Below are 230686 nucleotides of genomic sequence, written 5' to 3' on the forward strand. Positions count from 1 at the left end.
GCTAATAGACCGCCGCGCCTAGCGCGACGGCGCCGCGGAGCGGATACGGACCGACGCCGCCAAAGTGCCGGTCCCAAGGCCGTGGTACCACCGCTGCGCGAGCGAGCGGCGGCTTGACGTTCGGGTGGCCGTGAAACCGCCGCAGCCAGGCATAGGCGAGGCGCCGCGGCAGCGCGATCCGCGCCGCCAGATAATCGGGGAACCTTGTGTGATAGGCGGTGGTGAACTGCCATCCCGCCCGCCGCGCCAGCCGCGCCGCGGCAATGCCGAGCGGCCCTTCGGTCGCGATATGCAACGCATCCGGCGCGAACTCCGCGACCAGGGCGGCAAGCCGCCTGCGCGGGCACAAAGCCAGGCGGATTTCCGGGTAGCTCGGGCAGGGCAGGGTGCGGAACCGATCCGGCCCGATCACCATCACTGTCTGGCCCAGCGCCTCCAGCTGTTCCGCCAGCATCGACAGGGTGCGGACCACGCCGTTGACCTGCTTGTGCCAGGCATCGGTGACGATGAGGATGCGTGTGGGGTCAGGCAGGTGCCGCATCCAATGCGTCCCGCTCCGCCCCGGCCTTGCGCGGCGCCAGGAACGACAGCCGGTTGCGCGCCGCCCAGTCGATCAGTTCGAGCCGCCCGTCCCAATGCTCGACCAGGGCGGTGCAGCTCTCCACCCAGTCGCCATCGTTGACGTACAGAACCTCCCCGACCATGCGCATCTCGGCATGATGGATGTGGCCGCACACCACCCCGTCGAACCCGCGCTGGGCGGCATCGGCGGCGAGCGCGGTCTCGAAACGGTCGATCGCCTTCACCGCTTCCTTGACCCGCCGCTTGAGATAGGCGGAAAGCGACCAGTAAGGGTAGCCGAACCGCGCGCGGGCGATGTTGAAATACCGGTTGAGCACCAGCGCCGCCGTGTAGGCCCAGTCGCCGAGCAAGGCCAGAATCTTCGCGTAGCGCACCACGGAGTCGAACTGATCGCCGTGGATCACCAGAAGCCGCTTGCCGGCGGCGGTGACGTGCTCGGCTTCGGCGGCGAAGCGGATGCCCGCCATCTCCAGCCCGAGCGGCAGATAGCGCCGCACGATTTCATCATGGTTGCCCGGCACGTAAGTGATCGCCGCGCCGTTGCGGGCGTGGCGCAGGATCAAGGCAAGCACCTCGTCGTGGTGCCGGTCCCAGTACCAACCGCGCCGGAGCCGCCAGCCATCGATGATGTCGCCCACCAGAAAGATGTGCTCGGCCGCGTTCCGGCGCAGGAAATCCGCGAGAAAATCGGCACGGCAGCCGCGCGTGCCGAGATGGGTGTCGGAGATGAACACGCTGCGATAGCGCGTTATGGCGGCCGGAGCTGTCATGACGCGTCCGATACGCGATCGTTTCGTGCCGCGCCTAATGAAACTCTGATGACAGGATCTGGCGTTTTACAAATTCATGACGCTCGCCGTGCGGTCCACTCGTCCCGCGTGATCGCCCAGGTTTCCGAGGCGAGACGGCCGGAGACGTAATCCCTCTCGCCCGCCCAGATCACCCGCATCCCCTGTGCGACGGAAATCCGCCGCGATGCCGCGTTCACCACCGCCTTGGAGACCCGCAATTCCGGTTGATCGAGCACACGGAAATAGAAATCGGTCGCCGCGTCGGCCGTCTCGCGCGCGAAGCCTCGCCGTTGATGCGGGTGTGCAATCCAGAATCCGCGATTTTCGCCATCCGCCGTGATATGAAGGGTGACCACTCCGATTTGTATCTCCGGCGCATCGCAGGGCCTGAGCGACCAGGAATGCGCTTCGCCCCGCGCGATCTGCGGCAGCAGAACATCGCGATAGAACGTCAAAGCTCCATCCGCCGGGTACGGCCAGGGAACGCGCGCGTTCATGAACCGCACGATCTCCCAATACGGAAACTCCGCCTGCACGAACTCAACATCGTCCAGACTCGCCGGCACCAGTGAAAGCCGCGTGGTGGTCAGGATGGGCGTGGTCACTTGGCTCCTACCTGCCTCAGCCAGTCCTGAAGATTGTAGTAGTTGGTGACCCGCGCGATCCGCCCGTCGTTTATGTCGAAGAACGCGCCGGCCGGCAGAACGTAGCGCTGGCCGCGCGCCTCGGGCAGGCCGGGATCGGTTTTCAGATATTCGCCATGCACCACGAACTCAGCGGCGGCGCGCGTGCCGTCCGCGCCCGGCATCACCACGATATCGGTCAGCCGCTCGCGATAGGAGATGTTCATGTGATCGAGGAAGGCGGCGAATTTGTCGCGCCCGGTCTCCCGCGCGCCCTGGTTGATGTCGTGGATCACGTCATCGGTCAGCAGGTCGAGCATCGCCCGCGGCTGCCCCGCATTGAACGCGGCGTAATAGGATTCGATCAGGTTTTTGGCGTTGGTCGGCATCGTTTTCCCCGTAGGCTCATAAGCCCTCACAGTTCCGCGATTCGCCGCGCGATTCAAGAGTGCCGCGAAAAATCGCGCGGCACTTCCAACGGCCTTGCCCGGAATGCCTTGCTGTGCCTACCCTATAGGTCAATGGAGGAGCGAAACCATGAACCAGTCCGAAAACCGCCAGTTCCGCCTCGCCCGCCGCCCGGCGGGCATGGTCAAGCGCGAGGATTTCGAGTTCCGCACCGATAGGCCGCGTCCGCCGGAATCCGGCGAAATCATGGTCGGGGTCGAATATCTCTCGCTCGACCCGGCGATGCGTGGCTGGATGAACGAGGGCAAATCCTACATCCCGCCGGTCAGGCTCGGTGAGGTGATGCGCGCCCTTGGTCTCGGCACCGTCATCGAGAGTAAGGCTCCGGGCTTCGCGCCGGGCGATACGGTAAGCGGCCAGCTCGGTGTCCAGAGCGTCGCGACCGTTGCCGCGAAGGACTGCTTCAAGGTCGATCCCAGCCTCGCGCCCAAGCCGCTGTTCCTCTCCGCCCTCGGCATGACCGGCATGACCGCCTATTTCGGTCTGCTCGCCGTCGGCGAGCCGAAACCCGGCGAAACCGTGGTGGTCTCGGGCGCTGCCGGCGCGGTCGGCGCGCTGGTCGGCCAGATCGCCAGGATCAAGGGTTGCCGGGCGGTCGGCATCGCCGGCGGGGCGGCAAAATGCCGCTATCTGGTGGACGAACTCGGCTTCGACACCGCGATCGACTACAAATCCGAGGCCGTGCCGGCCAAGCTGCGCGAGCATTGCCCCAAGGGCATCGACGTGTATTTCGACAATGTCGGCGGCCAGATCCTCGACGACTGCCTGGCTCAGATCAATCTGCGCGCCCGCGTGGTGATTTGCGGCGCGATCTCGCAATACAACAACACGACGCCGGTCAAAGGTCCCGCCAACTACCTCTCGCTCCTGGTCAACCGCGCGCGGATGCAGGGCATGATCGTTTTCGACTATGCCGATCGCTACGCCGAGGCCGCCCGCGACATCGCCGGCTGGATGCGGGAGGGAAAGCTCAGGAGCCGGGAAGACATCGCCGATGGGATCGAGACGTTCCCCGAAACCCTGCTCAAGCTGTTCACCGGCGAGAATTTCGGTAAGCTGATCTTGAAAGTCTGACAGCAGACCGGCGGTGGGCGCGCCATTGCGCCGCCGCCACCGGTATGTCACCATGATTAAACTATAATGAACACGCAGCCATGATCGTGCTGCCGGGGAGCCAACGCCTTGAAAGGGGAGTGCGTCGATCCGCGCATGAATGACCGTTCCGAATTTGCCCGATGAGCAATTACGTTCTTGAAGCGCAAGGCCTGTCCAAGGGATTTCGCGGCTTCATGGCCGTCCAGGGCGTCGATCTGAATGTCGAAAACGGCAGCATCCATGCCCTGATCGGCCCGAACGGCGCTGGCAAGACCACCTGCTTCAACCTGCTGACCAAATTCCTCCAGCCGAGCGCCGGCCGTATCGCATTCGAAGGCCAGGATATCACGCAATTGTCACCCGCCGGTGTCGCACGGCGCGGCATGGTGCGCAGCTTCCAGATTTCGGCGGTATTCGGCCACATGACGGCGCTGGAGAATGTCCGCATCGCGCTCGCGCGGGCGCGTGGCGGCAATTTCGATTTCTGGCGCGGCGAGCGCGTGCTGATTCGCTTCAACGATCGCGCACTGGCACTCCTGGACGATGTCGGTCTGTCGGACAGTGCGGGTGTGCCGGCCGTAGCTTTGTCCTATGGCCGCAAACGCGCGCTTGAAATTGCCACCACGCTCGCACTGGAACCGCGCCTGATGCTGCTCGACGAACCCACCGCCGGCATGACCGAAGCTGATGTCGGGCGCATCGTCGCGCTGATCCGCAAGATCCGCGCCGGGCGCACCATCCTGATGGTGGAGCATAATTTGTCGGTCGTTTCCGGCCTGTCGGACCGGATCACCGTGCTCGCACGCGGCCGCGTGCTCGCCGAGGGCGATTATGCCAGCGTGTCCGCCAACGAAGCCGTCGTCACCGCCTATCTCGGCACGGACCATCAGGATGTCTGATGCGTCGATGCTGAATGTCCGGGGCCTCAACGCCTGGTATGACGAAAGCCACGTGCTGCACGGCATGGATTTCGAGGTGCGCGAGGGCGAATGCGTCACCTTGCTCGGCCGCAACGGCGCCGGCAAATCGACCACGCTGAAAGCGATCATGGGGCTGGTGCCGAAACGCGCCGGCAGCGTGATGTTTCGCGGCAGGGAACTGATCGCGGCCCGGCCCGATGTCGCGGGGCGCGCGGGCATCGGGTTCTGCCCGGAAGATCGTGGTATTTTCGCCGGGCTTTCGGTCGAGGAAAACCTGATGCTGCCCCCGGTGGTGGCACCCGGCGGGATGAGTGTCGCCGACATCCACACGTTGTTTCCCAATCTCGCGGAACGGGCAAAGAGTGCGGGGACCAAACTCTCGGGCGGCGAACAGCAGATGCTGGCGATCGCACGAATCCTGCGCACCGGCGCCAAACTTTTGCTCCTTGATGAACCCACCGAGGGGCTCGCCCCGGTGATCGTTCAGCAGATCGGCCGGATGATCGGCGAGATCAAACGTCGCGGCTTCACCGTGCTTCTGGTCGAGCAGAATTTCCACTTCGCATCCCGTATGGCCGACCGGCATTATCTGGTCGAACACGGCCAGGTGGTGGACATGATTCCGAATCACGAACTGCCCACCCGTGCCGACTCCTTGCACCGTCGGCTCGGCATATGATGACCAGAACCGGAGGACAGACCATGAAACTGACAAGACGAACCCTGCTCGGCACTGCCGCCACGGGTGCCGCCGCCGCTTCCTTTCCGCTCACCCGTGCCCGCGCCGCCGGAAAATCGCTGAAAATCGCGGTGATCAGCGATTTCTCCGGCCCGTATCGCGACGATGGCGGCCCCACCTCGGTCGCCTGCGTCAAACAGGCGGTCGCCGATTTCGGCGCCAAGCAGAAAGGCTACGACGTCACCGTTCTGAAGGGCGATCATCAGAACAAGCCGGATGTCGGCGTCGGGCTGGCCCGCCAGTTCTACGATCAGGGCGTCGATCTGGTGATCGACGTGCCGAACACCGCCGTCGCCCTCGCGATCCAGGGTGTCGCGCACGATAAGAACCGCGCCTTCATCGATTCGGGAGCCGCCGGATCTTCGCTGACCGGAAAATTCTGCAATGCGCAGTCGATCCACTGGACCTACGATACCTACATGCTCGCCCAGTCGACCGGCGGTGCGATGGTGAAAGCCGGTGGCAAGACCTGGTTCTTCATCACCGCCAATTACGCCTTCGGCCATTTGCTGCACGATCAGACCGCAGCGGTAGTCAAGCAGCATGGCGGCAAGGTGCTCGGCAACGTCAATTACCCATTCCCGCAGACCACCGATTTCTCGTCTTTCCTGATCCAGGCGCAATCGTCCGGCGCCCAGGTGCTCGGCCTCGCCAATGCCGGCGCGGATACGGTGAACTCTGTCAAACAGGCGCATCAGTTCGGCCTGAACAAGAAAATGAAAATCGCCGGCCTGCTCGTCTTCCTGAACGACGTTCACGGCATGGGGCTGGAGATCGCGCAGGATCTGATCCTGACCGAGAGTTTCTACTGGAACCTGAACGACCGCACCCGCGCCTTCACCAAGCGCGTGCTGCCGCGCACGCCGAACAACTACCCCTCGATGGGTCAGGCCGGCTGCTATTCGGGCACGCTGCACTTCCTGAAGACCGTGCATGAAATGAACAACATGAAAGCGGCCGCGAACGGCGCGGAACTGGTCGCCGCGATGAAGAAGATGCCGACCGACGACGATGCGTTCGGCAAGGCCTATATCCGCGCGGACGGCCGCTTCATGTGCGATGCGTTCCTGTTCCGGGTGAAAAAGCCGGGCGAGAGCAAGATCCCCTGGGATTATTACACCCTGCTCGAAACCACGCCGGCCGCCAAGGCGTTCATGCCGATGGCGATCGAAGGCTGCCCGCTGGTCAAGGCGTAAGGCTTCGCCCGCCATGATGATGATCTTTGGCAAGCCGGCGCCATTGCTGTTCGGGCAATTGCTGCTCGGCATCATCAACGGCTCGTTCTACGCGATGCTGTCGCTTGGGCTGGCGATCATTTTCGGCCTGCTGCGGGTGATCAACTTCGCCCATGGCGCGCTGTTCATGGTGGGCGCCTTCGTCACCTGGGGTTTGCTGCACTATCTCGGCATCGACTACTGGGTGGCGCTGTTCGCGGCGCCACTCATCGTCGGTGCCTTCGGCCTTCTGCTCGAACGCGGGTTGATCCGGTTCACCTACAAGCTCGATATTCTCTACGGACTTCTGCTCACCTTCGGTCTGGCCCTGGTGCTCGAAGGATTGTTCACCAACGGGTTCGGCAGTTCAGGGGTCAGCTATAACGGGCCGGACATTCTCTCGGGCACGCTTGATCTCGGCTTCATGTTCCTGCCGGTCTATCGCGGTTTCGTCATCGTCGCGGCGGCGCTGGTCTGTTTCGCCGTCTGGTTCACCATCGAGCGAACCCGGCTCGGCGCGCTGCTGCGCGCGGCGACGGAAAACCCGTCTCTGGTGCAGGCTTTCGGCGTCAATGTGCCGCGTCTGGTCGCGCTCACTTTCGCGGGTGGCGTGGCGCTCGCCGGTTTCGCCGGCGTGCTGGCCGCACCACTCTACTCGGTCAATCCCAACATGGGCAGCGATCTGATTAACACGGTGTTTGCCGTGGTCGTGATCGGCGGGATGGGCTCGATCGGCGGTGCCATCCTCACCGGCTTCGGCCTCGGTGTCATTCAAGGATTTACCGAGGTTTTCTATCCGCCGGCATCCTCCGTCGTAGTGTTCGCGGTGATGGCGATCGTGCTGCTGGCCCGGCCGGCCGGCCTGTTCGGAAAGGCGGCGTGATGCTGGGCTTCACCCGCGCGCAATCGGCCGGATTCGTGCTGATGGTCGCGATTCTGCTCGCTGCACCCTTCGTCGCCTATCCGATCTTCCTGATGCAGGTGATGTGCTACGCGCTGTTCGCGATGGGTGCCAATCTGCTGATGGGCTATATCGGCCTGCTGTCGCTCGGGCAGGCGGCGTTTTTCGGCATGGGCGGCTATGTCGGCGGCTACGCGGTGCAGAGCCTGCATCTCACCCCCGAACTCGGCGTCGTTCTCGGCGGGCTCACCGGGGCGGCCATCGGCGTCGTGTTCGGCTGGCTCGCGATCCGCCGGCAGACCATTTATTTCGCGATGATCACGCTGGCGCTGGCGCAATTCGTCAATTTCTTCGCCGTGCAGGATACGGGCTTCACCGGCGGCGAGAACGGCATGCAGAACATCCCGCGCGGCAAGCTTTTCGGCATGGTCGCCCTGGGGCCGGACTTGCATCTCTATGCGTTCACGCTGGTGATTTTCCTGGCCGGCTTCCTGTTCGCGCACCGGGTCATCCATTCGCCGTTCGGCCAGGTGGTCAAGGCGATCCGCGAGAACGAGAGCCGGGCGATTTCGCTCGGCTACAAGGTCGATCAGTATAAATGGATCATTTTCATCATCGCCGCCTTCCTGGCCGGCATCGCCGGCGCGTTGAACGCCCTGGTCACCAAGATCGTGACCTTGACCGATGTCGGCAACGTGACCTCGGCGATCGTGGTGCTGATGGTTCTGGTGGGCGGCATCGGCACGGTGTTCGGGCCGCTGATCGGCGCGGCGATCGTCATCGCCATGCAATACTACCTCGCGAGTTTCAGCGATTGGGTTACGGTGATCCAAGGCGTGATCTTCATCGCCTGCGTCCTGCTGTTCCGCCGTGGCGTCGTGGGCGAATTCGCGGCCAAGCTCAAACTCTCGCTATGAACGCCCCATGGCATTGACCGGCCAGCTCCAGGAGTTCGACGCCACGGCGCTCGCCGCACTGGTCGCGAAAGGTGATGTCTCCGCTGGAGAACTTCTCGAAGCCGCATTGGCGCGCATCGACGCCGCCGAACCGCGGCTGAACGCCGTCGCGGTCGATATGCGGGATAAAGCGCACAAGCAGGCCGCGGGCAAGCTCACCGGACCGTTCGCCGGCGTGCCGTTCCTGCTCAAGGATATTCTGCAGGATTATGCGGGCTCGCGCATGACCCTGGGCGCCGTCGCGCTCAGGGACAATATCGCCACGCGCAACGCGGCCTATGTCGATCGCTGTCTCGCCGCCGGCCTCGTCATCATCGGTTCGACCGCGACACCCGAGCTCGGCCTGAAGGCGACGACCGAAACGATCCTGCATGGCGCGACCCGCAATCCATGGGGCTTGGATCGCACGCCCGGCGGCTCGTCCGGCGGCTCGGCGGCGGCGGTCGCGGCGCGCATTCTGCCGATGGCCGGCGCCTCCGATGGCGGCGGTTCGATCCGCATTCCCGCCGCCTATTGCGGGTTGTTCGGTCTGAAACCGTCGCGCGGCCGGATCTCGGAAGGTCCGGCGAACGGCGAGGGGTGGGAAGGTGCGGTGTGCAGCCATGTGCTCACCCGCAGCGTTCGCGATTCGGCGGCGATGCTCGATGTGCTCGCCGGCCCCGAACCGGGCGATCCGTTCGTGATCCCGCCGCCCGCGCGTCCGTATGCGCAGGAAGTCGGCGCCGATCCCGGCCGGCTGCGCATCGGGTTTTCGACCCGTTCGCCGATCGGCGGCGCGGTCGCGCCGGAGATGACCGACGCCGTCGCCAAAGCCGCGACGCTTCTCGAATCCCTTGGCCACCATGTCGAGGAAGCCGAACCGGACATCGATGGCGGGTTGCTGTCGCGCTGCTATATGGGGCTCTATTTCGGCCATGTCGCCGCGCTGGTCGATGACATCAAGCGCCGGAAGAAAATCCCTGAATCGTCCTTCCACCCCGACACGCGAGCCCTGGCGCTGCTCGGCCGGGCGATGTCGGCGGGGGCCTATGTCGAACTGCAAAGCCATTGGAACGGCTTCGCCCGCGCGCTCGGCGCGTTTCACGCCAGCTACGATCTGTTCCTCACTCCGGTGACGGCGATGGGGCCCGCAAGAATCGGCGAGCTGGAAACGCCGGAACTGCTGCAGACGTTGTCGAAACTCACCACCGCCCTGCATGCCGGCAAGCTGCTCCTGAAATCCGGCATCGTCGATCAGCTCGCCTACAAGAACCTGGAACGCACGCCGTTCACCCAACTCGCCAACCTCACCTTCGTCCCGGCAATGTCGGTGCCGCTGCACTGGGGCGAGGATGGAATGCCGGTCGGCGTTCAGTTCACCGCACGGTTCGGCGAGGAGCACACGCTGCTGCGCCTCGCCGCCCAGCTTGAGCAAGTATCGCCCTGGGCGAACCGGAAGCCGAATTTGAAATAATCGTGATATCGCAACGGACTTGCGGTATCCGGCAATCCTGGCCGGCGCCTTGAACACAGTGCCGGTGCGGCCCACATCCCGGTCAAGCACGCTCCGGGACGAGCGCCCCGTCCGGCTTGACCATGAGGGGGCGATGGTTCAATCGTCCCGAAATCCGTTGCGATACGAAAACCTGCCGTCCGAGGTTGCGTGAGGATGATGCCGCATGGATGACAAATTCGTCACGACACTCGCTACAGGCGTCGATGCCGGCCTGTCGGACGAATTGAATGCCTCGCGGCCGCGCGCGGCTCCGTCGTCGATTTATCATCTGCATCCGGGTCTCGCCGGTGGGACGGCCGCATGGAGCGATTGCGCAAATCATGCGGCGGCGCTCGGCTTCGAGGCGATCCTGCTCGCACCGCCCTTCGCGTCCGGGATGTCCGATCGCCCCTTTCACGCGCGCGATTTTGACGTTCTGCATCATGATAGCGGCGGGTCCAGTGCCGATCCGGCACTTGCGGGTTTCGCCGCATTGCTCCGCACGCTCGATATGGCGCTTCTGCTCGATATCGCGATCGACAAGATCGACCGCGATGCAGTCCTCGTGGCCGAACACCCCGACTGGTTCGTCGCGTCTGATGACGGGCTGGATTTCCGGTTCATTTCCGAGGCCGATACGCCGGTCGATTGGTGGGATGCGCGCATCGCCGCATGGCAGAAGCTGGGCATCGCGGGATTCCGGTGCGAGGCGGCACATCGGGTTCCGGCATCTGTCTGGAAACGGCTGATCGGCGCGGCAAAAACCCGCGACGCCGCCACCATTTTCATCGCAACGACATTCGGCGCAACCGCGCGGGCGATTCGCAAACTCTCTGGCTGTGGCTTCGATTTTGCCGCATCATCCGCGTGCTGGTGGGATTTTCGCGCCGGCTGGCTCGCCGATGATGTCGATCGGATCGGCAACGTCGGCAAGATAATCGCTTTCGCGGCACCGCCTTTCGAGCATTCCGGCGAATTTCCGGTGCCAACCGAAACCGCGGCGCGGCGCGCGCTCGAACTTGCAAGCTTTCTCGGCGATTCCTGGATCATGCCGATGAATTTCGCATCCGGCATGGCCATGCCCGCATCGCGTCTGACGGCGGCGATCACCACGATCAATGCGCGCCGCCGGCATTATCGCGGGCTGTTCGAGCATCCAGCCCGGATCGTCTCGCCGCCCTCATCCGACGTCGTTGTCCTCGCACGTGGAACCGCCCATAGCACTTCTAACATTTTTCTCCTCAACGCGTCGCTGGAGCAACAGGTCGCGATCCCGTTTCGCCAGCTTCGGATTTGGCTCGGCGAAGCGATCGGCGCATTCGAATCCGTCGGCGATATGTGCGGGCGACCGAACCAAAATGACACATCCATCACGCTTGCCGCCGGTGGGGCATCGATGCTTCGTGCCAATCATTCCGCGCCGATCGTCATCCCGCCACGCTCTCGCCCGACGGCGGAAAACGCGGTAGCCGCCCCGCGAATCGCGATCGAAGCCGTCACACCAGCAGTCGAAAATGGCCGCTTCGCGACGAAGCGTCTGGTCGGCGATCACGTCACGGTCGAGGCCGATTTGATCTGCGACGGTCACGGCGTGCTCGCGGCCGACCTACTCTGGCGCGGCGTCGACGAAGCGGAATGGTGGCGTACTCCGATGACCCTGCTGAGCAACGATCGCTGGTTCGCCGGCTTTCAGCTCGAACGCCTCGGGCGATATCTGTTCACGATCGAAGTCTGGGTCGATCGCTTTGGCGGCTTCGTCGAGGAAATCACCAAAAAACACGCGGCGTCCGTTCCGATCGATCTTGAACTGACCGAAGGAATCGGTTTCGTCGAATCGACGGCGCATCGCGCGTCAGCCAGATATGCCGATGATTTTGCCAGGCTTCTCACTAATTTTCGTGACGATAACCCGGCTCGTCGCCGCCAGTTGCTGACCGATCCAGCAACGATCGCGCTGATGCGCGAATGCGAGGAACGGTGCTTCCTGAGCCGACTGGCAACACCGTTCCAAATCGATGCCGAGCGGAAGGCAGCGGGTTTTGCAAGTTGGTATGAAATTTTCCCGCGCAGCCAGAGCGGCGATCCATCCCGCCACGGCACGTTCGATGATGTCATCGCGCAATTGCCGCGCATCCGCGCCATGGGTTTCGACGTGCTGTATTTTCCGCCGATTCACCCGATCGGCCGCAAGAACCGCAAGGGCCGCAACAACGCACTGACCGCAACCCCGGCCGATCCCGGCAGCCCCTATGCCATCGGCGCCGAGGAGGGCGGTTACGACGCGATCCATCCCGAACTTGGCACATTCGATGATTTTCAAAAACTCTTGGCGGCGGCGGCGGAACATGGCCTTGAAATCGCGCTCGATTTCGCGATCCAGTGCGCACCGGACCACCCCTGGCTGCGCGAACATCCCGAATGGTTTGACTGGCGGCCCGATGGCTCGATCAAATATGCGGAAAATCCGCCGAAAAAATACGAAGACATCGTCAATGTCGATTTCTACACCGAAGGCGCGATGCCGTCGCTATGGGTCGCGCTGCGCGATGTGGTCGTTTTTTGGGTCGATCAGGGCATCCGCATCTTTCGGGTTGATAACCCGCATACCAAGCCGTTGCCGTTCTGGGAGTGGCTGATCGGCGACATTCGCGCCCATCACCCGGACGTGATTTTCCTCGCGGAAGCATTCACAAGGCCAAAATTGATGTACCGATTGGCGAAACTCGGTTTTTCGCAATCCTATACCTACTTTACCTGGCGCAATACCGCACAGGAGTTGAAGGCGTATCTGATCGAGCTGACCGAAACGGCGCCACACGGTTTCTTTCGTCCGCATTTCTTCGTCAACACGCCGGACATCAATCCGGTGTTTCTGCAAACATCCGGCCGCCCCGGCTTTCTGATCCGCGCAGCCCTGGCTGCCACACTTTCGGGCCTGTGGGGCGTCTATAACGGGTTCGAGCTGTGCGAATCGCAAGCCCTGCCCGGCCGCGAGGAATATCTCAATTCGGAAAAATATCAGATCCGGGCATGGGATCACGACAGGGAGGGCAATATCATCGAAGAAATCACGGCACTCAACCGCATCCGCCGCCACAATCCGGCCTTGCACAGCCATCTCGGTCTCACCTTCCTGCCGGCCTCCAACGATCAGGTGCTTTATTTCGAAAAATCGAATGTGGATCGTTCCAATGTCATTCTTGTCGCGATCGGGTTCGATCCGTTCAACCGTCAGGATGCGACGATCGAACTTCCGCTTTGGCGATTCGGACTCCAGGATGACGCTTTTTTGCAGGCCGAGGATCTGGTGCGCGGCGTGTCGTTCGCCTGGCAAGGCAAGCACCAGATGGTCAGCCTCGATCCGCGGGAAATTCCCTATTGCATCTGGCGGGTATGCCCATGAAACGCCCGATGAAATCGGCTGCGAGTCCCCCGAATGACGATCCGCTGTGGTATAAGGACGCGGTGATCTACCAAGTTCATGTCAAGTCTTTTTTCGACAAGAACAATGACGGTGTGGGCGATTTTATCGGACTTATGGAGAAATTGGACTACATCGCGGAGCTTGGAGTCACGGCGATCTGGCTTCTGCCATTCTACCCATCGCCCAGGCGGGACGACGGCTACGACATCAGCTCCTACCGCGCAGTCCACGAAGAATATGGCACGCTCGCCGATCTACGTCGTCTTATCGACGCGGCGCATCAGCGCGGCATTCGCGTGATTACCGAACTGGTCATCAACCACACTTCGGACCAGCACCCGTGGTTTCAGCGTGCCCGCGCGGCAAAACCGGGCTCGGCCGCACGCAATTACTATGTCTGGTCCGACAACGACCAGAAATACGATGGCACGCGCATCATTTTCATCGACACCGAGAAATCGAATTGGACATGGGATGCGGTGGCCGGCGCCTACTACTGGCATCGTTTCTACAGCCATCAACCCGATCTCAATTTCGACAATCCGCGGGTTCTCCATGATGTCCTGGCGATCATGCGGTTCTGGCTCGACCTTGGCGTCGACGGCTTACGGCTCGACGCCGTGCCCTATCTCGTCGAACGGGAAGGCACGAATAACGAAAACCTTCCCGAGACCCATGCGATCCTCAAGCAAATCCGCGAAGCAATGGATCGGCACTCGCCGGGGCGGATGCTGCTTGCCGAAGCGAATCAATGGCCGGAAGACGCCCAGCAATATTTCGGCAATGGCGATGAATGCCATATGGCGTTTCACTTTCCGCTGATGCCGCGCATGTATATGGCGATCGCCCAGGAAGATCGTTTCCCGATTTCCGACATCATGCGCCAGACGCCGGCAATCCCGGAATCCTGTCAATGGGCGGTGTTTTTGCGCAATCACGATGAACTTACGCTTGAAATGGTCACCGATTCCGAGCGCGACTATCTCTGGGAAACCTATGCCGGAGACCGGCGCGCGAGGCTCAATCTCGGAATTCGCCGCCGGCTTGCGCCCTTGCTCGAACACGATCGGCGGCGCATCGAACTGATGAACGGCTTGTTGCTCTCGATGCCCGGAACCCCGGTAATCTACTATGGCGATGAAATCGGCATGGGCGATAACATCCATCTTGGCGATCGTGATGGCGTGCGCACCCCGATGCAATGGTCGCCCGACCGCAATGGCGGATTCTCTCGCGTGAATCCGGCGCAACTTGTCCTGCCGCCGATCATGGACCCGATCTATGGTTATCAGTCGGTCAATGTCGAGGCGCAGGCTGCCGACTCGCATTCGCTGCTGAACTGGATGCGGCGGATGCTGGCCATGCGCAGCCGCCATCGCGCCTTCGGCCGCGGCACGCTTCGGTTTCTCTATCCCGGCAATCGCAAAATCCTTGCCTATATCCGCGAGTTCGCCGAGTCCGACGATGAAGACGAGGTTATTCTCTGCGTCTACAATCTCTCGCGCACCGCGCAGGCGGTCGAGCTCGATCTCAGCGCCCTGGCGGGGCGCGCTCCGGTCGATCTCCTCGGCGGATCGCCATTTCCGCCGGTGGGCGAACTGCCATACATGCTTACTTTGCCGCCTTATGCCTTCTACTGGTTCAGCCTTGCCAGCGAAGGCACGATGCCGAGTTGGCGTATCCAGCCGTCAGAATCATTGCCCGAATTCGCCACACTCGTGATGCGCAACGGCTTGTCGGATGTGCTAAATACCGAAGCGCGTCGCGTGCTGGAAACCGAGAGTCTGCCGAATTACCTGGCGCGGCGCCGCTGGTTTGCGGGAAAAGATCGCCAGATCAAGGCGGCAACGCTGGGGCGTGCGGATATCGTCGGCAGCGAAGAGACCGGCCTTCTCCTTGCGGAAGTGAATGTCGAAGCAGGGGAAACACAAGAAACATATCAGGTGCCGCTTTCCGTTAACTGGGATGACGAGACGACAAATCCCTTGGTGCAGCAACTGGCGCTGGCACGAATCCGGCGGCATCGCCGGGTCGGTTACCTCACCGATGCTTTTGCGCTGGATACGCTGCCACACAACATCATTGCCAACCTTCGCGACAGCACGCGCATCGAGCTCAAAGACGGCGAAATCCGGTTTTTGCCGACAACTCAAATCGACGATCTTCCACTGACCGATGATGCGGAAATCCGGCGCTTCTCGGCCGAACAATCGAACAGCTCGATGATCGTTGGCGATGCCGCGATCATCAAGGTTCTGCGCCGAATCGAGAGCGGCCTTCACCCCGAAACCGAAATGAGCCGCTTTTTGACCGAGGCCGGATACGCCAACACACCTGCATTGCTTGGCGAAGTCATCCGCTCGAATGCCGACGGACAGAACAATACGTTGATCGTCGTGCAGCGCTTCGTTCGCAATCAAGGCGATGCCTGGCAATGGACTTTGGATTCGCTGGGCCGTGCGGTCGATACCGCAATCCACGCGAAGCTCGACGAAGCAGGGGAGGCGGACGCACTCGCGAGCTATCTGCCTTTCGCTGCGACAATGGGTCGACGTTTGGCTGAAATGCACGCAATTCTTGCAACACCAACCGAATCGCCCGACTTTAATCCACTAAATGCCACAGAAGGCGACGCCAAAGAATGGGTAAATACCGCGCACAATCAACTCGGAGCTGCCTTTGCTGCTCTGGCGCGCGCGCGCGATCATGTCGAGGACGCGGTTGCAGAGGAAATCGATGCACTGATCGCCGCGCGAGGCATGCTTGAAGCAGCTTTACCTGGATTGGGCGAGGCCGGGATTGGAACCCTGAAAACGCGCATTCATGGGGATTTTCACCTTGGTCAGATCCTTGCGGCTCAGGGCGATGCCTATCTCATCGACTTCGAGGGCGAACCGGCGAAACCGCTTGCGCTGCGCCGGGCCAAGGCATCTCCGTTGCGTGACGTTGCGGGATTGTTGCGCTCGTTCGATTACGCCGCAGCTTCGGTTGAGCGCGCGACCTTTGCTTCGACTGATCGTGTTCGGGAGCGCCGACAGTCAATCCTGACCCGCTTTGTCGTCGCGTCAAGCGCAAGCTTCACCGACGCCTATCGGAGCGTGGCTGCCGAAGCGGTTCATCCATGGGTTGCCGAGGGCACGTGGGATCGGTTGCTATCGTTGTTTCTGATCGAAAAAGCCGCATACGAAATCTGCTACGAAACAGCAAATCGCCCCTCGTGGCTTGATATTCCCCTTGGCGGACTGATCCATCTCTGCGCCACGATTGCCGAAGGAGAGTTCGATGCCGGCATTTGACAGCGCCGCGCTGGATGCGCTTGCCGCCGGTCGGTATGGCGATCCTTTTGCAATCCTTGGCCCGCACGAAGCTAGTGGTCACGTCGTAGTGCGGACAATCCAGCCGGGAGCACGCGGCGTCGATCTGCTCACATCCTCCGGCGAAAAGCCAATTACAATGCGGTGTATTCATGAAGCAGGAATTTTCGAAGGCGAACTAACACGGAATGATACCTATCGCCTGCGGGTCGATTGGGGCGGTTCGGTGCAGATTTTCGATGATTCCTATCGATTTCCGCCTTTGCTCGGCGATCTCGATCTGCATCTGCTGGGCGAGGGGCGGCAGTTGAAACTCGCCGATTGTCTTGGCGCGGTCTTCATGCGGATTGATGGCGTCGCTGGCGTGCGCTTCGCGATCTGGGCACCGAATGCGTGTCGTGTTTCGGTGATCGGCGACTTCAACGCCTGGGACGGCCGGCGCCACTCGATGCGGTTGCGCCACGGCGCTGGCGTCTGGGAGCTGTTCATTCCAGGCTTGGCAATCGGCAGTCTATACAAATTCGAGATCCTGACACGCGATGGTGCGATCCTGCTGAAAGCCGACCCGATCGCACGGCAATTTGAAGGGCCGCCTGCCACAGCCGCCATCGTCGGCGATAACGCGCCATTTTCCTGGACCGACGACTTGTGGATGCAGCGGCGCAATGCCCATTCCGACGCACCGTTGTCGATCTACGAAGTTCATGTGGCATCCTGGCGTCGCCATGACGATGGGCGCCCGTTCCTCTGGCGCGAACTTGCCGACACGCTGATCCCCTACGTTACCGATCTTGGTTTCACCCATATCGAATTTATGCCGATAATGGCACACCCTTTCGGCGGTTCCTGGGGTTATCAACCCTTGTCACAATTCGCCCCAATGCCGATTCTCGGCACGCCTGACGAATTCGCTTTTTTCGTCGATCGTTGCCACGTGGCTGGGCTTGGCGTCATTCTCGATTGGGTTCCCGCGCATTTCCCGACCGACGCCTATGGTTTGATTCGATTCGACGGCACGGCCCTCTACGAACATGAAGACCCACGCGAGGGATTTCATCAGGACTGGAATACGTTGATCTATAATTTTGGCCGCAACGAAGTCCGCAACTTCCTGATCGCGAGCGCTCTGTTTTGGCTCGATCGCTATCACGTTGACGGCATCAGGGTCGATGCCGTCGCGTCGATGCTTTATCGCGACTATTCGCGCGCCGAAGGGCAATGGATTCCAAACCGTTTCGGCGGCCGGGAAAATCTCGAAGCGATCGACTTTCTTCTCGAATTATCAGACGCGATCACCGAATACGCGCCAGGATCAATGCTGATCGCCGAGGAATCGACAGCGTGGCCCGGCGTCAGCGCTCCGGTAGACAAAGGCGGCCTCGGCTTCACCCATAAATGGAACATGGGATGGATGCACGATACCCTGCGATATATCGCGCAGGACCCGATCAACCGCCGCTATCATCACGACGACATGACTTTCGGACTGATCTATGCGTTTTCAGAACGGTTTATTTTACCGATCTCGCATGACGAAGTCGTCTACGGAAAATCGTCGTTGCTCGGAAAAATGCCCGGCGACAACTGGCAGCGCTTCGCCAATCTACGCGCCTATCTCTCTTTCATGTGGACCCAGCCGGGCAAGAAACTTCTATTCATGGGTCAGGAGTTCGGCCAAGCCAACGAATGGAATCATGACCTCCAGCTTGCCTGGCCAGAGGCTGAGGCACCGCATCATGGGGGGGTGCGCCATCTCGTTCGCGATTTGAACCGCGTCTATTGTGCGGAACCTGCATTGTCCTGCACCGATTTCGACCCATCGGGGTTTCGCTGGCTTATCGGCGACGATCGCAACCAAAGCGTATTCGCATGGCTGCGCCAAACTGGCAATTCGGAAGAGACGATCCTGGTCGTTGCCAATTTCACACCCGTCCCGCGCCACGCCTATCGTGTTGGCGTGCCGTCTCCGGGTCATTGGGTGGAGGTGCTGAACAGCGATGCCGCGACTTACGGCGGCTCCGATCTCGGCAATCTTGGCGGGGCCAACGCAGAAACCGTTGCAAGCCACGGCATGGCGGCCTCGCTTTCTCTGACATTACCACCGCTCGGCGTGCTTATTCTGCGCAAGGATCGCTGATGGCAATCATGCCCCCAAGACTCCTGCCCGGTCAACCCGATCCTCTGGGAGCGACATGGGATGGACTGGGAATCAATTTTGCCGTGTTCTCGGCCAATGCGGATCGTATCGAATTGTGCATTTTCGATCGCGGCGGCCGGCGTGAAATCGCCCGATACGATCTGCCGGATTGCACCGACGAGGTGTTTCACGGCTATCTGCCCGATGCTCTGCCGGGGCTGATCTACGGCTACCGCGCTCATGGGCCGTATCAACCGGAACGAGGACACCGTTTCAATCCCAACAAGTTGCTGCTGGACCCTTATGCTAGGGCATTATTCGGACAGCTTCATTGGTCGGATACTCTGTTCGGCTACAGGGTGGGGGCCGCTCGCGTCGATCTTTCTTTCGACCGGCGCGATAGCGCGCTCGCCATGCCGAAATCGATCGTCGTCGGTGACTCGGCGGCTTGGGGCGATCATCGCCGTCCCAATCGCGGCTGGAGTGAGACCGTTATCTACGAAGCGCATCTTCGCGGTTTCACCAAGCTGAACGAAGACATTCCAGAGCGACGTCGCGGCACTTTCGCAGCATTGCAGGAACCGCGTGTGATCGATCATTTGCGCGCACTGGGAATCACCGCAATCGAATTTCTGCCAATCCAAGCCTATCTGCAAGACCGCTTCCTGATCGAACGGAAACTGTGCAACTACTGGGGTTATTCCACTCTTGGGTTTTTTGCGCCGGAACCCACCTATCTGGCCGATGCAGAACAAGGCGGCAATGAGGTTCGTGCCGCAGTGCGCCGACTGCACGAAGCCGGCATCGAGATTATTCTCGACGTGGTTTACAACCACACCTGCGAGGGCAACGAAATGGGACCGACGCTGTCCTGGCGCGGTCTTGACAATGCCAGCTACTATCGCCTGTTTCCCGGCCACGAGCGACATTTCATCAACGACACGGGTTGCGGTAACACGCTTAACATCACCCACCCGCGCGTCTTGCAAATGGTGATGGATAGTTTGCGGTACTGGGCAACAGCCTACCAAGTCGACGGATTCCGCTTCGACCTCGGCACGATTCTAGGGCGAGAAACAGGCGGCTTCGATCCAGGCGCAGGGTTTTTCGACGCAATCCGACAGGACCCATTGCTCTCGCGTCTCAAGCTGATTTCCGAACCGTGGGATATCGGACCGGGTGGCTATCAACTCGGCAATCATCCGCCCGGATTCGCTGAATGGAACGGTGAGTTTCGTGATGGTGTGCGCCGCTTCTGGCGTGGCGATGCTGGCCAGCGCCCCGAAATCGCACGCCGCCTGATGGGTTCACCCGAGCTTTTCGATCGCCGCCGCCGCAAGCCATTCGCTTCGATCAACTTCCTCACCGCACATGATGGTTTCACCCTGCATGATCTGGTTAGCTATGCGGAAACGCATAATTTCGAAAATGGCGAAAACAACCAGGACGGCCATAGCGACAATATCTCCGCCAATTGGGGCATCGAAGGAGAAACTGACAATCCCGAGATCAATGCGATCCGCGACCGGTTCAAGCGCGCGCTTCTAGCAACCCTGTTTGTCTCCTACGGCACCCCGATGCTGCTTGGCGGCGATGAAATGAACCGCACCCAACGCGGCAATAATAATGCATATTGTCAAAATAACGGTATCTCCTGGTTTGACTGGTCGGTGCTGAAGGATGGCAGCGCCGTGGAACTGGCTCGCCTCGTCGGCACGCTTACGGCACTGCGGCAACGTTATCCAAGCCTGCGCAGCGCGGTGTTCCGTCATGGTCTGGAGACGATCACCCCCGGAATCATGGATACCGCCTGGTTCGATGAACAGGCAAATGAACTTACCAGTGAAACATGGACCGATCCTGCGGCGCGCCTGCTCGCATTACGCCGTGCAACGAAGGAATCTGAGTGCCCCGATGTTACGCTTCTGTTATTGAACGCATCCGAAGAGGATCGCAACTTTATTTTGCCGGAACCTGTCCTGAACTGGACGTTGGAAGCCGATACGGCAAATCCAAAGATCGAACGAAGCCGTTTCGGCAGTAACGAGATTATGGTCGTCTCGCGTTCCATGGTCGTACTCGGTGCGATAATCGAAGAGAACACATAATTATGCCTACGGCACAGCACGCCAGAAAACAAGGCGCTTGGATGCTCGACGATCGCACGGCACGCTTCGTTCTTTGGGCACCGGCGCGCGATGCAATAGCTCTCGAAATCGACGAACAACCGCCGATCGCGATGAACCGCGATGAAAAAGGCTACTTCACTGCCGTTGCGTTTTGTACTCCCGGTACACGCTATCGCTTTCGCGTGCAGCCTGATCTTGTGGTCGCCGATCCGGCCTCGCGGTTGCAGGATGGCGACGTTCACGACGCGAGCATTCTCGTCGGTCCCGATACCTACCCATGGCAATGCGAAACCTGGCGCGGACGGCCATGGCACGAGACGGTCATATACGAAATTCATCCCGGTATTTGCGGCGGCTTTGTTGGAATCGAGGCGAGTTTACCGGATCTTGCAAAACTTGGGGTTACCGCGATCGAATTGATGCCGATCGCGGATTTTCCCGGTGTACGAAATTGGGGCTACGATGGCGTTTTGCCTTACGCGCCCGATACGGCTTACGGCGCTCCGAATGCGCTGAAGCACATGATCGACACGGCCCATAGTCACGGCACCATGGTTTTTCTCGACGTAGTATATAATCATTTTGGTCCAGATAGTAATTATTTTCATAGTTTCGCGCCACAATTTTTTCGGGACGATATCAAAACTCCATGGGGTGGTGCCATCGATTTTCGTCGTGAGCCGGTGCGCCGCTATTTCATCGACAACGCTCTTTACTGGCTGAACGAGTTTCGGTTCGATGGCCTTCGATTCGATGCCGTTCATGCCATCGGGGATTCCGAATTTCTTCATGTTATGGTGCGCGAGATCCGTGCCAATACCGCGTCGGACAGACATATCCATCTTGTGCTGGAAAACGACGACAACGATGCAACCTTGCTGCCCGCCACACCCGCTTCACCGCTTTACGATGCGCAATGGGCCGACGACACGCATCATTGCCTACACGTTCTTCTGACTGGCGAACAAAGTGGCTATTATGAAGACTATCGCAATCCGGCACGGCAACTCGCCCGTTGCCTTGGCGAAGGTTTTGCCTATCAGGGCGAGTCATCGTCACATCGTGACGGTACGGTGCGCGGTGCGCCGAGCGCTCATCTGCCGCCCAGCGCCTTCGTTGCTTTTTTGCAGAATCACGATCAGATCGGCAACCGGGCTTTCGGCGAGCGCCTGACGATGCTGGCCGATCATGGTGCCCTGCGTGCCGCGATTTTGCTTTTGCTTTTGTCGCCACAGATTCCTCTGATTTTCATGGGAGAGGAGTATGGCGAAACACGCCCCTTTCTCTATTTCACCGATCATCGCGACCCCGAACTTGCCAAAGCCGTTCGTCAAGGCCGCCGTCGTGAATTTGCCAGGTTCAAGGAATTCGCGTCGGAAGAGGCTCAACTCAGGATTCCCGATCCGAACGACAAAACGACATTCGAAGTGTCGATTTTGCAGGCTGCCAACGCTGAAGATTCTGCTGCGGTCGAGTGGTTTGCCTTCTATCGCCATCTGCTTCGCCTTCGCCATCAGGCGATTGTACCTGGCATTCCCGGTGCACGCTCCATTGGAGCGGAAGCGCTTGAAACCAGTGGTGTCCGCGCTGCATGGCGTTTTGGCAATGGCGCAATCCTGACCATCGCCGGCAATTTCGGAATCGGCGTACTTATGTGCGAGGCCGGGGCAGGGGCGGTTTTCGCCGCAACGCCGCCAGATGTCGGCACCGACAACGTTTTGCCACCTCGCGCGGCAATCGCCTGGCTGCAACCCGCATGAGCGATACGGCGCTTTTCGAACTTGCCGACCGAGTTGGATTTTCATGCGTGTGGCACGATGTCTTTGGCACTGAGCATCACGCTACTCCCGATACGCTGCGCGTACTGCTCGCCGCCCTTGGCTTCGACGCCGACTCGGAATCAACCTGTCATGACGGCATCACGCAACTCGAGGTCGAGGCACAAACCACGCCTGCTTTTATCACTGCTCAGTCAAACGCCGATATAACGCTCACTGGCGTGCCGGCTCCTATCCGTATCGATTATGATGACGGCTCGATGTCCGCTGGCTTCGCCGAGGATGCTGGATATGGCCGGATCCGCATCGCCGGCATCGCCCGCCCTGGTTATCACCGGCTGTACGTCAACGACCGTATTGTCGAACTGGCAATCGCTCCCGCACGGGCGTTCACCATTGCCAATGCTCTCCAAAAGCGGGATCGCTCGGGAAAAGCTTGGGGGCTTGCCGTTCAAGTCTATGGGCTTCGGCGCGACAATGACGGCGGCATCGGCGATTTCGCGGCTCTTGCCGATTTCGCACGTGCCGCCGGGCATCATGGCGCCGATGCGGTTGCAATCAGCCCGGTCCATGCCCTCTATGCCAGTGATCCCGGCCATTACAGCCCCTATAGTCCGTCAAGCCGCATCGCGCTCAATCCGGTCTATGCGCCAGTGAATTACCCGATCGAATTGCCGACACCTGGCGATCTGATCGACTGGCGTACGGCTACCCCAGCCCGTTATCGCGCACTGCGCGAGGCTTTTGCACGGGACCATGATGATCCGATATTCCAGGCGTTCCAGAACGCAGCGCCCGAGGTTATTCGCCGCCACGCATTGTTCGAGGTGATGTCGGCGCATCAACTGAAAACCGGCGCAGAGCGGGATTGGCGTCATTGGCCCGAAGCCCTGCGGTTTCCATCGAATGCCGAAGTGGTGCGGTTCGCCGATCAGAACCAAGATGAAATTGCTTTTCACCTCTATGCACAATGGCGTGCGTTATCCGGGCTGCGCAACGCCCAGGCGGCAGCGATTGAGTCCGGCATGGCGATCGGATTGATCGCCGATCTTGCGGTGGGAGTCGATCCCGCCGGCAGCGATGCCTGGAGCCGCCCCAATGAGGTGCTGCGTGGTGTTTCGGTCGGTGCGCCGCCCGACGAGTTTAATCGGCGCGGGCAGAACTGGGGGCTCACCAGCTTTTCGCCGCGTGGACTGCGCCGGAGCGGCTTTTCGGCTTTGCGCGATATGTTGGGCGCTGCACTCGAGCCCACCGGAGGGGTACGCATCGATCACGCCATGGGTCTTGCCCGGCTCTGGCTCATTCCTGACGGTGCCGATGCGAACGAAGGTTGTTACCTACGCTTTCCGTACGATGACATGCGGCGCCTTGCCATGCTGGAATCGGCACGTCATCAAGGCATCATCCTTGCGGAGGATCTTGGCACCGTTCCGGGTGGCTTTCGAGAATCTCTTGCACATAACGGTATTTCCGGGATGAGCGTTCTCTGGTTCGAGCGGAACGGCGATCGCTTCACCTCCCCTGCGCATTGGCGTCGAGAAACCGTGGCGATGACGACGACGCACGACCTTCCGACCGCTGCCGGCTGGTGGCGCGGCACCGACATCGCCTGGCGCAACCGTCTCGGCCTTGCCGGTGAGGATTCGGAAAAGCGGGCGCATGACCGGAAATGCTTATGGTCCGCCTGCAAGGACGCCGGTGTGGCAAGCGGCGATATGCCCGCTTTGGAGGATGGCGATGCCATTGCCGATACCGTCATTGCTCATGTTGCGATGGCGCAATCGGATCTTGTCATTCTACCCCTTGAGGACGCATTGGCGCTCGACCAGCAGCCGAACATTCCTGGAACAATTGACGAACACCCAAACTGGCGCCGCCGCTTGTCAAGCGATTCCGTAACATCGTTAGACGAACCGCGAGTTGCGGCGCGTCTTGCGATGCTCGATCGTGCGCGGAAGAAACCATTATGAATACAACGCCCCGCGCGACGGCTCGCCTGCAATTCCATCTTGATTTTACCTTCGACGATGGCGTTGCCACGGTCCCTTATCTGGCCGCGCTGGGCATCAGCCATCTCTATGCGTCGCCGATTCTGAAAGCGCGTTCAGGTTCCGCCCATGGCTACGACATCGTCGATCACGCCACGATCAACTCGGAACTGGGCGGTGAATCCGGATTCCTCCGCCTCACCGAAGCGTTGAACGCGCATCGCATGGGCCTCGTTCTCGACATCGTTCCCAATCATATGGGCGTAGGCGGCACCGACAATCGCTGGTGGATGGACGTGCTGGAATGGGGCCGCGCCAGCCCCTACGCAGATGCGTTCGACATCGATTGGACGCCCCCCGATCCTGCGCTGCATGACAAGGTCATGGCACCGTTTCTGGGCGAATCCTACGGCGCTGCCCTGCAATCCGGCAATCTGCATCTTGCCTGTAATACGGTGAGTGGCAGGCTTTCAGTGGTCTATCACGAGCACGAATTTCCGCTGTCGCCTTTGGGTGCCGCCACGGTTCTGCAGGCCGCGCCGAAACGCTTTGCCGATGCCATCGCCCATTTCACCGCCGCCGCCGATCTCGCGGATCGGCCCGAAATCGCTCGCCCACTCGCCGAAACGGCACGTCGCCGGCTTGTCGCGGCACTCGCCACGCCACATGGCGCGGCGGGTCTTGCCATTGCCATGGCGCGCTACGATGCGACATCCGAAACCGGCCGAGCACGCCTCCATACGTTGCTGGAAACGCAAAATTATCGTCTGACCTTCTGGCGTGCCGCCGCCGACGAAATCAACTGGCGCCGTTTTTTCGACATCAACACGCTCGCGGGCATTCGCGTCGAAATTCCCTGGGTGTTCGATGAATCCCACCGGTTGATCCTCGATCTTTACGCGCGCGGCCTGATCGACGGCGTGCGTATCGACCATGTCGATGGCCTCGCCGATCCGCGCGCCTATTGTCGTAAATTACGCCGCGCCCTCACGGCTGCCGGTCGTAATCGTTCCAAGGGTGCGGCACAGGATCCACCTTACATCATCGTCGAAAAAATCCTCGCACCGCATGAACGGCTGCGCGCCGATTGGCAAACCGACGGCACCACCGGTTATGATTTCATGAACGAGGTCGCCGCTATCCTGCATGATCCCGAAGGTGCCGAGCCGCTTGCCGCTCTCTGGGCGCGGTTCTCGGGCCGCAGCCCGAATTTCGAGGACGAGGAACACGAGGCGCGACGTCAGGTTCTGCGCGATAATCTGACCAGCGAATGGAATGGCACGGCTGCCTTGCTACATCGTCTCGCCGCCGCCGATCTTGCAACCCGTGATATCACGCTCACCGCTTTGCGCCGTGCGCTTGCCGAGTTGCTGGTTAATTTCCCGGTCTATCGCATCTATGCTGGTGCCGCCGGCAGCGCCGCCACCGACGAACAGGCGATGAACTGGGCGCTTGCGCGCGCGCTGCGCGGTTTTCGCGTTGCCGATCGCAACCTGCTTCATCAAATTCGCCATTGGCTGGCCGACCGTCCACTCGCGCGCGAACCCATCGCCCGGCGCGCGCTGCATCGCCGCGTCATGGTCCGCTTTCAGCAACTCTCCGCTCCCGTCGCGGCAAAATCCGTCGAGGATACCGCGTTCTATCGCTACGGACGTTTGCTTTCCCGCAACGAGGTCGGCAGTACGCCCGCACAGTTTTCACTGACTCCGGCAGCGTTCCACGCCGCCCAGGCGCAGCGCCGCGCGAACCTGCCGCGCGCCATGCTCGCCACAGCAACCCATGACCACAAGCGCGGGGAGGACACGCGTGCGCGCCTCGCCGTCCTCTCCGAAATTCCGGCGGAATGGGAGGCGGCGTTAGCGCGTTGGACGCGACTCAACACGTCGTTCGTCCGCGAGCTCGATTCGGGCCGTGCGCCCTCCGAGGCCGACGAACTGATGCTCTATCAAACGCTCGTCGCCGCTTGGCCGATCGGATCAGCGCTGGATCATGCCGGCGATTTCGTGGAACGCGTCTGGGGCTGGTGGGAAAAATCCATCCGCGAGGCCAAGCTCCGCTCCGAATGGGCAGCACCCGACGAAACCTACGAAGCCGCCTGCCGCCAGTTTCTCGACGGCGTGTTCGATGCCGCGCGGGCCACCGCCGTGCTTGGCGAAATCGCCGACTGCGCCCGCCGTATCGGCCCCGCCGGTGCGATCAACGGCCTCGCCCAGACGGTGCTGAAATACACCTCCCCCGGTATCCCCGATCTCTACCAGGGCGCCGAATTCTGGGATCAAAGCCTGGTCGATCCCGACAACCGCCGCCAAGTCGATTTTTCCCGCCGCGCCGAAACTCTCGCGGCGCAATCCCAACCCACCGATCTGCTCGCCTCCTGGCATGACGGGCGGATCAAACAGGCGATCATCGCGCGCCTGCTCGCACGCCGCGCCGCTCATCCCGCCCTGTTCGAGTCAGGCGATTACATGCCGCTCGACATCGAAGGCGAACACGCCGTCCACGCCCTCGCGTTCCAGCGCAGCCACGGCTCGCAGCGCCTGATCGTCGCGGTCACCCGCCTCGCCATACCGCTCCTTGGCACCGCCGAAACGCCTCTCGTGCCCGCCGCATCCTGGCAGGATACGCGCATGAGGCTGGGCGGTGATGATACAGCCCCGTGGCGCGACGTGCTCGCCGATCGCCAGATCGCTCCCACGGGCGATGGGTTCAAGCTTAAAACCCTGTTCGCCGCTCTGCCGGTTGCGGTGCTGGCAGGCTGAGCGCGAATCCTGCTAAACTAAAAAAATGCCGCACGCCGATTTCGTCCATCTCCGCGTCCACTCCGCCTATTCCTTGTCCGAGGGCGCGATCAAGCCCGACAAAATCGCCGCCCTGGCACAGGATCAGGCGATGCCTGCCGTCGCGATCGCCGATACCTCCAACCTGTTCGGCGCCATCGAATTCTCCCAGGCCTGCATCGCGCGCGGCGTGCAGCCGATCATCGGCTGCCAGTTGTTCCTCGCGCGCGCGGATCAGCTGCGCCTGCCGCCGGATCCCCTGGTCCTGCTCGCCAAGGATGCCGAAGGATTCGATAATCTCTCGAAACTGTCCTCGGCGGGCTTTCTCGACATCGAACCGGGAAGCCGCCCGCAAATCACCCTCGATACGCTCCGCGCCCACCATGACGGGCTTCTGCTCCTCACTGGCGGCCGATTCGGTCCGCTCGGCCGGATGCTTGGTGAAGGCCAGCGGTCCGAAGCCGAATCCCTGCTCGCGTCTCTCGCCGAATCCTTCGGAGACCGGATCGCCGTCGAACTCGAACGCCACGGCCTGCCCGCCGAACGAGCGATCGAACCGGGCCTGATCGCCCTGGCCGACGCGGCGAACATCCCACTCGTCGCCACCAACGAATGCTTTTTCGCCAAGCCGGAAATGCACGAAGCGCACGACGCGCTGCTCTGCATCGCTGAAGGACGCCTGCTCTCCGAAGCCGAACGCCGCCGCGTCACCCAGGAACACTGGTTCAAGCCGGCGAAAGCCATGCGCGCATTGTTCGCCGATTTGCCGGAGGCGTGCGACAACACGCTGGAAATCGCCCGCCGCTGCGCCATCGCCGCTCCCACGCGCAAGCCGCTGCTGCCGATCTGCCCGAAAGTGCGCGACGGCGCGACCGAGGCGGAAACCCTCCGGGCGATGGCGCGCGAGGGGCTCGCGCTCCGCCTCGCCGCGATCACCGCCGATGAACCGACCGGCAGGCTCTATCGCGAACGTCTGGAATTCGAACTCGACGTTATCGAACAGATGGGCTTCCCCGGCTATTTCATGATCGTGGCCGATTTCATCCAATGGGCGAAATCGCAGGGAATTCCCGTTGGCCCCGGCCGCGGCTCGGGTGCCGGCTCGCTCGCCGCCTACGCGCTCTCGATCACCGATATCGACCCGATTCCGTTCAATCTGCTGTTCGAGCGCTTCCTCAACCCCGAACGCGTCTCGATGCCCGATTTCGACATCGATTTCTGCCAGGAACGCCGCGACGAAGTGATCGACTACGTCAAGCGCGAATACGGCACCGATCGCGTTGCCCAGATCATCACCTTCGGCAAGCTCCAGGCCCGCGCCGCGGTGCGCGACGTCGGCCGCGTGCTCGGCATGCCCTATGGCCAGGTCAACAAGGTCGCCGAAATCACCCCTAACAATCCGGCCAAGCCGATTCCGCTCGCCGAAGCGATCGAGTCCGAACCGCGCCTGCGCGAGCTGCGCGATTCCGATGAATCGGTGCGCCGGCTGCTCGAAATCGCGGTCCAGGTCGAGGGCCTCTATCGCCACGCCAGCACCCATGCGGCGGGCGTGGTGATCGGCGACCGCCCGCTCGCCGATCTGGTGCCGCTCTATCGCGACCCGCGCTCCGACATGCTGATCACCCAGTATTCGATGAAGCATGTCGAAAGCGCCGGCCTGGTCAAATTCGATTTCCTCGGCCTGACCACCCTGACGATTCTCGATCGTGCGGTAAAATTCCTGCACGGTCTCGGCATCGAACTCGATCTCGCGCGCATTCCGCTCGACGATGCGAAAACCTATGAGATGCTCTCCAAGGGCGATTGCGGCGGCGTGTTCACCTTCGAAACCCAGGGCTTCCGCGACGTGTTGCGCCAGATGCGCCCCGATCGTTTCGAGGACCTCGTGGCCGCCCAGGCGCTCAACCGGCCCGGCCCGATGGCCAATATCCCCGCCTATTGCGCGCGCAAGCATGGCGAGGCCTGGGACTCGCCGGACCCCGCGATCGACGACATCCTGACGGAAACCTACGGCATTCTGGTCTATCAGGAACAGGTCATGCAGATCGCCCAGCGCATGGCGGGCTACAGCCTCGGCGGCGCCGATCTGCTGCGCCGCGCGATGGGCAAGAAAATTCGCTCGGAGATGGACGCACAGCGCAAAATCTTCGTCGACGGCGCGCAGGCCAAGGGGTTTTCCGAGGCGAAGGCGGTCGAAGTGTTCGACTTGATGGCGAAATTCGCCGATTACGGCTTCAACAAATCCCACGCCGCCGCCTACGCCCTGGTCTCCTACCAGACCGCCTGGTTGCGCGCCAACCACCCCGCCGTGTTCATCGCTGCCTGCATGAGCCTGTCGCACGCCAACCACGAAAAGCTCGCCTCGCTCAAGCAGGACGCCGTGCGCCTCGGCATCCCGGTTCTGCCGCCCGACATCAACGCCTCGTCGGCGGATTTCACCGTGGAACGCACGCCGGACGGCACGCTCGCGATCCGCTACGCCCTCGCCGCGATCAAGCGGGTGGGCGAGGGGGCGATGCGCGATGTCGTCGCCGCTCGCGGCAGCACCAAATTCACCGATCTCGCCGATTTCGCAACGCGGGTCGATCCGAAATCCCTCAACCGCGCCCAGATCGAGCAGCTCGCCAAGGCCGGCGCGTTCGACACGCTCGATGGCAACCGCGCGCGCGTCATGGCGGGTGCCGAAACCCTGATCCGCCGCGCCCAGAGCGAGGCGGAGGGCCGCACGTCCGGCCAGATCAACCTGTTCGGCGATGCCGGCTCACCCGAGTCCCTGCATTTGCCCGAAACGCCGGACTGGCCGCAATTCGATCGCCTCGCCTTCGAGGCCGAGGCCATCGGCTATCACCTCACCGCCCACCCGCTCGATGCCTATGCCGGGGTGCTGAAACGCCTCGGCGTCATTCCGTCGAACCAGATCGAACAGCGCGGCCGTGCTGGAATCGGCCGTGCCAAGCTCGCCGGTGCCGTGGTCGGGCGCAAAGAGCGCACCACCCGCACCGGCAGCCGCATGGCCTGGGTGCAGCTTTCCGATCAGGCAGGTGGTTTTGAGGTCACGCTGTTCTCCGAAATCCTCGCCCGCGCGCGCGATCTTCTCGCCGAGGGCACCATGCTGCTCGTCACCGCCGAACTCCGCATGGACGGCGAAAGCCTGCGCATCACCGCACTCGATGCCGAACCGCTCGACCGTGCCGCGGCCAATGCCGGCTCCGGCCTGCGCATCGTGGTCGAGCGCGCCGAAGCCCTGCCGTCGCTCCGCGCCCTGCTCGACCGCGAAGGCCGCGGCAAGGGCCGCATCCTGCTCGCCCCGCGCCTCGGCACCGGCGCGAAACTCGACATCGCCTTGCCCGGCGGCTTCAACGTTTCGCCGCGCCTCGCCCAGGCGATGAAAATGATCCAGGGCGTCGCCGAGGTCGCCGAACTGTAAATCAGTCGCGGCACGCCGTGCGATCCTGCTGAACCGGCGGGCAGGGCACCGAACCGTAAGAGCAGAACACGCAGCAATCGCCGGGCTTTGGCCGAAGCAGCGCGCGGCATCCGCTGCAGTCGTAGAAATACTGGCACGCGTCGCTCGGCATGGTTTCACGCTTCGCCGTGCCGCAATGCGGGCAGGTGATGACGCTGGCGCTCACGATCGCGTTCATCTGAACCGATACCCGAGATAGAGCAGCCCGAATCCCAGAACGAATCCGACGATCATCAGCCAGCGCACCTGCGGCCGGGCGCACCACGTGCCGCGTTCACAAGCTCTGGGGCGTTGTTGCCACGCGAACAGCACGGCACCCGCGCCGAGACACACTGAGGCGACCAGCAGCAGAATCAACCGATTCGGTGCGGCGAGCAAAGCAATTCCGGTCAGCCAAGCCGAACCCAGTCCCGCTGTCGCCAGCAAAAAAGGTAGACCGCAACACGATGCGGCACCAAAAGCGGCAATTATTCCGCCGACGGTAAGGACCGCGCTACCAGTTCCCGCGACGTCGGTCGTCCGGCTTGATAATTTCGTCCCGCTCATCAGGGCTCCTTTTCCAAAACCGTTGCGGAGCATACGGTCCGTAGCAACTCCAGACTCAAGGGGCGTTACGATCACGGAGACGGCATCATGGTTCGATACGACAAGGGCGATGTCACGATCAGCGAAGCGGCCAGGCGCACCGCCTGCCCGATCGAGACCATTCGCTACTACGAGCGTATTGGCTTGGTGGCGCCTCCGCCTCGGAACGGTAAATATCGTGCTTATCGGCCGGAGGATCTCGCTCGTCTCGGCTTCATCCGCCGTGCCCGCGAGCTTGGCTTCGGTCTCGACGCCATTCGCGCGCTGTTGCGCCTTGCCGCCAGTGGTTCGGAAACCTGCGCCAACATGCAGATGATCGCCGAAATTCGCCTCGCCGACATTCGCGCCCGCATCGCCGATCTTGCGGCAATGGAACATGTGCTCGCCGAGACGATCACGCGTTGCGAGTTCGGAAACGATGCAGCCTGTCCGTTGATCGAGGTGCTTTCGCAACGAGTCCCGCTCATCTACTCGCCCGAAAGCTCGCGCCGGCGCTGATCCAGCTCCTCGCTGTAGCGGCGCAGCGCGTATTGCTCGGTCAGCACGCCGAGAACATGACGCGTCTCGGGTCCGTCCAGCACCGCAAGCACGTCGCATTCCGCCCGCTCGAAGGCGCGGATCGCCTCCTTCACCGTCGCCTGCGGCAGCAGAAAATCATTCTGATGTCGCACCAAATCATGGATCGTGTGCGGGTCTTCCTCGCCCGGCGCATGCGCCTCGGAGGGGTAGGCGAGGCCGACATACCGCTCCTCGGCATCGACCGCGACGACATATTGCGTCCGCCCGAGCGGATATTCGGTCTTGAACGTCGCGATCTCGGTATCGTCGCGCACGCTGTACTGGGGCCGCCGCATCATCCGCCCGACCGTCAGATTATGGATCCAGCCGATATCCACCGCACTGCGAATGCTCTCGCCGCGCAAATGAAAGCGCCAGGTGGTGAAGGAATAGCCGAAGACGCGCCGCACCGTCAGCGACGCCGCGATCGCGGCGGCCAGCACCGCGACGGTGATGCTGAAATTATTGGTGCTTTCGAGGGCTAGGAAGGTCATGGTCATTGGCCCGCCGACGATCGCGACCGCGAGCGCCGCCATCCCCACCACCGCGTAGAAGCCGATCGGCACGCCATGCGCGAAGGGCAGCATGATCGCGAGATCGCCATAGGCCCGGCCGAGCAGCGAACCCATGAACAATGCCGCGAAAAACAACCCGCCGCGAAACCCCGACCCGATCGAGAACGCCGACGCGGTCGATTTCATCAGCAGAAGCGCCATCGCGAGCAGGAACGGATAGACCACCGCAAGCTGGGTGTGCAGCGATGAATTGCCCGATGCCATCACCTTCGGCGTGATGCTGCCGAGCAGCCCGACCACCACCCCGCCCAGGATCGGCCGCAGCCAGATCGGCACGCCGGTGCGCCGGAACCCTGCCTCGATCGTGGTCACCCCGCGCATGATCGCGATGCCGGTGAACCCCGCCGTCACCCCCAGCAGAATCGCGAGCGGATAGGCATAGCCCGGAACCACATTGGGCAGCACGACATCGAGCGGCTTGACCCCGCCATGCAGCAGCTTCTCGGCAACCAGCGTGCCGGTAAGCGTCGAGACGATGATCAGCGGCAGGCTGGTCATCGAATAGGTGCCGATCACCAGCTCGATGCCATAGAACGCGCCGCACAGCGGGGCGTTGAACGCGGCGCCGATCGCCGCCCCCGCGCCGCACCCAACCAGAATCCGCAAATCGTTGCGCCGCAGCCGAAACTGCCGCCCCACCCAGCTCGCCAGCCCGCCGCCGAACTGGGCATAGCCGGCCTCCATTCCCACCGAGCCGCCGACTCCGTTCGACATCACCGTCTGCGCCGCGACGATCACCGAATCGCGCAGCGACAATTTCCCGCCATACAGCGCGTTCGCCTCGACCGGATCGACGAAATTGCCCGGCCGGTATTTCGCCAGCAGCCAGGAAACCGAGCCCAGCACCGCCCCGCCCAGAATCGGCACGAAAATCGCGCGGATCGGCTCGATATGCTCCTGCTGCGACAGGCCCTCGCCCAGATGCGCGAGGTCGAAAAACCAGAAATGGAAATGATGGCTGAAGAAATCCATCAGGAAAACGGCAATGCCGGCCAGCACCCCCACCAGGATCGCCAGCGCCGCCAGCCACAGCTCGTCGGTGCGCACCAGGGCGCGCAGATGCATCGGCGCATCGATCGTCACCGCGCTCAGCCGGCGGCGCAATGCTTGGATGAAGGCTGGCGAGGAATCGCGGCGAACGGTGGAACTGGCCATAACGCGTCCCGGACTCGGGGAAATCGATATTCAAGAGGGACGGACCGCCCGCCCGGCGGTCAGATGCCGTCTATCTGTGTCAGCATCATGGCCGTATCACTGTTGCCGCACGAAAAATCCCCGGTCAATCGCCGAACTCAACATACTGTGCGATTGAATCGATCACTGTGGCAGATCGGGGACACACCATTGTCTCACCCGGTCAGCAACTCGATCAGGAACGGCCCCTTGTGCTCCACGCTCGACGCCAGCAACTCGTTCAGCCGCGCCATGTTCGGCGCCTGCGCCGCCGCGACCCCCATGCCCTCGGCGAGTTTCACGAAATTGAGGTCCGGGTTGCCCAGATCCAGCATCCCCAGCGCGGTCGGCCCCGGATTGGCGCCCACCCCGGCGAATTCATGGAGCAGGATCGCGTATTTCCGGTTGGCGAGCAGAATGACGGTGATGTCCAGGTTCTGCCGCGCCGCCGTCCATAGCGCCGCGATACTGTACATCGCCGAGCCGTCGGCCTGGATCGCGACCACCCGCCGCCCCGGCGCCGATACCGCGGCGCCCACCGCGGTCGGCAGCCCGCCGCCGATCGCCCCGCCCGGCACCTGCAGCCACAGATGCGGCGCCGCGCCATGGGTGAAGCGCGAGAAGCCGCGTCCGAACGAAATCCCCTCGTCGATCACGATGGCCTGATCGGGCAGAAGTGCCGCGATCGTCGTCGCGACCGTCTCCGGCTCGATCGCGCCCGTCGAAGGCGCGGGGCGCGGCGTGGCCGGAATCTCCGGCTCCGCGCCTTCGATCGCCTGAGCCAGCGCCGTCAGCGCCGCGCTGCCGTCCTGGTCGATCGCTGCGAGCGTATGCAGCGTGCAATCCTCCGGCCACAGCCGCCCCGGTTTGCCCGGATAGGCGAAAAATCCCACCGGCGGCTTCGCCTCGACCAGAATCAAATGCTTGATCCCCGAAAGCGTATGGATCGCCGCATCGATGAAATACGGAATCCGCTCGATCGGCGGACGGCCCTGGCCGCGCTCCATCCTTGCGTTGAACATCTCGGACAGCAGCTTGCAGCCGGTCGCGGCGGCAATCGCCGTCGCCTGCCGCAGCGTTGCGTCGCGCAGCGTCCGCCCGCCGAGCAGCAGCATCGCCGGCTCGCCCGAGCGCAGCACCTCCACCGCCGAGGCGATCGCCTCATCGTCCGGCATCGCCCGTGCCGGGACCTCGCACGTCTCGCCGGCCACGCCGCCTTCGGTCCAGGCGGTGTCGGCGGGAAGGATCAGCGTGGCGATCGTCCCGCTCCGCGCCGCGGCGATCGCCTCGGCGGCATCCCTGCCCACCGTCGCGGCGCTCTTGGCGGTGCGTACGAAGCCCGAGACCGGCCGCGCCCATCCCTCGGTGTCGGCGGTCAGCGGCGCATCGAGCGGCCGGTGATAGGTCGCCTGATCACCGACGATGTTCAAAATCCCCGAGCGCGCCCGCCGCGCATTGTGCAGATTGGCGAGCCCGTTCGCGAGCCCCGGCCCGCAATGAAACAGGGTCGCCGCCGGCCGCCCGGTCACCCGCCAATATCCGTCCGCCGCGCCCGATGCCACGGTCTCGTCCAGGCACAGCACGCAATTGATCCCCGGAATCCGGTCGAGCGCGGCGACGAAATGCATCTCGCTGGTGCCCGGATTGGCGAACACCGTGTCGATGCCGCACGCGATCAGCGTATGGACCAGACTCTCCGCACCGTTCATGATTTTGTTCCCCTCCGCGCCCTGAACCATGTCACCAACCCTGCCCGGTCTCGCCCAAAGCGGCAAGGGTGGACGATTGGCGATCACGGCCCCGCGCGACACCGCCACTCCCTGAAGCGAAGCACCGTGATGATACCAACGACCCGAATAATGGGCCGGCCTGTTTATCCTCATGCCGCCGGCATGAGTAGTTTCCGAGTCTATCGCTCCCGGCCGCCAAAGACTATGTTCCGAGTCAGAACCAACTAGATCTGAATCTTGATTGACCGGGGTCCGTCAAACGATGCCGTACCCGGCAATTCGCGCTCGATTGACGACACTGGTGGTAAAATAACATTTGCCGCGGCGGAGCCGATGCTTTTCGTTATTCCACAATTCTCAGGAGTTTTCGATCATGAAAAAATGTCTTTTCGCGAGTGCCGCTGCATTGATGTTGATGACCGGTGCTGCATTGGCACAAACCACCTCATCCCAGACGACGACGAGTTCCACCTCCGTAACGCCGCCTGTCGTTGCGCCGGCACCAGTCATTCCGCCGCCGAACGGTACGCTGAGCACGACGGAAAGCCAGCGAACGACCGACGCCTATGGCAATCAGGTTGATTCGAACAAGACGACCTATGGCAACGCAAACGGCGCCGCGAGCGATAGCACGACCACGACGACAATCCAGCCGCAGGTGTCGGCTACAACGACGACAAAAACGTCGACGACGAAATCGTCCTATTGAATCAGGAGAGTAACATGAAACGTAACCCATCGCGTCATCGGATTTTGCTAATCGCAACCATGATCGGCTTCACCGCCGTTCTGACCGGATGTGTCATCACCCCGGACCATGCCGCGAGAACGACGGAAACCACCACATCGTCTCAACAACCCGCGCTCATGCCGATGCCTATGCCGGGCACCGTCACGACGCAAACCACCCATACGCAAACCGTTCCGTAACCAGCGGCGCGTTTTGTTAGAAATTCAACCGCCTGACGCGGCTTTTCGCGGTTCAGGCGGTGATGCACGGAATATCCACGATTTTTCCGGAAAAACCTCTGCGCCACGGGCCATCACGGCGGCAACGGTAGGCAATGGGCACCAAACCGGGACATTGACCACGACGATCCCGTGAAGCCGACCCCCACGCTGACTCCGGCCGAATAACCTTGGCCGTCATTGCGACCGCGAGCGCAGCGAAGCGGGAAGCAATCCATCGCCCCGACCAGTTCCACGACCTTGCCGAATCATGCCCAAAAGGCTTTGCTAGGCCATGGTCGAATTCGCGAATGGTTTCATCTCCAAACATTTCCTCCGTTCCGTCTGGGCGCGTGATTACGAGGCATTCAAAGGATCGCCCGAGGAGCAGGCGCTTACCCAACGGCTCAAACGCTGGGCCGCCCTGTTTGATCCCGATTCGGAAGTTCGTTATCATCAAACCCGGCACCATTCGAACTTCTGAATCGAAAAAACACTGGCAAACATATGATTCTCGTGTGGTTTTTGGTTCTGAAGTTCCTGAAAGCGGCCGCCGCATATGCGTAGGAACTTCGGAACCACCACACTGGGCGGGCTCTTTTGTGCGCGGAACCCCCCTCAACATTTCGACCACGATCGCAGCATCCGCCCCGCCACTGCGCATAATCTCCCGGCGTTCAACCGCCGAAGGAGGCCGCGCCCATGATCACCTGTTTCATCCGCTACGAGATTGTTTCATCCGCTACGAGATCGACCCGTTCAAGACCGATGCGTTCGAGCGTTACGCCCGCGTTTGGAACGAGGCGATACCCCGCGCCGGCGCCAACCTGATCGGCTATTTCGCTCCGCATGAAGGGTCGAGCACGATCGCCTATGGCATCTACGACATCGAAAACCTCGCCGCCTACGAGCACTATCGCGCCCGTCTCGCGTCCGATCCCGCCGGGCGCGCGAATTTCGACTTTTCCCGGACCGAGCGTTTCATCCGCCGCGAAGACCGCATCTTTCTCCGCCGCGTCTGATCCGTCCCGATAATAATCCAATTCGTCCAATTTTCGCGAAAATAGGTCCGGGTTGGTGCCTTTGTTTCACGTGAAACAAACGACAGTTATTCTGACTTAATGTTATTTTTTAAAACGTCGCTCCATCATGTCGCGCAGCACGACGGCGTTGTTGTGCTCCGTATCATGCGCCGCGAACAGCAGTGTCACCGCCCCCGCGCGGCACAATTCCACGAGCCGCTCCAGCGGCTCCGGGTTTTTCGCCAGCTCCTGCCGATAGGTTTTGGCAAACCAGTCCCACCGCGCCGGATTATGGCCGAATTCCCGGCGCAATTCGTCGCTCGGCGCGATTTCCTTGAGCCAGAGATCGATTCTCGCACCCGCCTTGGCAAGCCCGCGCGGCCAGAGCCGGTCGACCAGAACCCGCATCCCATCCGCATCCTCCGGCGGATCATAGGCGCGGCGGAGCAGAATCCTGGCCATGGCACGATTCCTTATTGGTGGCGTTGCGTCCTTTCCTCACCACATGGCGCGCCGGTCACGCCGGAGCAAGGCAGACCGCTTCGATCCGGTAGCCATCGGGGTCGATCGCGAATGCCGCATAATAGGCGGCATCATAGTCCGGGCGCAGGCCTGGCTTGCCGTTGTCGCGCCCGCCGGCGCTCATGGCGGCGGCGTGAAATCCATCCACGCTCGCTCGCGTCGGCGCCTGAAAACAGAAATGCAAACCAGAGTCCAGGTCCGCCGGAACCGGCCGCAGCGCACGGTTGACCCAGAACACTGGCTCCCCTGTTCCATAGCCGAGTGAATCCGCCCCCGCGCTGAGGCAGGAATAGCCCAGGGGGTACAAGGCCGCGTCGTAGAATCGCCGTGCCGCGGCAATGTCGCGAACGCCGATGGAAACATGATCGAGCATCGTGTTCTCCTGTTGATTGACGTCAGGTTAGTCGGCGAGCGGCGAACTCGGATTGCAACCGCCACGTCGCTTCTCTGTCGGTCGAGCACTCGCCGAACCAGCGGAACGAGGTGGGCGCGATATCGGTGAACCGCCATCGCGTCGCGACGCCCTGGTCGGTTTTGCCGAGCTGGATGATGTCCGGCCCCTGAGCGCGGCCGATCTGGCGCGTGTAATACTGCCGGAGCGGATCGCTCCAGATGATATGCCAGGCATCGATGCCGGGATCGTAGATGCGCAAGGTGGTACCGTGGAAAACACCGGGAAGACTCCAGATATCCTGAATGGCGCGGCCTTCGAGTGCCCAGCCGAAGCGGATTTCGCCGCGTCCGGCATGGGTCCGGCCGTCCTCAGCATGGACGACGGCGTCCATCTCCCAGGCGCCGATGAGCCAGCCGTAAAGCCCCATTTTATCGGCGCGGTCGGAGGCCGGTCCATCCGAGAAGAGCAATTCGGCGAGCGAGGCAGCGGATCGGTTCATGGCGTGCCCGTGTGGTTTCGTGTGGTCTGTATCTAGGCGGGGCGGCCTCGACGGCGCTTGGGAAAAATTGCTATTTTGCCGACATGACGACGACATCGCACCTGCTGGCCTCGGGCTGCGGCTGGACGGTGCATGATGTCGTCTGCACGTCCGGCCCCGGCACCAGGCGGTTCGAAGAGCAGCATCATTCGATCAGCATCGCCGCCGTGACGCGCGGGAGTTTCCAATATCGCACGCGCCAGGGCGGGGCGACGCTGACGCCGGGCGCGGTGCTGCTCGGCAATCGCGGCGCGTGTTACGAGTGCGGCCACGATCACGGCGTCGGCGATCATTGCCTCGCGTTCCATTTTTTCCCTGACTATTTCGAGGAAATTCTTGCCTCGGTGCCGGGCGTCCGCCAACTCGCCTTCGCGGTTCCCCGCCTGCCGCCCTCCACATCATTGATCCCGCTCATCGCCGCGGCGGAGGCGGCGCGGGGTGACGGCATGGAACTGGAAGAAATCGCCTTGCGCCTCGCGGGCGCGGCGGCGGCGCTGCTCGCGCCGGCCGCGAGGCGTGCTGCCACACCGAGCCGGCGCGACGAACAGCGGGTCGGCGAAGCGCTCCGGCGCATCGAAGCCGGGATCGACCAGCCGATCGCGCTCGCCGATCTCGCGCGGGATGCGGCGATGAGCCCGTATCATTTCCTGCGGGTGTTTCGCGCCGTGGCCGGCATCACGCCGCACCAGTTCGTTCTCGCGGAGCGGCTTCGCCGCGCGGCGATCAGGCTCCGCCAGACGCGCGATCCGGTTTCCGCCATCGCCTACGACGCCGGATTCAACGATCTCTCGACGTTCAATCGCCGGTTTCGCGGCATCATGGGAGCGAGCCCGACGGCGTATCGCCGTGCGCAGCGTTTATCCCCTCTATCCACCTAATCCACAGGGCGATGCGCCTGTCGCCGACTCGCGCGAAGAGCTAGAAGGGCGCGATGAACGTCATCGAGTCGCCTTTGCTCGGCCTGTCCCAGCGCCTGCCGCCCGCCAATCTCGAAGCCGAGCAGGCGCTGCTCGGCGCATTGCTCGCCAATAACAAAGCCTATGAGCGGGTTTCCGAATTTCTCGCGCCGGAACATTTCGCCGATGCGGTGCATGGTCGCATTTTCGAGGCGATCGCCCGGCGGATCGAGGCCGGCCAGCTCGCCGATCCGGTTACGCTGCGCGTCAGCTTCGAGCATTCCGGCCTGCTCGACGATGTCGGCGGCCCAGCCTATCTCGCCCAGCTCCTCACCGCCATGGTCGGCGTCATCAATGCCGGGGATTACGGCCGCACCATCTACGACGCCTGGATCAGGCGCCAGTTGATCGATCTCGGCGAGGTCACGGTGAACCGCGCCTTCGGTGCCGAGCCCGAACTCGACGGCCCGTCGCAGATCGAGGCGGCGGAACAGGCGCTGTTCGACCTCGCGACCAAGGGCGGCGCCGAAGGCACCGCGATGAGCTTCGAAACCGCGCTGGCGATGGCGATCGATACCGCCGCCAAGGCCTTCGAGCGCGACGGCCGCGTCTCGGGCCTGACCACCGGCCTGACCGATCTCGACGGCAAGACCGGCGGGCTGCACCCGTCCGACCTGCTGATCCTCGCCGGCCGTCCCGGCATGGGCAAAACCGCGCTGGCGACCAAAATCGCCTTCGGCGCGGCGCAGGCGCTGCTGGCCGAGGCGCGGGCGGAAAATCCCAATGCCGAGGCGAAGCAATCGGTCGCCATTTTCTCGCTGGAAATGAGCGCCGAACAGCTCGCCACCCGCTTGCTGGCCGAGGAGGCAAGGGTGTCCTCGGATCGGATTCGACGCGGCGAGATCGGCCAGAAGGATTTCGACAATTTCGTCGCCGTCTCCCGCCGGATCGCCAGACTGCCGCTGGTGATCGACGATACCCCGGCGATCACGCTGTCCGCGCTGCGCACCCGCTGCCGGCGACTCAAGCGCACCAAGGGACTTGCGTTGGTGGTGGTGGATTATCTGCAACTGATGCGCCCGGCGGCGGGCACCAGGCCGGAGAATCGCGTTCTCGAAATCAGTCAGATCACCCAGGGGCTGAAGGCGATCGCCAAGGAACTCGCGGTGCCGGTGATCGCCTTGTCGCAGCTCTCCCGCGCGGTGGAATCGCGGGAGGACAAGCGGCCCCAGCTTTCGGATTTGCGCGAATCCGGCACCATCGAGCAGGATGCCGACGCGGTGATGTTCGTCTATCGTGACGAATACTACCTCCAGGCCAGGATGCCCAAGCAGATGGGCTTCGAGAGCGAGGACAAATTCCAGGCAGCGCTCGACAAATGGCAGCAGGACATGGAATCGGTGCACAACAAGGCGGAACTCATCCTCGCCAAGCAGCGCCACGGCCCCACCGGCAAGATCGACCTGTTTTTCGAGGCGGAATTCACTCGATTCGCCGATCTCGACACCCAACATGAGTAACATCGGGTGCAACGGAGAGGGGCGGAGTCGATGGTGACGATCGGAGGCAATGCCTGCGCGGGATTTTCCGAGGCCGACCAGGCGCTGATCGATCAGGCGGCGTCGCGCTTCGTCGCTTCGCGCGGCTTGTTCACCCGAGCGCTGAGCCGGGTCGGCCGCACCGCCGGCAGCGCGGTGGAACGCGCGGTGCTGTTCCTGGCGCCGAACGCGCGCGCGATCATCGAGGAATACGCGTCCGAAGCGCTCTGGTCGCTGCTGAGCGCGTCGCGGATCGGCCTTGCCGGGCGGAATGCCAGACCGGCGCGGGAGCAGATCTATCGCGGCGCGGTCGCGGCGAGCGGCGCGGTTTCCGGCCTTGCGGGCGGGGTGGTGTCGCTGGCCGATATTCCGTTCAGCATGGCGATGATGTTCCGCGCGATCGCCGAAATCGCGCGCAGCCATGGCGAGGATCTCGACGATTTCGCGACCCGCCGCGCCTGCCTGGAGGTGTTCGGCTTCGGCACGATCCGCAACGAAGATGAGGATATCGAGGCGAGCTACTGGGCGGTGCGTGGCGCGCTGACCCATGCGCCGGTTTCGATTTTTCTCCGCACCGTGGCGTCGCGATTCTCTCTCGTGGTGTCCGACCAGGTGCTCGCCTCGATGGTTCCCGTGGTCGGCGCGCTGGCCGGGGCAGGGGTGAATTATTTGTTCATGGGGCATTTCCAGTCGATGGCGCAGGTCCATTTCACGCTGCGCGCCTTGGAGCGCCGCTATGGCGACGCCGATGCGGTGCGCGCCTGCTTCGACCGCCATGTCGAGCATTATCGCCAGCGCAAGCAATTGTTCCGCCGCGCCGCATGAATCGTCCGACATTGACCATCGACGCCGAAGCGGTCGCGGCGAACTGGCGCGATCTTGCCGCGCGCCATGCAAGCTCTGGTGGCGGGGCAACGGCGGCGGCGGTGAAGGCGGATGCCTACGGGCTCGGCGCCGCGCTGATTGCCCCGGCCCTCGCCGCGGCCGGGTGCCGGCATTTCTTCGTGGCTTGTCTCGAAGAGGCGCTGGCGCTCCGCACCGCGCTCCCGGATCGCCGGATCGCGGTGATCAACGGCTGTCCGTCCGGGACCGAGCGGGAACTCATCGCCAACGATCTTCGCCCGGTGCTGAACTCGCTGGAGGATTGCGCACGCTGGCGGAACGCCGCGCGGGAAGCGGGCCGCGCGTTGCCTGCCCTTTTACATGTCGATACCGGCATGGCCCGGCTTGGCCTCGATGCGGCCGAATTCGCCCGGTTGCGCGAAACGCCCGATCTGCTCGACGGGATCGCGCTCGATTACGTGATGAGCCATCTCGTCGCCTCGGAGACGACGGACGCCCCGGAAAACGCGCATCAGGCACAGCGCTTCGCCGCAATCCGTGCGGCGTTCCCCGGTGTGACGACAAGCCTCGCCAATTCCTCCGGCATCTTCCTTGGCCCGGATTTTGCCTCCGATCTCGCGCGGCCAGGTTTCGCACTCTATGGCGGGAATCCGACGCCGGAGCAGAAAAATCCAATGCGGCCTGTGGTCACGCTCGCCGCACCAATCCTGCAAATCCGCGCGATCGAGGCGGGGGAGAGCGTCGGCTACAACGCGATCTGGCGTGCCGAGCGGCAATCGCTTATCGCGACGATCGGGGTGGGCTATGCCGACGGGATGCCGCGGTCCCTCGCCAATAGAATGACCGCGCGCTTCAAGGGGCGGGACGTGAGGCTGGTGGGCCGGGTTTCGATGGATCTGATGACGTTCGACGTTACCGATCACCCGGACATCGCGCCGGGTTCGATGCTGGAACTGATTGGGCCCGGCCATGATATCGACGATGTTGGACGCGAGGCCGGCACCAACGGCTACGAGATCCTGACCGGCCTGGGCCGGCGCTATCGGCGTGTCGCAAAATCGGTATAACAACCCCCATGAACCTCGTGCTCGATCCGGTGGCCGCGCTCGGCCGCCTCGTCCTCGGCCTGGTCTCCCTGCTCGGCGAATTGGCGATTTTCACCATCGCCGCCGTGTCCGGCCTGTTCCGCCCGCCGTACTATCTGCGCAATTTCGGCCGCGCGCTGATGGAGATCGGCTATTTCAGCCTGCCTGTGGTGGCGCTGACCGCGATTTTCACCGGCATGGTGCTGGCGCTGCAAAGCTATGTCGGGTTTTCGCGCTTCGATTCGCAGAGCGTGATCGCGAGCGTGGTGGTGCTGTCGCTGACCCGCGAACTGGGGCCGGTGCTCGCCGGGCTGATGGTCGCCGGCCGCGCCGGATCGGCGATGGCCGCCGAACTCGGCACCATGCGGGTGACCGACCAGATCGACGCGCTGTCCACCCTGGCGACCGACCCGATGCGCTATCTGGTCACGCCGCGCCTGCTGGCCGGGCTGATCGCCCTGCCGCTTCTGGTGGTGGTGGCCGATATATTGGGGGTGGCGGGCGGGTTTCTGGTCTCCACGATCCGGCTCGGCTTCAATGCTCCGGCCTATCTGCAGAGCACCATGACCTATCTGCACGCGAGCGACGTGATTTCCGGACTGGTCAAGGCGGCGGTGTTCGGCTTCGTGATCGCGCTGATGGGCTGCTTTCACGGCTATCGCTCGCGCGGCGGCGCGCAGGGCGTTGGCGGGGCGACCACGGCGGCGGTGGTTTCCGCCTCGATCCTGATACTCGCACTCGATTACGTGCTGACCCAGGCGTTCTTCGCGCCATGAGCACCCTTCAGGCGATGACGCCGAAGCTGCGCATTCGCGGCCTGCGCAAGGCATTCGGCGCCAAGCAGGTGCTGGACGGCGTCGATCTCGACGTGATGCCGGGAACCGGCATGGTGGTGATCGGCGGGTCGGGCACCGGCAAATCGGTGCTGCTCAAATGCATTCTCGGCCTGATCTGGCCCGATTCGGGCGAGATTCTGATCGATGGCGAGGACGTGCTGACCGCGAAACCGGCCCGCGCGCGGGAGCTGCGCGACCAGATCGGCATGCTGTTTCAGAACGGCGCCTTGTTCGACAGCCAGGCGGTGTGGGAGAACGTGGCGTTCGGACTGCTGGCGCGCGGCCTGGTGACCCGCGCCGAAGCGCGGGACGTGGCGGCGAAAGTACTGTCGCAGGTGGGACTGGACGCCGGTGTGGGCGAATTGCCGCCCGCCGAGCTTTCCGGCGGAATGCAGAAGCGGGTCGGGCTTGCCCGCGCGATCGCGGCGGAGCCGTCGATCATGTTTTTCGACGAGCCGACCACCGGACTCGACCCGATCATGGGCGCGGTGATCGACGGGCTGATCGTCGATTGCGTCAAACGGCTCGGCAGCACCTCGATCGCGATCACCCACGACATGACGAGCGCCCAGCGGATCGGCGACCGGATCGCGATGCTGCATGAAGGGCGGATCGTCTGGGAAGGCGAGGCGGAGTCGGTGATGCGGAGTGGGAATCCGCTGGTGGATCAGTTCACCCATGGACGGCGCGACGGCCCGATTCGGATGGCGCTGCGGAAATAGGCATCGCGGCTTGACCGGCACAGTCGGACGGATAGCTTCGCTGGGCTCGCTATGACATTACTTCAAAATACTGAACATAAAAAAACCCGGACTTTCGTCCGGGTTTCAGTCTGGCTTCCGTTATCGATTTACCGATCAGGTAATCACTTTGCCGCCCACGGAGCCGGCGATGCTCGCGGCGCTGACGCCGAGCAGCGTGATATGCGTGCCGTCGGAGAGGGTGACCAGGGCGCCGGTTTGGCCCTGGAAGGTGGTGCTGTTGATCGCGGTGATATTGCTACCGTTCATCGCGAACAGAGTGGATTTGGTGGTGCCGAAATTGGAAATGACATCGTTGCCGCCGACCCCGGTTGCCTGACCGAAGAAATAGATGTTGGTCGCGCCGGAGACGGTGGAGCCGGTCATCTGCGCGGTGCCGGTGCCGCCGAAGAAATACTGGGTGCCGGAGCCGCTGCTCGAAATCACGTCCGAGCCGTTACCGGCGTCGAACAGGTTGGTTCCGGTCACCGAACTGGCGAGCAGGGTTTCGTTGCCCGAGCCGGCGAAGAGGTAGTTGGTGGCCGACGTGGTGGCACCGCCGCCGCCGGCCTCCAGCGTATCGCCATTGCCGGCACCGACCAGGGTAGCGCTGCCGCTGCCACCGACCAGTAAGTTATCACCCGACGAGCCGCCGCCGAAGATGCCGCCGGCATTGCCGCCGAACACCGTCGCGCTGCCGGCGCCGGCAAGGACGGTCGCGGCCGCGCTGCTGGCATTGATGAAGTCGAGCTTGCCGGCATAGCCGGCGGGGGTGCCTGCGAAGACCGAGGCATTGCCGCTCGCGATGACGGTGTTGCTGCCGGCGAAGGTTCTGACCGTATCGGCGCCACCGGTTACCGCGGCAAGATTGTCGCCCCGCAGGTTGAGAGTGTCGTTGCCACCGGCGGCGATGACGGTGTTGCTGGTGCGCCCGGTGGTCAGATCGACGTTGCTGCTGGCGCCCAGAAGATACTGGGTGCTGGTGCTGCTGCCGTTGACCGTGACGGTTCCCGGAGCCTGGACGACGACCGAACTATAGATGCTGGCCACATCGACCACGCCGGCGGCGCCGGTGACGGAGCCGGAGGTGACCGCGCCGGTGCTGTCGGTATTGGTGAGTTCGAGGATGTTGCTGGTGCCAGCGATCGTCGAATTGAACAGCGCGCCGGTGATGAGATTGTTGTTGGTCAACCCCTCGGTGCCGCCCTCGACCGCGGTGCTGAGCCCGGTCAGCAGGGTCTGCAATGCGGTCGTGGTTGCACTGGAAACGCCCGAAAGGGGCACACTCACAAGGCCGGTCAGCTTACCGCCGCTGACGCCGCCAATAACCGTTACGGAACTGCTCATCCGGAAGCCTCCAAAAAACTTAATTTATGGTTTCCAGATAACCGACCCCGTTGTGCAAAGCAAGAAAAACTTGGGCTGGTTTGGTTAATTTTTTTTGCCCACGACCTAACGAACGACATAAAAAGGCAACAATTCCCTTGATTTCAACTCGAACTCGAAATACGCCCCGTTGCCCAAAAAATAGGCAACGGGGCAAGCCGCTCGGCTTGCCGACATTATTGTACACTAATGTTAGTACCAAGTGTCTAACATATCTTGGAGTCGCCAGCGATCGTGGGCAGACCGAAATTGTCTCACTAACTTATCTGTAGTATTATTTTTCCGACATGTTTGCCGCTTTCCATCAAATGATGTGCGTTTGCGACATCAACCCATGGTAGCGCGGCATGGATGACCGGGCGTACCCGACGTTGCGCGAACCAGGGCCATACAATTTTACGCAGCGATGCGGCGATCGCGCCTTTTTCCGCAGTGGTGCGCGGCCGCATGGTCGAGCCGGTGACGGTGAGACGCTTGAGCATGATCGGCAGGAGGTCGAGTTCGCTCACCTTGCTGCCCTCCATGAAGGCGATCTCGACCAGGCGGCCGCCGTGCCGGAGCGCGCGCAGATTTTTCTGGGTGTAGGGCGCGCCCACCATGTCCAGCACCACGTCGACGCCGTCGCCGCCGGTCATCGACTTGATTTCGGCGAGGAAATCGCTCGCGCGGTAGTCGATCGCGCCGGCCGCGCCAAGTTCGAGGCAGGCGGCGCATTTTTCCGCCGATCCCGCGGTGACGAAAATCTTCGCGCCGAACGCGGTGCCGAGCTGGATCGCGGTGACGCCGATTCCCGAGGTGCCGCCATGGACCAGGACCGATTCGCCGGGCGCGAGCCGCCCGAGATCGAACAGATTGGCCCAGACGGTGAAGCAGGTTTCCGGCAGGGATGCCGCCTCGATGGCGGTGTAGCCCTCCGGCCAGGGCAGGCATTGCGCCGCCGGCACCGCGACATATTCGGCATAGGCGCCGCCGTTGCAGAGCGCGGTCACCCGGTCGCCGACGCGCCATTCGGTCACCGACGCGCCGCAAGCGGCGATTGCGCCGGCGGCTTCGAGGCCGAGGATCGGGCTGGCGCCCGGCGGCGGCGGGTAGAGTCCCTTGCGCTGCTGGATATCCGGCCGGTTCACCCCGGCGGCTTCGACCCGGATCAGCACCTCGTCGGGCTTCGGCGCCGGGGTCGGGCCGGTGACGATGCGCATCTGCTCCGGCCCTCCCGGCGAATCGAGGACGACATGGCGCATTTCGGTGGGGAGGGTCATGGCCGGGCTCCTGATCTGTGCTAATTCGCGGTTAACATCATAGTCAGGATGATCGATCAACCTCGTGTGGTGGTTCTGAAGTTCCTAAAAGCGGCCGCCGCATATGCGTAGGAACTTCAGAACCAAAAACCACACGAAAATCATATGTTTGCCAGTGTCCTTTCGATTCGGAAGTTCGTATGGTGCCGGGTTTGATGATAACGAACTTCCGAATCGGGACACTCGTGACCGCTGATCTTACCCGCCGCACGCTGGTCGGCGCCGGCCTCGCCGGTCTCGCCTTGTCGAAAGCCTCGATTCCGCGGGCGATGGCGGCCAGTGCCACGACCCAGGCCGAGCCGGCGGCGTCCATCGTTCTCGGCGCCTTGTTTCCTTTTTCGGGCGCGCAGGCATTGGCGGGGGACGAGGCGTGGCGCGGCGTTGCGCTCGCGGTTCGCGCGGCGCGCGGCGCCGGGATGGCGCCGGTCCGGCTGATCCGCGCCGATGCCGCCGACCCGGCGCGCGCGGTCGATATTTTTGCGAAAAGCGGGGCGAAATCCGGGCCGGTGACGGCGATTCTCGGCACCGCGTCCTCCACGGCCTCGTTCGCCGCCACGGCGGCGGCGGAACTCGCCAAGATCCCCTATGCCGAACTCGACGCGCCGGCGGATGCGATCACCGCGCGCGGCTTCAAGATGCTGATCCGCACCGGCCTGACCACCGCCGATCTCGCCGCGTCCGCCAGTGCCGCGATCGCCGGGGTGATCGCACCCGGCTGGCACAGAGCGGCCGATACGCTGCGCATCGGCTTGCTGTTCGATGTCGGCGCCGCCGACGGCTCCTTCGCCGCCGCGATGATCGCCGCGTGCAAGGCGGCGAAACTGCCGATCCTGCTGACCATGGGCTATGCCACCGACGCGATGGACCTCGCCGCCGAGGTGGATCGGATGAAGCGCGCGCGCATCGACCTGCTGGTCCATGCCGGAAGGCCGGCACATGTATTGCTGCTTTACGAGGCGATGGACGTCGCGTCCTGGCGGCCGCGCATGATCATCGGCGCCGGAAGCGGCTATGGGCTGTCGGAAACCGGGTTCGCGCTGGGGCCGGCGATCGGGAACACGATGGCGGTCGGCTGTCCGCTCTACGCTTCGGGCGGGGCTTCCGCCGCGATCGCGGCGGCGTATCGGCGGCGCTACGCAACACAGCCGCGCGGTGCGGCGAGCCTGACCGCCTATGTCGGCGCGGCGCTGGTGCTGCAGGCGCTGCGCGGCGGCAAAACCCTGCCGGGGGCGCTGGCCGCGATCGACGCGCCGCGCGGGACGCTGGCCAATGGCTGGGGTGCGGCGTTCGATGCCTCGGGCCAGAACCGCCGCAGCTTCGCGACCTTGCAGCAATGGCGCGGCGGCGTGCTGGTGACGATCGATCCGGCGGTCAAGGGTGCGGCGAAGCCGGTCCTGGAACTTTGATAAGCCCTCATACCATGTCTCGCTGATCGCGACCCATGGTATTCGCTCTTTATGTTCGCGCGCGCGGCCCGCCAACCCGCGCGCATACCAAATCTCATGAGTCGAGATTCATGAGATTTGGTATCAGACGCCGGGCGGAGTTGCGCAAGATTCCGGCGATCCGCAGGATCGCTGGAAGCGCAACGGAGGGGGCGCTTCCACGCCATCGCGCCGCAAAGGCGCGTCCCGCGTCAGGGGCTTCCGCAGCTAAAGCTGCGCGTCCGCGTTGCGGCGGAGTGGCCAAAGGTTCCGGCAATCCGAAGGATTGCTGGAATGGCCATGGAGGCCGGCAGCGAAACGAGCTGACGCTACGTTTCGCTGTAATTATTTTCCATTCGATGACGGCGACGTGCTGGTCGGCGGCAGTGCGGCGAAATAGGCGGCGACCGCCTTGATCTGCTTCGGGCTGAGATTGACGGCGACATCACGCATCAGGTGCAGATTGGTCTCGTTGCGCGAGCCCTTTTGCCATGCGGTGAGCTGGTTCGCGAGATACTGTTCCGGCTGGCCGGCGAGGCGCGGAAATTCCGGCGGACGGCCCAATCCGCCGGCGCCGTGGCAGGAATCGCAGGCGGGGATCGCGCGGGGCGTGCCGGCGCCCGCACCCTTTGTCGCCAGGGTCGCGCCCAGATCGCCCTTGGGGGCGGCCGGCAGCGTGGCGGGAGCGACGACCGGCAATTGGCTGAAATAGGCGGCGACCGCTTTGCGGCTCGCGTCGTTCAGCCCGCCCGCGAAGCTTTTCATCATGTGGTTCTGGCGGCTGCCGTGCTTGAACGCATAGAGCTGCTGTTCCAGGTATCCGGCCGGCTGGCCGGCCAGGGCGGGAAACCCGGCGGCCGGATTGCCCATGCCGTTCGCCTGGTGGCAGCCGGCGCATTGCGCGACCTGCGGCGGCGGATTTGTGCTTGCCGCCTGGGCAGCGGCCAGCCCCGCCGCCATGATCGCGCCGCCGATGATCCATGTTTTCAAATCGCCCATCCGAGCCATCCCCATCTCACCATTGCCGATCATCCGTCACTACACGGTCGGGCCGTTCCGATCCATCCAGCACGGTGCCGGCGCGGGCGGTATCGGCGGTGCGACGCTGCGGGTGACGGCGAATGCCGAGCAGGCCGGGCCGGCGATGTGCCCGGCGATCGTGCTGCCGTCCCGCCCGACCATGCCGGACAGCGCCACCCGGACATAGAAAGGCGGGCGGGCGAGCCAGCGCGCGGGGTTCAGGGTGATGCGCCGCGTCGCGGCGTCGTATCGGCCGCGCATCATGAAGCAGCCTTGCGGCACGTGCGGGTTGGCGGCGAGGGCGTGGAAATAGAAGATCGCGCTGATCCGGCTCGGGCCTTGCGCGGTGATTTGCAGGGCGAGCGCGGTTTCGCCCTGGGCGCAATCGTAGCTTCCCTGCCAGAGCCCGACCGGCGGGGACGCCGCGGCGGCGCTGCCGGCCAGTGCCGCTGCGAGGGTGAGTTCGGCGAGAATGCGCATGATCCGGTTCCTTTCAGGCGAGCGGCAGCCCGACGTAATTCTCCGCCAGCGCGGTCTTGCCGGCGACGGAGCTGGCATAATAATCGAGTTCGGCGTGCTGCATGCGCCGGTCGAAGGCGGTGTGGCCGTCGAACCGGTGCATCATCGAGGTCATCCACCAGGAAAATCGCTCGATTTTCCAGATCCGCGCGAGGCAGGTTTGGGTATAGCGTTCGAGCGGCGCCGGGTCGGCACGGTTCAGCATGGCCTCGATCGCGCGGGCGAGGATCGCGGCGTCCGCGATCGCCGCGTTCAGCCCTTTGGCGCCGGTGGGCGGCACGATATGCGCGGCGTCGCCGGCGAGGAACAGCCGTCCGTCCTGCATCGGTTCGGCGACGTAGGAGCGCATCGCGGTGACACTTTTCTGGAAGATCTCGCCGGTTTGCAGATGGAATCCGTCATGGGCGAGCCGGAGCGACAGCTCGTCCCAGATGCGGGAATCCGGCCAGGCGGCGATATCCTCGTCCGGCGCGCATTGCAGATAGAGGCGGCTGACGCTGGATGAGCGCATTGAGAGGAGGGAAAACCCGTTCTGGTGGCTGGCGTAGATCAGTTCGTCCTTCGCCGGCGGCGCCTTGGCGAGGATGCCGAGCCAGCCGAACGGGTAGGTGCGGTCGTATTCGCGCAGGCGCTCGGCGGGCAGAGCGGCGCGACCGATGCCGTGAAACCCGTCGCAGGCGGCGACGATGTCGCAGGCGAGGAATTTCGATTGACCTTCATGCATGTAGCGGATGACCGGCTGGCCGGTGTGGATGTCCGCGATGCCGGTCGCCTCGGCCTCGAACAGGATCTCGCCGCCGGATGCGAGGCGCGCCGCGATCAGGTCGCGCACCACCTCGTGCTGGCTGTAGAGCATGACGTGCTTGCCGGTGAGCGCGGCGAAGTCGATCCGGTGCAGCGCGCCGTCGAACAGCAGGTTGGTGCCGTCGTGGCGAAAGCCGATCGCGTCCATGCGGGTGCCGAGGCCGGTTTCGCGCAGCAATTGCGCCACCTCGTATTCCAGGATGCCGGCGCGGATGCGGGTTTCGACATGGTCGCGGGTGTGACGTTCCAGCACGATGCAGTCGATGCCGGCGCGGGCGAGCAGATGCGCGAGCATCAGCCCGGCGGGCCCGGCGCCGATGATGCCGATCCGGGTGCGCCGGGCCGGGCTGGCGGTTCTGGCGGTCATTCCGGTGCCATCATGAGGCTGGCGGACCTAGGTGTCCATCACTTGATGGCGCGGCGGACGATCGAGGGCGTGAGGATTTGCGGCAGGATCACCGGCTTGCCGCGATCCGGCGGGTAGAACACGTAGAGCGGCACGCCGTCCCGCCCATGGGCGGCGAGATAGCGCGTGATCGCGGGAGCGCGCCGGGTCCAGTCGCCGACCATCAGCGTGACGTGGCGGGCGGCGAAATCGCGCTGGATCGCGGCCGGTTCCAGCGCGATACGGTCGTTCACCTGGCAGGTGATACACCAGGCGGCGGTGATGTCGACGAACACGGGCTTGCCGGCAGCGCGGAGTGAAGCGAGCTTGCCGGGCGAATAGGGGATGGAATGTGGCAGGGTCGTCCGCGCCGCCGCATCGGCCGGGACGATGCGCGGCAGGAGGGCGGCTGCCGCGATCACCGAAACCACGGCGAGCCCGCGCGCGAGCAGGAAGCGGAACCGCAGCAGCCAGAGCGCGAAGCCGATCAGCACCGCGCCGGCGGCGACGATCAGCGCGCCGTCCGCCCCGGCCTCGGTGGTCATCACCCAGAGCAGCCAGGAGGCGGTGGCGAACATCGGGAAGGCCATGAACTGGCGGAGCACGATCATCCAGGCGCCTGGGCGGGGCAGGATGCGCGCGAGCGCGGGTGCCAGGGCCAGAGCAAGGAAGGGCAGCGCGATGCCGAGGCCGAGGGCGCCGAAGATGCCCAGGGCGAGGACGATCGGCGCGGCGAGGGCGGCGGCGACCGCACCGCCCATGAACGGCGCGGTGCAGGGGGTCGCGACCAGGACCGCGAGCACGCCGGTGGCGAAGCTGCCGGTGGTGCGGTTCCGCATCGCGATGCCGGGGATTTCGTACAGGCCGGCGAAGTTCAGGCCGATCGCGACGACGATCCAGGCCATCACCGCGATGAAGGCGGGCGACTGGAACTGGAAGCCCCAGCCGAGTGCTGCACCTCCGGCGCGCAGCACGATCAGGACGATGCCGAGGGCGAGCATCGCCGCCACCGAGCCCGCCGTGTAGCCCAGCGCCTCGCGCCGGGCGGCGCGCTTGTCGTCATGGCCGAATCTCGCGACGGCGAGCGCCTTCATCGCCAGGATCGGAAACACGCAGGGCATCAGGTTGAGAATGAGGCCGCCGAGCAGCGCCGCGCCGATCCAGACGATCCAGGGTGTCGGCATGGTTGAGGGCGCGACGCCCGGTGTCGCGGCGATGGTCAGGGCCTGGACCTGCCCGGTGGGGTCGGTGATTTCCAGGATGCCGGCGAGGACGCGCATCGGTTTCGAGCCGGCCGGTTTCAGGTCGAGCACGAAGCCATTGCGGATGAAATGCAAAGGCTGCGGCGCGGCGTTGACGATCGCGTCCGGGCTGGCGGGGAAGACATGCGCGGTCTTCACGGCGGTTCGGGTCAGGCCGGCGCCGGTAACGGTCAGATCGCCGCCGGGCGCGATGGCCGCCGCGAAGGGCGACGGGCGCGGCATGGCCGCGCGGGCTTTGGCGAACAGGCCGGCCTCGCGCGACGGCCCGGCGCCGCCTTGCAGGCTCAGATTGAACCGGCCCTGTTCGGGCACGCAGATTTTCGGGTTGCAGACCAGCCAGCGCGCTTTCGCCGCGATGGCGGTGGCGCCGGATGGCAGAGTCGCGGTGAACGGGAGAAGCACCGTGCCGGTTTCGACGTAGTCGCCGACGCTGCCGGCGACCAGCCAATGCGGCGGCGGATAGGCGAAGGGGCCGGCTTTGGCGCCCGCCGGGGCGGTGAGTTCAAGGGCGGGGGGTTCGCCGGCATCGCCCGGATCGGACCAGTAGATGTGCCAATCGGGCTTGAGCCGGAACAGCAGGCCGAGGTGGAGTTTTGTGCCGGTTGCCGATTTCGTGGCGGAGATCAGCGAGACGGTGTCGCGCGCGCTGGTCACCCGGTTGCTCTCGGCGGCGCGGGCGAACGCGGGGACAAGCAGCAGGGCGAGAAGCAGCCAGCGCATCATCGGCCGATTATCGCATGTCGGGCCGATCGGTGCTAACCGCCCGGCGATGGATGCGCTGCCGGTCGCCGAAATGTTACCCGCGCTGAACCGGGCGCTCGCGGCAAAGCCGAACGCGGTGCTGATCGCGCCGCCCGGCGCGGGCAAGACGACCCTTGTGCCGCAGGCGCTGCTCGCGGCGGACTGGGTGCGCGGCGGCAGGATCATCATGCTGGAGCCGCGCCGGCTGGCGGCACGGGCGGCGGCGGAGCGGATCGCGAGTTTGATCGGCGAGGCACCGGGCGGACTGATCGGCTACCGAACCAGGCTGGAGCAGGCGGTCGGGCCGCGCACGCGGGTGGAAATCATCACCGAAGGCTTGTTGACGCGGCGGCTGCTGAGCGATCCGGGGCTGGACGGTGTGACCTGCGTGATTTTCGACGAAATCCACGAACGCAGCCTGGAGGCTGACCTCGCGCTCGCCTTGACGCTCGATCTGCAGCGCGGGTTGCGGCCGGAATTGCGGCTGCTCGCGATGTCGGCGACCGCCGATGGCGCGCGGTTGGCGGATTTACTCGATGCCACGGTGATCGAGAGCGCGGGGCGGGCGCATAAGGTGGCGGTGGAGCACGCCGCGCGGGATATCGCCGATCCGCGCGACCTGCCGGAGGCGCTGGCGCGGGCGGTGCGGGCGGCTTTGGCGGCGCATCGCGGCGATATCCTGGCGTTTCTGCCCGGTGTCGGGGAAATTCGGCGGGCCGAAGTGGCGCTTGCCGGCGTCGCGGCCGAGGTGGTGGCGCTGTTCGGCGATCTGCCGCCGGCCGAGCAGGCGCGTGTGCTCGCGCCGTCCGCCGCGCGGCGGGTGATCCTGGCGACCAGCATCGCCGAAACCTCGCTTACCGTGCCGGGCGTGCGCGTGGTGGTGGATGGCGGGTTTCGCCGCGCGCCGCAATTCGATGCCGGGTGGGCGCTGACACGGCTGGTCACACGGCGGATCAGCAAGGCGGCGGCAACCCAGCGCGCCGGGCGGGCCGGGCGCGAGGCGCCGGGGGTCGCGATCCGCTTGTGGACCGAGGCGCTGCATCGCGGACTGCCGGAATTCGACCGGCCGGAAATCATCGACGCCGAATTGTCGTCCCTGGTGCTGTCCTGTGCGGCATGGGGCGAGCGGAGCGAGGATTTGCGGTTTGCCGATCCGCCGCCACCGGGCGCTTTGGCGTCGGCGCGAGCGCTGCTGCGAAGCCTGGGCGCGCTCGACGGCGATGGGCGGATGACCGGACGCGGCCGGCGCATGGCGGAACTGGGGACCGCGCCGCGCCTTGCCGCGATGATGCTGGCGGCGGAGGCTGCGCCGGAACAGGCACTTGCCGCCGATCTCGCGGCGCTGCTGGAAGAACGCGACCCGCTGCGCGACGCCGGGACCGCCGAGATTTCGCTGCGGCTGGAGGCGATCGCCGGGCGCAATGGAGGTGATCGCGGCACCATCGCGCGAATCCGGCAGGCGGCGGCGCAATATCGCGCGCGGCTCGGGCTGCGGCGCGATGCGCCAGCCCACGGCGATGCGGCATTGCTGATCGCCGCCGGGTTTCCCGACCGGATCGCGTCGCGGCGCGGCGAGCCGGGCAGTTTTCGCCTTGCCGAGGGTGGCGGAGCGAAGCTCGATCTCGCCGATCCGCTGGCGAAGGCGCCGATGCTGGCGGTGGCGTCGCTCGGGGGGCGCGGCGCGCCGAAAATCGGCCTCGCGGCGGTGCTCGATCCCGAGAGTCTGACCACAAGGCTCGCCGACCGGATCGTGACGACGCGGGATGTGGCGCTGGATGGCGCGTCCGGCACGGTTCTGCTGCGCGAACGGCGACGCTTGGGGTCGCTGGTTCTGGCCGATCGCAGTTTTCCGGCATCGCCCGATGAAATCGCCTCGGCGTTGCGCGACGCGGTGATCGCCAAGCCCGAGCGGCTGGGCTGGAGCGAGCCGGTGCGGCAGTTGCAGGCGCGGGTCGGCTGGATGCGGAGCATCGAGCCGGAAGACTGGCCGGATTTTTCCGATGCGGCGCTTCATGCCACGCTGGATGACTGGTTCGTGCCGTATCTCGCCGGGTTGTCGCGGCTGAAGCAGGCCGAGGCGCTCGACCTCGCGGCGATATTGCGCGATGCGTTGGGACATGAGCGGTCGCGGCGGCTGGACTCCGCTGTCCCGGAGCATATCGCCGCGCCAGGGGGACGTGTCGCGATCGATTACACCGCGCCGGCGCCGGTGGCCTCGGCGCGGGCGCAGGCGTTCTACGGATTGGATGAAACGCCGGGTCTGGCCGGCGGGAAACTGGCGTTGCGGATCGCGCTGCTGTCGCCGGCCGGGCGGCCGATCGCGGTGACCGGCGATCTGGCGGGGTTCTGGCGCGGCGGCTGGGCGGATGCGCGGCGCGACATGCGCGGGCGCTATCCGAAACATGACTGGCCCGAAGAGCCCTGGCGCGCGCCGGCACGGCCGGCACGGCCAAGGCGGTGAGTTAAGCCGTTACTTCGAGGTCGAACCGGCCGGAGTCGAAGCGGGCGGCGGCGGCGCCATGCCGGGGCCGTGCATCGGCTCCATCATCATGTGCCGCATCATCATCCGCCGCATCATCGGACCGTGCGGATGGCGCCAGCCATGCGGCGGATGCGGCGGGGCGATCCGGGTCAGATCCTTGAAGTCGGGGCCGATCTGCCGGACCAGGATCATTTTGCCCAACGCATTCGCGGTGCCGAAGCCGACGGCGGCGATGCTCGTGCCCGGCTTCAGCATGGCCGCGACCGGCGGCTTGGCGAGATCGGGCGGCGGCATGTGCAGCGCGGTGCCGTCATCGAGCAGAACGCCGTTCTTGCGGCCGTCCGGGCCGTAGAGATATTGCGCGATTTTGCCCTGCGCCATCATGCGCCTGACGACACCGAGCTTGCCGTTATCGGTGACGGTGCGGTTGGTCGCGTTATCGGTGATCGAAACTCCCTGCACCACTTTCTCGCCGGCGACTTTCAACCCGTGGATCGTCACCTTGTCGCCCAGCTTCGCCGCATAGGCGATCTGGGTCGAGAGATAGGGTGGGAAGACCGCATCGGTGCCGTCCGACAGGATCACCCCGTCGATCGAACCGCGCGGTGTGATGGTGAAATGCTCGAGCGTGCCGGAATAACTCGGCAGCGCCGAGACTTTGGTACCTGCGGCGTTCACGGCGCCGGCGCCGAGCAAGGTGGCGGCAGTGCAGGCGAGGAGCAGAAATTTCGTCCGTGTCATCATAGTCTCCAATCGGTCAGTCCGGCCCGATGGTATGGCCGGATCGCGCGTGCCAAAGCGTAACCGATTGAAAGGGAGTGTTGTGGCTTCGGGGCGCCGGTGCTGGAAATCCCGTTCCTTTGGCGTTATAGACGCGCAACCAGCCTTTAGAAGGAGCGGATCATGCGTCTCACCGGAATCGCCGCGATCGTCGCTGCCGGCGCAGCGTTCATACCATCTGCCCGGGCGCAGTCTTCCGGCCCGTCCGCCCAGCAGATCATCCAGGCGCTGAAGCCGACGGGCTCGGTCTCGGCGACCACGCGCGGCATCGTGCCGCTGGCGCCGGGCTCAACCCCGCCGGCGCCGGCCACCCAGGCGAAGCCGACCGCGATGCATATGGGCGGCGCCAAGGCCGCTTCGGCCACGCAAGGCGGCATGCCGTCGATCAACCTGAATATCGACTTCGCGCTGGGCTCGGCGCAGCTCACGCCGCGGGCCAGGACCGAACTCGACCGGCTCGGCCGCGCGCTGACCGACCAGTCGCTCGCCGCCTATCACTTCAAGCTGGTCGGTCATACCGACACGACCGGCAGTGCCGCGACCAATCTTGCTCTGTCCAATGCGCGGGCCAAGGCGGTGGCGGATTATCTGCGGACCAAGTTCGACATCGCGCCGGCGCGGCTTGCCGCCTATGGCGTGGGCGAGAAGGATCTGCTGGTGCCGACCGGCCCGAATACGCCGAGTCGCGCCAATCGCCGGGTCCAGGTGATCAACGCCGGCACGTGACGCAACGGCGGCGCCGGAAGCAGCATCGTGGCGCCGCCACCCCATTCTGGCCATCGCGCCTCGGGAAATCTCGATGATACGATCAGGCTCGCGCCGCGGCGGCGGGGGCCTCGCAATATCGTCATTTTATGTGCCGCTGTCGCGATCGTCCTGATCGCCGGATTTGGGCTATGGCTCGGGCTGCGCCCCGCGCCGTTTCCGCTGGCGGGCGAAGCGCGAATTTTCAGCCATGTGACCAGGCGGTTCACCGTGTTCCGCTTCCGCGACGATCCACTGGTTCTGGTGGTGGATTGCCCCGGCCTGCACGCCCAGGGGCTGATGTTCGACCGGCTGGCGGCGCTGATCGAGAAGGCGGCCGCGCCGCGCGACCAGGTGCTCACCACAGCGGAATTCGCGGCAACCCTCGCCGCCGCCCATGCCAGCGTGGGCACTTATTATTACGGCGACGACTATCCCGCCGCCGCGATGCGGCGCTTTTTTCGCCTCGCGCGCGCCGAGGGCGTGGCGTTGAACCCGCAGGAGCGCCGGTTGCAGGCGATTTTGCGCCGCTCCGGATTCCTGAAACCGGGCGCGAATGGCGCGGTGATCTCGATTCCGCAGGCGGGGGCGGGGCATCGGGTCACGCCGCTCGTCCGCGCGGTGATCCTGCGCCATGAACTCTCCCACGGTGCGTATTTCACCCTGCCCCGCTACCGGGCGTTCGTGCATCGCTTCTGGAACGACGTGATGACCGCGAAGGAGCGTGCCGCGTTCCGGGGATTTTTGACCAGGCAGGGCTACGATCCGCGCGAGCGCGAACTGATTATCAACGAGACCCAGGCCTATCTGGTGTTCACCCGCGACCGGGAGTTTTTCCGCCCGAGCGCGGTCGGGCTGCCGCGCGCGACGGTGGATGCGCTGCGGGCGCGCTTCATCGCCGCCATGCCGGATTTCTGGCTCAAGCCGCTGGCGACCGCGCCTTTGCCGTCGGCGCCTACTTCCTGACCGTATCGAGCAGGATGGCGGCGGTCGAGATGTCGGCGCCCTGTGATTTCAGGCCGGACAGGGCGGTCTTGAGTGCGGGCAGGAAGGTCGTGATGTCCGAGGACGGGGATTTCGGCAGGATGTCGATCGGGGCCGAACTGGCGATCGCGAGGATCATGTCCTCGCCATAGGGTGCGCCGACCGCCCATTGCGGGCCGGGCTTCCGGCCGAGTTCCAGGGTTCCGCCGGCCTGATGGAGCGATGCCGGCATCTGCGCGCTGGGATAGAGGCGATAGATCGAGCCGCTGCTGGAGACGTAATCGACCTCGACATAGGCGGGCCAGGACGGCAGGCCGAGTTCGACCACGATATGCTGACCCTTGGCGAGCTTCGTCACGTTGCCGACGAGATGAAGATCGAGGCGCTGGTCCGGGTTCGCGAAGACCGGCGCGAAGGGCCGGATCGCGCCGATCAGGCCGCAATACGGGCCGTCGAAGCCGCGATAGAGGAGTCCGACCTGGATCGGCGGGTGGCTCAGCGCGGCTCGCAGTGCCGGCACGGCGGAGACGCCGACCAGCCCGTGCAGGTCGGCGCGCGTCGCGGTCGTCGTGCCGTGCAGCAGCGTGCAGGGAACCGGGGCGATGGCGGCGGCGATGGATGACCGTATCGCCGCGAGATCGGCTGGCTTGGGTGCCGGGGTGGGCGGTGCGGCAGCAGCTTTTGGCTGCGGCTGCGTGGCCGGTGCGGCTTGCGGCGGCGCGGCTTGCTTCTGGGGTTTGGGTTTGCCGCCAAGCAGCAGAAAACCGCCACCGGCGGCGAGCAGCAGGACGATCGCCGCGGCGGCGGCGATGATCGGCGTTCTGCTCTTCGGCCGTTCCAGCGCGGTAGCCGGCTGTATCGCGGGCGCCGAGGCGGCCGCGGGACGGGGTGCGGGTCGGGCCGTCGGCGCGATCATCGTCGCGTCGCCATCCGCCGGTGCGTCGCTCGTGTGCAGCGCGGCGGCAAAATCGCGCGCGGACGCGAACCGATCCTCCGGGCGCTTGGTCATCGCGCGGCGGACCACCGCATCGAGCGCCGGCGTGACCGAGACCGACAGCGCGGAGGCCGCCGGCGGTTCGGTGTTCAGCACCTTGTGCATGATCCCGGTGACCGAGCCTTCGAACGGTTTTTCCCCGGTCAGCAACTGATAGAGCAGCACGCCGGCGGAATAGATGTCGGTGCGGGCGTCGATGGTCTGGCCCATGAACTGCTCGGGCGACATGTAGGACGGCGTGCCGATCATGGTGCCGGCCTGGGTCAGGCTGCTGCTCTCGATCCGGGCGACGCCGAAATCGGCGAGCTTCACCCGGCCGTCCCTGGTGATCATCACATTGGCCGGCTTGATGTCGCGATGGATCACGCCATGGTCGTGGCTGTAGGCGAGGCCGGCGAGCAGTGCCTCCATCATGCGCAGCGCATCCGCCACGGCGAAGCGCTCGCCCCGGTCGAGCAGGGATTTCAGCGTGTCGCCCTCGACGAATTCCATCACGATATAGGCGAGGGTTTCGGTCTCGCCGTAATCGTAGACGCCGACGATGTTCGGATGGGTCAGCCGCCCGGCGGCCTGGGCCTCGCGCTTGAAGCGCAGCAGATCCTCGGCCGCTTCGGGGTCGTCGGCGCGGTCGAGGCTGACGGTCTTGATGGCGACGCGCCGGGCGATGATCGGATCGAAGCCTTCATAGACGGTGCCCATCGCGCCGCGCCCGATGGCGCGGACGATGTCGTATTTTCCGAGCGTGGTGAAATCGGTCGCGGCCATGTCAGAACGTCCGCTTCGCGGCACCGACAGGGTGGTACGTGGCGACGCTTGCTGCCTGCTCGCCACCGTCGCCGATCACTACGAACGGCGCCCAGTAGAATGGATTGGCGAGCTTGGCCGAGACTCCGCCGGTGCCGGCACCGTCGATCAGGGCGAGCTGGGCGCTGCGCAGACTGGACGCGGCGCCGCCGTCGCTCCCCGAGGCGATATGCTGCAGCGTGGTCGCGACCAGATAGGAGCTGACCTGATCATTCACCGCCCACTGCGTCACCATCAGGCCGCGCGCCCCGGCGAAGAAGAAGGCGCGGGCGAGGCCCGACAGCGCCTCGCCGCCGGCGCGGCCGTTGCTGCCGCCGGTATTGCAGGCCGAGAGGATGACCAGATTGGCGTCGAGATGCAGGTTGGTGATGTCGGACGTGGTCAGCATCGCCCGGTTCGCCGATCTGGCGCCCGGCGGCGGCGAGGTGACGATCGCGGGTTCGCGCGCGCAGGGCAGTTCGGAGGGCAGCAGCGCGTGGGTAGCGAAATGCAGGATGCGGAACTGCTTGAGGTCGGCGCGTTCGATATCCGGCACGGTGAAGGCTGCGCCGAGCAACTGGTCCGAGGCCGGGGCATGAAACACCGCGCGCGCGGCGGCGAGTTCGAGCTTGGCATAAGGCAGCGACGGCAGGCCGGCGAACAACCGGGCGCTGTTCGCGCAGGCCGGGCCGCTGAAACTCGCCGCGGCCTCGGCTTCGGTCACGTGGTCGAAATCGCCGAAGCCGAACCAGGGCTGGCTCGCCTGCGAGGTGCCTTGAATCCGGCGCAGCGAGACGAAATTCGCCGCCGCCGGCACGTAAACCAGGCTCATCCGGCGGATCAGCCAGGGTGTCGCCCTGAGATCGCCCGCCTGGGCCGGGCCGGCCGGCAGCAGCGCGAACGGCAGCGACAGCAGCGGGCCGGAGGGCGCGATCACCATGGCGGTGGTGTGGATCAGCGCGGATTTGAACGGTGCAACGGTCGCCTGATAGATCGCCGCCGCATCCGTCATCGCGAAAGGCGGCAGGCCGGATTGGGTGGGCTTGAGGCTGCGGCGCACCGCCTCGACCAGCCTGGTCATTTTCGCATCGCCGGTGCCGGAGCGCGCCACCATCATTTTGCCGTTCTGCAACAGGAACAGCCAGGCATGGTGCGACGCGAGCATGATGTCGAGAAATGCCTCGTGCGGGTGCAACTGGGCGAGGACACTCCTGGCCGGCACCGATTCCTGCACCAACTGGCCGAAATTCGGCGCCGCGGCTTCCACCGCCTCGTCGGCCTGCGACAGGGTCCGGCTCGCGGCAGCGATCCGCGCGTCGAGTGCTGCGAGCGTCGGTTTCGAATTGCCGTGGCCATGGGCGAGATCGTCGCGCGCGCGATAGAGCCGGGCGAGTTCCACCACCGCGTCCTGATGCGCGCGGATCGCGGCGGCGACGGCTGGGCTTTTCGAATTGGCGGCCAGCCGGGCGGCGGTTTCGGCGATTTCCTGGCTGGTCGTGCTGCCCTGGGCGAGTTCGGCCATGCCGAACATCTCGGCGTAGAGCGCCTGGGCGTCGTTCGGCGTGTGTGTGGCTTGGGTATCGAGCGCTTCGAGGCAGGGGGCGATCAGCCGCGCCGAGGTGCCGAGACGCAGCCGGCGCAGCAGGGACACGCCCTGGCGGCAGGCCTGGATCGACTGCGCGGTTTCGCCGGAACGGGCCAGCACGGCACCTTGGAGCAGCGAGGTATCGGCGACCGGACGCGAGCCCGGCAGCGCCTGCGCGAAATCGCGCGAGGCGGCGGCGAGACGGCTCGCGGCGGCGCCGTTTTGGCCGGTGGCGGTGTCGATCGTCGCGGCGGTGCGGTCGAGCCGCGCCTGGAGGATCGGCGGGGTGATGCCGTTGGCGACGGCGATCATCGAGGAGCGGCGGATCGTCGCGGCGGCTTGCTTCGGGTGGCCCAGGGAAGCCTGCACCACGCCCTGGTAGCGCAGCGTCTCGATCACGCCGAGCAGAGCCTGCTGGCTGACCGGGCTGAGCAGCGTGGTCTGCGCGGTGAGGATCTGGGCGGTACCGCCGCCGGCCGACAGGGCGAAGCCGGTGCTTCTGGTCGCGACCAGGGCGTGCGGCGTGATCAGCGATGCCGGCAGCAACGCCGCGTAGCCGCGTTCGGCACCGGCGAGCAGCGCCTGTGCCTGCCGGTCATGCCCCTGATTCAAGGCATCGAGCCCGCGATAGTGGAGCAGGCGCGGGGTGGCGGTGGCATCGGCCGATTTCGGCGCCAGGGCCTTGGCCTGGGCGAACAGGGTGTCGGCCTGGCGGTAGCGCCCCTCGTCTGAAAGGTTGAGCGCCAGATCCATCATCGGAGCAACCGTGTTCGGATCGGCGGGGCCGAGCGCCTTCTGCTGCAGCGCGAGCGCCGCGCGATAGGCGGTGACCGCTGCCGGGTAGTCCTCGGCCTGGTTGGCGTTGTTGCCGACCCGCATCAGCGCCTCGTATTGGCCGATATCGCCGGAGGTGAAGGCGGAGGCGGCGAGACGGTCGGCGAGCAGCCGGTCCGAAATCGCGACGGAGGCGTTACGCGCGGCTTTCGGGGCGACCACCCGGCTCGCGATGCCGATTGCCCGCTGCATCACCGGAAAGGCCGGTTGCACGCCGTCGGCCAGCCAGGCGCGGCCGCCGATCAGGGCGGCGATGGCGACATGCGGCCAGCCGCCGATCCGCTGGGTGCAGAGCAGGATCTGCGCGGGGTAGCGGCCGAGGATTGTGGCCGGCTTCGGTGCGGCACAGGCGTAGCGCTGTTCGAGACCGGCGCGCCAGGAGCCGGTTTCGGCGAGCTGCGCGAGGCCGGTGGGATCGGTCGCGGATCCGGCGACGACCCGCGCGCTCGGGTGATGCCAGGTTCCGCAATAGACCAGCGCGCCGTGCGCCGTGCGGGTGACGGTGCAGGCTTCGCCGCTGCTGCTGCGGCCGATTGCGTATTGCCGGCCGGTGATGGATGTCGCGGCCGAATTCGTCACATAGGCGGTCGGCGGCGGCTGTGCGCAGCCGGCGAGCACCATGAGCCCGAACATGCAGGCCAGAGTGATGAGGCGGCGCATGGTCAGTAGTCCTTGGCGGCAATGCCCGGTAGCAGGACATTGCGGTCGAGCCGTCGCCGGCGCGTCGGGTTGAGGTCGAAACTCTGGAGCGGGCTGGCCTGCGGCAGGGTCGCGACCGGCAGCACGGTGCAGTTGACCGAGCCGATGATGCAGCTATTGAACCGGTAATTACTCTGCGGGATGGGTACCACGGCTGCGTTATGCGCGGCGGTGGTGCCGGCCAGATTGCCGAGCGTGCCGGTGAAGTTGACCGCTCCCGCGGCACCACCGGAAACCAGCAGGAATTTCAGGTTCAGATGGCCGTTTGCCTTGCCGGCGCCGAGATCGAGGACCATGGTGGTGTTGGGTGCGTTCAGGCTGGCGAATGTCGCGCTGCCATCCGGCTGGAGGATGACGAACACCGTATTGGGCTGCCCGGCCAGGCCCTGGGCCGCGGCGGCCGGGCCGGTATCGATGACGAAGGTGCCGGTCTGAATCAGTTGCTGGGTCGTCCCTTCGGTCACGGCGAGCACGGAATCGATGCCGGACCTTGGCGTCGCCCCGACCTGGGTGCCGGGCGGCGGGGCCGTACCGCCGATGAACAATCCACCGCCCGCCGCACCGTCGAGCAGCATCTGCGCGGTCGCGGTGATCGAGACGGCGCGCGCGGAGACCGGGCCGGCGATGGTCAGAGCGGTGCCATCCTGCAAGGTGAACAGATGGCCGGTATCGGTGAAGCCGCCGAGCGTTCCGATGGCGTTATCGCCGGTCAATGCGATGTCGCCGCCGATCGCGCCCGCGCTTTGCAGCATCAGGGCATCGATCGCTCCGCTCTCGTCGATCGGCCCGGCGCCGCCGAGAGCGAGAGTGCCCGGCGTTGCGATGGTTCCCGGTATGGTCATGCCCGGCGCGGTCAGGGTGATGTCCGGCGCGTTCACCGAACCGGAGACCGTGAGCGGCGTGGCGTCCGCGAGGTCGAAAACGCCGTTGGTGACGATGAAATTGCCGAGTGTGGCGATCCGGTTGGTGCCGGTGAGCGCGACCGCGCCGCCGATGGCCTTCAGGCCGAGCAGGGTTGCGGCGTCGATCCTGCCGGTTTCGGTGATGGCGCCGGTGCTGCCGAGAGCGATGGTTCCGGCGACCGCGATGGTTCCCGGTATCTCGATCTTGGGAGACGTGATCGCGGCATTTTGCGCGGTGAACGGACCGGCGATGGCGAGCGCGGTGGCGTCATCGATGATGGCGTTTTGTGCATCCGAGAAGCTGCCGATTGCGGCGATGTTGTTGGTGCCGGTGAGGGCGACCGCGCCGCCGATGGTGCCGAAGCTGGCCAGCGTGCCGGCGGTGATGGCTCCGGTCTCGGTGATCGCGCCGGTATCGCCGAACGCGATTGTGCCGGGCACGGTGAGGGAACCGGCGATCAGCAGCGGTGTGGCGTCGTTGAAGATGGCGTTGCCGGTTGCGGTGAAATTGCCGAGCGTGGCGATGGCGTTGGCGCCGGTGAGAGACACGGCGGCGGAGGCCGCGCCGATCAGGGTTCCGGCCGAGAGGCCGGCGGTTTCGGAAATTCCCGCCGTGCTTTCGAGATCGAGCGTTTGAGCTGCCGACAGGCTGGCGTCGATGGCGATGCCCGCGCCGTGCAGCACGATGTCCAGGATCGGGAAATCGACCGCGCCGAGCACATCGAGCGAACCGGACAGGCTGTCGCCGATGATCAGGGTGGCTGCCGTGGGTGCGATGGCGGAAAGCAGGGCGGTTGGCAGATCGAATGCGCCGGACGATGAACCGCCGACCGCGATCGCCTTTCCGGCGGTCAACGGTGCCAGGCCGACCGTGCCGTCCGGTGCGATGATCGTGCCGGCGTTCGCAAGTGAAATCGCATCGGCGGTCAGGTCGATCGCGACGCCAGATGCAACCGACAACGTGCCGCCCAAAGTGAGCGGCGCGCTGTCGGCAAGCCGGATGCCGCCGCCTGCGATAAGGCCGGTGACCGTGCCGATCGCGTTCAGGGAATTGGTCAGGCTGGCAGCACCCGAAAAGCTGCCGGAAAGATCGGTCGCGGCGATCGCGCCGGATCCGCCGAACGACGTGCCGCTCAGCGAGAGCGTGACCGCCTGGAGATCGGCGCTGTTGGCGATCCCGCCCAGGGCCACGATGTCGAGCGTGCCGGCAAAGGACGGCAATGATCCTTCGATGGCGATCGGGCCGGCGGTATAGGTGGTGGCGCCGATGATCATCCGGCCCAGGATGAAATCGGTTTCGCCCGACGCCGCGAGGGCCGTGGCGAAGCTGGGTGCGATGGCGAGTTCGCCCGCCGCGCTGCCGCCGAAATCGATCGGGGTGGAGGGGGTGAACGGTGCTAGGGCGATCGTGCCGGAGGGCGCGGTAAAGCTTGCCCCTGAGTCGATCATTCGATCGGCGATCAGGTCGATCGCGCCACCGGTGCCGACGGAAAGCGCCGAGGACAGGGTGAGTGCCTGCGCGTCGATCAAGGCGATCGACGCCGCGCCGAGCGCGCCGGCGACATTGAGGTCGGTGCCGTCCTGAAGGAGCAGATTGCCGGTCGCGGTGAAGGCGCCGAGCGTGCCTATGGCATTGCCGGTGCTGCCGAACAGCGCGTTGCCGGCGATCGTGCCGTCGCTGGTTAAAGTGCCTGCGGAGATCGTGCCGGTTCCGGTTTCGGTGATGCCCGCCGCGCTGCTCAAGGCGAGCAAACCGGCAATCGAAGCCGCGCCGCCGAAATTGAGGCCATCGCCGATCAAGGTTGCCGATGCGGCGCCGAGCGATCCGGTGATGGCGAGCGGCGTTCCCGGATCGTTCAGGGTGAAATTACCGGAGGCATTGAAAGTGCCGAGCGTGGCGATCGCGTTGCCCGCGTCGCCGAGCAGCACATCGCCGCCGGTGATCGTGCCGCTGTCGCTGGTCAGGGTGCCGGCGGCGATCGCGCCGGCGGTCTGGGTGATGCCGCCGGTGCTGGCGAGGGCCAGAATGCCGGCGACCGAGACCGGCGCGCCAAAGACCAGGCCGTCGCCGATCAGGGTTGCCGATGCGGCGCCGAGCGATCCGGCGATGGCGAGCGGCGTGCCGGTATCGTCCAGCGCGATATTCCCGGAGGCGTTGAAGGCGCCGAGCGTGTCGATCGTGTTGGCGGTGCCGTTGAGCAGGGCATCGCCACCGGTGATCGTGCCACCGTCGCTAGTCAGGGTGCCGGCGGTGATCGCGCCGGCACTGGTCTGGGTGATGCCGCCGGTGCTCGCGAGCGCGAGCGTGTTGGCGACCGAGACCGGTGCGGTGAAATTCAGGCCGGCGCCGATCAGGGTTGCCGACGCGGCATCGAGCGATCCGCCGATGGTGAGCAGGGTACCGGAATCGTTCAGGGTGAAATCGCCCGAGGTGTCGAAGGCGCCGAGCGTGTCGATCGTATTCACGTTGCCGAGCAGCGCATCGCCGCCGATCGACCCGCCGTCCGTGGTCAAGGTGGGTGCGACGATGACGCCGCCGGCCGCCTCGCTGACCGTACTACCCGCGAGCAGCGCGAGTTGCGTGCCGGCCTGGATCTGGGCGCCGATCGCGATCGTGCCGGTCGCGTCGATCTCCAGCGAACCGCCGATATTCATCGAGGCGGTGATCGAAATATCGCCGCCGGAATCGAGGGTCACCGCACTGGCATTGCTCATCGCCACGGCGGATTGCACCGATATCAGCCTGGAGGCATCGAGAATGATCGTGCCGGACAGCGCATCGAGGATCGCGGGATCGATATAGGACGTGCCAGTGTTGGTCAGGCCGATCGTGGTGGTGGTGACGCCGCCGCTGACCGACGAGGTGCTGCCCGCCGCGGCGCCGCTATGGCCGGGTTCGACGAACAGGGTTGCCGGATCGAGCAGGATTTCGCCCGAGGCGCCATGCGGCGAAATCACCGTTTCGGTGCCGGAGAGCGAGACGACCCCGTCGCTCGAGGTTTCGATCGTGCCGCCGCGCAGGCCGCCGTCGCCCTTGGCGGACAGGGCGCCGTCCTGTGTCGTCTGATTCGCCGACAGTACGGTGATGCGGCCGCCGGTGCCCGATCGCGTCGCGTCGGCGGCGATCGTCGCACCCTTGGCGATGGTGACGGTGGCCGCTTTCGGGGCGGATGTGTCGGTGGGACCGGCGATGGCGCGCGCGGCATCGGTGCCCAATGCGACTACCCCGCCGCCCGAATCGCCCGAAGCGTCGATCCGCGCGGTGCTCGCGATGCTGACATTGCCGGTGGCGTCGATGCCGATGGTGCCACCCTGGCTGCCGACCTGGGTGCCGCGCGCGAGCAGATTGCCCGCGACCTGGAGATCGCCGCCGATACCCTGGATGGTGATGCCGCCGCTGGACCGGCCCACGCTGTCGGCCTGGACCACGCCGCGCACGTCGAGCAATTGCTGGATCAGCCCGTCGACCGCGCGGGCGGTGAGGGTGACGGTGCCGCCATCGGCGATGATGGTGCCGGTATTAGTCACCAGGGCATCGACCGTGCGGCCGCCGAGATCGATCTTACGCACCGCGCGCGTCACGTCGATCGAGACCAGCCCGTCGCCGGAAATATCGAGGGTGAAGGCCGAGGCGCCGGCCAGGACCACATGGCCGAGCCGCGCGGTGATGACGCCGCGATTGACCACCTGCGGGGCGACGAAGGCGGCGAGCCCGGCCTGTTTCATGGTGATCCGGCCGTCATTGACGATGCGCGCGCCGGGATGGGGCGGGGAGTCGAAATCGAGCTTGCCGGCCATGAAATTCTTGGCCGAAATGCCCGACGTGCTGACCACCAGGCTTTCCGCGTTCACCTGCGAGCCGCGGGTGAACACCACGCCGGACTGGTTCATCAGCACGATCTGGCCGTTGGCGTCGATCCGGCCGGCGATGACCGATGGATCTTCGGAGACCACGCGGTTCAGCGCGATCGCCTGGGCGCTCGGCTGGTTGAAGGTGACGCGGGCGTTCGAGCCGACATTGAAGCTCTGCCAGTCGAGCGCGGCGCGCTGGCTCGACTGGGTGATGGTGGTCGCCCCCGGCGCCTGCGCGATGCTGGCCTGCCCGCCGACCACCTGGCCGCCTTGCGGGGTGGCGTTCGGCGCGGGCATCGGCGGCTGTGCGCGGCCGGAAGGTGCGACGAACAAAGCGGCGGTGAGCGCGGTGGAGGCAAGCAGCAGCCGGCGGCTGCCGGTCGAATGCCGCCGCTCCCGCCGATCCCGTGTCATGTTGCGCCCGTTGTTCATCATTCGTCCATTAATAGCGCGCCAGAACGCCCCAATAAACTGCCGTGCCGGAGAGCGGCGGCACGCCGCTTCCCGTCGGAACCAACTGGGTCACGAAGCGATGCACCGCTTCGATATCGAGTTCGAGCCGGCTGGTCAGGCGGAGCCGCGCACCGCCGCCGAACGAGGCAAGCCGGTGGTCGTTCGGCCGCACATCCGGCGCGAGGTGGCGGTTCTGCCAGGTCTCGCCCCAGTCGTAGAAACTGTAGAACTGGGTGCCAAGATCGAAGCGCCGCCCTAGCAGCGCGAAGGCGATCGGGGTGTTGAGCTGAAGCTCGGCGCTGGCGTAGAGCGCCTTGTCGCCGATCACCTGACCCGAATAATAGCCCTGGGTGATCCGGTTGCCGCCAAGATAGAATTCCTCGGACGAGGGCAGGACATCGGTGGTGAACTGGCCGCCGAACTCGCCCTGCAGGGCGATCGTGGCGCCCTGCCACGGGCTGAACAGGGTCTGGGTGCGCTCGATCGCGGCGTCGAGCTTCCAGAAATCGATCCGTTCGCCGAGTCGTCCGGCATTCACCCGGCCATCCGCCGAGGCGCCCAGGATCGGCAGGCCTTTCGAGACCTCGAGCGAAGCGGTGGTGAGACCGACGCGGTCGCCGCCCAGTGCATCGTCGGTGAAGGCTTCGTTCAGCTCGGCACGCAAAGCGCGGATCGAATCAGTCGTCGTCTCGGTCTCGCCGCCAGAGCCCGATGCGGTCTCGATCAGGTTCTGGATGCCGTCGAAGCTGAGTTTCGCGCTGAGCGACTGGCCGCGCCGGAGCAGCAGCGGATAGCTTGCGTTCACGCCGAACACTTCGAGATAGCCGCGATAGCCGATCTCGCGCAGGATGCCGCCGGGCAGGGGGCGTCCCGCGCCGGCATAGAGGCCGATGCGCAGGCCGCTCGAGCCCACGAAGAAGCTTTCCGAGGCCTGTCCGAAATTATTGGTGCCGCCCGACGTGTGGAACAGCGAAATCTGGGTCTGTTCGCCGAACTTCGTCAGACTGTTGATGTCGAGCACGGCGAGGCCCTCGGCCGGGCCGGTTTCCTTGAAGCCGCGATTATCGGCGGTAATCAGGCCGGAGACCGCCTGATGGCGCACCTCGGCAACCAAAGTGAGCGCGCCGGGGGCCGATGCATTGGGCTGGAGCACCGCGTTGACATCGACGCCGGGGATTTCCTCGGTGAGCAGCAGCCAGTGCTCCAGCGAGGCTTCGCGCACCGGACGCTCATGGGTCAGATGGTCGAGAAAGCGCAGCACCAGCGTGCCGGCCGGGCCGATATCGCGCGAGAGCTTGATCGCCGCGATGTGCCCCTCGGTAACGATGAAGCGCAGATCGCCGGCGGCGTTGATTTCGGCGGAGACGGCGGTGAGCACATAGCCATGGTCGCGATAGAGCGCGACGAGGCGCAGCCGGGCGGCTTCGATGCCGGCGAGCGGCACGGCGGGGCCGACGAGATTGCCGATGGTCGCGTTCAGCGTGACGGCGGGGAAGGCGGTGGCGCCGATCACCGACGTCGAGCGCACCGGAACGCTGGCGTGCGGGACTGTGCCTTCCTTGCCGATCGGGCGGAAATTCGGCAGCGACTGGCCGAGATTCGGTGGTGCTTTTGGCAGAATGTGCGGCAGCGGTGAGGCTTGCGGCACCTGGCGCAGCACGGCGGGCGGTGCGGTCTGGGCGAGGGCAGGGAATGCGGCGCCGATGCCGAACGTGGCCGCGGCGAGTCCACAACCGAGCCAGCTTCGTTCTCGTGGCCTCGTCCGCATTGCAACTCCCGGTTCGGTTCACATCATGATAGCTGAAGATGGCGCAATTATGAAGCGCAGTTAACCGGAATGCAAAGAGTTCAGCGGAAATTCATCGACGGCTGCAATCAGGGGTTGTAAACAATCGAGACGATTTTGGGAGACGGCGTGGTTGAGCGATTTGGTGCTGAAGCGAAAGGCGAATCGCCAACCCTCTCCTGTGCCGCTAGTGGTACGAATCTAACGTTTGGTGCCCACGCCTGACGACTGGTATTATCTCGTCTGGATCCTTGGTCCATCGGAAAGGTTTCGGGTTCTGATTGGCCTGTTTGACGAAGCGGTCATGCCGGCCAAACCACTCGATAACCTTGGGGTGCTTGTGGGTCGCATAGTTGTCGAGCACGACGTGGATCTGCTTATTCGCCGGGACCTGGTTCTCGATGGCGTTGAGGAAGCGGATGAACTCCTGGTGGGTATGGCGCTGCATACACCGACCGATGACGCTGCCTTCGAGCACGTTAAAGGCGGCGAACTGCGGATCGTTGGATAGCTTGAATTGCCGTATCTGATGCGGTCGCAGACCGTGGCTGCGCCAGATACGATGCACCGAACTGACGCTGATTGCACAGACCGCAGCGATGGCGGCCGCCGTCCAATGCGTGGTTTCACCCGGCGGCTCCGTCAATGTCAGCGCCACCACGCGCTCGCTGACCGCGTCACCCAGCGGCGGGATGCGCGACGGGCGGGTCTTATCGACCAGCAGCCCCTCCGTGCCCACTTCCATGAAGCGCTTCTGCCAGCGCCATACGCAGGTCTTGGCCTTGCCCGTGGCGCGCATGATCGCGGCGGTACCCACGCCCTGGGCAGACAGCAGCACGATCTGTGCGCGCCAGACGTGCTTCTGCGGACTGTTCCGATCCCCTATGATCTCGACAAGACGGGCGCGATCGGAAGAACTCAGGCTGAGCGAGATACCGGTGCGCATGCCACAGACTCGCACAATATGAGTTTGGCGGGAATCCCCAACGGACTCTTCCGTCAGGTGTTATCCATTAGCTGGGTCGCATTCTGGTTGCGGCCAAGCCATTGCCCAAACGCCCTCAAGCCCCTACCGGGTCAGCGGTTTGAGGAGCGGGATAATGCGGATTTTGTTTCTGGGCGATGTGATGGGGCGAACCGGGCGTGATTCGGTGGTTGCGGCGTTGCCGAAACTGCGGCGGGAGTTGGCAATCGATGTCGCCGTGGTGAACGGCGAGAACGCCTCGCACGGGTTTGGGCTGGCGCCGGATATGGCGGATGCGATTTTTGCGGCGGGGGCGGATGCGATCACGCTGGGCAATCATTCCTGGGATCGCAAGGAAATTATTCCTTATATCGCGCAGCAAAAGCGGCTGATCCGGCCGGTGAATTTTCCACCGGGGACGCCGGGCGAGGGATCGGTCGATATCACACTTGCCGATGGGCGGCGGGTTCTGATCGTCCAGGCGATGGGGCGGCTGTTCATGGACCCGCTGGATTGCCCGTTCCGGGGCACCGAGGCCGCGCTGGTGCGCACGCGCCTGGGGGTGACGCATCAGGCGATCGTGATCGACTTCCACGGCGAGGCGACCAGCGAGAAAATGGCGTTTGCCAGCGCGTTCGACGGCGCGGCGAGTGCGGTGCTGGGCACCCATACGCATTGCCCGTCGGCCGATCATCAAGTGTTGCCGGGCGGCACGGCATTCATGTCCGATATCGGCATGTGCGGCGATTACGACAGCGTGATCGGCATGGCGAAGGCGCCGGCGATCGCGCGCTTCACCCGCAAGATGCCCGGCGAGCGGCTGCACCCCGCCGAGGGCGAGGCGACGGTCTGCGGAGCGTTCATCGAGACCGATCCGACGGGCCGCGCTCTGCGGATCGAGCCGATTCGCATGGGCGGGCGGTTGTCGCAGGTGATGCCGTCAGTTTGAGGCCCGCTTTGGCAGCATCCGATGCAGAACTTTGTGGCCGCGCCGGTGATGCCGGGCCACCGCGCCGACATGGATCGCGACCAGCGCGATCAGCGCGATCCCGCCCCAGAAATGCAGGAAGGCGAAATCGTGGTGGATCGCCGGGTTTTTGCCGACGAATTGAGGCAATGCGAAGACGCCGAACCAGGTGACCGTGCGCCCCGCGCCCTCCATGAACAGAACGCCGAAAACCGGCATCGCCAGGATCAGCGCGTAGAGGCTCCAATGGCCGAGCGCGGCGAGAATGTGCTCGTGCCGTGGAATGGCGTCGGGCAAGGGCGGCGGCGTGCGGCGCCAGCGGTAGAGCAGGCGCAAAGCCATCAGGGCGAAGATAGTCAGTCCCGCACCGATATGCAGGAAGGCGATGATGAGGCGCGTCGGCTTCGCGACCAGATTGTAGTGAATGACCAGGCCAGCGACGATCAGCCCGATCACCGCGACGGCGATGATCCAATGCAGTATTTGTGCCGCGGGACGGTAGCGCAGCTCGCTAAGGCTGGGTTCCATGATCGGCAATATCCTTCGGTTTTGCGCGGGCGAGATAACAAGAGGATGATGGCGGGTCGATGGCAGTTTTGTTACGATTTTCATCCGTGCCACTGATGACGAATTGGCGAATCGGGATGCTGGCGGGCCACGCGGATTGGAGCGTGGATGCGCGTAAGCGGTGGATGACGCTGGCGCGGCGCCGTGCCGGGCACTGGCATGTCACGGCGCCCGAACCGGTCGGCGAGCCATCCAACCTGATCGAACGGCTTCTTGTTCGGGCAGGGAATGCGCCTGTCGGGTTCGGCGTCGATTTCCCGCTCGGCCTGCCGCGCTTCTATGCCACCCGTGCCGGAATCGGAGATTTTCGCGCCTGGCTGCGAGGACTCGATCCCGCATCCCCGTTCTTCGCACCTTGCGCGAGTTTGGGCGAGGTGGGGCTGGAGCGGCCGTTCTATCCAAAATCGAGCATTGCCGGAGCTGGCCAGATGGCGCTTCTGGCCGAGCGGCTTGGGCTGAGCGGGGCGGATGCGCTGCGGCGCGATGTGGACTGGCCGACGGCGCGCCGGCCTGGCGCAGCCCCCTTGTTCTGGACCATGGGGGCGAATCAATGCGGTAAGGCCGGGCTTGCGGCCTGGCGCGACTGTCTGCTGCCGGCGATGCGGGCTGGGTTGCCGCTCGATCTCTGGCCCTATGCGGGGCGGTTCGTCGATGTGCTGGCAGGCGGACGGATCGTGCTCGCCGAGACCTATCCGGCCGAGGCGATGGTTCAGCTCGGGATTCCGCGCCTTGGCAGCAAGCGGCGGCAGGCCGATCGCGCGGGGCTGGCGCCGGCGATCGGAACAGCCATGGTGCGACTGGGGGCGGTGGCCGATGACGGATTGGCCGCCATGCTGGACAACGGATTCGGCGCGGCGCCGGACGGCGAGGATCGGTTCGACAGCCTCCTCGGCGCATTGAACGTGATCGCGGTGATCGACGGGGCGCCGGATGGGGTGCCGGATGACCCGGTTATTCGCGCCGTTGAGGGATGGGTTCTGGGCCAGGTCGATCCGCCGCGTTTTCCAATCCCAGCATCAGATCGGCCGGCTCCGTTTGGCCCGCCGCCTCGAGTGCGGCGATCACGCCGCGCCGATCCGCTTCCGGCCGGTTCTGGCTGAGCTTTCGCTTGGCGACGATGCGGGTGATCGTGACCACCACGCCGACGATGCCCTTGAGCTGAGACGCGATGTAATCCGGCGGGGCGTCCTCGACATGCCAGGGCCTGGCTTCCGCGGCTTCGTGACGATCGGTCAGGCGCGAGACGATCGCGCGTAAGGGTTCGGCCGCTTCGATGATCTCGACCGTGCCGTAGGCATGTACCGCCTCGTAATTCCAGGTCGGCACCACGCGGCCGGTCTCGCGCTTGGTCGCATACCAGTTGGGCGAGACGTAGAAATCATGCGCCTGGAAAATCGCCATCGCGGCAGCACCCGCACGCAGCGCGTGCCATTGCGGATTGGCGCGGGCGACATGGCCGATCAACCGTCCATGCGGCGCGGGTTCGGCATCGTGGATCAGCGGCAGATGGGTTGCGATCAATCCGGCATCGCCCGCACTGACCAGAATCGGCAGGCGTGCTGAGCGCATGATCGCGACGATCTCGGCTTGATCGTCTTCGCGGAAGGCGGGCGGTGTGTACATAGACCGGATATAGTGCGGTTTCCGATCAGGCGGAACCACAGGCGCGCAAGGTTTCGCGCACCGCGTCCTCCGGGACATCGCGGCTGGTGAAGGCACCGCCGATACCGCGCGCGAGCACGAAGGCGAGCTTGCCGTCGCGCATTTTCTTGTCGCGCTGCATATGGGCGAGCAGCGCCTCGGCGGCCCAGCCGGGGATCGCGTCCGGCAGGCCGATCCGGGCGAGATGGGCGGCGATGCGCGGCGCCAGGGCAGGATCGCAATGGCCGAGCCGCGCCGACAGATCGAAGGCGCAGACGAGGCCGATCGCCACCGCCTCGCCATGGAGCAGAGCGGTGCCGTAGCCGGTTTCGGCCTCGAACGCGTGGGCGAAACTATGGCCGAGATTGAGCAAAGCGCGGCCATCCTGTCTGGCCTCCTCGCGCGGATCGGCGGCGACGATTGCCGCCTTGAACGCGACCGCGCGGGCGATCGCTTCCTCGGCGAGCGAGCGGTCGCCGGCGAGCAGCGCCGCGCCATTGGCCTCGCACCAGTCGTAAAGCGCGGCATCGGCGATCAGTCCGGCCTTGACGATTTCGGCATAACCGGCGGCCGCTTCGCGGCGCGGGAGGGTTGCGAGCGTATCGGTGTCGATGACCACGAGGCGCGGTTGGTGGAACGCGCCGATCAGGTTCTTGCCGTGACTCGAGTTGATTCCAGTCTTGCCGCCGACGCTGGAATCGACTTGGGCGAGCAGTGAGGTGGGGGTTTGCGCGAAAGGCAGGCCGCGCAGCACGGAGGCGGCGGCAAAGCCCGCGAGATCGCCGATCACGCCGCCGCCGAGCGCGATGATCGCGGTCTGCCGCTCGGGTTTCAGCGCGAGAATGTCTTCGACGAGCGATGCAAACCGGCCGAGGCTTTTCGCGCTTTCGCCGGGCGGGATGATGAGCGTGTCATGGGTGAAACCGGCATCGTCGAGCGAGGCGGTGAAGCGGGCGAGATGATGCCGGGCGACGTGCTCATCGGTCACCACGATCGCCCGCTTCTGCGGCAGGGCAGCGGCGAGACGTGCGCCGGCGCCGGACAGAAGGTTGTGCCCGACCACCACGTCGTAGCCGGCACCCGGCAGATCGACCCGGATGGTGCGCGGCGGTGCGTGGTTCTGGATTGCGGCGAGCGCGGCGTCTGTCGTCATGTCGGGCGGGTCCTCGGTGCTGTCGACGATGAGGTCGGCTTCGGCATAGACCGGGCTGCGCAGGGCCGAAAGCCGGGTCAGCACGGTTTCAGGATCGGCTTCGTTGAGCAAGGGCCGGTGGGTTCGTCCGAGAACGCGGTTCAGCAGGATCGGGATAGGGGCGCGCAGCCAGACCGAAAGCGCGCGCGTGCGGATGACGGCGCGGGTTTCGGGGTCCATGAAAGCGCCGCCCCCAGTCGCGAGCACGATAGGGGAGCCCGAGAGCAGCCGGGCGATGACCCGCCGTTCGCCGGCGCGGAAATACGCTTCGCCGTGCTTGGCAAAGATTTCCGTCACCGTCAGGTCCGATGCGGCCTCGATCTCAAGGTCGGAATCGTGGAAGGGCAAGCCGAGTCGGGCGGCGAGACGCTTGCCGATCGCCGATTTTCCGGCACCCATCAGGCCGACCAGGACGATGCTGGTCCTTTCCGAGGCGTCGGTCTGCGATGGGGGTGCGATGTCGATCTTGCCCGGCATGATGGGCGCGACTTACCACACTTGCAGGATGACGATAGATTGGCCTGATGGCGATGGAACGGCATGTCGAGGCTTTTCTGGAATCCATGGTCGCCGAGCGCGGGGCGGCGCGCAATACGATTTTGGCCTATCAAGCCGATCTTGAGGCGTTCGTGGCGTTTTGCGGCGCGCGCGGTAAGCGGCCCGCGCAAGCCGGTGCGGCGCTGGTGACGGATTATCTCGCCGGCCTCGCGGCGGAAGGATTGTCGGCCCGCACCCAGGCCCGGCGGTTATCCGCGCTGCGGCAGTTCTTTCGGTTCCTGCTCCGGGACGGCCAGCGCGACGATGATCCGACTGCGTTGTCGGTATCGCCGAAATTGCCGGAAAACCTGCCGAAATTCCTCGGCGAGTCGGAAGTGGATGCGCTGCTGGCGGCTGCCTCCGACATGCCTGGCGCGAGCGGTTGGTCGGCACGCGCCGGGCTTGAGATTCTCTATGCAACCGGCATGCGGGTTTCCGAACTGCTCGCCTTGCCGGCGGCGTCGCTGTCGGGCGACGCGGTGCTGCTGCTGATCAAGGGCAAGGGGGGACGGGAGCGGATCGTGCCGCTGTCCGAGGCGGCGCGGCAGGCGGCAAGCGCGCTGCGGGCCAGTCATCGGAAAGGCACGCGTTTTCTGTTTCCCGGCCGCAACCGGTCCGCCGCGATGACGCGCCAGGGTTTTGCCTTGCTCCTCAAGCGGGTCGCGCTGCGTGCCGGGATCGATCCCGCGCGGCTGTCGCCCCATGTGCTGCGCCACTCCTTCGCCTCGCATCTGCTGGCGCGCGGAGCGGATCTGCGCAGCTTGCAGATGCTGCTCGGCCATGCGGATATCGCGACCACGCAAATCTATACCCATGTGCTCGCCGAACGGCTGCAAAGGCTTGTGGAAACGCATCATCCGCTCGCGCAAAAGCCCGACAGCCACAGTCCCTGAGATCAACGAGCGATCAGCCGGCGGGCGATCGCTCGAACGCTGTCGGCCGCCGCCGATTGGGGAAATTGCGCAAGCAGCAGCTTTTGCCCGCGAATCGCCTCGTTGACGGACTGGTCCCGTTCGATCGTGCCAAGCAGCGGCGGATCGAGCCGCAGAAATCCGCGCGCCGCCTTGGCGAGCGCCGCATGGGCTCGTTTCGCGGAGGTTTCCGAATTCGTCTGGTTGACGACGATCCGCGCATCCACCGGCAACCCGAAAGCGGTTCTGTCATGTTTGAGCAGTTTCAGAACCGCGTAGGCATCGGTCAGGCTTGCCGGGTCTTCGGTGATGACCAGGATCACGGTGTCGGCCAGGGCGGACAGATGACGCATCGTCCGTTCGACTCCGGTACCGAGATCGAACAGAATCAGGTCGTACTCGCCGGCGGAGTCGATAAGCCGCTCCAGCAGGAGATTGATCGCGTTTGGTGTCGTATCGGCGAAGGCACCGGAGCCGGACTGTCCGGCGATCAAATCGAATCCGCCGGCCTCGATCGGGAAGATGCAGTCTCGTAACGGGATCTCCTGGCGCAACACGGCGCCGAGATCGACACCAGGAAGATGGCCGAGCTGGATATCAGCATTCGCAAGACCGAAATCGGCATCGACCACGAGCACCCGTCGCCGTCGTCCGCTCAGCGCATGGGCAATCGTGAGGCTCAGCCAGGTTTTGCCGACGCCGCCCTTGCCCGAGGCGATGGCGATCAGTCGTGGTCGCTTGAGTGCCGCCGGATGCCCATTTTTCGTCCGGCCGAGGTGGCGCATCGTGATTTGCGGTGTGGATGCAACGATCTCAGGCTGCATGGGATGGGATATCCTTTTGTTGCCGCTCAAGAAGCCGCGCGGCCAGGAAGCATGGTGTCAGGGATTCCAGCCCGTCGGCGACGCGACCGGAGATGCCGGCTTCCAGGAGAGTAAGTGGCGCGGCATCGGCGGCAGCGACCATTCCACCGAGCCGGCGCGACAGATCGAGTTTGCTCGGGATCAGCGCGGTGGCACCGGCGCCGTGAAACCGCTCGGCGATTTCCCCGCTCTCAGCCGGATCGAGGCCGGCCGGCAGAATCAGAACCGCGGAGCCCGAGACGGCATCAGTCATATGGCGCAGTAGGGCCATGTCGTCATCGCAGAATGGGTTCATGCCCGGAAGATCGATCAACACCGGGCGCCGCGAAGGACGCCGAAGCTTTCGGGTCGATGGCTTTCTCGCGACCGTCGCATCGACGAACTCGGCCCGAAGAACCCGGCTCAGTGCGGCAAGCTGGGCGGAGGCGCCGGCACGATTTCGATCGGCATTGACCAAGGTTGGTTTGATGCCGTCGCGGACCAGACGCGTGGCGAGTTTCGCTGTCGTGAGGGTTTTGCCGGCCCCAGGGGGACCTGCGAGCAGGAGCGGGCGATCGAATCCGATAGAGCCGAAACGGAACGACGCAGCCAGTGCCGTGTCAGGGCTTTGATCGGCCCATCTTGCGGCGAGTCGCCGCGGCACCCGGTGAAATGCCAGGGCATTGCGCCAAGCTTCGCCTGTATCCTTTGTTTGCTCGGGATCGATCGCGACGGTGAGTTCGATGATGTCGTCGATTTTGCGGTTGCCGAGAATCAGGGCGTCCGGGCCCATCAGCCGGTGCGCTTCGGCGAGTGCCTGGCGCATCGATGCCGCCCGGATCAGTTTGATCTTCATCTAGATGGCTCCAACGGTTCGGATGCGCGCGCGTGGAAACACTTCGGTCTGAGCGAGCACGGGCATGGATGGCTGCATGCGTTCGATGATTGACCTGATATGTGCCCGCAGCGGCGCACTGGTCAGCAGCACGGGAGATTCGCCGTCCGCGGCAGCGGATTCGAAAACCTGCGTGAGCCGGCGCATGAAATCGGCGAGACGGGACGGCGGCAAAACGAGCTGCCGCGCCTCCGGCGGCCCGGCCAGCGCTTCCTCGAGTTCGGTTTCCCATTCCGGCCCGATGACGACCAGCGGCAGATAGCCGCCTGCCCCGATATGCGCGTCGGTCAGTTGCCGGGCGAGGCGCATGCGCACATGGGCGGCGATGGCCGGGATGGCGCGAATCTGCATGGCGCAGGATTCGTGAATGCCTTCGAGGATGGTCGGCAGATCGCGGATCGACACACGCTCGGTCAGTAAGGATTGCAGCACGCGCTGCACGCCGCCCACGGTGAATTGGGTGGGAATCAGATCGGAGACGAGGCGTTGATGTTCGCGCGGCAGATCGTCGAGCAGTTTCTGCGTTTCCGCGAAGGATAGAAGTTCTGCCATGTTCTCCTTGACGATTTCGGTCAGATGCGTGGTGAGCACGCTTGCCGGATCAACAACGGTGCAGCCTTTCGCGCGTGCGGTTTCACGGTCCGCTGGATCGATCCAGGCCGCGGGCAGGCCGAAAGCCGGTTCGGTAGTGCGTTCGCCCGGCAGATCGGGAAGAGTGCCGGCCGCGGTCATCGCGAGCAGGCGCGTCGCCTGCAACTGACCTGAGCCAGCCTCGATTTCCTTGATCCTGATTGTGTAGCGATCCGCCGCGAGCTGCATATTGTCCTGGATGCGAACCGGCGGCAGAATGAAGCCCATTTCGGCGGCGATCGCTCGGCGCAGCGACTTGATCTGTTCGGTAAGCCGCGGCGTGTCGCCGCCGGCGAGGATCAGCAATCCGTAGCCGAGTTCGAGCCTGATCTGGTCGATTTTCAGAACATCGGTGATCGGCGGTTCGGCCGGCATCGTGAGTTCGGGTTCGATCGCCCGATCGATATGCGGTGGATGGCGCCAGCGGTGCCAGGATGCCCAGCCCGCGAGGATCGAGAGCGTGGCGAAGGGCAGGAACGGCAGGCCGGGGGCGAGAGCCAGGCATAATGCAGCACAAGATGCGATCCCGAGTGGTTTCGCCGAGCGGCCGAGTTGCCCGACCAAGGCGGAGTCCGTGCTGCCTTCGGCGCTTCCCTTAGTGACGACGACGCCGGCGGCAACCGAGACGAGCAGGGACGGAATCTGCGAGACCAGCCCTTCGCCGATCGATAATGTGGTGAAGGCCGCCGCGGCATCGTGGACGCTCATGCCTTTCTGGACGACACCGATGACGAACCCGCCGACGATATTGATCGAGGTGATGATCAGGGCCGCCACGGCATCGCCGCGGACGAATTTCGCCGCACCGTCCATCGCGCCGTAGAACACGCTTTCATGCTCGAGTTCGGCGCGTTTGCGCCGCGCGGTGGCCTCGTCGATGGCGCCGGTGTTCAACTCGGCATCGATCGCCATCTGTTTGCCGGGAATCGCATCGAGGGTGAAGCGCGCGGCGACTTCGGCGATTCGGGTCGAGCCCTTGGTGATGACGATGAAGTTCACCACGAGAAGAATCGCGAAGACGATCAGCCCGATCAGCAGATCGCCGCCCATCAGGAAGCCGCCGAACGCCGCGATGACATGGCCGGCGGCGTCGGTTCCCTCGTTGCCGTGCGACAGGATCTGGCGGGTCGCCGCGACGTCGAGCGACAGCCGGAGCAGGGTCGTCAGCAGCAGGACGCTCGGAAAACTGGTGAAGTCGATCGGCCGGCGGATGAACAGCGACACCATCAGCACGAGAATGCCGATGGTGAAGGACAGCGCCAATCCGGCATCCAGCATGAACGGCGGCAGCGGAACGATGAGCACGGTGATGATGAACACCACCCCGATCGCGAGCCCGATATCGGTTCCGGGCTGGAAATTCTTGAGCCGCCGGCTGATGTCCTGCCACGGGTTCATCGCGTTCACGCCGCCACGCCATTATGCGGCGCCGGGATGATCGCGCCGTGGGCGGCATAATCGCGCAGCTTGTTGCGCAGGGCGCGGATCGAAATGCCGAGGATGGTCGCCGCGTGGGTACGGTTGCCGAGGCAATGGTTGAGGGTCTCGATGATCAGTGCCTGTTCGACGTCCTCGACGCGTCGGCCGACGAGGGACACGATCCCTGATGCGGGGTTGGTTTGAACCGCGTCTTTGGAGAGCGAGGAGTTTGCCGAGCCGGAACCCTGAAATTCGATGTCGGCGATCCCGATGCGGTCATTCCCGGTGAGCAGCACCGCGCGATGCATGGCGTTTTCCAGCTCGCGCACATTGCCGCGCCACGGATGTTCGGCGAGTCGGGCGAGTGCGGCTTCGGTCAGGCGCTTCGGTCCGGCATCGTTGAGTGCGGCGTAATGATCGACGAAGTGCTGGGCGAGGGGAGCGATATCGTCTCTGCGGTGGCGGAGCGGCGGAATATGCAGGGCGACGACGTTGAGGCGGAAGAACAGATCTTCGCGAAACTGCCCGGCATCGATGCTTGCCGCGAGATCGCGATTGGTCGCGGCGAGAATCCGCACGTCCACCGGAACCGGATGATCGCCGCCCAGCCGATCGATCGTGCGTTCCTGGAGCGCGCGCAGGAGTTTGGCCTGAAGTTTGGCATCCATCTCGGCGATTTCGTCGAGCAGAAGCGTGCCGCGATGAGCCGCCTCGAACTTGCCCTGACGCCTTGCGAGAGCACCTGAGAACGCACCCTTTTCGTGGCCGAACAGCTCGGATTCCAGAAGCGTTTCGGGGATTGCCGCGCAGTTCAATGCGACGAAGGGACCGCGCGCGCGCCGTGACCGCGCATGGATGAACCGCGCCAGCACTTCCTTGCCGGTGCCGCTTTCGCCAGTGATCAGCATGGTGGCGTTCGATTGCGCGACCTGCTCGGCTTTCGCGAGCAACACGCGCATCGCGGCATCGCAGGCGACGATTTGCGAAGGCTGCTCCGCCGAGACGGCGGCCAGAATGGCGGCGATCAGCTCGGCGTCCGGCGGGAGAGGCAGATATTCGCGGGCCCCGGCGCGAATTGCCGCGAGCGCGCCTTTTTCGTCATTCTGGGCACCCGCCGCGACCACGGCGATGGTGAATCGCTCGGTGGCGAGTTGAGCCATCAGCGCGGGAATGTCGTGGGCGACATCGCAAATGATCAGGTCGATGACGGCTGCCTGGCGCAGCAAACGCAGTGCCGTTTCGATCGTTTCGGCATGGTCGAGGATCGCGCCGCGCGCCACCGCGATGCGGGCGGCGACGCCGAGTTCCCCCGAGAGCGAACCGATGATGAGGATGCGCATCGCTATGGTCAGCCGTTCCGGTCCGATTTCACGATTTCGGTCATTGTGATGCCGAGCCTGGTATCGTCGATCATCACGACCTCGCCGCGGGCAACCAGCCGGTTGTTGACGAAAACGTCGATCGGGTCGCCGACCTTGCGGTCGAGTTCGACGACGGCGCCGCGTCCGAGCTTCAGCAACTGGCTGACCTGCATGGTGGAACGGCCGAGCACGGCGCTGACCAGAACGGGAATATCATAGACCGCTTCAAGATCGCGCGGCGGTCGCGAGGTTTGCGGCTCGGCATCGGAAGGACGCGCGGCAGGTTGGCTGAACGGCACCGCGGTCAGCCCGGACGGTGCCGCTCCAACCGATACCGTCCCATCTGGCGTCAATGATGTGTCAGATAACAAATTCGTCGTCCTTTCCTGAACCGATTTCGATTTCACCCTGTGCGGCGAGTTCCTTGGCGGTTGCCACAATGGCAAGCTGCGCGGCATCGACATCGCGCAGCCGGACCGGTCCGAGTGCGTCGATATCGTCGCGCAGCATTTTGCCGGCGCGTTCCGAGAGGTTGCAGAGGAACAGGTCACGGATTTTGTCCGAGGCGCCCTTCAGTGCGAGCGGCAGTTTTTCCTTCTCGACCGCGCGCAGCAGGATCTGGACATCCTGTGGCGCGAGGCGGGTGAGATCGTCGAAGGTGAACATCAGCGATTTGATGCGGCTTGCGGCATCCTGATTTCGTGTCTCCAGCCCCGCGATCAGCCGCGCCTCGACGCCACGATCGAAGGCGTTGAAAATCTCGGCCAATTTCTGGTGCGGGTCGCGTTGCGAGCTTGAGGCAAGATTGGCCATGAAGTCGGCTTTGAGGGTCCGCTCGACATCGTCGATCGCTTCGCGTTGGATACCCTCCATCACGAGCATGCGCTCGACGATGTCGAGCGCCAGGGATTCCGGGAAGCGCGCGATCACCCGTGCGGCGTGCTCGGCGCCGACGCGCGACAGGACAAGTGCCGCGGTTTGTGGATGTTCCTGCAGCAGATAGTCGCAAAGGACGGATTCGTTGACTTTGCCGAGCTTGTCCCAGATCGTTTTGCCTGACGGACCATGGAGATCTTCGAGAAGCTGGCTTGCGCGCTCGGCGGGAATGGTTTTGCGGACCAGTCGCTCTGCGGCCTCCGCCGAACCGGCGACCGAGCCGGTCCGGTTGAGGCGGACAGCGAAATCGGCGCAGAGCTGTTCGACGGTCTCGGGGCGCACCGTGCCGAGACTGGCCATAGCGCGTGAAACCTCGCGGATCTCGTCGTCCTTCAGCAAAGCGAGTAGTTTGCCGCCCTGGTCCTCGCCGAGGGCGAGCATCAGGATCGCGGTTCGCACGGCACCGTGCAGGTGATCGATGCTATCGCTCACCGTGCACCTTCATGGCTCAGCCAGCCGCGGATCACGGCAAGAGTTGCCTCGGGATTCCGGTCGACCAGATCGGCGATCGCACGGATCGGGCTATGGTCCGTTTCGGCACCGGGCCCGGCGATGGCGTCACGAGAATCGGCTCCGATCGCACTGGCGCCGGCCTCGCCATCCATGGTCCCGATCATGGTATTGCCCGGTGTGGTGAGGCGGCTGACGATCGGGCGGAAGACGAAAAACAAAGCGGCGAGTCCGACAAGGCCGGTAATCACGATGCGCAGCAGCGGCACCAGCAGCCCGCTGTTCATGAAGCGGCCGATCAACGAGGTTTTGGGCGCGCTTAGGATCGCGTCCGGGTTGACGAAGTGCATCGACTGGATATCCACCACGTCGCCGCGTGTCTTGTCATATCCGATGGCCGTTTCGACAAGTTTTTTGATTCGCGCGATCGCCCTGGCCGAGCGCGGCTGCCAGACCGGTTTGCCGTTTTTGCCGCGCGATTGGGTGCCGTCGAGCAGAACGGCGACACTGATTCGGGTGATCTGCGGCGTCGCGTGGACGATGCGCTTCACCGTCTGGCTGATTTCGTAATTCGTCGTCTGGTTCGAATGCGAGCGGGTTTCGAGCCGCTTCGGGTTCGCCTTGCCGGTGGAGGCGCCGGGCAGGTTGTTGGCGACCGAGACCGTATCGTTGCGGCTGGTCGTGCGCGAGGATTTGGTGCGGCTTTGCCGCTGGCTGCGGACGACTTGGCCGTTCGGATCATAGACGGTCGATGTCTGGGCGGTCCGGTCGAAATCCATCGAGACGGAGGTGACCACGCGCACCTGATTGGGCCCGATGGCGGCGTCGAGCATCGAGCGGACGGCGTCGGACAGATGGTGCTCGGTCGCGCGCTTGATCGCGGCATCCCGCGCATTCAGCATCGCGCTGTCGCCGCGTCCGGCCTGGGCCAGCAATTCGCCGCGATTATCGGCGATCGAGATGTTGCCGGGTTTCAGCTCCGGCACCGCCGAGGCGACGAGGTTGAGGATGGCGTCGACGCTTTCCCGGTCGATCGGCGCCGCGCCGGCGAGCGACAGCATCACGCTCGCGCGTGCCGGCTCGGTGCGCAGGCTGAAATCCTCGCGCCTCGGCAGCACCACCTGCACCCTGGCGGCGCGAATTCCCTGGATCAGCTCGATGGTGCGTTCGAGTTCGCCGTCGATCGCGCGGGTTTCGTCGATCTGATCGAGAAAATCCGATCCGGTCAGCGGATTCTGATGGTCGAAAATGGCGAAACCCTGGGAGGTGCCGGCCGGCAGATCGTGCCGGGCGAGCAGCAGCCTCGCGGCGTCCAGTTCGGGCTGGGCGACCAGGATGCTATGGCCCTGCTCGCCGACCCGATATCGGATATGGGCGGATTTCAGGGTGGCCGCGATGTTCGCCGCGTCCTTGAGTCCGAGGCCGGAATAGAGCGTTGCGTTCGCGCCAGGGCCGCCGCCGAGCATGAGCATGGCCATCAGGCCCAGAACCGCTGCGGCGACAACACCCATCGCGCCCAGCTTGACCGGCCCCAAAGCACGGAGATTTTCGAGCAGCCTGTTCATTTCGAGCGGGAACCGGCTGACGGGGCGGTAAGCGGCATGGGGTCATCCTGCTGTCGCGACGATTTTGTCGCACGGCAAGAATGACCGACACGGGTAAGGATTCGGTTAACGCCCGGCAGAATTTGCCGGGTCGCGACGGTTTTCGAAGAAATCGCGCAGAATCGCGGCGCTTTCGCGCTCATCGACCCCGCCGATTACCTCCGGCCTATGGTGGCAGGTAGCGTGATCGAATACACGCGGTCCATGCTCGACGCCGCCCGATTTCGGATCGTAGGCGCCGAAGACCAGCCGCTTGATACGAAACAGGGCGATGGCGGCGGCGCAGAGCGGGCAGGGCTCCAGCGTGACGGTCAGCGTGCAATCGACAAGATATTTTTCGCCCCGCCGGGCGGCGGCGGCGCGCAGGGCGAGCAGTTCGGCGTGGGCGGTGGCGTCGTGTCGTGCCTCTACCGCATTGCTGGCGGTGGCAAGCACGGCGCCTGCGCCATCGGTCACGACCGCGCCCACCGGTACTTCGCCGCACTCGGCGGCCTTGCGGGCTTCGTTCAGGGCGCGCTGCATCGGCGTCATGCGCCTCTCTTGCCTTGGCGGGGGTTGCAGGTCTAGCTCGCGCCATGAGCAAGCGCCCACTGATCGGCCTGACCCTCGATGCCGAGGAGCCGGGCGGCTATTCCAAATTCCCCTGGTATGCGATCCGCCGCAATTACGCCGACGCCATCGCCGAAGCCGGGGGCGTGCCGGTGGCGCTGCCGCATCGCGCGGAACTGGCGGATGCCTATCTGGAAACGCTCGATGGGCTGGTGGTGACCGGCGGGGCATTCGATGTCGATCCCGCCTTGTACGGCGACGGCACGCGCCATGACACGGTGTCGCTCAAGAAGGGCCGCACCGAGGCGGAAATGGCATTGCTGCGCGGGGCGCTGATGCGCGACATGCCGGTGCTGGGCATTTGTGGTGGCGAGCAATTGCTGGCGGTGGCTCTGGGCGGCTCGCTGATCCAGCATATTCCCGACGCAATGCCGGGCGCCTTGGCGCATGAGCAGCCAAATCCGCGGAATGAGGCGGGGCACGCGGTTTCGATCGTGCCCGGCACAAGTCTTGCCGCAATCGTCGGGCGTGCGACGATGCGAGTGAACTCCTCGCACCACCAGGCGGTGCGCGATACCGGACCGACGCTGATCGTCAACGCTACCGCGCCGGACGGGGTGATCGAGGGGGTCGAATCGCCGTCGCACCGATTCTGCATCGGCGTGCAATGGCATCCCGAATTTCTGATCGATCCCGGCGATGCGCGGTTGTTCGCGGCGTTCGTCGAGGCGGTGCGATGAGCGGGCAGGACGGCGAGCGGATCGCCAAATATCTGGCGCGGGCCGGGATCGCGAGCCGTCGGGATGCCGAGCGGATGATCGGCGAGGGGCGCGTGGTGCTGAACGGCGCAAAAGTCGAGCATCCGGCGACGTTCGTTGTCGCGGGCGATGTCGTGATGGTGGATGGGGCAATGGTGGCCGAGGCCGCACGCACGCGGCTATGGCGTTATCACAAGCCGGATGGGCTGCTGACCACCCATCGCGATCCGCAGGGCCGACCCACCGTGTTCGAGAAACTGCCGCCGGACATGCCGCGGGTGGTCAGCGTGGGCCGGCTCGATTTGAACAGCGAGGGCCTGCTTCTGCTCACCAATGACGGGACGCTGGCTCGGCGGCTCGAATTGCCGACCACCGGCTGGCTGCGCCGCTATCGGGTGCGGGTTTATGGCATGGTCGATTCCGACCGGCTGGTATCGCTGAAGCAGGGCATCACGGTCGATGGCGTGCGCTACGGCCCGATCGCCGCCGAGGTCGATTCTGCGAAGGGGGCTAACGCTTGGTTGTCTGTTAGTATTGCCGAGGGCAAGAACCGGGAAATCAGGAAGGTGATGGCGGCGTTGGGGTTGGAGACGACGCGGCTGATCCGGGTGGCCTACGGCCCGTTCCAGCTCGGCAACCTGCCGCGCGGCGGGGTTGCCGAAATCACCGGCAAGGTGCTGCGCGATCAATTGCCGAAGGATAAATAATGGCCGCGCCCCGCATTATCGCGGGCGTGCTGCGCGGGCGCGTTTTAGCGACGCCGGAAGGGCTTGCGACACGGCCGAGTTCGGCGCGGGTGCGTCAGGCCTTGTTCGATATTCTGGCGCACGCACGCTGGGCCGAGCACGCGATCGTCGGTCGCACGGTGCTCGACGTGTTCGCCGGTTCCGGTGCTCTAGGACTGGAGGCATTGTCGCGCGGCGCGGCGCGGGCGACGTTCATCGAGGCGGATCGCGCGGCGTGCGTGGCGATCCGGCGCAATATCGACGCGTGCCGGGTGGGAGATCAGGCCGATCTGGTTGCGGCCGATGCGCTCGCCCCGCCGCGCGCGGCCATGCCGCACGATCTTGTGCTGCTCGATCCACCTTATGGCGCCGGACTTATTCCGCGCGCGCTCGATGCGTTGGGGAAAGCCGGCTGGATCGCGCCGGATGCGCTGATCGCCGCCGAATTCGGCCGCGCCGATCCGATCCCCAATGACATCGCGATTCTCGCCGAGCGCATCCATGGCCCGGCGCGTCTGGCGATCTGGCGGATGGGTTGAGCTTCTGGTCATTCGGTGCCGGCCGGCGTAGGGTTTCCGCATGGAAATGGAGCATATCGTCGAAGCCGCGCGTGGGATTTTCGGCGACCGGCTGAGCCTCAACGCGTCGATCCGTGAAACCCATGCGCATGGCGAGGCGAATCCGGCCACGCATCTGCCCGATGCCGTGGCGTTTCCCGAATCGACCGAGGAGGTGTCGCGGCTGCTGGCGCTGTGTCACGCCCATCGCATGACGGTGACGCCGTTCGGCGCCGGAACCTCGCTGGAAGGGCATGTCACGCCGGTCGCGGGCGGGATCAGCCTCGATCTCACCCGGATGAACCGCGTTCTAGCGGTGAACGACGCCGATCTCGACGCCAGGGTCGAAGCGGGCGTCACCCGCAAGCAGCTCAATCTTTTTCTCCGCGACCATGGGCTGTTCTTCCCGGTCGATCCTGGGGCGGATTGCACCATCGGCGGCATGTGCGCGACCCGCGCCTCCGGCACCAATGCGGTGCGCTACGGCACGATCCGCGAAAACGTGCTCGGCCTGCGCGCGGTGCTGGCCGACGGCACCATCGTGGATACCGGCGGGCGGGTGCGCAAATCGGCGACCGGCTACGATCTGACCCGCCTGCTGATCGGGTCGGAAGGCACGCTCGGCGTCATCACCGAAATCCAGTTTCGCCTGTACGGCATTCCCGAGGCGATCGGCGCGGCGGTGTGCCGGTTCGCCACCGAGCGCGGCGCGGTCGAAACCGTGATCGAGATCATGCAGGCCGGCATTCCGGTCGCCCGCATCGAATTCGCCGACGCGGCCCAGATGGCGGCCTCGATCGCCTATTCCAAGCTCGACGGCATGGCGGCGCAGCCCACGCTTCTGTTCGAGTTCCATGGCACCGCACAGGGCGTTGCCGAGCAGGCCGCGATGGCCGAAGCGATCGCCGCCGAGCATGGCGGCTCGGGCTTTGCCTTCGCGACCGAAACCGAGGCGCGGACCAAGCTCTGGCAGGCCCGGCACGACGCCTACTGGGCGGCGCGCGCGGCCTATCCGGGGCACGGCGCATTCTCGACGGATACCATCGTGCCGATTTCGCGGCTTGCCGAGGCGATCGAACAGGCCCGTGACTCGGTGGCGCAATCGGGCCTCCATGCCTGCATCGTCGGTCATGTCGGCGACGGCAATTTCCACGTGCTGATCCTGTATCCCGACACGAAGGAGGGTGCCGAGCGTGCCTGGGCGCTGGACCGTGAGATCGTGGCACAGGCGCTCGACCTCGGCGGGGCGGCGAGCGGTGAGCACGGCGTGGGCATCGGCAAGCGCGAATTCCTGCTCCGCGAGCACGGTGCTTCGGCCCTCGAGATGATGCGCGTGATCAAAGCGGCACTCGATCCGCGCGGCATTCTCAATCCGGGGAAATTGTTTCTCGACTGATGGTGTGGCTGCGTTGGCAGCCATCTTGCATTGCAGCATCCTGCAAGACAAGACGGGGCCAGCGCCGCAACGTGGACATCCTGATCGCCGAGACCGATTCAGTGCGTGCCGCGGCGTTGGCCGTAAGGCTCGAACAGATGGGCGTCGGGCGTGTCAGAATAGCACCGCCGGCCTCCACCCTCGCCGACATCGTGAACACGGAACGGCCGGATCTGGTGATCGTGGACATGGCACGGCCGGATCGCGGCAGCCCCGAGCAAGTGCGCAAAGTAACGGCGAGCGGCGTGCCGGTCACGCTGTTCGTCGACGAGGATGATCCCGCCTTCATGGAGGCGGCGATTACCGCCGGCGTTGTGTCGTACCACGTCAACGCGGCGGTGATCGCCGATATCAGGCCGGTTTTGCGCAGCGCCATCGCCCTGTTCCGCTATGCCAGAACGCGCGAGGCACGGCTTGCCGCGGCAGAGGCGGAGTTGGCCGATCGGCGCCGAGTGGACGCGGCAAAGCGGTTGCTGATGCGGCGCGATGGCATGGCCGAACCTGTCGCGCATCGGTTTCTGCAAAGACGCGCCATGGAGCGTCAGATGCGGTTGCCGGAGGTCGCCCGCGCGCTATTGCGCGAGGCGGGAGAGGATTTGGCATGAACGCACAAAAACCCGCATCGGCATTTCTCGCGAAAGACTGCTGGCTCGAACGACCGGATGCGGCAGAGTTGTCAATTTTCCATCAAACGATCTATTTTTAAGCAAAATATGAGTAATTTTTAGGATATTTAAATTAATGTTCGTAGAACAGGCTCGAAAATAAGCTATTTTTTATGTTGGCATTGTTCTTGCTGCACTGCACATGCATATGCAGTGCCCCTATGGTGGCCAAGGGTGGTCGCGATAGGATGGTTGGGCCTCCGGCTCCGTTTTGAAATTGCGTGCCAAGGAAGGCCGCTTCGCGGATCGACATATCCGCAGGAGAGCGACCATGGCTGTGCCCCAGAATAAATCCTTTCTGAAATCGGGGCACTTGCCCACCTTGTTCGCGGCGTTTCTGTATTTCGACATGAGCTTCATGGTCTGGGTGTTGCTCGGACCGCTCGGCGTGCAGATCGGTAAGGCGCTGCATCTCGACCCCGCGCATAAAGGGTTGATGGTAGCGACGCCGGTTCTCGCCGGCGCTTTGCTGCGGATTGTCAATGGTCTGGCGGTGGATCGGTTCGGCGCGAAGCGTACCGGAATCGTCGCCCAGGTTTTGGTGATCGTAGGACTGCTTGCAGCGTGGCACCTCGGCATCCCCGATTTTCGCGCGGTGCAGTTGCTCGGCATCGTGCTCGGTCTTGCAGGCGCGTCCTTCGCGATCGCCTTGCCGCTGGCTTCGCGCTGGTATCCGAAGGAGCATCAGGGCACAGCGCTGGGTATCGCCGGAGCGGGCAATTCCGGCACGGTTCTGGCCGCGTTATTCGCACCTGCTCTTGGGCTCGCCCTCGGCTTTACCAACGTGTTCGGTCTTGCGGCGCTGGTGATGATGCTGGTGCTCGTGGCGTTCATACTGCTCGCCAAGGACAGCCCGAACCATCCGGCGCCGCAGAGCATCGCCGCCTATTTGCGCGTGCTGGCACTCAGGGACACCTGGCTGTTCATGCTGTTCTACAGCGTGACCTTTGGCGGTTTCGTAGGGCTGGCTGCGTCGCTCGCGATTTATTTCCACACCCAGTATGGGTTAGCGCCCGTTGCCGCCGGCTATGCGACGGCCGCCTGTGTGTTTGCGGGCTCAATGTTCCGTCCGGTGGGTGGCTTCATTGCCGATCGATTCGGCGGCATCCGCGCGCTTTCGGTATTCTATCTCGTTGCAGCGTCGGCACTTGCATTGGTGAGCATCGGCCTGCCGACGACGGCACTCACCCTTGGTACCTTCGTCATCGCGATGCTGGCGCTCGGCATGGGCAATGGCGCGGTGTTTCAGCTTGTGCCGATCCGGTTTGGCCGGGAAATCGGCGTGATGACCGGGCTGGTTGGCATGGCGGGCGGTGTTGGCGGGTTCTATCTCGCATCGAGCCTTGGTTATTCGAAACAGTTCACGGGCTCGTATCAGGCTGGTTTCCTGATCTTTGCAGGTCTTGCCCTGGTTGCCTTTGCCGGACTGATCGCGGTCAAACGCCGCTGGCGTGCCGATTTCGCTTCCGGGGATGTCGTCGATGGCGCGCCGGTTCGCATTTGACAAGGAGCGATAATATGGATGGCTTCAAAATGTCGCGTCCGCGCCTTGTCGTGATCGGCAACGGCATGGCGGGAATGCGAACCGTCGAAGAAATTCTTTCGGCCGCACCGGGATATTTCGATATCACGGTGTTCGGTGGCGAGCCGCAGCCGAATTACGACCGGATCATGCTGTCGCCGCTTCTGGCCGGCGACAAGAATTTCACCGACATCGTGCTCAACGATTATGATTGGTATGAAGCGAATAACATTCGGTTGATCGCCGGCGAACATGTCGATTGGATCGACCGCAAGAAGCGCATCGTGCGAGGCGCTCACGGCAACGACGTGCCCTACGACATCGCGCTTCTCGCGACCGGATCGAATCCGTTCGTCTTGCCGATCCAGGGTGCGGAACTCGACGGCGTGCAGACGTTTCGGACTGTCGCGGATGTCGAGGACATGCTCGCGGTGGCCAAGCCAGGCTGCAAGGCCGTGGTGATCGGTGGCGGATTGCTGGGTCTTGAGGCAGCGCACGGGCTTAATCTGCGTGGCGCCGATGTCACCGTAATCCATCTCATGCCGACATTGATGGAACGCCAGCTCGATGCCTCCGCGGCGCATCTATTGGAACGCGCGCTGACCGCGCGGGGTATGACCATTCTGACCGCGACCGAAACCGCCACCTTTGTGGGGGACGAACAAGTGCGGGCAGTGCGGCTGAAGGATGGCACGGAAATCGAGGCGGATCTTGTGGTGATGGCGGTCGGAATTCGTCCTAACGCAGGGTTGGCACGCGCCGTCGGCCTTACGTGTAACCGCGGAGTGATTGTCGATGACTGGATGAGGACCTCCGATCCAGAGATTTTCGCGATCGGCGAATGCGTCGAGCATGACGGCGAGGTGTTCGGGCTGGTCGCGCCGATCTGGGAAATGGCCAAGATTGCCGCGAATGCCATGACGGGTAATCAGGGGCCGGGATTTTGCCCGACCGTGAGCATCGCGCGGCTGAAGGTTTCGGGGATCGATATGGTCTCGGCCGGCGCCTTCATGGGCGATGCGACGACCGACGATATCGTTCTGCGCGATGCGTCGCGTGGCATCTACAAGCGACTGGTGTTGCGGGAAAATCGGATCGTCGGCATCGTGGCGTTTGGCGATGCGCGCGATTCCGGGTGGCACTTTCAGTTGATGAAAGACGAAACGGATATCGAAACGTTTCGGGACAGCGTGATTTTCGGCCCTGCACTGGATGGGGCGGCCGGCCCGGCGGAGGTGGTTCTGGCGCTGCCGGATCATGCCGAGATTTGCGGTTGCAACGGGATCGCAAAAGGCAAGATCGTCTCGGCGATTTCCGAATTCGGCCTCACGACGCTGGAAGCCGTTCGTGCACGTACCAAGGCCTCGTCGTCCTGCGGTTCATGCACGATGCAGGTCGAGGCGCTTCTTAAGGCGACAATCGGCAATGCCTACGCGCCGGTCATGGTAAAATCGATGTGCACGTGCACAGATCTGTCGCATGACGAAGTGCGGCGACGTATCCTGGGGGGTGATCTCAAATCGATTTCGGCCGTGATGCAGGCGCTGGAATGGAAGACACCGGATGGTTGCCATTCCTGTCGGCCGGCACTGAATTTTTACCTGCTCTGCGCATGGCCGGGTGAATATGTCGATGATGCGCAGTCACGCTTCGTCAACGAACGAATGCACGCGAATATCCAGAAAGACGGAACGTTTTCGGTTGTGCCGCGCATGTGGGGCGGAGTGACCAATGCGCGGGAATTGCGCGCGATCGCCGATGTGGTCGAAAAATTCGACATTCCAGAAGTCAAGATAACCGGCGGCCAGCGCATCGACATGCTAGGAGTGAGGCGCGAGGATCTGCCTGCGGTATGGCGCGATCTGAATGCGGCGGGCCTGGTGTCCGGTCATGCTTATGGCAAGGCGCTGCGTACCGTGAAAACCTGCGTGGGGTCGGAATGGTGCCGGTTCGGGACACAGAATTCGACGGCGATGGGAATCGCGCTGGAGAAGATGTCCTGGGGCTCGTGGCATCCGCACAAGGTCAAAATGGCGGTGTCGGGTTGTCCGCGCAATTGCGCGGAATCCTCGATCAAGGATTTCGGCGTGATCGCAACCGAGGCGGGTTGGGATCTGCTGGTCGGCGGCAATGGCGGAATCAAGCTGCGCGGTGCCGAGCTGCTGTGCAAGGTGACGATGGCGGATGAGGTTCTTGAATACTGCGCTGCCTTTCTTCAGGTCTATCGGGAGGAAGCGCTATATTTGGAGCGGACGGCGCATTGGATCGAGCGGGTCGGCATCGATTACGTGAAGTCGCGCATTGTCGAGGATGCCGAAGGACGCGCCGCTCTGGCCGAGCGCTTCCATCATGCCCAGCAATTCGCACAGGTCGATCCATGGGAAGAGCGTTCCGCCGGCCCGACGCCGCCAAGCTATGTCGATGTCGCGGAGCTGGTCTGATGGATGGCATGATGGTCGATCCGGTTTTTGTCGATATCGCGGCGGTGGACGAGATTCCGGCGCGCGGCGCGCGCACGGTGTCAACGGCACATGGGCCGGTCGCGATTTTTCGTACCGGCGATAACGCTATATTCGCATTGCGCGATCGCTGCCCTCATCGCGGCGGACCATTGAGTCAAGGCATCGTGCACGGCCATGGCGTGACATGCCCGCTTCATAACTGGGTGATTTCGCTGGAAACGGGTTCTGCTTCGGACGAGGATGCCCCTTGTGTCGCGCGGTTTCCGCTTCGCATTGAAGCGGGACGGATTCTGCTCGGCATTGCTGGACCGATCGCGGCCTGATGAACACGACCTGCCCGTATTGTGGGGTCGGATGCGGGGTTGTTGCCGGACGGGATGGGATTGTTGGCGATCCCGATCATCCGGCGAATCGTGGCAAGCTGTGCGTAAAGGGCACGACGCTTGGGTTGACCCTGGATGACCGGGACCGGCTGGTCGCTCCGATGATCGGTGGACAACAAGCGAGTTGGCCCGAAGCGTTCGATGTCGTGGCAAAGCGATTTGGCGAGGCGATTGCCGAGCGTGGACCGGATTCGGTTGCGTTCTATGTGTCGGGACAATTCCTGACCGAGGATTATTATATCGCTAACAAGCTGATGAAGGGATTCATCGGCTCCGGCAATATCGATACCAACTCGCGCCTGTGTATGGCTTCGCCGGTGGCGGCTCAGATCAGGGCATTTGGCGAGGATCTGGTGCCGGGCATTTATGAGGATTTCGACGAAGCCGATTTGATTTTGTTTGTTGGATCAAACGCGGCGTGGTGTCATCCTGTGTTGTTCCAGCGCGCGTTGCGGGCGCGTGAATCACGGGGGACACGGATCGTCGCGATCGACCCACGCCGGAGTGCGACGGCCGATCTCGCCGATCTGCACATTCAAATCGCACCTGGTGGCGATCTTGCGTTATTTGCCGCGCTATTTGCCAAATGTGCGGCAAAAGGCGCACTCGACTACGATTTCATTGCCCGGCATACGGCTGGGTTCGACGCCGCCTTGGCAATGGCGCACCAGGCCGATCCTGGTATCGACGCCGAGTTGTTTGACCAATTTGCCGACATGATCGCCGGCACGCCGCGGCTCGTCACGGCGTTTTCCCAAGGTGTCAATCAATCGGTCATCGGAACCGACACCGTAAATGCGATTTTGAACCTGCATCTCGCTACCGGACGGATCGGCAAGCCGGGTGCGGGGCCGTTTTCGCTTACAGGACAGCCGAACGCGATGGGCGGACGCGAAGTGGGCGGTCTCGCGACTCAACTCGCCGCCCATCTTTCCTTCGACGATTCCGCGCATCGGGATATTCTGGCGCGGTTCTGGAATGCGCCGAATCTCGCTCGCAAGCCGGGCCTCAAGGCGATCGATTTGTTCGACGCGGTGCATGACGGACGGATCAAGGCATTGTGGATTGCCGGCACCAATCCGGCCGAATCTTTGCCGCGCAGCGCGCTTGTTCGCGAAGCTCTCGAACGTTGCCCCTTCGTCGTTGTTGCCGATTGCTGGCCGACGGCGACATCGTCGCGTGCCGATGTGGTTCTGCCGGCCGCCGGCTGGTCGGAGAAGGATGGTACTGTCACCAATTCCGAGCGCATGATCTCACGCCAGCGCGCATTCCGTCCAGCACCGGGTGAGGCCAAACCGGATTGGTGGATGTTCAAGGAAGTTGCGTGCCGCATGGGATTTGGCGAAGCTTTCGCATACTCCAGCACGGCGTCGATTTTCCGAGAACATGCCGCTTTGTCAACTTTCGAGAACGATGGTGCGCGAGTGTTCGATCTGGGTCCGCTCGCGGCGATGCCCGATGAGGATTATGACGCGATGCGGCCAATTCAATGGCCCGTCGGCCGGGCGGAGCCGCGTCTGTTCGGCGACGGCAGGTTCCCGACGACCGATGGCAGGGCGCGGTTTGTGGCTGTCTCAGCCGAGCATGGAGCGGTAGATGAGGAGAAAAAATTCACGCTGAATACGGGGCGGTTGCGCGACCAGTGGCACACCATGACGCGCACCGGGCGCGTGCCGGAGCTCATGGCGCATCGCGAGGCGGCGGCCGCGACCATTGCACCGGCCGACGCCGCGCGGTTGGGCATCGCGACCGGCGATCTGGCCGCGATCGGCAACGAACGGGGACAATTGATTCTGCCGGCCATGATCGGAGCGGACCAGGCCTCGGGTTCGATCTTCATGGCAATGCACTGGACCGAGGCGCATGGCAGCGCAAGCACGGTCAATATGCTGGCGGGCGCCGAGCGAGATCCGATTTCCGGTGAACCAGCCTTCAAGCATGGCAAAGTAACGATGAGGCGTATCGTGGCCCAGTGGCATGGCGTGGCGCTTGCGCGCACGGTGCTTTCGGTGCGATCCAAGGTAAACGACCATGCGGTGTGGTCGCGCACGCCGCGCGTGGGAGGACTGGTTCAGTTCGGCTTCACTGGATTCTTGCCTTTGCGCGAGGATACGACTTGCCGGTCCTTGGCCAGTTCTCTTCTGGAACTTCCAGAAACGGTCGAAATGCTCGACTATACGGATGCGCGGCGCGGCGTATTTCGTCTCGCGGTGATGAGGGGCGGGGTCTTGGTATTCGTGCTGCATGTCGCTTCCGATCGAGCGGCGCTACCGTCGGCCGATTCTCTGGAAAAGCTGTTTGCGCGACGATGGGTCGAGCCCGATCCGGCGGTTCTGCTGGCTGGACGCGGAGCGAGCAGCGCCGCGCCGGGAGGCGGGATCGTTTGTGTCTGTCATCAGGTGACCGAACCGATGATACGTGCCGCAATCAAGGTGCGGGGGCTTGCGACGATCGACGCGATCGGTGCGGCGACGAAGGCAGGAACCGGCTGCGGTTCCTGCATTTCCGAACTCAAAGGATTTTTGCACCATGAACCGATTCTCGCAGCAGGTTGACCGCGAGATTCATCCCGTCGTTCTTGCCGGAGCCGGGCCGGGCGATCCTGAATTGCTGACGGTGAAGGCGCTGCGCGCCATCGAGGCCGCCGAGGTGATTTTGCACGATGCGCTGGTCGAGCAGCGGATTCTTGCACTGGCCCCGACCGCTAGGCTGGTGAATGTCGGCAAAAGATGCGGCCATCATGCCATGAAGCAGCACGAAATCAACGCATCGCTGATCGCGGAGGCGATGAACGGCGCGCGGGTATTGCGACTGAAGGGCGGCGATCCGATGATTTTCGGCCGAGCCAGCGAGGAAATCGCGGCGCTGCGTGCGGCGGATATCGAGGTCGTGGTAATTCCCGGCATTACCGCGGCAAGCGCCGCCGCATCATCGATCCAGGCGTCGCTGACATCGCGCGATGTGGCCCGAAGCGTGATATTCATCACCGGCCATGGCAGCGACGGAAGTTTGCCGGAGCAGGATTGGCCGGCTTTGGCGCGGATGCGTTCGAGTTTTGCGTTTTACATGGGGGCCCGGCACGCACGGGCGATTGCGGAACGACTGATCGACGCCGGACTCGACCCGGCGACGCCCGGCGTGATCGTGACCAATATCAGCCGTCCCGACGAACGGTACCGAAACGGGCGGCTGATCGATCTTGCCGATGGGATCGCGGCGGAGGATCTCACATCGCCCGCCTTGATCCTGATCGGTGCGGCATTCGATGCAGCGTTTGCGGTTCAGCCGGCGCGCAGCTTGACCTGCAAGGTGAAGGTGATGGGATGATGCGGCATTTTCGGTGAGAAGGGCGGGAATCGGGTCGCCCGCACCGATGCCAGCGCAGCCTTGTCGATTGGTGGCGCACCGGACGAGCGGATGACCGACACGCCGAGCAGCGCACCGCTGGGGGCGATGTCGATCGCGACGGTCGTTATCCCGCGCAAATGCATCATTTCGACGAGCTGCGGCACACGGAGATCGTTCTGGACCGATTGATGGACTAGGGCTGCGTAGCGCTCGGTCGCGTTTTCCTGCTGTGCCGCCGAGACGACGGGCTGCGGTGGCGGCGGGGGCGGTTGCGGTTTCGGTACCGCGATATGCGGTATCGGTTTCACCGGGTGCGGAATTGGTCGCGGTTTTGGGATTGGCTTAGGCGGCGGCGGGAGCGGCTTCGGCGGTGCGAGCGGCAGGGGTGGCGGCGGTATCGGTTTCGGCGGCTTGGGCAGTGGCTTCGGTTTCGGCGGCGGCGCGATCATTTGGATCTTCATGATGCGCGGTCGGTGATTGGCGACCGGACCGGCTTGATTTGTGAAATGGACAAAACCGATCACGGCGATAATTTCAAGGACCAGCGCCACGCCCAGAGCACGGCCGAACAGGTCGCGCTCCTGCATGATGGGCGAAGCACGGTTTGTTCCGATCACAGCCGACATTATTCAGCCGTCGGCTTGGCGGCGATGCCGATATCGGTGACACCGGCTCTGCGCGCGGCATCCATCACGGTGACGAAATGCTGGAACGCGACATGCTTCGAGGCCGCGATGGTCACCTGGGTCTTTACCGTGTCGCCGTCCGACTGAAACAGGGATGTGAGCTGATCGGGGGTAAACACCTTGTCTTTCACTTTCACGGTGCCGTCCCTCAGGATATTCACCGTGAATTTCGGGTGCTTCAGGCGATGGGTCTGACTCGATGTCGGCAATTGCAGGGAAACACCGGCATCCGGAATCATCTGCAGGGTGACGATGATGAAGAAAACCAGCAGGAATAGCATGACGTCGATCATGGGAATGATCTCGACGCGTGCCTTCTTGACTTCGAAATAGCGGAGTTTCACAGCAAATCCTCTATTCGGCGACGGCTTTGATGCCGGTGCGCGCGCGCATCATCGGCACGATGGGAGCGCCATCGGTGCGGTTGAGCACCATGGTTTTGATGGTGTCGAGCTGATGAAGGATCAACCGCACCTGGTTGGAGAGCATGTTGAAGGCGGCGAGGCCGAGCATCGCGATCAGGATGCCGAAAGCGGTCGCGACGAGAGCGTCCGCGACGCCGCCGGTGACTTCGGCGGACGCATGGCCGGGTCTGGCGAGAACCGAGAAGGCATGGAACATGCCGATGATGGTGCCGAACAGCCCGAGCAAGGGCGCCAAGGTGACGATGGTGTCGAGCACCCAGAGGCGCTGGTCGAGTCGGGGGGCGACCAGCATGATCGCCTCGTCCATCCGGTTGCCCATGGCCTCGGCATCGGCGTCGGCCACGTGATGCAAGGCGGTATCGAGCAGCACGGCCTCGGGTTGCCTGCCGGCGAAATCGCGCATCTGCTCAAGATCGCCCGGCGACAGGCTGCCCATGCCGGCCATACGCCGGACCAGGGCATTGCCGCGCAGAATCGCCCGGCGCAAATACCAGACCCGATCGAGCATGACCGCGGTTGCGAGCAGGAACAGGATCGCGAGGATATAGAGAACGCCGTCGGAATAATTGGCGAGATGGATGATATAGGCGAGAGTCATAATCGCTGTCTCCGGCGGTTACAGGCGCGGCGCAGCCTTAGCCGACGCCGCGCCGCGATAGTGTGAAGGATCGATGACGGTTTGGGTTTGCAACGATATCAGAAATGCATCCCGATACTGCCGTAAATCGTGAACGGCGCGCCGGGATAGGCAAGCAGATAGCCACCATTCGCGGTCCCGAAATAACCGCCGGACGAAATATATTCATACTGATTGTAGCGGTTGTTGGTGACGTTCAAAGCAGTCAACTTGAAATCGACCGATTTCCTGCCGGCATAGGGTAGTGTCAGCGGCATCGCCACCTTGAGCGACAGGTTGAAGGTGCCGTATCCCGGCATGGTCTGGCGACTCGGTGCGCCGGTCATGTTGTTGAACAGGTTTTGAGTGCCGGTGAACTGATACCAGGCGCGCGGCTGAATCAGCGTGCTACCGAACAGATACTCGTAATAGGCGCCGATATTCAGGTTGGTTTGCGGCACATAGGGCACCTTGCGTCCATTGTAGCTGGTGCCGGGCTTGGCGGAGCCGGCGCCGGTCACGTAGTTGGTATAGGTTGCATGCACGATCGAGGCGTTGCCGAAGACATGCAGGGCGTAGATCGGATTGTCGTCGAAGAACAAATTGGCGCCCTGATAGAGCGAGGTGCCGTTGGCGGAAATCGTGTTGCCGTTGGCCAGCGTGAATTTCAGCGCCTGCTTGGCGTAGCGGAGGTGGAAATAGCTCACGCCTGCCAGGAAATGGTGCAGGAATCCGGCGTTATCGATGTGGAATTTCGCGCCAGCCTGGAATTCCTGGCCGAGTTCGAGGTGATACGAGTTCGGATCGATCGACTGGAACAATCCGCCGCCGCCGCCGAGCGCAGGAGTACGCAACGCTTCCTCGTAGCTGCCATAGACCGACATCCAGGGCAGAACCCGCAGATTGACCGAAAGCGACGGCTCGACGCCATTGCGGCTTTCGTGAGCACCGCAACTGGCGCCCTGATCCGTCGTGTTGCCCTTGGTGGATGCGCTGGTGAGCGGGCAATGGGTCGACAGAATGACTCCTGGAGCAAAGCCGAAATCCTGAAGCGAGGAGTTCGAATAGCTGGTCTGGAAGCTGACGAAACGGATGCCGGGAGTAATGTGCAGAGCGCTGATCGGGTGGATATCATCCTGAACGAACAAAGCAAAATCGTCCTGGTTGAAATAGGAAGAACGGATCTTGCCTTTGATGTTCACGATGTGTTTGTTGCCGCCGTCAGCCGGATTGTAGAAATTGTTGCGCGAGTTGTAGGTGTCATGAATATAGTAACCGCCGAAATTCAACGTATTGAATGGAAGTTTCGCGGTTAACCAGACCTTGTCGCCGAATATATTAGTATAAGGGTTGTTGTATTCGTCCTGTTGCGGTCTTGCGTTGTAGAGATCCGTGATTCTCGAATGAACCCGACTGATATTCTCATACCAGGTCAGATTATGCAGGGTGGTCGAGTCATCGAGATGGATATTCTCCTTGCCGTAGACCATCCAGAGTGCATTGGTGTCGAATTTCTCATAGGTATTGAATGGCAGCGCGCTGTAATAGCCCGAGGTCTTCTGACTGTAGAGTGTGGAACCCGCCTGTCCCGGATTGCCGGTGATGGTAACGCCCGCCTGCGGCGTGGTGGGGATCACCGGCACGCGATAGCCCGCGCTGCGCGCGAAATAACCGCCGAACTGGATATTGCCGGCGGAGAAATGCTTGATGGTTTTCAGATAGATCGAGTAATTTTCGGCTGGGCTGCGAAATCCGTCGGCGGCGGTGCGGAAGCTGTCGCCGTCGCCGACGCCACCCGCGATCACGGTGGACCAGCCGTGATAAATGCCGGTTCGCAGATCGAACTCGATGTTCTTCTGGCCGTAGCTGCCATAGGTCAGCGTGATGTCGCCGCCCGGTTTTGTCGTCGGTTGCGCCGGCGTGAACTCTACCCCGCCACCGATATTGTTGTACCAGCGATCGACCGGGTTGCCCGGCCCGTAGGTGACGGTCGTGCTCTGGATCATTCCGGTTTGCGGAATCGTGTTCGATTGCCAAAGATCGGTCGAAGGATCGACGATCGGCACGCCGTCCAGGGTCACGCCAATCGCGCCGTTGCCGGTGAAGCCGCCGTAACCGCCCCAGCCTTGTTGCACGCCGTCAAGCGTGATGGTGTATTTCGATGCACCGCTATTGCCGTAGCCTGAAATATTCACGCCGGGCGAGTAGGAGAGGATTTGCGCGGCACCTGCCACCGGCCCGGCGGCGTCCATGATCGCACGGCCGAGAACCCGCCGGGTCGTGCCGGATTTGAAAATTTTCTTCTGGGGCGGCGCCTTTGTGGTGCCGGGTAGGGCGGCGGCGCCGGAAGCACTCACCTCGCCAGCGTTCACCGCCTGGGCGTGGACGAGAATCGGAGCGAAAGCCGTGCCGGATAGCAGGAACGCCATGAGTGTCTTGCGTGTGGTGTTTGTCTTGATGTTGACGTGTCGGCTGGGGGCCACGACCGCTCTCCTTTGTTGACCAGATCGATGCGCGTAACGGCGCGTAACGGGCGGGCGGGAGAAACCAGATGAACGGATGGCAAGCAATCGTTCAGCACCGGGCAATCGTGAAGTTTCATGGAATCTTCAAGGAAGTTTCTCGAAACTGTCATAGGGTCGATCTTGCCGAATCGGAGCAGCTCAAAACTGCCCTTGAGCAAAGCGTTTCGCGATACGACATGAACCCGGTTCGACTGTCATTCAGCCACGGGGGGGAATTCATGGATTATCGTTTGCTCGGCCGGTCCGGCCTGAAAGTTTCGGCGCTGACGCTCGGCACCATGACGATGGGCGGCAAGGGCGTGTTCGGGATGGTCGGCAATGTCGGGGTCGGCGAGGCGCGCCGGCAGATCGATATGTGTTTCGATGCCGGGGTCAACCTGATCGATACGGCGGATATCTATTCGACGGGCGGCTCCGAGGAAATCGTCGGCGAGGTTTTGGGCGGCAAGCGCAAATCCGACGTACTGATCGCGACCAAGGTGCGGTTTCCGATGGGCGACGGGCCGAACGATGCCGGCCTGTCGCGCCACCACATCGTCGCCGGATGCGAGGCGAGCTTGAAACGCCTGCGCCGGGACGTGATCGACCTGTACCAGGTGCATGAATGGGATGGGTTGACCCCACTGGAAGAGACGATTGAGGCGTTGGACACGCTGATTCGCCACGGCAAGGTGCGTTACGTGGGGTGTTCGAATTATTCCGCCTGGCATGTGATGAAGGCGCTGTGGGTCGCGGATGCGGCGCATCGGCAGCGGTTTGTCAGTCAGCAGATCCATTACACGTTGCAGGCGCGCGAAGCGGAGAACGAATTGATTCCGCTGTCGATCGATCAGGGGCTTGGCGTATTGGTGTGGAGTCCGCTCGCCGGCGGGCTGCTGTCGGGCAAGCATCGGCGCGATCGAAAAGTGCCGGAAGGCTCGCGGCAACTGGCGGGGTGGGATGAACCGCCGATCCATGACGAAGCCAGATTATGGACTATCGTCGATGCGCTGGTGGAGATTGCCGACGCATGCGGTGTCAGCGGCGCGCAGATCGCCTTGGCGTGGCTGCTGGGACGCCCGGCGGTGACGTCGGTGATCATCGGAGCGCGCAACGAAAAACAGCTTGCCGATAATCTGAACGCGGCAAGCCTGGAACTGACAGAGGCGGAACGCGCAAAGCTGAACAAGGTGAGCGCGCCGCCCTTGCAATATCCCTACTGGCACCAATTGCAGACGGCGAAGGACCGGCTCGGGAAGGCCGATCTTTCGCTGCTTGGCCCGCATCTGTAACCCGTGGTGGCGACGCCGTCGGTCGTGACGGATATTCCGGCCCGGCTCGACCGATTGCCTTGGGCGCGGTTTCACTGGCTGGTGGTCACGGCGCTTGGCGTCACCTGGATTCTCGACGGACTCGAAGTCACCATGGTGGGCTCGCTTTCCGGCGCGATCGCGAAGGCGCCGGAGATGCATCTATCCAGTGCCGATGTCGGCGCACTGGGCAGCGCCTATGTGGCGGGCGCGGTGCTCGGGGCGTTGTTTTTCGGCTGGCTGACCGATCGCCTGGGCCGCAAGCGTCTGTTCACCGTCACCTTGCTCGTCTATCTCCTGGCAACGATCGCTTCGGGATTGTCCTGGAATTTTGTGTCGCTTCTGGTGTTCCGGTTCGTCACCGGAACCGGCATCGGCGGCGAGTATTCGGCGATCAATGCGACCATTCAGGAACTGATCCCGGCACGGCGGCGCGGCTTTACCGATCTGGTGATCAACGGCAGCTACTGGATCGGTGCTGCAATTGGTGCGCTTGGCGCGCTGGCGGCGCTCGATCCGCATATCGTCGCAGCCGACCATGGCTGGCGGCTCGCCTTCATCATCGGCGGCGCGATTGCCGGTATCGCGTTGCTGCTGCGCCGGTTCATTCCCGAAAGTCCACGCTGGCTGATGACCCATGGCGACCCGGAAGCGGCGGAGCGGATCATGGCCGAAATCGAGCGGCGCGTAAGCACTGCCCCTCCCGAATCCAGGTTGAAAACAATCCGGCTTCGGACCGATGTAACATCCTGGTTCGGCGTCGGGTTGCACGCCCTGTTCACGCGCTATCGCCAGAGGGCCATGCTCGGCATTTCGCTGATGACCGCGCAGGCATTCTGCTACAATGCGATTTTCTTCACCTATGCGCTGGTGCTGACGAAATTCTATCGCGTGCCGAGCGGCCGCGTCGGGCTGTACATCCTGCCCTTCGCGCTCGGCAATTTCGCGGGGCCGCTTCTGCTGGGCCGATTCTTCGATTCGCTCGGCCGGCGCGCGATGATTGCCGGAACCTATGCGATTTCTGGAATCTTGATGGCTCTGACGGGGTATTTGTTCATGCTCGGTACGCTGGGCGCGTCGGGGCAGACCGCGGCCTGGACGGTGATTTTCTTTTTCGCCTCGGCGGCGGCGAGTTCCGCCTATCTCACGGTTAGCGAAAGTTTCCCACTGGAAATCCGTGCCATCGCGATCGCGATTTTCTATGCGTTCGGTACGGCGCTGGGCGGTATTATCGGCCCGATCCTGTTCGGCGCGCTGATTGGCAGCGGCGCACGAGTCAACGTGTTCTACGGCTATCTGCTCGGCGGTGGGCTGATGGCTGCTGCTGCGTGCATCGAAGCCGTCATCGGCGTCGATGCCGCGCGCGTGCCGCTGGAAGACATTGCGCGCCCGCTATCGGAGATCGGCTGAACCTGCCGCGATCGGGCGCGGCCGCCCTTCGCTGTCGATCGCGACGAAGGTGAACACCGCTTTGGTGACGCGCCGTTCGCTCGCCGAATCCCGCGCCCGCCGCCACGCCTCGACATTGACGCGGATCGAGGTGCGCCCCACCGACACCAGATCGGCATAGACGCTGACTTCATCGCCGATTTTCACCGGGCGGATGAAGCTCATCGCGTCGACCGCGACGGTCGCGATCCGGCCATGGGCGATGCGGCCCGCGAGGTTGCTGCCGCCGAGGTCCATCTGCGCCATCAGCCAGCCGCCGAAAATATCGCCATTGGCATTGGCGTCGGCGGGCATGGCGATGGCGCGGATCATCGGCGTCGCATCGGGCGGGGTTTCCGCCTCGTCGGTCTGCGGCATCAGCCCCTCAAACCGCCTTGGCGGTTTGAGCTGTATCGCCAAGGTTCTTGTCGATCCAGGCTTTCAGGACACTTTTCGGCGCCGCGCCGACATGGGTTGCCGCCGGCTTGCCGTCCTTGAACAGGATCAGGGTCGGGATGCCGCGCACGCCGAACTTGGTCGGCGTCATCGGGTTTTCGTCGATATTCACCTTGGCGATCGAAAGTTTGCCGGCATATTCGCCACCGAGTTCTTCGAGGGCCGGAGCGATGACGCGGCAGGGGCCGCACCATTCGGCCCAGAAATCGACCAGAACGGGCTCCTTCGATTCCAGCACCGAAATCGAGAATTCGGCGTCGGAGACGGGTTTTGATACAGCGCTCATGAGCGGGACTCCTGTAGAATTGTTTCACAGAATGGCGCGTCGCCGCCATGGGATCAAGCCGATGATGGCTGGTGCGGTTGCGGTGCATGGCGGATGAGCAGCGGCTCCGGCACCGGCATGACCGCGCCGGTGGCGGTCCAGATGAGCAGGGTGGAAACGGGTTTGTCGGGATGGATCGCCCGCAGCACCGAGCCATAGGCGGCCAACTGGGCGAGATAGGCCGACGGAATCGCCTCGGGGGCGGTAGGCGGTGCGCGGTCGGTCTTGTAGTCGGCGATCAGGATGCGATCGGGCAGAAGCACGAGCCGGTCGATCAGGCCGCCGATTTCCACGCCGTTCACGATGCCGGCGATCGGCGCCTCGGCGCGCGAATCGGGGCCGAATAGCGATGCCAGTTCTGGATGGCCAAGCACGTGCATCACGCAGGCGGCGATATCGTCTTGGGCGCCGATGCTCAGGCCATGGGCCTTCTGGCGCAGATAGGTCTGGGCGGCGCCGAGCCGGCGATGCTCGGGCAGATCGGGCAGATGCTGCAGCAGCGCATGGATCAGGCGGCCGCGCGCCAGCGCCGCCGCCCGGCCTGATGCGGTCATCGCCGCGCGCGGCGAGGCGCTGGCAAGGCCGGATGCCCCGCCTTCGGCACTGCGGCTCGGCACCAGCCGGTCGATCCGGCCGGAAGGCAAGGGTGGCGGGGGGGCGCGCCAACCGGAGCCGGCATCGAGCCAGGGCGGCGGATCGGCCGCGGTGACGGTGACGCGCCGCCCGGTCCGGTCCGGCGCGGCGGTCTGCGCGCTGGCGGCGACGCGTGCGTGTTCAGCCCAGGGCAGGGCGATGCCGGTTTCCACAACATCGTTCAGCCGGTCGAACCCGGCGCGGATCTTCTCATACCAGCAGGATGCCGGCGGTCCGTTCTTCGGTGAGGCGCCGCAGACGATCAGATGGTCCTCGGCTCTGGTCAGGGCGACATAGAGCAGACGATTATATTCCTCCAGCATCGCGCTTCGCGCCTCGGCAGCCGCATCCGCGACTGCCTGACTGCGCAGACCGGCGCGCGGGCAGAATATCGGCACGCGCAGATTGTCCTGGGGTACTGCCATCCAGTGCAGCGTGTTGCCTTGCTTGGGAATCCCCGTGGTATCCGGGAGAATGACCAAAGGCGCCTGCAGCCCCTTCGCACCGTGTACGGTCATCAGCCGCACCGAATCGCCAGAAGCCTCGGCTTCACGCTTGATTTCGGCGGCGGCGGCATCAAGTGCCGCGAGGAAGCCTTGCAGGCTGGCGGGTTCGCGCCGGCCATACTCCAGCGCGGTCGCCAGCAACTCGTCGATCGGTTCGGCGGATTCCGGCCCGAGGCGGGCAAGGAGTTTTGCCCGTCCGCCCAAAGGCCCGAGCACCTCGGCGAACAGGCGGTAAGGCGAAACGAAATCCGTCCGTGCCTGCGCGGCGGCGAACAGATCGCGTGCTTCCGCGAAGACCGGGCGCTCCGCCGCGCGGGCGAACAGCGCATCGCGCAGGCTGCCGCGCCTGGACATGGCGAGGTCCATCACATCATCGTCCGACAAGCCGCCGAGCGGGCTGGCCAGAACCGTCGCGACCGCGACATCGTCTTCCGGCAGAAGCAGCGCCTGGGCGAGGGCGATCAGGTCCGCGACCGCGCGGTTTTCGGTCAGCACCATGCGGTCGAGCCCGGCGACCGGAACCCCGGCATCCTTCAGGGCGCGGGTCAGCGCCGGGCCGAATTCGTTCCGGGTTCTCACCAGGATCAGGATATCGCCCGCCGTCAGCGCCCGGCCGCGCGACAGAAGCGGCATTTTCGTCTCGATCCGCCGCTTGATCCAGGTGGCCAGGCCATCGGCGAGGCGCCGCCGCGCCGAGGCTTGGCGGGCGTAATCGTCGGTGACGGCCCAGGGCTGCAATTCGGGGTCGGGGTCGGCCGGGGCGAGCGGCCAGAGTGTCGCCGATCCGGCCTGTCCCGCGCGACTCACCCCGTGGATCAGCGATTCGCCCGGCAGAACCACGCCGTCGCGCGCTTCGCCAGTCGCGAAGACCTGATCGGCCAAAGCGAGGACGGGCGCGGTGGAGCGGAACGAGGTCGCGAGCGTGCCTTCGTGCCAGAGTGCCCCGGCGTTGCGCACCTGCCGGCCGATTTTGCTCCGCCAGGCGTCGAAACTGGCGAGATCGGCGCCCTGGAAGGAGTAGATCGACTGTTTCCGGTCGCCGACCGCAAAGATCGTGCGATCGGCATTATTTTTTACCCCCTCTCCGGCGAAGAACTCCTGGGCGATCGCGTCGATCACGCCCCATTGCGCGGGGGCGATATCCTGCACCTCGTCGAGCAATATGTGATCGATCCCGCCGTCCAGCTTATAGAGCACCCAGGCGGCGCCGGGATCGAACAGAAGCCGCGCGGCGCGGGCGATCAGATCGCCGTAATCGAAGCGGGAGTCGCGGAGTTTCGCTCCGGCCTCGGCGGCGCGGATCGGCAGCAGAAGCCCGGTCAGCGCGGCGGAGAGCCGCGCGAGGTCGCGCGCCGCCAGCCGATCGTCATGGGCGATGATCCGCGCCTGTTCGGCGGCGATGGTTTCGGCCAGAGCGGGGGCGGATTGGTCGAGCGCCTTGCTCACGAAGGCCGATTTCGCCCGAGCCTCGCCCTTGCCGGTCAGGAAACCGTCGCGCCAGCCCTCCCACGCGGCAAGGCGCCCCGCCGCATCCTTCGCAAGCCAATCGAGGAGTAACAGCGCGCGCTCCTGGGCTTTTGGTGAACTATCGGTGGCAATCCGGCGCAGGCAGGTGCCGAGCGAGATTTCGTCCGGTGGGGCGACCGCCGCGTCCCACAACTCGGTTTCGTCCGATTCGGGAGCATCGAGGGCGGCACGCTGCATCGCCTCGATCGCCGCCGCATCCTGATGCCGGTCGAGCAGGCGGGTGAGCAGCGCACGCGAATCGGTGAGGAGCCGGTCGGTCAATTCGGCGAATTGCAGCTCGGAGATTTCCCCCGCGAGCAGGCGCAGCGCGGCATGGGAGGCATCCATCCGGTCACCGAGGACGGATTCGCGCGCCGAGCGTCGCCGCTCGGCGGCTTCCGAGTCGTCGGAGACGGCGAAATGCGGCGATATGCCGGCTTCCAGCGGAAACCGGCGCAGCAGCGACTGGCAGAAAGCGTGGATCGTGTCGATTCGCATCCCGCCCGGCAGGTCGAGCACCACGCCGAACAGCGAGCGGGCGCGGCTTCGACTCGCCTCGGTGGTAACCACGTCCAGGCTTTCGAGGTCGGCATCGAGCGTCAGGCTATCCAAGGTCGCCCAGCGCCCGAGCCGGTCGCGCAGCCGGATCGCCATTTCCGCCGCCGCCGCGCGGGTGAAAGTGAGGCACAGGATGCGCGCCGGGCTGGCGCCGGACAGCATCAGGCGGAGCAGCCGGTCGGTCAGCAGCTTGGTCTTGCCCGACCCCGCCGAGGCACCGACGAATGCCGAAACACGTGGATCGGAGGCCGCACGCTGGGCGGCTTCAGCGGCCTGGACCGCGCGGCTCACGCGCTGTCCTCCCACTCAGCGCGGCGGGAAATGCCGGCGAAGGGGCGATCATGAGTTTGCCGTCCGGGATGCGGCGCATCGAGAAACGGCGTTGCCGGATCGGCGTAGCGCGCGAGCAGAAGGGGGATTTCGCTGCGCGCGGCGTCGATCACGGCGCGCAGCCGGTCGGCGTCACCCTTCAGGATGGCGCGGGTTTCGCCTTCGGTCGCCCCGCCGGACAGTTTCCAGTAGACGAGTTCCGTCACCGTGCCGCGGCAGGATGCGCCGAACCCGCCGGCTTCGGCGATCACCGCTTCGAGCGGGAGTTGAGGCGCGCCGCCGGTTTCGATGGCCCGGTCGTCGGGCGGGCTGCCGGTCTTGTAGTCGATGATCGCGATGCCGTCCGCCCGGCGCTCGATCCGGTCGGCCCGGCCACGGAGTAAAAAACCATCGAATTCCCAGCATCCGGGAATTTCGGTCGCGATCGTCTCGGCCGGACCGTGCGCCGCGAGCCGGTCCCGTTCGATCGCCGCGATCCATCCGGCGATGCGCTCCAGCCTGACCCGCCAGAACGCCTCCAGCGCGCGGCGCAGCCGCTGCTTGCCCAGTTCGCGGCCGAACGCGGCGGCAAGCTTCTGCTCCGCATCCGGCGCCGCGGCCCAGACCGGATCGGTCGCCGCCTGCCTCAAGCCTTCATGAACGATGGTGCCGAACAGCCTGGTATCGGTTTCGGCGTCGAGCGGGTTGAGCGGGGTCAGCCGCATGATCCGGCTGGCATGGATCGCATAGGGATCGGCGAGCAGGGTGGTGATCTCGGAAATCGAGTAGCGCATCGGTCGGACTTCGGCTGGCGGGCGCGGCGCCGGGCGCGGCCGGATGATGCGGGCCGCCGGCTGGTCCAATTGCGCGGACCAGCTTGCTGCGGGATGACGGGCGAGACTTCGCCCGGCGCCGCGGAGCACAAGCTCGATCCGGGCGAGGAAGCGCGAGGGCACGGCGGGTGCCCGCCCGCGCCGGCGCGGCGCCGAGAGGATCACCGTATCGCAGGTGGCGATCAGGCTGGTCACGTCATGCGCGGCCTCGCCGATCAACCCCGCATCGTCGGGCAGCCCGGCGGCTTTACGCATCGGGCGCGACAGCCAGGGGCCCGGATCGGGCTCGGCCGGGAATACGCCTTCGACCATCCCGCCGAGGATCAGCGTATCCACGGTCTGCAACCGCGCTTCCATGATGCCCCAGATCGCGACGCGGGGATTGGCATCGCGCGCGCGGGTCCGGCGCAGCCTGGCATTCCCCAGGATCGTATCGAACAGTGCGGGCAATTCGCTCGGGGCGATATCGGGCAGACCATCGAGAGACGCGAGTTGCCGCGCGAGATGGTCCGACAGGGTGCTTCCTGCCTCCCCGGCCCAGAGTTTCGCGCCATCCGGCGCCTCGTCGGTACTCGTCAGCGCTTCGGCGGCTTCAATCAGTGCTCCGATCAGCGCGGCGGGCGATGCCGTCATCACTCCGCCGGCGTCGATCAGCGGCCGCAGCAGCGTCTGCAGCGCGGCGATGAACGCGGCGAGTTCCGCATCCTTTTCGGCTTCTGCGGCGTAGCGCAGGGCGGAGAATCCGGGTCCGGGCAAATGCTTGCGGAGCAGGATATCGAGCCGGCGGGCAAATCCGCGGCAAACCGCCGGGCTGCGTCCGGCGGCGGCGAGCGGGTGCTTCAGCAAAGCGAGCAATGGAACCGGCGCGTATTGCGCGGCCTGCGCCGTGGCGAGCAGCCGAAGCAGAATCGCCGGCGGGGTTTCGGCGAGTGGTTCGCCGGCGCTGTCTTCCGCCCGGATGCCAAGGCGTGCCAGTTCCGCCGACACCCGCACCGCCAGCCCGCGATCCGGCGTGACCAGGGCGGCATCGCGGCTCGGTGTTTCCAACGCGTCGCGCAGCGCGAGCGCGATGGCGCGCGCCTCGTCCTGTTCGTCGGCGGCGTCGAGCCGGAACATCCCCTCGACCAGCTCGACGAATTGCGTCTGCCATTCGGCGAGCGCCGCCGGGGGCAGGAAAGCCCGGCGCAGCAGGGCAATCCGGTTGGGCCGGCTGGCGGCGTTTTTTGCCGGCCATGATGCGACCTCCTCGCGCCGCGCGCCCATGGCGGTGAGCAGACGGCGCAGCCCGGCTTGCGGATGGGTGGGAGATGAATCCAGCGCGTCCCAGGCCGCATCGGACAAATCCGGGTCGAATCCGGCCAGGATCACCCTGCCCTGGTCGAGCCCGGCGACCACGCGGGCAAGCCGGGCGACCGCAGGAGATCCTGCGGCGATGCCGGCGAGCCAGACTTGTTGTGCCGGCGGATTGTCGCGCCAGAAGGTCACCTGCGTATCGAGCAGCAGGCGCAGCCGCCGCGCCGGATCGACCGCGCCGCGCGCGGCGAGAATCTCCGGCCAGGCGCGGGTGACGATGCCGAGGAAATCCAGCGTGCGCTGCCAGTGTTCGGCGAGATCGGGGGCGACGATGCCGGGCAGGGTTTCGGCGAGATCGATTTCCGCCTGTTCCGCCGCGTCGATCAGGAGTGCAAGGTCGTCGGCAAGGGTCAGCGCTTCGGCAAGCCGGGTCGGCGCGCCGTCCCGCCCGGCCATGCCGAGGATCAGCCGTGCCAGAATTGCCCGCCGTTCCTCGGGCGGAATCGCCGGCGGCAGATCGAGCCCGCCGGCGATGCCGAGGGAAGCTTCGTCGGGAGCGCCGATGGCGGTGATGCGCGGCAGGATTAGCGGCTTGCCATGGGCGGCAAGAAACCCGGCGGCGGCGGCACGGGCGGCACGGCGGGTCGGCAGGATCAGCAGCCCGTCGGCCGGATCGCGTCCCTCGGCGGCGGCGCTATCGAGCCAGGCATGGGCGAGGGCGGGCAGAAACTGCGCAGCCAGCGGGAATGCGGCGATATTCGGGGTCATGTAGCGCCCGCGACGAGCCGTTCGGGGCCATCGAGCGTCGCATGGCGGATTTCGCCGTCGCCCCAGGCGAGGGTGATGGTCAGCGCGTCGCGGGGCGCGAGAGGCCCCAATTTTTCCGGCCATTCGACCAGAGCGATCCCCGCCAGCGCCGTCTCGAAGCCGAGTTCGGCGACCTCGTCCGGGCCGCCGAGCCGCCAGAGGTCGAAATGCGCGATCGGCGGGTCGAGATCGTAGCTCTGCACCAGGGTGAAGCTCGGGCTCGGCACATCGAGCGCGGGATCGCCGGCGCGGGCGCGGATGAAAGCGCGGGCCAGGGTGGATTTCCCGGCACCCAGCGGCCCCGTGAGCAAGACAGCGTCGCCCGCCGTAGCGCGCGCGGCCAGTTCGCGCGCGAGGGCGACTGTCTCAGCCTCGCTATGGAGCAAAATCGTGCGAATCGCCATGCGGCCGATCCTGCCCGAACCGGCCGGCGCCGGCAAAGATTGACCGTCACCCGATTTCGGTTAGGCAGGGCGCATGGCAGAGACGATGACGGCCGATGTGGCCATTATCGGCGCCGGCCCGGTCGGGCTGTTCGCCGTGTTCGAATGCGGAATGTTGAAACTCTCGTCCGTGGTGATCGACGCGCTTGGCGAGGTGGGCGGCCAATGCGCGGCCCTCTATCCCGAGAAACCGATCTACGACATCCCGGCGCATCCGGCGATCGACGCGGCCGGGCTGATCGAAAAGCTGGAAGCGCAGGCCGCTCCCTTCGCGGCTCCCCGCCTGCTCGGCCGCTTGGTGACCGCAATCTCCGGCGAAGCGGGGGATTTCATCATCGCCACCGACCAGGGCGACACGGTTCGTGCCAAGGCCATCGTCATCGCCGCCGGCGCTGGCGCCTTCGGGCCGAACCGGCCACCGCTCGACAATCTTGCCTCCTATGAGGCCACCGGCGCCGTGCAATATTATGTCCGCCGGCGCGATACGCTGCGCGGCAAGCGCGTGGTGATCGCCGGCGGCGGCGATTCCGCCGTCGATTGGGCGCTTTCACTCAAGGATATCGCCGCCAGCGTCGCCGTGGTGCATCGGCGGGCAAAATTCCGCGCGGCCCCCGAAACCGCCGCCCAACTCGCCGGCGCCGCCGGACGCCGCGAAATCGACCTCGTGATTCCCTACCAGCTCCACGCGCTGCATGGCGAGGCGGGGGTGCTCCGCGCGGTCGAAGTGGCCGATCTCGACGGGAAAACCCGAAACCTGGACGCCGATATTCTTCTTGCGTTTTTCGGCCTCGCGACCGATCTGGGGCCGATCTCCCAATGGGGGCTCGATCTTGCGATGCATCATGTGATGGTGACGCCCTCGACCTGCGAGACCAGCACGCGCGGCATCTTTGCGATCGGTGACGTCGCGCACTATCCCGGCAAGCTCAAGCTGATCCTTCAGGGGTTTTCCGAGGCGGCGATGGCGGCGCACGCGATCCACCCGATCGTGCATCCCGGCGAGGCGCTGCATTTCGAGTATTCGACATCGAAAGGCGTCCCGGCCGTATGACCAGCTAAATTCCTGGATTTGCTTGAAATTTTATTGAATTTGCGGGCGACTGCAAAAAACCGAGGAAAACTCTACCAATGACGAGGAGCGCTCCCCATTTGCGACAGATCGGCGGGAGGAACTCCGAATGGACGCATTTTCAGGCTCGGTGGATACCTCGCGGTTTGCCGCCGTTCGCAACCATACGGAATATCTGGCCTCGGCATTGTCCGCCGAGGATCAGTGCATCCAGTCGATGCCCGACGCGAGTCCGGTCAAATGGCACCGCGCCCATACGACGTGGTTCTTCGAGCAGTTCGTTCTCGTGCCGCACCTGCCTGAGTACCGGATCTTCGATGCGGATTTTCAGTTCCTGTTCAATTCCTATTACGAAACGATCGGCGACCGGCAGCCGCGCCCGCAGCGGGGTCTGATTACCCGGCCGTCCTGCGACCACGTCACCGCGTATCGCGCCCATGTCGATGCCGCGATGGGGCGGCTGATCGGTCAACAGCGCAACAATCTCGCACATCTGATCGAACTCGGCCTGCAGCACGAACAGCAACACCAGGAATTGCTGCTCACCGACATCACCCACGCGTTCGCGCAGAACAAGCTGCTGCCGGCGGCGGTGCCGCATTTCGCCCGCCCGGCACCGATGCGCGGCGAGGCGCGGTTCGTCGCATTCGATGGCGGGTTGGTCGAAATCGGCCACCCCGGCGCGGGTTTTCATTTCGATAACGAGACACCGCGCCACCGTGTTCATCTCGAACCCTATCGTCTGGCGAACCGCCTGGTGCGCAACCGCGACTGGCTCGATTTCATGACCGATGGCGGCTACCGCACGGCAACGCTGTGGATGTCGGATGGCTGGGCCGAGGCGCAGGAACAACGCTGGTGCGCCCCGTTGCATTGGCGCAAGCGGGACGGGGTGTGGTTCGAGTTTGGTCCCGAAGGATTGCGGCGGCTCGATCCCGAGGCACCAGTTGCGCATATCTCCTGGTATGAAGCCGATGCGTTCGCCCGCTGGGCCTGGGCGCGGCTGCCGACCGAGGCAGAATGGGAAGCCGCGAGCGGCGATGCGCGTCTCTCCGAAATGACGGACACGGTTTGGCAATGGACCGCGAGCGCCTATGCGCCTTATCCGGGGTTTCGCCCGGTTCCCGGCGCGATCGGCGAATATAATGGAAAATTCATGATCAATCAGATGGTGCTGCGCGGCTCCTCGGTGGCGACCCCGCCGGGCCATGCGCGACCGAGCTATCGCAATTTCTACCATCCCGACAAACGCTGGCAGTTTTCCGGCCTGCGCCTCGCACAGGATTGTTGAGCGATGCCGGAGGGAAGCGGCGCGCTAGCGCCGGCGCGCAGCGATTTCGTGGCCGAGGCGCTGAACGGGCTGACCGCCCCGCGCAAATCGCTGCCGCCGAAATTCTTCTATGACGACGCCGGTTGCACGCTGTTCGGCGCGATCACCGAATTGCCGGAATACTACCCGACGCGCACGGAGCTTGGCATTCTGCGCGACATTGCCGGCGATCTCGCGGCACTGGTGCCGCCGGGTGCGGCGCTCGTCGAATACGGCGCGAGCGACGAGGCGAAGGCCGCGATCCTGTTCGCCGCACTCGATGTCGATGCCTATGTGCCGATCGATATCGCCCATCAGGCATTGACCGCGCTGAAATCGCGTCTGCGCTGGTCGCATCGCGCGGTCGCGCTGCATCCGATCGCGGCCGATTTCCTGGCCCCGGTGAAATTGCCCGCTGCGATCGGAGCAATGCCGAAACTCGGATTTTTTCCAGGCTCGACCATCGGCAATCTCGATCCTCCCGACGCGATCGCATTCCTGCGCCAGGTGCGCACGACGCTGGGCGTATGCGCTTCGCTGCTGATCGGCGTCGATCTCGAAAAATCCCCCGATATTCTGGTTCCGGCCTACGACGATGCGGCGGGGGTGACGGCGGCATTCAACCTGAACATGCTCACCCGGCTCAATCGCGAGGCGGATGCCGATTTCGATCTCGACCTGTTCGCCCATCGCGCGGTCTGGAACGACACGGCGAAGCGGATCGAGATGCACCTGGAAAGCCTTGTGGCGCAGAGCGTGCGTGTGGCGGGGCGGACCATCCGGTTCCGTGCCGGCGAGACGATCCATACCGAGAACAGCTACAAGTTCAGCATCGAACGCTTTGCCGGTCTCGCCACAAGGGCGGGATGGCACGTTGCGCGAAGCTGGACCGACGCCGAGCGGCTATTTTCGGTCCATTTGCTGAGTTAATACCAAATCTTATGAATCTCGACTCATGAGATTTGGTATGCGCGCGGGTTGGCGGGCGGCGCGCGCGAACATAAAGAGCGAATACCATGGGTCGCGATCAGCGAGACATGGTATAAGCCATTCGATCAGGAGAATTCTGGTTTGCGCTTCTCGATGAAGGCGCTCATTCCCTCGCGCTGGTGCGGGGTGCCGAACAGCGAGAGAAAAGTGGCCCGTTCGTAGCCGACACCTTCGGCCAGCGTGGTTTCATAGGCGCGGTTGACCGCGCGCTTCGCGATCGCGGTCGCGACCGGCGACATTCCGGCGATGGTTTCGCCAAGCTTCACCGCCTCGGCGATCAGATCGGCGGCAGGAACCACGCGGGCGACCAGATTGGCGCGCTCGGCTTCGGCCGCGTCCATCATCCGTCCGGTGAGGATCATTTCCATCGCCTTGGATTTTCCCACCGCCCGCGTCAGCCGCTGGGTGCCACCCGCACCGGGGATGACGCCGAGATTGATCTCCGGCTGGCCGAATTTCGCGGTGTCGGCGGCAAGAACGATATCGCACATCATCGCGAGTTCGCAGCCGCCGCCGAGCGCGTAGCCGGCCACCGCGGCGATGACCGGCTTGCGGATCGTGGTCACCACCTCCCAGGTCTTGCCGATGAAATCGTCGAGTGCCGTTGCGGGGTGGGTGCGGTTCTGCATTTCCTTGATATCGGCCCCGGCGGCGAAGGCGCGCTCGCTGCCGGTGACCACGATCGCGCCGATTGCCGTATCGTTGTCGTAACCACGCAGGGCGTCGCCCAGTTCGGTCATCAACTGGTCGCACAGGGCGTTCAGCGCTTTGGGTCGGTTCAGCAGGATCAGGCCGACCCGACCCTGGGTTTCGGTTGCGATCATCTCATAGTCCATGGCATCCTCCGCTTCGTTGCGGGGCAGAATGACCGAATTTCTGGGCGTTGAAAACCGTGGGACAGGCTTGCTGCCGATTTTGCGCGTGGCCCGTCCGACCGACCGGTTGGAACAGGTGACGCGTTTCTATCGCGACGGGCTTGGCTTCGCCGAGATTGGCCGGTTCGTGGATCATGACGGCTTCGACGGCGTGGTGCTCGGTGCGCCGCACGCGCCCTATCACCTCGAATTTACCCACCGGCGCGGCCAATCAATCGAGATTCGGAGTCTTTCAGCAGGTCCGAAAGTCGATCGAAGAACATCTTCATCGGTCCGCTCATGGCATACCAATAAACCGGCGTAGCAAACACCATGTGGCGATGCCCGATCATTTGGTCGACGACCGCTCGAAAGCCGTCATCGCGTTCAGTCCCGCCATAGCTGAACGGCCGAAGCTGCGACGCTGTGAGATCAATCAATGTGGCTCTTATAGCGTTACTTATTGATATCGGCTACGGAAGTCGCGTCTGACGTGAGGAGGCGAGCATGGACGTGGCGGATTTTGAATCCTGGCTTGGTTGGATTGCGGTGCTGACCGTCCCACAGCGACGACGGGCATGGCAGGCTCTGACTCTTTCGGAGGTGTCGGAAAGCCATGACGATGAAACTGGCGCATCCATGGATTTGGCGATCGCAACCGTTGACCTGCCGGCGCCCGGCGAACGGCCGATCGCGGTGCCGTTGCCGCCGTTGCCGCCATCGAACCCGATTGGAACGGAAGGCGTGGCTGAACTCGGGCAGCGTCGCGTGGATAGCGTCGGCTGCCCCCATTGCGAGGGCCGCGATGTTGTGCGTTGGGGGCGGGCGAGTGCTTTGCCACGCTACCGCTGCAAAACCTGCCGGCGCACGTTCAACGCGCTGACGAAAACGCCGCTGGCTCATCTGCGGCTCAAGGACAAATGGGCCACACAAACCAAAGCCATGATCGACGGCGTCAGCACCGCGAAGGCGGCAAAACGGTGCGGCGTCCATTACACGACGGCATTTCGATGGCGACACAGGTTTCTTGAAGCGCTGGCCGGCGATAAACCCCAGGCCTTGTCCGGGATTGTGGAAGGCGATGAGACATTCATCCTGGAATCGTTCAAGGGCAAGCGATCCGCGATGCCGCGCGCGGCCCGCAAGAGAGGCGGCAAGCCAGCCAAATGTGGGATCTCCGCTGAACAAATTCCTGTGCTTGTCGCGCGTGACCGCCATGGTGCCACCACCGATGCGGTGCTGCCGAAATTGAACCGCTTGTCCATCACCGCGGCGCTGGGCGGTATCGTCACGCCCGCCAACGAATTCTGTTGCGACGGTGGCACCGCGATTATCGCCTTCGCCCGCAAGGCGGGCATCCCGACGCACATCCTGCCAATGCCCGGCAAGCCAAAACCAAACGCGCCAGATTTTCACATCAACAACGTCAACGCCTATCATGGCCGACTGAAGGAATGGCTGCGGCGCTTCCATGGTGTCGCCACCAAGAACCTCCCCAACTATCTCGGTTGGCGCAGAACGCTTGAGGCGCTGGGACAGCACGCCACACCCGAAGCTTTGATCCTCGGCGCCATCGGACTCGGACCATATCAACAGGCAACGCTATAAGAGCCATCAATGTTGCTTCGGACGGGTCAAAACGAAAACGCAGCCTTTCGACCGCAGCAGCGGTGTTTCCATTGGCTCTTGCCGAAGCGATCAAGATCAGCATTGTGATGCGCAGTCCCCTCTACGTCAGAATCCGGCGTCTTTGGCCGATGCCCCGCTCACCTTGACCCGCATCCGCAACGCGATAGGATGCCGCCGTTGAGGTTACGAAATCAATAGCAAAAACACCCCTCCCGCCAGCCGAGTTCACGAAATCTGGAGCAGCGACGACCATGGACGCAACCAGCACTTCATCCGATGGCCAGCTTTCCCATCAGGCGCTCGAACGGCTGCGTGGCCTGCGCAGCGAGGGCAGCCATGAGGGCATCTTCACCTCGGATTTCTCGGTCAACGAGTTCCTGATGGTGCGTGAGGCCGGGTTCGAGCCGCTCGGCCTTGTCGTCGGTTCCTGCATCTATCACGTCGGCGTGCAGTACACCTCCTGGAGCCGCAACCAGGAAATGACCGTGCTGTCGCAGGCGATGTACCACGCCCGCGAGCTTGCCATGGCGCGGATGGAGCAGGAGGCGAGCACGCTCCACGCCGACGGCATCGTCGGCGTCCGGCTCGAGGTCAAGCGCATGGAATGGGACAAGGACATCCTGGAATTCATGGCGATCGGCACCGCCATCGCCCATTCCGCCGGCCACCCGATGTTCAAGGGCGTCGGCGGCAAGCCCTTCACCTCCGATCTGTCCGGCCAGGATCTCTGGCTGCTGCTGCAATCGGGCTACCGGCCGCTGGAAATGGTGATGGGCTCCTGCGTGTATCACATGGCGCATCAGGGTGTGATGAAATCCCTCGGCAATATCGGGCGCAATGCCGAAATCGAGGTGTTCACCCAGGCGCTGTACGATGCCCGCGAACTCGCGATGGAGCGGATGCAGCGCGAGGCCGGCGAGGCGAAGGCCGAAGGCGTGGTCGGCGTGCAGTTGCACGAAGGCTCGCACAACTGGCAGCCTCACGTGATCGAGTTTTTCGCGGTCGGCACCGCGGTAACCCCGGTCGAGGACAAATCCGTCCTGCCGGAAAAACTGATCCCGCAAATCGTGCTGCCGGTGAACGACTAACCATTCGTTATTGTTGGGAGATTCCCCCATGAGCCTGATGTCGCGTTTCACCAATCTGGTCGCCGCCAAGGCCAACAAGTTTCTCGACGCCGCCGAAGACCCGGACGCCGAGCTTGAACTCTCCTACGAGAAAATGCTGACCAGCCTGCAGGAAACCAAGGGTCATCTCGCCGATGTCATCGCCGAGCAGATCACCCTTGAGCATCAGATCACCGATCACAAGGCGGCGATCGACCGGCACGATCAGGATGCGCGGATCGCGCTGAAAGCGGGCCGCGAGGATCTGGCGCGCGCCGCCCTCGGTGAGAAATCGTCCGAAGAGCACAAACTCGCCCCGATCCAGACCTCCCTCGATCACGTCAGGCAACAGGCCGACAAGCTGAAAATCTACGAGCAGAAACTGGAAGACAAGATCGAACAGTTCCGCACGGAGAAAGAGTCGCTCAAGGCCGAGCATCAGGCCGCCGAGGCGGAATTGCAGGTCGATCAGCAACTGGCCGGCATCGGCAAGGGGCTCGGCGGGGTCGAGGATACGATCCAGCACGCGCGCGACAAGACCCATGCAACGGCCGCCAAGGCCGAGGCGATGGAGCGGATGATGGATGAAGGCGTGATCCACGACCCGCTCGATCACCGGACCGGCAACGAACACGCGATTGAAAAACTGCGCGATCAGTCGGATATCGACGATCAGTTGGCAAAACTTCGCGCCGAGTTGGACCAAAACAAGGAACCGCCCCAGCCATGAGCGGCGATGCGCTCGGCGGGCTCGATCTGCATGCGGCCTTCATGCGCCGCGCCAGCGCCGATCAGCCGGCCTTCATCGAAGCGCTGGCGATCAGGCTCGAACAGGCGCTGCCAGGGCGCGTCCACGTGGAACGCAAGAAGGATGGTCTGTTCAGCAAGACCGCGCATATCCGCGCCATCGGCGTCGATACCGGCGATGCCCAGTATATCCTGGAGCAGGACCATGGCGTGCTCCGCGCCTTGAGGGCGCGCGGCACTCATGGCGTGGTGCTCAAGCGGGAAATCCTTACCGTCGCGCAATGGCTGGATGGGCTGAACGAAGCCCTCGCCAGATTGTCGGACGAGGCCGACGGCGCGCATCGCGTGCTGCATGACTTCCTGATGTCGTAAGGGGACTACCGCCCATGTCGTTCAAGGATCTGATCAAGGGCGTGGTGGGGGCGGTCGCGGCTCAGGCGGCGCCGAACGACCCGGCGGAACTGGCGCGCCAGGACGCGCGGATGGCCGAGTGGACTCAGGCGCTGCGCCACAATTCGGTGCCGAAATTCGTCTCCGAGCGGCTGCGCCACACGGCGGTCGGGCGGCTGCCCTGGGTTTCCACCGCCTCGCCGGCCGATCTGCTCACGCTGCGCACCCACGGCATCGAAACGCTGGGCATGGTCTCGGGCAATTGCTGGTTCCATTTCGGCTATTCCTGGACCGAAGGCCATCGCGACGGCTGGCATACGGCGATCGCCCGGATGCAACACGAAGCCGCGCTGATGGGCGCTCATGCGATCGTCGAGGTGACGCTGAAAACCCGCGAGAGCGGCGATGCCGACGCCCGGTCGTCGATGGACTACAGCGCCACCGGCACGGCGGTGAAAATCGCTGGCTTTCCCGAGGCAACCGCCCCGTTCGTCGCCACCGTGTCGCAGCTCGAATTCGCCCGTCTGCTGGAAGCCGGCATTCTACCGATCGGGCTCGCGGTCGGCGCCTATTACGAATGGATGAGCGACCCCTATGGCTGGGCCGATGCGTCACAAAGTTATTTCAATCAGGAGCTTGAGGTTCTGGCCTCGTTCCAGAAACGGGTCCGCAAATCCGCGGTCGATGCCATGCGCGATCATGCCCGGACCATGCGCGGCACCGGCGTGCTCGGCCGGGTGCAGTTCACCGAAATGTTCCGCGAGAAGGGCAATAATGAGGAGCCGACGCAGTATCTGTGCCGCCACATCGCCTTCGGCACGGTGATTCAGCACCGCCGGAACCAGCACGAAAGCCTCAGGCCGCGTGCCGTTCTGCTGACCCGCAAGAGCAAAATCCAGTCCCTCGAAGCAAGCGAATCAGTGATTTAAGCCCATTGACGCGACCACGGCGGATTCGTCAGGTATAGGAGCAGACAATCACCCGAGGCCCGCCTTGCCCGTGCACGCCATTCGCGAATTGCCGCTCGATCAACTGCTTCTCGGCGATGCCGTCGAGATGATGCGCATGCTGCCCGACGCCTCGATCGACTGCGTATTCGCCGATCCGCCCTATAATCTGCAGCTCCGTGGCGAGCTGCGCCGGCCGGATGACAGCCTGGTCGATGGCGTCGATGACGACTGGGACAAATTCACCGATTTCGCCGCCTACGACGCGTTCACCCGCGCCTGGCTCGCCGAAGCGCGCCGGCTGATGCACAAGGACGCGACGATCTGGGTGATCGGCTCCTATCACAATATTTTCCGCATCGGCGCGATCATGCAGGATCTTGGTTTCTGGATTCTGAACGACGTGATCTGGCGCAAATCCAACCCGATGCCGAATTTCCGCGGCAGGCGCTTCACCAACGCGCACGAAACCCTGATCTGGGCGGCGCGCGAGCCGAAATCGCGCTACCGGTTCAATTATCAGGCGATGAAATCGCTGAACGACGACACCCAGATGCGCAGCGACTGGACCATCCCGCTATGCACCGGCGGCGAACGCCTGCGCAACGATCACGGGCTCAAACTGCACCCGACCCAGAAGCCCGAGGCGCTGCTGCACCGGATCATCCTGGCCGCGACCAACCCGGACGACGTGGTGCTCGATCCGTTCGCCGGCACCGCGACCACCCCGGCGGTGGCCAAACGGCTGAACCGGCATTTCATCGGCATCGAGCGTCACCCCGCCTATGTGGAGGCCGGCTGGGCGCGGCTGCGCCAGCTCCGTGCCGCCCCCGCGCATGTCACGGTGCTCGCGAACGGCAAGCGCGATGCGCCGCGCATCGCCTTCGGCGTTCTGGTCGAGCGCGGGCTGGTGCCGCCTGGCACCATGCTGCACGACCGGCTGCGCCGGGTCGGAGCCACGGTGGCCGCCGACGGCACGATCATCGCGGGCAGCCATCGCGGTTCGATCCATCAGGTGGGGGCCGCGGTGCAGAACGCCGCGAGCTGCAACGGCTGGACCTTCTGGCACATCGAGCGTGAGGGCAGGCTTGTCGCGCTCGACCATGTGCGCGAAACCCTGCGCCGATGAGCGGATCGAACATCGCCTCGATGACCGGCTTCGCGCGGGTGGCCGGCCGCCACGAGGCGATGGACTACGCCTGGGAATTGCGCAGCGTGAACGGGCGCGGGCTCGATCTGCGGCTGCGCCTGCCGCCGGGCTTCGATGCGCTGGAGCCCGCGTTGCGCGAAGCGGCGGCGCGCCGGCTGAAGCGCGGCAATGTCTCGGCGGGGCTCACACTGAAGCGGGACACCGCGAGCGTGCTCGTGGTGGACGAGGCGGCGCTGGACGTACTGCTCGCCCGCGCGCTCGAACTCGCGCGCCGGTATCCGGCCATGCCGGCGCCGCGCGCCGAAGCGCTGCTCGGCCTGCCGGGCGTGATTCGCCCGTCGGCCGATGCGGGAGAGCCCGAAACTGGCGACGCCGAACGATCGGCACTTGCCAGGGCGCTTGCCGGCGCCTTCGAGCAGGCACTGGACGAGCTCGTCGCCGCGCGGGCGGGCGAGGGGGCGCGGCTCGCCGTCATCGTCGCCGAAATGCTCGCGCGCATCGCATCCCTGGTCGAAGCCGCGCACGGTCAGGCAAACGGCCAGTCGGTGCAGCACCGTGCGCGCCTGGAAGCCGCCCTCAAGGACCTGCTCGGCGATGCCCAGCCGGTATCGCCGGAGCGGCTCGCTCAGGAAATCGCCTTGCTCGCCGCCAAATCCGACGTTCGCGAGGAACTCGACCGCCTCACCGCCCATATCGCGGCGGCAAACGCGCTGCTCGCCGAAACCGTGCCGGTCGGCCGGCGGTTCGACTTCCTGATGCAGGAATTCAACCGCGAAGCAAACACATTGTGCAGCAAATCCGCCTCGCTCGAACTCACCGCGATCGGCCTCGACCTCAAGGCGGCGATCGAGCAGCTGCGCGAGCAGGCGCAAAACATTGAATAGGCGCCACCTTGCTTAGGCGGGGCCTTTGCCTGGTGCTCGCGGCACCTTCCGGGGCGGGGAAAACCTCGCTGTCGCGGGCATTGCTCGACGAGGATGCCGCGCTCTCGCTTTCCATCAGCGCCACCACCCGCGCGCCGCGTCCCGGCGAGCGTGAGGGGCAGCATTATTATTTCAAATCGCCCGAAGCCTTCGCCGCCATGGTCGAAGCCGGTGATTTTCTGGAACACGCCACGGTATTCGGCAGCGCCTATGGCACGCCGCGCGCCCAGGTCGAGCGGGCCCTGGCCGAGGCGCGGGACGTGCTGTTCGATATCGACTGGCAGGGCTTTCGCCAGTTGCGCGCCGCCTTGCCGCGCGACGTGGTGGGAGTTTTCATCCGCACGCCCACCCTCGACGATCTGCGCGCAAGGCTGGTTGCGCGCGGCGACGATGCGGCAGCCATCGCGCGGCGCATGGAAGAAGCCGAGACCGAACTCGCCCATCAGGGCGAGTTCGATTTCATCATCGAGAACCGGGATTTCGAGACGGCGCTGGCCGATCTGCGCGCGATTTTGCGCGCCTCCCGCCTCGCCCGGCCCCGCCTTGTCGTTGAGGGTCAAATCGGCCTAAACAAACGGTAACGCCTTAGCCTGGCGGACCTTTAACGTTTCGGGAGGGAACCATGGCCGATCCATCGCACGAGCCGGCACCGCGGACGACGCCCTGGCGCATTCTGCTGATCATTCCCTTTATCGCGACTCTCTGGGTGCCGTTCTTCAACATGAAGACGCCCGAATTCGGCGGATTTCCGTTCTTCTATTGGTACCAATTGCTCTGGGTGCCGCTCTCCGCGCTGATCATTTTCATTGTCTATCGGACCGAAAGCTGAGGAGACCGGATCATGATCGTCGCCGGCATTATTTTCGCGATCCTGGTGATCGCCGTGCTGATCCTCGGCTTCGTCGCGGCCCGCTGGAAGGGCGGCGATCTCGACCAGCTCCATGAATGGGGCCTGGGCGGGCGGCAATTCGGCACTCTCATCTCCTGGTTCTTGATCGGCGGCGATATCTATACCGCCTATACCTTCATCGCGGTGCCCGCACTGATGTTCGGCGCCGGGGCGATCGCGTTCTTCGCCGTGCCCTACACCATCGTCGCCTATCCGATCCTGTACGTGATCTTCCCGAAACTCTGGCGGGTCTGCGCCAAATACGGTTTCGTCACCGGGCCGGAATTCGTGCGCGGCCGCTACGGCAATCGCTGGCTCGGGCTTGCCGTCGGCATTACCGGCATCGTCGCGACCATGCCCTATATCGCGCTGCAACTGGTCGGCATGCAGACGGTGATCGGCGGGCTCGGCATCACCGGTGGCGGGTTCGGCGCGCATCTGCCGCTCGTCATTGCCTTCCTGGTGCTCGCGGCCTTCACCTATACATCGGGCCTGCGCGCTCCGGCGATGATCGCGATCGTCAAGGATTCGCTGATCTACCTGACCATCATCGTCGCCGTCATCGTGATCCCGGCGGAATTGGGCGGGTTCGGCGCGGTTTTCGCGAAAATAGCGCCTGCCAAGCTGCTGCTGCCCCATCCGCCCGCCGGCAGCACCGGTCTCTATTCCGGCTACGCCACGCTGGCGCTGGGGTCGGCGATGGCGCTGTTCCTTTACCCGCACGCGACCACCGGCATTCTCTCTGCCTCCAGCAGCCGGGTCGTGCGCCGCAACGCGGTGATCCTGCCGGCCTATTCCTTCATGCTCGGACTGATCGCCCTGCTCGGCGCGATGGCGGTTGCTGCCGGCGTCGCTTCGATGCCGCAATTCGCCGCCGGGTTCAAAGCCTATGGCCCGAGCTTCTCGGTACCCGCTTTGCTGATTCACTCGCTGCCTGGCTGGTTCGTGGGAATAGCTTTCGCCGCGATCGCGATCGGGGCACTCGTGCCGGCGGCGATCATGGCGATCGCTTCGGCCAACATCTTCACCCGCGATATCTGGCGCCAGTTCGTCCAGATCGGCATGGCCCCCGCGACGGAATCGCGGGTCGCCAAGATCTTCTCGATCGTCATGATCATCGGCGCGCTGCTGTTCGTTTTCGGACTGCCGCTGAAATACGCGATCCAGTTGCAGTTGCTGGGCGGCATGTGGATCATCCAGATCTTCCCGGCCGTCGTGTTCAGCCTGTTCACCCGCTTCTACAATGGCTGGGCCCTGCTGATCGGCTGGGCGGCCGGGTTCGTGCTGGCCACGCATTTCGCCCTTGCCAACCACCTCGCCGGGGCAATCTATCCGTTCCACGTCCTCGGCACGATCTTCCCCTGCTATATCGCGCTCGCGACCGTCGTGGTGAACATTGTGGTGGCGACGGTGCTGTCGCCGCTGTTCCATGCCATCGCCTCCGATCGCACGCGCGACGTGACCGTCGCCGCCGATTACGTCTGACCGATTTGCGCGAGACCGCCCGGTTCGTTAAATTCTAAAGGATGAACCGGGCGTTTTTTCGAGACGATGGATAGGATTTTCGATCGCCGGGACTGCCCGGCGTGAGCGGTCTCGCACTCGCCAAGGGGCGGCGCGCCGGAGACGCGGCCTTCGGCTTCATCATGGCGACGATCCTGCTCGACATGCTGGCGATGGCGATCGTGCTGCCGGTGCTGCCCCGTCTGGTGCAGGGGCTGGTGCATGGCGATACCGTGCTCACCGCCCATGTGTTCGGCATTTTCGGTGCGGCCTGGGCGGCGATGCAGTTCGTCGCGGCCCCGGTGCTCGGCGCCCTGTCCGATCGGTTCGGCCGCCGCCCGGTCATTCTGCTTTCCTGTCTCGGTCAGGCGGTGGATTTCGCGATCATGGCGCTGGCACCCTCGATCGCGTGGCTGCTGGTCGGGCGCGTCCTGTCCGGAGCGTCGTCCGCGAACATCGCCGCCGCGAACGCCTATATCGCCGATGTCACCCCGCCGGAGCGCAGGGCGGCGGCGTTCGGCTTGTCTGGTGTCGCGGCAGCGCTCGGATTCGTGCTCGGGCCGGCGCTCGGCGGATTGCTGGGCGGGGTGTCGCTGCGCCTGCCGTTCTGGTTCGCGGCCGGGCTCGCCCTGGCGAATTTTCTCTACGGGCTGGTCGCGGTGCCGGAGAGTCTGTCGCGCCGGGCGCGGACGCGATTGAGCCTGAAGCGGCTCAATCCGCTCGCGGCACTCGGCATGCTGCGCCGCCGGGCGATCACCGCGCCGGCCAGTGTCTATGCGATCGGCATTCTCGCCCAGCAGGCGATTCCGTCGGTCCTGGTTCTCTATGTGCAGGATCGGTTCGGCTGGACGCCGGTGCTGATCGGCATAACGCTTGCCGTCGCCGGGGTCGGTTTCGCGCTGGTGGGTGGGTTGATGGTGCGCCCCGTGGTGCGAAGGCTGGGCGAAATCCGCGCCCTCGCGCTTGGTCTTTTGTTCGGCGCGGCCGGCTTCGCCGTGTTCGGCCTGGCGCATGGCAGCCGGGTTTTCTGGATCGGCGTGCCGGTGATTTCGCTCTGGGGCCTCGCCATGCCGGCCTTGCAGGGGATCATGGGGCACCGCATCGGCAGCGCCGAGCAGGGGCGGCTCCAGGGGCTGCTGGCAAGCCTGTCAGGTCTCGCCGCGCTGATTGGTCCTCTGCTGTTCACCACCATCTACGCCAACTGCCTCGGCCATCATGGCCGCGCCGATATCTGGACCGCCGGCGTTCCGCTGCTTCTCGCCGGGGTGTTGCTGCTCGCCTCGCTGGTGCCTGTCCTGTTGCTGCGCCGGTCGTAGCAGACCCCACTCGGTCATCTGGCGAATCGCGGAGCCGATGCCGTTCTCGGCCCGGTTTCTGTCGCCGAGTGCCGCCGCTTTGGCGACAATGCCCGGCTCCTGGAGTCGTACGATCGCGGCGGCCAGCCGGTCGGTCGTCACTGTCTTGCGGTTCATGTGCGGCACCGCGACGCCCAGCTGCTCCAGCCGGACCGACCAGAACGCCTGCTCGGTGATGAACGGCAGGATCAGGGACGGGATTCCGGCGCGTACGGCCGCCGCCATGGTGCCCGCGCCGCCGTGATGCACCGCAGCGGCCATGCGGGGAAACAGCCAGTCATGGGGGGCCTGCCGCAGGATGAAAATATCATCGTTCCGTGGCGAGGTGCCGGGCGCGAGCCCGCCCCAGCCTGTCGCCAGGACGGCGCGGCAACCGGCCTTGCGGATCGCCGCGATCACAATGCGGGTGATGTGCTCCGCATCGCGCGGGAACATGCTGCCGAAGCCGAGATAGACAGGCTTGCTTCCCGAAGCCAGGAAACCGGCAAGATCGTCGGGCGGCTGCCAGTCCTTCCCCTCGTCGAGAAACCAGAATCCGGTCACCTGGGCGTCGGACGACCAGTCGCGCGAGCGCGGCAGGATCTGCTCGCTATAGGCGTAGAGGGTTCTCCGATGGGCCTCCGGCTTGCCGTGCAGCGGTCCGAGCCGGCTATAGGGTTCGAGGCCAAGATCTTTCCGCAGATGATTGTTGACCGGTGGACGCACCAGGGACCACATGAAAAATCGCAGCGCATGATACAGCCCGAGATTGACCGGGCCCGGAATCGGCACGCGGATCGGCGGCAGCACCATCGGCGGGATATCGGTGCATGGCGTCATCGGCTGCAACTGCGCCTGAACGACCGGAATCCCGAGCGCTTCGGACAGCGACCCGGCCAGGATCGTCGCCGGCCCCTGACCGATCAGCAGTTCCGCGTCTTTTGCCGCCGCCTTGCCTTCCGCCGCCCAGTGCGACGCCATCTCGGCGAGATGGCGGACCATGATCCGTGATCCCTTGATGACGTTCATGCCGTTTTCGAGCATTTCGGGCGCCCGGCGCATGAGCGTGTCGTAGTCGGCGGTGAGGGGCGAAAAGCCGAGGCCGAAACGCCCGATATCGGTCTCGAAGTTCCGGCTGGTGGCGATCGTCACCTGATGGCCATGGCTCTGGAGGCCCCGACCGAGCGCGATGAATGGCTGGATGTCGCCACGGGTGCCGACGCAGAAAATCGCGATCCGCATGGTCAGGCGATGGCCTGTGCGATGATCCGGCCGACCCGCCCGAGCGGCTCGGGGTCGAGCATGTCCTGATGTCGGCAGGGAATGTCGTGAACGATCAGCCGGCCGCCGATATGGCGGCTCCACGCCTCAGGCCGGTCGTCGAGAAAGCGGTCCGCACTGCCGACAGGCCGGTGGGCGGCGCGCAGGAACAACACATCGAGCGGTGCGTGACCCGGCGTGAAGCGCCGCGCGAGCGACAGGTTCCGCTCTGTCACGCTCCGTACCCGGCCGATGATGTCGCCGGTGCGCAGGCTGGGCGGGAGCGGGATGTCGGCAAGCGAATAATCGTTTGCAAGCAGTTCGGCGAGCGCGTCCATCCGTGGGGTTCCTGCCAGCCGGTCTGGTGCGTAGCCGAGGAAGCCGAGCGAGGCCGCGACCAGTTCCGCTTCCTCGATCGCGTGTTCGTTCTCGATCAGGCGGAACGGGTATGAATCGAGCAGGGCAAGCAGTCGCACGGTCTCGCCGTCATGGCACAGGCGCTCGGCGATCGCATGGGCGATCAACCCGCCGAGCGACCAGCCAACCAGCATATACGGCCCGCGCGGCTGCACCGTGCGCATTTCGTCGAGATAATGCGCGGCCATCGCCTCGATCGAGGATGGCATGGCATCCGCGAGACCGATGGATTGCAGCCCATAGATGGCGTGATCGGCGGCGAGGTGCCGCGCGAGCCCGGCATAGCCCCAGGACAGACCGGCGACGGGGTGGACGCAGAACAGTGCGGGGGAACCATTACCGGCACGCAACGTCAGCAGCGTGGCGAGCGGATCGGCATTCTCCGCGCCATCCAGATAGGGCGCCAGATTGGCGATGGTCGCGTCCTGGAACAGGGCACCGATCGGCAGATCGGCGGAAAACCGCCCGGCGAGATCTGCGACCATGCGCGCCGCCATCAGCGAATCCCCGCCGAGAGCAAAGAAATTATCGTGGATGGAGACGCATTCGAGGCCGAAAGTCTCGGCCCAGAGTTCGGCAAGCATGATCTCGCCCTTGGTGCGCGGCGCGACGTAATCCGTGCTGGCGGTGGCCCGAGAAGTCGTCTCGGGCGCGGGCAGGGCGGCACGGTCGAGCTTGTTGTTGGCGTTCAGCGGCAGATCGGACAGCACGACGAAGGCGGCAGGGATCATATAGTCCGGCAAGCGGTCGGCCAAGGCACGGCGCAACGCCGCCGGTTCCGGCCAAGCCGTATCGCGCGGCACGACATAGCCGATCAATTGTTTCCGCCCAGCCGCCTCGCGCAGCGCCGCCGCGGCTGCAGCCACGCCCGGAATGGCAACGAGCGCCGCCTCGACCTCGCCGAGTTCGACCCGAAAACCCCTGATCTTGATCTGATCGTCGCTCCGGCCGAGGCACTCCAGAATACCGTCCTCGCGGAACCGGGCAATATCGCCGGTGCGGAACATTCTCGCACCCTCCGGCGCGAAAGGATCGCTGATGAAGCGCTCGGCGGTAAGGTCGGGCTGCCCAAGATAGCCAAGCGCGATCCCGGCGCCGCCGATATGGAGATTGCCGGCAACGCCGGGCGGCACCGGCTCGCCCGCGTCGTCGAGTACATAAACGCGCGTGTTGGCGATCGGCCGGCCGATCGGCGGGGTGCCGCAATCCTCTTCGCGCATCTCGTGCGCGGTGGACCAGATCGTCGTCTCGGTCGGGCCATAGACGTTGATCAGCCGCCGCGCCGCGGCGTGGAGGCTGACGGCGAGATGCGGCGGCAACGTCTCGCCGCCGACCAGAAGCGTCAGCCCGGCCAGTGCGCCTGAGCCGGATGCCTCATCTGGGGATGCATTGAGCATCGCCTGATACAGCGACGGCGTCGCCTGCATGACCGTTACGCCCTGATCGCGGATCGTCGCGGCGAGCAAGGCGGGATCGCGCACCAGCGCGCGGCCGGCGAGCACGATCGCCGCACCGGACAGCAGGGGGAGCAGAAATTCGAGAGCGGCGATGTCGAATCCGATCGTGGTGACGGCGAGCATGCGATCCCGTGGGCCGAGGCCGAGCAGCATTTCGAATCCGGCGCAGAGATTGTCCAGTGCCGTCCGCGAGACGACGACGCCCTTCGGCCGTCCGGTCGAGCCGGAGGTGAAGATCACATAGGCGGTTGCCTCCGGCACCGAGGGCATGAGCTTCACGGCACGCGGTCGGATTGTCGGATCGGGTGCATCGAGGCGCAGTGTCGCGATATTCGCCACGCCGGATTTGGCCGCGAGTTCCACGTCGGTCAGCAGCAGGCAGGGTTTCGCATCGTCCAGGATCATGGCGAGGCGCTGGGCCGGCTGATCGGGGTCGAGCGGCAGGTACGCCGCCCCCGCGCGCATCACGCCAAGCAGGGCGCAGGGCAGATCGGCATCGCGCGGCAGCGCGATCGCGACGAGATGGCCTGGTCCAATTCCCGCCGCGCGCAGCCGCGACGCGATCGCGTCGGCCCGCGCCAGCAAGTCCCGATAGGTCAGCACCTCGCCGCCGGTAATTATCGAAGGCGCGTCCGGCGTGGCTTCAGCCCGATCGCCGATGCGCGCCGCGACCGATCGCGCGGGCAGGGGGCGCGCGGTCGCGTTCCAGTCGACCAGTATCCGGCTGCGTTCGCCGTTCGCGAACAGGTCGTAGCCCGCGATCCTGGATGCGGGATCGGCGATCGCCTGGGTCATCAGCCGGATCAACCGCGCCTCGTGCAAGGCGAGATCGGCATCGTCGTACAGCACCGGGTTGGCGTCGAAATCGATCCGCAGCCCGCGCGCGTCGGCACGGTCATAGATGAAGATCATCAGATCTTCGACCGAACCGTTGGACAGGTTATGGGTGATCGCGGCATGGCCGCCGAAATTCAGGACATAGTCGAACGGCTCGATATTCACTCCGAGCCATGAAACCTGCTGATCCGCGCCGAACAGGCCGAGATCGCGGCGCAATTCCTCGTAGCGGAACTGCTGGTGGCGCAGAGCGCGCAGTACGGCGCGGCCCACTTCGCTCACCAGCGCGGCGAAGCTCATATCCGGCGTGAAGCGAAGCCGCAGCGGCACGGCATTGGCGACCATGCCGGGGATCGAGCGCAGCACGGCGGAGGGCCGGCCGGTGACCGGCATCCCGATGACCAGATCGGACGCTCCGGTCGCCCGGTGATAATAGGCCGCCACCAGTGCGATCAGCACCTGCGGCAGGCTGGCGCCGAGCGGCTTCGCCATGGCGTGGAGCCGGCGCGAGACATCCGGCGAAAGATGCGCGGTGCGCCGCCGCAGCCCGCCGCCGCCGGGCACCCGGCGCATCGCGAGCGACATCGCCGGCGGCAGGTCGGCGAGGTGTTCAAGCCAGAACGCCCGGTCGCGCTCGAAACGCGGCGACCCGCGATAGGCCTGATCGTGGGCGATCAGATCGCCGAGGCTGCCGAACGGGCAGGGCGCCGCCGCGCGTCTTTCGACGCTCGCCGTGTAGAGTTCGGCGACGCGGCGGGCGACCAGGCCGCCGGTGAAGCCGTCGAACATGATGTGATGGGCGCGGTGATACCAGAACCAGCGGTCCGGCCCGGCACGGAACAGCGCGCCCATCCAGAGCCTGTCGCACGCGAGATCGACCGGCGCGGATAATTCCCGCCACATCCAGGCTTCTGCCTCGGCACGCGGGTCGGTGGCGCCGGACACGTCAAACACCGGGAAATCCTTGGTATAGGCGGGTTCGATGATCTGGCGCGGTCCATTGCCGGTCTCGGCGATGCGCACGCGGATCGTGTCGGTTTCGGCGGCGACGGCGCGCAACGCCGCGAGGAACAGGTCCGGGTCGATCGCGCCGGGGATTTCGATGGATTCGGCGATGTTGAAGATCGATCCGCGCGGCGCGATTTTTTCGCCGATCCACAAGCCGCGCTGGGCGACCGTCAATGGAAGGGATCGTTCCTCGTGATGCATCGCCTGGGCCTCTGTGTCAGAAATGAGACCGGTATCATATTGCGATGCAAATCAATTACAACCGATTTAATTATCTTGAGTTGCGACGTTTTGGTGAACATGCCTCGGTGGTGGTATCGTCGGCATTTACCCTGTCCCAAACGCGTATGCATCCATGCGGAGGATCGCATGCTCGGTGGAGTTGTGCAGGCGCCGCGCGGCAACCGGATCGCCCGCCGCGCCGATCGCGGCGAAAAGGGGCAGAATATGCTCCTCGGTGGGGTGTTCATCCCGCGCATGGGGGGCACGCGCCCGATAATCGGTCAGCGCCGCCACATCGCCCGCGGCGATCACCCGGTCCATCCAGGCGCTGAACGCGGTGACATCGGGGGATTCCGGCGCATCCACCGCCTGGCCGCGAAACCGCCTGAGATCGTGGGTGAAGCTGCCCGACCCCAGAATCAGCACGTTTTCGTGTCTTAGCGGCGCCAGGGCGCGGCCGATCGCCAGATGATGCGCCGGGCCGCGATGGGTTTGCACGGATAATTGCAGCACAGGGATATCGGCCTCGGGATAGGCAAGTAGCAGCGGCACCCAGGCGCCGTGGTCCAGCCCGCGCGCCCGGTCGATCCCGGCATCGAAACCGGCCTGCCTGAGCAATTCGGCGACGCGCTCAGCCAGCGCCGGATCGCCCGGTGCCGTGTAGGTCAGCTCGTAGAGGGGTTTCGGAAATCCGCCGAAATCATGGATGGTGTCATTGCGCGCGACCGCATTCACCATCGGCGCTTCGGTCTCCCAGTGCGCGGAAATCACCAGGATCGCCTGCGGGCGCGGCAGGGTTGCGGCCAGGCCAGCGAGAAAATCGCGCGCCGGGGTTCGGCTCAGCGCAAGCATCGGCGAGCCATGGCTGACGAACAGGCTGGGGAGCATGGCTATACCCTCCGGCCGAACGGGGTAGGGGCCAGCGCATAGGCGCCGTCGCCGAGCAGCGCGAGAGCGATCAGCGCGATGGTCCAGAACGCCGGATATTCCCAGCCGCCGCCCTTCACGTTGAAGAAGAAGCCGTTATGGATGTGCACGAGCGCGATGGCGCCGATCAGATCGGGCGCGATCAGCAGGGCGATCAGCCGCGGCCAGACGCCGAGAATCAGCGCGATGCCGGCGGCGAATTCGGCGGCCATGATGAACAGGCCGAACCAGCCGGGCAGGCCGAGGCTGATGAAGTATTTTTCGGTCCCTGCCGGGGTAAAGACGAAATATTTCAGCGACGCATGGGCCAGAAACAGCAGCCCCATGCTCACCCGGAGCAGAAGGCCGGCATAGGGGGCGGTACGCGGATCGACGGAACTGGTCATGAAACTCTCCTTTGACCGCCAATCTAACCATGCGCGGATTGCTCTTATAGTGCCGATTCTGGCAGCATCGTCATGCGTTTTCGCATAGAACAATATGGCGTTTGATGGAATCGCGGAGCGATCCAGCAAAGCCATGAAATTTGCTCGCCAAACAATGGATAGAAAAAATGCTGGATTGGGATGATCTGAGAACCTTCCTCGCCATCGCGCGGGCCGGCACATTGTCGGCGGCGGCGCGCACGCTCGGCGTGCGGCAATCGACCATGGGGCGGCGGCTCGCGGCGCTGGAGGCGCAGGCCGGCGCCCGGCTGCTGGTGCGCACGCCGCGCGGCTTCACCCTGACCGAGGCGGGCGAAGCGGCGCGTGCCGAGGTGGAACGCATGGAACAGGCGGCATTTGCCGCTGAACGGGCGATCAGCGGGCGCGACATCAGGCTGGAAGGCGTCGTGCGGGTCACCACGGTGGAGGGCTTCGCCGAGGCGCTGCTGATGCCGGTTTTCGCTGAACTTTCGCTCCGCTTCCCCGGCATCGTCATCGAGTTGATCGGTGACGATCGCACGCTCAGCCTTGCCGCGCGGGAGGCCGATCTGGCGATCCGCCTCGCCCGCCCGCGCGGCCAGTCGATCCTGGCACGAAAAATCGGCACGGTCGCTTTCGGGCTCTACGCCAGCGCCGACTATCTGGCGCGCCATGGCACGCCGGATTTCGCGGCGGACCAGGGCGATGGGCACCGGCTGATCCTGATGCGCGACGAGACGGGCAGCTATCCTGAACTCGACCACATGGCTGCACTCGCGCCGCTTGCGCGGGCTGCCTTGCGCGCGGATAGCCGTCTCGCCCATCGCGCGGCGGCCGAGGCCGGACTCGGCATCGCCTGTCTTGCCCACCACCTCGCCATCGGAGCCGATCTGGTCCGGCTCGCCGCGCCCGATCCGCCGGGGCGGGAAATCTGGCTCGCCCAGCATGAGGATACCAGAACCACTCCGCGCATCCGCGTCGTCGCCGAGGCGATCGCCACGGGATTGCGCGACGGTGCCGCCCGGCTTGCCGGCTGAGCGTCAGGCGCCGCCGAGGCCGCTGCCCACCATGCGGGCCGGATCGACGATCCGGTCGAAGGTTTCGCCGTCCAACCCGCCATATTTCAGCGCCGCCTCGCGCAGTGACAGATTTTCGGTCTCGGCCTTGTGGGCGATCATTGCGGCGCGGTCGTAGCCGATTTCGGGGCTGAGGGCGGTGACCAGCATCAGCGACCGGCCCAATTGTTCGTCGATCACCGCGCGGTTCAGCCTGGTGCCCGTGACCGAGAAGCGGTTCAATGTGGCGCATGCATCGGCGAGGTTGCGGCAGGAGCGGAGAAAATTGTTGATGATGATCGGCCGCATCGCATTCAGCTCGAAATTGCCCTGGCTGCCGGCAAAAGCCACGGCATTGTCGTCGGCGATCACCTGGATGCAGACCATCACCATCGCCTCGCACTGGGTCGGGTTCACCTTGCCCGGCATGATCGAGGAGCCCGGTTCGTTCTCCGGCAGCACAAGCTCGCCGATGCCGCAGCGCGGCCCGCTGGCGAGCCAGCGCATGTCGTTGGCGATTTTCATCAACGCAACCGCAAGCCCCCGGACCGCGGCCATCGAAGCGACCATCGCATCGAGCGACCCCTGGGCGGCGAATTTATTCGGCGCGGTGATGAAGGGCATGCCGGTGAGGGCAGCGATTTGTGCGGCGATCGCCACACTGAATCCCGCCGGCGCGGTCAACCCCGTACCCACTGCTGTCCCGCCAGCGGCAATTTCGAAAAGCCCGGCTTTCGACGCCTCGATGCGGGCCAATGCGTCGCGCAACTGGTGCGCGTAGCCGGACCATTCCTGCCCGACGGTCAGCGGCACCGCATCCTGCAAATGAGTACGGCCGGTCTTGGGAATCTCCATCCATTCGGCGGATTTCGCCTCGATCGCCTCGGTCAGCGCGGTCGCGCGCGGCAGCAGCATCGCATCGAGCGCGTCGAGTGCCGCGATGTGCATCGCGGTGGGGAAGGTGTCGTTCGAGGATTGGGCCAAATTCACGTCGTCGTTCGGATGCACCGGGGATTTGCCGCCGATTGTCCCACCCAGAAGCTGGTTCGCCCGGTTGGCCAGAACCTCGTTGATGTTCATGTTGGACTGGGTACCCGAGCCGGTCTGGTAGACGAAGAGCGGGAAATGATCGTCGAGCTTGCCTGCGATCGCCTCGTCGGCGGCACGCGCGATGGCATCGGCTTTCCAGCGCGGAAGATGGCCGGATGCAGCGTTCGCCAAGGCGGCGGCCTTCTTGACGATGCCGTAGGCGCGGTAGAGCGGCTTGGGCATCCTCTCCGTGCCGATCGAGAAATGCTTCAGGCTGCGCTGGGTCTGCGCGCCCCAGTAGCGATCGGCGGCAACCTCGATCTCGCCCATCGAATCGCTTTCGGTGCGAAAGCCGGCCGCGTCGATGCCGATGGGAATGTCGTGAAGCGCCGGGTGGTCGGTTTTGTTCTGGGTCATGCAACGAACATGGTTGTGCCGACGCGCCGTTAAAGCGGTGAGGCTTTTATCCGGCGCATGGGAGCCCATCTGAAAGGCACGACCATGGAATTACACGGACGTGGAATTCCATGACCATAAAATTAAGGAGCGAACCATGGTCAAGGCGGTATGGAACGAAACGATCATCGCGGAGTCGGACGCGACCGTCATGATCGAGGGCAATCATTATTTCCCGATCGAGTCGGTCCGGCGGGAGGTGCTGCGCGACAGCGCCACAACCAGCCGCTGCCCGTGGAAGGGCACCGCGCACTATTACTCGATCGCGGTCGATGGCGCAACCAACAGGGACGCCGCGTGGTACTACCCCGATCCCTCCGCCGAAGCCGCCGAAATCAAAGGCCGGATCGCGTTCTGGAAGGGTGTTCGGGTGGCGTAGCCGCCCCGTTCAGTCCTCCTCGATATCCTCCAGGCTGAATTGCTGCGCTTCCTCGTCATAGGAATACAGCTCGGCATAGCGGCCCCAGGAAATCGCGGTGCGCAGGGTTTCCTCGGCGCGCTCGGGCGACATGTGGTCTTCCAGTTCGTCGCGGAAGCGCACCGCCGAGGCGCGGTGATTCCAGCGTTCGTCGATCACCTGGCGGATCGCCGCCACCAGCGGAACCTGAGCCCGCAAATTGGCGGCGAAGATGCGTTTGCGCTCCTCGGTCTCGGCGTTGACGAAGCGGTGCCCCTGTTCGGTCAGGCGGATGTCGCCTTCCTCCAGCTCGGCGAATTTCAGCAATTGCAGGGTTTCGCCGAGCGGCAGCAACTCGTCGACTTCGTATTGCAGCGCGGCGGCCAGCGCCGGCAGGTCGGCGCGGCCCTCATAGGGGGGGGCTGCGAGGGTTTCCATCAGACCCGACATCAGATTGGTGCCGATCGGGTGAAGCGGGGTGGCGAAGCCGGTCGCCGGCTGTGCCGCCTGGGCACGCAGATCGGCCGGGGTTTTCCGCCGCGTCATTACCGCATAGATGTCGTCGACCATCTGGCGGAACGCCGGGTCGAGCCGGTTGCGCGGATGGGCGAAGCGCACGGTCATCTCGTGCGCGACCCGGCCCGGATCGGATGCAAACACCAGGATGCGGTCGCACATCAGCACCGCTTCCTCGATGTTGTGGGTCACCAGCAGCATCGATTTCACCGGCAATTTCCGGTCCGACCACAAATCGATCAGATCGGTGCGCAGCGTCTCGGCGGTCAGCACATCCAGCGCCGAAAACGGCTCGTCCATCAGCAGCAGATCGGGATGGGTCACCAGCGCTCGCGCGAGGCCGACCCGCTGGCGCATCCCGCCCGACAATTCCTTGGGATAGGCGCCATCATAACCGCCGAGGCCGATCAGGTCGATCGCCTCCTCGGCGCGGACCTCGCGCTCCGCCCGCGCAATGCCTTGCGCCTCCAATCCAAGCTCGACATTTTCCTGCACCGTGAGCCAGGGAAACAGCGCGAAACTCTGAAACACCATGGCAACCCCGCGCACCGGGCCGCGCACCGTCTTGCCTTGCCACAGCACCTCGCCGCTGGTCGGGCGCAACAGCCCGGCGATGATGCGCAGCAAAGTCGATTTCCCCGACCCGGAACGGCCGAGCAGGCCGACGATTTCGCCCTCCCGCAGAGAGACGTTCACATCGTCGAGCACCACGAGCTCGTTATTGGCCTCTTTCGGATAGGCCTGCCGGCATTTGCGGACTTCGAGCAGGGTTCGCGTGGCGACGAGCTGGTCCATGCGGGATTCCCTATCCAAGCGTGGTGCGGCGGCTGGCATAGGCATAGAGCGGGCGCCAGACCAGCCGGTTGAAAACAAGCACGAAGGCCGACATCACGGCGACACCCAGCACGATCCTGGCGGTGTTTCCCGCGTTGGTCGCCTCCGCGATATAGGCGCCGAGCCCCTGGGCGACCAGCGTGGTGTGCCCCCAGGACGCCACTTCCGCGACGATCGAGGTGTTCCAGGCATTGCCGCTCGCGGTCAGCAGACCGGTGATCAGATAAGGCAGGATGCCGGGAATGATCAGGCGCCGCCAGCGGAGAAAACCGCGCAGGCCGAAATTCGCCGCGACCTCCTTCAAATCGCCTGGCAGCGCCGACGCGCCGGCCACCACGTTGAACAGCACATACCACTGGGTGCCGAGAATCATCAGCGGCGTCAGCCAGATATTCGGCGCCAGCCGGTAGGCGACGATCAGCGCGACCGCGATGGGAAACAGCAGATTGGCCGGAAATGCGGCGAGGAACTGCGCCACCGGCTGGACGATCCTGGTCGCCTTCGGCCGCAGCCCGACCCACACGCCGAGCGGCAGCCAGATCGCGCTGGATACCACGAGGGCCACGATCACCCGTGCCAGGGTAAAGACGGCGAGTGTCAGGCAGGTGACCAGATCGGACCACTGCAGATGCGCCGCGCAGAACTTTGCCACCTGCCAGAACGCATAGATGGCGCCGAGTGCCACCAGCACGTAGAACACGCCATCGCCAAGGCGCGATGATTGCCGGTCGGTCCTGAGCGACTGAAAAGTCCGCTGAGCGCGGCCCAGACGCAACCGGCCGATCCGCGCCACCTGATCGCCGAGCCAGCCGCCCGCCTCGCGCAGGATGAAGGTCCGGCGCAACAGTTTCAGCACCCAGGGCTCGGAATCCGCCGCTGTCTGCACCGTCTCGAAGCGGAACTTGGCCGACCACGCGACCAGCGGGCGGAACAGCAACTGGTCGTACATCAGGATCACCACAAGCATGGCGAGCACGGCGTAGACGATCGCTGGAAGGTCGCGCCGGCCCAGCGCCACGGCCACATAGGACCCGATCCCCGGCAGGGTGAAGGTGGTGTTGCCCACCGTGATCGCTTCGGAGGCGACGACGAAGAACCAGCCGCCCGACATCGACAGCATGGTGTTCCAGACAAGGCCAGGGGTGGCAAACGGCACGTCGAGCCGCCAGAAGCGCTGCCAGGGCGACAGGCCGAAGCTGCGGCAGGCTTCGTCGAGATCGGCCGGCTCGGTGGTCAGCGACTGATAGAAGCTGAACGTCATGTTCCATGCCTGGCTGGTAAAGACGGCGAATACCGCCGCAAGTTCCGCGCCGAGTTCCCGGCCGGGGAACAGGTGAAGGAAGAACAGCACGGTGAACGACAGAAATCCGAGAATCGGTACCGATTGCAGGATGTCGAGGATCGGGATGATGATGATCGCCGCCCGGCGGCTTTTCGCCGCAAGGGTCGCGACGGTGAAGGTGAAGATCAGCGAAGCGATCAGGGCCGCGAACATCCGCAGCGTGGTGCGTATGGCGTAGCCCGGCAGATAGGCGGGATCGAGATGGATATGCCCCGCCTGGGCAACCGCGAGCGGGGCGAGTGTGCCCCGCGCCACGTTCACCACCCCGATCAGCAGGCCGAGCACGAGCAGGATCGCCGCCAGATCCCATGCGTTGGGCAGGCGCCGTCCATGGACAAGGGCGGGCGGTGCGATGCTGGTCATGGCCGATCCGCTCATGGTCGTTGTCAGGGTCGTGCGGAGCCGGATGTCGTTCGACCCCCGCCCGGCCCATAGCCCGGCATGACCGCCCTGTCACCCGCGCAATAATTATGTTTCGGCGACGCACTCGATCGGCGTTACGCGCGGATGGGCCGGTTCTATTCCGTGCCGATCTGGGCTATGGACCGAAACCCTGGCGAGTCGCATAATTGTCAGGCGAGATGACTGGAAGGATCGCATGAAGCTCAAGGCGGATCGCGCCACGCTCCTCAAGGCGCTGGCCCATGTTCAGAATGTGGTGGAGCGGCGGAACACAATTCCCATCCTCGCCAACGTGTTGCTCTCGGTGAAGGACGGGCGGCTGACCGTCGCCGCGACCGATCTGGAGATCGCCCTGATCGAGGAGGTTGCCGCCGCCAGCGCAGCGGACGGGGCGGTCACCGCGCCGGCGGCGACGCTCTATGAAATCGTGCGCCGCCAGCCCGACCATGCCGAGATCGAGCTGGATCATCCGGGCGGCGACGCGCCCCTGCATCTGCGAGCCGGTCGCTACGCGACCAAGCTGGTGGTTCTGCCGACCGACGAATTCCCCAAGCTCGATGCCGGCAAGCTGAGCCATCGTTTCGCAATTCCGGCCCAGGCGCTGCGCGGGCTGATCGACCGCACCCGCTTTGCAATCTCCACCGAGGAGACCCGATACTACCTCAACGGCATCTATCTGCATGCGGCCGAATCGGACGGCGCCGCCGTGCTGCGCGCGGTCGCGACCGACGGCCACCGGCTTGCCCGCGTCGAGGAACCGCTGCCCGAGGGCGCTTCCGGGATGCCGGGCGTGATCATTCCGCGCAAGACGGTGAACGAGCTGCGCAAACTGCTCGACGAGGTTTCCGGCGATGTCGCCATCGCCCTGTCGGAAACCCGCATCCAGTTCAGCCTCGATACGATGCGCCTGACCAGCAAGCTGATCGACGGTACCTACCCCGATTACAGCCGGGTCATCCCGGTCGGTAACGACAAGATTTTACGTGTTGATACAAATGATTTTTCCAACGCCGTTGCCCGCGTCTCGGCGATCACCGCCGAGCGCCACAAGCCGGTGAAATTGTCGGTCGCACGCGATCTGCTCGTCCTGTCGGCGACCAGCCCGGATCAGGGAACCGCCTCGGAAGAGCTCGACGGCGAACAGGTGCAGTACGAATCGAGCCCGATCGAGATCGGCTTTCAGGCGCGCTACCTCAACGACGTGACCGAGCAGATCAAGGGCCATGTCGAATTCTGCTTCGCCGACGGCGCGGCGCCCACCCTGGTGCGCGCGGCCGGCGATCAGAGCGCCATATTCGTCCTGATGCCGATGCGTGTTTGAACGCTAACGGCCAGCCGGCGGGCGCGCGTATCGAACGCCTGCGCCTCGCCGATTTCCGCTCCTACACCGCGCTCGATTGGCAACCCGCCGGGCGAATCGTCGCCCTTGAGGGGCCGAACGGCTCGGGCAAGACCAATCTGCTGGAGGCGATTTCGCTGCTGGCGCCGGGGCGTGGCTTGCGCGGCGCCCGGTTCGCCGAACTGGCGCGCCGTGCCCCGGAGGCTTCCGGTGGCTGGGCGGTGGCCGCGCGGATCGTGCGCGGGGAGGACGGGCAGGAATTCGATTTCGGCACCGGAATCGAACCGTCCCAGCCCGAGCGGCGGCGCATCCTGCTCGACGGCGAACCGATTCCGGCTTCGGCGGCGGCGGAGCACTTCGCCTGCGTCTGGCTCACGCCGCAGATGGACCGGCTGTTCACCGAAGGCGCTCCGGCACGGCGGCGTTTTCTCGACCGGCTGACCATTGCCCTTGCACCCGGCCATGCGCGCGAAGTCGCCGCGTTCGAGGCCGCTTCGGCCAACCGCAACCGGCTGATCGAGCAGGGTGGCTCCGATCCGGTGTGGCTGGCGACGATCGAGGAGTCGATGGCGCGTCACGCGGCGGCGCTGACCGCTTCCCGGCTCGATCTGATCGCCCGGCTGAACGACGCTCTTGCTGCCGGCGTCGCGGCGCCGTTTCCGCCGGCGATACTGGCGCTCGACTGCCCGATCGGCGCGCGGCTGCGGGAAGCACCTGCCCTCGCGGTCGAAGACTGGCTGCGCGAAACCTATGCAGTCGCCCGAAACGCCGCACAGGTGCCGTCTTCACCGCAGCGCGCCGATTTCCTGCTCGCCGACCGGACGAGCGGATTGCCCGCGTCACTGGCGTCGACCGGCCAGCAGCGCGCCATGCTGGTTGCCATCGTGCTCGCCCATCTGGCGGCGGTGACGCAGCTGCGCGGTGCCGCCCCCGTGCTCCTGCTCGACGAACCGTTCGTGCATCTCGATGCCGCACATCGTGCCGCGCTCGGCGCTGCGCTGACACGAAGCCCAGCCCAGATATTCTGCACCGCGACAGAACATGAATCGCTCGCCACGCTCGGCGATGACGCGATGGTCTGGCGTGTCGCGCCCGGCCTGATCGAACCCGCCTGAGCGTGTCTGTTACCGCTCCAGCAATGCGCGGGCCGTGTCGGCATCGCGCACAATCTGGCCGCGCAACTCGTCGAAGCTCGCGAATTTGCGTTCGTCGCGGATGAAATGATGCAGCGCGACCGCGATCTCCCGGCCGTAGAGATCGCCATCGAAATCGAACAGATGCGCCTCCAGCCGGGCAATCGCGCCTTCGGCGACGGTCGGCCGGCGGCCGATATTCGCGACCCCGCGCACGCTGCGCCCATCGTCCAGCTTCGCGGTGACCGCATAGACCCCGCGCGCGGGTTCCAGGTGCCGGCCGAGTGCCACATTGGCGGTGGGGAACCCGATGGTCCGGCCGCGCGCATCGCCGTGGGCGACCGTGCCCCGGATCACATGCGGGCGCCCGAGCAGCGAGGCTGCGCGCTCGGGGTAACCGTCCTGCAGCAGCCGGCGAATCCGGGTCGAGGAAATCGGGCCTTCGGCGTCGTCGAGATGCGATACGACGGTCAGCCCCATGCCGAGCGCTTCGGCGCGTGTGGCGAGCAGCGAAACGTCGCCGCCGCGCCGGTGGCCGAAGGCGAAATCGGCGCCGCAGGCGAGATGCGCCGCGCCGATGCCGCGATGCAAAATCTCATCGATGAACTGGGTTGCGGTCAGAAGCGAAAACGCGCGGTCGAACCGCAGTTCGAACAGGATGCCGACCCCCTCGGCCTCAAGGGCGGCGGCGCGTTCCTCCTCCAGCATCAGCCGGAACGGCGGGTCGTCGGGGCGGAAAAACTCGCGCGGGTGGGGCGCGAAGCTCAGCACCGCGCGCGGTGCGTCCGGGCGTGCCGCGTGGGCGGCGCGCAACACCTCGACATGGCCGCGATGCACCCCGTCGAAATTGCCGAGAGCGACCGACGCGCCGCGCGCCTCCGCCGGCACCTCGGTCCAGTCATGGATGACTCCGATCATTCGGCGGCGCGCTTCTCGCTCTGGGCGACCGCGACGACCGCTTCGGTCGGCGGAATCACCACCGCCTCGCCCTCGATCACCACTCGTCCGCGCACCAGGCAGCGCGTGCGCATGGTGGCGCGCTTCCGGTCGTGGTCGAGGCCGGCGACTTCGACCACCGCCGTCACCGTGTCGCCGATTCGTACCGGCGCGCGGAACCGCATGGACTGGGTGAGATAGATCGTCCCCAGCCCCGGCAGCACGGTGCCGAGCACCGCCGAGATCAGGCTGCCGCACAGCATCCCATGGGCGACCCGGCCCTTGAACAGGGTCTGGTCCGCCAGTTCCTGGTTGAGATGGATCGGGTTGGTATCCATCGAGACCGCCGAGAACAGCAGGATGTCGGCCTCGGTGATGGTCTTGCCGAGCGAGGCGGTCTGGCCGATTTCCAACTGGTCGAATGGTACGCAAGATGGCATGAGGGGCTCCGCGAGGGGATGCTGCAGATCGAACGAGAGGATCGTGCGCTGCACAAAGCCCTGGATCATGCAACGAGGTCAAGAGTGGGGCGATTGTGAAGGATTCGGAAGGACCGATGAGCGATCCGGTTACGGCAACCGAACAAGCGGCCATTGGCCAGTATCGCGGCGTACGGGGCGTAGTTGAGACGGTTTTGGCTCTTTTTTTCTATCTACTTATTTCAATTATGTTTTTTGGATCGCGCCTGCCATGGACCACGCATTATATCGGTGGCGGTAACGATCCAATCTCTTTCATGTGGTTCCTGCATTGGTGGCCTTTCGCGATCGCTCACGGCCTCAACCCGTTCTGGACCCGCTATGTCTGGTTTCCCCATGGTTTCGATCTCGCATGGGCGACGTCGGTTCCGACCCTTGCCGCAATCGCCGCGCCCTTCACGATTTTGGGGAATGCAACGCTGGCATTCAATGTTATATCGGTGTCGGCTCCCGGATTAGCAGCCTGGACGACCTTTCTTCTGGCACGCTCCATTGTCAAAAATACCGGTGCGGCGCTTGTAGCAGGATTTATCTACGGTTTTTCTTCGTATGAATTGGGCCAGTTACTTGGTCATCTTAATCTCGACGTCACGTTTCTGGTTCCCCTGATCGTTTTGCTTACCCTGCTGCGCTTTCGAGAAGAGGTGTCGCGGCGCACTTTCGTGCTTCTTACGGCCCTGGCGCTGTTTCTGGAAATCGGCATTTCAACGGAGATTGTCGCGACTTTCTGTACTCTTGGGGCGATCGTCTGGGCGATTTTCTGGTATTTTACTCCCGATCGGGAGCGCACGGCTTTATGGCAGCTTGCGCTTGAATTTCTGGGTGCGGCGTGTATCGCCGCATTCTTGTCTTTACCTTTCATCTATTATTTGATTGTCGGCGCCGATACGGTTCCGAAGGAGATTAACTCGGTTACTTATTACTCGGCTGACCCGCTCAATTTCGTGCTGCCAACCTATATGACCTGGCTGGGACATCGCGCTGCGGCACCGATTGTCCGGCACATGACTGCCAACTTGTCGGAGCAAGGCGCTTATCTTGGATTGCCGCTGATCGCTATTTTGATTGCATATTTATGGCGCGGCGAATTAACCCGATACAAAAAGGCTTTATTTATTTCGATTTTATTGCTTACTGTTGCAAGTCTTGGCCCGAAGCTGCATCTCGACGGTCTGAACACCGGCATCCCACTTCCGTGGGCTGTTACTTCTTGGCTCCCGCTCATAAAATCGGCCTTGCCGATCCGATTCACCCAGTATGTTTTTCTTGCTGCGGGCATCGCCGTCGCGTGTTGGATTACCGAAGCAAAGGCTGCCTCTCGCCTCGTTCGGCTCGTTCTTGCCTTTCTTGCCTGCGTTTTTCTGGTTCCCAACCCCAAAGCATTCGGATGGACGAATTTTCCGCTGGCGCCGGCGTTACCGAGCAATATCGCAGCATCTGCGCTCAGGAAGCCAGCGAATATCATCGTGCTGCCGTTCGCGAATCATGGTCCGGGAATGGCTTGGCAGCTCGATACCCGTATGGGTTTTACCCAAACGGGCGGTTATGTAGGGTTTACTCCTCGTCAGGCTTGGCGCTGGCCCGTTGTCCATGACTTCATGGACGGCGCGCCGCACGGAAACTTCGAAAACGACATCTTGGCGTTTTGTGGGACTCACCGGGTCGACTACATTCTCCTTGCACCCCAAACGCCGAAGCCGCTTGCGCAGGCTATCATGGCACTCGGATGGCCCATAATCCGCCACGACGGCACCGGGATCGTCGAAGTTCCGCCGCGCAGGAAGCTTCGCTATTTCTATGTTCAAGGGGATTATTGGCCATCCGCTCACAGTCGGTTCAGTTGGATCGGGCGATATGCCAGGATCGCAACCAGCGGCCGTTCTCTACGCCTTATCATCAAAGGATCCGAGCGGCCCGCGTCGCTGCGGCCGGTCAGATTGACCGTAAAAATCGGAAAGAAAACGACGGTCTACGAAGTCAGCGACGCGACGCGGATCGTTTTGACCTTGAAATCTGGATCAACCACGACGTTGAAGGCGGCAAAAATTTTCCGTCCGGTGGATGTCATACACAACAAGGATTATCGCCACCTGTCGGTGACGATCGCGCTGGAGGCGTTGCCGCACAATCCGGCCTGACCATCCGATTGGACGGTTTGCCCGATTGGCCATCATTCGATCCGTTGGTCTAAGCTGGCATCGGCTCGCTCCTCGAAAGGATGCTTCATGCGCGGTTTCACCCGGTTTCTGCTTCTGCTGATCGTGGTGCTGGCGATCGCCTATGTCGCGGCATGGTGGTATGCCGAGGGACGCCTCGGGGTCGCGTTCCGCCAGCAGGAAGCCGCGTTCCGCAAGGCGGGCTGGACCGTCAGCCATGGCGCGACCGCGCGCGGCGCCTCGCCGCTGGTGGCGCGGTTCTCGGTGGCCGATCTCACCTTCAGCCCGCCTGATCGGGGGATGCCGGAGCCGTCGATCACCCTGCCCAACCTCAACCTCGACGTGCACCCGGCCTCGCCTTTCACTCTCGATCTCGGACTGCCCTTGTCCTGGCACATGGCTATGCCGTCCGGGCCGGCCTTCACCATCCAGTTCGCCACCCTGCATGATCGCTACCGCTTCGACCCGAATGCCCTGCTCGACCATGCGCCCGACCCGCTGCGTGCCGTCGAAGCCTCCTTCACCGACATGCGGGTCGACAGCGCGGACACCAATTTCACCCTGGTCAGCATCAAGTCGCTCACCGCTCGCGGCACCCGCAATCCGGCAGCGGGCAAAAACGCGACCGCGATCACGATTCATGAGAAAATCACCGGCTTTGCCCTGTCGCCGATTTTCGTGACCCTCGGCCATCTGCCGTTCGCCGGCAAAATCAAATCGTTGATTTTCGATCTCGACCTGTCGGGGCCGTCAATGCCGGCATTGTCCCATTTCGGCCAGCTTCCGTTGGCCCCGTCGCCGGACGGCAGCGGGGTCAACCCGATGCAACCCTTGCAAGCCATGTGGCGGAAATTCGGGCCGGAAATCCATGACTGGGCGAAGGCAGGCGGCCATGGACGCTACGCAATCGCCCTGGTGCTCGGCCCGCTCGACGCCCACGCGCACGGCAATTTCGGCTTCGACAAGGCGGTTCAGCCGGTGAGCCGATCAACCCTGACCGCCGACGGCCTGGGCGAATTTCTCGGCGACATCGCCAGCGCCTACCCCGCCGCCGTCGGCGCGATCAGCACCCTGACCACCGAAACCGCGCCCTACATGACCAAAGGACCCAAGGGTAGCCAGCGCCTCAAGGCCGATCTCGCACTCGCGGACGGTGTGCTGACCGCGAACGGCAGGAAAACCGCGAACGTCCCGAAGCTCGTCTGGCCGAGATCGGCCCCGGCAGCGCATTGAGCGCCGATGACCGACGATGAGGATGACGATCGCGCCGCCCTGACCACCGGGCAGATGCGCCTGACCGCGGTGATCGTGGCGACCGCGCTGTTCATGCAGAATCTCGACAGCACCATCGTCGCGACCGCCCTGCCGGCGATGGCGAAAAGCTTCCACGCCGATCCGATTCATATGAGTCTGGCGCTCACGTCGTATCTGCTGTCGCTCGCGGTGTTCATCCCGGCCTCGGGCTGGTTCGCCGACCGTTTCGGCAGCCGCACCGTGTTCCGCGCCGCAATCCTGGTGTTCACCATCGGCTCGATCCTGTGCGGACTGTCCACCAGCCTCGGTGCGCTGATCGCGGCGCGCATCCTGCAGGGTGTGGGCGGGGCGATGATGGTGCCGGTCGGCCGGCTGCTCCTGCTCAAATCGGTGCGCCGGCGCGACATGCTCGCCGCCACGTCCTGGCTGACCATGCCGGCGCTGATCGGCCCGATCATCGGGCCGCCGCTGGGTGGTTTCATCGTTACCTATGTCTCCTGGCGCTGGACCTTCGACATCAACGTGCCGATCGGCATCATCGGTATCGTCGCCGTCAGCCTGTTCATCCGCGAGGTGCGCGACACCGAGCACGCGGGGCGGCTCGATATCGTCGGGCTGGTCTGGAGCGGACTGGCCATGGCGCTGCTGATGGCCGGCATCGAGACGATCGGGCGCGGCATCATCCCGGTGCCCTGGAGCCTCGCCTGTTTCGCGATCGGTGGATTTTCCGCGTTTGCCTATTGGCGCCATGCGCGCCGCCATGAGCATCCGGTGCTCGACCTGACCCTGATGAAAATCGCGACTTTCGCGAATTCGACCATCGCCGGCAGCTTTTTCCGCGTGCTGGCCGGGGCGATGCCGTTCCTGCTGCCGCTGATGCTGCAACTCGGCTTCGGCGAGAGCGCCGCTAAAAGCGGCACCGTCACCTTCGCCGCCGCGATCGGCGCGCTGGCGATGAAGCCGCTGGCCCAGCCGATCCTGCGGCGCTTCGGCTTCCGCGCCTCGATGGTGGCGTTCGGCCTGCTTTCGGTGGTGTTCACCGCGCTCTGCGCCGCGTTCCGGCCGGGCTGGCCGGTTCTGGCGCTCGATGCCGTGCTGCTGATCGGCGGCGTGTTCCGCTCGCTGCAATTCACCGCGTTCAACACCATCGCCTATGCCGACGTGCCGCGCAGCCGGATGAGTGCCGCGACCAGCTTCTACGCCACGTTCCAGCAGATCACGATCACCCTGGGAATTTCGATCGCTGCCGGCTCGCTCGAACTCGCGACCGCCTTTTCCGGCCATGCCAACCCCACCATCGACGACTATGCCTGGGCCTTCGTGATCGTCAGCGCGATCGGCCTGGTCTCGGTGCCGATCTGCGCGCGCCTCGCCGCCGAAGCCGGCGAGGATGTCAGCGGCCATCACGCCGAGCCGATTGACGCCCCGGTCCCGCCACGTCACTAAACCGCCTGTCCGGGATCGGCTCGGAACCGATGACATAGAGGCATGACGGGTTGGCGGTGATCGGAGAGATGGGCGGTTGGGCGCTGGCGCGGCGGCTGTGGCGGGATCACATCCGCCATTATCGCGGCCGGGTGGCGCTGATCGTCCTGTTCACTCTGCTGATGTCGGGAACCACGGCGCTGTATCCGGCGCTGATCGACCGCGCCTTCACCATGTTCGCCAAGCGCGATCCGCGCATTCTGTATCAGGTGCCGGCGATCGTGCTCGCCGTCACGATGGTGAAGGCGCTCGCGCAATATTTCCAGACGGTGCTGACCCAGCAGGTGGTGCTGGGCACGATCAGGCGCCTGCAAGGCACGATGTTCGCCCATCTCACCGATGCCGAACTGGCGCGGCTGGAGCGCGAATCGCCCGCCGCGCTGGCGGCGCGCTTCACCACCGACGCAACGGTGATCCGCGAGGCGATGAGCCGGGCGGTGAACGGCGTGGCCGACGCGTTCACCCTGATCGGCCTGGTCGCGACCATGCTGTGGATCGACTGGTCGCTCAGCCTGATCGCCGCCGTGCTCTATCCGCTGGCGGGATTGCCGATCCAGAAGATCGGCCGGCGCATCCGGCGCGCCTCGGGCGGGATGCAGGAACGCATGGGCGAGGCGGCGTCGATGCTGAACGAAAGCTTCGCCCAGGCGCGCACGGTACGCGCCTACGGGCTGGAGGCGCAGGAACGCCGGCGCGCCGACCGCGCCTTCGAGCAGCTCTATCGCGCCCTGATGCGCATGATCCGGGGCCGTGCCGCGCTCGACCCGATGCTGGAAGTGCTGGGCGGGCTCGCGATCGCGCTGGTGATCGGCTTCGCCGGCTGGCGCCACGCGGCGGGCGCTTCGGGGATCGGCAATTTCACCGGCTTCGTCGCCGCCCTGCTGATCGCCTCGCGGCCGCTGCGCGCCCTCGGCACGATGAACGCGGCGGTGCAGGAGGGTCTGGCCGGACTCGACCGGGTCTATGGCGTGATCGACGAGCCGCGCGCGGTGGGCGAACCGCTGGACGCGGCGCCGCTGCCGCCGGGGCCGGGGCGGGTGGAATTCCGCCATGTCGGTTTTTCCTACCCCGACGGAAGGCCGGGCTTGCGCGACCTGTCCTTCATTGCCGAGCCGGGGCGCACTCTTGCCCTGGTCGGCGCTTCCGGGGGGGGTAAATCGACCGCGCTCGCGCTGATCCCGCGTCTCTACGATCCCGAGCGCGGCGCCATCCTGATCGACGGCGCGGATATCGCCGGCGTTTCGCTCGCCAGCCTGCGCGGCGCGATCGCCTATGTCGGCCAGGATTCGCTGCTGTTCGATGACACCATCGCCGCGAATATCGCGATGGGCCGGCCCGATGCGCCGATGCGCGAGGTCGAAGCGGCGGCCGAAGCGGCGGCCGCGCAGTTCATCGCCGATCTGCCGGAGAGATTCGAAACGCGGGTGGGGGTGAACGGCCAGCGCCTGTCCGGCGGGCAGCGCCAGCGCGTCGCTCTCGCGCGCGCTTTGCTGCGCGATCCGCGTATCCTGCTGCTGGACGAAGCCACCAGCGCGCTCGATGCCGAAAGCGAAGCCGCCGTGCAGGAGGCCTTGGCGCGGCTTCGGCGCGGCCGGACCACCATCGTGGTCGCCCACCGGCTCGCCACCGTGCGCGACGCCGACCTGATCGTGGTGATGGCCGACGGCGTCGTGCTCGAATCCGGCACGCATGAGGATTTGCTGGCCGAGGAAGGTGCCTTCGCCCGCCTGGTTCGCGCCCAGGCGCTGGCGTAATATCGACGATACTGGCTGCTTGCGCAGCCAGTGTGCCATCAAACGCCGGGCGCGCGCATCTGCGCGCTTGGCTTCGCGCCATAAGGCGCGCGCCGCATTCGCGGCGGAGTGACCAAAGGTTCCGGCAATCCGAAGGATTGCTGGAATGGTCACGGAGGTGGCAGCGGAACGAGTGAAGCACTACGTTCCGCTGGAAAAATTCATCACAACAGGCGCGCGAGGTTTTTGATCCAGGTCTCGGCGCTGGCCCGGTCGTTGACGCAGAGGCAGCCGTCCGGCGCGAAGCGGGTCGCGCGTTCGAGCAACTGGATATCGGCCTCGTGCTCGCGCGCGACATGCGGGTCTTCGAAAAACACCAGCCGGCGGCAGTGTCCGTCCAGAACCTCGACGGCGATCTGCGCATCGCCGCCACGCGGGCCGGACTGGTAGCGGATGACCCAATTCTCGGGCGTTGGCGGCAGAAGGTCGCGCAGCGATTCCGCCTCGCCGGCCATCCGGGCCGGGATCTCGCCGTTGAGCAGGCCTCCGGTGGTTCCGGTAGCCAGCCTACGCCCGAAACGGGACAGCACGGCCCGATGGGCGCGGACGAATTCGAGCATCGTCCGTTTCTGGCTGTCATGCGCGATCAGCCCGATCGTCTCTTCGCCCACGCGCTCGGGACGCACCCAACGGGCGATTTGCGGGGCGAGCACCGGGTCGCGCGAATCGGTGCGGTGGCTCCATGCGAGCGCGCACCATTCCGAGGCGGCGGCGCGGTTGGTCAGGAACGGCTTGCCATGCACCACGCATTGCCGTTTTAGCGCGTGCATTTCGGGAAATACCGTGATCGGGTCGATCGGATCGAGCAGATAGATCACCCAGTCGAGCGCCGATCGCCCCGTCGCGTCCGGCACGGTCATCGCGGTGAGCCGGATCACCCCACCCTCGCGCGCTGGCGGCAGGCGAACCAGGGACTCGGCGCGGAGAATCCCGCTTGCGGCGACCGCGTCATGCGTCGCTCCCACGATATGGAGCGTCACGCCATCGGAGCCGAGAAACGGCGCGAAATCGCGCAGAAAGCCGAACAGCGGCGAGGCCGCGTTGTTTCGCAGTGCGGCGGACGCCCCGAGGCCGATGCTGAGCGATGATACGGTCATCGCAGTGCCTCGATCACCGAGGCAATCGGGCCGGCCCAGTCGCCGAGATGGCGCTGGCGATGAAGAACGATGCTATCATACCAGGCGGTGGTATCGCGCCCGAGCCGCCAGCGCCAGTCGCACGCGGCGGAGAGCAGGATGTGACAGGGAACCCCCATCGCGCCGGCGAGATGGGCGACCGAGGTATCCACCGTCACCACCGCGTCGAGATGAGCGAGGATGGCGGCGGTGTCGCCGTAATCGCCGATCGAGGCCGAAAGGTTCGGGATTGGATATTCGCCCTGCCGCGCGCCGAGTTGCAGGCCGACGAAATCGAACCCCGGAATCTCGATCAGCGGCGCGAGCGCGCGCGGCGGCAGCGATCGCCGACGATCGTTGCCGTGGGCCGGATTGCCGGCCCAGACGAGTCCGATCCTGCGTCGTCCGGGCGTGGCCGGGAGCGCCGCGCGCCAGCGTGCGGCACGGACTGGGTCAGCCGTGAGATATCCGGTCGCGCGCGGAATTGTCGCCTCGGTCAGATCGAGCACATGCGGCAGGCTCATCTGGTCGATCGCGAGATCGCATTCGGCATCCGGCGTTGCGTCGAGCGGGTGGAGGCCGATCCCCATGCCGGCAAACAGGGGAAACAGCGTTGGCGGGCAGGCGAGGGTGACGCGTGCCGCCCGCACGGCCAGATCAGGCAGGAACCGCGCGAGCATGATGGTATCGCCGAATCCCTGCTCGGCGCGGACCAGAAGATGCTTGCCGTCGAGGGGCTGGCCTCGCCAGTCCGGTGCGGGAAGCTGTGTGAAATGGTGCCGATAGACCGAATGGCGCTTGCGCCATTCATAAGCGGCGAAGCCGGCCGTGAAATCGCCGCCGAGAAGCATTGCCACCCCCCGGTTCCAATGGGCCAGTGCAAAGTCGGCATCGAGTGCAATGGCGCGGTCGCACGACGCGATCGCTGCCGGAAGCTCACCCTGGATGGTCAGAACGAATCCCAGACTGGCCCAGGCTTCCTTGAGCGTCGGATCGAGACTGGCGGTGCGCAGATCTGCCTCGGCTTGGTCGATCCGGTCGAGATCGACCAGCGCGTTGCCGCGATTGAGCCGCGCGCGGGCATGGCCCGGTTCGGCGGCAAGCACGATGTCGAACGCGGCGACGGCGCCTGCGGGATCGCCCTGCTCGGCACGCGCCGAGCCCAGGGTGAAGCGCGCATGGGTGCTTGCCGGATCAAGCGCCAGCGCATCGCGGGCCGATCGCTCGGCTTTGGCATAGTCGGTGATCGACAGAAACGCCGCGCCAAGTCCGGCATGAGCGCTGGCGAGATCGGGCCGCAAGGCCACGACGTGGCCGTAGACCGCGATGGCACCCTCGGCATCGCCGCGATCGAGCCGGATCGCCCCGGTGACCATCCAGGCCTCTGCGGAATCGAGCCGATCGGTCCGGGCCCGATCGGCCTCGCGTTCGGCGGCGTCGAGTTTCCCCAGCGACCACAAAGCGTTGGCGAGATTGACGCGCGCGCCATGATGCTCCGGCATCGAGTCGAGAATCATAGTGAAATCCCGAGCGGCTCCCGCGAAATCACCGCGCCGATACGCCAGAAGTCCCGAGTGCAGCAAAGCGGGCGGCAGCGGCGATCGATCGCTCTCGGGAAAAGCCTGATCCATGGATAGAGGCTAGCCTGAAATGATGAACGTTCGATCAAGAAAAGTGAGCGAGACCGGATTCAGCGATCGGCGAGGGCGGTCGTCCCGTATGGCGAAAGCCGCGGGAATCGCCCTTCGGCCATGGCATCGAGGCTTTCCGGCGTGGTGCCGATTTCCTCGGCATAGATCCAGCTATCGGTGAGAACCTGAGTCACGAACCGGCGAGTCTGCACGTCCGGGATCGATTCGAGAAAGATCAGCGGGTCGCCGCCGTCATGGATCGAATGCGCCCAGGCTGAGGCGGCCACCGGCCCGGCATTGTAGCTCGCCAGTATATCCAGCAGGTTGCGTTCTACCCCCGGCTGATGCCCGAGATACATCAGGTAGCTCTGTCCGAGCGCCAGATTGACCGAAGGGTTGGTCGGACTGCCGGAAATTCCGCCGCGCCTTGCCATCGCCGATGCGGTTCCGGGCATGAGCTGCATGAGGCCGCGTGCCCCCACGGGTGAGACCGCGTTCGGATTGAACCCGGACTCGGTGCGTGCCAGCGCATAGACCAGCGACGGATCGACGCTGAATCCGCCAAGCGGATGCAGACCCGGCAGCGGCAGATTCATCCCGGCGATCGCGCTGCCAGGCAGTGTCCGATCGAAGGCGATCGCGACATCGACCAGTCCGGCACGCGCCGCAACGCCCATGACCGCCCGGCCCAGCCCCGGATGGCTCTGAATTGCGGGCCAGAGCGAGCGCAGCGCGTTTGCGGCGTCTTCCGGCCGACCTGCCTGAATCAGGCCGAAGGCGAGAGCGCCGTTCTGCTGTGCCGCGACAGCCTCGATATCCGCCTCGGACAGGCTCGCCGCCAGTCCCGAACCAGCCAGCCCGTGGCCGAGCAGCCGCCCGGCCAGCATCCCGTAGAAACTTCCTTTCGCGGCGGCCGCGCGGTCGAGCCAATGCAGATAGCCATCGGGCTGGCGCAGGCGAAGTGCCGCGCGCGCGGCCCAGAACGCGCCCGCGGCGCGCTGCCCTTCGGATGCGTCGCGGGCATTGGCCGCTTCGGTGAAATAGGGCAGCGCCTTGGCGACATGGTGCATTTGCCACGCCGCGAGACCGGCGATGAAATCGGGGCGCCAGACGGAATCGCCGCCTTCCTGAGCCGCCTTGCTGGCCACGCCGAACGCCTGATCGTATGCGCCGCGGATGAACAGATGGCGCGCGACCTCGCCGCGCAGCGCGGCGCCGGCCCATGCGGAAATATGATTGTCGCGGCCGATCAGATTGAGTGCAAGCCTGGAATGGCCGTTACGCGCCAGATTGCCGACCCGCTCGGCCATATAGCGCGGAACCGCGATGCCCATATGCCGGGGCGGTGCCGCGCCGGACGAGGTTATCGTCGGTTCGGGCAGATAGGAAATTTCGGCGGGCGGCGGCACCGCGGCGCCGCGCGGCAGGCGCTGCATCAGCAGGTTTCTGATCCGCTGCGTGTGCGGCTGGCCGTTATATTTGTCGAGCCACGCGCTGAGTTCCGCCGCCGTCGAATGGTGATACGGCCCGAGATAGAGCTGGGCGAGCACCTGACCCATCAGCAGATGATTATGGACCCGTGCGATCAGCCGCTGCGCGGCAGCGATGCGCCCGGCGCGCTGATCGGTGAAAATCCGCGCATAGACCGCCGCATCGCTGGGGGTAAGCGGTTGTGCGAGGGCCGTTTCGGCACCGTTGAGCGGTGTCGAGCGCGGTATGGCATAGGCAACGTTTTCAGGTCGTGACGACCCGGTCTGCCGATTCGGTGAAGGCCCCCTTTGCCCGGCCTGCGCCGCGCTTGGAAGCGCGGTGGCGGCGAGCAGTGCCGCGGAGACGATGACCGCCTGGGCGACACTTAGGCGGGAGAGCTTTTTGACGGCCCCTCGCATGGTTGAACCGGCTACACGGCTTCGAGGGACCGGAGCAACCCCTTAAATAAAGACGAATCTCATATTTTGATACAAAATACCGGATTAGAGTGGCTTACGTTGCGTATATGACATCAACTTTTCGTGAATTTATCGTTATTTTGCATAGCAGCATCGCATGGAATGCCGGCGCTGACACAGTCTTGCCGCAATGCGAGCAGATCGGCCCAGGCTTGCCGTTTCGCCGCCGGCTGGCGCAGCAGAAACGCCGGATGATAGGTCGGCAGCGTGCGGACGGGTGCGTCGAGACCGGGGATCTCCAGGTTCCGCCACTTGCCGCGAATCCGCGTGATGCCGTCCTTGCCGCCGATCAGCGCCCGCACCGCGACCGCGCCGAGGAGAAGCAGGCAATGCGGCCGGATCAGCGCGATGTGCCGATGGAGGAACGGCAGGCACTGGGAAATTTCGGCGTCCGACGGGGTGCGGTTGCCGGGTGGCCGCCAGGGCACCACGTTGACGATCCGCACGCTCGTCCGGTCCAGCCCGATGCTGGCCAGCATCCGGTCGAGCAACTGGCCCGCTGGACCGACGAAAGGCCGGCCGACGCGATCTTCCTCGGCGCCAGGGGCTTCGCCCACCAGCATGATCCGTGCATCCTCCGCACCATCCGCGAAAACCAACTGGGTCGCGGTGCGTTTCAGCGTGCACTGGTCGAATTTTTCGAGGGCGGCGCGCAATTCGGCGAGCGATGCCGCTTCGGCCGTGGACGGTGCCATGACGGGCGAGGCGACCGGGGCGGAAACGGCCTGTTGTTTTCCCTTGCCGGCGCTGGCAGGTGGCGGCATCGCGCCACGATCTTGCGGCGCATCCAGCAAGGCGTCTTCCGCGCCCCATTCCGCCTGGAGTGCCAGCCATGATAGCAGCGTTTCGCGCGAGGTTTCGCCGGCCGGGTGCATCGGATGATTTGCGCCGTCAAACGGGCTTTGCGCAATGCCGATCGCTTCCCTATACGTCAAGATGGTCAATGGAGAATGCGCATGTCCGAAGCAATGCCCGCCCATGGAGTCGTGGAGCGTGAATCCATGGAATTCGACGTGGTGGTGGTCGGTGCCGGGCCGGCCGGTCTCTCGGCCGCGATCCGGTTGAAACAGCTCGATCCGGACATTTCGGTCTGCGTGGTCGAAAAGGGTGGCGAGGTCGGCGCCCACATCCTGTCGGGCTGCGTTCTCGAGCCGCGCGCCTTTCGCGAATTGCTGCCTGATGCCGATCCGGGTGCCATCGAATTTTCCGTGCCGGCCGGCGACGACCGGTTCATGCTTCTCACTGAAAAAACCGGGTTCAGGTTGCCCACGCCACCGCAGATGCACAATGACGGCAACTACATCGTCAGCCTGGGCAATGTGGTGCGGTTTCTCGGCGCGCAGGCCGAGGCGGCCGGCGTGGAAATCTATCCCGGTTTCGCCGCCGCCGAAGTTTTGTTCGAGGACGGGCGGGTGACCGGAATCGCCACGGGCGACATGGGGGTCGGCAAGGATGGCCGGCATACCGAGTTGTTTCAGCGCGGCATGGACTTGCGCGCGACCTATACGGTGTTCGCGGAAGGCTGCCGGGGTTCGCTCGGCAAGCAGCTCATCGCGCGGTACGGGCTGAACGACGGCGCCGATCCGCAGACCTACGGCATCGGCATCAAGGAACTTTGGGAGGTTCCGGCGGCGAGCCACACGCCGGGGCTGGTGATGCACAGCATCGGCTGGCCGCTCGATCGCAAAACCTATGGCGGCTCGTTCCTGTATCATCTCGGCGGCAATTTGATGGCCTATGGGTTCGTCGTCGGTCTGGACTATGAAAATCCGTATTTCTCGCCGTTCGAGGAGACGCAGCGGTTCAAGACGCATCCCATGATCCGGCCGTATTTCGCGGGCGCGAAACGCATCTCCTACGGCGCGCGGGCGCTGAACGAGGGCGGCTTCCAGTCGATCCCGAAACTGGTTTTTCCCGGCGGCGTGCTGGTCGGCTGCGAGGCGGGGTTTCTCAACGTGCCGAAAATCAAGGGCACCCATACCGCGATGAAATCCGGCATGCTCGCCGCCGAAGCGATCGCCGAAGCCCTGGCGGGCGATCGGCCCGCCACGCTCGACGGTTTCCCCGCCAAGGTGCGCGCGAGTTGGCTCTGGCCGGAGCTGGAAAGCGTGCGCAACATCAGGCCCGGCTTCGCCAGGTTCGGCATATGGGGCGGGCTGATGAACGCCGCGTTCGAAACCTACATCACCCGCGGCAAATCGCCCTGGACGCTGCGCAACCACGCCGACAACGCGACGTTAAAGAAGGCCAGGGACGCGACGCCGATCGCCTATCCGAAGCCGGACGGCATGCTCACCTTCGATCGGCTCTCCTCGGTGTTCGTCTCCAACACCAATCACGAGGAGAACCAGCCCGCGCATCTGACATTGCGCGATCCCTCAATCGCGATTTCGGTAAACTGGGCCGAATATCGCAGCCCGGAGACGCGCTATTGCCCTGCCGGCGTCTATGAAATCGTCGGCGCCGACGTGGGCGACCCGAAACTGCAGATCAACGCGCAGAACTGCGTGCATTGTAAAACCTGCGACATCAAGGACCCGACGCAGAACATCGACTGGGTGACGCCGGAAGGCTCGGGCGGCCCGAATTATCCTGGCGGGATGTGACGGGCCTTGTCCGCCGGTATCGCTTACAACGTCATGTGTGCGTCCTTGAAACCAACCGTCCGTATCACCTCATCCTGATCGTGCCTGCCTTTGGGAGGTTGCGACATGAACCTTGTCGTGAAGCGTCTTACCGCTCCTTTCGTCATCGCCGCCTGTCTCGTCGGCGCGTCCGGGACTGCGCTGGCCACCAGCCAGAGCGCGCCGCCGCAAGGTGTCGGGCTGCTTCCCGCCACCACCGCCCCGTCGGCGGCGGAAATCCGATATCGCAAGACGGTGAATCAGGCCCTGTTCAATCGCTTCGGTCATGGTGGAACCGGGCGCAACCTCTATTGCGCCGGCCCCGCGATCATCCGGTTCCAGATCCTGCCGAACGGGCGCACCGCCCATGTCGCCCTGGTACGCCGAAGCCTCCCGGAACTCGATGCGCGGCTGGTCGCGACGATCACCAACATGGTGTTTCCGCGCTTCGAGCCGGGAATGCCCGAACGGCCCTATCCGCTGGAGTATAAATACGGCGTCTGGACGCTTGCCCAGAAATCGCTCGCGGCACGGACCAATTGCCGCTGACCCGGCGCGATTGCCAACGCCGGGCCGCGCCCATAAACAGGGCTGGATGAAAACGCGCATCGGCATTGCCGGGATTACCGGCCGGATGGGCAGGCTGCTGGCGGAGGCCGTGCCGGCATCCGGGGCGGTGCTCGCCGGCGGCATCGGGCGGGACGGCGATCTCGCTGCTCTCGCCGTCGAATCGGATGTCATCATCGACTTCACCACGGCCGCCACCACCGCGTGCCATGCCAGGAGTCTTGCCGGTGCGGCAACGCCCTGGGTGCTCGGCACTACCGGCCTTACTTCGGACGACGAGGCTGAGGTGAACGTGGCAAGCGCGCGCATCCCGGTCTTCGCGGCGGCGAATTTTGCACCGGGAGTCAATCTGGTGCTCGCCATCGCCGAGCGCCTGGGCGCTGCATTGCCTGCCGAGTCGCATGACGCCGAAATCCTGGAAATGCACCATCGCCAGAAAATCGACGCCCCCTCGGGCACCGCCATCGCGCTCGGCCGGGCGATCGCGCAGGGCAGGGGGGTGGATCTCGACTCGGTCATCGAGTCGGGCCGCCATGGCGCGACCGGCGCGCGTAAACCGGGCGCGATCGGCTTTGCCGCCCTGCGCGGCGGCCAGATCGTGGGTTCGCACAGCGCGATTTTCACCGCTGCGACCGAGCAGATCACCATCACCCACCACGCGCTCGATCGGCGCATTTTCGCCGATGGCGCGGTGCGCGCCGCCCTCTGGCTCGCCGGCAAGCCGCCCGGCCGCTACGGCATGCGTGACCTGCTCGGCTTGTAACCAATCCAGAGCTTGACCCTCGGCGCGGTTTCCGCCATCCCCCCATGGCTCCGGCATGCGGCCAGGGCGCTGTCCCGGCTTGGGGCCATCACTCGCGACAAGAGGAGAAATCCATGCGCGATAGAGGCGAGTTTCTGTTCACCTCGGAGTCGGTTTCCGAAGGTCATCCCGACAAGGTTGCCGACCGGATTTCCGACACCGTACTCGATGCCTATCTCGCGGCCGATCCCTATGCGCGGGTCGCCTGCGAAACCCTGGTGACCACCAACCGGATCGTGCTGGCGGGCGAGACCCGCGGCCCCGCGACCATCTCCCCCGAATATCTCGCGCATCTCGCCCGGCTCGCGGTGCATGACATCGGCTACGATCAGGCAGGGTTTTCCTGGCGCGACGCCAAGATCGACGTGCTGCTCCACGCCCAGTCCGAGGATATCGCCGCCGGCGTCGACGCCGCCGGCAACAAGGACGAGGGCGCCGGCGACCAGGGCATCATGTTCGGTTACGCGTGCTCGGAGACCGAGGTGCTGATGCCCGCGCCGATCCATTATGCGCATCTGATCCTGCGCCGGATATCGGAGCTGCGGAAAATTGGCGACGCGCATGTGGCCGGGCTGCTGCCGGACGCGAAAAGTCAAGTCACGCTGCGCTATGTCGACGGCAAGCCGGTCGCGGCCACCTCGATCGTGGTCTCGACCCAGCATGTCGACGGGATGACGCAGGCCGCCATCAAGGAGATGCTGCGGCCGCTGATCACCGAACTGCTGCCGGAAGGCTGGATGTGCCCGGAGGCGGAATTCTACGTGAACCCCACCGGCAATTTCGTTATCGGCGGACCGGACGGCGATTGCGGACTGACCGGGCGAAAGATCATCGTCGATACCTATGGCGGCGCGGCGCCGCATGGCGGCGGCGCCTTTTCCGGCAAGGACCCGACCAAGGTCGATCGCTCGGCCGCCTATGCCTGCCGCTACCTCGCCAAGAATGTCGTCGCCGCCGGCCTCGCCGAGCGCTGCACCATTCAGGTGAGCTACGCGATCGGCATTTCGCATCCGCTGTCGGTCTATGTCGATCTGAACGGCACCGGGCGCGATATCGACCCGGCCAAGCTCGAACGCACGCTGCGCGACCTGGTCAATCTCTCGCCGCGCGGAATTCGCGAGCATCTGCATCTGAACCGGCCGATTTACGTGCCGACCACCGCCTATGGCCATTTCGGTCGCGAACCCGATGCCGATCTCGGCACGTTCACCTGGGAAAAGACCGATCTGGTGCCGGCGCTGAAATCGGCGTTTGGACGGTAATGTGCGCGGGGATGGTGGGGCGGCCGCGCACCAACCTATGACTCTCAAACCGCCGCCCGACCGGCTCTATGGTCGGGCGCGCGGACATGCGTTGCGGGCGCGGCAAGCGAACCTCATCGAACATCTGTTGCCCCGCCTGCGCTGGCCCGATGTGCGGTTCGACAATACGCCGCGCGAGATCTGGCTCGAGGTCGGCGCCGGCGGGTTCGAGCACGCGGAGGCGATCGCTGCCACTAACCCCGAGATCGGGCTGATCGCCTGCGAGGTTTTCGAAAACGGCATCGCCTCGCTGCTCTCGCGATTGGCGCCTTCCGGCGAGGTGCGGGAGATTCCCCGCAATCTTCGCGTGTATGACGGCGATGCCAGGCATCTGATCCGCGATTTGCCGGACGGATCGATCGCGAAATTGTTTTTGCTGTTCCCGGACCCATGGCCGAAATCGCGACACGCCAAGCGGCGATTTATCCACCCGGCGACAACCGCCGGAGTTGCACGCGTCATGGCGCTCGGCGGGGAATGGCGGATCGCGAGCGACGACCCGACCTATCAGGAGTGGGTCGACGAAGTCTTTTCTAACCAAAATTCATTTGAACTATCATCGTGTTACGATATTCGCCCGGGCAACTGGCCTGCCACGCGTTACGAAGCGAAGGCGATAAGGGCAGGACGGCTTCCTCGATACTGGTCGTTCACACGCAAATGACATGAAAAATCGCCGGATAAGCTCAATCTGTCATTGACAGCGCCTATCCGCCGGATGGACAATCGGAAAGTTATCGTGTGCCGGTGGCGCTGCCCAGGCCCTGGATCAGCCTTGCCAGGATGACGCCGGTGTTAGGTAAATGGCTGCTTACCCACGCGCGTGCCGAAACTATCGGCGGACCGAACCGCCGATGGAAACATGAACAGAGGGGAAGGAAATATTCATGAATAATCCGTCGGGTTCGTTCGATCGTCGCAACGTACTCAAGGCCGGCGCCGCTGTCGGTGTCGCCGGGCTGCTCGCCACGCCGAAACCCACATGGGCGGCCAGCGAAAAGCCGATCAAGATCGGTATGATCGATCCGATCACCAGCATTTTCGCAGCACTCGGCCATAGCGAGATCAAGGGCGCGAAATTCGCCGAGGCAGAGATCAACAAGAAGGGCGGCATCATGGGCCGGCCTCTGCAGCTTATCGTCGAGGATGGCGCGGGCAGCCCCGGAACCAGCATCGATAAGGCCGCGCGTCTGGTGTCGCGTGACAAGATCGACTTCCTGATCGGCGCGGTGAATTCCGCATCGGCGCTGGCGCTCAGCCAATTCGCCAACAAGCACAACCTTCTCTATGTCTGCACCGGCGGTCACGTCGACAGCCTGACCGGCAAGGATTGCCACTGGAACACGTTCCGCACCTGCTCGACCACATGGATGCTGACGGCGGGCGACTTCGAGACCTTGTTCAAGAAATTCGGCAAGACCTGGTACTTCATCACCACCGACTACGCGTTCGGCCATGCCGAGCAGGCCGACTACATCACCCAGCTCAAGAAGGCGGGCGGCAAGGTCGTCGGCGGCGCCCTGGCACCGGTCGGCACCACCGATTTTTCCTCCTATCTGATCGACGTGAAAGCGAAGAAACCGAAGGTGCTCTGCTTGCTGCTCGCCGGCGACGATCAGGTGAACTGCATGAAGCAGATCTCCCAGTTCGGCATCGACAAGGAAATCGCGGTCGGCGGCGCGCTGATCGAGCTCGAGGAATTGCAGGCATTGCCGCAGGCAGCACTCTATGGCTGGTGGACCATGGAGTGGTACTGGAAACAGCCGAAAACCCCGCATGTCGCGGAATTCGTCAAGGCCTATCTGGCTAAATATCCAGGCCAATACCCGACCGCCAGATCCTGGTTCGGCTATGCCTCGGTCTACGCGATCAAGCTTGCGGTCGAGCGCGCGAAATCGATCGAAACGCTGAAAGTCGTCAAGGCGATGGAGGGGCTGGTTCTGCCGCCCGAAATCGCGTTGCAGCCCGGCACGCCGGCCTATCGCGCCGAGGATCATCAATTGATGCTCAGCATGTTCCCCGGCCATGCGATCCAGACCGGAAAATATCCGAATCTGTTCGAGGTCTCGGCGATCGTGCCCGGCGCCCAACTCGCTTTGCCCCCGGCGGAGACCGGCTGCAAAATCAAATACCCGGCTTGATCGGGTACTACTCGGCGTGAAGGACGGCGGCCCCGGCTGGTTCCGGGGCCGTATGCCACCTTGGGAAGAGGTCATGGGTCTCATTCTGCTGTTCAACGCATTCAACGGGCTGATTCAAGGCGCGTTCTACGCGTTGATGGCGCTCGGGCTCGCATTGATTCTCGGCCTGAACAACACGATCAATTTCGCTCAGGGCGCATTCATGGCGCTTGCGGCGTATTTTGCGTTCACCCTGGTGCCTTATACAGGGTTCTGGGGTGCGCTGATCGCGGCGCCGCTACTCGCGGGGGTAATCGGCTTCGCGGTCGAGACGGTTCTGGTGCGCCGCCTCTACAGCCGCAAAGATCCGATCTATACGCTGCTGCTCACCTTCGGCCTCGCGCTGATCATCCAGGATATGATCCGCACGATCTGGGGCGCGCAGGGCAAGCCGCTGGCGATTCCGGGATTTCTCAATCATCCTCTAAGTAACACATATTTCTTCCTTACCGGCTATCGGTTGTTCGTCGTCGCGGTGGCGTTGATCGGCACGGGCGCATTGTTCGCGGTCCTGCGCTTCACCCGCATCGGCATCCGCATCCGCGCCGGCAATGCCGATCTTGAAACGATTTCAGCCCTTGGCGTGAACATATATCTGCTGCGCACGGCGAATTTCATCATCGGCATCGTCTTCGCCGGCGTCGCCGGGATTCTTGCCGCCGGTCAGCTTGGATTGAACCCCACCATGGGCGATGCGCTGATCATGCCGGCCTTCGTCGCGATCGTTGTCGGCGGCGTGGGTTCGCTGGTCGGCTCTCTCCTCGGCGGGCTGATCATCGGCCTCGCCTCCGGCATCACCACGGCGTTCTTCCCGGCGGCGAGCGAGGTGGTGATCTACGTCATCATGGGCATCATGCTGGTGGTGCGGCCGCGCGGCCTGCTCGGGCAGGAGGGGCTGTTCGAATGACCATGGAAATCGCAAGCGCCCGTACCGCTGTCGCGAAACCGCCTGCGCCAGGCTTGATATCGCGCCGCGTCCTCGGCAATGTCGCTCTCGGTCTGGTTTTGCTCGCCGTGCCGTTTTGGCTGCCGCTGGTCGGGGGGTACACCGATCTCGCCTCGCGCGTGCTGATCTATGCACTCGCGGCCATGGGGCTGAACCTGCTGCTCGGCTTCACCGGCGGCTTGTCGTTCGGCCACGCGGCCTATTTCGGCCTCGGGGCCTATGGCGTCGGGCTGATGCTGAAATACGAAACCCACAGCATTCTCCTCGCCCTTCTGGTCGGCACCCTGGTTGGCGGCATCGCGGCCACGCTGCTTGGCCCGATCGCGGTGCGCCGGCGCGGCATCTATTTTGCGATGATCACCATCGCCATCGGCCAGATGTTCTACTTCCTGGCGGTACGCTGGAATTCGCTGACCGGCGGCGAGGATGGCCTGACCGGATTTTCGCGCCATCCTATCAAGCTTCCGGGCCTGACCGTGCCGATGGGGTCGGTCGGTTTCTTCTACCTCGTGCTGGTCTGCTTCGGAGCCTGCGCGCTGCTGTTGTGGACTGTGCTGAATTCACCTCTTGGCCATACGTTCGTCGGAATCAGGGAAAATTATAAGCGGCTGATCTTTCTCGGCGTGAGGACCAAGCGATATCTGGCGATTTCCTTCGCGATTTCCGGGTTCGTGGTGGCGCTGGCCGGCGGGCTGAACGCGCTGCTCGACAATTTCACGTCGCCGAACACACTGAACTACACGTTGTCGGGCGATTTTCTGATCATCGCGGTGCTTGGCGGGATGCGCAATTTCTGGGGACCGTTGGCCGGCGCCGTCATCTTCATTCTGGTCCGCGATTATGTCAGTTCGATCACCGATAACTGGATGACGGTGATCGGCCTCATCTTCGTCCTTTCGGTGCTCTTTTTTCCGCTCGGCATTCTCGGCTTCTTCAACCGGAAATCCGCGTCATGAGTTTCCTCGTCCTCGACTCGGTCGGTCGCCGATTCGGTGCGTTGCGCGCACTGTCGGATATTTCGCTCAGCGTCGAGTCCGGCGAATTGCGTGCGATCATCGGGCCGAACGGCGCGGGCAAGACCACGTTGTTCAACCTGATCAGCGGCTTTTTCCCGCCCACCGAAGGTAATATCACCTTCGAGGGTGCGCCGATCACTGCGGTCAATCCGACCGAACTGGTCCATCGCGGTATCATCCGCACCTTCCAGATCACCGAGATTTTTCTGTCGCTTACCGTCTATGAGAATCTGCGCATCGCGGTCGAAACCGCGATGGGCCTCAATCTGCGCCCGTGGATTTCCCGTGCGCAACGCGCGGCGGTGGCGGAGCGCATCGCGGAACTGGCCGCCATCGTCAGGATTGAGTCAAAGCTTCATCGTGTGGCGGGCGAATTGTCGCATGGCGATCAGCGTGTGGTGGAAATCGGCATCGTGCTGGCCAAATCACCGAAACTTCTGCTGCTCGACGAGCCGACGGCGGGCATGGGTGACGAGGAAACCCGCCACATGACCGATCTGATCCGCCGGCTGAACAAGGAACAGCACATCACCATGCTGTTCGTCGAACACGACATGGCGATCGTCTTCGGTATCGCCGATCGGATCACCGTGCTCGATAACGGAAAAATGCTCGCCGAGGGCAATGCGGCCGAAATCGCCGCCAATCCGCGCGTGCAATCGGCCTATCTTGGCGATGCAGGTTTGGGGAACGCCGCATGAGCGCCGTGTTGCAGGCCGAGGGGCTACAGACCTATTACGGAAAAAGCCACATCCTGCATGGAGTTTCGCTCACTGTGGGGCAGGGCGAGCTGATCGCGTTGCTGGGCCGCAACGGCGCGGGCAAGACCACCACCATGCGCAGCATCATGGGCTTGACCGCGCCGCGTGAAGGCATGGTGCGCCTGTTTGGCCGGGACACCACGGGTATCGCGCCCTATCGCGTCGCCGGCATGGGGGTCGGGTATGTGCCTGAAGGCCGCAAGATTTTCGGCCACCTCACGGTTCACGAAAATCTGCTGGTTCCGCCGCAAACCAAGGGGCCATGGACCATCCCGGCGGTCTATCAACTGTTCCCCCGTCTCGAAGAACGCCGCACCAGCAAGGGCGGCCGGTTGTCCGGCGGCGAACAGGAAATGCTGTCGATCGCGCGCGCCCTGTTGCTGAACCCGAAATTCCTGATTCTCGACGAACCCTCCCAGGGCCTGGCTCCGGTTATCGTGCAGGAGGTGATGCTCACCGTCGGGCGGATGAAAAGCGAAGGCATGTCGATCCTTCTGGTCGAGCAGAACGCGTTCCTCGCGTTGAAACTCGCGGACCGGGCTTATGTGCTGTCGGACGGCGAGGTCGTCTATGACGGCTCTGCCGCCGAACTCGCCGCCGACACCACGCGCATGGAAAATCTCGCGGGGGTCAGCCACATTTAAGCCGGATTGGCGGATCGTCGCGACTGATCTAGTGATGGCGGAAACGTCATGAGGTCTGCCATGCCCTCCGCGATCATCCAAACCGAACCAACCGCATCCAATCTGGACGCGGCGAAGGTGATGATTGCCGGCGTGGCCAGCATGATCCTCACGGTGGGGCTCGCGCGCTTCCTCTACACGCCGCTTCTGCCGGTCATGCAGGCGCAAGCCCATCTCTCCACCGTCGCGGGCGGCTGGCTCGCGACCATCAACTACGCGGGCTACATGACGGGTACGCTGCTCGCGGCCTCGGTCGGCGGTCTGCGCACGAAGTTCCACCTTTATCGTGCGCTGCTCCTGGTTGCCCTGGTCGGCACCGCCGGCATGGGTCTGACCACGAATTTGGCCCTCTGGGCAGTGCTGCGCTTCATCGCGGGGATGTCCAGCGTTGCCGGGCTTCTGCTCGGCTCCGGCCTCGTACTCAACTGGCTGCTGCGCCACGGGCGGCGACTAGAACTCGGCGTGCATTTCGGTGGTGTCGGGCTTGGCATCGCGGTTTCCGGCCTGCTCGCGATCGCGATGGCCGGATGGCTCGACTGGGCGGATCAATGGCTGGTCGCCGGTGCGTTCGGCGTGCTGTTTCTCATTCCTGCCTGGGTCTGGCTGCCTGCGCCGCCCGCGCATGACGGCATTCACCGCCCGGCAATGGTCGATCGGCCGCCGTCCCATCGCTGGATGACCCTGTTCACCCTGGCCTATTTTTGCGCGGGGGTGGGGTATGTGGTCAGCGCGACCTTCATCGTCGCGATTGCCGCGCATCAGCCGCAACTGCGCGGTTTCGGCAATCTCGTCTGGGTCGTCGTCGGCTTGGCGGCGATGCCGTCCTGTCCGCTCTGGGACCGCATGGCGCGGCGCACCGGCGATATTCCGGCGCTGCTCGCGGCATTCGCGATGCTGATCGTCGCGATCATGCTGTCGGCCACCAACAAGGGTCTCGCCGCTTCGATGGTGAGCGCCGCGCTCTATGGCGCCTCGTTCAACGGCATCACCAGCATGACGCTGAGCATCATCGGCCGGCTCTATCCGAGCAATCCGGCAAAGGCGATGGCGCGGCTGACCATCAGCTTCGGTGCGGCGCAGATCATCGCTCCCGCCGTCTCGGGCTATATCGCGGCATTCACCGGCAGCTATCGCGGCGCCCTGTTCATGGCCGCCGCGACCATGGCCGCGGGGATGGTATTTCTCGCAGCGATACGCCGAGAGTAGTGCGTGATCGGTTCAAGTCGATCACGCACTACTCATATATTTTGGGCGAGCAAGTTGGCCGGTTCTGGTTGAACCATTCCGTTCAACCAGAACCGGCCAACTTGCTCTAACGCGCCCGCTGCACCTGCTTCACGTCGCGCACCGCCCCGTTTGCCGCACTCGTGGTCAGTGCCGCGTAGGCTTGCAGGGCGGGCGAGACCATGCGGTCGCGTGCGGCCGGCTGCCACGCCTGCGTGCCTTTCGCGTCCATCGCCGCGCGCCGTTCCGTCAGGGTTGCATCGTCTAACAAAACATCGATTTTGCGTGCGGGAATATCGATCGCGATGATGTCGCCGTCCTCGATCAGGCCGATCGCGCCGCCCTCGGCGGCTTCCGGCGAGATATGACCGATCGAAAGCCCCGACGTGCCGCCGGAAAACCGTCCGTCGGTGATCAGCGCGCAGGCTTTGCCAAGGCCCTTCGATTTCAGATAGCTCGTCGGATACAGCATCTCCTGCATTCCCGGCCCGCCCTTCGGCCCTTCATAGCGGATCACCACCACATCGCCGGGCTTGACCGCATCGCCGAGAATCCCCGCCACCGCATCGTCCTGGCTTTCGAAAATCCGGGCCGGGCCCTTGAAATTCAGGTTCGCGGCATCGACGCCGGCGGTCTTCACGATCGCCCCGTCAAGCGCGATATTGCCATACAGAACCGCAAGTCCGCCATCCTTGCTGAAGGCGTGTTCGGCGTCGCGAATGACGCCATGTTGCCGATCGAGATCGAGGCTCTCGTAGCGCCGGTCCTGGCTGAACGCCTGGGTCGTACGCACGCCGCCTGGCGCCGCGCTGTAAAGCGTTTTCGCCTGCTCGCGGCCTTGGACCACGTCCCATCGATCGATCGCTTCGCCCAGGGTCTTTTCATGCACCGTCGCGCAGCCGCGGTGGATCAGCCCGGCGCGATCGAGTGCGCCGAGAATCCCCATGATCCCACCCGCGCGATGCACATCCTCCATATGGACATCCGCTACTGAAGGCGAAACCTTGCACAAATTCGGCACCCGGCGCGACAGACGGTCGATGTCCTTCATGGTGAAATCGAGTTCCGCCTCGCGTGCGGCGGCTAGCAGATGCAGCACCGTGTTGGTCGAACCGCCCATCGCGATGTCGAGCGACATGGCGTTTTCGAAGGCGGCGAAACTGGCGATGGCGCGCGGCAGCACCGAGGCGTCGTCCTGCTCGTAATGGCGCCGCGCGAGATCGACGATCTGCCAGCCGGCTTCGACGAAAAGTTTCCGCCGATCGGCATGGGTGGCGAGCAGCGAGCCGTTGCCGGGCAGCGCCAGACCCAAAGCCTCGGTCAGGCAGTTCATCGAATTGGCGGTGAACATGCCCGAGCACGATCCGCAGGTGGGGCAGGCGGAGCGTTCCATCACCGCCGCCTGTTCGTCGGTCTGGGTCGGGTCGGCGGCGGCGACCATGGCGGTGATCAGATCGACCGCCTGGGTCTTCCCGCCGGCGACGTATTTGCCCGCTTCCATCGGGCCGCCGGAGACGAAAATCGCCGGAATGTTCAGGCGCAGCGCCGCCATCAGCATCCCCGGCGTGATCTTGTCGCAGTTGGAAATGCAGACCAGCGCATCGGCGCAATGGGCGTTGACCATGTATTCGACGGAATCGGCGATCAACTCGCGCGAGGGCAGCGAATACAGCATGCCGCCGTGGCCCATGGCGATGCCGTCATCCACCGCGATCGTGTTGAACTCCTTGGCCACCCCGCCCGCCGCCTCGATCTCGCGCGCGACCAATTGCCCGAGATCCTTCAGATGCACATGGCCGGGCACGAACTGGGTGAAGGAATTGGCGATGGCGATGATCGGCTTGCCGAAATCTCCATCGCCCATGCCGGTCGCGCGCCACAATGCGCGGGCGCCGGCCATGTTGCGGCCATGGGTGGAAGTACGGGAACGATATTGTGGCATTTTTCGAGTTTCCGGTCGAATATTTCAATTTTCTTATAGTCTGGCGTTCTCTGCTCCGCTACCCCGCCTGAATCAGGGCAAATACGCGCAGCGCGGATGCCAAGGCCTGATCGGCGCCGCGCCCGGCATCGATCGAGGCGATCAGGTCCGGCAACGTCACGTCGCGGCGCTCGGCGATCGCCGCAAGGGCCGCCCAGAACGCGGGCTCCAGAGCGATGCTGGTCCGATGACCCGAAAGCGAAATGCTGCGTTTTTCCAGCACTAGAGCAATATGGCATTTGATGGAATCGCGCAGCGATCCATCAAAGCCATGAAATTGCTCGCCAAACATGAGTAGAGCATGATGATACCTAAAATCATCATGCTCTACTCGCGGCGAGACAGGGAGTAGAGCAGGGCGGGCAGAAATACGAAGGTCGCAATCAGCACGGCGGCAAGGCTCAGCAAGAGCACATCCCCCATGCTCGCGGTGCCGCGGTCATGCGAGGCCGCGAGCGAGCCGAACGCGGTCCCGGTGGTCAGCGCCGAAAACAGCACGGCCCGCGCGGTGGCCGAGCCGAGCAGATGCTTCATCCCATCGCGCCAGTTCATCACGAAATAGACGTTGAACGACACGCCGACCCCGAGCAGCAGCGGCAGCGCGATGATATTGGCGTAGTTGAGCGACAATCCGGCAAGCTGGGCGAACAAGGCGGTCAGGAAGGCGGACAGCGCCAGGGTGATCACCACCAGCGCCGAATCCCGCGCCGAACGCAGCACGATCATCAGGATGATCGCGATGGCGACGGCGGCGAGCGAGGCCGCTTCGCGGAACGCGCCGAGAATGGTTTTCGCAGTGGCCACCGTCGTTGCCGCCGGCCCGGTGACCACCGGCACCACCCGATGCACAGCGTCGACGAATTTCCACAACCCCGGCGAGGTTTGCGCCGCCGCCGTCGGAATCACCTGTAGCCGCACCTGGCCGTCCGGCAGGAACCAGTCGCGTTTGACGTCCTGCGGCAGATTGCCGGCGGTGATCCGCTGGGCGGACAGTGCGTCGTTCAGCCGTGCCAATTCACCGGGCAGATATTTGGTCAGCGCCGCGTTCATCGCCATCAGCACTGCATCCGGCGCGGATTGGAGCTTGCCCAGCGCCTGGCCGATTCCGAGCAGCGGCGACTCCTTGGGCAGTTTGTCGGTCACCTTGGCGATTTCCGCCGCCGCCTTGGCAGCGGCGGTGCGCAGCCGGGCGGGCGTCAATGCCGGCGGCGGTTCGTCCAGCAGCGACGGGGCGAGAATCTGCTGTGTCTGCTGGATCATTCCGAGCTTCGCCTCCTGATGCTCGGGAATGAAAGTGGCTCCCGAGATCACCTGCGACACTTCGGGCAGCTTGCCGAACCGCGCCGCGAGGTTTCGTGCCGCCGGCAGATCCTTCGCCAGTACATCGACATAGAACGGATTGGTCACCGATTTGCCGAGCAGCGTCTTCAATGTGCGCATCGCCTCGGTATTCGGGTTCTGGGTATCGAGCGGATTGGCGTCGAACCGCAGCGTGCCGACCGAGACGATCCCGGCGAGCGCCAGAATGGCGAACAGCGCAAGGACTGGCCGTCCGTGCCGTTTCAGCGCGGCGTCGCCCCAATCGCCGAGCGGGAATCCGATGCGCTCGGGCTCGCCGCGCGGCCAGGTCAGAGCGAGCAGCGCAGGCAGAAACGTGACGGTGCAGAAGAACGCGATGATCATGCCGATACCGGCGATCAGCCCCAACTCGGCGACGCCGACGAAACTGGTCGGCACGAAGGCGAGAAAGCCGCAGGCGGTCGCGATCGAGGCCAGCGCGATCTGCATGCCGGCCTCCGCCGCCGCGCCGATCAGGGCGAGTGCGGGATCGTCGATCCGGCGCCGTACGTCGCGCATGCGCACGCAGAACTGAATCGCGAAATCTACCGCGAGCCCCACGAACAATATCGCGAACGCGACCGAAATCAGATTGAGCGTGCCGATCGCGATGCCCGCGAAACTGATGGTCAGTGCAAGGCCGGCGAGCAAAGTCGCCAGGATCGGCAGGATCATCCGCCAGGACCGCACCGCGAGCAGCAGCCACAGGGTGATCAGTACGACGCTGACCACCAGCCCGAGCACCATGCCCTGCTTGAGGCTCGCGAATTGCTCGTCCGAAAGCGGGATCTGGCCGGTATAGCTCACCGAGGCGTCGCCGGATTTCACTTCGGGCAGCGATGCCGCGATTCGCCGCAGCGCCGCGGTCGCGGCACCGCCCGGCTCCAGGCTGCCATGGTCGAGCACCGGATGGATCAGCACGAAGCGCACATCGCCCTGTTCCTTGGTGACGCCCGGCGTGATCAGCGACTGCCACGACAATGGCCTTGGATGGCCGGCGGCCGCGGCATCGAGTGCCGCTTCGAAGCTCTTGAGCTGGTCGGTATAGGGGGTCAGGTTCGCCTGTCCGGCGCCGACCCCCACCGCCATCAGATCCAGCGCCTTGAACAGCCCGGCCGCCGATGGATCGGCCGAAAGCTGGCCAAGAAACGGCTGCGCCGAAACGATGGCGTTGAGCAGGCCGGCCAGTTGCGCCTGCGGCAGGAGCAGCAATCCGTCCCGCCGGTAGAACCGTCCGGTGCCGGGGCGCTTGACATCCTTGAAATGCACCTTGTCCGCCGCCACGCGTTCGGCCAGCACTTTCGCGGTCGCCGCGGCGCCTTCCGGGGTGCGGTCGCGCACCACCGCGACGATCAGGTTGCCGAATTGCGGAAACGCTTTGTCGAACTTGATCTGTTCCTGCCGCCAGGGCAGGGAACTCGCGAACAGATGATCGGTATTGGTGTCGATGCCGAGATGTGCGGCGGCATAGGCGAGCCCCAGTCCGATCGCCACGAGATAGGCGACGATCACCGCCATCGCGTTGCGGCGGCTCCGCGCCACCATCGTCATGATCAATCTGCGCATCGACCCATCCGTGAGCGTTTCGGCGAACACATAGACCGGATTTGTCGATCTGAAACCGCCGCCCCGCGATACCGGCTCCGCGGCCGCGAATTTAAGCCGTGACCGGCCTAGGGTGTGTACCCAGCGCAGCTCACACCGCCATTGGGTACACACCCTAATCCGATCGCGGTCCGATTTAACTTTGAATCAGACGCGCCGGCGCCGCAAGCCCGTGACGCCGCAGTGCGGCCGCGGCACCCGGATGGATCTCGACCGGGATATCGCCTTCGATCCATGAGCCATGGAACAGCGTGGCACCCGGCAGGTCGCGGATCAGCGCGGCACGATGGGCAAGCGCCGCATCGGTCAGCCGCCCGGCCAGCATATCCGGCAGATCGGCCCGGCAGATCGCGATCGCGCCGGAGCCGATCGTCGCAACCGGAGCGCTTTGGTCGGGCAGGCTCGTGGCCGGAATCACCGCCGCCGCCAGTCCCGGTACGATTCGGCCTATCGCGGCCTGCTCTGCTCTGGTGAACCCGATCATGGTGAAGCCGCCTCGCTTCGCCGCCGCGCGGATCGCCGGCAGGGGCGTCACCCCGAAGAATGCGCAGGCATCGAGCCGCTTTTCGCGCAGCAGATCGGTCTGTTCGGCATAGAGTCCGGTGATCGCGAGGCGCGGTGAAATCCCCGCGGCGGCGAGCATGGCGGGAATCAGAACCGATCCGGCGCCGCCAGCAGGGCCGATGCCAATACGCGCGCCGGTGAGATCGCCAAGGTGCCGGACCTTGCCGTCGAGCGGCGCAAAAATCTGCAATGTCGTCTCGAAGATGGGAAACAGGGCGCGAAATCCGCGCAACGGCACATTTCCGGTCCATGCCGCGTGGCCGCTCCAGGCCTGGGCCGCGACCGCGAGCGTGGTCATGCCGAGCTGTGCCGCGTTCTGTTCGGCTAAAAGGATATTCGCGGCACTGCCGCCGGATGCGTGGTAGGATACGGCAATCCGCGTGCCTTTCTGCGCCGCCATGCCCCAGGCCGGCCCGAACAGCGCGAAACCGCCGCCGGGCTCGCCGGTCGCCATGGTCAGCGCCGCCGGCATCAGGGGCAAGGCCGGATTTGCCCGCGCAACGCCGATCGTGGCGCCGCCCGCGATCAATCCAAGCGCCGACCGCCGGCCAATGAAGTCGCGGCGCGCTCGTGCTCCCAGCGCCATGGTTGCTTCCCTTCGGTTCCCGGTGATTTTTTCCGCCTCTATTGGGGCTAAATCAGGGCAATTCGATTCGCTCCAGGCCCGATCAGATCGAGCGCCTGGCGGGCGGCGCGCAAGGCATGGCGTCCCTTCATCGGTGCCGCGACGAACCGGTTCAGGGCGGCGGTCAGGGTATGCGCTTGCGCGGGCAGGATCGTGGCCATCACGTCGGCCGCGCACAGGGTTTTGACGACGTGCGCCGAAATGATGAAGCGGTCCCGGCCATGGTCGAACACCGCCCGGTACTGCCGGTCCAGGCTGGCGCGGTCATCGTCCTGACCATGGGCCGAGGCATCGGCGGCCGCATCGACAAATCCGGCGTTGCGGCCGATGAAGCAGGCCAACTGCAACAATATCGACGGCCACAGCGCGGGCGTTTCGCCGGCGACCCGCCATCCCGCCTCGGCGAAGGTGATCGCGTGGGTGAAGTCGAGCCAGTTGACGGATTGCGCCGGCGCCACGTCGGTGCGGTCGAACAACGATGCATTCGCGTGCAGCATCATCCAGGCCGCCTCGCCGACCAGCGCCTCGAAAATTTGCTCCGGCGGGTGGCGCGCGCCCCAGCCGGCGACGATCGGCAGGACCCGGCGAACCGATTTGCCGCGCAGGGACGCGCCAGCCAGCGCCGGCGTGTCGGTCCGGGCGCGGCCCCAGGCGTCCAGCACGGTCTGGTAGGTGGCGAACTCCGGCAACAGATCTTCGCGGGTCGCGCGGATCAGGCTGCGAACCAGCAGCGCCAGCAAGGGCGCCGCGCCGCCGGGCCCCAGGGTGTCGATCAGATCGACCGTCTTGATCGTGTAGATGAGGGAATGGCCGAAATCGGCGTAGTGGTTCAGGGCGGCGCGCGCGAGGATCGGGCGCAGATCATCCGCGGCCAATCCGGCGCGGGGCGCGGCGCGGATCAGATGGATCGCGGCGGCTTCGTTCTCCGTCTCGATCGCGTCGAGAAACGCGGCCGGGTTCCAGGATCGGCTTTTGGGGTCCGCGTCGTCCGCAAACGGGTGCAAACCCTGCCCGAAGGCGTCGTCCGCGATGTGGCCGAGGATTTCACCCAGGGCGACGAGCCGTTCCGCCGGCGTCGTTTCCGGCCGCGCGGCAAGGGCGAGCCAGTCGGGGGTGACGGCGATGGCGTGAGTGGTTCCGTCTTCGAGACGCTCGTGTGCCCAGGCGACGGCATGGCGGACCAGATCGAGATGGTCTCCGCCGGCCGCGAGATAGCGGGCGGCTTCCCGGAGAATGCGTCCCTGCCGGCGGGTGCGCAGGGCGGTTTCGAGATCGTCCAGAATCCGTCTCCGGCTCGCGTTCCGATCGGGCGGCGTCAAATCGATCTGGACCTGTCCGTCCCGAACGCGCACCGGGTAATGCCGCAAACGGTCCTCGCCGACCAGCGTCCGGCCCGAGGCGAGATCGAATTTCCAGTGGTGCCAATGGCAGGTCAGCGTGCAGCCGTCGAGCGCGCCTTCGGCGAGCGGGTAGCCCTCGTGCGGACAGCGGTTATCGACCGCGAAGATCGCGCCGTCCGCTGCGATCAGCAGGATTTGGCCGCCGTCATGCCTGACGATTGTTTTGCCGCTCCGATCGAGCCGTTCGAGCGTGATCGCGTCGAGCCATTGCATCGTGTTCTCCCGAGTGCTTCTTCCAGGCTAGAGCAAGATGTGCGCGCGCTGCAATCCGGCAATCAGGGCGGCGCGGATGCCGGGTTCCAGCGCCGAATGGCCGGCATCCGGCACGATGGTCAGCCTGGCGGCCGGCCAGGCGGCGGCGAGATCGAAGGCGGTTCGCGGCGGGCAGATCATGTCGTAGCGGCCCTGGACGATCTCGGCCGGCACCCGCTTCAGCGGCTCCATATGTGCGAGCAGCCCGCCTTCTGGCAGAAACAGGCCATGCACGAAATAATGCGCCTCGATCCGCGCCAGCCCGATCGCGGTGCGGTCCTGAGCGAAAGCCGCCACGGTCTCGAAGCTCGGCAGCAAAGTCGAGCACGAGCCTTCATAGACCGACCATGCGCGCGCTGCCGGGACGTGGATGTCCGGGTTCGGGTCGCAGAGCCGCTTCAGATAGTTTGCCAGAAGATCGCGGCGCTCGGCTTCGGGCAGGAAATTGACCAAAGCGGCATGAGCGTCGGGGAAAAACTGGGCGAGTCCGTGCAGGAACCAGTCCACTTCGCCGGGACGGCCGAGAAAAATGCCGCGCAACACCATCCCGGCCACCCGCTCGGGATATGTCTGACCATAGGCCAGCGCAAGCGTGGACCCCCAGGAGCCGCCGAACAGGATGAACCGCTCGATGCCGAGAAATCCGCGTAGCGTCTCGATGTCGTGCACCAGATGCGCTGTGGTATTCGCCGCCAGCCCGCCGAGCGGGGTGGACCGCCCGGCGCCGCGCTGATCGAAAATCACCACGCGCCAGATCGCGGGATCGAAGAACCGCCGATGCACCGCGCCTGCCCCGGCGCCCGGCCCGCCATGCAGGAACAGCACTGGCTTGCCGCGCGGGTTGCCGACCTGCTCCCAATAGATCACATGCCCGTCGCCGACCGGCAGATAGCCGCTCTCGTATGGGCCGATTTCCGGGAACAGGTCGCCGCGCGGCATGGTCAGACGGGCCCGAACGCGGCGATCACCCGTGCCACCTGATCGTTGTCGAGATCGGGATGGATCGGCAGGGCGAGAATGCGCGTCGCCACATCCTCCGCTACTGGCAGCACCGCGCCGTCATGCGCGGCCGCATAGGCCGGCTGATGGTGCAACGGTTTCGGGTAATAGATCGCGGTGGGCACGCCCTCGGCACGCAGCCGAGCCTGCGTTGCGTCGCGCTCGGCTGCGTTCTCGAACAGCACGGCGTAGATCGCCCAGGCACCGGCGCTGTCAGCCACCCGCGCCGGGATTGTCGCATAATCGCCAAGGCCGGCATCATAGGCGCGGGCGATCGCCTCGCGCCGCGCCAGTTCGGCTTCGAACACATCGAGCTTGGCGAGCAGAACCGCCGCCTGCAACGTATCCAGCCGTCCGTTCATGCCGATGCGTTGAACATCATAGCGGCTCGCGCCTTCGCCATGGGTGCGCAGGGACCGATATAGCGCGGCACGCTCCGCATCCTCGGTGAACAATGCGCCGCCATCGCCATAGGCGCCGAGCGGTTTCGATGGGAAGAAGCTGGTCGCCGTCGCATGCGCTTCATGCCCGAGCCGCGTGCCATGCAGCGACGCGCCGAACGCCTGCGCGCAATCGTCCAGTGTGAACAACCCATGACGCTCGGCGATCGCGCGCAATTCGGGCCACGGCGCGGGCTGGCCGAACAGATCGACGCCGATCACCGCGCGCGGCCGCAGTTTTCCGCCGCGTGCGGTCTCGGCGATCCGCGCCTCCAGATGCGCCGGATCGATCTGGAATGTCGCCGGGTTGATATCGACGAACACCGGCGTCGCCCCCAGCAGCAGCGGCACCTCGGCGGTCGCGGTATAGGTGAAACCCGGCAGAAATACCGCATCGCCCGGCCCGACCCCCTCGGCCATCAGCGCGATCTGCAACGCATCGGTCCCCGAACTCACGGTCACGCAATGGGCGGCGCGGCAGAACGCGGCGAGCCGGGCTTCCAGCTCCGCCACCTCGGGGCCGAGAATGAACTGGCCATGCGCCAGAACCGCATCGATCCGGGCGCGCAGCGACGGCCCCAGCCGCGCCTGCTGCGCCTTCAGGTCGAGAAAAGGAATCGGGTTTGCTGAGACATCCATGGATGCGACCTAGCCTGTCGGCCCCGATGCGGCGAGAGGGGTTGGATTGCGGAATTCCGGCACCAGGCGCGCGAGAGCGGCCAGCGCCGCCGGCACTTCGCCTCGATCGACATAGCCCTGGATTTCATCGAGCGCGCGGCCGATGAACGCCGAGTCCGCAACGCGCGGAGCGGCCATCAGCAGGCCGGGAAACCCGGTCTCGATCGGCCGTTCCGCGCCATGGAACAACTCCTCGAACAGTTTTTCACCCGGTCTCAATCCGGTGAAGCGGATCGGAATATCGGCATCGGGCCGCAGCCCGGCGAGGCGGATCATCTGTCGCGCCAGATCCACGATTTTCACCGGCTCGCCCATGTCGAGCACGAAAATCCCGCCTTGCGTGACCGGCAGGTCGGCATCGGAATCGCCGACCACCGATGCCTGCAGCACCAGGGATACCGCCTCGCGCACGGTCATGAAATAGCGCCGCATGTCGGGATGGGTCACGGTCAGCGGCCCGCCGCGCGCGAGCTGGCGGCGGAACAGCGGCACCACCGAGCCGGTCGAGCCGAGCACATTGCCGAACCGCACCGTCACGATGCGCATCCCCCCGTCGCGCCGCGCCGCGATGTCCCATCCTTGCGCATAGATTTCGGCGAGCCGCTTGGACGCGCCCATGACCGAGGACGGGTTGACCGCCTTATCGGTCGAAATCAGCACCATCAGCGCGGTGCCGGAGACGCGCGCGGCGTCGGCCACGTTGCGGGTGCCGATCGCGTTGGTCGCCATCCCTTCCAGCGGGTTCGCCTCGACGATCGGCACGTGTTTCAGCGCCGCGGCGTGGAATACCAGTTCGGGCCGCAGCCGCGCACAGATCGCCTCGATCCGCGTCCGGTCGCGGACATCCGCGATGATCGCCTCGCGGGGCAAAGACGGCACGGTTTCCGACAGTTCCAGGTCGATTTTCCACAGCGCGTATTCGCTGGAATCAAGAAGAATGATGCTCTCCGGCCCGAAACCGGCGACTTGCCGGGCAAGTTCCGATCCGATCGAACCGCCCGCGCCGGTGACCAGAACCCGCCGTCCCTGGATCAGCCGTGCCATGCCCTCGCGGTCCAGCGCCACTTGCGGCCGGTTCAGCAGATCCTCGATGGCGATCGGCCGCAGCGCCAGATCGGCGATGCCCTCCGTCGCGGCGAGCGATGTCGGTGCCAGCACGGTCGGGCTCGGCGCGCGGGCGACACGGATACCGCGCGTCTCGGCTTCCGCAAGGATGGCGCGCAGCCCCGAACCGATGATTTCGCCGCTGGCGACGATCAGCACCGACGGAGTCTGCTCCGACTCCGCAAGTCGGTCGAGCGCGGCGCCGAGTTCGCCCACCGTGCCCAGGATCGACACGTTATGAATACGCCGTCCGATCTCCCGCGCCGATACCGAAAGCAGTCCAAGCACGCGGTAGCGCCGCTTCGAATCCCGCCCCAACGCTGCCAGGAACAATTCCGCGCCTTCGCCATCGCCGAGTAGAAGCGCGGTTTCGGCATCGTCGGCGGGCGTCTCGCGCGGTGCCCGCGCGATCCGGTACAACAGGCGCGGCGCGGTCAGCCCAAGCCCGAAGGTGAGGGCCAGCAGCACCGGAAAACTCGCCGACGGCAGCGCCGCCCCGACCCCGACCAGAAGCAGCACGATCAGCAGCGCCGCGAGCGCCGCGATGGCGCCGATCGCGGTCAGGTCGGGCAGGCTGGTGAAGCGCCAATGCTGGCGCGCGAGGCCGAACGGCACGCCGATCAGCCAGATCGCGCCGGTGCCCGCCAGCGGCAACAAAGCGGGTGCGGGCGCCGGATGGGCGGGGACGGCCAGCCAGCACGCCGCGATCACGGCGAGCGCGGCGAGCACGCCGTCAAGCAGGAAATTCACCGCGATGCGAAACTGGCTGCGCCCGAACGTCATGACGGCACGGTTCTTACGCGAAATCGCGCGAAAGGTCATGAGTGCACCGCAATATCGATTTTGGTTGCACCTTATTTCCGTTCAGTGTAACCGACCGTCCGCGACGGTATAACCTTTGTAGGGACAGAGCAAAATGACGGTTTCGACCATGGGGGTGAAGCTCGATGACCAGGTGCGCGCGCGCCTGCGCGTCGCCGCCGAACGCCAAGGTCGCACCACGCATTGGCTGGTCAAGCAGGTGATTCTGTCCGGGCTGGAGCGCCTGGAACGTGGCGAGACGATCGACGGCGCTGCTCCCGATGCCGAGATGGATTTGCCGCCGGCCGAGGAAGCCGCCCCGAGCGTTCCGTTTCTCGATTTCGCCCAGGATGTCCAGCCGCAGACGGTGCTGCGCGCGGCGATCACCAGCGCCTATCGCAGGCCGGAGACCGAATGCATCCCGGCGCTGATCGAGAACGCGGCGCTACCCGAGGCGCTGTCGCGACAGGCACGCAAGACCGCGACTGACCTCATCGCGAAGCTGCGGGCGCGGCGCAGCGGCGGGCTGGTGGAAACCCTGCTTCAGGAATATGCCCTGTCGAGCCAGGAAGGCGTTGCGCTGATGTGCCTCGCCGAGGCGCTGCTGCGCATCCCCGACGCGGCCACCCGCGACAGCCTGATCCGCGACAAGATCGGCCAGGGCGACTGGCAGCGCCATGTCGGCGAAAGCCCCTCGCTGTTCGTCAACGCGGCGACCTGGGGGTTGTTGCTCACCGGCAAGCTGACCGCGACGGCAAGCGAAAAAGGCCTGTCCTCGGCGCTGACGAAATTGATCGCGCGCGGCGGCGAACCGCTGGTGCGGCGCGGCGTGCACATCGCGATGCGGCTGATGGGCGAGCAGTTCGTCATGGGCCAGACCATCGCGGAAGCGCTCGCCAATGCCCGTAAACTGGAAACGCGCGGATTCCGCTATTCCTACGACATGCTGGGCGAAGCCGCGATCACCGAAGCGGACGCGGCACGCTACTATCGCGACTACGAACAGGCGATCCACGCGATCGGCACCGCCGGACGCGGCAAAGGAATTTACGAAGGCCCAGGAATTTCCATCAAACTCTCGGCCCTGCATCCGCGCTATGCACGCGCTCAGCGGTCGCGAGTGATGACGGAACTCGCGCCGCGCCTCACCGCGCTGGCCCTGCTCGCGCGCGGCTACGATATCGGCATCAATATCGACGCCGAGGAAGCCGACCGGCTGGAGCTTTCGCTCGATTTGCTGGAAGGCTTGTGCTTCGAGCCGGCGCTCGCTGGCTGGAACGGGATCGGCTTCGTCGTCCAGGCCTATCAGAAGCGTGCGTCCTTCGTGATCGACTTTTTGATCGATCTCGCACGGCGCAGCCGGCACCGGCTGATGGTGCGGCTGGTCAAGGGCGCCTATTGGGATTCCGAAATCAAGCGCGCCCAGCTCGACGGGCTCGAAGGGTTTCCGGTGTTCACCCGGAAGGTGCACACCGACATTTCCTACCTTGCCTGCGCGCGCAAGATGCTCGTGGCACCCGCCGAGATTTTTCCGCAATTCGCCACGCACAACGCCCTTACGCTCGCCGCGATTCACGCCATGGCGGGGGCGAATTTCTATGTCGGGCAATATGAGTTCCAGTGCCTGCACGGCATGGGCGAACCGCTATATGAGGAGGTTGTCGGGGCGCAGCACCTCAACCGGCCGTGCCGGATCTATGCGCCGGTTGGCACCCATGAGACGCTGCTCGCCTATCTGGTCCGGCGCCTTCTGGAAAACGGAGCCAACACGTCGTTCGTCAACAAACTCGCCGATCATCGCGTATCGGTCGACGAACTGCTCGCCGATCCGGTCGATGAAGCCCGCAAGAACGCACCGATCGGTGCGCCGCATCCGAAAATCGCGGAACCGGCGGCGATCTTCGGCGATGCGCGGCGCAATTCGGCTGGGCTCGATCTCTCCAACGAGCAGCGCCTCGCCTCGCTCGCTTCGGCCCTGCTCGCGGGGATCGAGCAGGAGCGACGCGCCGCCCCCGATATCGCATCCGGCGAAACTGATGGTGCTGGGCGGATCATCCAGAATCCGGCGATGCGGCAGGATGGTGTCGGCACCGTGATCGAGGCGAGTGCCGTGGCGATCGAGGCGGCGCTGGCGGCGGCGAGCGAGGCCGCACCGATCTGGCAGGCAGCACAGCCGGAAGATCGCGCCGCCGTGCTGGAGCGCGCCGCCGACCTGCTCGAAGCGCGGATGCCGAAGCTCATCGGCCTGATCGTGCGTGAAGCCGGCAAGACGCTTCCGGCCGCGATCGGCGAGGTCCGCGAAGCGGTCGATTTCCTGCGCTACGACGCTGCAACCCTGCGTACCGGTTTCAATAACGATACGCACCGCCCGCTCGGCATGGTCGCAGCGATCAGTCCGTGGAACTTCCCGCTCGCCATTTTCATGGGTCAGGTCGCGGCGGCATTGGCCGCCGGCAATGTCGTGCTCGCCAAACCGGCGGAGGAAACCCCGCTGATCGCCGCCGAAGCGGTGCGTCTGCTGCGCGAGGCCGGCGTGCCGCGCGGTGCGATCCAGCTTCTGCCCGGCGACGGCGATGTGGGCGCGGCGTTGGTGAACGATCCGCGCGTGCGCGGCGTGATCTTCACCGGCTCGACCGAGGTGGCGCGACTGATCCAGACAAGCCTTGCCGAGCGGCTCGACCCGCGCGGGATGCCGGTGCCGCTGATCGCCGAAACCGGCGGGCAGAACGCGATGCTTGTCGATTCCTCCGCCTTGCTCGAACAGGCGGTAGGCGACATCGTCGCCTCCGCCTTCGACTCCGCCGGACAACGCTGTTCGGCGCTGCGCATTCTGCTGGTGCAGGACGACATCGCCGATCCGCTGCTGGCGATGCTCAAAGGTGCGATGGCGGAATTCTCGATCGGCAATCCCGACCGGCTGGAAACCGATATCGGTCCGGTGATTTCCGAGGCCGCGCGCGCGACCATCACGGCCCATATTGCGCGCATGACCGAACGCGGTTGCCCGATTTTCGCACCGGCTCTGCCGGCCGCCTGCGCGGACGGATACTTCGTTGCCCCGACGCTGATCGAAATCGACGATCCCGCTCAACTGGAACGCGAAGTGTTCGGTCCGGTGCTTCACGTGGTGCGCTACCGCCGCGCCGAGCGGGACCGGATGATCGAGGCGGTCAACGCGCGCGGCTACGCACTCACCTTCGGCATCCATAGCCGGATCGACGAGACCATCGCGCAGGTGACCGATCGCATCGAGGCAGGAAATATCTACGTCAATCGCAATATCATCGGTGCCGTGGTCGGCGTTCAGCCGTTCGGTGGCCATAGCCTGTCGGGCACCGGGCCGAAGGCCGGCGGGCCGCTCTATCTGCGCCGCCTGCTCGCCGCGCGCCCCCGGAGCAGCGGGCTGCCAGCCGGGGCTACCCCGCGCGCCGCGATGGATGAGTTTGTCACCTGGCTCGATCGGTACGGATTCGATTCGGCACATGCCAAGCGCTATGCGGCAACCACCCCGCTCAACGTATCGGTCGATCTGCCGGGGCCGGTTGGCGAGCATAATTGGTATCGTTTGAAGCCGCGCGGGCGGGTTCTGTGCCGGGCAGCGACGCAAGCGGGATTGCTGCGCCAGATTGCAGCCGCGATCGCGACCGGCAATCGCGCACTCGTCTGGTGTGCCGAACCCTTCGAGAATCTTGCCAATTTGCCCGATCTGGTCAGGAAATTGATTGCACCGGTCAAAAATCCGCTTGACGTGGAGGCCGATGTCGCCTTGTTCGAAGGCGACGGCGCCGCGCTGCGCGCGTTCCAGGCAGCTTTTGCGGCGCGGCCGGGGCCGGTGATCGCGGTTCACGCCGTACCGTCGGATGGGCTGTCGGATTGGGACTATCCGCTGGAGTTCCTGCTCACCGAGCAGTCGCTCAGCATTAATACGGCGGCGGCGGGCGGCAATGCGAGCTTAATGACGATTGGTTAGTAAACAGGACAACAAGGGAGAACGACGATGATCAAAAAATTCATGATCGGTGGCGCATCGGCCATCGCCATACTGGCATCAGGTTGCATCGCGCAGGCGGCCCCGCCGATCCGCATCGGCGTGCAGGCGCCGATCACCGGCACCTATGCCGATGAAGGCCAGGGTATCGAAAAGGCGGTGAAATTGCTCGCCGAACAGCAGAACGCGAAGGGCGGACTGCTTGGCCGGAAAATCGAAATAAAGGTCTGCGACGACGAGGGTAAGGCAGCGCAGGCCGCGATCTGCGCGAGGCAACTGGCGGACGCTCACGTGGTCGCCGTGGTCGGCTCCTACACCAGCGGTGCGGCACTCGCCGCACAGCCGATCTACGCGCGGGCGAACATCATCCAGACCTCTGACGGCACCTCCAACAAGCTGATCGCGCGAGGCTACAAAACCTGGTTCGGCAATGCCGCGCCCAACAGCGCCGAGGCCAAGTTCACCGCGCATTACATGGTCGATGTGCGGCACTTCAAGCGCATTGCCGTGCTGACCGATCATTCGAGCTTCGCGACCGGCCTCGCCGATTCGGTGGTGAAGGACGTGAAGGCAGATCACGGCAAAATCATCGACAAAGCCTTCATCAATGCCGGCTCGCAGAATTTTACCCCGGTCCTGACCAAGCTGAAATCGCTGCACCCGGATGCGATTTATTTCTCCGGCTACTATTCCGATGGCGGGCTGATCCGCGCGCAGATGGTGCAACTCGGCATCAAGGCGGCTTTCGTCGGTGGCGATGCGAACCAGAACGTCGCTTTCGGCAAGATCGCCGGTGCGGCGGCGAAAGGTGCTGTCATCATCAATGTTCCCGCGCCGCAGGATCTGCCCTATCCGGTGGCTAAGCAATTCGTCGCTGCCTATCAGGCGAAATATCACGCCTTGCCGCCTTCGGTGTTCACCCTGACCAATGCGGACGGGATGCGCGCGGTGATGCAGGCGATCGAGGCAATCCATAGCGTGAAACCGGCGAAACTCGAAAACTATCTGCACCACCTGAAAAATTTCCAGGGCCTGACCGGAACCTTCGCGTGGAACGGACGCGGCAAGCGGATCGGCAGCCCGTTCACCGCCTTCGAGGTCGGGGCGGATGGCGGCTACACGATCGTCTATCCGGCGCCGAGCGCGGGATAACGCGGAGACACCCGCCATGGGCACATTCATCCAGCAGGTCATCAACGGGCTGACGGTCGGCGGCATCTACGCGCTGATCGCACTCGGCTACACCATGGTTTATGGCGTGCTGCGGCTGATCAATTTCGCCCATGGCGATCTCTGCATTCTTGGCGCTTTCGTCGGGCTGACGATGCTGAGCGGCGCACTCGGCGGCGGCCATCCCGGCCCGGCGTTAGTGCTACTCGCCTTCGTGGTCGCGGTGATCGCGATTTCGGTGGCGGGCGTCGCCCTTGAATTCGTCGCCTACCGGCCGCTGCGCAAGGCGGACCGGCTGGCAGCGGTGGTCTCCGCACTCGGTGCCTCGATGCTGATCGAAAACGGCATCATGCTGATCTGGGGGCCCGAGGTGCGGGTATTTCCCTCTGGCTTGCTGCCGGCGACGACCTGGCACGTCGCCGGCGCGTCGATCAGCTTCGTCGAGGTGATGATCATTATCGTCTCGGTCGTCCTGATGGCGGCGCTTTATGGTTTCGTAAACCATACCCGCTTCGGCACCGCGATCCGCGCCGCCGCGATCGATCAGGATGCGGCACGGCTGATGGGCATCAACGTCAACCGTGTGATTTCCAGCGTGTTCGTCATCGGCCCGGCGTTGGGTGCCGTCGGTGGATTGTTCATCGGCCTCTATTACCGCGAGGCGTATTTCACCATGGGCTGGACCTATGGGCTGAACGCCTTCATCGCCGCGATCATCGGCGGAATCGGCAACATTCCCGGTGCGATGCTGGGCGGCGTTCTGCTTGGCCTGTTCAACGCCTTTGCCGCCGGCTATGTTTCAAGCTCCTGGCAGAACGCGATCACGTTCGCTTTGCTGATCGCAATTCTGCTGATCCGGCCTTCGGGACTTCTGGGCGAGCGGGTGGCGGAGAAGGTATGATGCGGCGCACGCTACCGACGGCCGCGATCGGTGCCGTTCTCTGGGCGGGATGCCTCGCCCTGCCGATCTTTCTCGACAGCGCCTGGATCTCGATCGCGGCGATTTTCGCGATCTATGCGATCGTCGCCCTTTCGCAGGACGTGGTGCTTGGCCGCGCGGGTCTCTACGATATGGGTCATGCGGTCTATTTCGGCATCGGCGCCTACGCAACCGCCGTGCTGAATGTCGGTTTCGGCTGGCCAATCCTGGCGACCCTGCCGGTCGCGATCGTCGGCGCCGCATTAGTTGGCGCCGTCTTCGCGGCCCCGATCATCCGCCTGCGCGGCGACTATCTTCTGGTCGCGACGATCGGGCTCAATGCCATCTTCGTCCTTGCCATGCGCAACGATCTTGGTGGGCTCACCGGCGGGTCGGACGGCATCCCCGGTCTCGGCGTGCCGTCTTTGTTCGGATTGCAGATTGAGAGCCAGAGCGCGCTGTTCTGGTTCGATTGGGTTCTGCTCGGCGTCGTTCTCCTGGTGATGCGCAATCTCGACCGTTGCGAACTTGGCCGCGCGCTGCGTTATCTGAAACAGGACCAACTCGCGGCGAGCACGCTTGGCGTCGATGCGCGGCGTACCAAAATCCTCGCCTTCGCGCTGGGCGCCGGCCTTGCCGGTCTCGCCGGCACGCTGTTCGCCGTTCAGATTTCAACGGTCAGCCCATCATCCTTCGTGTTCACCGAATCCGTCACTCTGTTCGCGATCGTGATCGTCGGCGGCCAGGGTTCGATCCCCGGCGTTTTGCTCGGCACCGCGCTGATGTTCGTCGTGCCGCAGATTTTCCGGGAATTCGCGCAGTACCGCTATTTCATCTTCGGTATCGCGATGATCGCGGTGATGGTGCTGCGGCCGCAAGGGTTATGGCCGCGCGCGAGGCTGGCCCGATGAGCGCACTCCTCGAACTCGCCGGCATCGGTATCAGTTTTGGCGGGTTGCGCGCCGTCGACGATCTGAGTTTCACGGTTGGGGAAGGCCAGATCGTGGCATTGATCGGGCCGAACGGCGCCGGCAAGACCACGGTGTTCAACATGATCACCGGCGTCTACCGGCCGAATGGCGGAAAAATCCTCTGGTACAATCATGACATTACCGGATTTGCTCCGCATCGTATCGCCCGTCTCGGTATCATGCGCACCTTTCAGACGATCCGGTTGTTTTCGGACATGTCGGTGTTCGAGAATGTCCGCGCCGGCTGCCATTTGCGCACGCGCCAGCATTGGTGGCAGGGGCTTGCCGGCCTGCCGTCGCAACGCCGCGAGGAAGCTGAGATCGCGGATCGCACTTCGGATATTCTGAAGCGGCTCGACCTCGAAACGGTGGCCGACGAACGCGCGATCGCTCTGCCGTACGGCGTGCAACGCCGGGTCGAACTCGCGCGCACGCTGATCGCCAACCCGAAGCTGGTGATCCTCGATGAGCCCGCGGCCGGGCTGAACGATCGGGAATCTGCGAAACTCAACGAAACCATCTTCGGTATCCGTGATTCCGGAATTACCGTTCTGCTGGTCGAGCACGACATGAACGTGGTGATGAACGTGACCGACCACATCGTGGTGATCAATTTCGGTCGCAAGATCGCCGAAGGAAACGCCGCTACCATTCGCAACAACCAACAGGTGATCGAGGCCTATCTCGGGCGCGACGATGACGAGACGGAGGAGGCGGCATGAGCTTGCTCGAAATCGCCGATCTTCGCGTCAACTATGGAGAGATCGAAGCGCTGAAAGGGGTTTCGCTTGCCGTCGCGCAAGGCGAGATCGTCGCTATCCTCGGCGCCAACGGCGCAGGCAAGACAACGCTGATGCGAACGATTTCCGGCCTGCTCGCGCCGCGTGGCGGGACGATACGCTTCGATGGCGCTGAGATCACAAAGCTCGGCGCGGATCGCATCGTTCAGCGCGGTATCGCGCAATCGCCGGAAGGGCGGCGCGTGTTCGGCACGCTGACGGTTCTGGAAAATCTCAGGCTCGGCGGCTTCACGCGGCCGCGCGGCGAAATTATGGGATCGCTGGATTTCGTGCTCGGGCTGTTTCCGCGCCTCGCCGAGCGGCGCGCGCAATTCGCGGGCACGCTTTCCGGGGGCGAGCAGCAGATGGTCGCGATCGGTCGCGCCTTGATGGCAAAGCCGCGTTTGCTGCTGCTCGACGAACCAAGTCTTGGCCTCGCACCGATCATCGTGCAGGCGATTTTCCGCAGCCTGCGCGAAATCGCGCGCACCGGGGTCACGATCCTTCTCGTCGAGCAGAACGCGCGCATGGCCCTGAAACTCGCCGATCGCGGTTACGTGCTGGAAGTCGGGCGGATCGTGCTCGCCGACGAGGCTAAGCGGTTGCTCGCCTCGCCGGACATCCAGGCGGCCTATCTAGGCGGCGAGAGCAGCGCGCACCGCGTCTAACGCGGCGTTGGCGCGCTCCGCGTCGGGGCCGCCGGCCTGGGCCATGTCGGGGCGGCCGCCGCCGCCTTTGCCGCCCACCGCTTCGGCGGCGGCGCGCACCAGAGTTACCGCATTGTGCCTGCCGGTCAGGTCGTCGGATACGCCGACGACGATGCTCGCCTTGCCATCGGCGGTCGAAACCAGGGCCGCGACGCCGGAGCCGATCGATTTCAGGATGGAATCTGCAAGCGATTTCAGATCGCGCGGCGCAACCTCGCCGAGATTGCGCGCGGCGAGCTTCACCCCGCCGACATCCTCGATCTCCGAAGCGGCACCGCCGGTCGCGAGCTTGCGCTGCAACTCGCTGATCTGACGTTCCATCCGCTTGCGGTCTTCGAGAAGAGCGGCGATGCGTGCTGGCAGTTCGGCGGGTGCGGCTTTCACCACGGCGCTGGCTTCGGCAAGCAGATCGGCGTCGGCTTCGATCGCGGCAAGAGCCGCTTCGCCGGTGACCGCCTCGATGCGCCGGATGCCGGCGGCGACGCCGGATTCGGCCAGAATACGAAACGCACCGATATCGCCGGTGCGCCCAACATGCGTGCCGCCGCAAAGCTCGATCGAGTAGGCGGTCTTGTTAGCATCGCCAGCACCCATCGAGACCACGCGCACCTCGTCGCCGTATTTTTCGCCGAACAGCGCCATGGCGCCGCGCTTCACCGCCTCATCGGGCGTCATCAGCCGTGTCTCGACCGTGCTGTTCTCGCGGATGCGCGCATTGACCGCGCGCTCCACCACGCGCAACTCGGCCGGTGTGACAGGCCGGGGCTGGGAAATATCGAAGCGCAGCCGGTCCGGTGCGTTCAGGCTGCCTTTCTGGGTCACGTGCGGGCCGAGCGTGCGGCGCAACGCCTCGTGCAAGAGATGCGTCGCGGAATGATGCCCGCGAATGGCGGCGCGGCGGGCGTTATCGACCTCGGCGTGAACCGTCTGACCGAGCGTCAGGTCGCCGGTTTCGACTTTGCCGAAATGCACGATCAGATCGCCGGCCTTCTTCTGGGTATCTCTAACAACGACACGTAGTCCGTCGGCGCTGAGCGTGCCGGTATCGCCGACCTGGCCGCCGCTTTCGGCGTAGAACGGTGTCTGGTTCAGGACGATCGCAACGTCCTGACCCACCTTGGCCGAATTCGCCGGTGCGCCATCGACGACGATGCCGATAACCGCCGCATCACTGTCTTCGCTGGTGTAGCCGAGGAATTCCGAGCTGCCCAGCCGGTCCTTCAGTTCGAACCAGACCGATTCTGTCGCAGCATCGCCAGTGCCGGCCCAGGCGGCGCGGGCACGGGCGCGCTGTTCCGCCATTGCCGCCTCGAACCCCTGGCGATCCAGGCCGCGCCCCTGCTCGCGCAGCGCGTCTTCAGTCAGGTCGAGCGGAAAGCCGAACGTGTCGTAAAGCTTGAAGGCAACCGCGCCGTCCAGCGGCTGCGCCTCGCCCAGTCGCGCCACCTCGTCATCGAGGAGCGACAGTCCGCGCTCCAGCATCACCGCGAATTTCTGTTCTTCCAGCTTCAAGGTTTCGACGATCAGCGGTTCTGCGCGCGGCAGTTCGGGATACGCCACGCCCATCTGGCGGGTGAGCGCCGGGACCAGCCGATAGATGAACGGCTCGCGCATCCCGAGCCGGTGGGCGTGGCGCATCGCCCGGCGCATGATCCGGCGCAGCACATAGCCCCGGCCTTCATTGGAGGGCAGCACGCCATCGGCGATCAGAAACGCCGTGCTGCGGAGATGATCGGCGATCACCCGGTGGCTGATTTTGTGCGGGCCGTCCGGGTCGGTGTGCGATGCTTCGGCGGAAGCCACGACAAGGGCGCGTAGCGTATCGGTATCGTAATTGTCGTGCTTGCCTTGTAGAATGGCGGCGAAGCGCTCCAGCCCCATGCCGGTGTCGATCGACGGGCGGGGCAGGGCGGTGCGAACGCCGCCTTCGGCCTCCAGATACTGCATGAACACGAGGTTCCAGATTTCGATGAACCTGTCGCCATCCTCGTCAGGACTGCCCGGCGGTCCGCCGGCGATCGACGGTCCGTGGTCGTAGAAAATCTCGGAAGATGGGCCGCACGGTCCGGTATCGCCCATACGCCAGAAATTGTCGTCGGTCGCGATGCGGATGATTTTCTGTTCCGGCAATCCGGCGATCCTGCGCCACAATTCGGCGGCCTGTTCGTCGTCGTGATAGACGGTGACCAGGAGCCGGTCTTTCGGCAGGCCGAAATCGCGCGTCAGCAGGGTCCAGGCGTGTTCGATCGCGACATCCTTGAAGTAATCGCCGAACGAGAAATTGCCGAGCATTTCGAAAAACGTGTGGTGCCGCGCGGTATACCCTACATTGTCGAGATCGTTATGCTTGCCGCCGGCGCGCACGCATTTCTGCGCCGACGCCGCGCGCACATAGGATCGCTTCTCTTGCCCGGTAAACAGGTTCTTGAACGGAACCATGCCCGAGTTGACGAACAGCAGCGTCGGGTCGTTGCGCGGCACCAACGGCGCACTGGGCACCACCTCATGCCCGGCGTTGCGGAAATAATCGAGAAACGTGTCGCGGATATCGTTGCTGGAGGTCATGGAGCGGCGAAAAGTCCCTGAAAAACCGAGGCTGCGAAGGGCATACCGCAGGGGATGCGGAATGTCATCTCGGGGGGCGGCGCAACACAGTCCGCCCCGCCCGATCGCCAGATCGGGCAGGGTGGGCGGGTGGATGAGCCGAGGTGCGGCCAGGGCCGGGCGATCAGGGTGGGGCGCGCGCCAGGGTGCGGTAAAGCAAGGGTTGGGCGGCGCGTCCGGGTTGGACTGGCGCGTGAATGGATGGCGGAACCCGCCGGGCGGGCGCCGATCCGGCGCCGGCGGTTTCCGGCGGTTCGGGCGGAGTTGCGCAAGGTTCCGGCGATCCGAGGGATCGCTGGAAACGCAACGGAGGGGCGGCGGGTCTGGCCGGCTTCACGATGCGCAGGCAGGGCGGCAGGCGAAGGCCGACGGCGCGGCACAGGGGACGAAGCAGGCGGCCGAAGCGGGGATCGGCTTCGATCATGACGGCGACCGCCGGATCGCTGAAGAAAAAGCGAAGCTGCGATGCGGCCACCCTGGCTTCCGGCACCGGAGCGAGCAGCCAGCCGAAGCGGCGCGGCAGGCTGAGCGGCACGGGCTTCGGCGATGGTATCTCGGGTGATGCGGGCGCGGGTTGGGGTTCCCGCTTCTGTGCCGCGCGGCGCTGAAGCGGGGTGACACGGCGGGGCGCGTTCGCCAGCGCCTTGAAGCGGACGGCGATATGGCGCAGGCGGGTCCAGAGCAGGATGGTCAGCAGCGGCGATGCGAACGCGCCCTTGACGCCCCAGGTGGCGACGGCCTGGCAGAGATACTCGATGATGCCGGCGAAGCGGGCGGAGGGTGTGGCCGCGTTCATGACCGGAACAAGACCATGAACCCAGGGGGGTGGGCAAGGGCGATTGTATTTTACGAGGCGGCGGCTCGAACGGTTCGCAGGTGCTCGACCGCCACGTCCACATGATGCCGGGTGAAAATTCTGGCCTTGCGTTCGGCCGCGCCCTCGGGGCCTGGCCAGGACGCCATGGCGGCCATCATGGCATTCACGTCCAAGGCCACGCCCGATTGGCGGTTGAGCCAGTCGACCGTCGCGAGAAGTTCGAGGCCATGAGGGGACTGGAAGCCGTCGATGATTTCGGTGGCTTCATCGAGGGCGGGCCGATAGGGGCTGGCTTTGGGCGAGGTGAGATAGGCGCCGATCCTGTCCTGCCGATCATGCCTGAAGCGGATCGGATCGAAGGGCCGCGCGTCCGCGACCCGCCGTTCGCACGTCAGATAGCTGCCATCCAGACTGTCCAGCAGGTGCCGGAGCCGGTCCGAATAAGGGCCATAGCGATTGGCGGCAAAGTCGTCGGCGATCGGGTTGGGCAGGTTCAGGCGCCGGATGGCGCCGGTCAGGAACCAAGCCAGCTTCTGGGCTTCGAGGATCGAGCAATCGAAGCCCAGGATCTCATAGCGGCGGATCATCTCCGCCATCAATGCGCGCGCGGGCGTCAGTTTCTCGACACCGTGGCGCCTGACGACATTCTGATAGGCGCCAGTCGGCTCATAGACGGCGATCTCGCAATCGAGATCGCCCAGCGCATTGGCGATCAGGGGTTTGACATCGCCCCAATCGAGTCCGCCATTGCCGGCGCCCAGCGGTGGGATCGCGATGGAACGGATACCCCGTGCCTCGATCTCTTCCCTGAGTGCAACGAGACCTTGCCTGATCCATTCGAGACGGGACGGATGGCGCCAATGTTTTTTTGTCGCGAAATTGATGATGAAGCGCGGGCCGAGCATGTCATGCCGTTCGGTGACGAACAGGCCGCCAGGGGCGAGTTGGCCCGCCTTGCTGGCGGTTTCGTAGGCCCGGAAGTTCTCGGGGTAATTCTCCTTGAACATCAGTGCGATGCCCTTGCCGCTGACGCCGACCGTGTTGACGGTGTTGACCAGCGCATCGACATCGGCGGCGAGCAGATTGCCCTGGGTGTAGCGGATCATGAGAAATACCACTCCGGACGAACAACCACCTTGAGCGCCAGACCCACGGCGCGGACCTGTGTCTCGATCGTGTGTCTTACCGTTTCCGAAACGCAGCCGATGCCCAGAAGCGCGTTCGGCGGAACGTGCCGGTGGGCGAGAGCTTCGGCCTGATAGCGCTCCTTCTTGTCTGGATAGCGATCGTCGCGGGCAAAATCGTGCCGGCGGAGGATATCCCAGTCGATCATCGCGGCCAGATCGGCGGGCTTGCCGCTCCAGGTGGCCGTCGCCGTATAGGCGTGGCGATCGGTGAACAGCATGGGCACTCCATTATCGCTCATGGTCCGACAGGACGAGACCAGAATCGCTATATCCTTATCCGGGCGGTGGACAATACCATTATATCCCGTCTTGATGTTCAGCAGCATCGGTGATTTCGGGGTGAAATAGAAGGGAACATAATCGGCCAGCGTACCGCCCGGAGGGATCGGTACCGGGCGGCGGGCGCGTGCGCCGATCAAATCCGGGTTGCCGATCGCCACGAAATTCGGATCAGAGGCGGCGCCGTTGGTGCAATGAAGGCCGTTCGCCAACAGCCATGGCAGATTGGCGACATGGGTGATGCGGAACAGGAGGCCGCGCTCGGGGGTCAGGTCAAGCGCCATCGCTCAGCCATGCGTCGTGCGGGGCCGGGGCCGTTGCCCGTCATATCAGCAGTTTAATCGGCAGCGCGACGATCGAGGAAAACCTCTGCGCCACGAAATCGAAGCTGATCTGGCATTCGATGCCGCAGCGGCCGATATGCTCAAGCCATGTCTTGCCGATGGCTTCGGTGTCCGGGTGTTTCATGTTTCTCAGCAGGGAACCGGTCGCAAAAATCCGGGACTTGAGCTGGTACCCGTTGGCGACTTCTTCGGTGATGTAATTCACCATCCGCTCCCATTGCGACTTGTACCGGGGCTGGTGCATCGACTCGCCGAATTCGAACAGGATGTTATCGCCAAGGAACGGGTGCGACCGAATTCCAATGACCGCATTGGCGTTTTTCATAAAGGCGATATTCTCGTCCAGCCCGTCCATATGAACGAGCCATTTGTCGTCCTTGTAGCAAAGATAGTCGAAGCCCATGAGTTCCCCGATCGCCCACGGAGCGGCTTTCGGGATTTTGGCCTGGGTGGCGGAGGCGACGGGATCGTCGCTGATGGCGAGATCGATGAACACCGGCGTCCAGCCGGCGGCGGCGGTTTCTTCCAGAATCTCATAATTGTTCGAGATGAAAAAATGGGGATAGCGTGGATCGACCGGCGTCGGATTGGCGGTCTTGGCGCTGGAGGGGCCGCAGAATATCGAATAGATTGCAAGATTATCCATCGTTCCCCCGCTGCGGCTAAACCTGACCGAAGCCGGGCGCATTGTATGGACGCGGGCGGCGCCGGGCAAGCCGCGCCGGCGACGGCGGGCGGCGCCATGGATTGCTTCGGCCGCGTTGCGGCCTCGCAATGACAGGAGCGAAAATATTATTCGGCGGCTTCGGCGGCCTCGGTTTCGGAAGGATCGACCATCAGCGCCTTTTCCACCACCAGAGCCTGATCGCGGATGCGCGCCTCGATCGCGGCGGCGACATCCGGGTGCTCGCGCAGGAACTGCTTGGCGTTCTCGCGGCCCTGGCCGACGCGCTGGCTGTCGTAGCTGAACCACGCGCCGGATTTCTCGACGATGCCCGCCTTCACCCCGAGATCGATCAGCTCGCCGACCTTGGAAATCCCCTCGCCATACATGATGTCGAACTCGACCTGGCGGAACGGCGGCGCCAGCTTGTTCTTGACCACCTTCACCCGAGTCTGGTTGCCGGTGACCTCCTCGCGGTCCTTGATCGCGCCGATCCGGCGGATTTCCATGCGGATCGAGGCGTAGAATTTCAGCGCATTGCCGCCCGTCGTGGTTTCCGGGTTGCCGAACATCACGCCGATTTTCAGGCGGATCTGATTGAGGAAGATCATCATGGTTTTCGAGCGCGAGATCGATCCGGTCAGCTTGCGCAGTGCCTGGCTCATCAGCCTTGCGTGCAGGCCGACATGGCTGTCGCCCATTTCGCCTTCGAGTTCGGCGCGCGGCACCAGTGCGGCAACGCTGTCGATCACCAGCACGTCGATCGCGCCCGAGCGCACCAGCGTATCGGCGATTTCCAGCCCCTGTTCGCCGGTATCCGGCTGGGAAATCAGCAGGTTGTCGACATCGACGCCCAGCTTGCGGGCATAGATCGGGTCGAGCGCGTGCTCCGCGTCGATGAAGGCGCAGGTGCCGCCGCGTTTCTGCGCCTCGGCGATCGCGTGCAGCGCCAAGGTGGTCTTGCCCGAGGATTCCGGCCCGTAAATCTCGATCACCCGGCCGCGCGGAAACCCGCCGATGCCCAAAGCGAGGTCGAGCCCGAGCGAGCCCGACGGGATGGTGTCGACTTCCTCGCTGCCGGGCCGCGCACCCATGCGCATGATCGAGCCCTTGCCGAAAGCACGCTCGATCTGCGCGAGGGCGGCGTCGAGAGCCTTGTTCTTTTCCATCGTGAAACTCCTCAAGCGTGTATTATTAGCCGGGACGCAACCTAAAGGCGAAATCACTTTAGCGACGGCCGAGCGACTCGTCGAGCATGAGTTTCGCATGAAGAGAACAGAACAGCAACGCGATTGGAAAGGATTTATTAATAATTCGTTCCCACTCTGTTCGCATTTTTACGAACTCACCCCAAACCGCCAGATCGTGGTTGACCGAAATTCCACCCCCGGATCGAGTCGCGTCGAGGGAAATTGGGGCTGGTTCGGCGAATCAGGAAAATGCTGGGTTTCGAACGCGAAACCGTCGCCCTGCCGATAGAGCGCGCCGCCCGAGCCGATGATGGTGCCGTCCAGCTTGTTGCCGGTGTAGAACTGCACGCCGGGTTCGGTGGTTTCGATCGCCAAGGTTCGCCCCGAGACCGGATCATGCGCCCGCGCCGCGAGTCCGAGCGCACCCTCCGGCTTGTCCAGCACATAGCAATGGTCGTAACCGCCGGCGAGGGCGAGCTGCTCGAAGCCGGCGCGGATGTCGGCCCCGATCCGCTTGCCGGCGCGAAAATCCATCGGCGTGCCGTCCACCTTCTCGATCGCGCCGGTTGGAATCTGTCCAGCGTCGGTAGGAAGGTAACGGCCCGCGTAAATCGTCGCGACATGATCGAGCGCCGATCCCGCGCCATTGCCGGCGAGGTTGAAATAGCAATGGCTGGTCGGATTGAGCACGGTCGCGCGTCCTTCGACCCGCGCCGCATAGTCGATCCGCAGCGCATTCGCCTCGTCCAGCGTGTAGGTAACTTCCAGAGTAAGGGTGCCCGGAAACCCGTTATCGCCGTCCGCGCTGACAAGGCGCAGGGTCGCGGCATTCGGCCCGGCAGAAACCACATCCCAGATCCGGTGGCTGAAATTGGGTGTCGCCCCCCCTTCGTTGCGCTTCCCGCGATCCTTCGGATCGCCGGAACCTTGCACAACTCCGCCCGCCATGCCGCCATGCAGCGTGTTCGGGCCATTATTGGCCGCGAGATGGCAGGGCTCGCCATCCAGAATGAAGCGCGCGCCGGCGATCCGATTGGCATAGCGTCCCACCAGCGCGCCGAAATACGGGCTGCGCGTCTCGTAATCGGCGATATTCCGGCAGCCGAGCGCCACATTGGCGAAACTGCCCGCCCGATCGGGCACCGAAATCTCGGTGAGCGTCCCGCCATAATCGAGGAAACGGACGACCATCCCGCTCGCGTTACGCAGGGTGTATTGGCGCACGAGCGCGCCTGCGCTGGTCTCGCCATAGGACGCGGCGTCGATATCAGACATCAAAAACTCCTAACCAACTGGAATTACGGCAGATCGATCGAGAATCGCGGCCAGGTCGATCCCGTCGGGCAAGGCCCCGAACGCCAGGCCGGGGCGCGCGATTCGCGCGCGGATGAAGGCTTCGGCAACCGGCGCCGGGGCGTGGCGGAGCAGCAGGGCGGCGGCGAAGGCAAGGGCGGCATGTTCGACGATCCGCCGCGCCTCGGTCTCGATGGCATGGGGTTTCGCCAGCGCGTCGCCGATGCCGGAGATCAGCGCGTCGAGCGCCGTATCCACCCCGCGCGCCGGGGCCAGTTCCACCATCAAAACGTCGGCCGCACCCTGGGTTCGGGTCAGCGCGCGCAGCACGTCGAGGCAGATGACGTTGCCCGCCCCCTCCCACACGCCGTTCAGCGGCGCCTCGCGATACAGCCGGGCGATCGGGTGATCCTCGATGAAGCCGTTGCCGCCATGGCACTCCAGCGCCTCGGCGACCAGAGCGGGGGCGCGCTTGCAGTTCCAGTATTTGGCGACCGGCACGATCACCCGCGCCAGCGCCGCCTCGGCCGCGTCATGCGGCGCGGCATCGACGGCGGCGGCGGCGCGCATCGCGAGCCACAAAGCCGCCTCCGCCTCCAGCGCCAGGTCGGCGAGCACCGCGCGCATCATCGGCTGGTCGATCAGCGCTTTCTGGAACGCATGGCGGCGGCTTGCGTGGAACATCGCGAGGCTGGTTGCGTGACGCATCAGGGATGCCCCGCCGATCGCGCATTCCAGCCGGGTCAGATGCGCCATCTCGATGATCGTGGCGATGCCGCGCCCATCCTCGCCCACCATTTCGGCGTCGAGATCGTGGAACTCGACCTCGGAGGACGCGTTCGAGCGGTTGCCGCATTTCTCCTTGAGCCGCTGGATTTCCACACCGTTGCGCGATCCGTCGTCGCGCCAGCCCTGGGCCAGAAAACAGCTCACTCCGGCATCGGTGCGCGCCAAAGTGAGAAACAGATCGCTGGTCGGCACCGAGAAAAACCATTTATGGCCGGTCAGCGCCCAGCGCCCGTTGCCCGAACGGCGCGCCGTCGTCTGGGTCTGGCGCAGATCGGAGCCGCCCTGCTTCTCGGTCATCGCCATGCCGACGCTCAGCGCCGATTTTGCGCCCGGCGGCAACGGGCGCGGATCGTAATCGGCTGAAAGAATCCCGTCCCGATAGCGGCCGAGCAACTCCGGCGCATGGCGCAGCGCACCGAACGAGGCGAAGGTCATCGCCTCCGGGCAGCACACGCCCGGCTCGCCCTGACCCCAGAGATAAGCGATACCGGCACGGACTACCTGCGCGCCAGAAGTTTGTGCCGTCCAGCCAAGCGAATGATATTCCGACCCCCGGATCAGCCCCATCAGTTCATGCCAGGCCGGATGGTATGCAACCTCGTCGATCCGGTTGCCGAAACGGTCGAACGCCCGCAATTCCGGGACATAGCGATTGGCGTCACGCGCGAGGTCGCGCAGTCGCGCCGAGCCGATCACCGCGCCGCATGCGGCAAATTTCTGCTCCGCCCAACCGGCGCCGAGCGCCGAAATCGCCTCGCTGAAGGCGCGATCTTCGGTATAGGCATTGTAGTCCGGCGGTTCGCCCGCCTGATTATAGACGTCGTGCGTACTGACCATATCGTCAATGTAGTCACCCATTGCCGATTTGTCTCGCCGGCTTGAACCAGCGAGGCGCGCGGCCTATACGCGGGGGCGGTGCGGGTGTAGCTCAACGGTAGAGTCCCAGCCTTCCAAGCTGGTTGTGCGGGTTCGATTCCCGTCACCCGCTCCAAGGCTCCGTGCAGGTCCCATGGTTTCGCGGTCGCACTTGACAGCGGAGCCCGCGCGTTGTGCAAGGCGGGCGGATGCGCGCGCGCGCCGTCGGCGACCTGTCTCCGCAGGGGTGTAGCTCAATTGGCTAGAGCGCCGGTCTCCAAAACCGGAGGCTGGGGGTTCGAGACCCTCCACCCCTGCCAGAAACCTGTCGCGCCGGGCGCGGGCGCGCGTGATGCGGAAACCGTGAAGTTATCGATGGAGCATGTCGAAATTGGCGTTCAATCCGGCGAAATTCCTGAGCGACGTGCGCAGCGAGGCGGCCAAGACGACCTGGCCCTCGCGCAAGGAAACATTGGTCACCACGGGTGTCGTCCTCGCGATGGTCGCGCTGACGATCGTGTTTTTTCTGGTGGTGGATCAGGTGATCGGCCTCGGTATGCGAGTGCTGTTCGGCCTCGGGGGTTGAGATAGAATAATGGCTAAGCGCTGGTATGTCCTGCACGTCTATTCGGGGTTCGAGAAGAAAATCGCGGCCCAGATCACCGAAACCGCCGCGCAGAAAGGGCTGTCGGATCAGATCGAGCAGGTGATGGTGCCCACCGAGGAGGTGGTCGAGATCCGCCGCGCGCAGAAGGTCAACGCGGAACGCAAATTCTTCCCCGGCTACGTGCTGGTGAAAATGGAAATGACCGACGATGCTTGGCATCTGGTCCGCGACATCCCGAAAGTCACCGGTTTCCTTGGTACCAAGATCCGCCCCACCCCGATTTCCGACGCCGAGGCCGAGCGCATGATGCGCCAGGTCCAGGAAGGCACCGAGCATCGCCGCCCGGCGGTGGTGTTCGAGATCGGCGAGCAGGTGCGCGTGGCCGATGGCCCGTTCACCAGCTTCAACGGCGTGGTCGAGGATGTGGACGAGGAAAAGGGCAGGGTGAAGGTCTCGGTCTCGATTTTCGGCCGCTCCACCCCGGTCGAACTCGAATACGGGCAGGTCGAGAAGGTCTGATCCGGTCATGGCGCCCGGCATCGAAACGATCCGGGTCGCCGCCAACGGTCTCGAATTCGCGGTCGATACGTGCGGCGACGGGCGGAAGCTCGCTCTCTGCCTGCACGGTTTCCCGGAAAGCCGGTTTTCCTGGCGCTATCAACTGCCGATACTGGCATCGCTCGGCTACACCGCCTGGGCGCCCGATCTGCGCGGCTATGGCGAGAGCGCGCGGCCGAAGGGCGTCGCCGCCTACCGGATTTCCGAACTGCTCAAGGATGTCGCCGGCCTGATCGACGCGGCGCGCGCCCGCGGCATCGACGGCGAAATCGTGCTGATCGGCCATGACTGGGGCGGCGCGCTGGGCTGGTTCTTCGTGCTCAACGCGGTGCGCCCGATCGACCGGTTCATCGTGATGAATCTGCCGCACCCCTACCTGTTTGGGCGCGGGCTGCGCACCTGGCGGCAATTGCGCCGCTCCTGGTATATTTTCTTCTTCCAGTTGCCGGTTCTGCCTGAACGCCTGCTCGCCGCCGACCATGCGGCGCGGATCGCCCGCGCGTTTCGCGGCATGGCGGTGGATAAATCCCGTTTCCCGGATGCGGTGCTCGATGTCTATCGGCGCAACGCGCTTATCCCCGGTGCACTGACCGCGATGATCAACTGGTATCGCGCCAATTTCCGCAATCCGTTCCGCAATCTTGCTTCAGCCAGGCACCTCGCGGTGCCGACCCTGATGCTGTGGGGCGAGCGCGATTCGGCGCTGGGGCGCGAACTGACCATCGGCACCGAGGCATTGGTCGAGAATTTCACCCTCCGCTACCTGCCCAACGTGTCGCATTGGGTGCAGCAGGAGGCGCCGGAGGCGGTCAACGCGATGATCGCGGCGTGGCTTACCGGGAAGCCCGTGCCGGAGTATTCGCCCTAAAATCAAGCGGTTTCGAGGAGAACGCCCTTGCTGGTGCCCTCAAGTGCAATCACGCCGGTATCGAGCAGCGTCAGCGTGCCCGCGCACGCGACGATGGTGCCGAGGTCGGGCTTCGGCTCGATCTCCGTAATGATCCAGCGGATCAGGGTGCGCGCCTCCATCGGCACGGCACGGCGGAAGCGGAAGCTGAATTCCAGCCCGACCGTGGGACCGAACTGGGCAAAATGCGTTGCGTTCAGGCCCATCATCCGCGCCGTGGTTTCCGTGCCGCTCGCGATCAGCCTGCCGAACCGCGACGCCGCGGCGTGCGCCGTGTCGTGATGCATCGGGTTGAGATCGCCCGCCATGCGCGCGAATCTCTGCGACGATTCGGTGTCGAACACGTGCTCGGCCTCGAAAACTGCATCGAGCTTCACCATTTCATTCATGGCTAGTGTCCCGATTCGGAAGTTCGTTATCGTCATACCCGGCACCATACGAACTTCCGAATCGAAAGGACACTAGCAAGTGTATGATTCTAGTGTGGTTTATGGTTCTGAAGTTCCTAAAAGCGGCCGCCGCGTGTGTGTAGGAACTTCAGAACCACCACACTAGTGTCCCGATTCGGAAGTTCGTTATCGTCATACCTGGCACCATACGAACTTCCGAATCGAAAGGACACTAGCAAGTGTATGATTCTAGTGTGGTTTATGGTTCTGAAGTTCCTAAAAGCGGCCGCCGCGTGTGTGTAGGAACTTCAGAACCACCACACTAGTTGATTTCCTTGTCACGTCTTCTTGTCCGGCGCGCCACGCCGTGGCACTCACCCGGCCAATGGCGCATCGGAAGGTGCCATAAGGGCAGGATTGCGTCCATTCATTCGGCGGTTCATGCCGGTTGGGGTTTCTGTTTTCAGGGGGATACATTGCCGATCAAGCCTTTGCGCAAAGCGGTCCTGCCGGTCGCCGGCCTCGGCACGCGGTTCCTGCCGGCCACCAAGGCGATCCCGAAGGAAATGCTGCCGGTGGTGGACAAGCCGCTGATCCAATACGCGATCGACGAGGCGCGGGCGGCGGGAATCGAGCAGTTCTGCATGGTCACCGGCCGAGGCAAGACCGCGCTGATCGACCATTTCGACGTCGCTTTCGAACTGGAAGCCACCCTCGCCGAACGCGGCAAGGACCAGGAACTCGGCATGCTGCGCTCCGAGGCGATGGAGCCGGGCTCGATCGTCACGGTGCGCCAGCAGGTGCCGCTCGGCCTCGGCCACGCGATCTGGTGCGCCCGCGCCTTTATCGGCGACGATCCGTTCGCGATTCTGCTGCCCGACGATCTGGTGCTGAGCGACACGTCCTGCCTGAAACAACTGGCCGACGCCTATCGCGAGACCGGTGGCAATGTCGTCGCGGTCGAGGAAGTGCCGATGGAACAGGTTCATCGCTACGGCGTGCTCAAAATGGGCGAAACTCATGGCAACCTCGTGGAGGTGCTCGGCCTGGTCGAAAAGCCCAAGCGCGAGGCCGCCCCCTCCAACCTGTCGATCATCGGCCGCTACGTGCTGCGCCCGGAAGTGATTCAGCACCTCGCGCGGATGGAGCGCGGCGCCGGCAACGAGGTGCAACTCACCGACGCGATGGCGAAAATGATCGGCCACGCGCCATTTTTCGGCCTGAAATTCGAAGGCCGCCGCTTCGATTGCGGCGACAAGGCCGGCTATCTGGAGGCGCAGCTCGCCTTCGGCCTGGCCCGCCCCGATCTCGGCCCCGCGATCCGCAGCTTTCTGAAGGCATATATCGATGCATGACGGCACACGCTTCGCCCATCCGTTCCCCGCAAGCTCGCTGCGCGAATACGATATTCGCGGCATCGTCGGCGAAAGCCTGCACAAGGCGGATGCCTTCGCGATCGGGCGAACCTTCGGCTCGATCGTCGCGCGCAACGGCGGCGTGCGGGTCGCGGTCGGGCGCGACGGCAGGCTTTCCTCACCGGAGCTTTCCACAATACTGATCGAGGGGCTGATGGCCAGCGGCATGGCGGTGACCGATATCGGCTGCGGGCCGACGCCGCTGCTCTATTTCGCCGCGACCACCGAAGCGACCGACGGCGCGGTGATGGTGACCGGCAGCCACAACCCGGCCAGCTATAACGGCTTCAAGATGATGCTCGGCCGCAAACCGTTTTTCGGCGCGCAGATCCAGGAGCTCGGCCGGCTCGCCGCTTCGGGCGACGTGGTGCCCGAAGCCGGGGGTTCGGTTGCCGAAAAGGATGTCAGCGACGCCTATATCGCCCGGCTGTTGCAGGATTGGGATGGCGGCGATCGCATGCTCAACGTGGTGTGGGATTCCGGCAATGGAGCGGCCGGCGATATTCTGCGCCGGCTGGTGAAATCCTTGCCGGGCAAGCATACCGTCCTGAATGGGGAGATCGACGGGCGCTTTCCCGCGCATCATCCCGACCCGACCGTTCCCAAGAATCTCGAACAACTGGTCGCCGCCGTGCGCAAGCAGGGGGCGGATATCGGCATCGCCTTCGACGGCGATGCGGACCGGATCGGCATCGTCGACGACACCGGCGAAATTCTGTTCGGCGACCAGTTCCTCATCCTGCTCGCGCGCGACGTGCTTGCGGCCAATCCGGGCGCGACCATCATCGCCGATGTGAAGGCGAGCCAGGTGCTGTTCGACCAGATCGCCGCCGCCGGCGGCAAACCGCTGATGTGGAAGACCGGGCACTCGCTCATCAAGTCGAAAATGGCCGAAACCGGCGCGCCGCTCGCCGGTGAGATGTCCGGCCATATCTTCTTCGCCGATCGCTGGTACGGGTTCGACGACGCGCTCTATGCCGCCATCCGGGTGCTGAACGCGGTGATCGGCAGCGGCAAGACGGTGTCCGCCTTCCGCAAGAGCCTGCCGCAGGTGATCAACACGCCGGAGCTTCGCTTCGATTGCCCGGAAGACCGCAAATTCGCGGTGGTGTCGGAGGTCGCCGAGCGGCTGCGCGCCGACGGCGCCAAAGTCTCGGAAACCGACGGCGTGCGCGTCTCGACCGAGGATGGCTGGTGGCTGCTGCGCGCCTCGAATACCCAGGCGGTACTGGTCGCCCGCGCCGAAGCCTCGTCCGATGCCGGCCTCACGCGGCTGAAGGCGACGCTCGCCTCGCAACTCGCCGCCTCCGGCCTTGCACCCGATTTCTCGGGCGCCAACGCGGGTCATTGAAAGGGGCTAAATCCGCGGATGATGGCAGGCGGTCAGCCTGCCGTCAGGGAGCGGCGCTAACGGCGGCTTGGTCGTCGTGCAGATTTCGGTCGCGAATCCGCACCGAGGATGAAACGGGCAGCCCGATGGCGGGTTGGACGGACTCGGCGGGTCGCCGGCCAGAACGATCCGCCGCTTCTCGCGCGCCCGCGCCGGATCGGCGACCGGAACCGCGGAAATCAGCGCCTGGGTATAAGGATGCGCGGGCGAGGCAAGTACCGCCTCGGCCGGACCGAGTTCGACGATCGCGCCGAGATACATCACCGCGACCCGATCGGCGATCTGCCGCACCACGCCGAGATCGTGCGCGATGAACAGGAACGCGAGGCCGCGCGCGCGCTTCAGATCGGCGAGCAGATTGACGATCTGCGCCTGCACCGAAACGTCGAGTGCGGAAACCGGCTCGTCGGCGACGATCAGCTTCGGAGCCAGCGCCAAAGCGCGGGCGATGCCGACCCGCTGGCGCTGGCCGCCGGAAAATTCATGCGGAAACCGATCGAGCTGTTCGGGCCGCAGCCCGACATCGGCGAACAGCGAGGCGACCATATCGCGGATTTCGCCGCTTCTGCCCCGGCCATGCACGATCAGCGGTTCGGCGACGATATCGCGCACTCGCCGGCGCGGATTGAGCGACGCATAAGGGTCCTGGAAAATCATCTGCAATCCGGCGCGGGTTTCGCGCAGGGCTCTGCCGCTCTGCCGCGTGATATCGCGCCCGTCAAATTCGATTTTTCCGCCGCTCGCTTCAAGCAGCCGCGTCACGCAGCGCCCGAGCGTCGATTTGCCGCAGCCGGATTCGCCGACCAGACCAAGCGTCTCTCCCGGTGCGATGGTGAACGACACATCGTCCACCGCGCGCACCACGGTTCTGCCGCGCCGCGACAGCGCGCCGCCGCTGACATAATGTTTGGACAATCCTTCGACGCACAGCAGGGGAGTGTTCATGCCGCAAGCGCCTGGTCACGCGCACCGGCGCGCTCGGCGGCGGGAATGATGCAGGCGGCGCGGTGCCCGGCCTCGCCGATCAGCGGCGGACGCACCGCGCATTCGGCGCGCGCGAAGCCGCAACGCGGCGCGAAGGCGCAGCCCTTTGGTCGCCGGTCCAGTGCTGGCGGCAGGCCGGGGATCGTCGCCAGCCGCGCGCGGCGCGCGCCGCCGAGTTCCGGCATCGACCCAAGCAGCCCCCAGGTATAGGGATGGCGCGGATCGGCGAACAACGCCGCGGTCGAAGCCGTCTCGATGATCCGCCCGGAATACATCACCGCGACCCGGTCCGCGGTCTCGGCGACGACGCCGAGATTATGGGTGATGAGTATCACCGCCGAACCGAAATCGTCCCGCAACCTGCGGATCAGATCGAGAATCTGCGCCTGCACCGTCACATCGAGCGCGGTGGTCGGCTCGTCGGCGAGCAGCAGCGCCGGATTGCACGACAGCGCCATGGCGATCACCGCGCGCTGGCGCTGCCCGCCGGACAATTCCTGCGGATAACGCCCCGCCGCGCGCGCCGGATCGGGCAGGCCGACCGCGTCGAGCAGTTCCACCGCGCGCGCCCGCGCTCCATGGCGCGACAGCCCGGTATGGATGCGGATCTGCTCCATGATCTGCGCGCCGATGGTGTGAACCGGCGTCAGCGCCGTCATCGGGTCCTGAAAGATCATCGCGATCGCGCCGCCTCGCAGCCGCCGCAGCACATCGGGGCTTTGGCCAACCAGTTCCGCGCCCCTGAAGCGGATCGAGCCGCTGACGATGGCGTTGGGGTCGCCGATCAGATCGAGAATCGCGAGAACCGTCAGGCTCTTGCCCGAACCCGACTCGCCGACGATGCCGAGGATTTCCCGTTCCGCGACATCGAACGACACGCCATCGACCGCGCGCGCCACCCCGTCGCGGGTGCGGAACGCCACCGCGAGATCGCGCACCGACAGCAGGCCAACAGCGCTCATCGCCGCACCCTCATGCGCGGATCGAACGCGGCATAGACGATATCCACCGCCGCGTTCGAGACGACCACGAAGACCGATGCGTAGATCACCGTCGCCATGATCATCGGCAAATCCAGCGTCTCCAGCGCCTGATAGGTGAGATAACCCACGCCCTGCAGGCCGAACACCACTTCGGTCAGTAGCGCGCCGCCGCCGACCAGAACTCCGAAATCGAGGCCGAACAGCGTCACCACGCTGACCAGCGAGCAGCGCAGCGCGTGGCGCAGCAGCACCTGCCGTTCGGACAATCCCTTGGCGCGCGCGGTGCGGATGAAATCCTCCTGCATCGTCTCGATCAGGGCGGCGCGGAGCACCCGCGCATAGAGCCCGATATACAGAATCGCCAGGGTGATCCAGGGAATCACCAGAGCCTTGAACCAGCCGAGCGGCGATCGCGAGAACGGGATATAGCCGAGCGGCGGCACCCAGGAAAACAGCCAGGTGTGATGATATGCGCCCTGAGTGATCAGGTTCGCCATGGTCCCGACCCAGAACACCGGCATCGAGATGCCGATGAGCGACAGCACCATCAGCAGCCGGTCGATCCAGCCGCCGCGAAAGGCGGCGGCGAGGGCGCCGATCAAAATCGCGAAGCCGATCCAGATCACCGCCGCTCCGCTCACCAGCGACAAGGTTACCGGCGCCGCCTTGAACACCTGCGGCACCACTTTCTCGCCGAGATTGACGAACGAGGTGAGGTTCCGCGTCACGAACAGCTTCTTCATCATCAGTGCGTATTGCACGGGCAAAGGCCGGTTCAGGCCAAACTGTTTTTCGACCCGTGCGATGGTCTGCGGCGACGCATCCTTGCCAGCGATGCGCGCGGCCGGATTGGCGCCGGGGGTCGCGAAGAAAATCAGGAACACCAGAACCGAAATGCCGAACAGCACCGCGATCATGTGCGCCAGCCGGCGAAGAACCGTGCCCGCCATCGGTCAGTTTCTCAGCTTCGCGCGCGGATCGAGCGCATCGCGCAATCCGTCGCCGAGAATATTCAGCGCGAGCACGGTGATGACGATGGCCAGCCCCGGTGCGATGGCGACGATCGGGCGGGTGTAGATCAGGCTTTCGCCGTTATGGATGATGGTGCCCCAGCTCGCGGCCGGCGGCTGCACCCCGATCGACAGAAACGACAGTGCCGCCTCGGTCAGCATGTCGAGTGCCACGATCAGCGGTGCGAACACGACCAGCGATGAAATGACATTGGGCAGGATGTCGAACCACAAAATGCGCCATGACGGCGCGCCGATCCCGATCGCGGCAAGCACGTATTCGCTCTGCCGCAGCCCGAGCACGAGGCCGCGCACCGGCCGCGCGACATAGGGCACGTAGATCACCCCGATAATGGTGATCGGCAAGGCAAGGCTGGACGCATCGAGCCGGATCGGGCCGATATCGATGCCGTGCGCGATCAGCACGACCGACAGCGAAATCGCCAGCAGGAATACCGGAAACGCCCAGAGCGCGTCGAGCAGCCAGGAAATCGCCCGGTCAGTCCAGCCGCCGAAAAAACCGGCGAGAATGCCGGTAAGCGCCGCGAGCACAAGGCAGATCACGGCGGCGGCGAAGGAAACCAGCAGCGAATTTCGCCCGCCATAGAGCATGCGCGCGGCCACGTCGCGTCCCTGTCCGTCCGCACCGAGCATATACGGGCCGAGTTTCCAGCTCGGGCCGATCGGCTCGACGCCGAGCCGTAACGGATTATGCGCCGCCCCCAGAACCTCGACCATTTTGCCGTGCCGCAAAACGGTGCCGGAAAGATTCGATTCGAACGGATTGGTATGGGCGATATCGCGCGCATAGAGGGGAGCCGCTGCGCAGAGCAGAATGATCACGATCAGCGTCGCGAGCGCTGTCATCGCGGCACCGTCGCGCCGCAATTTGCGCATCGCCGTCGCCCAGTAACCCGGCGCGGGCGGGGCGATATCGTCGATCCGTAATTCGGTTGCCTGGCTCATTTGATCACCGCGAGCTGGGGTAAAAAGAAATACTCGCCGCTGAACCGGAAATGCCTGAGCCGCGCCGAGACGAAATCGAGCCGGTTCACCGAAAGCAGGCTGGCGACCACCGCCCGCCTGGTGATCTGGCGATCGACATGCGCCCAGATCGCGTCGCCCGCACGGGGATGTTTCAGCGAAATGAGCTCTGCGTGCGCCATCTCCGCATCGATCGCGGGGTCGCAGAAACCCGAGATGTTGATCGAATTGTCCGAACCTTTCTTGAACGATTTACAGGAAAACAGCACGTTCAGAAAATCCGATGGCGCGGGATAATCCTGCGCCCAGTCGGTTATCGAAATCTGCACGTTGTTATTGGAATTCTGGATATAGGTGAACTGGAGATCGGGCGAGATCGGCTTGACGCTCGCCTTGAAGCCCAGCCTGTTCAGCACGCCCTGAAGATAGACGCCGAGTTGCCGGTACGGCGATTGAATCTGGGTCACCACCGTCACCTTCTGGCCGATCATGCCGGATTTCTGCATGTAATGGCGGGCGCGCTTCCAATCGGGGGCCGACCAGTCCGCCCCAGGATTGCGGGTGAACGGACAATAGGGGACATAGCCCGGCATCTGCGGCGGCAGGATCTGGCAGGACGGGGTCGCGAGCGCATTGCCGCCGGACAGTTTCACAGCCGATTCCCGGTTCACTGCGTAATTCACCGCGAGCCGTGCATATTTGTTGTTGAACGGCGGAATGTTCACGTTCATCGGCGCATAGAAAAACCAGTTCACCGGCGTGATATGGATCTGCTTGGTGTAGTGGGTCGCCATCTGGTTCAGCCGGTCGGCCGGGGCGTTTTCATACATCCAGTCATATTGGCCGTTTTCCACCGCGGTCACCTGCGCCTCGGCGGACAGCCCGAACCGGTAGAGAATGCGGTTCGGAAATCCCTTCGGCTGGGCGATCGCGCTCCATTGATGAAAATGAGGATTGCGCACCATCACGATTCCGTTAGACGGATCGTAGCTTTTCACCATATAGGCGCCAGTTCCCGGAATCGGCATCGTTCCCATGTCGCGATCCGGCGTGTCGGCCGGCAGAATCGAGCCGAAGGGAACCGCGAGCTGGTCAAGAAACTCGGCATCGGGGTGGCGCAAATGAAATGTCACGGTGTTCGTCGCGGGATCGGCGATCAGGCCGGGCAGGGTGCAATGGCCGGGATGGGCAAGGCAGCGCCGCCCGCCGACGATCACGTCATACCAGGTGCCGGCATTCGGACTGTTCACCTTGAACAGCCGGCGGAACGAATGCACGACCGCCTGCACGGTCACCGGCGCGCCGTTGGAAAATTCAATGCCATGGCGCAGATGAAACACGTAGGTCGTGCCATGATCGGTCGGTTTCGGCAGGTTGGTCGCAAGATCGGGCACGACCTCGATCGAACCGGGACCGCCCACCTTCGCGAAGGTGACCAGCCCGTCATACATTGCCTGGTAGATTTCCGCATAACGCAGCGTGTAGTTGATCTGCGGATCGAACGACCCCGAGGCCGCTGTGGTTACGAGGCGCAGCGTTCCGCCGTATTCCGGGGTGTTGGTGGCGGCGCGCGCCGTGGCGAGGCTCGCGCCGAGGAGTAGAAATATCGCGAGGATTCGCCTCATCGCGCCGGCAGCAGCCCGACGATGCGCTCCGCCTCGCGAACGATCGGCTCCGCGATCGCCGCCGCCCGCGCGGCACCATCCTGCAGGATTCGCTCGATCGTGCCAGGGTCGGCGGCGAGCCGTGCGGCCTCCGCGCCGATCGGCGTGATCTTTGCGACGATCAGCTCGGTCAACCTCTCCTTGAACGTGCCGAAACCCTGGCCGCCATGGTCGCGCAGCACGTCGGCCACACGAGCGTCAGCCAAAGCCGCGTAGATGCCGACCAGATTGCGCGCCTCCGGCCGGCCGTCCAGATTCTCGGCGGACTCCGGCAAGGGCTCGGGATCGGTCTTGGCGCGGCGGATCTTCTGCGCGATCGTATCGGCGTCGTCGGTCAGGTTGATCCGGCTCTGATCGGACGCATCGGATTTCGACATCTTCTTCGTCCCGTCCCGCAAACTCATGATCCGCGCGGTCGTGCCGATGATACGCGGTGTGATCGTCGGAAAGAACGCGATGCCGTAATCGTGATTGAATTTCTGCGCGATATCGTTGGCAAGTTCCAGATGCTGGCTCTGATCCTCGCCCACCGGCACTTCGGTCGCGTGATAGGTCAGAATATCGGCGGCCATCAGGTTCGGGTAGACGAACAGCCCGGTCGAGACGTTTTCCCGATCCTTGCCCGCCTTGTCCTTGAACTGGGTCATCCGGCCGAGCCAGCCGAACCGGGCGACGCAATTGAAAATCCAGGCGAGCCGCGCATGAGCGTGAACCGCCGATTGATGAAACAAAATACTGTGAACCGGGTCGATGCCGCAAGCAATGAGAAGGGCTGCGTTAGTGCGGGTCTGCGCGCGCAAGGCGTCCGGCTCCTGCCAGACCGTGATCGCATGAAGATCGACCAGGCAATAGATGCTCTCGTTGCCCTCCTGCAACGCCGCCCAGTTCTGAATGGCGCCGAGATAATTGCCGAGATGCGCGATGCCGGTAGGCTGGATGCCCGAAAAAATGCGTGCCATGGTCCTCTATCAGCCGGCTTGCGCGGCCGGGTCAAGCGGGGGCGGGCGGCGCAGCAGGATGCGCAGTTCGTCCACCCGAAATGCCCCGATCGCCAGCCCGACCAGCGCGAAGATCGCGGTTCCGCCGGCAACCAGCAGAACCAGGCCGAGCGGCGCGGGCCATCCCATGACACCCGCCCCGCGCAACAGCAAAAGCCCGGCGGCCATCACGGCGCATGCGATCGCGATTCGCGCGATCCGGCCGGTCAATCGCGCATCGGCGATGAAATCGCCGCGTTTCGCCAGCAGAAACGCCAGCATCCCCACATTGAACCAGGCGGCGATGCTGGTGGACAGCGCAATGCCCACCTGCTGGAGCGGATGCATCAGGGCGAGATTGAACCCGAGATTGATCGCGACCGCGCCGATGCCGATTTTCACCGGCGTTTTCGTATCGCCCCGCGCGAAAAAACCCGGCGTGAACAGCTTCACCAGCACGAAAGCCGGCAGACCGACGGCATAGGCTGCCAATGCCGCCGCACTGCGTGCCGCATCGGCGCCGGAAAAAGCGCCATGGGCGAACAGGGTCCGCATGATCGGCAGGCCGATCGCGCCGAGTGCCGCCGCACCCGGCAGGGTGAGCAGCAGCCCGAACTCGATCGCGCGGTTGAGCGTGCCACGCGCGGCCTCGGTCTCGCCGCGCCGGAACTGCCGCGACAGGCTGGGCAGAAGCGCCGTCGCCAGTGCCGCGCCGATCACGCCGAGCGGCAGCTGGTTCACCCGGTCGGCATAGTACAGAACCGAAACCGTGCCGTTCGGCAGCAGCGAGGCGATGATGGTATCGACCGTCAGATTGATCTGCGTCACCCCGGCGCCGATCAGTCCGGGGCCGAGCCGGCGCAGCACGATCCGCGCCCCCGGCGTCAGGCGCGGGCGGTGCAGCCGCAGCGGCACGCCGGCGCGCGCCATCGCCCGGCCGAGCAGAGCGAATTGCACGATCCCCGAAAGCGCGACGCCATAGGCCAACGCCTCCGGCACGCGCTGGCCCGCGCGGTGCAGAACGAACAATGCCCCGATGATACAGATATTGAACAGAATCGGCGCGGCTGAGGCCGTCGTGAATCGACCGCGCGCGTTCAGCACCCCGGCGAACAAGGCGCACAGGCAGATCAGCCAGAGATAGGGAAAGGTGATGCGCGACAGCCGCACCGCCAGCGCGAATTTCGCGGGTTCCGCACGAAATCCCGGCGCCAGCGCATCGAGCAGGACCGGCATGAACACCATGCCGAGCAGCATCAGCGCGAACAGCCCGATCACCATGATCGAGGCGATCTCCTCGGCAAGGCGCCGCGCCGGGACGTCGCCTTCATGCGCGAGCGTGCCGGCATAGGCTGGAATGAACGCCGCGCTGAACGCCCCCTCGCCGAACAGGCGGCGAAACAGGTTGGGCAGGCGAAGGGCGACGAAAAACGCATCCGCCGCCGGACCGGCGCCGAGCATCGCCGCGATCAATATGTCGCGCAGGAAGCCGAGAACCCGGCTCCCCATCGTCCAGGCGCCAACGGTCAGCGCATTGCGGATCATCGGCCTGCTCTAGCCCGACGCACGCGCGGTTTCCAGCCGCTCGATTGGCGGCCGCGATTCTGCTAGGGAGCCGCCATGGACACGATCTATCGCGGCGATCTTTCGACCCAGGCCGGGCGCCGCAACGCGTGGCTCGACGCGCTGTTCGTCGATCATGCGGTGCTGCGTCTCGGCTGGACCAATTTCGCCACGGTCGCACCGGGGGCTTTGTATCGCTCGAACCATCCGGTGCCGTTCCAACTCGCGCGGTTCACCCGCAAGGCGGGGCTGCGCACGGTCATCAACCTGCGCGGTCAATGTCGCAACGGGTCCGATGCGCTGTCGCGCGACGCGGCATCCCGGCTCGGGCTCGATTTCTTCGACATGGCGCTGGACTCGCGCGGCGCCCCGCAGCGCGACCGTATTCTCCGGCTCGCCGAAATCTATCGCACCATGAACCGCCCGGCACTGATTCACTGCAAATCCGGGGCCGATCGCGCCGGCATCGCCGCCGCGCTGTTCATCCTGGTCGAAGGCGGAACCGTCGCCGAGGCGCGGCGCCAGCTCAGCCTGCGGTTCGGCCATATCAGGCAGTCGAACACCGGCATTCTCGATGCGTTTCTCGACGCCTACGAAAAAGACGGCGAGGGTCGCAAGGCGTTTCTCGACTGGGTCGCCCAGGATTACGACGAACAGGCCCTGCGCGCGCGGTTTTCGTCGTGGTCGTTCGCGCGCTTCGTCAACGACAGGCTGCTTGCGCGCGAGTAATGATTACGCTTCCGGCGGCACCGCGCTGATCGGAATTTCCCTGGGCTCGATCGGCGGTTGATCGCCGATTCCGGCCGCGGCGGCAGGAAAATCGCCGTCGTTCTGGTCTTCGGCCGTTTCGCGGCGTCCATTGATGTGGCCGTTCTGCCCCTGTGCGTGGCCGCCGTGCTGGCCGCCATGAACACCTTGAGCCTGATTCATCGCGGTGATGATGCGGAAATAGTGCTCGGCATACTGGAAATAGCTTTCCGCCAGCACCCGGTCGCCACCACTCGAAGCATCGCGGCCCATTTGCTGGTATTTGTCGAACAGTTGCTGCGCCGTGCCGCGCACGCGCTGCTCCGGTCCATTGCTGTCGAATACGTGATTGCGATTGAGTGGCGCGCCACTCTGGAAGTTGCGGAAATTACCGCCACCGCCCCGGTTGTTGCGCCCGCGCATACGTTTGATATTCATCGAAATCGGTCATCCTGTTAAAGTGCGGCCAGGAACGCGGCGGGTCATAAACCCTCCCAATCGTCCCGAACAAGTCGCTAATGGCACAAGAAGGCATGCGCATTTAAGCGGAATCTACCCATGTGCCGCCCTTGGTTTTGCAAGGGAGTGCAGGTGAATTGTCAGGATTTATCCAAACGGGAGGACTTAATCCATAACCTTGACCCGCTTTCGGTAAATAGCGCCGAATGGCCGATTCACCAAATGGTTTTTTTGTCATTCTATGTGGTTCTGGTCATGACGATTGCGCGGGGCACACCTGCGAGATCTGCGTGGCCATCGGTTTCAAGCGCGCAGGTACGGGCTAACGCGGCAATCTCGTCATACTGACCTGCCCCGGATTCGACGATCGCGATTCCGCCCGGCGCCATCTGGCCGGGTAGTGCCGCGATGATCCGCCGATAGGCGTCAAGCCCGTCCGGTCCGCCGTCGAGCGCCAATACCGGCTCATGCCTGGTCACTTCGGGCATCAGCGAGGCGATGTCATTGCTGCGAATATAAGGCGGGTTCGCCAGGATGAGATCGAACTGTCCAGCGAGCGCGTCGCCCCAGTCGCCGGCGAAGAACGCGGTCCGATCGGCAAGGCCGAGACGGGCGGCATTATCGCGAGCGAGCGAGGTGGCGGCCGGCACGCGATCGACGCCGATTCCGAAGGCGCCGGGAAATTCGACGAGAGCGGCGAGCAGAAGCGCGCCGGTGCCGGTGCCGAGATCAAGAATCCGGCGCACCCGCACCCGGTCGGGGCAATGGCGCAGCGCTGCCTCGATCAGGGTTTCGGTATCCGGGCGTGGAATCAGGGTTGCGGGCGAAACCGCGAGATCGAGGCTCCAGAACTCGCGATGCCCGGTGATATAGGCCAGTGGTTCGCGGGCCGCCCGCCGCGCCGCGAACGCCAAACCCGCACCATCCGGCACCGCATCGCGGCTCCAGAGCGCGCCGACGTCGCACCCCAGCGCATGAGCCAGAATCAGCCGCGCCTCGCGCCGTGCGCCGGGAATGCCGGCAGCCTCCAGCATCGCCGCGATTCGCGCGATCGCTTCGCCGAGGGGAATCATGTCGTCGCGGCGAGGCGGGCCGCCTGATCTTCCTCGGTCAGCGCATCGATGATCTCGTCGAATTCGCCCTGCATCACCCGGTCGAGCTTGTAGAGCGTGAGATTGATGCGATGGTCGGTCACCCGGCCTTGCGGAAAATTATAGGTACGAATCCGTTCCGAACGATCGCCGGTGCCGACCTGTGATTTCCGGTCGGCCGCCCGGTCGGCGGCATTGCGCGCGCGCGATTGCTCGTAAAGCCGGGCACGCAAAATCTTCATCGCCTTCGCGCGGTTCTTGTGCTGGCTGCGTTCTTCCTGCATCGCCACGACGATTCCCGTCGGAATATGCGTGATGCGCACGGCGCTTTCGGTTTTGTTCACGTGCTGGCCGCCGGCGCCCGACGCGCGATAGACGTCGATCCTGAGATCAGAGTCGGCGATATCGACATCGACCTCTTCGGCTTCGGGCAGCACCGCGACGGTGATGGTCGAGGTGTGAATTCGGCCTTGCGCCTCGGTGGCCGGTACGCGTTGCACCCGGTGCACGCCGCTCTCGTATTTCAGCCGCGCGAAAACCGAGCGTCCATTGATCTCGGCGATGCCTTCCTTCAGGCCGCCCAGTTCGGTTTCGGTATAGTCGAGACTCTCGAAGCGCCAGCCGCGCTGATCGGCATAACGCCGATAGGCGCCGAACAACTCGGCGGCGAACAATGCCGCCTCGTCGCCGCCGGCGGCGGGGCGGATTTCCAGAATTGCGGCACGATCGTCGGCTTCATCGCGCGGCAGGAGGGCGAGGCTGATTTCGCGCTCCAGAACCGGAAGCCGCTCGCGCAATTCGGCGAGTTCCGCATCGGCGAGTTCTCGCAATTCGGGGTCGGCGCGTGCCGCCTCCGCTTCCGCACGGGCACGTTCGGCCTCTCGAAAGGCGATGACCCTCTCTTCGAGCGTTTCGATTTCGGCGAGTTCGCGCGAGGCCGCGACGAAGGCTTCCCCGCTGAGCCCGGAGGCGAGCATCGCGCGCAATTCGGCGGCGCGTTCGACGATCCGGTCGAGTTTGCCGGCCAGACTCATCGCAACAGGGCGGCGAGATCGCCGATCGCGACCTCGCGCTGCGTGCCGTCATCGAGAAATTTCACCGCAACCGCATCGCGCGCCAGCTCATCTTCGCCGATGATGATGGCGGCACGGGCATGAATGCGATTTGCCCGCTCCATCCGGCGTTTGACATTGCCGCGATAGGCCATTTCGGCGGCGATGCCGGCATTGCGCAGGCGGTTCAGAATGCCGAGGGCTGCCGGATATTGCGCCTCACCCATCGGGATGACCGCGATCATGCTGGCTGCTTCAGGCACATCGGCGAGCAGCATGGCGAGGCGTTCGATGCCCGCGCCCCAGCCGATTCCGGGAATCGACGGTCCGCCCATCTGTTCCATCAGCCCGTCGTAACGGCCGCCGCCGAGCACGGTTCCCTGGGCCCCGAGTTCGGTGGTCACGAATTCAAACGCCGTGTGATTGTAATAGTCGAATCCCCGCACGATGCGGGGATTTTCGACGAAAGGGATGCCGAACTGCGCGAGGGCGGACTTCACGCCGTCATAGAACGCCGCCGATTCGGCGTTCAGATGGTCATAGATCACGGGTGCGGCAGCGAGCAGGGCGATGTCGCCGGAATCCTTGGAATCGAGGATGCGCAGCGGATTTCTGGCAAGCCGGGTCCGGCTGTCCGCCGAAAGATCAGCCTCATAACGTGACAAATAATCCACTAACGCTGTGCGATAGGCGTCGCGGCTCGCTTTGTCGCCCAGCGTGTTGATATTGAGAACGGTACCGTCGGCGATGCCGAGCTCGCGCAGAATCTGCCAGCCGCAGGCGATGGCTTCGGCATCGGCCAGCGGTTCGGCGGCGCCGATGATCTCGAAATCGATCTGGTGGAACTGGCGGTAACGGCCTTTTTGCGGCCGCTCGTAGCGGAACATCGGACCCTGAAAGAAGATTTTCTGTGGCAGGGTCTGGGTGAGACCGTTGGAGATCACCGCGCGGCAGATGCCGGCGGTCGCCTCCGGGCGCAGGGTAATGCTCTCGCCGCTCCGGTCTTCGAAAGTATACATCTCCTTGGTCACGACATCGGAGGTTTCGCCCAGCGTACGGGCGAAGACAGCAGTGGATTCGAAAATCGGCGTCGCCCATTCCGATGCACCATACAGCGCGGTGACGCGGCGCGCGGTATCCACCACGCGGAAATGCCGCCGTGCATCGTCGCCGATCAGGTCGCGGGTGCCGCGCACGGGTTGCAGGGCTTTCATGGTTGACCAGCAATTATCAAGGCAGTGTTACAGAACGAACGAAGTCAACGTGTTGACGTAATTCACCGATCACGCTGCCGCCGGGAAGATCGGCCAGAACAACCTGTAACCCGCACTTGCGAGCGTGTTTGAACGCGGGGATACAATCCGTATCGGCAGTAAAAACGATCAAACGATCAACCGTGCGGGCATCTCCGTACGTCGCGATATCGAGACCGATCCGCATATCCACACCTTTTTGTTCGAAATCCGGCTTGAAATCGGCATCTTTCAGGGTTGCGGGAGCTACCGGTACGGTTTTCGGTACGAATCCGCGAAACTTCAGAATACCCCGCCGGACCGCAAAGAGATTGCGTTCCGCGAGATCGTCGAGCCATGCGCCACTATCTTTGAATTCCTTGAATTCGCCGCTAACGGGAAGCTTCACTTTCCCGTTAAAGGGAGGACAATCGTAATATAAAACCCGCAAAACCTCTTCGGCATCAAAAGCATTCATTCCCTGGCTAATTACGGCAGCTTGAGCCAATCTTTCGATGTAGTCGGGGTTATACGTCTTGCCGGCTTTGCGCACGATCACGCGCGTATATCCGCCATCCATTAGGATCGCTACTTTTTTCATGACGCGCACCCATTAAAAACCCCGCGCTTTTGGCGCGGGGCGCAGAAGACAAGCCCGCCTACGGGCGTATCGGAATAATCACATAATTATGTGATTCAGCAAAAAAGTCAATCTTATTCCGCCGCCTGCTTTTCCCGTGCCGCCTGTTCCTGGATCTGCGCCGCGCGCGTCTCGACCAGGGAAACCACGTGGTCGATCATCGCATCGCCTTCGATCGTGTGGTCGGTCTTGCCGGCGGCATAGATCATGTGCCGCCCGTTGCCGCCGCCGGTCACGCCGAGATCGGTCATCAGCGCCTCGCCCGGCCCGTTCACCACGCAGCCGATGATCGAGAGGGTGATCGGCGTTTCGATATGGGCGAGCCGGTCTTCCAACTTGGCGACCGTGTCGATCACGTTGAACCCCTGGCGCGCGCAGGACGGGCAGGAAATGATCCGCACGCCGCGATGGCGAATGCCAAGGGATTTCAGGATGTCCCAGCCAACCATCACCTCTTCCTCGGGCTCCGCCGAGAGCGAGACCCGCATGGTGTCGCCAATCCCGGCCCACAGCAGCGAGCCCAGCCCGATCGAGGATTTCACCGTCCCGGTGCGCCGCCCGCCCGCCTCGGTGATGCCGATATGCAGCGGATGGTCGCACACCTCGGCAAGCTGCTGATACGCCGCGACCGCGAGAAACACGTCCGACGCCTTCACGCTGATCTTGAACTCGTGAAAATCGTGATCCTGCAGAATCTTCGCGTGTTCGAGGGCGGATTCGACCAGCGCGTCGGGGTTCGGCTCGCCGTATTTTTCCAGCAGATGCCGCTCCAGCGACCCGGCATTGACGCCGATGCGCATCGAACAGCCATGATCGCGCGCGGCCTTGATCACCTCGCGCACCCGTTCGGCGCTGCCGATATTGCCGGGGTTGATGCGCAGGCAGGCGGCACCGGCCTTCGCTGCCTCGATCGCGCGCTTGTAGTGAAAATGAATGTCGGCCACCACCGGCACGTTCACCTGCCGCACGATGTCGGCCAGCGCCGCGGTGCTCGCCTCGTCCGGGCAGGAGACCCGCACGATATCGACCCCGGCGCGTTCGGCGCGATGGATCTGTGCCACCGTCGCCGCCACATCATCGGTCGGCGTGTTGGTCATGGTCTGCACCGTCACCGGCGCGTCGCCGCCGACTTTCACCGCACCGACGCTGATCTGGCGGGATTTGCGGCGGTCGATCTGCTGATATTCGCGATAATTCATGGGTTGGCTTTCGAAGAACGGGAATTTCCGAAATAAGGAAGTAATCTCAATGAGATGCGGCGGAGGCGCCGGAGGTTGCGGGGTTGGGCGCGGATTGCGGCACCGTGCCTGCACCTGAACCTGTCGGGGTCGCGGTTTGTGCCGATCCCTTGGTGAGCGGAATATTGCGCAACACCGCGCCGGCGGCGCCGAGCGGATTGCCCGAAATCCCGTTTTGCACCAGCACCGTGCCGCCGGCATTGCCGGTGGTGAGGGTCAGGCCCGGCTCGTCCGGCACCGGCCAGGACTGGCCGGCCTTCAGCACGCGGCTGAACAGGATCGTGCCGCCGGTGCCACGCACCTGCACCCAGCTATCGGCGGTAGCGCTGATCACCAGCGGATTGGCGGCAGCCGCCGTGCTGCCGGCGGATGAAGCGCCATTCGGCGTGCCGGCATTCGGCGTGCCGGCATTCGCGGTCGAATTCGGGGCGGTCTGAGGGGTCTGGCTGGTCGGCTGCGTCGTTGTGCTGTTGGATGCGGTTACGACCGGCCCAGCACTTCCCGAACCTGGTGAACTCGACATACTGGATGCCGAACCGGCAGCGCTGGCGGGAGCAGTCACGGCCGGCGCGGATTTGGCGGGTTTCGGCTTGGCCGGTGGTGGCGGTTTCGGCACGGCCAGCGGCGCCAGCTTCGCCGGCACGGCGGGCACCATCTGGGCCATGCGCAACTCGTGCTCGGAATGCCGATACCACAGGAAATAGGCGCCGACCGCGATCACCACGGCGAGAAACACGATCGCGCCGGGCGGTACCGCACGGTCCGGCACGGGTTCGGGAAAGCTGAGCACCGGCTGCTTCGCGCGGCTCATGCCCTCGGCGCGAAACCGGCGTAGAATTTCCTCGGGGTCCAGCCCCATCGCTTCGGCGTAGGAGCGGATGAATCCGGCGGCGTAGGCGGGGGCGGGCAGGGCGGCGAGATCGCCCGCCTCGATCGCTTCCAGAAAGGGCAGGCGAATTTTCAGGCGGCGGGCCAGATCGGTCAGCGTCCACCCAAGCCGCTCGCGCACGGCGCGCAATTCCGCGCCGACCCGTGCGGGACCGTGCAGGTCGGAGTCATGGAAATCCGGGGTATTCACACCAGTGTCTCGGTCGCCATCCATATCATTCATCGCGGGTCATCGACGTCTGGAAGCCGAAACCTCCCCTGCGGCGGCATGATCGCATCCAAGCCGCGCCAAAAGGAAACGCCATGCCCGAGGCGTATGCCGCATCCTTCATTACGGCGCCAGTCTACCCGGTTCCATTCAGATCGGCAAACCGTGCTCGCGCGCCCAGGCGGTGAGGGGGTCGCGCAGGCTCCCGCCGGCAGCCCCCGCGCGGCGCAGCTCGCGCAGCACCGGACGCAGAATGGCCAGATCGGTCGCGGCCAGCAAGGCCTTGACCGGCAGGATCGATGCGCCGGACATCGAGAGGGTGTTGACCCCGATCGCCGCGAAGGCGAGCGCATCCAGGGGCCGCCCGGCAGCCTCGCCGCAGATCGAAAACCCCACCTCTTCCTCGGCGCAGGCGGCGGCGAGCCCCTCGATCAGTTCGAGCACCGGGGCCGACAGCACGTCGTAGCGGTTGGCGAGCCGTGGGGTTCCGCGATCGGCGGCGAACAGGAACTGCATCAGATCGTTGGTGCCGAGCGAGATGAAATCGGCCTCCGCCAGCAGGCCGGGCAACTGGAACAGCAGCGCCGGCACCTCCAGCATGGTGCCCACCTCGATCTCGCATGGCCCTTCGTTCAGCCGTGCCGCTTCGGCCTCCAGCAGGTCGCGCGCGGCGCGAAACTCGGCCACGGTCGCCACCATCGGAAACATCACCGAAAGCCGGTATCCCGCGGCGCCCATCAGCAGCGCGCGCAACTGCCGGCGGAGAATCGCCGGCCGGTCGAGCCCGACGCGCAGGCTGCGCCAGCCCATCGCCGGGTTTTCCACCGCATCCTCGGCCTCGCCGGGCAGCAGCTTGTCGGCGCCGAGATCGAGGGTGCGGAATACCACACGCTGATCCCCCGCGCGTTCGATCACCCGGCGATATTCGGCGGCCTGAGCGGCAATGCCGGGAACCCGCGCCGCCGCCAGGGCGGCGATTTCGGTCCGGTACAGCCCGATCCCCTCGGCGCCGGTGCGCGCGAGCTGATCGAGCTCGAAGGCCAGCCCGACATTGAGCATCAGGGTCAGCTGCGTGCCGTCCAGCGTCTCGGCCGGACGGTCGCGATAGGCGGCAAGTTCCGCCGCGCGGCTGGAGCGGCTGGCCAGCGCCCGGTCGTAGAGCGCGGTGACCTCGGGGTCGGGACGCAGGATCAGCGCGCCGGACTCCGCGTCGAGCAGAGCCGGATCGCCTGGGCGCGCCGCCTCGGTCGCGCCGGCCTCGACCGCGAGTGCCGGAATTTCCAGAGCCCGCGCCAGAATCGCGGCATGGCCGCCCGCGCTTGCCTCCTCGATCGCGACCCCGGCGATGCCGCGCCGGTGCCAGTCGAGCAGTTCCGCCGGCCCGAGCCGGCGCGCGACCAGGATCATCCCGCTCGCATCGTCGGGCTTCGGCGTCCCGGCGCCGAGGGCGGTCAGCATGCGCTCGACCATGTCCTCGATATCGGCGAGGCGCTCGCGCAGATACGGGTCGGCGATCTTGCGCATCCGCCCGCGCAATTCGGCGCCGACCTGATCCACCGCCGCCTCGGCGGTCAACCCGTCGGCGATGCCGGCGCGCACCCGGTCCAGCCAGCCGGTGCCCTGCGAGATCAGCCGGTAGGCATCGAGCACCTCGCGGGTCGCGTGGCCGCTTGGCAAATGCTCGGACATCAGCGCATCGAGGCTCGATTCCGCATCGGCCATCGCCTGTTCGAGCCGTTCCAGCTCGGCGCCGGGATCGTCGGCCAGCACGTGGCGCGGCCCGATGGAACGGCCGAACGGCAGGGCGGCCCCGCGCACGATGCCGGGCGCCAGCGGATGGCCGGCATAGCGGCGCGACAGCGAATCGCCGAACCCGCTCGCCGGGATCTCGCCGGCGCCCAGCCCGCTCAGGATTTCGCCGAGCAGCATGGCGATGGTCGAGATCGTCTCGGCTTCGAGCCCGGAATAGGCGCGCGGCTCGGTGTTCTGCACCGCGATCACCCCGAGCGTGCGTCCGGCCCGGCGCACCGGCACCGCCAGCATCGATGCGTAGCGATCCTCCCCGGTCTCCGGCCGATAGGCGAATTCGGGATGGTTCTGCGCATCCGCCAGATTGAGAAGCTCACCCTTCGCAGCCGCAAGCCCGATGATCCCTTCGCCCATGCGCAGCCGCGTCCGCCCCACCGCTTCGAGGCGCAGCCCATGGGTCGCCACCAGTTCGAGCATTTCGCCGGGCCGCGCGACGTAGATCGAGCAGACCTCGACGGCGAGTTCCGCGGCGACCAGCTCGGTGAGTTCGGCGAGGCTGGAATCGCCTGCGCTCAGTCGTTCGCGCAGCTTGGCGAACAGCCGCCGCGACGCCGCGAACGGCTCGCCCCGGCGCTTGGCCCCGCCGTTACGCCGCCGCGCTTGCGGCATCCGGCACGCATGCCCCGGACCGCGCCGCATGAGCGGCCTCGGCCTGGGCGATCAGCTCCGCGATGATCACGGCGACCGGCTGGATCGCGGTCACCATGCCGACCGACTGCCCCGCCATCACCGAGCCCTGCTCGACATCGCCGTCGATCACCGCGCGGCGCAGCGCGCCGGCCCAGAAATGTTCGATCGAAAGCTGCGCCGCTTCGCGGTCGAACTCGCCCGCCTGAAAACGCCGGAGCGTTTCGGCCTGATGGGCGAGGAATCTGCGGGTGCCGTCATTGGCCAGCCCGCGCACCGGAATCACCGGAAATTGCGCGTCGAGCTGCACCGAGGGCACCGCGTCGCGCGCATTGGCGCGGATGAACGCCTGCTTGAACCTCGGATGGGCGATGCTCTCGGTCGCGGCGGCGAAGCGGGTGCCGAGCTGCGCGCCCGAAGCGCCCATTTCCAGGAAGGCCAGGATCGCCTCGCCGCGCCCGATGCCGCCGGCGACGAAGACCGGCACCTCACGCACCGTAGGCAAAATCTCCTGCGCCAGAACCGCGAGGGATACCGGGCCGATATGCCCGCCGGCCTCGGAGCCCTCGATCACCAGCGCGTCGGCGCCGATCCTGATCAGCCGCTTCGCGAGCACCAGCGCCGGCGCGAAGCCGATCAGCCGGGCCCCGCCATCCTTCACCGCGCGCACCGCCGATGCCGTGGGCACGCCGCCCGCGAGCACCACGTGGCTCACCTTGTGGGCGACGCACACACCGATCAGTTCGTCGAGCTGCGGATGCATGGTGATCAGATTGACGCCGAACGGCTTGTCGGTCAGCGCCTGGGTCGCGGCGATCTCGGCATCGAGCAGCGCCGGGGTCATCGAGCCGCAGGCGATCACTCCGAACCCGCCGGCGTTGGAAATCGCCGAAACCAGATGCCGCTCGCTCACCCAGCTCATCGCCCCGCCCATGATGGCGGTTCTGGTGCCGAGGAAGGCGCAGCCGCGCGCCCAGAGATGGTCGAGAACCGACATCTTCGCCGCTTGCGCTGGCCGGCTCACGCGACGTCCAGCCCATAGGCGGTATGCAGCGCGCGCACCGCAAGCTCGGTATATTCCGCGGCGATCAGCACGCTCACCTTGATCTCGCTGGTCGAAATCACCTGAATATTGATCCCCCGTCCTGCGAGCGCCTTGAACATGGTGCCCGCCACGCCGGCATGGCTGCGCATTCCGACCCCTACCACCGAGATTTTCGCGACATCGGAATCCGCCGCGAGGTCGGCATAGCCGATCTCGCCGCGCATCGCCTCCAGCACCGCCCGCGCGCGCGGCAATTCGGTCTTGTTGAGGGTGAAGGTCATGTCGGTCGTGCCGTCCTCCGAGACGTTCTGCACGATCATGTCGACATTGATGCCATTCTCCGCGAGCGGCCCGAACACGGCGGCGGCCACGCCGGGCCGGTCCGGCACGCGGCGGACGGTGAGTTTCGCCTCGTCCCGCGAATAGGCGATGCCGGCGACGATTTCCTGTTCCACGATTTCATCCTCATCGACGACCAGCGTTCCCGGCGTATCGGTAAAGCTGGACAGAACCTGCACGCGCACCCGCTCCTTCATCGCGAGTTCGACCGAGCGCGTCTGTAGCACCTTGGCACCGACCGAGGCGAGTTCCAACATCTCCTCGTAGGTGATGTGCGAAAGCTTGCGTGCTTTCGACACCAGCCTGGGGTCGGTGGTGTAGACGCCATCGACATCGGTGTAGATATCGCACCGATCGGCGCGGATCGCCGCGGCGACCGCGACCGCCGAGGTGTCCGATCCGCCGCGCCCGAGCGTGGTGATCCGCTTGTCCGGCCCGAGCCCCTGAAACCCGGCGATCACCGGCACCTGTCCGGCCTGCATCCGGCGGATCAGCTCGGCACCGTCGATCGCCATGATGCGCGCCTTGCCGTGCTGGCCGTCGGTCGAGACCGGGATCTGCCAGCCGGTCCAGGACCGCGCCTCGACCCCCAGCGTCTGCAGGGCGATGGCGAACAGCCCCACCGTCACCTGCTCGCCGGTCGCCACCACCGCATCGTATTCCCGCGCGTCGTACAGCGGCGACAGCTCATGGCACCAGTCGACGAGTTGGTTGGTCGCCCCCGCCATGGCCGATACCACCACCGCGACCTCGTCGCCCGCCTCGACCGCGCGCATCACCCGCGCCGCCGCGTTGCGAATCCGCTCCAGATCGGCGACCGAGGTGCCGCCGAATTTCATCACGATGCGCGCCATGGGGAGTCCGTTCGTTGCCGCGTATTGGTGAATATCGCCTGTGGGGCGCTTGCCCGCGCGCCCCGGCGCGTTCACATAGCGTCACGCAAGGAGCAGGGCAATGCAGGATCGCGAAGCCGCCTCGGCGGGACAAGCGCGCGCGGATCGCGGCGAGGTGGAAAAATTCAACGCGCTGGCGCAACGCTGGTGGGACCGGCGCGGGCCGATGCGCCCGCTCCACGCGATGAACCCGGCGCGCACCGCGTGGATCGTGAACCGGCTGCGCGATCGTTTCGGCACGACAAAAATACGGGTGCTGGATGTCGGCTGCGGCGCCGGGCTGCTCGCCGAAAGCCTCGCCCGCGCCGGCTGCGCCGTGACCGGGATCGACGCGGCTTCGGACGCGATCGAGGCGGCGCGCGCTCACGCGGCCGGGCAAGGGCTCGCCATCGACTATCGCACGGCGGAATCCGACGATCTTCTGGCCGAAGCGAAAAAATTTCCGGTGATCACCGCGCTCGAAGTGATCGAGCACGTGCCCGATCCCCAGGGTTTTCTCGCCACCTTGGCCGGCTTGCTCGAGCCGGGCGGCCTCCTGTTCGTCTCGACCCTGAACCGCACCCCGCAATCCTATGCCGTTGCCAAGCTAGGCGCCGAATACCTGCTCCGCCTGCTGCCGGTCGGCACCCATGACTGGCGCAAATTCATCACTCCGGCGGAACTCGGCGTGCTGTGCCGATCATCCGGGCTGCGCCTCGCCGATGTCGCGGGATTGGTTCCGGCCCCGCTCGCCGGCGGCTTCCGCGCCAGCCGCAACACCAGCGTCAACTACATCGCGATGGCTCAGGCGGCCTAAACGTCACGACGCCAATTGCAAATCCTGATCGCCGGCAGGTCGCGATACCGACCGGCTCGAAAGCGCATCCAGGCGCCTCCCGCGCCAATTTTTCCGATTCCGAATCGGGACACTAGTCAAGCCCCTCATGCCGGCCGGGGCTGGCCGAAGGCGATGGCCGAAATAGGTCAGGCAGTCGGAGTGCCTCTGAACAAACCCTCACGCAACGGAGCCGGCAGCTTCCTCGATCAGTGCAATGATATCGTCAGCATGCGAGGCCAGGGACGCATGGCTCGCTTGCAACGTGATCGTCTTCTTAGGGTTCATACGCTCCGCCATCCACTTTTCGCTTTCCGGCGGGATCATGCGGTCGTTCGCCGAGATTTGGTACCAGCTCGGTTTTACTTTCCACGCCGGCGGTCCCGACTTGTCATCAAAACAGCGGGCCGCGATCGGTTTTTGCGACAGCGCCATCACCAGTGCCTCCGTTTCATTGAGGTCCTGGCAGAAACTTTCACGAAATTTGTTGGGGGTGATCCAGAGAAACCCGTCCTTGTCAGGACGGATATTGCCGCCCGAAGGAGACGCTTGCCGTCCGAAAATGCTCCCGAGGCTGTCTCCTTCGTCGGGGGCAAATGCCGCCACATAGACGAGGCCAACAACATTCGGCCCGTGGCCTGCACCCGTGATGACGGCACCACCGTAGGAATGGCCGACCAGCAGGGTCGGGCCGTCCTGCGCCGCGGCAAGCTTGCTTGTGCGGTCGATATCGTCGGCCAGCGATGTGAGCGGATTTTGCACCGCACAGACCCGATAGCCTTTGGCATGCAGCGGCGGAATGACATGACGCCAGTGGGAGCCGTCGCCCCATGCGCCGTGCACCAACAGGATAGTCTGCTTGCCAGTCATCAGCGTCCTCCTGAGTTAAGAACCAGAAAAGAATTATTGAGTAATTTCAGAGGGTTAGGATTCTGTCGGTTTACCGTGACAGACGGAAGCACGATCTCGTGGATTGAGATTACTCGGCGGCAGTATCGTCGGAACGGACTGCGTTACGCAAGTGATTTGACGGATGGCGACTGGGAACTGATCGAGCAATTCATGCCGCTACCCGCGCGGCTTGGTGTGGTGGCTGCGGCGGCAAAATCAATGAAATACCACCCCAACAACGGCCTGACCGCCGATAAGAGAAACAAGATTTCAGGTCGCTGATATGAACCTGACGGATGGCGGGGTGGGCCGGAAAATTTTAGACATGCACCCACCCGGATCGGAACTTCGGCGGCAATTTAATCCGTTGCGATCCCGTCCCCAGGCCGCACTGATGTCATCGCGAGGCGCGCAGCGACGACGCGATCCATCCTGTCACGCGAGTATTTTGGCGACCTCCGCGACCGAGGCTTCGAGCGCGCCCGGCTCGAACGGTGAAATCAGCCCCGCGCCTGACACCAAGTCCAGAAACGGCGCCGAGCCGCCGCGCCGGCACAGCGCGATATAATCCTCCAGCGCGACCTGATAATTCTTGCGCGACCGCACCCAGAATTGCAGCGCGCAGCACTGCGCCAGCGCATAGTCGATCATGTAGAACGGCAGAAGATATAAATGCAGCACGCGCTGCCACGCGCCGCCCTTGGCGCCATGGTCGAGATCGCCATAGTGACGCCACGGCAGATAGCGTTTTTCCAGAGTCTGCCATATCGCATGACGTTCGGCGGGCGTCGCTTCCGGCTTCGCATAAACCTCATGCTGGAAATGATCGAAGCACGCGATATGAGGTAGCCGATACATCGTCTGAATCAGATGCATCCGTCGATACCGTTCCGCCGCGTCGGCACCCACCAGCAGATCCGCGTGCGGATGGGTCAGCAGCTCGAAACTCATCGAGTGGATTTCAGCACTTTCCATGCCCGGCCAGAGATAGTCGATACCCGGCAGATCGCGGCTGGAAAAACCCTGGAACGCGTGGCCCATTTCATGGGTCAGCACGTCGATATCGCCGCTGGTACCGACGAAATTCGCGAAAATGAACGGCATCCCGACGGTCGGAAAATCGGTACAGAACCCGCCATTGCCCTTGCCGGGGCGGTTTTTCAGATCGAGAAACCCGCCCTGGTTCATCGCGCGGTAGAACCCCGCGATTTCGGGGTCCATCCGGTCATACATCGCCTGACCGGCGGCAACCAGTTCGTCATGGCCGCCGAGCGGCGTTGGATTGCCCAAGGGATCGACGATTGCCTCGTCCCAGAAATGGAGTTCGTCCCAGCCGAAATCCTTCCGTCGCTGCTCCAGCAATTCCGAGACCAGCGGCGTGACATCCGCGGCGATCGCGTCGCGATAGCGCGCGACATCCTCCGGTCCGTAATCGAGCCGGCGCATCCGCCGATAGCCGAGTTCGACGAAATTCCGATAACCCAGTTTGCGCGCCATGCCATGGCGCAATTTCACCAGATCGTCGTAAATCCGGTCCAATTCGGCGCCGTTCGCGGTGAAGAACCGGTCGATTTTCAGCTCGGCCTCATGCCGCGTCGCGCGGTTCAGTTGCTCGCGATACGGCGCCATGCCTTCGAGATTGACGATCTTGCCGTCGATCTCAATTTTCGCGGACGCGGTCAGTTCGGTATAGCGCGCGCTGAGCTTGGCTTCCCGCTCCAGGTCGGCGGCGATTTCGGGCCGGAACGTCGAGACATCGACCTCCCAGAGTGCAAGCGCGTGAGCACCCACGGCATCGAGGATCGCGGTCCGGTCCTGATGGCCGAGCAGGCGCTTCTTGAAGCCGGTCTCGTGATCCTTCGCGGCGGGGAGCAGCGCATCGCGATAGTCGCGCGCCCGCACCGCGTCCGCATCCGCCGTGTTCTGCTGAAACCGCAGCCCGACCAGGTTGTCCCACGTCGCAATCTGCCGCCTGACCCGATCGAATTGCGCAGCGGCTTCGGCGATTTCGCCATCGTCGAGCAGGGCGTTGAGGGCGGTGTAATCCCGCGCCAGCGACTCCCGGTCGGGTGTCGGTGCGGCAATATCGGCGAATCGGATCGGGGTTTGCGTGTCCATCCCCGTTCAAACCAAGTCTCGTGCCGCCGCGCAAGCTCAGCCGGCGCGGCCGAACATCCGCTCCAGATCGCCCCGCGTCAGCTTCAGCACGGTGGGGCGCCCATGCGGGCAGGTCTGGGCGCGCGGCGTCGCCTCCATCTGGCGCAGCAAAGCCGCCATTTCCGCGATTTCGAGCCGCCGCCCGGCGCGGATCGAACGATGGCACGCCATCCGCGCGAGCACCGCGTCCAGCCGGGCGGACAGCGCGGTCGCCTCACCGGATTCGGCCATTGTGTCGGCGATGTCGCGCAGCAACCCCGCCGGATCGGCCGGGCCAAGCGCCGCCGGAATCGCGCGAATCAGCACCGCACCCGGTCCAAAACCCTCGATGTCCAGCCCAAGTTCGGCAAGCGCGCTTGCCGATCCGAGAAGCCGCGCGGCATCGTCGGCCGGCAGATCGACCGGCACCGGGGCCAGCAGCCCCTGGCGCGCGATCCCGCCCGCATCGCGTTCGGCACGCAGCCTCTCCTCGGTCAGCCTCTCATGCGCCGCGTGCTGATCGACCAGAACCAGCGATCCATCGCCCGCGAGCGCCAGGATATAGGTGTCCAGAATCTGCCCAATCGGCGCGCCAAGCGGATACTCCGACGGCTCTTCGGGCAGTTCCTGCCGGCGCATCACCGGTTTCAGGTCGAGCCCGAACCCGATCTCCGCCTCGGCGAAGCCGTGCGCCTGCTGGGCCGGCGCCGCCGCATAGGACCAGGACGGTGCCGGGCCGCGCGGCGCGAGCCGGAGCGCCGGCGCCTGCGCGAGATCGGCCGGGGCCGCGAGTGCGCGCTGGATCGCGCCGATCACCAGGCTGCGCACCCCGTCCGGCTCGGCGAAGCGCAGTTCGGCCTTGGCCGGATGCACGTTCACGTCGAGCCGGTCATGCCCGAGATCGAGCCAGAGTGCCGCCACCGGATGCCGGCCCTGCGGGATCACCTCGCGATAGGCGATGCGCAACGCCATCCGCAGCAACGGGTCGCGCACCGGCCTGCCATTGACCACGAAATTCTGATGCCGCGCCGTCGCCCTGGTCAGGCTGGCCGGGCCGATGAACCCCGACAGCGCCACCCCCTCGCGCACCGCCTGGATCGGGAGCAGTGCGTCCATCTCGCCGCGCCCGTAAAGGGCGGCGACCCGCGCGCGCCGGTCCTGTGCGGGCAGGTCGAAGCTAACCACGCCGTCGATGCTCAGCGCGAACGCCACCTCGGGCGCGGCGAGCGCCAGATGCCGCACCGCCTCGACGCAGGCGGCGGTTTCGGCGGCGGTGGAACGCAGGAATTTGCGCCGCGCCGGAGTGGCATAGAACAAATCCTCGACGATCGCCCGCGTCCCGAACGGGGCGGCAACGGGCGCCACCTCGCCCACCGCCCCACCGGCCACAGTGATCCGCGCCGCGACATCCTGCCCGCGCGGCCGCGAGATCAGGGTCAGCCGCGCCGCCGCGCCGATCGAGGGCAGCGCCTCGCCGCGAAACCCCAGGGTCGCAATGCGGATCAGCGCCTCGTCGGCGAGTTTCGAGGTGGCGTGCCGCTCGATCGCCAAAGCCAGTTCGATCTCAGGAATGCCGTTGCCGTCGTCGGTCACCTCGATCCGCGCGATCCCGCCGCCCGCAATCGCCACCGCAATGCGTCGCGCGCCGGCATCGAGCGCGTTCTCGACCAGTTCCTTCACCGCCGCCGCCGGGCGCTCGATCACCTCGCCGGCGGCGATGCGGTTGACCGTCTCCGGCGCGAGTCGTCTGATGGGCATGATGGAGTGTAGCGCCTTGCGCCGCGCTCTGTCCAAGCGTTCGGCAACGCCACTATAGACAAAATTGTCATTTCGTGACAGGCCGAAAGCCGAACCGGAGGGAATGATGCGCATAACAGTCAAAGGCAAGGTCGCGGTCCTGACCGGTGCCGCCAGCGGCATCGGCGCCGCGCTCGCCCGACAACTCGCCGCGCGCGGCGCGTCGCTCGCGCTGATCGACCGCGACCAGGACGGATTGGAACGGGTCGCCGCCGAAGCCCGGTTGTTCGGCGCCACGGTTTCCACCCATGTCGCCGACCTCGCCGACCCCGCCGCGATCGCGGCGCTGCCCGACGCAATTGCCGCGACTCACGCGGCGCCGGCTTTGCTGATCAACAATGCCGGCGTCGCCCTGGTCGGGCGGTTCGACCAGATGGATGCGGCGGATTTCGACTGGCTGATGGACATCAATTTCTGGGCCGGCGTGCGGATGACCCGCGCCTTCCTGCCCGCCCTCCGTCGCGCGAGTGGCGCGCGGATCGTGTTTCTCTCCTCGGTGTTCGGCATCATCGCACCGCCCGGCCAATGCGCCTATGCCGCCTCGAAATTCGCGATCCGCGGCTTCGCCGAAGCGCTGCGCCACGAACTCGCCGATACGCCGATCGGCGTTACCGTGGTGCATCCCGGCGGTATCCGCACCAACATCGCCCGCTCGGCCCGGCTCGCCGCTGGCATGAACCCGGAAGAGGCGGCAGCGGGCGTGCGCGCCTTCGAGACCATGCTGAAAACCACGCCGGAGGTTGCCGCCAGCACGATTCTGCGCGGCGTCGAGCGCGGCGCGGACCGCGTACTGATCGGCTCCGACGCCTATGCGATCGACGCGCTGCAGCGGCTGATGCCGGCGCGCTACTGGCGACCGATGCAGCGCCGGCTTGGCAAACTCGGCGGGCTGGTCAAAGCTCCCGCCGAACAGAATTAAGGACACCGCCATGGCCAGCCTCGCCGCGCATCTCCTCAATCCGGTCCTGCGCTTTCAGGTCAAGCGCAGGCTCGCCAGGGCGACCGAGGCGCGGGAGCTGCGCAGGGCGTTCAACGCGTCGCTGCCCGGACCGCGCGGCGTGCGCTTCACCGCGGCGGTGGTCGGTATCGCGGGCGAATGGGCGGAGCCGGCCGCCGGAGCATCGCCGGCGTTGACCCTGCTCTATCTCCATGGCGGCGCTTATATCGCCTGCTCGTCGCGCAGCCATCGGCCGATCACCGGCGGCTTCGCCCGGCGCGGCGTACGAGTCTTCGCGCCAGATTACCGGCTCGCGCCGGAAAATCCCTATCCGGCGGCGCTGGAAGACGGGCTCGCCACCTACCAGGCGCTGCTCGACCAGGGCACCGTACCCGAGCGCCTCGCCATCGCCGGCGATTCGGCGGGCGGCGGCCTCGCGCTGGCCGTGCTGCTGAAGGCAAAGCAGGAGGGATTGCCGATGCCCGCGCGCGCCGTTCTGTTCTCGCCCTGGACCGATCTCGCCGCGACCGGCGCCAGCACGGTCGAGAACGACAAGCGCGATCCGATGATCAAGGGCAGCAAGGTGGCGGAGGGTGCGGAGATCTACCTCGCCGGCGCCGATCCGCGCGAGCCCTTCGCCTCGCCGCTCTACGGCGATCTGGCCGGATTGCCGCCTTTGATGATCCATGTCGGCGACAACGAGGTGCTGCGTGACGATTCCGTGCGGTTCGACGCAACGGCGCGCGCCGCCGGCGTCACGAGCCTGTTGCGCGTCTGGCCGGTGGTCGCCCATGTCTGGCCGATGTTCAACGCGATCCTGCCGGAGGGCCGCCAGACGCTCGACGAAAGCGCCGCGTT

Annotated in this window: 186 protein-coding genes, 2 tRNA genes and 4 pseudogenes (2 of these 192 only partly in view); 96 read left to right on the forward strand and 96 right to left on the reverse strand. The window is 64.7% G+C overall.

Annotation, left to right across the window (positions count from 1 at the left end):
* Positions 1-130: 130 nt before the first annotated feature.
* From AiwAL_RS00015 to AiwAL_RS00030, 4 genes and pseudogenes are all read right to left on the reverse strand, one after another.
* Positions 131-541, reverse strand: a pseudogene (locus tag AiwAL_RS00015) (glycosyltransferase); the annotation flags it as partial.
* Positions 525-1352, reverse strand: a complete 828-nt coding sequence (locus AiwAL_RS00020; RefSeq protein ID WP_262311861.1) for a UDP-2,3-diacylglucosamine diphosphatase — start codon at positions 1350-1352, stop codon at positions 525-527. The pseudogene AiwAL_RS00015 and the gene AiwAL_RS00020, both read right to left, overlap by 17 nt.
* 74 nt (positions 1353-1426) lie before the next feature.
* On the reverse strand, positions 1427-1978 hold the full coding sequence (locus AiwAL_RS00025) for a GNAT family N-acetyltransferase (protein WP_262311862.1): 552 nt from the start codon (positions 1976-1978) through the stop codon (positions 1427-1429).
* The gene (locus AiwAL_RS00030) at positions 1975-2385 is read right to left on the reverse strand and encodes a ketosteroid isomerase-related protein (RefSeq protein ID WP_262311863.1); all 411 of its coding nucleotides are present in this window, start codon (positions 2383-2385) and stop codon (positions 1975-1977) included. The genes AiwAL_RS00025 and AiwAL_RS00030 overlap by 4 nt, the downstream gene beginning before the upstream one ends.
* A gap of 148 nt (positions 2386-2533) precedes the next feature.
* On the opposite strand from AiwAL_RS00030, the gene AiwAL_RS00035 reads away from it, so the two are divergent.
* The 15 genes from AiwAL_RS00035 (at position 2534) to dnaE (ending at position 30737) form a co-directional block, all read left to right on the forward strand.
* Entirely contained in the window at positions 2534-3538 is a 1005-nt protein-coding gene (locus AiwAL_RS00035) for an NADP-dependent oxidoreductase (RefSeq protein ID WP_235703382.1), read from the forward strand.
* Positions 3539-3699: 161 nt separating this feature from the next.
* Complete coding sequence (locus tag AiwAL_RS00040) at positions 3700-4458, forward strand: ABC transporter ATP-binding protein (RefSeq protein WP_262311864.1); 759 nt, start codon at positions 3700-3702, stop codon at positions 4456-4458.
* 7 nt (positions 4459-4465) lie between these two features.
* Positions 4466-5158 (forward strand): ABC transporter ATP-binding protein, encoded by a 693-nt coding sequence (locus tag AiwAL_RS00045; protein WP_407932523.1) that lies wholly within the window; start codon positions 4466-4468, stop codon positions 5156-5158.
* A gap of 23 nt (positions 5159-5181) precedes the next feature.
* Positions 5182-6414: an ABC transporter substrate-binding protein gene (locus AiwAL_RS00050; protein WP_235703385.1), complete on the forward strand. Its 1233-nt coding sequence runs from the start codon at positions 5182-5184 to the stop codon at positions 6412-6414.
* Positions 6415-6430: 16 nt separating this feature from the next.
* Entirely contained in the window at positions 6431-7315 is an 885-nt protein-coding gene (locus tag AiwAL_RS00055) for a branched-chain amino acid ABC transporter permease (protein ID WP_407932524.1), read from the forward strand.
* Positions 7315-8250, forward strand: a complete 936-nt coding sequence (locus AiwAL_RS00060) for a branched-chain amino acid ABC transporter permease (protein ID WP_235703387.1) — start codon at positions 7315-7317, stop codon at positions 8248-8250. The genes AiwAL_RS00055 and AiwAL_RS00060 overlap by 1 nt, the downstream gene beginning before the upstream one ends.
* A 7-nt stretch (positions 8251-8257) precedes the next feature.
* Positions 8258-9742 carry an amidase gene (locus AiwAL_RS00065; protein ID WP_235703388.1) on the forward strand — a complete coding sequence of 495 codons (1485 nt, stop codon included), beginning with the start codon at positions 8258-8260 and terminating at the stop codon, positions 9740-9742.
* A 205-nt stretch (positions 9743-9947) separates the two neighbouring features.
* Complete coding sequence (locus AiwAL_RS00070) at positions 9948-13166, forward strand: maltotransferase domain-containing protein (protein ID WP_235703389.1); 3219 nt, start codon at positions 9948-9950, stop codon at positions 13164-13166.
* A gap of 8 nt (positions 13167-13174) precedes the next feature.
* Entirely contained in the window at positions 13175-16483 is a 3309-nt protein-coding gene (gene treS / locus AiwAL_RS00075; RefSeq protein WP_407932525.1) for a maltose alpha-D-glucosyltransferase, read from the forward strand.
* Positions 16470-18638, forward strand: coding sequence for a 1,4-alpha-glucan branching protein GlgB (gene glgB, locus AiwAL_RS00080; RefSeq protein WP_235703391.1), 2169 nt, complete (start codon positions 16470-16472; stop codon positions 18636-18638). Before treS ends, glgB begins: the two co-directional genes overlap by 14 nt.
* A complete protein-coding gene (gene glgX, locus AiwAL_RS00085; protein WP_262311865.1) occupies positions 18638-20746 on the forward strand; it encodes a glycogen debranching protein GlgX in 2109 nt (702 codons plus the stop codon). Before glgB ends, glgX begins: the two co-directional genes overlap by 1 nt.
* Positions 20747-20787: 41 nt before the next feature.
* Positions 20788-22527 (forward strand): malto-oligosyltrehalose trehalohydrolase, encoded by a 1740-nt coding sequence (gene treZ / locus AiwAL_RS00090; protein ID WP_262311866.1) that lies wholly within the window; start codon positions 20788-20790, stop codon positions 22525-22527.
* Positions 22524-24515, forward strand: coding sequence for a 4-alpha-glucanotransferase (gene malQ, locus AiwAL_RS00095; RefSeq protein ID WP_235703394.1), 1992 nt, complete (start codon positions 22524-22526; stop codon positions 24513-24515). Before treZ ends, malQ begins: the two co-directional genes overlap by 4 nt.
* A complete protein-coding gene (treY, locus tag AiwAL_RS00100; protein ID WP_262311867.1) occupies positions 24512-27292 on the forward strand; it encodes a malto-oligosyltrehalose synthase in 2781 nt (926 codons plus the stop codon). Before malQ ends, treY begins: the two co-directional genes overlap by 4 nt.
* A gap of 25 nt (positions 27293-27317) precedes the next feature.
* Positions 27318-30737, forward strand: a complete 3420-nt coding sequence (gene dnaE / locus AiwAL_RS00105) for a DNA polymerase III subunit alpha (protein WP_235703396.1) — start codon at positions 27318-27320, stop codon at positions 30735-30737.
* Position 30738: 1 nt separating this feature from the next.
* On the opposite strand, the gene AiwAL_RS00110 is transcribed toward dnaE, so the two are convergent.
* Entirely contained in the window at positions 30739-30954 is a 216-nt protein-coding gene (locus tag AiwAL_RS00110) for a GDCCVxC domain-containing (seleno)protein (protein ID WP_235703397.1), read from the reverse strand.
* Positions 30951-31322, reverse strand: coding sequence for a mercuric transporter MerT family protein (locus AiwAL_RS00115; protein WP_262311868.1), 372 nt, complete (start codon positions 31320-31322; stop codon positions 30951-30953). The genes AiwAL_RS00110 and AiwAL_RS00115 overlap by 4 nt, the downstream gene beginning before the upstream one ends.
* A gap of 87 nt (positions 31323-31409) precedes the next feature.
* Between AiwAL_RS00115 and AiwAL_RS00120 the strand changes: the two genes are divergently transcribed.
* Entirely contained in the window at positions 31410-31859 is a 450-nt protein-coding gene (locus AiwAL_RS00120) for a helix-turn-helix domain-containing protein (RefSeq protein ID WP_235703399.1), read from the forward strand.
* Here the strand turns inward: AiwAL_RS00120 and AiwAL_RS00125 are convergent.
* Positions 31829-33649: a chloride channel protein gene (locus AiwAL_RS00125; RefSeq protein ID WP_235703400.1), complete on the reverse strand. Its 1821-nt coding sequence runs from the start codon at positions 33647-33649 to the stop codon at positions 31829-31831. The two genes, AiwAL_RS00120 and AiwAL_RS00125, sit on opposite strands and share 31 nt — an antisense overlap.
* Before the next feature lie 194 nt (positions 33650-33843).
* A complete protein-coding gene (locus AiwAL_RS00130; RefSeq protein ID WP_262311870.1) occupies positions 33844-35376 on the reverse strand; it encodes an acetolactate synthase large subunit in 1533 nt (510 codons plus the stop codon).
* Between the two features lie 394 nt (positions 35377-35770).
* On the opposite strand from AiwAL_RS00130, the gene AiwAL_RS00135 reads away from it, so the two are divergent.
* The 4 genes from AiwAL_RS00135 (at position 35771) to AiwAL_RS00150 (ending at position 37367) form a co-directional block, all read left to right on the forward strand.
* Entirely contained in the window at positions 35771-36106 is a 336-nt protein-coding gene (locus AiwAL_RS00135; protein ID WP_262311871.1) for a hypothetical protein, read from the forward strand.
* A 14-nt stretch (positions 36107-36120) separates the two neighbouring features.
* On the forward strand, positions 36121-36327 hold the full coding sequence (locus AiwAL_RS00140) for a hypothetical protein (protein WP_262311872.1): 207 nt from the start codon (positions 36121-36123) through the stop codon (positions 36325-36327).
* Between the two features lie 313 nt (positions 36328-36640).
* Positions 36641-36829 (forward strand): hypothetical protein, encoded by a 189-nt coding sequence (locus AiwAL_RS00145; RefSeq protein WP_235703404.1) that lies wholly within the window; start codon positions 36641-36643, stop codon positions 36827-36829.
* A gap of 118 nt (positions 36830-36947) precedes the next feature.
* On the forward strand, positions 36948-37367 hold the full coding sequence (locus tag AiwAL_RS00150; RefSeq protein ID WP_235703405.1) for an NIPSNAP family protein: 420 nt from the start codon (positions 36948-36950) through the stop codon (positions 37365-37367).
* Between the two features lie 102 nt (positions 37368-37469).
* Here AiwAL_RS00150 and AiwAL_RS00155 read toward each other — a convergent pair whose 3' ends face one another.
* The 3 genes from AiwAL_RS00155 to AiwAL_RS00165 are packed head-to-tail and all read right to left on the reverse strand — an operon-like array spanning position 37470 to position 38782.
* Entirely contained in the window at positions 37470-37829 is a 360-nt protein-coding gene (locus AiwAL_RS00155) for a DUF488 domain-containing protein (RefSeq protein ID WP_235703406.1), read from the reverse strand.
* A gap of 55 nt (positions 37830-37884) precedes the next feature.
* Positions 37885-38262 carry a VOC family protein gene (locus tag AiwAL_RS00160; RefSeq protein WP_235703407.1) on the reverse strand — a complete coding sequence of 126 codons (378 nt, stop codon included), beginning with the start codon at positions 38260-38262 and terminating at the stop codon, positions 37885-37887.
* 22 nt (positions 38263-38284) lie between these two features.
* On the reverse strand, positions 38285-38782 hold the full coding sequence (locus AiwAL_RS00165; RefSeq protein ID WP_262311873.1) for a hypothetical protein: 498 nt from the start codon (positions 38780-38782) through the stop codon (positions 38285-38287).
* An 83-nt stretch (positions 38783-38865) separates the two neighbouring features.
* Here AiwAL_RS00165 and AiwAL_RS00170 point away from each other — a divergent pair, with 83 nt between their 5' ends.
* From AiwAL_RS00170 to AiwAL_RS00195, 6 genes are read left to right on the forward strand one after another with little or no spacing between them, the layout of a single operon-like run.
* Complete coding sequence (locus AiwAL_RS00170; protein WP_235703409.1) at positions 38866-39699, forward strand: AraC family transcriptional regulator; 834 nt, start codon at positions 38866-38868, stop codon at positions 39697-39699.
* Between the two features lie 53 nt (positions 39700-39752).
* The gene (locus tag AiwAL_RS00175; RefSeq protein ID WP_235703410.1) at positions 39753-41237 is read left to right on the forward strand and encodes a replicative DNA helicase; all 1485 of its coding nucleotides are present in this window, start codon (positions 39753-39755) and stop codon (positions 41235-41237) included.
* A gap of 30 nt (positions 41238-41267) precedes the next feature.
* Entirely contained in the window at positions 41268-42080 is an 813-nt protein-coding gene (locus AiwAL_RS00180; RefSeq protein WP_235703411.1) for an EcsC family protein, read from the forward strand.
* Positions 42077-43165: an alanine racemase gene (gene alr / locus AiwAL_RS00185; protein ID WP_262311874.1), complete on the forward strand. Its 1089-nt coding sequence runs from the start codon at positions 42077-42079 to the stop codon at positions 43163-43165. The genes AiwAL_RS00180 and alr overlap by 4 nt, the downstream gene beginning before the upstream one ends.
* 8 nt (positions 43166-43173) lie before the next feature.
* On the forward strand, positions 43174-43959 hold the full coding sequence (locus tag AiwAL_RS00190; protein ID WP_235703413.1) for an ABC transporter permease: 786 nt from the start codon (positions 43174-43176) through the stop codon (positions 43957-43959).
* Positions 43956-44741, forward strand: a complete 786-nt coding sequence (locus tag AiwAL_RS00195; protein ID WP_235703414.1) for an ABC transporter ATP-binding protein — start codon at positions 43956-43958, stop codon at positions 44739-44741. Before AiwAL_RS00190 ends, AiwAL_RS00195 begins: the two co-directional genes overlap by 4 nt.
* 135 nt (positions 44742-44876) lie before the next feature.
* On the opposite strand, the gene AiwAL_RS00200 is transcribed toward AiwAL_RS00195, so the two are convergent.
* The gene (locus AiwAL_RS00200) at positions 44877-46106 is read right to left on the reverse strand and encodes a calcium-binding protein (protein WP_235703415.1); all 1230 of its coding nucleotides are present in this window, start codon (positions 46104-46106) and stop codon (positions 44877-44879) included.
* A 296-nt stretch (positions 46107-46402) separates the two neighbouring features.
* A complete protein-coding gene (locus tag AiwAL_RS00205; protein ID WP_262311875.1) occupies positions 46403-47404 on the reverse strand; it encodes an NAD(P)H-quinone oxidoreductase in 1002 nt (333 codons plus the stop codon).
* Positions 47405-47628: 224 nt separating this feature from the next.
* On the opposite strand from AiwAL_RS00205, the gene AiwAL_RS00210 reads away from it, so the two are divergent.
* The gene (locus AiwAL_RS00210; protein ID WP_262311876.1) at positions 47629-48849 is read left to right on the forward strand and encodes an ABC transporter substrate-binding protein; all 1221 of its coding nucleotides are present in this window, start codon (positions 47629-47631) and stop codon (positions 48847-48849) included.
* Positions 48850-49212: 363 nt separating this feature from the next.
* On the opposite strand, the gene AiwAL_RS00215 is transcribed toward AiwAL_RS00210, so the two are convergent.
* The 4 genes from AiwAL_RS00215 to AiwAL_RS00230 are packed head-to-tail and all read right to left on the reverse strand — an operon-like array spanning position 49213 to position 53580.
* A complete protein-coding gene (locus tag AiwAL_RS00215; RefSeq protein ID WP_235705745.1) occupies positions 49213-49866 on the reverse strand; it encodes a c-type cytochrome in 654 nt (217 codons plus the stop codon).
* 39 nt (positions 49867-49905) lie between these two features.
* Positions 49906-50367 carry a hypothetical protein gene (locus tag AiwAL_RS00220; RefSeq protein ID WP_262311877.1) on the reverse strand — a complete coding sequence of 154 codons (462 nt, stop codon included), beginning with the start codon at positions 50365-50367 and terminating at the stop codon, positions 49906-49908.
* Positions 50368-50380: 13 nt separating this feature from the next.
* Positions 50381-51577 carry a 4-hydroxybenzoate 3-monooxygenase gene (locus tag AiwAL_RS00225; protein WP_235705747.1) on the reverse strand — a complete coding sequence of 399 codons (1197 nt, stop codon included), beginning with the start codon at positions 51575-51577 and terminating at the stop codon, positions 50381-50383.
* Positions 51578-51615: 38 nt separating this feature from the next.
* Positions 51616-53580: a protein-disulfide reductase DsbD gene (locus AiwAL_RS00230; protein WP_262311879.1), complete on the reverse strand. Its 1965-nt coding sequence runs from the start codon at positions 53578-53580 to the stop codon at positions 51616-51618.
* 46 nt (positions 53581-53626) lie between these two features.
* Between AiwAL_RS00230 and hrpB the strand changes: the two genes are divergently transcribed.
* Positions 53627-56059: an ATP-dependent helicase HrpB gene (gene hrpB, locus AiwAL_RS00235; protein ID WP_235705749.1), complete on the forward strand. Its 2433-nt coding sequence runs from the start codon at positions 53627-53629 to the stop codon at positions 56057-56059.
* A 9-nt stretch (positions 56060-56068) separates the two neighbouring features.
* On the opposite strand, the gene AiwAL_RS00240 is transcribed toward hrpB, so the two are convergent.
* A complete protein-coding gene (locus tag AiwAL_RS00240; protein ID WP_235705750.1) occupies positions 56069-56821 on the reverse strand; it encodes a hypothetical protein in 753 nt (250 codons plus the stop codon).
* 162 nt (positions 56822-56983) lie between these two features.
* Between AiwAL_RS00240 and AiwAL_RS00245 the strand changes: the two genes are divergently transcribed.
* Together AiwAL_RS00245 and AiwAL_RS00250 are read left to right on the forward strand one after the other, a co-directional pair.
* Positions 56984-57586: an OmpA family protein gene (locus AiwAL_RS00245; protein WP_235705751.1), complete on the forward strand. Its 603-nt coding sequence runs from the start codon at positions 56984-56986 to the stop codon at positions 57584-57586.
* Positions 57587-57613: 27 nt separating this feature from the next.
* Complete coding sequence (locus AiwAL_RS00250) at positions 57614-58570, forward strand: hypothetical protein (protein ID WP_235705752.1); 957 nt, start codon at positions 57614-57616, stop codon at positions 58568-58570.
* Here AiwAL_RS00250 and AiwAL_RS00255 read toward each other — a convergent pair.
* From AiwAL_RS00255 to AiwAL_RS00275, 5 genes are all read right to left on the reverse strand, one after another.
* Positions 58560-60347 (reverse strand): serine/threonine-protein kinase, encoded by a 1788-nt coding sequence (locus AiwAL_RS00255; RefSeq protein WP_235705753.1) that lies wholly within the window; start codon positions 60345-60347, stop codon positions 58560-58562. The two genes, AiwAL_RS00250 and AiwAL_RS00255, sit on opposite strands and share 11 nt — an antisense overlap.
* Position 60348: 1 nt before the next feature.
* Entirely contained in the window at positions 60349-63444 is a 3096-nt protein-coding gene (locus AiwAL_RS00260) for a CHAT domain-containing protein (protein WP_262311880.1), read from the reverse strand.
* Positions 63445-63446: 2 nt separating this feature from the next.
* Positions 63447-68651, reverse strand: a complete 5205-nt coding sequence (locus AiwAL_RS00265; RefSeq protein ID WP_262311881.1) for an S-layer family protein — start codon at positions 68649-68651, stop codon at positions 63447-63449.
* Positions 68652-68679: 28 nt separating this feature from the next.
* Positions 68680-70458 (reverse strand): ShlB/FhaC/HecB family hemolysin secretion/activation protein, encoded by a 1779-nt coding sequence (locus AiwAL_RS00270; protein WP_262311883.1) that lies wholly within the window; start codon positions 70456-70458, stop codon positions 68680-68682.
* A 205-nt stretch (positions 70459-70663) separates the two neighbouring features.
* Complete coding sequence (locus tag AiwAL_RS00275) at positions 70664-71422, reverse strand: helix-turn-helix domain-containing protein (protein WP_235704732.1); 759 nt, start codon at positions 71420-71422, stop codon at positions 70664-70666.
* A 154-nt stretch (positions 71423-71576) separates the two neighbouring features.
* Between AiwAL_RS00275 and AiwAL_RS00280 the strand changes: the two genes are divergently transcribed.
* Positions 71577-72389, forward strand: coding sequence for a TIGR00282 family metallophosphoesterase (locus AiwAL_RS00280; RefSeq protein WP_235704733.1), 813 nt, complete (start codon positions 71577-71579; stop codon positions 72387-72389).
* Here the strand turns inward: AiwAL_RS00280 and AiwAL_RS00285 are convergent.
* The 3 genes from AiwAL_RS00285 to aroB all read right to left on the reverse strand — a co-directional run bounded on the left by AiwAL_RS00285 (position 72381) and on the right by aroB (position 76284).
* Positions 72381-72935, reverse strand: coding sequence for a cytochrome b (locus AiwAL_RS00285; protein WP_235704734.1), 555 nt, complete (start codon positions 72933-72935; stop codon positions 72381-72383). The genes AiwAL_RS00280 and AiwAL_RS00285 overlap by 9 nt on opposite strands.
* A 990-nt stretch (positions 72936-73925) precedes the next feature.
* Positions 73926-74597, reverse strand: coding sequence for an FMN-binding negative transcriptional regulator (locus AiwAL_RS00290; protein WP_262311884.1), 672 nt, complete (start codon positions 74595-74597; stop codon positions 73926-73928).
* 25 nt (positions 74598-74622) lie between these two features.
* Positions 74623-76284, reverse strand: coding sequence for a 3-dehydroquinate synthase (aroB, locus tag AiwAL_RS00295; protein WP_262311885.1), 1662 nt, complete (start codon positions 76282-76284; stop codon positions 74623-74625).
* A 53-nt stretch (positions 76285-76337) separates the two neighbouring features.
* On the opposite strand from aroB, the gene AiwAL_RS00300 reads away from it, so the two are divergent.
* Positions 76338-77237: a site-specific tyrosine recombinase XerD gene (locus tag AiwAL_RS00300; RefSeq protein WP_407932550.1), complete on the forward strand. Its 900-nt coding sequence runs from the start codon at positions 76338-76340 to the stop codon at positions 77235-77237.
* A gap of 2 nt (positions 77238-77239) precedes the next feature.
* Here the strand turns inward: AiwAL_RS00300 and AiwAL_RS00305 are convergent, their stop codons facing one another.
* The 8 genes from AiwAL_RS00305 to AiwAL_RS00340 all read right to left on the reverse strand — a co-directional run bounded on the left by AiwAL_RS00305 (position 77240) and on the right by AiwAL_RS00340 (position 85914).
* Complete coding sequence (locus AiwAL_RS00305) at positions 77240-78079, reverse strand: AAA family ATPase (RefSeq protein ID WP_235704738.1); 840 nt, start codon at positions 78077-78079, stop codon at positions 77240-77242.
* A complete protein-coding gene (locus AiwAL_RS00310; protein ID WP_235704739.1) occupies positions 78069-78953 on the reverse strand; it encodes a GTP-binding protein in 885 nt (294 codons plus the stop codon). The genes AiwAL_RS00305 and AiwAL_RS00310 overlap by 11 nt, the downstream gene beginning before the upstream one ends.
* Positions 78954-81020, reverse strand: a complete 2067-nt coding sequence (gene flhA / locus AiwAL_RS00315; protein ID WP_235704775.1) for a flagellar biosynthesis protein FlhA — start codon at positions 81018-81020, stop codon at positions 78954-78956.
* Between the two features lie 5 nt (positions 81021-81025).
* The gene (locus AiwAL_RS00320; protein ID WP_235704740.1) at positions 81026-82381 is read right to left on the reverse strand and encodes a sigma-54 dependent transcriptional regulator; all 1356 of its coding nucleotides are present in this window, start codon (positions 82379-82381) and stop codon (positions 81026-81028) included.
* An 8-nt stretch (positions 82382-82389) separates the two neighbouring features.
* Complete coding sequence (gene fliN, locus AiwAL_RS00325) at positions 82390-82701, reverse strand: flagellar motor switch protein FliN (protein WP_235704776.1); 312 nt, start codon at positions 82699-82701, stop codon at positions 82390-82392.
* A 61-nt stretch (positions 82702-82762) separates the two neighbouring features.
* Complete coding sequence (locus AiwAL_RS00330; protein ID WP_235704741.1) at positions 82763-83770, reverse strand: flagellar motor switch protein FliG; 1008 nt, start codon at positions 83768-83770, stop codon at positions 82763-82765.
* Positions 83767-85353 carry a flagellar basal-body MS-ring/collar protein FliF gene (gene fliF / locus AiwAL_RS00335; protein ID WP_235704742.1) on the reverse strand — a complete coding sequence of 529 codons (1587 nt, stop codon included), beginning with the start codon at positions 85351-85353 and terminating at the stop codon, positions 83767-83769. The genes AiwAL_RS00330 and fliF overlap by 4 nt, the downstream gene beginning before the upstream one ends.
* Positions 85354-85458: 105 nt before the next feature.
* Positions 85459-85914, reverse strand: a complete 456-nt coding sequence (locus AiwAL_RS00340; RefSeq protein WP_235704777.1) for a nucleoside deaminase — start codon at positions 85912-85914, stop codon at positions 85459-85461.
* A 53-nt stretch (positions 85915-85967) separates the two neighbouring features.
* On the opposite strand from AiwAL_RS00340, the gene AiwAL_RS00345 reads away from it, so the two are divergent.
* The 10 genes from AiwAL_RS00345 (at position 85968) to cobA (ending at position 97775) form a co-directional block, all read left to right on the forward strand.
* Positions 85968-86681: a gamma-glutamyl-gamma-aminobutyrate hydrolase family protein gene (locus tag AiwAL_RS00345; RefSeq protein WP_235704743.1), complete on the forward strand. Its 714-nt coding sequence runs from the start codon at positions 85968-85970 to the stop codon at positions 86679-86681.
* A complete protein-coding gene (locus tag AiwAL_RS00350) occupies positions 86678-87406 on the forward strand; it encodes a pseudouridine synthase (RefSeq protein WP_235704745.1) in 729 nt (242 codons plus the stop codon). Before AiwAL_RS00345 ends, AiwAL_RS00350 begins: the two co-directional genes overlap by 4 nt.
* The gene (gene rsmD / locus AiwAL_RS00355; RefSeq protein WP_235704747.1) at positions 87406-87963 is read left to right on the forward strand and encodes a 16S rRNA (guanine(966)-N(2))-methyltransferase RsmD; all 558 of its coding nucleotides are present in this window, start codon (positions 87406-87408) and stop codon (positions 87961-87963) included. The genes AiwAL_RS00350 and rsmD overlap by 1 nt, the downstream gene beginning before the upstream one ends.
* Positions 87964-88009: 46 nt before the next feature.
* Positions 88010-89377, forward strand: coding sequence for an FAD-binding oxidoreductase (locus AiwAL_RS00360; protein ID WP_407932551.1), 1368 nt, complete (start codon positions 88010-88012; stop codon positions 89375-89377).
* A gap of 71 nt (positions 89378-89448) precedes the next feature.
* Positions 89449-90021 (forward strand): ANTAR domain-containing response regulator, encoded by a 573-nt coding sequence (locus AiwAL_RS00365; protein WP_262311886.1) that lies wholly within the window; start codon positions 89449-89451, stop codon positions 90019-90021.
* A gap of 331 nt (positions 90022-90352) precedes the next feature.
* A complete protein-coding gene (locus AiwAL_RS00370) occupies positions 90353-91585 on the forward strand; it encodes a NarK/NasA family nitrate transporter (protein WP_235704750.1) in 1233 nt (410 codons plus the stop codon).
* Between the two features lie 14 nt (positions 91586-91599).
* Positions 91600-94044 carry a nitrite reductase large subunit NirB gene (gene nirB / locus AiwAL_RS00375; RefSeq protein WP_262311888.1) on the forward strand — a complete coding sequence of 815 codons (2445 nt, stop codon included), beginning with the start codon at positions 91600-91602 and terminating at the stop codon, positions 94042-94044.
* The gene (nirD, locus tag AiwAL_RS00380; RefSeq protein WP_235704752.1) at positions 94044-94388 is read left to right on the forward strand and encodes a nitrite reductase small subunit NirD; all 345 of its coding nucleotides are present in this window, start codon (positions 94044-94046) and stop codon (positions 94386-94388) included. Before nirB ends, nirD begins: the two co-directional genes overlap by 1 nt.
* The gene (locus AiwAL_RS00385) at positions 94388-97003 is read left to right on the forward strand and encodes a molybdopterin-dependent oxidoreductase (RefSeq protein ID WP_262311891.1); all 2616 of its coding nucleotides are present in this window, start codon (positions 94388-94390) and stop codon (positions 97001-97003) included. The genes nirD and AiwAL_RS00385 overlap by 1 nt, the downstream gene beginning before the upstream one ends.
* Positions 96978-97775: a uroporphyrinogen-III C-methyltransferase gene (gene cobA / locus AiwAL_RS00390; protein ID WP_262311892.1), complete on the forward strand. Its 798-nt coding sequence runs from the start codon at positions 96978-96980 to the stop codon at positions 97773-97775. The genes AiwAL_RS00385 and cobA overlap by 26 nt, the downstream gene beginning before the upstream one ends.
* Here the strand turns inward: cobA and AiwAL_RS00395 are convergent.
* From AiwAL_RS00395 to AiwAL_RS00410, 4 genes are all read right to left on the reverse strand, one after another.
* On the reverse strand, positions 97730-98383 hold the full coding sequence (locus AiwAL_RS00395) for an energy transducer TonB (protein WP_262311893.1): 654 nt from the start codon (positions 98381-98383) through the stop codon (positions 97730-97732). The two genes, cobA and AiwAL_RS00395, sit on opposite strands and share 46 nt — an antisense overlap.
* Positions 98384-98421: 38 nt before the next feature.
* Complete coding sequence (locus AiwAL_RS00400) at positions 98422-98826, reverse strand: biopolymer transporter ExbD (RefSeq protein WP_235704757.1); 405 nt, start codon at positions 98824-98826, stop codon at positions 98422-98424.
* Between the two features lie 10 nt (positions 98827-98836).
* Entirely contained in the window at positions 98837-99505 is a 669-nt protein-coding gene (locus AiwAL_RS00405) for a MotA/TolQ/ExbB proton channel family protein (RefSeq protein ID WP_235704758.1), read from the reverse strand.
* 98 nt (positions 99506-99603) lie between these two features.
* Entirely contained in the window at positions 99604-102006 is a 2403-nt protein-coding gene (locus tag AiwAL_RS00410) for a TonB-dependent receptor (protein ID WP_262311895.1), read from the reverse strand.
* A 260-nt stretch (positions 102007-102266) separates the two neighbouring features.
* Here AiwAL_RS00410 and AiwAL_RS00415 point away from each other — a divergent pair, with 260 nt between their 5' ends.
* Together AiwAL_RS00415 and AiwAL_RS00420 are read left to right on the forward strand one after the other, a co-directional pair.
* Positions 102267-103319 carry an aldo/keto reductase gene (locus tag AiwAL_RS00415; protein ID WP_262311896.1) on the forward strand — a complete coding sequence of 351 codons (1053 nt, stop codon included), beginning with the start codon at positions 102267-102269 and terminating at the stop codon, positions 103317-103319.
* A gap of 3 nt (positions 103320-103322) precedes the next feature.
* Positions 103323-104747 (forward strand): MFS transporter, encoded by a 1425-nt coding sequence (locus tag AiwAL_RS00420; protein ID WP_235704762.1) that lies wholly within the window; start codon positions 103323-103325, stop codon positions 104745-104747.
* Here the strand turns inward: AiwAL_RS00420 and AiwAL_RS00425 are convergent.
* The 5 genes from AiwAL_RS00425 to tsaE are packed head-to-tail and all read right to left on the reverse strand — an operon-like array spanning position 104730 to position 112395.
* Positions 104730-105143, reverse strand: a complete 414-nt coding sequence (locus AiwAL_RS00425) for an acyl-CoA thioesterase (protein WP_235704763.1) — start codon at positions 105141-105143, stop codon at positions 104730-104732. The genes AiwAL_RS00420 and AiwAL_RS00425 overlap by 18 nt on opposite strands.
* A gap of 7 nt (positions 105144-105150) precedes the next feature.
* Positions 105151-105507 (reverse strand): thioredoxin, encoded by a 357-nt coding sequence (gene trxA, locus AiwAL_RS00430; protein ID WP_235704764.1) that lies wholly within the window; start codon positions 105505-105507, stop codon positions 105151-105153.
* 53 nt (positions 105508-105560) lie between these two features.
* Positions 105561-109040, reverse strand: a complete 3480-nt coding sequence (addA, locus tag AiwAL_RS00435) for a double-strand break repair helicase AddA (protein WP_262311897.1) — start codon at positions 109038-109040, stop codon at positions 105561-105563.
* Complete coding sequence (gene addB, locus AiwAL_RS00440) at positions 109037-111952, reverse strand: double-strand break repair protein AddB (RefSeq protein WP_262311898.1); 2916 nt, start codon at positions 111950-111952, stop codon at positions 109037-109039. Before addB ends, addA begins: the two co-directional genes overlap by 4 nt.
* On the reverse strand, positions 111949-112395 hold the full coding sequence (gene tsaE / locus AiwAL_RS00445; RefSeq protein WP_262311899.1) for a tRNA (adenosine(37)-N6)-threonylcarbamoyltransferase complex ATPase subunit type 1 TsaE: 447 nt from the start codon (positions 112393-112395) through the stop codon (positions 111949-111951). Before tsaE ends, addB begins: the two co-directional genes overlap by 4 nt.
* 73 nt (positions 112396-112468) lie before the next feature.
* On the opposite strand from tsaE, the gene AiwAL_RS00450 reads away from it, so the two are divergent.
* From AiwAL_RS00450 to egtD, 3 genes are all read left to right on the forward strand, one after another.
* A complete protein-coding gene (locus tag AiwAL_RS00450) occupies positions 112469-113485 on the forward strand; it encodes an NAD(P)/FAD-dependent oxidoreductase (RefSeq protein WP_235704768.1) in 1017 nt (338 codons plus the stop codon).
* A 127-nt stretch (positions 113486-113612) separates the two neighbouring features.
* Positions 113613-114794, forward strand: coding sequence for an ergothioneine biosynthesis protein EgtB (egtB, locus tag AiwAL_RS00455; RefSeq protein ID WP_235704769.1), 1182 nt, complete (start codon positions 113613-113615; stop codon positions 114792-114794).
* 3 nt (positions 114795-114797) lie between these two features.
* The gene (gene egtD / locus AiwAL_RS00460) at positions 114798-115742 is read left to right on the forward strand and encodes an L-histidine N(alpha)-methyltransferase (RefSeq protein WP_235704771.1); all 945 of its coding nucleotides are present in this window, start codon (positions 114798-114800) and stop codon (positions 115740-115742) included.
* A 125-nt stretch (positions 115743-115867) separates the two neighbouring features.
* Here the strand turns inward: egtD and AiwAL_RS00465 are convergent, their stop codons facing one another.
* Entirely contained in the window at positions 115868-116638 is a 771-nt protein-coding gene (locus AiwAL_RS00465; RefSeq protein WP_235704772.1) for an enoyl-CoA hydratase, read from the reverse strand.
* Positions 116639-116666: 28 nt separating this feature from the next.
* On the opposite strand from AiwAL_RS00465, the gene AiwAL_RS00470 reads away from it, so the two are divergent.
* Complete coding sequence (locus tag AiwAL_RS00470) at positions 116667-116981, forward strand: VOC family protein (RefSeq protein WP_235704773.1); 315 nt, start codon at positions 116667-116669, stop codon at positions 116979-116981.
* On the opposite strand, the pseudogene AiwAL_RS20330 reads toward AiwAL_RS00470, so the two are convergent.
* Positions 116941-117096: pseudogene (locus tag AiwAL_RS20330) on the reverse strand (NAD(P)H-dependent oxidoreductase); the annotation flags it as partial. The gene AiwAL_RS00470 and the pseudogene AiwAL_RS20330 overlap by 41 nt on opposite strands.
* 67 nt (positions 117097-117163) lie before the next feature.
* Between AiwAL_RS20330 and AiwAL_RS00475 the strand changes: the two are divergent.
* From AiwAL_RS00475 to AiwAL_RS00525, 11 genes are all read left to right on the forward strand, one after another.
* Complete coding sequence (locus AiwAL_RS00475) at positions 117164-118264, forward strand: IS1595 family transposase (RefSeq protein ID WP_235703644.1); 1101 nt, start codon at positions 117164-117166, stop codon at positions 118262-118264.
* Between the two features lie 272 nt (positions 118265-118536).
* On the forward strand, positions 118537-119373 hold the full coding sequence (locus tag AiwAL_RS00480) for a heavy metal-binding domain-containing protein (protein WP_235703645.1): 837 nt from the start codon (positions 118537-118539) through the stop codon (positions 119371-119373).
* A 28-nt stretch (positions 119374-119401) separates the two neighbouring features.
* Positions 119402-120121: a PspA/IM30 family protein gene (locus AiwAL_RS00485; RefSeq protein ID WP_235703646.1), complete on the forward strand. Its 720-nt coding sequence runs from the start codon at positions 119402-119404 to the stop codon at positions 120119-120121.
* Entirely contained in the window at positions 120118-120510 is a 393-nt protein-coding gene (locus AiwAL_RS00490; protein WP_235703647.1) for a hypothetical protein, read from the forward strand. The genes AiwAL_RS00485 and AiwAL_RS00490 overlap by 4 nt, the downstream gene beginning before the upstream one ends.
* 14 nt (positions 120511-120524) lie before the next feature.
* A complete protein-coding gene (locus AiwAL_RS00495; RefSeq protein ID WP_235703648.1) occupies positions 120525-121457 on the forward strand; it encodes a heavy metal-binding domain-containing protein in 933 nt (310 codons plus the stop codon).
* A gap of 127 nt (positions 121458-121584) precedes the next feature.
* Positions 121585-122604 (forward strand): site-specific DNA-methyltransferase, encoded by a 1020-nt coding sequence (locus AiwAL_RS00500; protein ID WP_235703732.1) that lies wholly within the window; start codon positions 121585-121587, stop codon positions 122602-122604.
* Positions 122601-123509, forward strand: a complete 909-nt coding sequence (locus AiwAL_RS00505; protein ID WP_235703649.1) for a YicC/YloC family endoribonuclease — start codon at positions 122601-122603, stop codon at positions 123507-123509. Before AiwAL_RS00500 ends, AiwAL_RS00505 begins: the two co-directional genes overlap by 4 nt.
* 8 nt (positions 123510-123517) lie before the next feature.
* The gene (gene gmk, locus AiwAL_RS00510; protein ID WP_235703650.1) at positions 123518-124129 is read left to right on the forward strand and encodes a guanylate kinase; all 612 of its coding nucleotides are present in this window, start codon (positions 123518-123520) and stop codon (positions 124127-124129) included.
* A gap of 41 nt (positions 124130-124170) precedes the next feature.
* Positions 124171-124377, forward strand: coding sequence for a DUF3311 domain-containing protein (locus AiwAL_RS00515; protein WP_235703651.1), 207 nt, complete (start codon positions 124171-124173; stop codon positions 124375-124377).
* A gap of 12 nt (positions 124378-124389) precedes the next feature.
* A complete protein-coding gene (mctP, locus tag AiwAL_RS00520) occupies positions 124390-125922 on the forward strand; it encodes a monocarboxylate uptake permease MctP (RefSeq protein ID WP_235703652.1) in 1533 nt (510 codons plus the stop codon).
* Positions 125923-126023: 101 nt separating this feature from the next.
* Positions 126024-127256 (forward strand): MFS transporter, encoded by a 1233-nt coding sequence (locus AiwAL_RS00525; RefSeq protein ID WP_235703653.1) that lies wholly within the window; start codon positions 126024-126026, stop codon positions 127254-127256.
* Between the two features lie 75 nt (positions 127257-127331).
* Here AiwAL_RS00525 and AiwAL_RS00530 read toward each other — a convergent pair.
* The 4 genes and pseudogenes from AiwAL_RS00530 to AiwAL_RS00545 form a co-directional block, all read right to left on the reverse strand.
* Positions 127332-128516 (reverse strand): annotated as a pseudogene (locus AiwAL_RS00530) (glycosyltransferase); the annotation flags it as partial.
* 2 nt (positions 128517-128518) lie between these two features.
* Positions 128519-132454: an amino acid adenylation domain-containing protein gene (locus AiwAL_RS00535; RefSeq protein ID WP_262311900.1), complete on the reverse strand. Its 3936-nt coding sequence runs from the start codon at positions 132452-132454 to the stop codon at positions 128519-128521.
* 126 nt (positions 132455-132580) lie between these two features.
* On the reverse strand, positions 132581-133363 hold the full coding sequence (locus AiwAL_RS00540; protein WP_235703655.1) for a class III extradiol ring-cleavage dioxygenase: 783 nt from the start codon (positions 133361-133363) through the stop codon (positions 132581-132583).
* A gap of 2 nt (positions 133364-133365) precedes the next feature.
* Positions 133366-133788, reverse strand: coding sequence for a DoxX family protein (locus tag AiwAL_RS00545; protein WP_235703656.1), 423 nt, complete (start codon positions 133786-133788; stop codon positions 133366-133368).
* A 167-nt stretch (positions 133789-133955) separates the two neighbouring features.
* Between AiwAL_RS00545 and AiwAL_RS00550 the strand changes: the two genes are divergently transcribed.
* Positions 133956-134843, forward strand: coding sequence for a LysR family transcriptional regulator (locus AiwAL_RS00550; protein ID WP_235703657.1), 888 nt, complete (start codon positions 133956-133958; stop codon positions 134841-134843).
* Positions 134844-134846: 3 nt separating this feature from the next.
* On the opposite strand, the gene fumC is transcribed toward AiwAL_RS00550, so the two are convergent.
* Positions 134847-136307 carry a class II fumarate hydratase gene (fumC, locus tag AiwAL_RS00555; RefSeq protein WP_235703658.1) on the reverse strand — a complete coding sequence of 487 codons (1461 nt, stop codon included), beginning with the start codon at positions 136305-136307 and terminating at the stop codon, positions 134847-134849.
* A 136-nt stretch (positions 136308-136443) separates the two neighbouring features.
* Here fumC and AiwAL_RS00560 point away from each other — a divergent pair, with 136 nt between their 5' ends.
* On the forward strand, positions 136444-136725 hold the full coding sequence (locus AiwAL_RS00560) for a DUF427 domain-containing protein (protein ID WP_235703659.1): 282 nt from the start codon (positions 136444-136446) through the stop codon (positions 136723-136725).
* 9 nt (positions 136726-136734) lie between these two features.
* On the opposite strand, the gene AiwAL_RS00565 is transcribed toward AiwAL_RS00560, so the two are convergent.
* Both AiwAL_RS00565 and AiwAL_RS00570 read right to left on the reverse strand, forming a co-directional pair.
* Entirely contained in the window at positions 136735-138054 is a 1320-nt protein-coding gene (locus AiwAL_RS00565) for an AAA-associated domain-containing protein (RefSeq protein WP_235703660.1), read from the reverse strand.
* Between the two features lie 10 nt (positions 138055-138064).
* Positions 138065-139798 carry an ABC transporter permease subunit gene (locus AiwAL_RS00570; protein WP_262311968.1) on the reverse strand — a complete coding sequence of 578 codons (1734 nt, stop codon included), beginning with the start codon at positions 139796-139798 and terminating at the stop codon, positions 138065-138067.
* Positions 139799-140033: 235 nt separating this feature from the next.
* Here AiwAL_RS00570 and dnaN point away from each other — a divergent pair, with 235 nt between their 5' ends.
* Positions 140034-141158, forward strand: coding sequence for a DNA polymerase III subunit beta (dnaN, locus tag AiwAL_RS00575; RefSeq protein WP_235703661.1), 1125 nt, complete (start codon positions 140034-140036; stop codon positions 141156-141158).
* Positions 141155-142291 (forward strand): DNA replication/repair protein RecF, encoded by a 1137-nt coding sequence (gene recF, locus AiwAL_RS00580; RefSeq protein ID WP_262311901.1) that lies wholly within the window; start codon positions 141155-141157, stop codon positions 142289-142291. Before dnaN ends, recF begins: the two co-directional genes overlap by 4 nt.
* Before the next feature lie 9 nt (positions 142292-142300).
* Here the strand turns inward: recF and AiwAL_RS00585 are convergent, their stop codons facing one another.
* Both AiwAL_RS00585 and AiwAL_RS00590 read right to left on the reverse strand, forming a co-directional pair.
* The gene (locus tag AiwAL_RS00585; protein ID WP_235703663.1) at positions 142301-143227 is read right to left on the reverse strand and encodes a bifunctional riboflavin kinase/FAD synthetase; all 927 of its coding nucleotides are present in this window, start codon (positions 143225-143227) and stop codon (positions 142301-142303) included.
* Positions 143224-143685 carry a MaoC family dehydratase gene (locus AiwAL_RS00590; protein WP_262311969.1) on the reverse strand — a complete coding sequence of 154 codons (462 nt, stop codon included), beginning with the start codon at positions 143683-143685 and terminating at the stop codon, positions 143224-143226. Before AiwAL_RS00590 ends, AiwAL_RS00585 begins: the two co-directional genes overlap by 4 nt.
* A 116-nt stretch (positions 143686-143801) precedes the next feature.
* On the opposite strand from AiwAL_RS00590, the gene AiwAL_RS00595 reads away from it, so the two are divergent.
* The 4 genes from AiwAL_RS00595 to AiwAL_RS00610 all read left to right on the forward strand — a co-directional run bounded on the left by AiwAL_RS00595 (position 143802) and on the right by AiwAL_RS00610 (position 150373).
* Complete coding sequence (locus AiwAL_RS00595; protein ID WP_262311902.1) at positions 143802-145862, forward strand: YfhO family protein; 2061 nt, start codon at positions 143802-143804, stop codon at positions 145860-145862.
* 87 nt (positions 145863-145949) lie between these two features.
* Entirely contained in the window at positions 145950-147113 is a 1164-nt protein-coding gene (locus tag AiwAL_RS00600; protein WP_262311903.1) for a DUF2125 domain-containing protein, read from the forward strand.
* Between the two features lie 6 nt (positions 147114-147119).
* Positions 147120-148580, forward strand: coding sequence for an MFS transporter (locus tag AiwAL_RS00605; protein WP_235703671.1), 1461 nt, complete (start codon positions 147120-147122; stop codon positions 148578-148580).
* Positions 148581-148648: 68 nt separating this feature from the next.
* Positions 148649-150373: an ABC transporter ATP-binding protein gene (locus AiwAL_RS00610; protein ID WP_235703735.1), complete on the forward strand. Its 1725-nt coding sequence runs from the start codon at positions 148649-148651 to the stop codon at positions 150371-150373.
* Between the two features lie 203 nt (positions 150374-150576).
* On the opposite strand, the gene AiwAL_RS00615 is transcribed toward AiwAL_RS00610, so the two are convergent.
* From AiwAL_RS00615 to AiwAL_RS00630, 4 genes are all read right to left on the reverse strand, one after another.
* A complete protein-coding gene (locus tag AiwAL_RS00615) occupies positions 150577-151509 on the reverse strand; it encodes a methylglyoxal synthase (protein ID WP_235703672.1) in 933 nt (310 codons plus the stop codon).
* Complete coding sequence (locus tag AiwAL_RS00620; RefSeq protein WP_235703673.1) at positions 151506-153158, reverse strand: tetratricopeptide repeat protein; 1653 nt, start codon at positions 153156-153158, stop codon at positions 151506-151508. The genes AiwAL_RS00615 and AiwAL_RS00620 overlap by 4 nt, the downstream gene beginning before the upstream one ends.
* A 59-nt stretch (positions 153159-153217) precedes the next feature.
* A complete protein-coding gene (locus tag AiwAL_RS00625; protein WP_235703674.1) occupies positions 153218-155047 on the reverse strand; it encodes a lytic transglycosylase domain-containing protein in 1830 nt (609 codons plus the stop codon).
* Between the two features lie 113 nt (positions 155048-155160).
* Positions 155161-155982, reverse strand: a complete 822-nt coding sequence (locus AiwAL_RS00630; protein WP_235703736.1) for a uracil-DNA glycosylase family protein — start codon at positions 155980-155982, stop codon at positions 155161-155163.
* An 81-nt stretch (positions 155983-156063) separates the two neighbouring features.
* On the opposite strand from AiwAL_RS00630, the gene AiwAL_RS00635 reads away from it, so the two are divergent.
* From AiwAL_RS00635 to AiwAL_RS00685, 11 genes are all read left to right on the forward strand, one after another.
* Positions 156064-157713, forward strand: a complete 1650-nt coding sequence (locus tag AiwAL_RS00635) for an electron transfer flavoprotein-ubiquinone oxidoreductase (protein ID WP_235703675.1) — start codon at positions 156064-156066, stop codon at positions 157711-157713.
* Between the two features lie 105 nt (positions 157714-157818).
* Complete coding sequence (locus AiwAL_RS00640) at positions 157819-158280, forward strand: hypothetical protein (protein WP_235703676.1); 462 nt, start codon at positions 157819-157821, stop codon at positions 158278-158280.
* Between the two features lie 46 nt (positions 158281-158326).
* Positions 158327-159061, forward strand: coding sequence for a 4-hydroxy-tetrahydrodipicolinate reductase (gene dapB / locus AiwAL_RS00645; RefSeq protein WP_235703677.1), 735 nt, complete (start codon positions 158327-158329; stop codon positions 159059-159061).
* A 113-nt stretch (positions 159062-159174) separates the two neighbouring features.
* Positions 159175-160362 carry a methionine adenosyltransferase gene (gene metK / locus AiwAL_RS00650; protein ID WP_235703678.1) on the forward strand — a complete coding sequence of 396 codons (1188 nt, stop codon included), beginning with the start codon at positions 159175-159177 and terminating at the stop codon, positions 160360-160362.
* A gap of 37 nt (positions 160363-160399) precedes the next feature.
* Positions 160400-161065 carry a tRNA (guanosine(46)-N(7))-methyltransferase TrmB gene (locus tag AiwAL_RS00655; protein ID WP_235703679.1) on the forward strand — a complete coding sequence of 222 codons (666 nt, stop codon included), beginning with the start codon at positions 160400-160402 and terminating at the stop codon, positions 161063-161065.
* Positions 161066-161288: 223 nt separating this feature from the next.
* A complete protein-coding gene (locus AiwAL_RS00660) occupies positions 161289-162542 on the forward strand; it encodes an ABC transporter substrate-binding protein (RefSeq protein WP_235703680.1) in 1254 nt (417 codons plus the stop codon).
* Between the two features lie 73 nt (positions 162543-162615).
* A complete protein-coding gene (locus AiwAL_RS00665; protein WP_235703681.1) occupies positions 162616-163488 on the forward strand; it encodes a branched-chain amino acid ABC transporter permease in 873 nt (290 codons plus the stop codon).
* Positions 163485-164483, forward strand: a complete 999-nt coding sequence (locus tag AiwAL_RS00670) for a branched-chain amino acid ABC transporter permease (protein WP_235703682.1) — start codon at positions 163485-163487, stop codon at positions 164481-164483. The genes AiwAL_RS00665 and AiwAL_RS00670 overlap by 4 nt, the downstream gene beginning before the upstream one ends.
* Positions 164480-165244, forward strand: a complete 765-nt coding sequence (locus AiwAL_RS00675; protein ID WP_235703683.1) for an ABC transporter ATP-binding protein — start codon at positions 164480-164482, stop codon at positions 165242-165244. Before AiwAL_RS00670 ends, AiwAL_RS00675 begins: the two co-directional genes overlap by 4 nt.
* The gene (locus AiwAL_RS00680; protein ID WP_235703684.1) at positions 165241-165948 is read left to right on the forward strand and encodes an ABC transporter ATP-binding protein; all 708 of its coding nucleotides are present in this window, start codon (positions 165241-165243) and stop codon (positions 165946-165948) included. The genes AiwAL_RS00675 and AiwAL_RS00680 overlap by 4 nt, the downstream gene beginning before the upstream one ends.
* Before the next feature lie 48 nt (positions 165949-165996).
* A complete protein-coding gene (locus AiwAL_RS00685; RefSeq protein ID WP_235703685.1) occupies positions 165997-167193 on the forward strand; it encodes a YbfB/YjiJ family MFS transporter in 1197 nt (398 codons plus the stop codon).
* Between the two features lie 106 nt (positions 167194-167299).
* Here AiwAL_RS00685 and ilvD read toward each other — a convergent pair whose 3' ends face one another.
* From ilvD to AiwAL_RS00725, 8 genes are all read right to left on the reverse strand, one after another.
* A complete protein-coding gene (gene ilvD, locus AiwAL_RS00690) occupies positions 167300-169153 on the reverse strand; it encodes a dihydroxy-acid dehydratase (RefSeq protein WP_262311904.1) in 1854 nt (617 codons plus the stop codon).
* Positions 169154-169211: 58 nt separating this feature from the next.
* Positions 169212-169484, reverse strand: coding sequence for a ribbon-helix-helix domain-containing protein (locus AiwAL_RS00695; RefSeq protein WP_262311906.1), 273 nt, complete (start codon positions 169482-169484; stop codon positions 169212-169214).
* A gap of 35 nt (positions 169485-169519) precedes the next feature.
* A complete protein-coding gene (locus AiwAL_RS00700; RefSeq protein ID WP_262311907.1) occupies positions 169520-172096 on the reverse strand; it encodes an MMPL family transporter in 2577 nt (858 codons plus the stop codon).
* Positions 172097-172271: 175 nt separating this feature from the next.
* A complete protein-coding gene (locus AiwAL_RS00705; RefSeq protein ID WP_235703689.1) occupies positions 172272-173285 on the reverse strand; it encodes a TAXI family TRAP transporter solute-binding subunit in 1014 nt (337 codons plus the stop codon).
* Positions 173286-173332: 47 nt separating this feature from the next.
* Complete coding sequence (locus AiwAL_RS00710) at positions 173333-174937, reverse strand: Rieske (2Fe-2S) protein (RefSeq protein WP_262311908.1); 1605 nt, start codon at positions 174935-174937, stop codon at positions 173333-173335.
* Between the two features lie 27 nt (positions 174938-174964).
* Complete coding sequence (pip, locus tag AiwAL_RS00715; RefSeq protein WP_262311909.1) at positions 174965-175915, reverse strand: prolyl aminopeptidase; 951 nt, start codon at positions 175913-175915, stop codon at positions 174965-174967.
* A 2-nt stretch (positions 175916-175917) separates the two neighbouring features.
* Positions 175918-177054, reverse strand: a complete 1137-nt coding sequence (locus tag AiwAL_RS00720) for a DegT/DnrJ/EryC1/StrS aminotransferase family protein (protein ID WP_235703692.1) — start codon at positions 177052-177054, stop codon at positions 175918-175920.
* 9 nt (positions 177055-177063) lie between these two features.
* On the reverse strand, positions 177064-178980 hold the full coding sequence (locus tag AiwAL_RS00725) for a polysaccharide biosynthesis protein (protein ID WP_407932528.1): 1917 nt from the start codon (positions 178978-178980) through the stop codon (positions 177064-177066).
* Positions 178981-179113: 133 nt separating this feature from the next.
* On the opposite strand from AiwAL_RS00725, the gene putA reads away from it, so the two are divergent.
* Genes putA through AiwAL_RS00755 form a run of 6 tightly spaced genes read left to right on the forward strand, consistent with a single transcriptional unit; the run spans position 179114 to position 187493 of the window.
* Complete coding sequence (putA, locus tag AiwAL_RS00730; protein WP_262311910.1) at positions 179114-182968, forward strand: trifunctional transcriptional regulator/proline dehydrogenase/L-glutamate gamma-semialdehyde dehydrogenase; 3855 nt, start codon at positions 179114-179116, stop codon at positions 182966-182968.
* Between the two features lie 27 nt (positions 182969-182995).
* Positions 182996-184138 carry a branched-chain amino acid ABC transporter substrate-binding protein gene (locus AiwAL_RS00735; RefSeq protein WP_262311911.1) on the forward strand — a complete coding sequence of 381 codons (1143 nt, stop codon included), beginning with the start codon at positions 182996-182998 and terminating at the stop codon, positions 184136-184138.
* A gap of 16 nt (positions 184139-184154) precedes the next feature.
* Complete coding sequence (locus AiwAL_RS00740; RefSeq protein ID WP_235703696.1) at positions 184155-185057, forward strand: branched-chain amino acid ABC transporter permease; 903 nt, start codon at positions 184155-184157, stop codon at positions 185055-185057.
* Positions 185054-185986, forward strand: a complete 933-nt coding sequence (locus tag AiwAL_RS00745; protein ID WP_262311912.1) for a branched-chain amino acid ABC transporter permease — start codon at positions 185054-185056, stop codon at positions 185984-185986. Before AiwAL_RS00740 ends, AiwAL_RS00745 begins: the two co-directional genes overlap by 4 nt.
* Complete coding sequence (locus AiwAL_RS00750; RefSeq protein WP_235703698.1) at positions 185983-186768, forward strand: ABC transporter ATP-binding protein; 786 nt, start codon at positions 185983-185985, stop codon at positions 186766-186768. The genes AiwAL_RS00745 and AiwAL_RS00750 overlap by 4 nt, the downstream gene beginning before the upstream one ends.
* A 2-nt stretch (positions 186769-186770) precedes the next feature.
* A complete protein-coding gene (locus tag AiwAL_RS00755; protein WP_329603559.1) occupies positions 186771-187493 on the forward strand; it encodes an ABC transporter ATP-binding protein in 723 nt (240 codons plus the stop codon).
* On the opposite strand, the gene alaS is transcribed toward AiwAL_RS00755, so the two are convergent.
* The 8 genes from alaS to AiwAL_RS00795 all read right to left on the reverse strand — a co-directional run bounded on the left by alaS (position 187461) and on the right by AiwAL_RS00795 (position 197557).
* Positions 187461-190097: an alanine--tRNA ligase gene (gene alaS / locus AiwAL_RS00760; RefSeq protein WP_262311913.1), complete on the reverse strand. Its 2637-nt coding sequence runs from the start codon at positions 190095-190097 to the stop codon at positions 187461-187463. The two genes, AiwAL_RS00755 and alaS, sit on opposite strands and share 33 nt — an antisense overlap.
* Positions 190098-190260: 163 nt before the next feature.
* Entirely contained in the window at positions 190261-190932 is a 672-nt protein-coding gene (locus AiwAL_RS00765) for a hypothetical protein (RefSeq protein ID WP_262311914.1), read from the reverse strand.
* A gap of 50 nt (positions 190933-190982) precedes the next feature.
* Complete coding sequence (locus AiwAL_RS00770; RefSeq protein WP_235703702.1) at positions 190983-192059, reverse strand: macro domain-containing protein; 1077 nt, start codon at positions 192057-192059, stop codon at positions 190983-190985.
* Entirely contained in the window at positions 192056-192703 is a 648-nt protein-coding gene (locus AiwAL_RS00775) for a DUF4433 domain-containing protein (RefSeq protein WP_235703703.1), read from the reverse strand. Before AiwAL_RS00775 ends, AiwAL_RS00770 begins: the two co-directional genes overlap by 4 nt.
* A 40-nt stretch (positions 192704-192743) precedes the next feature.
* Positions 192744-193478 (reverse strand): hypothetical protein, encoded by a 735-nt coding sequence (locus tag AiwAL_RS00780; RefSeq protein ID WP_262311915.1) that lies wholly within the window; start codon positions 193476-193478, stop codon positions 192744-192746.
* A 77-nt stretch (positions 193479-193555) separates the two neighbouring features.
* Entirely contained in the window at positions 193556-194596 is a 1041-nt protein-coding gene (gene recA, locus AiwAL_RS00785) for a recombinase RecA (protein WP_235703705.1), read from the reverse strand.
* Between the two features lie 168 nt (positions 194597-194764).
* A complete protein-coding gene (locus AiwAL_RS00790) occupies positions 194765-195892 on the reverse strand; it encodes an aldose epimerase family protein (RefSeq protein WP_235703706.1) in 1128 nt (375 codons plus the stop codon).
* Positions 195893-195901: 9 nt separating this feature from the next.
* Positions 195902-197557, reverse strand: a complete 1656-nt coding sequence (locus tag AiwAL_RS00795; RefSeq protein ID WP_262311916.1) for an acyl-CoA dehydrogenase family protein — start codon at positions 197555-197557, stop codon at positions 195902-195904.
* 59 nt (positions 197558-197616) lie between these two features.
* Here AiwAL_RS00795 and AiwAL_RS00800 point away from each other — a divergent pair.
* The 5 genes from AiwAL_RS00800 to AiwAL_RS00820 all read left to right on the forward strand — a co-directional run bounded on the left by AiwAL_RS00800 (position 197617) and on the right by AiwAL_RS00820 (position 199587).
* Positions 197617-197690: transfer RNA gene (locus AiwAL_RS00800), tRNA-Gly, on the forward strand.
* 107 nt (positions 197691-197797) lie between these two features.
* Positions 197798-197874 (forward strand) — tRNA-Trp (locus tag AiwAL_RS00805).
* Between the two features lie 71 nt (positions 197875-197945).
* Entirely contained in the window at positions 197946-198140 is a 195-nt protein-coding gene (secE, locus tag AiwAL_RS00810; protein ID WP_316044757.1) for a preprotein translocase subunit SecE, read from the forward strand.
* Between the two features lie 9 nt (positions 198141-198149).
* Positions 198150-198680, forward strand: a complete 531-nt coding sequence (nusG, locus tag AiwAL_RS00815) for a transcription termination/antitermination protein NusG (protein ID WP_235703709.1) — start codon at positions 198150-198152, stop codon at positions 198678-198680.
* A gap of 7 nt (positions 198681-198687) precedes the next feature.
* On the forward strand, positions 198688-199587 hold the full coding sequence (locus AiwAL_RS00820; RefSeq protein WP_262311917.1) for an alpha/beta fold hydrolase: 900 nt from the start codon (positions 198688-198690) through the stop codon (positions 199585-199587).
* A gap of 2 nt (positions 199588-199589) precedes the next feature.
* On the opposite strand, the gene AiwAL_RS00825 is transcribed toward AiwAL_RS00820, so the two are convergent.
* The gene (locus AiwAL_RS00825) at positions 199590-200015 is read right to left on the reverse strand and encodes a MaoC family dehydratase (RefSeq protein ID WP_262311918.1); all 426 of its coding nucleotides are present in this window, start codon (positions 200013-200015) and stop codon (positions 199590-199592) included.
* A gap of 476 nt (positions 200016-200491) precedes the next feature.
* On the opposite strand from AiwAL_RS00825, the gene galU reads away from it, so the two are divergent.
* Positions 200492-201370, forward strand: coding sequence for a UTP--glucose-1-phosphate uridylyltransferase GalU (galU, locus tag AiwAL_RS00830; RefSeq protein WP_235703712.1), 879 nt, complete (start codon positions 200492-200494; stop codon positions 201368-201370).
* Positions 201363-202781: a phosphoglucomutase/phosphomannomutase PgmG gene (pgmG, locus tag AiwAL_RS00835; protein ID WP_235703713.1), complete on the forward strand. Its 1419-nt coding sequence runs from the start codon at positions 201363-201365 to the stop codon at positions 202779-202781. Before galU ends, pgmG begins: the two co-directional genes overlap by 8 nt.
* A 6-nt stretch (positions 202782-202787) precedes the next feature.
* Here pgmG and AiwAL_RS00840 read toward each other — a convergent pair whose 3' ends face one another.
* From AiwAL_RS00840 to murJ, 7 genes are read right to left on the reverse strand one after another with little or no spacing between them, the layout of a single operon-like run.
* The gene (locus AiwAL_RS00840) at positions 202788-203765 is read right to left on the reverse strand and encodes an ABC transporter ATP-binding protein (protein ID WP_235703714.1); all 978 of its coding nucleotides are present in this window, start codon (positions 203763-203765) and stop codon (positions 202788-202790) included.
* A complete protein-coding gene (locus AiwAL_RS00845; RefSeq protein WP_235703715.1) occupies positions 203762-204766 on the reverse strand; it encodes an ABC transporter ATP-binding protein in 1005 nt (334 codons plus the stop codon). Before AiwAL_RS00845 ends, AiwAL_RS00840 begins: the two co-directional genes overlap by 4 nt.
* Positions 204763-205737 carry an ABC transporter permease gene (locus AiwAL_RS00850; RefSeq protein WP_235703716.1) on the reverse strand — a complete coding sequence of 325 codons (975 nt, stop codon included), beginning with the start codon at positions 205735-205737 and terminating at the stop codon, positions 204763-204765. The genes AiwAL_RS00845 and AiwAL_RS00850 overlap by 4 nt, the downstream gene beginning before the upstream one ends.
* A 3-nt stretch (positions 205738-205740) precedes the next feature.
* Positions 205741-206763: an ABC transporter permease gene (locus AiwAL_RS00855; protein WP_262311919.1), complete on the reverse strand. Its 1023-nt coding sequence runs from the start codon at positions 206761-206763 to the stop codon at positions 205741-205743.
* Complete coding sequence (locus AiwAL_RS00860) at positions 206760-208406, reverse strand: ABC transporter substrate-binding protein (RefSeq protein ID WP_235703718.1); 1647 nt, start codon at positions 208404-208406, stop codon at positions 206760-206762. Before AiwAL_RS00860 ends, AiwAL_RS00855 begins: the two co-directional genes overlap by 4 nt.
* Positions 208403-209404, reverse strand: a complete 1002-nt coding sequence (trpS, locus tag AiwAL_RS00865; RefSeq protein WP_235703719.1) for a tryptophan--tRNA ligase — start codon at positions 209402-209404, stop codon at positions 208403-208405. Before trpS ends, AiwAL_RS00860 begins: the two co-directional genes overlap by 4 nt.
* Before the next feature lie 9 nt (positions 209405-209413).
* Positions 209414-210967 (reverse strand): murein biosynthesis integral membrane protein MurJ, encoded by a 1554-nt coding sequence (gene murJ / locus AiwAL_RS00870; protein ID WP_262311920.1) that lies wholly within the window; start codon positions 210965-210967, stop codon positions 209414-209416.
* 75 nt (positions 210968-211042) lie between these two features.
* On the opposite strand from murJ, the gene AiwAL_RS00875 reads away from it, so the two are divergent.
* Positions 211043-211714, forward strand: a complete 672-nt coding sequence (locus tag AiwAL_RS00875; RefSeq protein WP_235703721.1) for a tyrosine-protein phosphatase — start codon at positions 211043-211045, stop codon at positions 211712-211714.
* A 3-nt stretch (positions 211715-211717) separates the two neighbouring features.
* Here AiwAL_RS00875 and AiwAL_RS00880 read toward each other — a convergent pair whose 3' ends face one another.
* The 10 genes from AiwAL_RS00880 to AiwAL_RS00925 all read right to left on the reverse strand — a co-directional run bounded on the left by AiwAL_RS00880 (position 211718) and on the right by AiwAL_RS00925 (position 223214).
* Positions 211718-212170 (reverse strand): DUF4167 domain-containing protein, encoded by a 453-nt coding sequence (locus AiwAL_RS00880; RefSeq protein ID WP_235703722.1) that lies wholly within the window; start codon positions 212168-212170, stop codon positions 211718-211720.
* A gap of 260 nt (positions 212171-212430) precedes the next feature.
* Complete coding sequence (gene prmC / locus AiwAL_RS00885) at positions 212431-213264, reverse strand: peptide chain release factor N(5)-glutamine methyltransferase (protein WP_235703723.1); 834 nt, start codon at positions 213262-213264, stop codon at positions 212431-212433.
* Positions 213261-214316, reverse strand: coding sequence for a peptide chain release factor 1 (prfA, locus tag AiwAL_RS00890; RefSeq protein ID WP_235703724.1), 1056 nt, complete (start codon positions 214314-214316; stop codon positions 213261-213263). Before prfA ends, prmC begins: the two co-directional genes overlap by 4 nt.
* Positions 214313-215548: a histidine--tRNA ligase gene (gene hisS, locus AiwAL_RS00895; RefSeq protein WP_235703725.1), complete on the reverse strand. Its 1236-nt coding sequence runs from the start codon at positions 215546-215548 to the stop codon at positions 214313-214315. The genes prfA and hisS overlap by 4 nt, the downstream gene beginning before the upstream one ends.
* Positions 215549-215564: 16 nt before the next feature.
* Positions 215565-216167, reverse strand: coding sequence for an NYN domain-containing protein (locus AiwAL_RS00900; RefSeq protein WP_262311921.1), 603 nt, complete (start codon positions 216165-216167; stop codon positions 215565-215567).
* Positions 216168-216280: 113 nt separating this feature from the next.
* Positions 216281-217405, reverse strand: coding sequence for a flavodoxin-dependent (E)-4-hydroxy-3-methylbut-2-enyl-diphosphate synthase (gene ispG / locus AiwAL_RS00905; RefSeq protein ID WP_235703727.1), 1125 nt, complete (start codon positions 217403-217405; stop codon positions 216281-216283).
* A gap of 46 nt (positions 217406-217451) precedes the next feature.
* Entirely contained in the window at positions 217452-218546 is a 1095-nt protein-coding gene (locus AiwAL_RS00910; RefSeq protein ID WP_262311922.1) for a helix-turn-helix domain-containing protein, read from the reverse strand.
* A 144-nt stretch (positions 218547-218690) separates the two neighbouring features.
* Entirely contained in the window at positions 218691-220958 is a 2268-nt protein-coding gene (locus AiwAL_RS00915; protein WP_262311923.1) for a putative PEP-binding protein, read from the reverse strand.
* A complete protein-coding gene (locus AiwAL_RS00920) occupies positions 220936-221973 on the reverse strand; it encodes a nitronate monooxygenase family protein (protein ID WP_235703737.1) in 1038 nt (345 codons plus the stop codon). The genes AiwAL_RS00915 and AiwAL_RS00920 overlap by 23 nt, the downstream gene beginning before the upstream one ends.
* A gap of 23 nt (positions 221974-221996) precedes the next feature.
* A complete protein-coding gene (locus tag AiwAL_RS00925) occupies positions 221997-223214 on the reverse strand; it encodes an aspartate kinase (protein WP_262311924.1) in 1218 nt (405 codons plus the stop codon).
* Positions 223215-223314: 100 nt separating this feature from the next.
* Here AiwAL_RS00925 and ubiG point away from each other — a divergent pair, with 100 nt between their 5' ends.
* Positions 223315-224049 (forward strand): bifunctional 2-polyprenyl-6-hydroxyphenol methylase/3-demethylubiquinol 3-O-methyltransferase UbiG, encoded by a 735-nt coding sequence (gene ubiG / locus AiwAL_RS00930; RefSeq protein WP_235703731.1) that lies wholly within the window; start codon positions 223315-223317, stop codon positions 224047-224049.
* Positions 224050-224247: 198 nt separating this feature from the next.
* Here the strand turns inward: ubiG and AiwAL_RS00935 are convergent, their stop codons facing one another.
* Positions 224248-224937 carry an alpha/beta hydrolase gene (locus AiwAL_RS00935; protein WP_235703936.1) on the reverse strand — a complete coding sequence of 230 codons (690 nt, stop codon included), beginning with the start codon at positions 224935-224937 and terminating at the stop codon, positions 224248-224250.
* 93 nt (positions 224938-225030) lie between these two features.
* Here AiwAL_RS00935 and AiwAL_RS00940 point away from each other — a divergent pair.
* Positions 225031-225153: pseudogene (locus AiwAL_RS00940) on the forward strand (IS5/IS1182 family transposase); the annotation flags it as partial.
* A gap of 240 nt (positions 225154-225393) precedes the next feature.
* On the opposite strand, the gene AiwAL_RS00945 reads toward AiwAL_RS00940, so the two are convergent.
* Both AiwAL_RS00945 and mutL read right to left on the reverse strand, forming a co-directional pair.
* Positions 225394-227076 (reverse strand): M3 family oligoendopeptidase, encoded by a 1683-nt coding sequence (locus tag AiwAL_RS00945; protein ID WP_262311925.1) that lies wholly within the window; start codon positions 227074-227076, stop codon positions 225394-225396.
* A gap of 36 nt (positions 227077-227112) precedes the next feature.
* Complete coding sequence (mutL, locus tag AiwAL_RS00950) at positions 227113-228852, reverse strand: DNA mismatch repair endonuclease MutL (RefSeq protein WP_262311926.1); 1740 nt, start codon at positions 228850-228852, stop codon at positions 227113-227115.
* 103 nt (positions 228853-228955) lie between these two features.
* Here mutL and AiwAL_RS00955 point away from each other — a divergent pair, with 103 nt between their 5' ends.
* Both AiwAL_RS00955 and AiwAL_RS00960 read left to right on the forward strand, forming a co-directional pair.
* Positions 228956-229810, forward strand: coding sequence for an SDR family oxidoreductase (locus AiwAL_RS00955; protein ID WP_262311927.1), 855 nt, complete (start codon positions 228956-228958; stop codon positions 229808-229810).
* A 10-nt stretch (positions 229811-229820) separates the two neighbouring features.
* On the forward strand, positions 229821-230686 hold the 5' portion of the coding sequence (locus AiwAL_RS00960) for an alpha/beta hydrolase (RefSeq protein ID WP_262311928.1). The gene runs 31 nt beyond the window's last position; 866 of the gene's 897 nt are visible here — the first part of the coding sequence; it begins with the start codon at positions 229821-229823; the stop codon falls past the right edge of the window.
* A protein-coding gene (locus tag AiwAL_RS00965) for an MFS transporter (RefSeq protein ID WP_262311929.1) crosses the window boundary here: on the reverse strand, position 230686 shows a 1-nt sliver of it. The gene runs 1211 nt beyond the window's last position; a 1-nt sliver of its 1212-nt coding sequence is all that appears in the window; its start codon lies off the right edge, out of view; the stop codon is cut by the window's right edge — 1 of its three bases falls inside, at position 230686. The genes AiwAL_RS00960 and AiwAL_RS00965 overlap by 32 nt on opposite strands.

The organism is Acidiphilium sp. AL, assembly GCF_025499445.1.
Classification (GTDB): domain Bacteria; phylum Pseudomonadota; class Alphaproteobacteria; order Acetobacterales; family Acetobacteraceae; genus Acidiphilium; species Acidiphilium iwatense.

Coding starts and splice junctions, on each gene's coding strand:
- AiwAL_RS00020 (WP_262311861.1), bottom strand. CDS start 1,352: ATGACAGCTCCGGCCGCCATAACGCGCTATCGCAGCGTGTTCATCTCC.
- AiwAL_RS00030 (WP_262311863.1), bottom strand. CDS start 2,385: ATGCCGACCAACGCCAAAAACCTGATCGAATCCTATTACGCCGCGTTC.
- AiwAL_RS00035 (WP_235703382.1), top strand. CDS start 2,534: ATGAACCAGTCCGAAAACCGCCAGTTCCGCCTCGCCCGCCGCCCGGCG.
- AiwAL_RS00040 (WP_262311864.1), top strand. CDS start 3,700: ATGAGCAATTACGTTCTTGAAGCGCAAGGCCTGTCCAAGGGATTTCGC.
- AiwAL_RS00045 (WP_407932523.1), top strand. CDS start 4,466: ATGCTGAATGTCCGGGGCCTCAACGCCTGGTATGACGAAAGCCACGTG.
- AiwAL_RS00050 (WP_235703385.1), top strand. CDS start 5,182: ATGAAACTGACAAGACGAACCCTGCTCGGCACTGCCGCCACGGGTGCC.
- AiwAL_RS00055 (WP_407932524.1), top strand. CDS start 6,431: ATGATGATCTTTGGCAAGCCGGCGCCATTGCTGTTCGGGCAATTGCTG.
- AiwAL_RS00060 (WP_235703387.1), top strand. CDS start 7,315: ATGCTGGGCTTCACCCGCGCGCAATCGGCCGGATTCGTGCTGATGGTC.
- AiwAL_RS00065 (WP_235703388.1), top strand. CDS start 8,258: ATGGCATTGACCGGCCAGCTCCAGGAGTTCGACGCCACGGCGCTCGCC.
- AiwAL_RS00070 (WP_235703389.1), top strand. CDS start 9,948: ATGGATGACAAATTCGTCACGACACTCGCTACAGGCGTCGATGCCGGC.
- treS (WP_407932525.1), top strand. CDS start 13,175: ATGAAATCGGCTGCGAGTCCCCCGAATGACGATCCGCTGTGGTATAAG.
- glgB (WP_235703391.1), top strand. CDS start 16,470: ATGCCGGCATTTGACAGCGCCGCGCTGGATGCGCTTGCCGCCGGTCGG.
- glgX (WP_262311865.1), top strand. CDS start 18,638: ATGGCAATCATGCCCCCAAGACTCCTGCCCGGTCAACCCGATCCTCTG.
- treZ (WP_262311866.1), top strand. CDS start 20,788: ATGCTCGACGATCGCACGGCACGCTTCGTTCTTTGGGCACCGGCGCGC.
- malQ (WP_235703394.1), top strand. CDS start 22,524: ATGAGCGATACGGCGCTTTTCGAACTTGCCGACCGAGTTGGATTTTCA.
- treY (WP_262311867.1), top strand. CDS start 24,512: ATGAATACAACGCCCCGCGCGACGGCTCGCCTGCAATTCCATCTTGAT.
- dnaE (WP_235703396.1), top strand. CDS start 27,318: ATGCCGCACGCCGATTTCGTCCATCTCCGCGTCCACTCCGCCTATTCC.
- AiwAL_RS00110 (WP_235703397.1), bottom strand. CDS start 30,954: ATGAACGCGATCGTGAGCGCCAGCGTCATCACCTGCCCGCATTGCGGC.
- AiwAL_RS00115 (WP_262311868.1), bottom strand. CDS start 31,322: ATGAGCGGGACGAAATTATCAAGCCGGACGACCGACGTCGCGGGAACT.
- AiwAL_RS00120 (WP_235703399.1), top strand. CDS start 31,410: ATGGTTCGATACGACAAGGGCGATGTCACGATCAGCGAAGCGGCCAGG.
- AiwAL_RS00125 (WP_235703400.1), bottom strand. CDS start 33,649: ATGGCCAGTTCCACCGTTCGCCGCGATTCCTCGCCAGCCTTCATCCAA.
- AiwAL_RS00130 (WP_262311870.1), bottom strand. CDS start 35,376: ATGAACGGTGCGGAGAGTCTGGTCCATACGCTGATCGCGTGCGGCATC.
- AiwAL_RS00135 (WP_262311871.1), top strand. CDS start 35,771: ATGAAAAAATGTCTTTTCGCGAGTGCCGCTGCATTGATGTTGATGACC.
- AiwAL_RS00140 (WP_262311872.1), top strand. CDS start 36,121: ATGAAACGTAACCCATCGCGTCATCGGATTTTGCTAATCGCAACCATG.
- AiwAL_RS00145 (WP_235703404.1), top strand. CDS start 36,641: ATGGTCGAATTCGCGAATGGTTTCATCTCCAAACATTTCCTCCGTTCC.
- AiwAL_RS00155 (WP_235703406.1), bottom strand. CDS start 37,829: ATGGCCAGGATTCTGCTCCGCCGCGCCTATGATCCGCCGGAGGATGCG.
- AiwAL_RS00160 (WP_235703407.1), bottom strand. CDS start 38,262: ATGCTCGATCATGTTTCCATCGGCGTTCGCGACATTGCCGCGGCACGG.
- AiwAL_RS00165 (WP_262311873.1), bottom strand. CDS start 38,782: ATGAACCGATCCGCTGCCTCGCTCGCCGAATTGCTCTTCTCGGATGGA.
- AiwAL_RS00170 (WP_235703409.1), top strand. CDS start 38,866: ATGACGACGACATCGCACCTGCTGGCCTCGGGCTGCGGCTGGACGGTG.
- AiwAL_RS00175 (WP_235703410.1), top strand. CDS start 39,753: ATGAACGTCATCGAGTCGCCTTTGCTCGGCCTGTCCCAGCGCCTGCCG.
- AiwAL_RS00180 (WP_235703411.1), top strand. CDS start 41,268: ATGGTGACGATCGGAGGCAATGCCTGCGCGGGATTTTCCGAGGCCGAC.
- alr (WP_262311874.1), top strand. CDS start 42,077: ATGAATCGTCCGACATTGACCATCGACGCCGAAGCGGTCGCGGCGAAC.
- AiwAL_RS00190 (WP_235703413.1), top strand. CDS start 43,174: ATGAACCTCGTGCTCGATCCGGTGGCCGCGCTCGGCCGCCTCGTCCTC.
- AiwAL_RS00195 (WP_235703414.1), top strand. CDS start 43,956: ATGAGCACCCTTCAGGCGATGACGCCGAAGCTGCGCATTCGCGGCCTG.
- AiwAL_RS00200 (WP_235703415.1), bottom strand. CDS start 46,106: ATGAGCAGTTCCGTAACGGTTATTGGCGGCGTCAGCGGCGGTAAGCTG.
- AiwAL_RS00205 (WP_262311875.1), bottom strand. CDS start 47,404: ATGACCCTCCCCACCGAAATGCGCCATGTCGTCCTCGATTCGCCGGGA.
- AiwAL_RS00215 (WP_235705745.1), bottom strand. CDS start 49,866: ATGGGCGATTTGAAAACATGGATCATCGGCGGCGCGATCATGGCGGCG.
- AiwAL_RS00220 (WP_262311877.1), bottom strand. CDS start 50,367: ATGCGCATTCTCGCCGAACTCACCCTCGCAGCGGCACTGGCCGGCAGC.
- AiwAL_RS00225 (WP_235705747.1), bottom strand. CDS start 51,577: ATGACCGCCAGAACCGCCAGCCCGGCCCGGCGCACCCGGATCGGCATC.
- AiwAL_RS00230 (WP_262311879.1), bottom strand. CDS start 53,580: ATGATGCGCTGGCTGCTTCTCGCCCTGCTGCTTGTCCCCGCGTTCGCC.
- hrpB (WP_235705749.1), top strand. CDS start 53,627: ATGGATGCGCTGCCGGTCGCCGAAATGTTACCCGCGCTGAACCGGGCG.
- AiwAL_RS00240 (WP_235705750.1), bottom strand. CDS start 56,821: ATGACACGGACGAAATTTCTGCTCCTCGCCTGCACTGCCGCCACCTTG.
- AiwAL_RS00245 (WP_235705751.1), top strand. CDS start 56,984: ATGCGTCTCACCGGAATCGCCGCGATCGTCGCTGCCGGCGCAGCGTTC.
- AiwAL_RS00255 (WP_235705753.1), bottom strand. CDS start 60,347: ATGGCCGCGACCGATTTCACCACGCTCGGAAAATACGACATCGTCCGC.
- AiwAL_RS00260 (WP_262311880.1), bottom strand. CDS start 63,444: ATGCGCCGCCTCATCACTCTGGCCTGCATGTTCGGGCTCATGGTGCTC.
- AiwAL_RS00265 (WP_262311881.1), bottom strand. CDS start 68,651: ATGACACGGGATCGGCGGGAGCGGCGGCATTCGACCGGCAGCCGCCGG.
- AiwAL_RS00270 (WP_262311883.1), bottom strand. CDS start 70,458: ATGCGGACGAGGCCACGAGAACGAAGCTGGCTCGGTTGTGGACTCGCC.
- AiwAL_RS00275 (WP_235704732.1), bottom strand. CDS start 71,422: ATGCGCACCGGTATCTCGCTCAGCCTGAGTTCTTCCGATCGCGCCCGT.
- AiwAL_RS00280 (WP_235704733.1), top strand. CDS start 71,577: ATGCGGATTTTGTTTCTGGGCGATGTGATGGGGCGAACCGGGCGTGAT.
- AiwAL_RS00285 (WP_235704734.1), bottom strand. CDS start 72,935: ATGGAACCCAGCCTTAGCGAGCTGCGCTACCGTCCCGCGGCACAAATA.
- AiwAL_RS00290 (WP_262311884.1), bottom strand. CDS start 74,597: ATGTACACACCGCCCGCCTTCCGCGAAGACGATCAAGCCGAGATCGTC.
- aroB (WP_262311885.1), bottom strand. CDS start 76,284: ATGCCGGGCAAGATCGACATCGCACCCCCATCGCAGACCGACGCCTCG.
- AiwAL_RS00300 (WP_407932550.1), top strand. CDS start 76,338: ATGGAACGGCATGTCGAGGCTTTTCTGGAATCCATGGTCGCCGAGCGC.
- AiwAL_RS00305 (WP_235704738.1), bottom strand. CDS start 78,079: ATGCAGCCTGAGATCGTTGCATCCACACCGCAAATCACGATGCGCCAC.
- AiwAL_RS00310 (WP_235704739.1), bottom strand. CDS start 78,953: ATGAAGATCAAACTGATCCGGGCGGCATCGATGCGCCAGGCACTCGCC.
- flhA (WP_235704775.1), bottom strand. CDS start 81,020: ATGAACCCGTGGCAGGACATCAGCCGGCGGCTCAAGAATTTCCAGCCC.
- AiwAL_RS00320 (WP_235704740.1), bottom strand. CDS start 82,381: ATGCGCATCCTCATCATCGGTTCGCTCTCGGGGGAACTCGGCGTCGCC.
- fliF (WP_235704742.1), bottom strand. CDS start 85,353: ATGAACAGGCTGCTCGAAAATCTCCGTGCTTTGGGGCCGGTCAAGCTG.
- AiwAL_RS00340 (WP_235704777.1), bottom strand. CDS start 85,914: ATGCAGCGCGCCCTGAACGAAGCCCGCAAGGCCGCCGAGTGCGGCGAA.
- AiwAL_RS00345 (WP_235704743.1), top strand. CDS start 85,968: ATGAGCAAGCGCCCACTGATCGGCCTGACCCTCGATGCCGAGGAGCCG.
- AiwAL_RS00350 (WP_235704745.1), top strand. CDS start 86,678: ATGAGCGGGCAGGACGGCGAGCGGATCGCCAAATATCTGGCGCGGGCC.
- rsmD (WP_235704747.1), top strand. CDS start 87,406: ATGGCCGCGCCCCGCATTATCGCGGGCGTGCTGCGCGGGCGCGTTTTA.
- AiwAL_RS00360 (WP_407932551.1), top strand. CDS start 88,010: ATGGAGCATATCGTCGAAGCCGCGCGTGGGATTTTCGGCGACCGGCTG.
- AiwAL_RS00370 (WP_235704750.1), top strand. CDS start 90,353: ATGGCTGTGCCCCAGAATAAATCCTTTCTGAAATCGGGGCACTTGCCC.
- nirB (WP_262311888.1), top strand. CDS start 91,600: ATGGATGGCTTCAAAATGTCGCGTCCGCGCCTTGTCGTGATCGGCAAC.
- nirD (WP_235704752.1), top strand. CDS start 94,044: ATGGATGGCATGATGGTCGATCCGGTTTTTGTCGATATCGCGGCGGTG.
- AiwAL_RS00385 (WP_262311891.1), top strand. CDS start 94,388: ATGAACACGACCTGCCCGTATTGTGGGGTCGGATGCGGGGTTGTTGCC.
- cobA (WP_262311892.1), top strand. CDS start 96,978: ATGAACCGATTCTCGCAGCAGGTTGACCGCGAGATTCATCCCGTCGTT.
- AiwAL_RS00395 (WP_262311893.1), bottom strand. CDS start 98,383: ATGCAGGAGCGCGACCTGTTCGGCCGTGCTCTGGGCGTGGCGCTGGTC.
- AiwAL_RS00405 (WP_235704758.1), bottom strand. CDS start 99,505: ATGACTCTCGCCTATATCATCCATCTCGCCAATTATTCCGACGGCGTT.
- AiwAL_RS00415 (WP_262311896.1), top strand. CDS start 102,267: ATGGATTATCGTTTGCTCGGCCGGTCCGGCCTGAAAGTTTCGGCGCTG.
- AiwAL_RS00425 (WP_235704763.1), bottom strand. CDS start 105,143: ATGCCGCAGACCGACGAGGCGGAAACCCCGCCCGATGCGACGCCGATG.
- trxA (WP_235704764.1), bottom strand. CDS start 105,507: ATGAGCGCTGTATCAAAACCCGTCTCCGACGCCGAATTCTCGATTTCG.
- addB (WP_262311898.1), bottom strand. CDS start 111,952: ATGACCCCGAATATCGCCGCATTCCCGCTGGCTGCGCAGTTTCTGCCC.
- tsaE (WP_262311899.1), bottom strand. CDS start 112,395: ATGGCGATTCGCACGATTTTGCTCCATAGCGAGGCTGAGACAGTCGCC.
- AiwAL_RS00450 (WP_235704768.1), top strand. CDS start 112,469: ATGGCAGAGACGATGACGGCCGATGTGGCCATTATCGGCGCCGGCCCG.
- egtB (WP_235704769.1), top strand. CDS start 113,613: ATGGACGCATTTTCAGGCTCGGTGGATACCTCGCGGTTTGCCGCCGTT.
- egtD (WP_235704771.1), top strand. CDS start 114,798: ATGCCGGAGGGAAGCGGCGCGCTAGCGCCGGCGCGCAGCGATTTCGTG.
- AiwAL_RS00465 (WP_235704772.1), bottom strand. CDS start 116,638: ATGGACTATGAGATGATCGCAACCGAAACCCAGGGTCGGGTCGGCCTG.
- AiwAL_RS00470 (WP_235704773.1), top strand. CDS start 116,667: ATGACCGAATTTCTGGGCGTTGAAAACCGTGGGACAGGCTTGCTGCCG.
- AiwAL_RS00475 (WP_235703644.1), top strand. CDS start 117,164: ATGGACGTGGCGGATTTTGAATCCTGGCTTGGTTGGATTGCGGTGCTG.
- AiwAL_RS00480 (WP_235703645.1), top strand. CDS start 118,537: ATGGACGCAACCAGCACTTCATCCGATGGCCAGCTTTCCCATCAGGCG.
- AiwAL_RS00485 (WP_235703646.1), top strand. CDS start 119,402: ATGAGCCTGATGTCGCGTTTCACCAATCTGGTCGCCGCCAAGGCCAAC.
- AiwAL_RS00490 (WP_235703647.1), top strand. CDS start 120,118: ATGAGCGGCGATGCGCTCGGCGGGCTCGATCTGCATGCGGCCTTCATG.
- AiwAL_RS00495 (WP_235703648.1), top strand. CDS start 120,525: ATGTCGTTCAAGGATCTGATCAAGGGCGTGGTGGGGGCGGTCGCGGCT.
- AiwAL_RS00500 (WP_235703732.1), top strand. CDS start 121,585: ATGATGCGCATGCTGCCCGACGCCTCGATCGACTGCGTATTCGCCGAT.
- AiwAL_RS00505 (WP_235703649.1), top strand. CDS start 122,601: ATGAGCGGATCGAACATCGCCTCGATGACCGGCTTCGCGCGGGTGGCC.
- AiwAL_RS00515 (WP_235703651.1), top strand. CDS start 124,171: ATGGCCGATCCATCGCACGAGCCGGCACCGCGGACGACGCCCTGGCGC.
- mctP (WP_235703652.1), top strand. CDS start 124,390: ATGATCGTCGCCGGCATTATTTTCGCGATCCTGGTGATCGCCGTGCTG.
- AiwAL_RS00535 (WP_262311900.1), bottom strand. CDS start 132,454: ATGCATCACGAGGAACGATCCCTTCCATTGACGGTCGCCCAGCGCGGC.
- AiwAL_RS00540 (WP_235703655.1), bottom strand. CDS start 133,363: ATGCTCCCCAGCCTGTTCGTCAGCCATGGCTCGCCGATGCTTGCGCTG.
- AiwAL_RS00545 (WP_235703656.1), bottom strand. CDS start 133,788: ATGACCAGTTCCGTCGATCCGCGTACCGCCCCCTATGCCGGCCTTCTG.
- AiwAL_RS00550 (WP_235703657.1), top strand. CDS start 133,956: ATGCTGGATTGGGATGATCTGAGAACCTTCCTCGCCATCGCGCGGGCC.
- fumC (WP_235703658.1), bottom strand. CDS start 136,307: ATGACCCAGAACAAAACCGACCACCCGGCGCTTCACGACATTCCCATC.
- AiwAL_RS00560 (WP_235703659.1), top strand. CDS start 136,444: ATGGTCAAGGCGGTATGGAACGAAACGATCATCGCGGAGTCGGACGCG.
- AiwAL_RS00565 (WP_235703660.1), bottom strand. CDS start 138,054: ATGGACCAGCTCGTCGCCACGCGAACCCTGCTCGAAGTCCGCAAATGC.
- AiwAL_RS00570 (WP_262311968.1), bottom strand. CDS start 139,798: ATGACCAGCATCGCACCGCCCGCCCTTGTCCATGGACGGCGCCTGCCC.
- dnaN (WP_235703661.1), top strand. CDS start 140,034: ATGAAGCTCAAGGCGGATCGCGCCACGCTCCTCAAGGCGCTGGCCCAT.
- AiwAL_RS00585 (WP_235703663.1), bottom strand. CDS start 143,227: ATGATCGGAGTCATCCATGACTGGACCGAGGTGCCGGCGGAGGCGCGC.
- AiwAL_RS00590 (WP_262311969.1), bottom strand. CDS start 143,685: ATGCCATCTTGCGTACCATTCGACCAGTTGGAAATCGGCCAGACCGCC.
- AiwAL_RS00595 (WP_262311902.1), top strand. CDS start 143,802: ATGAGCGATCCGGTTACGGCAACCGAACAAGCGGCCATTGGCCAGTAT.
- AiwAL_RS00600 (WP_262311903.1), top strand. CDS start 145,950: ATGCGCGGTTTCACCCGGTTTCTGCTTCTGCTGATCGTGGTGCTGGCG.
- AiwAL_RS00605 (WP_235703671.1), top strand. CDS start 147,120: ATGACCGACGATGAGGATGACGATCGCGCCGCCCTGACCACCGGGCAG.
- AiwAL_RS00610 (WP_235703735.1), top strand. CDS start 148,649: ATGGGCGGTTGGGCGCTGGCGCGGCGGCTGTGGCGGGATCACATCCGC.
- AiwAL_RS00615 (WP_235703672.1), bottom strand. CDS start 151,509: ATGACCGTATCATCGCTCAGCATCGGCCTCGGGGCGTCCGCCGCACTG.
- AiwAL_RS00620 (WP_235703673.1), bottom strand. CDS start 153,158: ATGGATCAGGCTTTTCCCGAGAGCGATCGATCGCCGCTGCCGCCCGCT.
- AiwAL_RS00625 (WP_235703674.1), bottom strand. CDS start 155,047: ATGCGAGGGGCCGTCAAAAAGCTCTCCCGCCTAAGTGTCGCCCAGGCG.
- AiwAL_RS00630 (WP_235703736.1), bottom strand. CDS start 155,982: ATGCACCCGGCCGGCGAAACCTCGCGCGAAACGCTGCTATCATGGCTG.
- AiwAL_RS00635 (WP_235703675.1), top strand. CDS start 156,064: ATGTCCGAAGCAATGCCCGCCCATGGAGTCGTGGAGCGTGAATCCATG.
- AiwAL_RS00640 (WP_235703676.1), top strand. CDS start 157,819: ATGAACCTTGTCGTGAAGCGTCTTACCGCTCCTTTCGTCATCGCCGCC.
- dapB (WP_235703677.1), top strand. CDS start 158,327: ATGAAAACGCGCATCGGCATTGCCGGGATTACCGGCCGGATGGGCAGG.
- metK (WP_235703678.1), top strand. CDS start 159,175: ATGCGCGATAGAGGCGAGTTTCTGTTCACCTCGGAGTCGGTTTCCGAA.
- AiwAL_RS00655 (WP_235703679.1), top strand. CDS start 160,400: ATGACTCTCAAACCGCCGCCCGACCGGCTCTATGGTCGGGCGCGCGGA.
- AiwAL_RS00660 (WP_235703680.1), top strand. CDS start 161,289: ATGAATAATCCGTCGGGTTCGTTCGATCGTCGCAACGTACTCAAGGCC.
- AiwAL_RS00665 (WP_235703681.1), top strand. CDS start 162,616: ATGGGTCTCATTCTGCTGTTCAACGCATTCAACGGGCTGATTCAAGGC.
- AiwAL_RS00670 (WP_235703682.1), top strand. CDS start 163,485: ATGACCATGGAAATCGCAAGCGCCCGTACCGCTGTCGCGAAACCGCCT.
- AiwAL_RS00675 (WP_235703683.1), top strand. CDS start 164,480: ATGAGTTTCCTCGTCCTCGACTCGGTCGGTCGCCGATTCGGTGCGTTG.
- AiwAL_RS00680 (WP_235703684.1), top strand. CDS start 165,241: ATGAGCGCCGTGTTGCAGGCCGAGGGGCTACAGACCTATTACGGAAAA.
- AiwAL_RS00685 (WP_235703685.1), top strand. CDS start 165,997: ATGAGGTCTGCCATGCCCTCCGCGATCATCCAAACCGAACCAACCGCA.
- ilvD (WP_262311904.1), bottom strand. CDS start 169,153: ATGCCACAATATCGTTCCCGTACTTCCACCCATGGCCGCAACATGGCC.
- AiwAL_RS00695 (WP_262311906.1), bottom strand. CDS start 169,484: ATGTTTGGCGAGCAATTTCATGGCTTTGATGGATCGCTGCGCGATTCC.
- AiwAL_RS00700 (WP_262311907.1), bottom strand. CDS start 172,096: ATGCGCAGATTGATCATGACGATGGTGGCGCGGAGCCGCCGCAACGCG.
- AiwAL_RS00705 (WP_235703689.1), bottom strand. CDS start 173,285: ATGGCGCTGGGAGCACGAGCGCGCCGCGACTTCATTGGCCGGCGGTCG.
- AiwAL_RS00710 (WP_262311908.1), bottom strand. CDS start 174,937: ATGCAATGGCTCGACGCGATCACGCTCGAACGGCTCGATCGGAGCGGC.
- pip (WP_262311909.1), bottom strand. CDS start 175,915: ATGCCGCGCGGCGACCTGTTCCCGGAAATCGGCCCATACGAGAGCGGC.
- AiwAL_RS00720 (WP_235703692.1), bottom strand. CDS start 177,054: ATGGATGTCTCAGCAAACCCGATTCCTTTTCTCGACCTGAAGGCGCAG.
- AiwAL_RS00725 (WP_407932528.1), bottom strand. CDS start 178,980: ATGACGTTCGGGCGCAGCCAGTTTCGCATCGCGGTGAATTTCCTGCTT.
- putA (WP_262311910.1), top strand. CDS start 179,114: ATGACGGTTTCGACCATGGGGGTGAAGCTCGATGACCAGGTGCGCGCG.
- AiwAL_RS00735 (WP_262311911.1), top strand. CDS start 182,996: ATGATCAAAAAATTCATGATCGGTGGCGCATCGGCCATCGCCATACTG.
- AiwAL_RS00740 (WP_235703696.1), top strand. CDS start 184,155: ATGGGCACATTCATCCAGCAGGTCATCAACGGGCTGACGGTCGGCGGC.
- AiwAL_RS00745 (WP_262311912.1), top strand. CDS start 185,054: ATGATGCGGCGCACGCTACCGACGGCCGCGATCGGTGCCGTTCTCTGG.
- AiwAL_RS00750 (WP_235703698.1), top strand. CDS start 185,983: ATGAGCGCACTCCTCGAACTCGCCGGCATCGGTATCAGTTTTGGCGGG.
- alaS (WP_262311913.1), bottom strand. CDS start 190,097: ATGACCTCCAGCAACGATATCCGCGACACGTTTCTCGATTATTTCCGC.
- AiwAL_RS00765 (WP_262311914.1), bottom strand. CDS start 190,932: ATGAACGCGGCCACACCCTCCGCCCGCTTCGCCGGCATCATCGAGTAT.
- AiwAL_RS00770 (WP_235703702.1), bottom strand. CDS start 192,059: ATGATCCGCTACACCCAGGGCAATCTGCTCGCCGCCGATGTCGATGCG.
- AiwAL_RS00775 (WP_235703703.1), bottom strand. CDS start 192,703: ATGGCGCTTGACCTGACCCCCGAGCGCGGCCTCCTGTTCCGCATCACC.
- recA (WP_235703705.1), bottom strand. CDS start 194,596: ATGGAAAAGAACAAGGCTCTCGACGCCGCCCTCGCGCAGATCGAGCGT.
- AiwAL_RS00790 (WP_235703706.1), bottom strand. CDS start 195,892: ATGTCTGATATCGACGCCGCGTCCTATGGCGAGACCAGCGCAGGCGCG.
- AiwAL_RS00795 (WP_262311916.1), bottom strand. CDS start 197,557: ATGGGTGACTACATTGACGATATGGTCAGTACGCACGACGTCTATAAT.
- nusG (WP_235703709.1), top strand. CDS start 198,150: ATGGCTAAGCGCTGGTATGTCCTGCACGTCTATTCGGGGTTCGAGAAG.
- AiwAL_RS00820 (WP_262311917.1), top strand. CDS start 198,688: ATGGCGCCCGGCATCGAAACGATCCGGGTCGCCGCCAACGGTCTCGAA.
- AiwAL_RS00825 (WP_262311918.1), bottom strand. CDS start 200,015: ATGAATGAAATGGTGAAGCTCGATGCAGTTTTCGAGGCCGAGCACGTG.
- pgmG (WP_235703713.1), top strand. CDS start 201,363: ATGCATGACGGCACACGCTTCGCCCATCCGTTCCCCGCAAGCTCGCTG.
- AiwAL_RS00840 (WP_235703714.1), bottom strand. CDS start 203,765: ATGAACACTCCCCTGCTGTGCGTCGAAGGATTGTCCAAACATTATGTC.
- AiwAL_RS00845 (WP_235703715.1), bottom strand. CDS start 204,766: ATGAGCGCTGTTGGCCTGCTGTCGGTGCGCGATCTCGCGGTGGCGTTC.
- AiwAL_RS00850 (WP_235703716.1), bottom strand. CDS start 205,737: ATGGCGGGCACGGTTCTTCGCCGGCTGGCGCACATGATCGCGGTGCTG.
- AiwAL_RS00855 (WP_262311919.1), bottom strand. CDS start 206,763: ATGAGCCAGGCAACCGAATTACGGATCGACGATATCGCCCCGCCCGCG.
- AiwAL_RS00860 (WP_235703718.1), bottom strand. CDS start 208,406: ATGAGGCGAATCCTCGCGATATTTCTACTCCTCGGCGCGAGCCTCGCC.
- trpS (WP_235703719.1), bottom strand. CDS start 209,404: ATGGCACGCATTTTTTCGGGCATCCAGCCTACCGGCATCGCGCATCTC.
- murJ (WP_262311920.1), bottom strand. CDS start 210,967: ATGATCCGCAATGCGCTGACCGTTGGCGCCTGGACGATGGGGAGCCGG.
- AiwAL_RS00875 (WP_235703721.1), top strand. CDS start 211,043: ATGGACACGATCTATCGCGGCGATCTTTCGACCCAGGCCGGGCGCCGC.
- AiwAL_RS00880 (WP_235703722.1), bottom strand. CDS start 212,170: ATGAATATCAAACGTATGCGCGGGCGCAACAACCGGGGCGGTGGCGGT.
- prmC (WP_235703723.1), bottom strand. CDS start 213,264: ATGATTCCCCTCGGCGAAGCGATCGCGCGAATCGCGGCGATGCTGGAG.
- prfA (WP_235703724.1), bottom strand. CDS start 214,316: ATGAGTCTGGCCGGCAAACTCGACCGGATCGTCGAACGCGCCGCCGAA.
- hisS (WP_235703725.1), bottom strand. CDS start 215,548: ATGAAAGCCCTGCAACCCGTGCGCGGCACCCGCGACCTGATCGGCGAC.
- AiwAL_RS00900 (WP_262311921.1), bottom strand. CDS start 216,167: ATGAAAAAAGTAGCGATCCTAATGGATGGCGGATATACGCGCGTGATC.
- ispG (WP_235703727.1), bottom strand. CDS start 217,405: ATGAATTATCGCGAATATCAGCAGATCGACCGCCGCAAATCCCGCCAG.
- AiwAL_RS00910 (WP_262311922.1), bottom strand. CDS start 218,546: ATGGATGGCGACCGAGACACTGGTGTGAATACCCCGGATTTCCATGAC.
- AiwAL_RS00915 (WP_262311923.1), bottom strand. CDS start 220,958: ATGCCGCAAGCGCGGCGGCGTAACGGCGGGGCCAAGCGCCGGGGCGAG.
- AiwAL_RS00920 (WP_235703737.1), bottom strand. CDS start 221,973: ATGTCGGTTCTCGACCATCTCTGGGCGCGCGGCTGCGCCTTCCTCGGC.
- AiwAL_RS00925 (WP_262311924.1), bottom strand. CDS start 223,214: ATGGCGCGCATCGTGATGAAATTCGGCGGCACCTCGGTCGCCGATCTG.
- ubiG (WP_235703731.1), top strand. CDS start 223,315: ATGCAGGATCGCGAAGCCGCCTCGGCGGGACAAGCGCGCGCGGATCGC.
- AiwAL_RS00935 (WP_235703936.1), bottom strand. CDS start 224,937: ATGACTGGCAAGCAGACTATCCTGTTGGTGCACGGCGCATGGGGCGAC.
- AiwAL_RS00945 (WP_262311925.1), bottom strand. CDS start 227,076: ATGGACACGCAAACCCCGATCCGATTCGCCGATATTGCCGCACCGACA.
- mutL (WP_262311926.1), bottom strand. CDS start 228,852: ATGCCCATCAGACGACTCGCGCCGGAGACGGTCAACCGCATCGCCGCC.
- AiwAL_RS00955 (WP_262311927.1), top strand. CDS start 228,956: ATGATGCGCATAACAGTCAAAGGCAAGGTCGCGGTCCTGACCGGTGCC.